196 protein-coding genes and 14 pseudogenes (1 of these 210 cut by a window edge) are annotated in these 230686 nt (G+C 52.5%); 98 read left to right on the top strand and 112 right to left on the bottom strand.

The features are described 5' to 3' along the window. Positions 1 to 1092, top strand: the 3' portion of a protein-coding gene (locus LIX15_RS30745; protein WP_390184703.1) for a hemolysin family protein. The gene continues 294 nt to the left of window position 1, outside the view; the window shows 1092 of its 1386 coding nt (coding positions 295-1386); its start codon lies off the left edge, out of view; its stop codon occupies positions 1090 to 1092. Positions 1093 to 1324: 232 nt separating this feature from the next. Next, positions 1325 to 1675 (top strand): annotated as a pseudogene (locus tag LIX15_RS30740) (DUF2270 domain-containing protein); the annotation flags it as partial. Positions 1676 to 1783: 108 nt separating this feature from the next. Here LIX15_RS30740 and LIX15_RS30735 read toward each other — a convergent pair. Then, on the bottom strand, positions 1784 to 3283 hold the full coding sequence (locus LIX15_RS30735) for an MATE family efflux transporter (RefSeq protein WP_227779205.1): 1500 nt from the start codon (positions 3281 to 3283) through the stop codon (positions 1784 to 1786). Between the two features lie 444 nt (positions 3284 to 3727). Then, positions 3728 to 4549 (bottom strand): IS5 family transposase, encoded by an 822-nt coding sequence (locus LIX15_RS30730; RefSeq protein ID WP_227779204.1) that lies wholly within the window; start codon positions 4547 to 4549, stop codon positions 3728 to 3730. A 63-nt stretch (positions 4550 to 4612) separates the two neighbouring features. Between LIX15_RS30730 and uvsE the strand changes: the two genes are divergently transcribed. The 3 genes from uvsE to LIX15_RS30715 all read left to right on the top strand — a co-directional run bounded on the left by uvsE (position 4613) and on the right by LIX15_RS30715 (position 8190). Further along, positions 4613 to 5329: a UV DNA damage repair endonuclease UvsE gene (uvsE, locus tag LIX15_RS30725; RefSeq protein WP_227779287.1), complete on the top strand. Its 717-nt coding sequence runs from the start codon at positions 4613 to 4615 to the stop codon at positions 5327 to 5329. Positions 5330 to 5438: 109 nt separating this feature from the next. Then, the gene (locus tag LIX15_RS30720; protein ID WP_227779203.1) at positions 5439 to 7118 is read left to right on the top strand and encodes an ATP-dependent DNA ligase; all 1680 of its coding nucleotides are present in this window, start codon (positions 5439 to 5441) and stop codon (positions 7116 to 7118) included. A 58-nt stretch (positions 7119 to 7176) separates the two neighbouring features. Further along, entirely contained in the window at positions 7177 to 8190 is a 1014-nt protein-coding gene (locus tag LIX15_RS30715) for an mRNA 3'-end processing factor (protein ID WP_227779202.1), read from the top strand. A 584-nt stretch (positions 8191 to 8774) separates the two neighbouring features. Here the strand turns inward: LIX15_RS30715 and LIX15_RS30710 are convergent. The 13 genes and pseudogenes from LIX15_RS30710 to LIX15_RS30655 all read right to left on the bottom strand — a co-directional run bounded on the left by LIX15_RS30710 (position 8775) and on the right by LIX15_RS30655 (position 20935). Next, positions 8775 to 9329, bottom strand: a complete 555-nt coding sequence (locus LIX15_RS30710; protein ID WP_227779201.1) for a dihydrofolate reductase family protein — start codon at positions 9327 to 9329, stop codon at positions 8775 to 8777. Positions 9330 to 9535: 206 nt separating this feature from the next. Beyond that, a pseudogene (locus LIX15_RS30705) lies at positions 9536 to 9925 on the bottom strand (transposase); the annotation flags it as partial. A 199-nt stretch (positions 9926 to 10124) separates the two neighbouring features. Beyond that, positions 10125 to 10319 carry a DUF7576 family protein gene (locus LIX15_RS33915; RefSeq protein ID WP_425556845.1) on the bottom strand — a complete coding sequence of 65 codons (195 nt, stop codon included), beginning with the start codon at positions 10317 to 10319 and terminating at the stop codon, positions 10125 to 10127. A 166-nt stretch (positions 10320 to 10485) separates the two neighbouring features. Beyond that, complete coding sequence (locus tag LIX15_RS30700; RefSeq protein WP_227779200.1) at positions 10486 to 12105, bottom strand: alpha-amylase family protein; 1620 nt, start codon at positions 12103 to 12105, stop codon at positions 10486 to 10488. A gap of 204 nt (positions 12106 to 12309) precedes the next feature. Beyond that, positions 12310 to 13740, bottom strand: coding sequence for an ethanolamine ammonia-lyase reactivating factor EutA (locus LIX15_RS30695; RefSeq protein ID WP_227779199.1), 1431 nt, complete (start codon positions 13738 to 13740; stop codon positions 12310 to 12312). Between the two features lie 15 nt (positions 13741 to 13755). Beyond that, entirely contained in the window at positions 13756 to 14505 is a 750-nt protein-coding gene (gene eutC, locus LIX15_RS30690; protein WP_227779198.1) for an ethanolamine ammonia-lyase subunit EutC, read from the bottom strand. Further along, a complete protein-coding gene (locus tag LIX15_RS30685; RefSeq protein WP_227779197.1) occupies positions 14502 to 15875 on the bottom strand; it encodes an ethanolamine ammonia-lyase subunit EutB in 1374 nt (457 codons plus the stop codon). Before LIX15_RS30685 ends, eutC begins: the two co-directional genes overlap by 4 nt. Before the next feature lie 1146 nt (positions 15876 to 17021). Next, positions 17022 to 17462: a TRAM domain-containing protein gene (locus LIX15_RS30680; protein WP_227779196.1), complete on the bottom strand. Its 441-nt coding sequence runs from the start codon at positions 17460 to 17462 to the stop codon at positions 17022 to 17024. 142 nt (positions 17463 to 17604) lie between these two features. Next, positions 17605 to 18801 carry a hypothetical protein gene (locus tag LIX15_RS30675; RefSeq protein WP_227779195.1) on the bottom strand — a complete coding sequence of 399 codons (1197 nt, stop codon included), beginning with the start codon at positions 18799 to 18801 and terminating at the stop codon, positions 17605 to 17607. 85 nt (positions 18802 to 18886) lie between these two features. Next, on the bottom strand, positions 18887 to 19294 hold the full coding sequence (locus LIX15_RS30670) for a hypothetical protein (protein WP_227779194.1): 408 nt from the start codon (positions 19292 to 19294) through the stop codon (positions 18887 to 18889). After that, positions 19291 to 19623 carry a hypothetical protein gene (locus tag LIX15_RS30665; RefSeq protein WP_227779193.1) on the bottom strand — a complete coding sequence of 111 codons (333 nt, stop codon included), beginning with the start codon at positions 19621 to 19623 and terminating at the stop codon, positions 19291 to 19293. The genes LIX15_RS30670 and LIX15_RS30665 overlap by 4 nt, the downstream gene beginning before the upstream one ends. Next, positions 19620 to 20057, bottom strand: a complete 438-nt coding sequence (locus LIX15_RS30660; RefSeq protein ID WP_227779192.1) for a hypothetical protein — start codon at positions 20055 to 20057, stop codon at positions 19620 to 19622. The genes LIX15_RS30665 and LIX15_RS30660 overlap by 4 nt, the downstream gene beginning before the upstream one ends. Before the next feature lie 395 nt (positions 20058 to 20452). Next, the gene (locus LIX15_RS30655) at positions 20453 to 20935 is read right to left on the bottom strand and encodes a hypothetical protein (RefSeq protein ID WP_227779191.1); all 483 of its coding nucleotides are present in this window, start codon (positions 20933 to 20935) and stop codon (positions 20453 to 20455) included. 575 nt (positions 20936 to 21510) lie between these two features. Here LIX15_RS30655 and LIX15_RS30650 point away from each other — a divergent pair. The 4 genes from LIX15_RS30650 to LIX15_RS30640 all read left to right on the top strand — a co-directional run bounded on the left by LIX15_RS30650 (position 21511) and on the right by LIX15_RS30640 (position 26508). Next, complete coding sequence (locus LIX15_RS30650; RefSeq protein WP_227779190.1) at positions 21511 to 22608, top strand: hypothetical protein; 1098 nt, start codon at positions 21511 to 21513, stop codon at positions 22606 to 22608. A gap of 1 nt (position 22609) precedes the next feature. Further along, on the top strand, positions 22610 to 23710 hold the full coding sequence (locus LIX15_RS30645; protein WP_227779189.1) for a hypothetical protein: 1101 nt from the start codon (positions 22610 to 22612) through the stop codon (positions 23708 to 23710). Positions 23711 to 24203: 493 nt separating this feature from the next. After that, positions 24204 to 24332 carry a hypothetical protein gene (locus LIX15_RS33080; protein WP_265338473.1) on the top strand — a complete coding sequence of 43 codons (129 nt, stop codon included), beginning with the start codon at positions 24204 to 24206 and terminating at the stop codon, positions 24330 to 24332. A 58-nt stretch (positions 24333 to 24390) separates the two neighbouring features. Next, the gene (locus tag LIX15_RS30640; RefSeq protein ID WP_227779188.1) at positions 24391 to 26508 is read left to right on the top strand and encodes an acetate--CoA ligase family protein; all 2118 of its coding nucleotides are present in this window, start codon (positions 24391 to 24393) and stop codon (positions 26506 to 26508) included. A gap of 83 nt (positions 26509 to 26591) precedes the next feature. On the opposite strand, the gene LIX15_RS30635 is transcribed toward LIX15_RS30640, so the two are convergent. The 8 genes from LIX15_RS30635 to LIX15_RS30600 form a co-directional block, all read right to left on the bottom strand. Beyond that, positions 26592 to 27431 carry an HpcH/HpaI aldolase/citrate lyase family protein gene (locus LIX15_RS30635; RefSeq protein ID WP_227779187.1) on the bottom strand — a complete coding sequence of 280 codons (840 nt, stop codon included), beginning with the start codon at positions 27429 to 27431 and terminating at the stop codon, positions 26592 to 26594. Next, positions 27428 to 29479, bottom strand: coding sequence for a dipeptide ABC transporter ATP-binding protein (locus LIX15_RS30630; protein WP_227779186.1), 2052 nt, complete (start codon positions 29477 to 29479; stop codon positions 27428 to 27430). Before LIX15_RS30630 ends, LIX15_RS30635 begins: the two co-directional genes overlap by 4 nt. Continuing rightward, complete coding sequence (locus LIX15_RS30625; protein ID WP_227779185.1) at positions 29476 to 30396, bottom strand: ABC transporter permease; 921 nt, start codon at positions 30394 to 30396, stop codon at positions 29476 to 29478. Before LIX15_RS30625 ends, LIX15_RS30630 begins: the two co-directional genes overlap by 4 nt. After that, positions 30396 to 31379: an ABC transporter permease gene (locus tag LIX15_RS30620; RefSeq protein ID WP_227779184.1), complete on the bottom strand. Its 984-nt coding sequence runs from the start codon at positions 31377 to 31379 to the stop codon at positions 30396 to 30398. Before LIX15_RS30620 ends, LIX15_RS30625 begins: the two co-directional genes overlap by 1 nt. A gap of 21 nt (positions 31380 to 31400) precedes the next feature. Then, on the bottom strand, positions 31401 to 33251 hold the full coding sequence (locus LIX15_RS30615) for an ABC transporter substrate-binding protein (RefSeq protein ID WP_227779286.1): 1851 nt from the start codon (positions 33249 to 33251) through the stop codon (positions 31401 to 31403). A gap of 366 nt (positions 33252 to 33617) precedes the next feature. After that, positions 33618 to 34208 carry a hypothetical protein gene (locus LIX15_RS30610; RefSeq protein ID WP_227779183.1) on the bottom strand — a complete coding sequence of 197 codons (591 nt, stop codon included), beginning with the start codon at positions 34206 to 34208 and terminating at the stop codon, positions 33618 to 33620. A 91-nt stretch (positions 34209 to 34299) separates the two neighbouring features. After that, a complete protein-coding gene (locus tag LIX15_RS30605) occupies positions 34300 to 35511 on the bottom strand; it encodes an ABC transporter ATP-binding protein (RefSeq protein WP_227779182.1) in 1212 nt (403 codons plus the stop codon). Between the two features lie 110 nt (positions 35512 to 35621). Continuing rightward, positions 35622 to 36638, bottom strand: coding sequence for a family 10 glycosylhydrolase (locus LIX15_RS30600; protein ID WP_227779181.1), 1017 nt, complete (start codon positions 36636 to 36638; stop codon positions 35622 to 35624). 361 nt (positions 36639 to 36999) lie between these two features. On the opposite strand from LIX15_RS30600, the gene LIX15_RS30595 reads away from it, so the two are divergent. Beyond that, positions 37000 to 37233, top strand: coding sequence for an ArsR/SmtB family transcription factor (locus LIX15_RS30595; RefSeq protein WP_265338472.1), 234 nt, complete (start codon positions 37000 to 37002; stop codon positions 37231 to 37233). Between the two features lie 207 nt (positions 37234 to 37440). On the opposite strand, the gene LIX15_RS30590 is transcribed toward LIX15_RS30595, so the two are convergent. From LIX15_RS30590 to LIX15_RS30565, 6 genes are all read right to left on the bottom strand, one after another. Further along, positions 37441 to 38085 carry a YesL family protein gene (locus tag LIX15_RS30590; RefSeq protein WP_227779179.1) on the bottom strand — a complete coding sequence of 215 codons (645 nt, stop codon included), beginning with the start codon at positions 38083 to 38085 and terminating at the stop codon, positions 37441 to 37443. A 17-nt stretch (positions 38086 to 38102) separates the two neighbouring features. Then, complete coding sequence (locus LIX15_RS30585; protein WP_227779178.1) at positions 38103 to 38978, bottom strand: carbohydrate ABC transporter permease; 876 nt, start codon at positions 38976 to 38978, stop codon at positions 38103 to 38105. Next, a complete protein-coding gene (locus tag LIX15_RS30580) occupies positions 38978 to 39958 on the bottom strand; it encodes a carbohydrate ABC transporter permease (protein ID WP_227779177.1) in 981 nt (326 codons plus the stop codon). The genes LIX15_RS30585 and LIX15_RS30580 overlap by 1 nt, the downstream gene beginning before the upstream one ends. A 17-nt stretch (positions 39959 to 39975) precedes the next feature. Beyond that, positions 39976 to 41277: an extracellular solute-binding protein gene (locus tag LIX15_RS30575; RefSeq protein ID WP_227779176.1), complete on the bottom strand. Its 1302-nt coding sequence runs from the start codon at positions 41275 to 41277 to the stop codon at positions 39976 to 39978. A 273-nt stretch (positions 41278 to 41550) separates the two neighbouring features. Continuing rightward, positions 41551 to 42333, bottom strand: a complete 783-nt coding sequence (locus LIX15_RS30570; RefSeq protein WP_227779175.1) for a sugar phosphate isomerase/epimerase family protein — start codon at positions 42331 to 42333, stop codon at positions 41551 to 41553. Further along, positions 42330 to 43376 (bottom strand): Gfo/Idh/MocA family protein, encoded by a 1047-nt coding sequence (locus LIX15_RS30565; protein WP_227779174.1) that lies wholly within the window; start codon positions 43374 to 43376, stop codon positions 42330 to 42332. Before LIX15_RS30565 ends, LIX15_RS30570 begins: the two co-directional genes overlap by 4 nt. Before the next feature lie 168 nt (positions 43377 to 43544). On the opposite strand from LIX15_RS30565, the gene LIX15_RS30560 reads away from it, so the two are divergent. Beyond that, on the top strand, positions 43545 to 43778 hold the full coding sequence (locus LIX15_RS30560) for a hypothetical protein (RefSeq protein ID WP_227779173.1): 234 nt from the start codon (positions 43545 to 43547) through the stop codon (positions 43776 to 43778). A 2-nt stretch (positions 43779 to 43780) separates the two neighbouring features. Continuing rightward, positions 43781 to 44047 (top strand): annotated as a pseudogene (locus tag LIX15_RS34115) (hypothetical protein); the annotation flags it as partial. A 528-nt stretch (positions 44048 to 44575) separates the two neighbouring features. On the opposite strand, the gene LIX15_RS30555 reads toward LIX15_RS34115, so the two are convergent. The 8 genes from LIX15_RS30555 to LIX15_RS30520 form a co-directional block, all read right to left on the bottom strand. Beyond that, positions 44576 to 46075 carry an HAL/PAL/TAL family ammonia-lyase gene (locus LIX15_RS30555; protein WP_227779172.1) on the bottom strand — a complete coding sequence of 500 codons (1500 nt, stop codon included), beginning with the start codon at positions 46073 to 46075 and terminating at the stop codon, positions 44576 to 44578. Positions 46076 to 46114: 39 nt separating this feature from the next. Beyond that, positions 46115 to 46807, bottom strand: coding sequence for an ABC transporter permease (locus tag LIX15_RS30550; RefSeq protein WP_227779171.1), 693 nt, complete (start codon positions 46805 to 46807; stop codon positions 46115 to 46117). After that, positions 46800 to 47777, bottom strand: coding sequence for an ABC transporter ATP-binding protein (locus LIX15_RS30545; protein WP_227779170.1), 978 nt, complete (start codon positions 47775 to 47777; stop codon positions 46800 to 46802). The genes LIX15_RS30550 and LIX15_RS30545 overlap by 8 nt, the downstream gene beginning before the upstream one ends. Further along, positions 47774 to 48424, bottom strand: coding sequence for an ABC transporter permease (locus LIX15_RS30540; protein WP_227779169.1), 651 nt, complete (start codon positions 48422 to 48424; stop codon positions 47774 to 47776). The genes LIX15_RS30545 and LIX15_RS30540 overlap by 4 nt, the downstream gene beginning before the upstream one ends. 3 nt (positions 48425 to 48427) lie before the next feature. Next, positions 48428 to 49363: an ABC transporter substrate-binding protein gene (locus LIX15_RS30535; RefSeq protein WP_227779168.1), complete on the bottom strand. Its 936-nt coding sequence runs from the start codon at positions 49361 to 49363 to the stop codon at positions 48428 to 48430. Positions 49364 to 49451: 88 nt separating this feature from the next. Further along, on the bottom strand, positions 49452 to 50129 hold the full coding sequence (locus LIX15_RS30530; RefSeq protein WP_227779167.1) for a helix-turn-helix domain-containing protein: 678 nt from the start codon (positions 50127 to 50129) through the stop codon (positions 49452 to 49454). Positions 50130 to 50664: 535 nt separating this feature from the next. After that, positions 50665 to 51747, bottom strand: a complete 1083-nt coding sequence (locus LIX15_RS30525) for an ABC transporter ATP-binding protein (protein WP_227779166.1) — start codon at positions 51745 to 51747, stop codon at positions 50665 to 50667. A 2-nt stretch (positions 51748 to 51749) separates the two neighbouring features. Continuing rightward, entirely contained in the window at positions 51750 to 52421 is a 672-nt protein-coding gene (locus LIX15_RS30520) for an RraA family protein (RefSeq protein ID WP_227779165.1), read from the bottom strand. 91 nt (positions 52422 to 52512) lie between these two features. Here LIX15_RS30520 and LIX15_RS30515 point away from each other — a divergent pair, with 91 nt between their 5' ends. The 5 genes from LIX15_RS30515 to LIX15_RS30495 all read left to right on the top strand — a co-directional run bounded on the left by LIX15_RS30515 (position 52513) and on the right by LIX15_RS30495 (position 57603). Then, a complete protein-coding gene (locus LIX15_RS30515; RefSeq protein ID WP_227779164.1) occupies positions 52513 to 53334 on the top strand; it encodes a carbon-nitrogen hydrolase family protein in 822 nt (273 codons plus the stop codon). A 34-nt stretch (positions 53335 to 53368) separates the two neighbouring features. Beyond that, positions 53369 to 54166, top strand: coding sequence for a TrmB family transcriptional regulator (locus LIX15_RS30510; RefSeq protein ID WP_227779163.1), 798 nt, complete (start codon positions 53369 to 53371; stop codon positions 54164 to 54166). A gap of 273 nt (positions 54167 to 54439) precedes the next feature. Further along, positions 54440 to 55813, top strand: coding sequence for an ABC transporter substrate-binding protein (locus LIX15_RS30505; protein WP_227779162.1), 1374 nt, complete (start codon positions 54440 to 54442; stop codon positions 55811 to 55813). Next, positions 55780 to 56760, top strand: a complete 981-nt coding sequence (locus LIX15_RS30500; RefSeq protein ID WP_227779161.1) for a carbohydrate ABC transporter permease — start codon at positions 55780 to 55782, stop codon at positions 56758 to 56760. Before LIX15_RS30505 ends, LIX15_RS30500 begins: the two co-directional genes overlap by 34 nt. Next, positions 56761 to 57603 (top strand): carbohydrate ABC transporter permease, encoded by an 843-nt coding sequence (locus LIX15_RS30495; RefSeq protein WP_227779160.1) that lies wholly within the window; start codon positions 56761 to 56763, stop codon positions 57601 to 57603. It begins immediately after the preceding gene. A gap of 69 nt (positions 57604 to 57672) precedes the next feature. Here the strand turns inward: LIX15_RS30495 and LIX15_RS34110 are convergent. The 6 genes and pseudogenes from LIX15_RS34110 to LIX15_RS30470 form a co-directional block, all read right to left on the bottom strand. After that, positions 57673 to 57777: pseudogene (locus LIX15_RS34110) on the bottom strand (primase-associated protein); the annotation flags it as partial. Between the two features lie 220 nt (positions 57778 to 57997). Beyond that, entirely contained in the window at positions 57998 to 58672 is a 675-nt protein-coding gene (locus LIX15_RS30490; protein WP_227779159.1) for an ABC transporter permease, read from the bottom strand. 2 nt (positions 58673 to 58674) lie between these two features. Continuing rightward, a complete protein-coding gene (locus LIX15_RS30485) occupies positions 58675 to 59682 on the bottom strand; it encodes an ABC transporter ATP-binding protein (protein WP_227779285.1) in 1008 nt (335 codons plus the stop codon). Positions 59683 to 59720: 38 nt separating this feature from the next. Further along, entirely contained in the window at positions 59721 to 60452 is a 732-nt protein-coding gene (locus LIX15_RS30480; RefSeq protein ID WP_425556838.1) for an ABC transporter permease, read from the bottom strand. 4 nt (positions 60453 to 60456) lie between these two features. Continuing rightward, complete coding sequence (locus LIX15_RS30475) at positions 60457 to 61410, bottom strand: glycine betaine ABC transporter substrate-binding protein (RefSeq protein WP_227779158.1); 954 nt, start codon at positions 61408 to 61410, stop codon at positions 60457 to 60459. Between the two features lie 620 nt (positions 61411 to 62030). Beyond that, the gene (locus LIX15_RS30470; RefSeq protein WP_227779157.1) at positions 62031 to 62789 is read right to left on the bottom strand and encodes a carbon-nitrogen hydrolase family protein; all 759 of its coding nucleotides are present in this window, start codon (positions 62787 to 62789) and stop codon (positions 62031 to 62033) included. Between the two features lie 180 nt (positions 62790 to 62969). Here LIX15_RS30470 and LIX15_RS30465 point away from each other — a divergent pair, with 180 nt between their 5' ends. The 6 genes and pseudogenes from LIX15_RS30465 to LIX15_RS33910 form a co-directional block, all read left to right on the top strand. Next, entirely contained in the window at positions 62970 to 64076 is a 1107-nt protein-coding gene (locus LIX15_RS30465) for an amidohydrolase family protein (RefSeq protein ID WP_227779156.1), read from the top strand. Between the two features lie 9 nt (positions 64077 to 64085). Then, entirely contained in the window at positions 64086 to 64559 is a 474-nt protein-coding gene (locus LIX15_RS30460; protein WP_227779155.1) for a Rieske (2Fe-2S) protein, read from the top strand. A 1-nt stretch (position 64560) separates the two neighbouring features. Beyond that, complete coding sequence (locus LIX15_RS30455; protein ID WP_227779154.1) at positions 64561 to 65880, top strand: MmgE/PrpD family protein; 1320 nt, start codon at positions 64561 to 64563, stop codon at positions 65878 to 65880. 103 nt (positions 65881 to 65983) lie between these two features. Further along, positions 65984 to 66679, top strand: a complete 696-nt coding sequence (locus LIX15_RS30450) for a helix-turn-helix domain-containing protein (protein ID WP_227779153.1) — start codon at positions 65984 to 65986, stop codon at positions 66677 to 66679. A 305-nt stretch (positions 66680 to 66984) separates the two neighbouring features. Beyond that, complete coding sequence (locus LIX15_RS30445) at positions 66985 to 67146, top strand: DUF1059 domain-containing protein (RefSeq protein ID WP_227779152.1); 162 nt, start codon at positions 66985 to 66987, stop codon at positions 67144 to 67146. 96 nt (positions 67147 to 67242) lie between these two features. Continuing rightward, positions 67243 to 67518: pseudogene (locus LIX15_RS33910) on the top strand (hypothetical protein); the annotation flags it as partial. Between the two features lie 54 nt (positions 67519 to 67572). Here LIX15_RS33910 and LIX15_RS30435 read toward each other — a convergent pair. Then, a complete protein-coding gene (locus tag LIX15_RS30435) occupies positions 67573 to 69288 on the bottom strand; it encodes a sodium:solute symporter family protein (RefSeq protein ID WP_227779283.1) in 1716 nt (571 codons plus the stop codon). A gap of 388 nt (positions 69289 to 69676) precedes the next feature. Between LIX15_RS30435 and LIX15_RS30430 the strand changes: the two genes are divergently transcribed. From LIX15_RS30430 to LIX15_RS30420, 3 genes are all read left to right on the top strand, one after another. Continuing rightward, the gene (locus tag LIX15_RS30430; protein WP_227779151.1) at positions 69677 to 70306 is read left to right on the top strand and encodes a helix-turn-helix domain-containing protein; all 630 of its coding nucleotides are present in this window, start codon (positions 69677 to 69679) and stop codon (positions 70304 to 70306) included. Positions 70307 to 70419: 113 nt separating this feature from the next. Next, entirely contained in the window at positions 70420 to 71634 is a 1215-nt protein-coding gene (locus tag LIX15_RS30425; RefSeq protein WP_227779150.1) for a CaiB/BaiF CoA transferase family protein, read from the top strand. A 1-nt stretch (position 71635) separates the two neighbouring features. Further along, entirely contained in the window at positions 71636 to 72733 is a 1098-nt protein-coding gene (locus LIX15_RS30420; protein WP_227779149.1) for a LeuA family protein, read from the top strand. Positions 72734 to 73122: 389 nt separating this feature from the next. On the opposite strand, the gene LIX15_RS30415 is transcribed toward LIX15_RS30420, so the two are convergent. Then, on the bottom strand, positions 73123 to 74517 hold the full coding sequence (locus LIX15_RS30415) for an ATP-binding protein (protein WP_227779148.1): 1395 nt from the start codon (positions 74515 to 74517) through the stop codon (positions 73123 to 73125). A gap of 83 nt (positions 74518 to 74600) precedes the next feature. On the opposite strand from LIX15_RS30415, the gene LIX15_RS34105 reads away from it, so the two are divergent. Continuing rightward, positions 74601 to 75023 (top strand): toxin-antitoxin system TumE family protein, encoded by a 423-nt coding sequence (locus LIX15_RS34105; protein WP_390184584.1) that lies wholly within the window; start codon positions 74601 to 74603, stop codon positions 75021 to 75023. 538 nt (positions 75024 to 75561) lie between these two features. Here LIX15_RS34105 and LIX15_RS30405 read toward each other — a convergent pair. Next, positions 75562 to 75921 carry a DUF7344 domain-containing protein gene (locus LIX15_RS30405; RefSeq protein ID WP_227779146.1) on the bottom strand — a complete coding sequence of 120 codons (360 nt, stop codon included), beginning with the start codon at positions 75919 to 75921 and terminating at the stop codon, positions 75562 to 75564. Between the two features lie 186 nt (positions 75922 to 76107). Continuing rightward, entirely contained in the window at positions 76108 to 76326 is a 219-nt protein-coding gene (locus LIX15_RS30400) for a hypothetical protein (RefSeq protein WP_227779145.1), read from the bottom strand. A 1273-nt stretch (positions 76327 to 77599) separates the two neighbouring features. Here LIX15_RS30400 and LIX15_RS30395 point away from each other — a divergent pair. Then, on the top strand, positions 77600 to 78682 hold the full coding sequence (locus tag LIX15_RS30395) for a CNNM domain-containing protein (RefSeq protein WP_227779144.1): 1083 nt from the start codon (positions 77600 to 77602) through the stop codon (positions 78680 to 78682). 41 nt (positions 78683 to 78723) lie between these two features. On the opposite strand, the gene LIX15_RS33535 is transcribed toward LIX15_RS30395, so the two are convergent. After that, on the bottom strand, positions 78724 to 78873 hold the full coding sequence (locus LIX15_RS33535) for a universal stress protein (protein ID WP_227779282.1): 150 nt from the start codon (positions 78871 to 78873) through the stop codon (positions 78724 to 78726). A 212-nt stretch (positions 78874 to 79085) separates the two neighbouring features. On the opposite strand from LIX15_RS33535, the pseudogene LIX15_RS30385 reads away from it, so the two are divergent. Beyond that, positions 79086 to 79349, top strand: a pseudogene (locus tag LIX15_RS30385) (zinc ribbon domain-containing protein); the annotation flags it as partial. 33 nt (positions 79350 to 79382) lie between these two features. Here the strand turns inward: LIX15_RS30385 and LIX15_RS30380 are convergent. From LIX15_RS30380 to LIX15_RS30340, 9 genes are all read right to left on the bottom strand, one after another. Next, complete coding sequence (locus LIX15_RS30380) at positions 79383 to 80150, bottom strand: S1C family serine protease (protein ID WP_227779143.1); 768 nt, start codon at positions 80148 to 80150, stop codon at positions 79383 to 79385. 265 nt (positions 80151 to 80415) lie between these two features. Beyond that, positions 80416 to 81705 (bottom strand): ArgE/DapE family deacylase, encoded by a 1290-nt coding sequence (locus tag LIX15_RS30375; RefSeq protein WP_227779142.1) that lies wholly within the window; start codon positions 81703 to 81705, stop codon positions 80416 to 80418. A gap of 139 nt (positions 81706 to 81844) precedes the next feature. Then, positions 81845 to 82837 (bottom strand): branched-chain amino acid ABC transporter permease, encoded by a 993-nt coding sequence (locus LIX15_RS30370; RefSeq protein WP_227779141.1) that lies wholly within the window; start codon positions 82835 to 82837, stop codon positions 81845 to 81847. Continuing rightward, entirely contained in the window at positions 82834 to 83709 is an 876-nt protein-coding gene (locus tag LIX15_RS30365) for a branched-chain amino acid ABC transporter permease (protein ID WP_227779140.1), read from the bottom strand. The genes LIX15_RS30370 and LIX15_RS30365 overlap by 4 nt, the downstream gene beginning before the upstream one ends. Positions 83710 to 83793: 84 nt before the next feature. Next, the gene (locus LIX15_RS30360; protein WP_227779281.1) at positions 83794 to 84510 is read right to left on the bottom strand and encodes an ABC transporter ATP-binding protein; all 717 of its coding nucleotides are present in this window, start codon (positions 84508 to 84510) and stop codon (positions 83794 to 83796) included. A 1-nt stretch (position 84511) separates the two neighbouring features. Then, positions 84512 to 85249 carry an ABC transporter ATP-binding protein gene (locus LIX15_RS30355; RefSeq protein WP_227779139.1) on the bottom strand — a complete coding sequence of 246 codons (738 nt, stop codon included), beginning with the start codon at positions 85247 to 85249 and terminating at the stop codon, positions 84512 to 84514. Further along, positions 85249 to 86718, bottom strand: coding sequence for an amidase (locus LIX15_RS30350; protein WP_227779138.1), 1470 nt, complete (start codon positions 86716 to 86718; stop codon positions 85249 to 85251). The genes LIX15_RS30355 and LIX15_RS30350 overlap by 1 nt, the downstream gene beginning before the upstream one ends. A 140-nt stretch (positions 86719 to 86858) precedes the next feature. After that, a complete protein-coding gene (locus LIX15_RS30345) occupies positions 86859 to 87290 on the bottom strand; it encodes a GNAT family N-acetyltransferase (protein WP_227779137.1) in 432 nt (143 codons plus the stop codon). A gap of 47 nt (positions 87291 to 87337) precedes the next feature. Beyond that, on the bottom strand, positions 87338 to 88624 hold the full coding sequence (locus LIX15_RS30340) for an ABC transporter substrate-binding protein (protein WP_227779136.1): 1287 nt from the start codon (positions 88622 to 88624) through the stop codon (positions 87338 to 87340). Between the two features lie 146 nt (positions 88625 to 88770). Here LIX15_RS30340 and LIX15_RS30335 point away from each other — a divergent pair, with 146 nt between their 5' ends. The 11 genes from LIX15_RS30335 to LIX15_RS30280 all read left to right on the top strand — a co-directional run bounded on the left by LIX15_RS30335 (position 88771) and on the right by LIX15_RS30280 (position 103841). Further along, complete coding sequence (locus tag LIX15_RS30335; RefSeq protein WP_227779135.1) at positions 88771 to 90015, top strand: Zn-dependent hydrolase; 1245 nt, start codon at positions 88771 to 88773, stop codon at positions 90013 to 90015. Positions 90016 to 90082: 67 nt separating this feature from the next. Next, complete coding sequence (locus LIX15_RS30330; protein ID WP_227779134.1) at positions 90083 to 90565, top strand: Lrp/AsnC family transcriptional regulator; 483 nt, start codon at positions 90083 to 90085, stop codon at positions 90563 to 90565. 75 nt (positions 90566 to 90640) lie between these two features. After that, positions 90641 to 91852, top strand: a complete 1212-nt coding sequence (locus LIX15_RS30325; protein WP_227779133.1) for a M24 family metallopeptidase — start codon at positions 90641 to 90643, stop codon at positions 91850 to 91852. A gap of 2 nt (positions 91853 to 91854) precedes the next feature. Next, entirely contained in the window at positions 91855 to 93000 is a 1146-nt protein-coding gene (locus LIX15_RS30320; RefSeq protein ID WP_227779132.1) for a M24 family metallopeptidase, read from the top strand. A 212-nt stretch (positions 93001 to 93212) separates the two neighbouring features. Next, positions 93213 to 93386 carry a DUF5786 family protein gene (locus LIX15_RS30315; protein WP_227779131.1) on the top strand — a complete coding sequence of 58 codons (174 nt, stop codon included), beginning with the start codon at positions 93213 to 93215 and terminating at the stop codon, positions 93384 to 93386. A 601-nt stretch (positions 93387 to 93987) separates the two neighbouring features. Then, positions 93988 to 96012: a hydantoinase/oxoprolinase family protein gene (locus tag LIX15_RS30310; RefSeq protein WP_227779280.1), complete on the top strand. Its 2025-nt coding sequence runs from the start codon at positions 93988 to 93990 to the stop codon at positions 96010 to 96012. A 2-nt stretch (positions 96013 to 96014) separates the two neighbouring features. Beyond that, on the top strand, positions 96015 to 97985 hold the full coding sequence (locus LIX15_RS30305) for a hydantoinase B/oxoprolinase family protein (RefSeq protein WP_227779130.1): 1971 nt from the start codon (positions 96015 to 96017) through the stop codon (positions 97983 to 97985). A gap of 490 nt (positions 97986 to 98475) precedes the next feature. Then, on the top strand, positions 98476 to 99285 hold the full coding sequence (locus LIX15_RS30300) for a creatininase family protein (RefSeq protein WP_227779279.1): 810 nt from the start codon (positions 98476 to 98478) through the stop codon (positions 99283 to 99285). Positions 99286 to 100254: 969 nt separating this feature from the next. Next, positions 100255 to 101859 carry a sodium/proline symporter gene (locus LIX15_RS30290; protein ID WP_227779128.1) on the top strand — a complete coding sequence of 535 codons (1605 nt, stop codon included), beginning with the start codon at positions 100255 to 100257 and terminating at the stop codon, positions 101857 to 101859. An 8-nt stretch (positions 101860 to 101867) separates the two neighbouring features. Continuing rightward, the gene (locus tag LIX15_RS30285) at positions 101868 to 102386 is read left to right on the top strand and encodes a hypothetical protein (protein WP_227779127.1); all 519 of its coding nucleotides are present in this window, start codon (positions 101868 to 101870) and stop codon (positions 102384 to 102386) included. 468 nt (positions 102387 to 102854) lie between these two features. After that, positions 102855 to 103841, top strand: coding sequence for a bile acid:sodium symporter family protein (locus LIX15_RS30280; protein WP_227779126.1), 987 nt, complete (start codon positions 102855 to 102857; stop codon positions 103839 to 103841). A gap of 728 nt (positions 103842 to 104569) precedes the next feature. Here the strand turns inward: LIX15_RS30280 and LIX15_RS30275 are convergent. From LIX15_RS30275 to mutS, 5 genes are all read right to left on the bottom strand, one after another. After that, the gene (locus tag LIX15_RS30275; protein WP_227779125.1) at positions 104570 to 105034 is read right to left on the bottom strand and encodes a hypothetical protein; all 465 of its coding nucleotides are present in this window, start codon (positions 105032 to 105034) and stop codon (positions 104570 to 104572) included. A gap of 291 nt (positions 105035 to 105325) precedes the next feature. Beyond that, a complete protein-coding gene (locus tag LIX15_RS30270; protein WP_227779124.1) occupies positions 105326 to 106561 on the bottom strand; it encodes an RNA-guided endonuclease InsQ/TnpB family protein in 1236 nt (411 codons plus the stop codon). Next, on the bottom strand, positions 106561 to 106968 hold the full coding sequence (gene tnpA / locus LIX15_RS30265) for an IS200/IS605 family transposase (protein WP_227779123.1): 408 nt from the start codon (positions 106966 to 106968) through the stop codon (positions 106561 to 106563). Before tnpA ends, LIX15_RS30270 begins: the two co-directional genes overlap by 1 nt. A gap of 307 nt (positions 106969 to 107275) precedes the next feature. After that, positions 107276 to 109381 (bottom strand): DNA mismatch repair endonuclease MutL, encoded by a 2106-nt coding sequence (gene mutL, locus LIX15_RS30260; protein ID WP_227779122.1) that lies wholly within the window; start codon positions 109379 to 109381, stop codon positions 107276 to 107278. After that, on the bottom strand, positions 109374 to 112058 hold the full coding sequence (mutS, locus tag LIX15_RS30255) for a DNA mismatch repair protein MutS (protein ID WP_227779121.1): 2685 nt from the start codon (positions 112056 to 112058) through the stop codon (positions 109374 to 109376). The genes mutL and mutS overlap by 8 nt, the downstream gene beginning before the upstream one ends. A 374-nt stretch (positions 112059 to 112432) precedes the next feature. Here mutS and LIX15_RS30250 point away from each other — a divergent pair, with 374 nt between their 5' ends. Together LIX15_RS30250 and LIX15_RS30245 are read left to right on the top strand one after the other, a co-directional pair. Beyond that, positions 112433 to 113884, top strand: a complete 1452-nt coding sequence (locus tag LIX15_RS30250) for a lamin tail domain-containing protein (RefSeq protein ID WP_227779120.1) — start codon at positions 112433 to 112435, stop codon at positions 113882 to 113884. After that, positions 113881 to 114180: a DUF3006 domain-containing protein gene (locus tag LIX15_RS30245; protein ID WP_227779119.1), complete on the top strand. Its 300-nt coding sequence runs from the start codon at positions 113881 to 113883 to the stop codon at positions 114178 to 114180. Before LIX15_RS30250 ends, LIX15_RS30245 begins: the two co-directional genes overlap by 4 nt. Before the next feature lie 288 nt (positions 114181 to 114468). On the opposite strand, the gene LIX15_RS30240 is transcribed toward LIX15_RS30245, so the two are convergent. After that, on the bottom strand, positions 114469 to 114624 hold the full coding sequence (locus tag LIX15_RS30240) for a hypothetical protein (RefSeq protein WP_227779118.1): 156 nt from the start codon (positions 114622 to 114624) through the stop codon (positions 114469 to 114471). A 141-nt stretch (positions 114625 to 114765) separates the two neighbouring features. Between LIX15_RS30240 and LIX15_RS30235 the strand changes: the two genes are divergently transcribed. From LIX15_RS30235 to LIX15_RS30225, 3 genes are all read left to right on the top strand, one after another. Continuing rightward, on the top strand, positions 114766 to 116277 hold the full coding sequence (locus LIX15_RS30235; RefSeq protein ID WP_227779117.1) for an amidase family protein: 1512 nt from the start codon (positions 114766 to 114768) through the stop codon (positions 116275 to 116277). A gap of 507 nt (positions 116278 to 116784) precedes the next feature. Beyond that, a complete protein-coding gene (locus LIX15_RS30230) occupies positions 116785 to 117231 on the top strand; it encodes a VOC family protein (protein ID WP_227779116.1) in 447 nt (148 codons plus the stop codon). Between the two features lie 194 nt (positions 117232 to 117425). Next, positions 117426 to 117722 (top strand): SRPBCC family protein, encoded by a 297-nt coding sequence (locus tag LIX15_RS30225; RefSeq protein ID WP_227779115.1) that lies wholly within the window; start codon positions 117426 to 117428, stop codon positions 117720 to 117722. Positions 117723 to 117856: 134 nt separating this feature from the next. Here LIX15_RS30225 and LIX15_RS30220 read toward each other — a convergent pair whose 3' ends face one another. Next, complete coding sequence (locus tag LIX15_RS30220) at positions 117857 to 119290, bottom strand: sodium:solute symporter family transporter (protein ID WP_227779114.1); 1434 nt, start codon at positions 119288 to 119290, stop codon at positions 117857 to 117859. A gap of 100 nt (positions 119291 to 119390) precedes the next feature. Here LIX15_RS30220 and LIX15_RS30215 point away from each other — a divergent pair, with 100 nt between their 5' ends. Beyond that, complete coding sequence (locus LIX15_RS30215; protein WP_227779113.1) at positions 119391 to 120440, top strand: NrpR regulatory domain-containing protein; 1050 nt, start codon at positions 119391 to 119393, stop codon at positions 120438 to 120440. A 3-nt stretch (positions 120441 to 120443) separates the two neighbouring features. On the opposite strand, the gene LIX15_RS30210 is transcribed toward LIX15_RS30215, so the two are convergent. The 6 genes from LIX15_RS30210 to LIX15_RS30185 form a co-directional block, all read right to left on the bottom strand. After that, complete coding sequence (locus LIX15_RS30210) at positions 120444 to 121454, bottom strand: agmatinase family protein (protein ID WP_227779112.1); 1011 nt, start codon at positions 121452 to 121454, stop codon at positions 120444 to 120446. Positions 121455 to 122225: 771 nt separating this feature from the next. Next, positions 122226 to 123527: an ABC transporter ATP-binding protein gene (locus tag LIX15_RS30205; protein WP_227779111.1), complete on the bottom strand. Its 1302-nt coding sequence runs from the start codon at positions 123525 to 123527 to the stop codon at positions 122226 to 122228. A 1-nt stretch (position 123528) separates the two neighbouring features. Beyond that, positions 123529 to 124653 (bottom strand): ABC transporter ATP-binding protein, encoded by a 1125-nt coding sequence (locus tag LIX15_RS30200; RefSeq protein WP_227779110.1) that lies wholly within the window; start codon positions 124651 to 124653, stop codon positions 123529 to 123531. 16 nt (positions 124654 to 124669) lie between these two features. Further along, positions 124670 to 125659: an ABC transporter permease gene (locus tag LIX15_RS30195; protein ID WP_227779109.1), complete on the bottom strand. Its 990-nt coding sequence runs from the start codon at positions 125657 to 125659 to the stop codon at positions 124670 to 124672. Between the two features lie 2 nt (positions 125660 to 125661). Continuing rightward, entirely contained in the window at positions 125662 to 126660 is a 999-nt protein-coding gene (locus LIX15_RS30190) for an ABC transporter permease (RefSeq protein WP_227779108.1), read from the bottom strand. 33 nt (positions 126661 to 126693) lie between these two features. Beyond that, a complete protein-coding gene (locus LIX15_RS30185; RefSeq protein ID WP_227779107.1) occupies positions 126694 to 128307 on the bottom strand; it encodes an ABC transporter substrate-binding protein in 1614 nt (537 codons plus the stop codon). 449 nt (positions 128308 to 128756) lie between these two features. On the opposite strand from LIX15_RS30185, the gene LIX15_RS30180 reads away from it, so the two are divergent. Then, positions 128757 to 128948: a DUF8118 domain-containing protein gene (locus LIX15_RS30180; protein WP_227779106.1), complete on the top strand. Its 192-nt coding sequence runs from the start codon at positions 128757 to 128759 to the stop codon at positions 128946 to 128948. A 246-nt stretch (positions 128949 to 129194) separates the two neighbouring features. Here LIX15_RS30180 and LIX15_RS30175 read toward each other — a convergent pair. The 6 genes and pseudogenes from LIX15_RS30175 to LIX15_RS30155 form a co-directional block, all read right to left on the bottom strand. Continuing rightward, positions 129195 to 130679: pseudogene (locus LIX15_RS30175) on the bottom strand (dipeptide ABC transporter ATP-binding protein); the annotation flags it as partial. A 634-nt stretch (positions 130680 to 131313) separates the two neighbouring features. Next, positions 131314 to 132729: an amidohydrolase gene (locus LIX15_RS30170; protein WP_227779105.1), complete on the bottom strand. Its 1416-nt coding sequence runs from the start codon at positions 132727 to 132729 to the stop codon at positions 131314 to 131316. A 290-nt stretch (positions 132730 to 133019) separates the two neighbouring features. Next, a complete protein-coding gene (locus tag LIX15_RS34100) occupies positions 133020 to 133256 on the bottom strand; it encodes a DUF8066 domain-containing protein (RefSeq protein WP_486327142.1) in 237 nt (78 codons plus the stop codon). A 116-nt stretch (positions 133257 to 133372) separates the two neighbouring features. Beyond that, the gene (locus LIX15_RS30165) at positions 133373 to 133666 is read right to left on the bottom strand and encodes a hypothetical protein (RefSeq protein WP_227779104.1); all 294 of its coding nucleotides are present in this window, start codon (positions 133664 to 133666) and stop codon (positions 133373 to 133375) included. Positions 133667 to 134037: 371 nt separating this feature from the next. After that, entirely contained in the window at positions 134038 to 134235 is a 198-nt protein-coding gene (locus tag LIX15_RS30160; RefSeq protein ID WP_227779103.1) for a hypothetical protein, read from the bottom strand. Between the two features lie 520 nt (positions 134236 to 134755). After that, the gene (locus LIX15_RS30155) at positions 134756 to 135208 is read right to left on the bottom strand and encodes a VOC family protein (protein ID WP_227779102.1); all 453 of its coding nucleotides are present in this window, start codon (positions 135206 to 135208) and stop codon (positions 134756 to 134758) included. Positions 135209 to 135364: 156 nt separating this feature from the next. Between LIX15_RS30155 and LIX15_RS30150 the strand changes: the two genes are divergently transcribed. From LIX15_RS30150 to LIX15_RS30140, 3 genes are all read left to right on the top strand, one after another. Beyond that, positions 135365 to 135691: an MFS transporter gene (locus LIX15_RS30150; RefSeq protein ID WP_227779101.1), complete on the top strand. Its 327-nt coding sequence runs from the start codon at positions 135365 to 135367 to the stop codon at positions 135689 to 135691. A 907-nt stretch (positions 135692 to 136598) separates the two neighbouring features. Continuing rightward, on the top strand, positions 136599 to 136787 hold the full coding sequence (locus LIX15_RS30145) for a hypothetical protein (RefSeq protein ID WP_227779100.1): 189 nt from the start codon (positions 136599 to 136601) through the stop codon (positions 136785 to 136787). Between the two features lie 59 nt (positions 136788 to 136846). After that, a complete protein-coding gene (locus LIX15_RS30140; protein ID WP_227779099.1) occupies positions 136847 to 137767 on the top strand; it encodes a glycosyltransferase family 2 protein in 921 nt (306 codons plus the stop codon). Between the two features lie 527 nt (positions 137768 to 138294). Here the strand turns inward: LIX15_RS30140 and LIX15_RS30135 are convergent. After that, positions 138295 to 138759 (bottom strand): cupin domain-containing protein, encoded by a 465-nt coding sequence (locus LIX15_RS30135; protein ID WP_227779098.1) that lies wholly within the window; start codon positions 138757 to 138759, stop codon positions 138295 to 138297. A gap of 107 nt (positions 138760 to 138866) precedes the next feature. Between LIX15_RS30135 and LIX15_RS30130 the strand changes: the two genes are divergently transcribed. The 5 genes from LIX15_RS30130 (at position 138867) to LIX15_RS30110 (ending at position 146408) form a co-directional block, all read left to right on the top strand. Beyond that, entirely contained in the window at positions 138867 to 139253 is a 387-nt protein-coding gene (locus LIX15_RS30130) for a hypothetical protein (RefSeq protein ID WP_227779097.1), read from the top strand. Positions 139254 to 139631: 378 nt separating this feature from the next. Continuing rightward, positions 139632 to 141338: a nitrite/sulfite reductase gene (locus tag LIX15_RS30125; RefSeq protein ID WP_227779096.1), complete on the top strand. Its 1707-nt coding sequence runs from the start codon at positions 139632 to 139634 to the stop codon at positions 141336 to 141338. Further along, on the top strand, positions 141331 to 142842 hold the full coding sequence (locus LIX15_RS30120; RefSeq protein WP_227779095.1) for a Coenzyme F420 hydrogenase/dehydrogenase, beta subunit C-terminal domain: 1512 nt from the start codon (positions 141331 to 141333) through the stop codon (positions 142840 to 142842). The genes LIX15_RS30125 and LIX15_RS30120 overlap by 8 nt, the downstream gene beginning before the upstream one ends. Before the next feature lie 329 nt (positions 142843 to 143171). Further along, positions 143172 to 144182: an AAA family ATPase gene (locus tag LIX15_RS30115; RefSeq protein ID WP_227779094.1), complete on the top strand. Its 1011-nt coding sequence runs from the start codon at positions 143172 to 143174 to the stop codon at positions 144180 to 144182. A 33-nt stretch (positions 144183 to 144215) separates the two neighbouring features. Beyond that, entirely contained in the window at positions 144216 to 146408 is a 2193-nt protein-coding gene (locus LIX15_RS30110) for a VWA domain-containing protein (protein ID WP_227779093.1), read from the top strand. A 28-nt stretch (positions 146409 to 146436) separates the two neighbouring features. Here LIX15_RS30110 and LIX15_RS33525 read toward each other — a convergent pair whose 3' ends face one another. Beyond that, entirely contained in the window at positions 146437 to 146727 is a 291-nt protein-coding gene (locus tag LIX15_RS33525) for a cupin domain-containing protein (protein ID WP_368410764.1), read from the bottom strand. Positions 146728 to 147178: 451 nt separating this feature from the next. After that, complete coding sequence (locus LIX15_RS30100) at positions 147179 to 147832, bottom strand: ribonuclease HI family protein (protein ID WP_227779092.1); 654 nt, start codon at positions 147830 to 147832, stop codon at positions 147179 to 147181. A 394-nt stretch (positions 147833 to 148226) separates the two neighbouring features. Between LIX15_RS30100 and LIX15_RS30095 the strand changes: the two genes are divergently transcribed. Both LIX15_RS30095 and LIX15_RS30090 read left to right on the top strand, forming a co-directional pair. Then, the gene (locus tag LIX15_RS30095; RefSeq protein ID WP_265338471.1) at positions 148227 to 149399 is read left to right on the top strand and encodes an MFS transporter; all 1173 of its coding nucleotides are present in this window, start codon (positions 148227 to 148229) and stop codon (positions 149397 to 149399) included. Positions 149400 to 149482: 83 nt separating this feature from the next. Beyond that, on the top strand, positions 149483 to 151078 hold the full coding sequence (locus tag LIX15_RS30090) for an N-acyl-D-amino-acid deacylase family protein (RefSeq protein WP_227779090.1): 1596 nt from the start codon (positions 149483 to 149485) through the stop codon (positions 151076 to 151078). Positions 151079 to 151148: 70 nt separating this feature from the next. Here the strand turns inward: LIX15_RS30090 and LIX15_RS30085 are convergent, their stop codons facing one another. Beyond that, the gene (locus tag LIX15_RS30085; RefSeq protein WP_227779089.1) at positions 151149 to 152288 is read right to left on the bottom strand and encodes an alanine racemase; all 1140 of its coding nucleotides are present in this window, start codon (positions 152286 to 152288) and stop codon (positions 151149 to 151151) included. 349 nt (positions 152289 to 152637) lie between these two features. Between LIX15_RS30085 and LIX15_RS30080 the strand changes: the two genes are divergently transcribed. Further along, on the top strand, positions 152638 to 154008 hold the full coding sequence (locus LIX15_RS30080) for a CapA family protein (RefSeq protein ID WP_227779088.1): 1371 nt from the start codon (positions 152638 to 152640) through the stop codon (positions 154006 to 154008). Positions 154009 to 154054: 46 nt separating this feature from the next. Here the strand turns inward: LIX15_RS30080 and LIX15_RS30075 are convergent, their stop codons facing one another. Continuing rightward, positions 154055 to 155581: a sodium:solute symporter family protein gene (locus LIX15_RS30075; RefSeq protein WP_227779087.1), complete on the bottom strand. Its 1527-nt coding sequence runs from the start codon at positions 155579 to 155581 to the stop codon at positions 154055 to 154057. 677 nt (positions 155582 to 156258) lie between these two features. On the opposite strand from LIX15_RS30075, the gene LIX15_RS30070 reads away from it, so the two are divergent. Then, positions 156259 to 156591, top strand: a complete 333-nt coding sequence (locus LIX15_RS30070) for a DUF5789 family protein (RefSeq protein ID WP_227779086.1) — start codon at positions 156259 to 156261, stop codon at positions 156589 to 156591. Between the two features lie 1439 nt (positions 156592 to 158030). Here the strand turns inward: LIX15_RS30070 and LIX15_RS30065 are convergent. Both LIX15_RS30065 and LIX15_RS30060 read right to left on the bottom strand, forming a co-directional pair. Continuing rightward, positions 158031 to 158498 carry a GNAT family N-acetyltransferase gene (locus tag LIX15_RS30065; protein WP_227779085.1) on the bottom strand — a complete coding sequence of 156 codons (468 nt, stop codon included), beginning with the start codon at positions 158496 to 158498 and terminating at the stop codon, positions 158031 to 158033. Positions 158499 to 158805: 307 nt separating this feature from the next. Beyond that, positions 158806 to 159612 carry a DUF1801 domain-containing protein gene (locus tag LIX15_RS30060; RefSeq protein ID WP_227779084.1) on the bottom strand — a complete coding sequence of 269 codons (807 nt, stop codon included), beginning with the start codon at positions 159610 to 159612 and terminating at the stop codon, positions 158806 to 158808. 219 nt (positions 159613 to 159831) lie between these two features. Between LIX15_RS30060 and LIX15_RS30055 the strand changes: the two genes are divergently transcribed. The 5 genes from LIX15_RS30055 to LIX15_RS30040 all read left to right on the top strand — a co-directional run bounded on the left by LIX15_RS30055 (position 159832) and on the right by LIX15_RS30040 (position 161726). Continuing rightward, positions 159832 to 160170 carry an ArsR/SmtB family transcription factor gene (locus LIX15_RS30055; protein WP_227779083.1) on the top strand — a complete coding sequence of 113 codons (339 nt, stop codon included), beginning with the start codon at positions 159832 to 159834 and terminating at the stop codon, positions 160168 to 160170. After that, complete coding sequence (locus tag LIX15_RS30050; protein WP_227779082.1) at positions 160167 to 160658, top strand: SRPBCC domain-containing protein; 492 nt, start codon at positions 160167 to 160169, stop codon at positions 160656 to 160658. The genes LIX15_RS30055 and LIX15_RS30050 overlap by 4 nt, the downstream gene beginning before the upstream one ends. A 2-nt stretch (positions 160659 to 160660) precedes the next feature. Beyond that, positions 160661 to 160897, top strand: a complete 237-nt coding sequence (locus LIX15_RS30045; RefSeq protein WP_227779081.1) for a hypothetical protein — start codon at positions 160661 to 160663, stop codon at positions 160895 to 160897. A 292-nt stretch (positions 160898 to 161189) separates the two neighbouring features. Beyond that, positions 161190 to 161318 (top strand): hypothetical protein, encoded by a 129-nt coding sequence (locus tag LIX15_RS33075; RefSeq protein ID WP_265338470.1) that lies wholly within the window; start codon positions 161190 to 161192, stop codon positions 161316 to 161318. Between the two features lie 21 nt (positions 161319 to 161339). Beyond that, the gene (locus LIX15_RS30040; RefSeq protein ID WP_227779080.1) at positions 161340 to 161726 is read left to right on the top strand and encodes a nucleotidyl transferase AbiEii/AbiGii toxin family protein; all 387 of its coding nucleotides are present in this window, start codon (positions 161340 to 161342) and stop codon (positions 161724 to 161726) included. A gap of 124 nt (positions 161727 to 161850) precedes the next feature. Here the strand turns inward: LIX15_RS30040 and LIX15_RS30035 are convergent, their stop codons facing one another. Both LIX15_RS30035 and LIX15_RS30030 read right to left on the bottom strand, forming a co-directional pair. Next, on the bottom strand, positions 161851 to 164559 hold the full coding sequence (locus LIX15_RS30035; RefSeq protein WP_227779079.1) for a PEP/pyruvate-binding domain-containing protein: 2709 nt from the start codon (positions 164557 to 164559) through the stop codon (positions 161851 to 161853). Next, the gene (locus LIX15_RS30030) at positions 164552 to 165178 is read right to left on the bottom strand and encodes a TetR/AcrR family transcriptional regulator (RefSeq protein WP_227779078.1); all 627 of its coding nucleotides are present in this window, start codon (positions 165176 to 165178) and stop codon (positions 164552 to 164554) included. Before LIX15_RS30030 ends, LIX15_RS30035 begins: the two co-directional genes overlap by 8 nt. Before the next feature lie 64 nt (positions 165179 to 165242). Here LIX15_RS30030 and LIX15_RS30025 point away from each other — a divergent pair, with 64 nt between their 5' ends. Both LIX15_RS30025 and LIX15_RS30020 read left to right on the top strand, forming a co-directional pair. Beyond that, positions 165243 to 165419: a hypothetical protein gene (locus tag LIX15_RS30025; protein ID WP_227779077.1), complete on the top strand. Its 177-nt coding sequence runs from the start codon at positions 165243 to 165245 to the stop codon at positions 165417 to 165419. 460 nt (positions 165420 to 165879) lie between these two features. Then, positions 165880 to 166095, top strand: coding sequence for a DUF4177 domain-containing protein (locus tag LIX15_RS30020; protein ID WP_227779076.1), 216 nt, complete (start codon positions 165880 to 165882; stop codon positions 166093 to 166095). Between the two features lie 369 nt (positions 166096 to 166464). On the opposite strand, the gene LIX15_RS30015 is transcribed toward LIX15_RS30020, so the two are convergent. Both LIX15_RS30015 and LIX15_RS30010 read right to left on the bottom strand, forming a co-directional pair. Further along, a complete protein-coding gene (locus tag LIX15_RS30015) occupies positions 166465 to 166770 on the bottom strand; it encodes a hypothetical protein (RefSeq protein ID WP_227779075.1) in 306 nt (101 codons plus the stop codon). 243 nt (positions 166771 to 167013) lie between these two features. Continuing rightward, a complete protein-coding gene (locus LIX15_RS30010) occupies positions 167014 to 167328 on the bottom strand; it encodes a hypothetical protein (protein ID WP_227779074.1) in 315 nt (104 codons plus the stop codon). A 1384-nt stretch (positions 167329 to 168712) separates the two neighbouring features. Here LIX15_RS30010 and LIX15_RS30005 point away from each other — a divergent pair. Further along, complete coding sequence (locus LIX15_RS30005) at positions 168713 to 169231, top strand: helix-turn-helix domain-containing protein (RefSeq protein ID WP_227779073.1); 519 nt, start codon at positions 168713 to 168715, stop codon at positions 169229 to 169231. On the opposite strand, the gene LIX15_RS30000 is transcribed toward LIX15_RS30005, so the two are convergent. The 5 genes from LIX15_RS30000 to LIX15_RS29980 all read right to left on the bottom strand — a co-directional run bounded on the left by LIX15_RS30000 (position 169228) and on the right by LIX15_RS29980 (position 178026). Further along, on the bottom strand, positions 169228 to 171915 hold the full coding sequence (locus LIX15_RS30000) for a type IV secretory system conjugative DNA transfer family protein (RefSeq protein WP_227779072.1): 2688 nt from the start codon (positions 171913 to 171915) through the stop codon (positions 169228 to 169230). The genes LIX15_RS30005 and LIX15_RS30000 overlap by 4 nt on opposite strands. 82 nt (positions 171916 to 171997) lie before the next feature. After that, positions 171998 to 173050, bottom strand: a complete 1053-nt coding sequence (locus LIX15_RS29995; RefSeq protein ID WP_227779071.1) for a DUF8128 domain-containing protein — start codon at positions 173048 to 173050, stop codon at positions 171998 to 172000. Next, the gene (locus LIX15_RS29990; RefSeq protein ID WP_227779070.1) at positions 173050 to 176268 is read right to left on the bottom strand and encodes a VirB4 family type IV secretion system protein; all 3219 of its coding nucleotides are present in this window, start codon (positions 176266 to 176268) and stop codon (positions 173050 to 173052) included. The genes LIX15_RS29995 and LIX15_RS29990 overlap by 1 nt, the downstream gene beginning before the upstream one ends. 57 nt (positions 176269 to 176325) lie before the next feature. Continuing rightward, entirely contained in the window at positions 176326 to 177693 is a 1368-nt protein-coding gene (locus LIX15_RS29985) for a TrbL/VirB6 family protein (RefSeq protein ID WP_227779069.1), read from the bottom strand. Between the two features lie 24 nt (positions 177694 to 177717). Then, positions 177718 to 178026, bottom strand: a complete 309-nt coding sequence (locus LIX15_RS29980; RefSeq protein ID WP_227779068.1) for a hypothetical protein — start codon at positions 178024 to 178026, stop codon at positions 177718 to 177720. Between the two features lie 331 nt (positions 178027 to 178357). On the opposite strand from LIX15_RS29980, the gene LIX15_RS29975 reads away from it, so the two are divergent. Then, a complete protein-coding gene (locus LIX15_RS29975) occupies positions 178358 to 178579 on the top strand; it encodes a helix-turn-helix transcriptional regulator (protein ID WP_227778378.1) in 222 nt (73 codons plus the stop codon). 4 nt (positions 178580 to 178583) lie between these two features. Next, positions 178584 to 178871 (top strand): hypothetical protein, encoded by a 288-nt coding sequence (locus tag LIX15_RS29970; RefSeq protein WP_227779067.1) that lies wholly within the window; start codon positions 178584 to 178586, stop codon positions 178869 to 178871. 5 nt (positions 178872 to 178876) lie between these two features. Here the strand turns inward: LIX15_RS29970 and LIX15_RS29965 are convergent, their stop codons facing one another. Further along, on the bottom strand, positions 178877 to 180001 hold the full coding sequence (locus LIX15_RS29965; RefSeq protein ID WP_227779066.1) for a hypothetical protein: 1125 nt from the start codon (positions 179999 to 180001) through the stop codon (positions 178877 to 178879). A gap of 672 nt (positions 180002 to 180673) precedes the next feature. Here LIX15_RS29965 and LIX15_RS29960 point away from each other — a divergent pair. The 4 genes and pseudogenes from LIX15_RS29960 to LIX15_RS29945 all read left to right on the top strand — a co-directional run bounded on the left by LIX15_RS29960 (position 180674) and on the right by LIX15_RS29945 (position 183704). Beyond that, positions 180674 to 181714: a lysylphosphatidylglycerol synthase transmembrane domain-containing protein gene (locus LIX15_RS29960; RefSeq protein ID WP_227779065.1), complete on the top strand. Its 1041-nt coding sequence runs from the start codon at positions 180674 to 180676 to the stop codon at positions 181712 to 181714. 727 nt (positions 181715 to 182441) lie between these two features. After that, complete coding sequence (locus LIX15_RS29955; RefSeq protein ID WP_227779064.1) at positions 182442 to 182759, top strand: ArsR/SmtB family transcription factor; 318 nt, start codon at positions 182442 to 182444, stop codon at positions 182757 to 182759. 4 nt (positions 182760 to 182763) lie between these two features. After that, complete coding sequence (locus tag LIX15_RS29950; RefSeq protein ID WP_227779063.1) at positions 182764 to 183159, top strand: VOC family protein; 396 nt, start codon at positions 182764 to 182766, stop codon at positions 183157 to 183159. A 190-nt stretch (positions 183160 to 183349) separates the two neighbouring features. Further along, positions 183350 to 183704 (top strand): annotated as a pseudogene (locus LIX15_RS29945) (DUF2200 domain-containing protein). 1239 nt (positions 183705 to 184943) lie between these two features. Here the strand turns inward: LIX15_RS29945 and LIX15_RS29940 are convergent. Next, a complete protein-coding gene (locus LIX15_RS29940) occupies positions 184944 to 185459 on the bottom strand; it encodes a cupredoxin domain-containing protein (protein WP_227779062.1) in 516 nt (171 codons plus the stop codon). Positions 185460 to 185779: 320 nt separating this feature from the next. Next, positions 185780 to 186340, bottom strand: a complete 561-nt coding sequence (locus LIX15_RS29935) for a helix-turn-helix domain-containing protein (RefSeq protein ID WP_227779061.1) — start codon at positions 186338 to 186340, stop codon at positions 185780 to 185782. 201 nt (positions 186341 to 186541) lie between these two features. Between LIX15_RS29935 and LIX15_RS29930 the strand changes: the two genes are divergently transcribed. The 4 genes from LIX15_RS29930 (at position 186542) to LIX15_RS29915 (ending at position 192471) form a co-directional block, all read left to right on the top strand. Continuing rightward, the gene (locus LIX15_RS29930; protein WP_227779277.1) at positions 186542 to 187456 is read left to right on the top strand and encodes a glycosyltransferase family 2 protein; all 915 of its coding nucleotides are present in this window, start codon (positions 186542 to 186544) and stop codon (positions 187454 to 187456) included. A 695-nt stretch (positions 187457 to 188151) separates the two neighbouring features. Then, positions 188152 to 189687 carry a choice-of-anchor D domain-containing protein gene (locus LIX15_RS29925; RefSeq protein ID WP_227779060.1) on the top strand — a complete coding sequence of 512 codons (1536 nt, stop codon included), beginning with the start codon at positions 188152 to 188154 and terminating at the stop codon, positions 189685 to 189687. A 1009-nt stretch (positions 189688 to 190696) separates the two neighbouring features. Next, on the top strand, positions 190697 to 192067 hold the full coding sequence (locus tag LIX15_RS29920; protein WP_227779059.1) for a hypothetical protein: 1371 nt from the start codon (positions 190697 to 190699) through the stop codon (positions 192065 to 192067). A gap of 185 nt (positions 192068 to 192252) precedes the next feature. Then, positions 192253 to 192471 (top strand): hypothetical protein, encoded by a 219-nt coding sequence (locus LIX15_RS29915; RefSeq protein WP_227779058.1) that lies wholly within the window; start codon positions 192253 to 192255, stop codon positions 192469 to 192471. Between the two features lie 111 nt (positions 192472 to 192582). On the opposite strand, the pseudogene LIX15_RS29910 reads toward LIX15_RS29915, so the two are convergent. After that, a pseudogene (locus tag LIX15_RS29910) lies at positions 192583 to 192687 on the bottom strand (site-specific integrase); the annotation flags it as partial. A 450-nt stretch (positions 192688 to 193137) separates the two neighbouring features. On the opposite strand from LIX15_RS29910, the gene LIX15_RS29905 reads away from it, so the two are divergent. Further along, positions 193138 to 194181 (top strand): hypothetical protein, encoded by a 1044-nt coding sequence (locus LIX15_RS29905; protein WP_227779057.1) that lies wholly within the window; start codon positions 193138 to 193140, stop codon positions 194179 to 194181. 425 nt (positions 194182 to 194606) lie between these two features. On the opposite strand, the gene LIX15_RS29900 is transcribed toward LIX15_RS29905, so the two are convergent. Next, positions 194607 to 195806 carry a glycoside hydrolase 5 family protein gene (locus LIX15_RS29900; protein ID WP_227779056.1) on the bottom strand — a complete coding sequence of 400 codons (1200 nt, stop codon included), beginning with the start codon at positions 195804 to 195806 and terminating at the stop codon, positions 194607 to 194609. Between the two features lie 244 nt (positions 195807 to 196050). On the opposite strand from LIX15_RS29900, the gene LIX15_RS29895 reads away from it, so the two are divergent. Continuing rightward, on the top strand, positions 196051 to 196542 hold the full coding sequence (locus LIX15_RS29895; RefSeq protein WP_227779055.1) for a NosD domain-containing protein: 492 nt from the start codon (positions 196051 to 196053) through the stop codon (positions 196540 to 196542). A gap of 166 nt (positions 196543 to 196708) precedes the next feature. On the opposite strand, the gene LIX15_RS29890 is transcribed toward LIX15_RS29895, so the two are convergent. The 5 genes from LIX15_RS29890 to LIX15_RS29870 form a co-directional block, all read right to left on the bottom strand. Continuing rightward, positions 196709 to 197776: a glycoside hydrolase 5 family protein gene (locus LIX15_RS29890; RefSeq protein WP_227779054.1), complete on the bottom strand. Its 1068-nt coding sequence runs from the start codon at positions 197774 to 197776 to the stop codon at positions 196709 to 196711. A 675-nt stretch (positions 197777 to 198451) separates the two neighbouring features. Then, positions 198452 to 199861 (bottom strand): glycosyltransferase family 39 protein, encoded by a 1410-nt coding sequence (locus tag LIX15_RS29885; RefSeq protein ID WP_227779053.1) that lies wholly within the window; start codon positions 199859 to 199861, stop codon positions 198452 to 198454. A 693-nt stretch (positions 199862 to 200554) separates the two neighbouring features. Further along, positions 200555 to 202423, bottom strand: coding sequence for an ArnT family glycosyltransferase (locus LIX15_RS29880; protein WP_227779052.1), 1869 nt, complete (start codon positions 202421 to 202423; stop codon positions 200555 to 200557). A 79-nt stretch (positions 202424 to 202502) separates the two neighbouring features. Then, on the bottom strand, positions 202503 to 203567 hold the full coding sequence (locus LIX15_RS29875; RefSeq protein WP_227779051.1) for a DUF2304 family protein: 1065 nt from the start codon (positions 203565 to 203567) through the stop codon (positions 202503 to 202505). Between the two features lie 4 nt (positions 203568 to 203571). Further along, positions 203572 to 203913 carry a type II toxin-antitoxin system HicB family antitoxin gene (locus tag LIX15_RS29870; protein ID WP_425556844.1) on the bottom strand — a complete coding sequence of 114 codons (342 nt, stop codon included), beginning with the start codon at positions 203911 to 203913 and terminating at the stop codon, positions 203572 to 203574. A 155-nt stretch (positions 203914 to 204068) separates the two neighbouring features. Here LIX15_RS29870 and LIX15_RS29865 point away from each other — a divergent pair, with 155 nt between their 5' ends. After that, positions 204069 to 204890 (top strand): polysaccharide deacetylase family protein, encoded by an 822-nt coding sequence (locus LIX15_RS29865; protein ID WP_227779049.1) that lies wholly within the window; start codon positions 204069 to 204071, stop codon positions 204888 to 204890. A gap of 49 nt (positions 204891 to 204939) precedes the next feature. On the opposite strand, the gene LIX15_RS29860 is transcribed toward LIX15_RS29865, so the two are convergent. Continuing rightward, positions 204940 to 206106, bottom strand: a complete 1167-nt coding sequence (locus tag LIX15_RS29860; RefSeq protein WP_227779048.1) for a sulfatase-like hydrolase/transferase — start codon at positions 206104 to 206106, stop codon at positions 204940 to 204942. 263 nt (positions 206107 to 206369) lie between these two features. On the opposite strand from LIX15_RS29860, the gene LIX15_RS29855 reads away from it, so the two are divergent. From LIX15_RS29855 to LIX15_RS34095, 6 genes are all read left to right on the top strand, one after another. Next, positions 206370 to 207377, top strand: a complete 1008-nt coding sequence (locus LIX15_RS29855; RefSeq protein WP_227779047.1) for a lysylphosphatidylglycerol synthase transmembrane domain-containing protein — start codon at positions 206370 to 206372, stop codon at positions 207375 to 207377. Positions 207378 to 207521: 144 nt separating this feature from the next. After that, entirely contained in the window at positions 207522 to 209066 is a 1545-nt protein-coding gene (locus tag LIX15_RS29850) for an alkaline phosphatase family protein (protein ID WP_227779046.1), read from the top strand. A 67-nt stretch (positions 209067 to 209133) separates the two neighbouring features. Beyond that, a complete protein-coding gene (locus LIX15_RS29845; protein ID WP_227779045.1) occupies positions 209134 to 210300 on the top strand; it encodes an NAD-dependent epimerase/dehydratase family protein in 1167 nt (388 codons plus the stop codon). Positions 210301 to 210302: 2 nt separating this feature from the next. Then, positions 210303 to 211325, top strand: a complete 1023-nt coding sequence (locus tag LIX15_RS29840; RefSeq protein ID WP_227779044.1) for an NAD-dependent epimerase/dehydratase family protein — start codon at positions 210303 to 210305, stop codon at positions 211323 to 211325. Next, positions 211322 to 212335 carry an NAD-dependent epimerase/dehydratase family protein gene (locus tag LIX15_RS29835; protein ID WP_227779043.1) on the top strand — a complete coding sequence of 338 codons (1014 nt, stop codon included), beginning with the start codon at positions 211322 to 211324 and terminating at the stop codon, positions 212333 to 212335. Before LIX15_RS29840 ends, LIX15_RS29835 begins: the two co-directional genes overlap by 4 nt. Before the next feature lie 642 nt (positions 212336 to 212977). Further along, a complete protein-coding gene (locus tag LIX15_RS34095) occupies positions 212978 to 213163 on the top strand; it encodes a DUF7972 family membrane protein (protein ID WP_486327146.1) in 186 nt (61 codons plus the stop codon). Between the two features lie 77 nt (positions 213164 to 213240). On the opposite strand, the gene LIX15_RS29830 is transcribed toward LIX15_RS34095, so the two are convergent. Together LIX15_RS29830 and LIX15_RS29825 are read right to left on the bottom strand one after the other, a co-directional pair. Then, the gene (locus LIX15_RS29830) at positions 213241 to 213579 is read right to left on the bottom strand and encodes a DUF7521 family protein (protein WP_227779042.1); all 339 of its coding nucleotides are present in this window, start codon (positions 213577 to 213579) and stop codon (positions 213241 to 213243) included. Then, positions 213576 to 213947 carry an ArsR/SmtB family transcription factor gene (locus tag LIX15_RS29825; protein WP_227779041.1) on the bottom strand — a complete coding sequence of 124 codons (372 nt, stop codon included), beginning with the start codon at positions 213945 to 213947 and terminating at the stop codon, positions 213576 to 213578. The genes LIX15_RS29830 and LIX15_RS29825 overlap by 4 nt, the downstream gene beginning before the upstream one ends. A gap of 191 nt (positions 213948 to 214138) precedes the next feature. Between LIX15_RS29825 and LIX15_RS29820 the strand changes: the two genes are divergently transcribed. Together LIX15_RS29820 and LIX15_RS29815 are read left to right on the top strand one after the other, a co-directional pair. Next, a complete protein-coding gene (locus LIX15_RS29820; RefSeq protein ID WP_227779040.1) occupies positions 214139 to 214780 on the top strand; it encodes a NosD domain-containing protein in 642 nt (213 codons plus the stop codon). 504 nt (positions 214781 to 215284) lie between these two features. Further along, a pseudogene (locus tag LIX15_RS29815) lies at positions 215285 to 216284 on the top strand (DUF368 domain-containing protein). A 67-nt stretch (positions 216285 to 216351) separates the two neighbouring features. Here the strand turns inward: LIX15_RS29815 and LIX15_RS29810 are convergent. After that, positions 216352 to 216480 (bottom strand): annotated as a pseudogene (locus tag LIX15_RS29810) (RNA-guided endonuclease TnpB family protein); the annotation flags it as partial. 191 nt (positions 216481 to 216671) lie between these two features. Between LIX15_RS29810 and LIX15_RS29805 the strand changes: the two are divergent. Beyond that, positions 216672 to 217304: pseudogene (locus LIX15_RS29805) on the top strand (CNNM domain-containing protein); the annotation flags it as partial. Here LIX15_RS29805 and LIX15_RS29800 read toward each other — a convergent pair. Both LIX15_RS29800 and LIX15_RS29795 read right to left on the bottom strand, forming a co-directional pair. Next, positions 217216 to 219090, bottom strand: a pseudogene (locus LIX15_RS29800) (adenosylcobalamin-dependent ribonucleoside-diphosphate reductase). The pseudogenes LIX15_RS29805 and LIX15_RS29800 sit on opposite strands and share 89 nt — an antisense overlap. 102 nt (positions 219091 to 219192) lie before the next feature. Then, on the bottom strand, positions 219193 to 219402 hold the full coding sequence (locus LIX15_RS29795) for a dodecin family protein (RefSeq protein ID WP_227779039.1): 210 nt from the start codon (positions 219400 to 219402) through the stop codon (positions 219193 to 219195). A 260-nt stretch (positions 219403 to 219662) separates the two neighbouring features. Here LIX15_RS29795 and LIX15_RS29790 point away from each other — a divergent pair, with 260 nt between their 5' ends. The 4 genes from LIX15_RS29790 to LIX15_RS29775 all read left to right on the top strand — a co-directional run bounded on the left by LIX15_RS29790 (position 219663) and on the right by LIX15_RS29775 (position 222717). Next, entirely contained in the window at positions 219663 to 220112 is a 450-nt protein-coding gene (locus tag LIX15_RS29790; RefSeq protein ID WP_227779038.1) for a universal stress protein, read from the top strand. Positions 220113 to 220493: 381 nt separating this feature from the next. Continuing rightward, positions 220494 to 221384, top strand: coding sequence for a universal stress protein (locus tag LIX15_RS29785; RefSeq protein ID WP_227779037.1), 891 nt, complete (start codon positions 220494 to 220496; stop codon positions 221382 to 221384). A gap of 142 nt (positions 221385 to 221526) precedes the next feature. After that, positions 221527 to 222168, top strand: a complete 642-nt coding sequence (locus LIX15_RS29780) for a dienelactone hydrolase family protein (RefSeq protein WP_227779036.1) — start codon at positions 221527 to 221529, stop codon at positions 222166 to 222168. A 150-nt stretch (positions 222169 to 222318) separates the two neighbouring features. After that, a complete protein-coding gene (locus tag LIX15_RS29775) occupies positions 222319 to 222717 on the top strand; it encodes a VanZ family protein (RefSeq protein WP_227779035.1) in 399 nt (132 codons plus the stop codon). Between the two features lie 55 nt (positions 222718 to 222772). Here LIX15_RS29775 and LIX15_RS29770 read toward each other — a convergent pair whose 3' ends face one another. The 3 genes from LIX15_RS29770 to LIX15_RS29760 form a co-directional block, all read right to left on the bottom strand. Continuing rightward, entirely contained in the window at positions 222773 to 223090 is a 318-nt protein-coding gene (locus tag LIX15_RS29770) for an Hsp20/alpha crystallin family protein (protein ID WP_227779276.1), read from the bottom strand. Beyond that, the gene (locus tag LIX15_RS29765) at positions 223083 to 223313 is read right to left on the bottom strand and encodes a universal stress protein (RefSeq protein ID WP_227779034.1); all 231 of its coding nucleotides are present in this window, start codon (positions 223311 to 223313) and stop codon (positions 223083 to 223085) included. The genes LIX15_RS29770 and LIX15_RS29765 overlap by 8 nt, the downstream gene beginning before the upstream one ends. A gap of 136 nt (positions 223314 to 223449) precedes the next feature. Then, a complete protein-coding gene (locus tag LIX15_RS29760; RefSeq protein WP_227779033.1) occupies positions 223450 to 224001 on the bottom strand; it encodes a VIT1/CCC1 transporter family protein in 552 nt (183 codons plus the stop codon). Positions 224002 to 224136: 135 nt separating this feature from the next. Here LIX15_RS29760 and LIX15_RS29755 point away from each other — a divergent pair, with 135 nt between their 5' ends. The 5 genes and pseudogenes from LIX15_RS29755 (at position 224137) to LIX15_RS29735 (ending at position 229721) form a co-directional block, all read left to right on the top strand. Next, complete coding sequence (locus tag LIX15_RS29755) at positions 224137 to 224574, top strand: pyridoxamine 5'-phosphate oxidase family protein (protein ID WP_227779032.1); 438 nt, start codon at positions 224137 to 224139, stop codon at positions 224572 to 224574. Between the two features lie 347 nt (positions 224575 to 224921). Then, on the top strand, positions 224922 to 226139 hold the full coding sequence (locus LIX15_RS29750) for a CBS domain-containing protein (RefSeq protein WP_227779275.1): 1218 nt from the start codon (positions 224922 to 224924) through the stop codon (positions 226137 to 226139). 138 nt (positions 226140 to 226277) lie between these two features. After that, positions 226278 to 226571, top strand: coding sequence for a DUF211 domain-containing protein (locus LIX15_RS29745; RefSeq protein WP_227779031.1), 294 nt, complete (start codon positions 226278 to 226280; stop codon positions 226569 to 226571). 8 nt (positions 226572 to 226579) lie between these two features. After that, positions 226580 to 227148, top strand: a pseudogene (locus LIX15_RS29740) (VIT1/CCC1 transporter family protein). Next, complete coding sequence (locus LIX15_RS29735) at positions 227148 to 229721, top strand: cation-translocating P-type ATPase (protein ID WP_227779030.1); 2574 nt, start codon at positions 227148 to 227150, stop codon at positions 229719 to 229721. The pseudogene LIX15_RS29740 and the gene LIX15_RS29735 overlap by 1 nt, the downstream one beginning before the upstream one ends. 178 nt (positions 229722 to 229899) lie before the next feature. Here LIX15_RS29735 and LIX15_RS29730 read toward each other — a convergent pair whose 3' ends face one another. Continuing rightward, entirely contained in the window at positions 229900 to 230679 is a 780-nt protein-coding gene (locus LIX15_RS29730; RefSeq protein ID WP_227779029.1) for an SDR family oxidoreductase, read from the bottom strand. Positions 230680 to 230686: the final 7 nt, after the last annotated feature.

The following is a 230686-nucleotide window of genomic DNA, read 5'->3' as shown; positions in this document are numbered from 1 at the left end:
GTCGGCGAACCAGCCGTGGCAGCGCTCATCGAACCCGTACTGGAACCAGTTCTCCCCGCGAATCTCATCCATCTCGTCGCGTTCGCAATCGGCTTTAGTATCATCACGTTTCTCCACGTCGTCTTCGGTGAACTCGCGCCGAAGACGCTCGCAATCGCTCAGACCGAGCGACTCTCGCTGTTCCTCGCCCCGCCAATGAAGCTCTTCTATTACGTACTCTATCCGGGAATTGTCGTCTTCAACGGGGCAGCCAATGCGTTCACGCGGTCGCTTGGTGTGCCGCCCGCGTCCGAAACGGATGAGACACTCGGCGAGCAGGAGCTCCTTCGGGTACTAACACGATCCGGCGAGGGCGGGGACATCGACGTGGCAGAAGTGACGATGATCGAGCGCGTCTTCGATCTTGACGACACCGTGGTGCGGGAGGTCATGGTCCCACGGCCGGACGTGGTGAGCGTTCCGGCGGATGCCACGCTCTCCGAACTACATTCGATCGTCTTCGAGTCCGGTCACACTCGCTATCCGGTTCTTGATGCCGACGACGGTGACCAGGTGGTTGGATTCGTCGACGTCAAGGACGTGTTGCGAGCAGAGGTGGACGATGGGGATGCCGAGGTAGTCGATGACCTCGCCCGCGAGATTCTCATCGTCCCGGAGACAATGGCAATTAGCGATCTCCTGATACAGTTCAGAGAAGATCGCCAGCAGATGGCTGCAGTCATCGACGAGTGGGGAGCGTTCGAGGGGATTGCGACGGTCGAAGACATCGTCGAGGCCCTCGTCGGGGACCTTCGAGACGGGTTTGATCTCGATGAGCGCGAACATTCGATACGCCAGCGTGACGATGAGGGGTACGACATTGACGGCGGAGTCCCATTGTCGAAAGTTTCCGACGCCCTCGATGGCGACTTCGATAGCGAAGCGGTCGAAACGATCGGTGGGCTGGTGCTGGGACGACTCAATCGCGTGCCAGAACCTGGTGACCGCGTCGAGATCGACGGTCACGTCGTTGAGGTAACGAGCGTCGAGGGGACCCGAATTTCGACGGTATGGGTCCACGAAAGAGATATCGACGATCCAGCAGTGGACTGACAGGGATTTGCGTGGATCCTCATACTTTCCAGTGTAGCAGATCACAAATCTGTTGAAATCGGCGTGCAGGACTTAGAGGATAAGTTCAGCACAACGACTCCGTTTGTTTCACGTCGAAACCGGTGAACTACTCGCTCACTACACCTGCGTACTGTTCAATGTTCTCCAGTACTAACACTCAGATTACGCCGTCACCAACACTGCTTATGGAGCGAGGAGGTGTCTCTCCTTTATGACCGATTCGGGTAGCGACGAGTTCGACCCAACAGCACCAGATCAACGGGAGATCGGCCGCGAAATGGTTGACGACAGTACGGGACTCGGTTCGGTGATGGCCCACGCCTATCGCGGAGAGGTAGACCGAGTGGGAACGTGGCGGCAGCGCCTCGACGAGACGACGACGTGGGCGGTGACGCTGATGGCAGCAATTCTGACGTGGGCGTTTTCGAGTGCTGATAACCCACACTATATTTTGCTGATCGGGATCGTTGTCGTCACCATCTTTCTGGGCATCGAAGCACGACGGTACCGGGACTACGACGTCTTTCGCTCTCGTGTTCGAGTCATCCAAGAGAACAGCTTTGTTGAAATTATCTTATTCAGATAGATTCTCGTCCGAAACAGCTAGTCACTGAAAGGTGCGTATTGAACAGATCTTCTCGACGATCCAGTCGATACAGCACGAAGGTCATCAAGAGTCAGTTGCCTTCGTGTTTCCGTCGGGAGTCGTATCCTCCGGTGAACCGTCTCTGAGGACATCCTGCAGCCAGCGGCCACGGAAAAAGAAGAACGCCCCTGTGATGGCCGCAGTGACGTTGGACAGGGCGATGGCGTACCACGCACCGGTCGCACCGAGACTGAATACGAGTACGAGCACAACGGCGACGAGAGCACGGACTCCCCATAGCGTCGTTACGCCGATCCCCATCGCCATCCGGGTCGATCCGGACCCGTAGAAGGCCCCGTTCATCATGTGGTACGAGGCCATGATGACCCACGTCGGTGCGACGATACGAAGGAAGGTCGCACCGTGGTTGATTATTGGGTCGGCCTCCGGGCCAGCGATGAACATCCCCACGATGGGGCGGGCGAACCAGACGGTAATGGCGCTGGCGACGATGAAAGCGGAGGCAAGGATCGCGATGGCGACGTATACCGTCCGGCGCGCTCGCTCTCGGCGACCGCTACCGAGATTCTGTCCGACGATTGTCTCGACGGACATCCCCATCGCTACAGTAGGAAGCCAGACGAGCGAAATGAACCGATTACCGATGCCGTACGCAGCGACGGCGTCAGTACCGACGGTGGCGATCAGTGCCGTCATGACGATTGCTGCGACGGATTCAGTGCTCTGGTCGATGGCTCCGGGACCTCCGATTCGGACGATTTTCGTGACGGTCTCCGATTCCAAGAACAGGTCTCGCCAGCCGAGTTGCAGCCCGACGCGCCCACCGAACAGCAACCACAGGCCGACGGCTGCTGCTGCAGCCCGTGAGAGGACCGTCGCCGCCGCCGCGCCCGTAACCCCGAATCCGGTGAAGCCGGTGGCGGTGAAAAGCGACTGCTGGAGACCATCGAGGCCCACCCAACTGAACAGCGGATTTCCAGCGAATCCGAGTACGAAGAACGGGTCGAGGACGATATTGAGCCCGACGCTGAGTACCATCAGGTACATCGGCGTCTTCGTATCACCCCAGCCGCGAAGTAGCGCCATGAAGACGTAAAAGCCGAAGGTGAAGGGCATCCCGAGGACGATAACTCGGGTATACGTGACGGCGAGATCGTGGACCACTGTCCCCGCGGGAGCGCCGATCGCCTGCAGTAGTTGCGGAGCGAACACCGCTCCGAGCGCTGCCATGCCGACCGAGAGCAAACCGACGAACGCTATCGTCTGACCGGCGACGTGACCAAGCCGGTCATCGTTGCCAGCACCGACGTGTTGCGAGATGAGGATTGTTCCGGCATTGGTCATCCCTGCACCGACGCTTATCAGCAGGAAGATAAGTGGCCAAGAGAAGGAGAGCGCACTTACTGCATCGGCACCGAGTCGGCCGACCCAGAACGTGTCGGTGAGGTTGTACGCCACTTGGAGCAACTGTGTTGCAGTCTGCGGGCCGGCGAGCGCGAGTAACGGCCAGACGATCGATCCCCGAGTGAATCGGTCCGACTGGTCAGGCGAAGAATCCGTCATTCTCTGCCCCCGCCAGCGATTCGGCAGTCATACCGGACACTTAATTGAGCGATTCGACTGTGCGCCCCCCGCTCTCGAATCGAGAGCAGCGGTCTGGTTGATTGGCTGCGTTGGGATCTGGTCATCGAAATTCTTCCGTGTCTCGTCGGGTTGCGTGGTCGCTGAACGATTCACTATCTGTGAGCGAAACACGCAGGACACCGGAGTGAACGCCGCCATGAAAGCGCCAGCGGCATGGGCCAGTCCGAAAAAGCCGTCGCTTTCGGCCAAGGCGGCCGGCCGTGGGCCCGCGTGTATCGGGCCCGACTACAGGGCGGCGCTCATGAGAACTACCGTACTCAAGAGCGATATCGGATATATAAGTTATGTCACCCGGGCGCTGTGGGATCTGCGTTACGTCTACTCCCTGTGCTAAGCGATCCGTAAGTCCTCTGTCTTGATCACTCAGAGTGATCGGTCAATGTTGTGACTGAGACAAGCGATAGTGAGTTCACGGAATTGCTTCCACCACCGTCGTGAGCGAACGTACGCACCGTATTTCCGCTTGAGCGTGGAGTTGACTGTCTCTGATTGACTCCGTTGTCCGTAGAGATCAGCGTCTAAGCGTGCGTTCCATGCCCGATGAAGTGACGTGAATTCACGATGCTTGATTAGTGGACGAACCTCGTATTGACGGACAAGTCGCCTGATTTTCTGGTCGTCGTAGCCTTTGTCACCGAGCAGAATCTCAATACTCTCGGGATTGCGCTTGACCAACGACGGGGCGATCTGGCTATCGTGTTTTCGTGTCGTTGTCACATGTAAATCGAGAATCGCGTTTACCTTCGTATCGACCAACAGCGTCACTTTGAGCTGCTGAATCGTGAGTTCGGCTCGTTTCGTGTAGTGTTTCGAGGCGTGACTGCGGTCGAACCCTGACGCATCAACTCCAACAACTCCGCTCGTCGGAAGTAGCGTGGCTGAGAGAGTCAATAAGATACGCCATACGGCCATATCAAGCCGGTTGAACGCCTTACAGAGCGTTGATGGCGTAGGAAGTTCGACTAGCCCGAGAACACGACGGATGCGTGGCATCTCGATCAGTTCGTCAAGCAGGCCACGGTAGGTCGTGTTCTTCCGAACTTTGAGACACAGCAGAACAACGTGCTGTGGGAGTGTATAGCGGTGTTTGGAGAACTTCGAGGAGTATCGAGAGACCGCTTGGCGTGCCAGATGGATCGCCTTCTCAGTAAAACGGAGAATCTGCGACTTCGGGAGGGCCTTCATCTTGTGGAATTACAGGACGAACATGTAACTCTCTGAGAATTTCAACAGAGCCACTATTATCGGATCTCATCCGGTCTTCTCCCGTGGTTCAGTCAGTACGATCTTCGGGATTTGCCGAACGCTCCAACGGTTCGTTCGCTCCTTTCCGAGGTTGGTGACCGTGCTCTCGAGCAGGATCTCCGTCTTACATTTCACCCGGATCACTTCGTGAAGCTAACAAGCAACGACGATGCTGTCATCGAACGGTCGATGATAGATCTAGAAAACCATGGCACCATACTCGATGCAATGGGACTACCGCGAACACCCTACAACGCGATTAACATCCATATTGGCGCTCACTATGGTGACAAAGAAGCAACCAGCGAGCGATTCTGTGAACACTTTAGACGGCTCTCACCAGCCGTTCGGAAGCGATTGACTGTTGAAAACGACGATACCGAATCCCTATGGAGTATTCCCGAGTTGGTTGACGCAATTTATGACCGTCTCGAGATTCCAATTACATACGACGCTCTCCATCATCAGTTCACGAGCCGTGGATTGACGTTTCGTGAAGCGCTCACTCGCGCCACCGAAACGTGGGAAACGACGCCAATCATTCACTATAGTGAATCTCGACGCCTTCATGAGGCCGATCCATCGATTCGACCACAGAACCACAGCGACTATGTTATCGGACCGATCCATACGTACGGAACGGGTGCCGACGTTATGATCGAAGCAAAGCAGAAAGAATTGGCAGTACTTCGGTACCAAAATACCACACAGTCAGCGTAGCTCAACTCTCTTTTACGCAGGTTCTATTCAGTCGTCAGTCAGCAGGAAAGATAAAGCGTTGCAACTGCAAACCGCGTCTTTTTGCCGATTCCATCCGTGTGTTATTACGATGGACTATGGGTGTCTCGTCGCGGTATACGACCGTCTCGACGAGACTTCTTCTACGATCGAAAAGACCGAGATCGTAGCGGAGTGTTTTGAGAACGCACACGACTTATTACCGGTGCTCACTCAGCTCGTGCGTGGTCGCCTATTTGCCCCCTGGGAACCCGACGACCTTGGCGTCTCGTCCTCGTTGACAGCACAAGCTATCGAGAACACAACCGGCGTTGATGAGGAGCAACTCGAATCATGGTGGCGTGAAGCTGGTGACCTTGGAGATGCTGCCGCACACGCGATCGAGTCCCGTGCCCAGACTACGCTCGTTTCGGAAACGCTCGAGATTCGCCACGTTTACGATACACTTCGGGGTCTCGCCGAATACGAAGGACCAGGAAGTCAGGAACGACGCATCAACGATATCGCCGAACTGCTTGCGAACGCCGATCCAAACGAAGCACGATACATCGTTCGTACAATCGTTGGCGCCATGCGGTTAGGCGTCGGCGAAGGAACGATTCGAGACGCTATTGCCATGGCGTTCTTCGATGGATCCGACGACGCAGTTCAGGCAGTTGAGCGAGCCTACGAAGTTACAAACGACTTTCGCACCGTTAGTGAAACGGCTCGTACAGAGGGACTTGCCGGACTCGATGATCTCGAAGTCCAGTTGTTCCGGCCGGTAAAGGCGATGCTTGCGCAAAAGGCCGAAAGTGTCGCAGATGCGCTTGAAGCAACCGAACGCCCGCTCGTTGAATACAAATACGACGGGATGCGAGTTATGATCCACATCCAGAGCGATGAGGTACGTGTGTTCACCCGGCGACTTGGGGACGTCACAGTCCAATTCCCGGATATCGTTACGGCCGTGCACGAGGAGGTTGCCGCCGAAAACGCCATCATCGAAGCGGAAGTGGTCGGGTACGACCCTGATACTGGCAGTCCGATCCCCTTCCAGGAATTTTCGAAACGGATCAAACGGAAAACCAATATCGAAGAGATGGTTGCCGCGTATCCAGTGACCGTCCACGTCTTCGACCTACTCTATCATACTGATGAATCGCTTCTAAACACGCCCCTGTCTGACCGAATTGAGCGTCTCGAAACGCTCATTGACCAAGGCAGAGGGACGATTCAACGGGCGACGAATCGTCGGCTAACATCGGTGGACAACACAATGTCGTTTTACCGTGATGCACTGGCAGCCGGTCAGGAGGGCATCATGGTGAAGAACTTGGATGCAGTCTATCAACCTGGTTCACGTGTCGGATACATGTTAAAAGTAAAGCCGATGATGGAGCCGCTCGACCTCGTCGTCGTCGGTGCAAAATGGAGCGAGGGTCGAAAGAGTAACTGGCTGGGCCGTCTACGACTTGCCTGTTGGGACGCCGAGCGAGAGGAACTGCGTGAAGTTGGACAGATGTTTTCAGGATTGACTGATGCTGAGCTTCGTGAAATCACGACAAAACTCGAACCGTTGATTCAGTCGGTTGAAGGCCGAACAGCACACCTTCGCCCGGAGGTAGTCATTGAGGTTGAGTACGAAGAGATTCAAAAATCGACCACTTATGAGTCTGGGTACGCGCTCCGATTCCCCCGATTTGGGGGCTTTCGCGACGACCTTGGACCCGAAGATGCCGACCGATTCGAACGTGTAGAACGCCTCTACGAGGAACAGTGGACAGAATAAATGATGATTGATCCCATGAGGAGGATATGTGTCGCACAGACAGCGGAGGTACAGCTCGATGACTAGTGCGAATATGGTCAGTCTTCGCGATGGAATTCAAATCGATCTCACAACCGGCGAGACGGTCGTTATCGATGCAACGAAACCAGCCGATGATATCGCCGTGCTGAGTCATGCCCATGGCGACCACCTCTATACACAGGCGCCTACCAAGCTGATTTGTTCGAAGCTGACGGCACGTCTTGCTGACGCGCGACGAGAAGACGGGGGAATGGTTTCACGCACTACTCATCCAGCAGTTACACAAGTATCGGCAGGCCACGTTCCTGGCTCACGCGCAACGATTATCGAAGATCCGAATGGAACGACCTACCTTCATACTGGCGACTTTTCTACACGGGATCGGTTTCTTCTCAGCGGCTTCGATGCCGAAGCCGTCGCCGCCACGTATGATGTCGACGTACTTATCACCGAAACTACCTACGGGAAACCCGATTATATCTTCGATGATCAGGCAGTACTTGAACGCCGGATCGTCGATTGGCTGGATGATACATCCGATACGCCAGTCATTCTCTTCGGGTATACGCTTGGACGCGCTCAGGAACTCGAATTACTCGTCTCCCGCTCCGATCGCGACCGGTTGTTTGTAACGGATGCCATTCGAAAAATGAACGCTATTATCGAAGAGTCCCACGATGTAGCATTTAACGCCGAGCGCTACGATCGCGAGACGACATTGGGTGCTGGTGACGCATTGATCCTCCCTGCGCAAACGAACAGACTCTCGTTCGTCGACCACATCGTCAAAAACACGGGTGCTGTGAAGGCGGGTTTCTCCGGCTGGGCTATCGAGGATTCGTTCAAATATCGCGGGGATTACGACGAAACGTTTGTTCTCTCCGATCACTGCGATTTTTCGGAACTCACTGCGACGGTCGACGCGCTAGATCCAAATCAAGTATACACACAGCATGGATTCGCCGACGAATTTGCGACGCATCTCGAAAGTGAATTCAGCATTACGGCGCGTTCACTCAAGAAAAATCAGGCGTCGCTCGACGAGTTCTGATTAATACGATCATCGTTACACCAAGCCAACATTTGCATCCTCCTTGTCTGAAGGGCGATGGACGCCCAACCGTTGGGGTTGGGGGGTTCGCAGCTTATTCATTTGCTCGGTGCGAACAGTCCTGAGGGCGGATTGCAGCGGGACTATTGGCCATGCCAACCGACCATTACTCATATACTCTCTCAGAGGACTCTAAGATATTTTTCATCGGATGCACCGTACCGTTCACATCTGCGTTCACCGTCACAGTACACGAATCATGGACATGGTTTTAATGAATAGGGTGGCGTTGCCTTGTTGAAACCCCCGATCAGAGATAGGTTTCAACAGTCGTGCTGAATAGAGTGCGAGTATCTTGCGCGCATAAAACAGCGGATTCGGCGGTATCTACACCCGCGTAGTTTACAGGTGTCAATCATTCCCGTCAACACTGACACATGATTCTAATGCCGTGCTGATTACAGAGAATGGATGCAGCACATGCGCCTGATTCGCGGGGCCCTGCCGGACATCAACGGTCGCCGCCACTGTGCCGTTGATCTGACTGGTGGTCTATCCCGCTGCCTGATTACGGGTCGGTTTGGTCATTGGAGGCTGTAGTCGACTAGGACGGAGCCGTCGTCGAAACGACGTGTCGTGTTGAGAGCGAGGTCGACCCGCGCTGTGTCGGGGAGGGCTCGGGTTCCTCCACCGACGATCGTCGGGACCAAGCGCAGGACATACCGGTCGACCAGACCTGCCTGGATGGCCTCGGCAGCGAGGCCGGCACCACCGATCTGCAGGTCGCGGTCGGCTTTGTCTTTCATGGTCTGTACCACTTCGGGGTCGAACGTCCGCTCCAGCCGGGTCCGCGGTTCCGATACGGCGTCCAGGGTGGATGAGTAAACGACCTTGTCGGTATCCCGCCACGCCTCGGCGAACTCGCGTTGTACCTCGGAGAGGTCGTCGAGGAGAAATGAGTCCCACACCCTCATCGTCTCATACATGCGACGGCCGGAGAGGAAGGTGCCCACCGATCGTTGGAGGTCATTGAAGAAGGCATGTGCGTCTTCAGATGGGTTTGTCCAGTCGAAGTTGCCGTTCTCGTCGGCGATGTAGCCGTCGAGTGATGAGTTAATGGCGTAGATGAGGTTGGCCATGGAATCCTCTTGATCGTCGAGCCTATTCAATATGGACGACAAAAGGGCCGGAAACTGATCAGACGGTATGTATCTACGTTGCGCACCTTCTCGAAGGCAGCCACGACTTCGGATGGGCCCGCCGCTATGTGAACCAGGTCTATTTCACCTATTGATACTGCTCTGCTATATGATCCTCTGTATTCAACAGCCCGTTTCTCTCAAAATTACGGACAATCGCCCTCTTCGTGTGAAATGGCGAGGCTCCGTTCCAGGTTGTGAACGACGCACTTGATAACGAGTTCGCGGAACTGCTTCCACCAAAGGCGTGACCGTACGAACGCACCGAATTTCTGTTTAATCGCCGCGTTGACTGTCTTGTTCATGTTCCGCTGATAGTAGAGGCCACTGTCCAGTCGCGCATTCCATGCCTTGTGGAGTGGCGTGAACTCACGGTGCCTGATGAGTGGCCGAATATCGTGGTCACGGGCGAGCCGCCGGAGCTTCTGATCGTCATATCCCTTGTCACCGGTCAGCACCGCATTGGACTCCGCGTTGCGGGTCACCACCTGTAGCGCGATCTGAGTATCGTGTTTCCGTGTTGTCGGAGCGTGAATCGCTTCCGCGAATAGCGTGTCGAGAACCGAGCAACAGCACGACGGGCCAGCACGATAGCACGTTCGACGAACCGGAGAAGTCGTGACTTCGGGAAGGTATCTATCTTCCTCCTCGCTACTCACCAGTCGTGTTTGTCAGCAAGGGTTTCAACAAGGCCGGTGGCGTTTATATTGACATTCCATCCAGGGCGTTTCACTTTTAGTAAGCTACAGTGTCAGAGTTATATTCAGTTTCACTTTTCCACTGGCTCCGACAATCACCTGAACAAAAATGGTACGTAACTCGGACGTCTTCACCAATTTCGTTTACTTCTTCCCGGATGATTATCGGATGTGATTCAGTGATGTCTAGTGTGGTTGTACAGCAAACGCAGCTCAGATAGTGTGAATCCACGCTAGTGCTTTCGATCGACGTTTGCTTTTTGATCACATCGATTTATATTTGAGGATTCTTATTATCGTTTTGGCTTCTGCTTTGCAACTACCCAGTATCGAAACGCATAGAGCTGAACGAGGACAGCAGTAGCTGCAACGCGTATTACGACAGGGGGAATGACCGTTCACAGCTGGAACCAGCAGTAGCCATATGAAGAGAGCGAAATGTGCAAAGAATCTCCGTCAGGCCCAAAATTGGCATCGCCGAAAACGGGTGTTGGGTTGGAATTTAGAGGGAGTGTAATTGTGGCTGACTCATCGCTAAGATTATGGACTGTAACCATCGTCTCGCCAGCAAGCGAACTTGCGTGAGCGAACACGGCTGGATGATCCACGTTAAGGATGGTTCCATCTCCTCGGGCGAGTGCAGGGAACTCATTATAGGTTCGAATGAGATAACTGATCCAGTTAAGTAAGGAGTTAGGATCAGCCAGTCGGTCGGCGACGTTTACTTCTGTTGGAGCATAGGTTTCATCCGAAATAATTGGGCGAATAAGGTCGTCAGGGTCAGCGGTTGAAAACCCGGCGTTTGGCGCGTCAGTCCATTGCATCGGTGTTCGGACGGCGAAGCGACCCGGTTGATCCAAATCCTCACCCATCCCAATCTCGTCTCCATAGACAATGATTGGTGTCCCTGGGAGCGAAAATAGGAGACTGTAAGCGAGTTTAATGTGCTTGTCATTGCCGTCGAGTATCGGTGCCAGTCGGCGACGAATACCACGATCATAGATTCGCATCGTTTCATCAGGAGCAAACTCTTCGTATACGTCTGCCTGCTCTGCCTCGGTGAGTGCGCCAATGTTGAGCTCATCTAAATTTCGTAGGAAATTCGCCCATCCAGCGTTCTTGGATGGGTCGGGAAGTTCCTTGAGCACTGAAGTCAGCGGTGCGGATTCACCACGTGCTAATGCGAGGAGTATGTGCGCGTTGAGTTGGAAATTCAACAAGAGGTGCATTTCATCGCTCTCACCGAAGTACTCGCCCAATTCAGCGGGTGGCGTGTCGGCCTCTGCCAGGAGAACGGCGTCGCTGCGGCGTCGGGAGACAAACTCGCGAAGCTCCTTGAGAAAGCTATGTGGGTCGTTTAGCGGTTCTTCTGTGAGACCTTTTGTTTGTGTCAGCAATCCAGCAGCGTCGATGCGGAACCCAGCGACGCCTAATTCCAGCCAAAACCCAAGTATCTTCTTTGCCTCCTCGCGCACTGCTTGGTTAGCAATGTTCAAATCCGGTTGGAAGTGATAAAATCGGTGATAATAGTACGCATCGGCTTCGTTATCGTACGACCACACGTGGTCTTCTTCACCGGGGAAGACTGGCCCACGATCAGGGCGAATCTGTGGCTTTTCATCTGCCCAGAGGTAGAAGTCTCTGTACTTTGAGTTAGGGTCGCTGCGAGCAGCTTGAAACCACGGGTGCTGATCGGATGTGTGATTCACGACAAAGTCAATAATGACCCGGATACCTCGATCATCAGCAGCGCGTACGAATTCCACAAAGTCACCAAGGGTGCCAAGTTGTGGATCCACTCCATAGTAATCCATCACATCGTACCCGTTATCCCGCCCTGGTGACGGATAGAATGGTAACAACCAGATGCAGTCAATTCCTAATTTGGAAAAGTAGTCCAAACGGTCAATAAGCCCCTGAAAGTCGCCAATCCCATTCTCGTCTGTGTCTTGGAATACTTTTAAATCGACAGAGTAGATTGTAGCATCCTGATACCATGTACTCTCAATCTCTTGCATAGATGCATCCAATAAGGCCGAGTAGGAAAATCATCTGGCTCTAATATCGTACCAGCAACCTATTCCCCCACCTACTAGTCAATAACTATATTTTTGAATTAAGATAGCGATTTTATGTAAAAATATAGTATGATTTACTCTGATTTCGTCAGGATGATTCGTGCAACATCGTCATCGCAGTCGTATATGTGACCTAGTTGCTATTTATTGTTCAAAGACTAGCGTTTTGATAACGACTGGAACAGACTGCCCCTGCATTACTGGACGTCCAATATCGATGTAGTTCCCGTTTTCGACACTAAGTTCGTCTATGATTACTAAGTCGATATCAGGTGAGTAATATGATATTTGTTGTGCAAGTGCCTTTGCACAGTTTTGCTGGAGAACCACGATAAGCGGCTGTTTCTTTTTGAGCATCCGTTTGTATACGTCAGTGAGAACCCGAGCAATAGTCTCGATACGTTCAAACTGTAATGATCCGACCGCAGGGAGATACAACACCAATCCGTCTGCATCTTCAAACAGTGAGATTCCTCTTTGCACCGACTTCTCGAAACTCGACTCGAGAGTAGATGGTGACTCAATTGTAGAGAGGTCATTCACGGCTACAACTGGCAGATTATGCAACGGGAGCAAGTCTGTCTGAACTTCGACCGTCGTTCCACTGAACTCGATCGTCTGAGTACCGGCTCCAATTACTGTTGCTCGAATATCCTCTTTTGAGGCTCTCGCTGATCCCGAGTTTACGCGTTTTCGTATCGCTTCTGCAAGATATTCTCCGAAATCGTGATAGGTATACTGTGATGGTGCTCCCTCAGAATCCGTGATGAGTTTACCGATTCCTCCAGTGAAGAATACTTCATCGAACTCACGTTGATCAAACGAGGGGTCACCAATGAGGAGTTGGTTTGTTAGATTATCGCCAGGCAATTCAGACAGCACTTCTATAATAACGTCAGCAGCGACATCACCGAGATTACGAAGAGTGTCGGCTGACGGTGAATCACCGCGCGTAATCGAAATAGAGTGTGCTTCGCAGAGCAATTTTGCAGCCGGTGACAGTCGGTCAACTGCCCCATCAGAGTCGAATTCAATGAGGCGTCCACCAACATCTATAGCGCGTGTTTCGACAAGTGAATCTCCCTGGAAAACAGCGATGTTCGTCGTTCCCCCACCAATATCTACGTTCGAAACGATAGCGTCGTGATTTGCAGCGAACGCAGCTGCGCCAGAGCCTCTCCCTGCAAGAACGGCTTCAAGATCTGCCCCGGCAGTCGCGATCACGAAGTCACCAGCGTCTGCTGCAATCGTATGCACTACCTCTTCGGCATTGTCTTTGTATGCCGTTTCACCTGTTATGATCACAGCACCACTGTCGACTTCGTCCGGTGAGAGTCCAGCTCTCGCCAATTCTGTGTTCACGATGTCAACTACAGAATCCACATCGATTGTTTTGGGACCACAAAGTGGTGTTTCGTAAATTTCGCTTTGGTGAATAAGTGACCGATCATGAATTTCAATCGTCGTCGCCCCCAACCCAGTCGATGCTACTTCGAGATGGCTGACTACGAGTTGAGTCGTCGTCGTTCCAATATCGATACCCACACTGGTCAGGTTTTCAGGATTGTTAGGCACGATGCTCTCCCAGCATCAATTTTCGAGGTCAAGCCCGCTTCCACCGTGTTTGAGCATCTTCTCAACGTATTCTACGATCTGTGCACCTGCTTCTACAGGAGGGAGACCGTCGGAATGAATGTTCGAAATTACCGTCTTTTTTGCTGTCGACTTTCCTCGTACCGGGTTATAGACCATGTATGCACTCAGACTCTGTGCGGTCTGTAATCCAGGGCGTTCGCCAATGAGATTGACAATACACTGTGCATTTAGTTCTTCACCAATCGCATCCATGACGTTTACGCGTCCAAATTTCACGAATAGTGATGTTCCAACGTCATACTCTCGCGATTTAAGCCCTTGTTCGACCATCGGCAACAAGTCTCGAATATTGTTCTCAACAGCAGTCGAACTGAGCCCATCACAAACGATGATCTGCACGTCTGGGTTCACCGTACACTCTGACCGAAGTACGTCCGCTGTCTCGGCAGAGATATCCCGTCCTTTGTTTGGGTTTTCGAGATACTCATCTTGATTCGAAACCAGTGTTTTTATCGATACGAGATCTAATTCGTCGATTGTCTCTTGAGAAACTTTTGTGAGCACTGCATCCCGCGCGGCGGCATGATCTGCTCGAAATTGAAGGCTCGTTTCAGTGCGTAGGCGTGGCCCTGACCGCCCAACAGATAGACGAGCAGGACTATTTTCAGCAACCGATGAGTAATCATCTCCGCTATCGAAGGTTGCTGGGGGTGATGGGAGCGAAGATTTGCCTTCATCAGTCATTGGTCTGCCTCCACAAAATGGGTTAAATCACCGGCATGGGCAGTCATTTCCCCTTCTTCGAGAATGTCGACTGTTTCGAGCCACGATTCGAATTCAGGGGCCGGTCGTTTATCGAAGATTTCTCGAAGTGTACTAGCATCATGAAAACTATTTGATTGATAGTTGAGCATCACATCATCGCTAACCGGAACAGAGATGAAAAAGTTCGTACCAGCAGCAGTTAACAACACAGCGAGATTTTCAATATCGTTTTGGTCGGCTTGGATATGGTTTGTATAGCAGGCATCAATCCCCATCGAAATTCCGCTCAGCTGTCCCATAAAGACGTCTTCTAAGCCTGCACGAATAACCTGCTTCCCGTCGTAAAGGTATTCTGGGCCAATGAATCCGACGACGGTATTGACGATAAATGGGTCGTATCGTTTTGCGAGGCCATAACACCTGGCTTCAAGAGTGACTTGATCAACGCTGGCAGCTGCATCAGCAGAGAGTTCCGAGCCTTGGCCCGTCTCGAAATACATGAAATTCGGCCCGTCGCCAGTTCCAGCAGCTTTTCCTAGTTCGTATGCTTCATCAAGTAATTCGATATCGATGCCAAACTCATCGTTCCCTTTTTCCGAACCAGCAAGACTCTGAAAGAGCAAGTCTGCCGGTGCACCGTTTCGAATCGCCTCCATTTGGGTTGTAATATGGGCGAGTACACAGTTTTGCGTCGGAATCTCCCATTCGTCGATTAGACCTTTCGTTGCCTCCAGAAGCCGCTTCGTTTGGGCAACGTCGTCCTCTACCGGATTGATGCCGATAACCGCGTCACCAACGCCATAGGAGAGTCCTTCCCGAATCGCGTTGAGAATGTTCTCACGGTCATCGGTCGGATCATTGGGCTGTAAACGGAACGAGAGTGTTCCCTCTTTCCCAATCGTGTTATTACAGTAGGCCGTGACCTCCATTTTCGACGTCACCAGAATTAGATCCATGTTGGACATGATTTTGGTGACGGCTGCAATCATCTCGCTCGTCAAGCCAGGGCGAATCTGCTCAATTTCGTGCTCTGTCGTGTGGCTATCGACGAGAAATTCACGCAACTGAGAAACGGTCCAGTCCTTGATGTGGTCGTACACAGTCTCATCAATAGAATCGATGATCAGACGAGTTACCTCATCGTCGTCATATGGAATCGCTGGCTGTTCGTAGAGCTCTTTTAACGTGAGGCGGCTGAGAACATCTTTGGCTGCAACGCGTTCGGCAGCCGATTCGGCAGCGATGCCAGCGAGTTCATCACCAGTTTTCTTCTCATTTGCTTTTGCCAGTACCTCTTGGATGGAATCGAATGTATGGTGCGTTTCGTTGATTGATGATTGTAAGGTCATATGTTGGAATGACTGTCTGGGAGTTGCTCATCACGGTCGTCCAAAAGCAGCAGTTCTAATGTCGTGATTACCTTGGCTCCGCGTGTCAAAGATGCTCTCCTCCAGTTGGCAAACTTGCGCCGTCCTCCGTTGCAAGTTCGTTGACTGTGTTTGATGCAAGCGATTTCAAGCATACTTGATTCTGTAGGACGGTACCATGGGACACATCTCCGTGAAATTATTTGACTGTTTGGGTGGTCTCATCGACCGCTGCTATCCGTTTCCCTTGCCGTGTGGTGTTTCTTTCTGCGGCGTTGGACTTCCGGGAATGAACTCCTCCTGAACGTAAGATACACCTGTATCTGCAAAGCGCGTCATCGAAACAGGAAGCCCCGTCCTCAACGCGCGAAGCGCGTAGGACGGGGTAGTTCACTATCACTCTCGAATTGCTTTTGGCTGGAAGCCATCGATCTTTAGTGCGTTTTTCGGTCACGTGGCTGTCGTCGACCACAGGTGAGTGATATCACAATCTGTTGTGTTCTCGTCGTTCACGTTTCTTCCACACTCGTCTCGGGGTGGAGACGAAATCCCAAACAACAGACGCGAACCTTTCGGTACCACGAGAGAAATGCCACGAAAACTAGCAACTAAACAAAATTAACTCGATTACAGTTGGAGAAAATTTTAAATAGATATATACTCTAGAAGTCCGTAGTAGACTTGTTGCATGAACGGACGACCCTGGGTCGTCCGGAACGGCGTGTTTTTTCGGTGGTTCATGTCCCTTCGTGGTTTGTGTGTCTTCGCGCTGCTACCCACCGTGAGAACCGTCTTCGATTTCATTGACTGTGCGGATTTACTGGAATCACGTGGACGAGAAGAAGACCGACATTTGTGATATCACTCTGTTCGAGGGATGTTTCGTGCTATCGAGAGCGCGGTTTTCTGAAGAATTGGGATTCGTGGCTGGACGACGATTCAACGAGTGATATCACTCCTATCGATTTGTCGTCACGTAGATCGGGCTTCAAGGATTCCTCGCAATTCAGTGTCTGCTCGTCTGAGGTCTCTCGTGTTCGACTGCGAATTGACTGGTTCTTCGAATTAGACGACATGACCGGCATAGTCGAGCATCTGTGGAAACGATTCCGAGAATAAGTTCGGAAACTACTCGTAGTAGGCTTTTCGTTCGACGACCTCAGCGAAAGCGACGGTGGGTGTGACGTTGTTGATTTCGACAGTAACGCGGTCACGTTTCTCTGTGTCGGGCACGATGATCACGTAGCCATTGTCGACGCGGGCGATGCCATCGCCTTTCTCGCCGACGCCTTCGATTTCGACTGTTTGGCGGTCGCCTTTTTCGACTGGGGCTTCTGAATTGCTCGACTGTCGATCGTGAGTTTTCTCGTCGCGCGTTGTCGTCGATTCTGTTTCTTGTGCTGTGCTATCCGCTGGTGATGGTTGTTTCAGTATTGCCACGCGGTATGCGGTATCTGGCTGGATGTCGCCTTCCACAATCTCTTGGCTCGGTACGGTGAGCGTGTGTGACCCGTCTTCTGCTTCAATTTCACTGCTAAAGAGACAGCGTAATTCGTCAGGAATTTCCATCTATCCGCATCACCGTTCTGTGAACACAAGAATCTGTGTGTATCCACAACTGGTGACAACAATACAGATGTGAGAGGTGACTCGACAATTGGAGTGAGAAAGCTAGAGCTATCGACCGCAGGCGATTCTCTGTGGGTTGTGATCAGTTGTCGATCAAGGCGAGCAACGCATCGTCGAGGCCATTAATGACCTCGGCCTTCACATCTACCGAGAGGGTGCCGAACGCCGTCCGCGCAGTATAGAGATGCTCGTGGTGCGCGTCAAATGCCGTTGCGGGTGTAGCGTCTTCGTCGGCTCTCGGCGCGGTCTCTTCATCTCCATCCGCGTTCAAATTGGTCTTATCGTCCGCGTCCGTGTTTGTAGTGGGAATGTCGTACTCACGCCGTCGAAGTTCCGTGGCACATGTGCGACCGATCTGTTTCGCTTTTAGAATCTCGGTCACCCACTTATTGAGCGCAAAGAACCACTGTTCGCGCGTCGGCTCGTCGCCTGCGTCGCTCTTGCTCGTTTCTTCCCGTTTCCACGCCTCGAAATCAGTGATCGTATCGGCCTGCTGGGCTAGCCTGTGAGCAGTATTAACTTCCGCCTGCAATCTCGTCTGGAGTTGTGTCTTTGTACAGTAGTAGGACTCAGCGATCGGCGACGGGTTCTCGTACAGATGGTCAGCTACGAGGGAGGTGTACGTTTCGCGGATATACTCTTTCCCGCGTTCTTGTTCGTCGTCCGTGACGCGATTGGTGAGATGCAGACAGTACTCATCGATGAGCTCGTCGATGGTTGCCTGCGGCACAATACGATTCTCGTAGACTTGCGAGCGAGCAAGACCGGTGAGAATCCGTGCAGCGGGTCGATGACTGGCTTTCAGTGTCGTAGAGTTGAGCCGGCTCTCGTGGATTTCTAATTCGTCGTTCCAATACCCACCGTCTTCGGGATTTTTCACCGCGTCGCGAAGTGTATCCCACTCGAGTTCGGGGCCGGGTTCGGCGAGATCGTCGGGGGTGACGGTGAGATAGTACGAATCGGATTCATGTTTCTCAACAGGCTCGGGTGCTTCAGTTTCCAAATCAAGGTCATCGACAGTGAGCTCGTCGTTAGCGAGCGCTTGGAGGTCTTCGACAGACACTCGGCCGTGTTCGATGTGCTCGGGATCAAGATCGTCAAAGCGGTCGATGAAGGCCTCCTCAACAAGCGATCGAAGGAGTGCGCCTTGTGAGCAGTCGTTGATAGCAGCGAGTGCATCAAGCTGAGCGTCGCCATGGCTGTCCGTCCAGAACGTCTTCTGGACGTTTTTCGGACTCGGCTGGTGTGGCTGGGTGACTGAGTCAGTTGTTGCCGACATCTATCGACTGCCTCCTGAAATGAAACCCCCGGTTTCTATCGGTTTCAGGGTGATTTCCTCGGTGAATACACTGGAAATGGTGGTGTCACTCATCCGTATGTACCTCCACTGGAACTGTGGTGTCGTCTCCTAGTGTGGAGAGCTGCGGAAAGTGAGCGACAGTAGTGAGCGAACCGATACAACGAGTAGTCGTGTCAGTAGCGGTGTGGGTGTACTCGAGAACAGTCATCGGCGAAGTGGATTGCCTAGCGGTGCAGTGGTAGACGGCTTGTTGCGTTTCGTTCTGTGCAGTCGTGGTGAGTGGCGGAGCCGTCAGGACAAGCTGTGGTGCGCGACTCGTTACGGGGTGTGTCTCTTGCACTGTGAGGATCGTCCGTGGGAGGTCGGTCGTGGTAATGCGAACGCGATCACCGGGGGAGAGCTGCTGGACGAGTGTCGCTGAATCGCGCGGATTCAGTGGCTTGGGAATGATCGAATGTTGGTCGGTACTCACGCTTGCTCACCTCTTGTCGGGTTGATGATGCACTCAACCCGTGCACCCGTCCGGAGCCACGTGTAGCGACCATTTGGAGAAAGATCGTAGTGCTCAAGCGTGGCCTTAGTGTGTTCGATCTCGTTGTAGTAGGCGTACTGCAGTCGGTACAGATCGTGCGTTGGCGTGGCGACGTACAAGACGTGCTCACCGGGTACTGGCCCTCGGCAGGTAAGTTCGGGTTCGTGGTGCTCACACTGATAGACGACGCCTGTGAGCGTGCGATGGTCAGTACAGATTTGGATTGGGTCTGCACACGCCAGTGCGAGAACCGTATCTCGGTTGGTCATTGGTCTGCCTCCCGTTTCTGGCGGATGCGTTCACAGCGCTGGCAGAGCGCTTGGAGTTGGTCGTGTGCAGCTGCTCGTGAGAGCGTAACGAATGAGTCGTCAGTATGGGGCCAACAGAGTGGTTTATCCTCGTTATTGGGTTCGTGGTAGGCGTAGGCCCTGCTCGTCGGCTGGTCGAGGATGAGCACTGAATCATCGGCGGGGAAGGGGCTGGCCTCGATGCGACGGCGACGTTCCGACTCGTCCGAATGAGGTTGGTATTCGGCTGGGATGCAGGAGTGTGCGCCGTTACACCGAACGATGTATGTGCCGCAATGGGGGCACTGTTGGAACGTCTCTTCAATATCGTCTTCCGTAATCTCGTCGTTTGGTGACCACGAGTGGTCGGTGTCCTGTGCTGTCGTACGCGGTGGCTCACGATCGTAGTGGGCCATTACGCTCGCCTCCACTGGTATGGACGTTCGTCGGGTGTGGTCGGGAGGGCCGTGGATTCAGGGATGCAGTTGTATCGGTCGGGCTGGAGTCGTGGTTTGTTGGGGTTCCGTGGTGTGAGTGTCATGGGGTGGAACCAGGTGTGGTGGGTTTGGGGTTGGCTGGTGCTCGTGGTGTACGGTACGTCGTGGCCGTGTCTGCGTCGATAAGGATACGCCCGCTGGCGATTTAGGCTGGGATGCCTTGGTTGTACATCCCCGAAGGGGGAGAAATAGTTTACGCACACTAATTCGTTACTATTGATTGATATGTGCCGGTGTTCGGATGGGTAGTTGTCCTGGGTCGGTCGTGTGCCGACAGCTAGCGCTCTCGACCGAGGGCGTTCTGTGAGGGGCATTTACACGCGCACCTCAGTAGTGGTGGCGTCGATGCCGTAGCACTGTTCGAGGATGCGCTGGTAGTGCCTGCGGGTTTCTGCGTGGGTTTCGCCCGGTGGTGTTGAGGGAAGGTTGGGATTGCCCGTTTTGGTGGTGACGACCGAGCGGTAGGTGTTGGTGTCCTCGGGGATCTGGAAGCCCTCCTCGTCGTAGTCGATCGGGAGGCGTCGTTCGAAGAAGCGTTGGCAGTCCGGCGTGGCGTAGATGCAGTACAGGTAGGGCGCTTGGCTGGTGGTCTTGGTGCGGGTTTCAAAGCCCACGCGGAGTTCGACGAGGTACGCGCGGGTGATTGGCTCGTCGGTGTCGGGCGTGGGTTGGTCTGGGTCCTGGGCAGCGGTTTCGGGGGTGGGTTCGAGGCGTTTGACTGGGTGGAAGACTTTTGTGCCGAATTGGGCCTCGAGGGAGAGCAGCCCGCCGTTGGGTTTCTCGTCGAAGGACGCCATTAGTCCTGTCCTCCGGTACAGGGTAGTTGGTAGTCGATGCGTTTTTCTACGGAAAGGGTATTGCTAGTCATGCTTCAGTTGGACCTGAAGCGCGGTCGGTGTTCCAGCACCGGCCTTTCTGCGAAGGCGATCCGCGCTCCTATTAGAGAAATCAACCTCTCTCCATATAACGTTATGCATCTGCATTAATGTATACACATATGCACTATGCCATAGTACATAGATGTATGAAGATGGAGATCGAAACGAGACCAATGCCAGACTACACCAGTATCCGGGTTACCTCAGAGCTCGCTGATGAACTGCACGCACTCAAGAGCCGAGGAGACTCATATGAAGACGTTATTTGGCGACTCCTTAAACAAGCGAAAGAGAATGAAGACTAGATACGTAGATTTTCCCACTTATTGGATTACTGTACTTTTTGAGTACATCCCATACGAGAACTAATCGTGTGAAGCTTCTCTCATCAACACGCTTCTTGAACCCTATGCCGGTTTCCACTTTCGCCCCGAATGGGGAACTAATATGTAGTTTGGTATAGGACATCAAACAACGGCGCCGGAGGTATCCCAATGCACATCCCTGAAGGAGAATACAACCTCAAAGAATTCTGCCGAGTCATTATAGACTCGCCTGAAAGCGTCCTTGAGGGGTACCACGGACAACGAATCAAATCATTCCTCTATCTCTCTGATAACGGTTGGAGAGCCTATCTTGACGAACACTACGAAACCGAGCAACTCGGAGATGTTACGAAGTTCGTCGGTAAGTATCGGAACCGAAAGGGTGCTGAGCAACCCGCAAAGTTCTACCTCGGAGAATACAAAGACGATCTCCAAATGGTCGTCACTGCTGAAACTGAAGAGGCCATCCGACAAGCGCTGCGACCAGTTTCGGAACACAGTGACTGCCTCTCACCAATGCCGATTATGACTGAGGACTTTCAGACGATGAACGAAATCGTCCTCAGTAGCTACGAAGATATGCGAATTTCCGAATTTAAATCAAAGCGAGTTCCTAGTCTGGCAGAGGCTCGAACTCGCCCGGACGTCGATCGTGAGATCGAATACAAAGGTATCGACGGACGCGATCGGCTTGACGAATTCAGAGCCGAATATGGAGTTGTACCAACTCGGATTCAATACGAACACGAGAATGTTTCCCTCAGAATCGATACTTCTGGCAAGTTCACATTGGAGACAGTCAATCAGGAGAGCTTTAACATCCTATTCGAGCTTCTGAGTGAAGTTGTAGTAAACGTTCTCGAACTGCTCGATGTGGCGAACAAAATCAAATTCGAGAAGAGGGAGGTGGAGCCGGGAAACTTGAAAATCCAAGTACCGGAGGTGAGTTCTGGTGAAATAGATTTTGATCAGCAAGTGACGTTGATGCAGGCCGAGAGTTTCATCAAGGGTACCAAAAGCAGCGATGAACTGAACTTCAGCTTCACCGACGTCACAAAACAGGCTGGGTCACTTGACTTCTCGGCACAGGTAACCGACGAGAACCGAGGGTCACTGTTCAACGTCAGCGCCACTGAAGAGTCGATGCGGATTGTTCCGAAACAAAATTGTTCGTTCCCATCTCTCGTTGAATTCTATCTGGCCGTGATTCAGATGTTGGATGGTGGCGCGAAAATGAAGCTTTACGAAGCTCAAACCGCGGTATAACATGACAAATGTTGATCCTCCTGCGTCGGTGCCGGAGGGTCAAGAAACAAAGTTTCGTGGACTCTACGGAAAATGTATCCAGCATAAGCTCTATGAATTCCCGGAGCAATCCAAACGAACCAACCTGCGCGAGGAAATCGACGTTCAGCGTCACCACCGTAAACTAATCAGCTACTCGACTTTCCCGTTTGCACAGGGCAACCCTGCCGGGTACAAATTCATCACCGCTGAACCACTTGAGGAACTTGAGATTCCCAACTTCGATTTTCTATTGTGGAACCTCAACGGCAGCGTGATTTTCGGTGAGGCAAAATCGTCAATCCCAAATAATGCGACAAAAGTGGTGAATCAACTCCAAAAGCGAAAAGAAGTGGCCGAAGAACACAAAGAATACATCGAAGAAAAGTATCTTGGGAGCGAAATCAACCACATGGAGTTCGTGGTGGCAACGTACGTTAATCACGGCGACAAAATCGCGAAGGAAATTATCGAAGAGGGTGCAGAGTTCATCACGTGGGTAGTGGATGCTCACCACGACACGCTGTGGATTCGGCACGCAAGACCCACGTCTTTCCCAGATAACCTGGAAGCTGAAGACCCGGATGAGATGCTCAAGGAGCTTGAGAGACGGCATACGCATGATGTATCGTCGTTGAACGGAGAGTTGGATCGGGTGACGACCAGTTTCGGCCAAGCAGATATCCTACCAACATCGATTATTGTCGATCAGCTCCGCGTCGTGGTCCAAGCACGACGAGTCGAAGATCGATATCCATGTGTGGATCGTGGCGATATCGAGGAATACGTATCAAATAGTGCACTGAACTATACTGCGGAACGAATCTCTGAGATTGTTGACGACCTAATTGAGTCCGGAAAGCGAATCAATTTCCTTTCCGATTGGGATGACGACCGAGCTGAATTCAAAGTGGTTTCGAACTACACGGCCAAAGATGATCTTGAGCGAGTTTTAGAGAACAAGTGGGTTGAATGGCGGATTGAGGGCATGAAAGACAGATTGCGAGACGAATGTGAGAATCAGACAGTCGCTGAGATTGGCAAGCAGAGCCAGCTTGATGAGTACGGAAGTTTCTCTGAATAATCACTTACTTCCCCCTGTTGTGGTGAAGTTTGTTCGAGTTCTGGAAGCATAGCCCCCGATACGATGGTTCCAACGAACAGAATGGCTATTACAGCGATAGTTGAGAATTCTCGTCCTGTCCTCGTACTGATTCGCCGACGCACAGGTGGGATTGCAAACATTCCAACAGCAAGCATAGCCAGTCCCCCACCAACGGATCGGAGAACGTCTGATTCTGGAACGAGGATAGAAACTAATCCAGTGAAAATGAACAAGATTCCAAACGTCCATGGGATGATTGCGAGATAGCGTTTCCAACGTCTTCCTTGATTGTCACTCATAACGATAGGAATACTAGTTAGACATCATATATATTAAAATAGATGGTTGATTCTCTCTCTTCTATCATCGTAACCATCAGTTCATTATCCATCATCACGCTAAACGCCGTGAGTAAAGAATCAACGGCTTGCACGTGTCCACATCATGTTTACGTGATAGACGCTGTAAGCATATGGCTGCTGTCGAAACTGCAACTGCCAACAGGACACTCAATATAGTAAAGAACGCCAAAGACGATGCCGAGATCACCGTAGGGGAATTGGTTGAAAGCGGAAAACAAAAAATTCTTCTTATATCATAATATAACCATAATGATAAGTTAACAAAGGCTTTTGCGGGTTGCATTCCCATTCGAAATAATGTCACACAAGGTCCCGGCGTTAGACCCACTGTTCGATCCTGGCTCCGTCGCTGTCGTCGGCGCGAGCCCGGATTCGTTCTACGCAGGCAACCTCATCGATAATTTACTCAACTACGGTTTCGACGGGGCACTGTACCCAGTCAATCCGAACCGCGATGAAGTATGGGATCGCACATGTTACGATAGCATTGAAGACGTACCAGAGACGGTCGACCTCGTCGTCGTCAGCGTCCCCCGTGACTATGTCGTCGATGTCGTTCGGTCGGCGGGCCAGCGCGGCGTTCCCGCCGCACTTGTTGTCACTGCCGGGTTCTCGGAGGCAGACGAACACGGTGCCGAACTGGAGACTACTCTTGCACGAACAGCCGAGGAAGTCGGTATCCACGTTGTCGGTCCGAACTGTATCGGACTGATGGCCGCACGCGGCGCGACGCTGACCGCCACATGCTCCCGGAAGCCGAATCCAGGAAAAATCGCTCTTGTTAGCCAGTCCGGCGCACTCGCTTTCACGACGTTCTTCGAACGCGCAGCGGATATCGATATCGACTTCAGTCATATCGTTTCGACCGGCAATGAAGCAGACCTCACCACGAGTGATTATATTACCTACCTCGCTGCACAAGAGACGGTTGACGTAATCTGTGTCTACGTCGAAGGATTAAACGATCCCGAGCGGTTCATGCGCGTTGCTGACGAGGCGACGCGCAACGGGACTCCCGTCTTGGCGGTGAAAATCGGACAATCCGACATCGCCGAAGAGGCAACACTCTCGCACACAGGGTCGTTGACCGGCGACGACGACGGCTGGCAAGCGGCGTTCCGTCAAACTGGCGTCCAGCGCGTGCCGGACATCCCGGACTTGCTCTCGCGTGCGAGCGCCCACGCGAACTACGATCCCCCCAAAGGAAACAACATCGCTATCGCATCCACGAGCGGTGGCCTTGCGAGCTTGCTGGCAGATTTAGCAGACGAACGCGGCCTCAACCTCCCCGATATCGACGGCGAAACCGAACGAACCCTGTTGGACATGGAGGAACTACTCACGTTTGGGGAATTTCACAACCCGGCCGATATTCGCGGATACGGTGCCGAGGTTTTGCCCGAGATCGCGGACGCCCTTCTCGCTGACGACGCCTATGACGCCTACGTCTTCGCGATTGGCCTCTCAGGGGTGGACGAACGTGCCGCTAATGTAGCCGCCGACTTGGAAGGTATCGTCGAACGCGCCGACGATCCGGTGTTCGTCCTCTGGACTGGTCGGAAAGACCCCCTTGACCAAACGAAGATACCGCCGTACGCCGAGCTTCGACAAACCATCCCGTTATACGAGGATCCCAGCCGATGCATGGACGCGGTTGCCTCGATGACGGAGTTAGTCGCTAGCCGCGAACGACGCGCGGATCGCCCCACTCGTGCCGAACTTGTCAAATTCTGCAACGATTTCGACAAAAACCTTCCACAAGGTCGCGTCCTCACGTGGGCAGAGTCCGAAAACCTCCTCTCGATGTTTGACGTTCCAGTCGTGGAAACCCATCGCACGTCTAACGCAGACGAGGCCGCTGCTGCCGCCGAGGCCCTCGGCTTTCCGGTCGTACTCAAACTCGACTCGCCTGCCCTCCCCCACCGCACCGACATCGGTGCCGTGAAAGTTGGTATCGACTCCGCAGACGCAGCACGAACGGCGTTCGACGACATCATGGATACTGCTCTCTCAAACACCGATCGAGCGGCAATCGAAGGCGTGCTGGTTCAACCGATGATCGACGGCGGCGTTGAGGCGATTCTCGGGGTGGCTCCGGACGAATTGTTCGGGTCGCTCGTGACGGTCGGTCCCGGAGGTGTCCTCGTCGAGGCACTAGATGACAGCGAGGTACTCGTTCCACCGTTCTCCACAGCCGACGCAAAGGAGGCCATCGCAGCAACGGCCCTCGGAGAGCTTCTAGAACACCGTCGTGACGGTCCTGCGTTATCGATCGATGCCCTCGCGAACCTGCTTGTAAGTGTGGGCGACTTGGCGGCGTCAGCCGAATCTGTCTCCGAACTTGACCTCAATCCGGTGTTCGTCACCGAGGACGGTCCCGTCGTTGTTGACGCGCTGGTTCGAACGGGACAGTAGTTCGAGCGACTCTGTCTCCGATTCAATTCATACAACGCTATCGAAGCTGCTCCTTTCCCGTCAGTGAAAAATAGAGACCTCTTCTAGTCGGGCGCTCTCTCAAGGAGTCGACGGTACCGATCCACCGTGGCTGTGTCGAGGAACACATCTTCCACCAAGAGCGAATCTTTCTCCGATTCGTCGAACGCTTTCACCAGTCGCTTTGCCTGTGCAAGTTCTTCCGCTTCAGGAGTGAACGCTTCGTTAATGGGTGCCAACTGCGCGGGATGGATAGCTGTCATACCGAGAAATCCCAGTGCACGAGCGCGCTCGGCGACTTGTCGAACGCCTGCTTCATCGTCAACATCGAGATGAACCGACGCGACGGGGTCGACACCAGCCATCGATGCGTACTCCACAGTTCGCAGTTCGAGGCGCTTACGTACCCGATCGGGGGTGCCCGGTGCACCAATAGCTTTGCAGTAGTCCGCGAAGCCAAAAGCAAGGCTCACGGTTCCTGTCGCACGGCAGGCCGCTGCGATCTCCCGTCCTGCGTCCATTCCAGTTGGTGTCTCGATGGTTGCCCGAAGCGCGGGTGGGTCGTCGGCAAGCACCGTGAGTGCAGACCACGACTCCCGGATGTTTCTGCCCGACTCTACCATTGGGAGCACCACTGCGTCGGCACCGGCGTCGATGGCTGCGACGATGTCATCGGTGAAGAACTCCGTGTTGCGAGCATTGACCCGAACCGCAATTTCGCGGTTCCCGTCGAGCGTGGGGACGACCGTCCGGAGATTCTCACGGGCCGCGGACTTTTCGTCCGGTGGAACGGCATCTTCCAAGTCGAAGATGAGCGCATCGGCGTCGGTTTCGGCGGCCTTGCGGAGCATCTCGGCGTCGTCGGCGGGCGTGAATAGTGCCGACCTGCGCGGACGGACAGTCATTCGTACCTCGTGAGCAGTTCGGCCTCAGTGCTCTCGACGGGGTGATAGCAGGCGGCCTCGTGGTCACCGTCGCGGAACGTCGAGCGTTTGGGTTCTTCGCCACGGCATTCCTCGGTCGCTTTTGGGCATCGAGGCGCGAAGTTACATCCACTTGGCAGGTTCACTGGATTCGGCGGCTCTCCGGGGAGCAACACCCGTTTACGTTCCTCGGTGGGGTCGGCGTTCGGTGACGCTGACAGCAACGAAGCGGCGTAAGGGTGTTTCGGGTTCTGAACAATCTCGGGGGTGTCTCCGAGTTCGACGACACGGCCGAGATACATCACAGCGAGACGGTCGGTAATCTGTGAGAGACTCGCCAAGTCATGGGAGATGTAGATGATACCGATGTCACGCTCGTCGGCCATCTGACGGAGGATGTTGAGAATGCTTGCTTTCAGTGAAACGTCCAGCATCGACGCTGGCTCGTCACAGATGAGCAACTCGGGGTTTAACACGAGCGCCCGTGCGATTGCGACGCGTTGGCGTTCCCCGCCTGACAGCTGGTGGGGATAGCTGTCAAGGAACTTCTCGGGGGGGTTAAGACCGACATCAGAGAGGGTTTCCAGAACCTCACTGGTGATCGTTTCGCGATTCCGCCCTTGGATTTTGAGTGGTTCGGCCACTGCGTCGCGAACCGTTTGGCGTGGATTCAGAGAGTCGAATGGATCCTGGAAGATGAACTGCACCTTCGAGCGGAACTCCGTAGTTCCCTCGTCGAGATACTCGTCAACGGATCTCCCACGGAAGCTGATGTCCCCACTGGTTCGTGGTTGGAGCACGGAGATTACCTCCCCGAGTGTTGACTTCCCACAGCCAGATTCGCCAGCGACTCCGACGATCTCGCTTTCCCGGACGTCGATGTCTACCTCGTTGACTGCCTTTACGTAGTTTGGCTCTTTCCCGAGCAACTGGTCAAGCATCTTCTGCGTCTGCTGGAACCACTTCGAGAGGTCGTCTGTTTCGAGGACTATCTCGCCAGGTTCACGACTGCCCGCGTCGTCGGTGACGTCGAGTCCCCATGTTTCGGGATCAACAGCGTTCTTGCGGAGCTCCTCTACCCGGTTGATGTGGTAGCAGGCTGATTGCTGCTTCTCGACGTCTCGGAGCGGAGGATGACCGTCGTTACACTCTTCGGTGGCGAACGGACAACGGTTCCGGAAGACACAGCCGGTTGGTTCTTGTGTGAGATCCGGAAGTGATCCGGGAATTGAGACGGCGTGCCGGTCGAAATCTTCGATGTCCGGAAAAGAGTTTTTTAACCCCATTGTGTACGGATTAGTTGGGTTTTTTAATACGTCTCGTGTCCGTCCTTGTTCCATCACTTTCCCGCCGTAGAGGACGGAGATATCATCACAAGTCTCGGCGACGACGCCAATATCGTGGGTGATAAGCAGCAGTGAGCTGTCGATTTCGTCCTGTATCTCCATGAGTTTGTGGACGATTTTATCTTGAACGATGACGTCGAGCCCGGTCGTGGGCTCGTCGGCGATGATGAGATCTGGATCGAGCACCAGTGCCATCGCGATGGTGACGCGCTGGCGCATCCCGCCGGAGAACTGGTGGGGATAGTCATCGATACGATCAGTGTCCAGCCCCACGATGTCGAACACTTCCGCGACGCGCTCGCGCGCATCGGCTTTCGAGGTGTTGCGGTGTTTCCGGATTGCTTGGACGATTTGATTCCCGACAGTCATGACGGGATCCAATGAGTCCATCGCACTCTGTGGGATATAGGATATCTTCTCCCAGCGGACGTCTCGCCACTCCTTCTCGGAGAGTTCGAGGAGATTCTCCCCGTCGAACATGACTGTTCCAGACTCAATTCGGGCGTTGTCGTCAAGTAACCCAAGAATCGAGTGGGCAATCGTGGACTTGCCACAGCCCGATTCGCCGACGAGTCCGTAGTTACTCCCCGGCTCGATCTCGAATGAGACTCCGTTGACGGCGTGAACGTCAGCGTCTGACGTGCTGTACGTGATTTGTAGGTCTTCGACTTCTAATACTGTCATTCGTCGCTCCGTAGTTCTGGGTTAACGATCTCTTCGAATGCCCGTCCCACGAGGAACACCGAGGTGGTTACTAGTGCGATACCGATGGCTGGCGGGAGCACCCACCACCACGCCTCTCGCATGCTACCCGACTCGAACACCTGTTGGAGCATTCGCCCCCACGAGGTGGCCGTCGGGTCACCGAAGCCGAGGAACGCGAGTGACGCTTGCCCTGCAATGGCCCAGGAGACAGCGTAAGCGGTGTAGAGAAACCCGACTCCGAGCACGTTTGGCGCGACGTGAAGGAACATGGTTCGGACGTGACCCGCGCCAGCGGCACGAGCAGATTTGACGAAGGTGCGTTCTTTTACCGTCAATACCTCCGACCTGATGACTCTGGCAGGCATCTTCCAGAAGAACGCCACGATGACCGCGGTGATCAAGACGATGTTCGGTTGGACGAACGTGAGGATGAGCAGCGCCATCGGCAGGAACGGCAGCGCGAACGTCAGGTCGGTCATGCGCATCAGTACCTCGTCAACGCGACCGCCGAAGTAGCCGCTCGTGAGTCCGACGAGGAAGCCGACGACGCCCGTTCCAAGACCGCCGAAGAACCCGACGATGAAGGTCGGTCGTGCGCCGGCTAGGAACTGACTCAACACGTCCTTGCCATACGTCGTTGTCCCGAGTGGTGCTTTGGCGGTCGGTTCGGACAGTCGCAAAATGCCGAAATCGTTCGCACGAAGCGTGTCCTCAATGGGGTGGTGCGGTGCCAGATACGGCCCGAACAGTCCCAGGAAGAAAAACACGCCGAGGATGACAGTTCCAATCTTCGCAGCATCGTCTTGCAATACGATGTGAGCGATACGTTTGGCTCGTGCGAGATTCTCTGTGAGGCGCTCTTTCGCGACGCTCGTGTTCAATAGATTTTCGCCCATCAGACGTCACCTCCTTCGATGGTTGGGTCAAGTTTCGCATACATTACGTCGGCCAGGAGGTTCATTATAATTACTGCGAACGCCATGATGAATACGGCCGCTTGGACAGTTGGGTAGTCCTTCTGGTTGATTGCCAAAACGAGTGCGCGCCCGATACCTGGCCAACTGAACACCACCTCCAAGGTGATGACGCCTTGGAACATCATGCCTAGTCGGAGCGCGAAGTAGGTCATCAACGGAAGCATTGAGTTCCGACCGGCGCGTGCGAGCTGTTCCATCTCCGAAAGTCCCTTAGCACGGTGAAGCGTGAGAAACGCAGACCCCTTGCGCTCGACGACCGAGTTGCGTGCTAATAGCAGGAAGTCACCACTGTAGTAGAGGACGGTCGCGAAGAACGGCAGGAAGTAGTGGTAGGCGAAGTCCGTCGAGAGATACGTCTCTCGTAACCCCTCTGGATTGGCGGTTGCGCTCCGCATCCCGAACGCTGGCAGTAGATCGAGTTGATAGGAGAAGATGATGAGGAAGAAGATGCCCGTGACGAATACTGGCGTCGAGCGAAAGAACGTCGTCACAACGATACTCAGCTGTTCGAACGACGACCCGCGGTTCCAACCCGCATAGGAGCCGAGTATTGAACTGACAATCGCCGTCACCACCAGCGCCGGAACCAACAACACCATCGTGTTGAGCAGTCGTGGGAAAACGATATCACTGACCGGTCGGCTTTGAGCGATTGAGAAGCCGAAGTTCAGCGTGAGCAAACTTTGGACATATTTGATATACTGGACGTAGATCGGTTCATCGAGGCCGTACTGCGCGCGGAGCGCGTCCACCTGTTCTTGTGACAGTCCCCCAGATGCAATCAGCGAACTGAACGGGTCGCCGGGGAGCAACCGGAGTGTGAGGAAGATGATGGAGACGGCCACGATGGTCAGGGCGATCGAAATCGCGACTCGTTTGACGAGAAATCGTCTGAAGCTCATATGTTTGTATGGGTAGGAGAGTTAGGAGAAATCCGCCTGTTCAAGGTCGGATCGGTCGGCGTGGCCGTCTTTGACGCGCTTTTCGAACGCGCCCCACGCCTTTCCTGATGGTGCTTGAAGCGTGTCTCCGTTGTAGGAATATCCGGCCTTCTCGAGCATTTGCTTGCCCTTTTCGGGATTGTACTCGTATGCCGGGATATCCTCGGTGTAAAACGGACTCATCATCGGCGAGATGAGGTTCTGTCCCTTGATGACTGTTCCCCGTCCACCCAAGACGCCCTCGACAAACCCTTTCTTGTCGACTGCATGGCTGAGTGCCTTCCGAAACACCTTATCCCGAACGAGCGGGTTAATGTGATTGATGTGAACGTCGAGTGGCGCGTAGTTCTTCGAAACCTGTTTCTCGACGCCCTTGGATTCAGCTGCACGATCGGCTTGGGAGTTTGATAACGTTGTGCCAATCGCGTCGATATCGCCACTCTGCATGGCTCCGATTAGCGCGTCTACGTTGCCGACGTTCGACCATACGATGCCGTCAATGCCGTCACCGGGGACAAAGTGCTCACCAAGAATCTTTTTCCGGACGTTTTCGTTCCACAGCCAGTGACTGCCGTGTTTCTCCACTTCGAAACGAGTGCCCTGCTCCCAGTTCTTGAACTTGAACGGTCCGGTTCCGACTGGCTGATCGGGGTTGTGCTTCGCTGGATTGTTGACATCCTTCCATCGGTGTTTCGGCAAGATGACGCTCCGAACCACCCGTTGCGTCAGGAACGCGGCGTCCGGTTGCGTGAGGTTAAACCGCACTCGGCCGCCTCCGTTCTGGGAGAGAACCTCAACACTGTCGATGGGCTCGTAGAACGGCCCCATCTCGGGTGCGCTGTACTCTTTGAACAGTTCGACGCTGAATTTCACGTCGTCCGGGCCGAACGACTCACCGTCGTGCCATTTGACGCCCTTACGAAGATCCATCTCGACGGTCGTGTCATCCACGACTTCGGCGTTGGTCGCCAGTCCGGGAACGACCTCTAGTTGGGGGGAGGCGTCGAAGAGTCCGTCGTAGAGATTAGTGAGTCGCTTAGCTTCCGGGCCACCGCCTGCCCACGCGATGTTGAGGCCACCCATGGCCGCCATGACGCCTTTGACCCATGTACTGGAGTTTCCTTGTGGTTGAAGATTGACTTGCGTCCAGATAAACGAGTCACGATTGGTTCCGTTGCCGGCGGTCGGAACATATCCATTCCAATTGTTGGTGTTGCCCGCCATGATAACGTCCGTAAACGCAATGGACAGAATGTAGGCGTCGTCGCTTGCCTTTCGCTGAATCTCGTGGCACAGCTTCGCCCGGCGTTGTTTATCTTGAATCTCTGTCGCTTGGTCGTCGAGAAGTTTGGTTATCTCTTCGTTGGAATAGTTGTAATAGTTTCCTGCATTCTCTGGATGCATTCGCATCAGGAACGGATTGGGGTCAAGGCCACGTTGTGGATCCGGTCCGTGGGTGTTCATTGACACCGAAACGGTCTGGCCGGTGTCGGCCGCCCAAACCTCGTCGTACATGACGTTTGTTGGAACGTCATCGAGTTGCACGGGAACCCCGATGTCTTCGAAGGCACGTTGGATCATTATCGCGTGCTCCCGCATCCATGGCTCTTCGTCGCTCGCAAAATTCACCGTGATTTCGGGAACCTCTGATCCCTCGGTTACGGTGTACTCGAAGGGAATGTTGTCGTTGTTCTTTGTTTCGACCGGCCAGTCGCTTCGAAACATCGTTTTGACGCTTCGACCATCGCCACTGCCGTTACCGTCGCCGCTGTCACCAATTCCGCCACAGCCAGCAAGACTGGTGATACCGAGTGCACCTGTCGTTACAAGCATCCGCCGCCGTGTCAACCTACTATCCTGCTGTCTGCTATCATCTAGCATTGTCTGTGAACGGCAATGCACTAGGGGAATATAAATCCCTATGATGAATCTTATGGCTATTTTGTAATATTCTATATTATTCGAAAATATAATTAGTTCATTTATACCCTGCTTTATATTATAAACTATCGTGATGGGTACTACCTACTTAGACCAAATTAAAAATAAACAGTCTATTGATCTAGTGCTTGCTCAATCAAGAACTGCTCAAAAAACGTTAGGGACAACGAATTTCGACTATTGGGAGCGGACAGTAGCGGTGACGAAACGCTTCTCAGGCTATTCAAAACGGATTACGTTCCAGTGTTGTTCGAAGGCTTAGTCTTCCATTAGAACCCACCAGATTACAACCCGCGGACTCAATTTTCTACGTTCTAACTCACTTCGCCCGTCCTCACCACGGTATGCCATCGAGAGTCCACCAATATGCCAGTAATTCCCGTCACCCCATCGTCCAAAAGTTTGCGTCGCGTTTCGATTCTTCGCGATCTCGACGAAGTTCGAACTCAACTCGCGCTGTTTTCCGTATGCTTCCGCTTTGCCGATATACAGTGGAATCACATCGGCCGGGTTAACATCTTCGACTGGCGCATCGAGTTGGTACATCATGTACAGCAGGCCCTCACAGCCGTCCTCACGGACACCAGCCGAATCGACGCAGTGCAATCCTGCTCGACGAATTTGCTCATCAATCGCTGCAGAGCGCTTCAGAGTGCCGTCCTCTGTTAGCTGTACCGCCAACTCATCCTCAGCGAAGAGGGGAATCGGATCCGGACTCACATCTTCCTGTATGTCTGCGATGATCGTCCCACCGACCCACTGGTACCAACGATCGGCTTTCGAATCCGCTGTCTGAGGGGGTTTCTGTTCATTACTTGGCTGTGAGCCTCCTACCGATTCACTATCCACTGCGACCCAGTCAGGACTGACTTGCCCGATCTCATAGAGGATACGATTCGGAACCGATCTCTCATCAACAGCCTCGTAGAAGACGACTATCTTATGCCTGCGAATCTGCTGACTGTGTCGCTTCTACGGTTATTTCGTGATCAGAACCAGTGTGGAAGGCATCCTCATCGAGTCCTGCAGATTTGAGTGTAGTGCCATCGTCCGCAAAGAGATGGAGGTCCGATTCTTCGAACAAGTACGTTACTTGCTCTCCTTCTGTAAGCTCCACATCTTCATCCACGCGGGCAGTCCACGATTCCTGACCAACGAGAAGATAGAGGAAATTGTCACTCCCCATCGGCTCGACGACGTCAAGCATCGCGGTCTGACTATGATTGTTCGTCCCTTCATCGTCCGTTACTGAGATGTCTTCCGGTCGCACACCCACAGTCAGCCGCTGGCCTATAGCCAAATCACATTCCTGGACGATCGTTTCGTCGATTGGGTACGCAAACGTGGTAGTAGCATCGTCGGCTGTCAAGACATACTGATCGTCCGTCTCGCTGAGTTGGACCTCGAGGAAGTTCATCGATGGTTCACCGAGGAATCCGGCGACGAACTGATTGGTGGGATGATGGTAGACATAATCCGGCGTGCCGATCTGCTGAAGTTCCCCATTATTCAAGACCGCAATACGATCGGACATCGTCATCGCCTCAGTCTGATCGTGCGTAACGTAAATCGTCGTCACACCGAGTTGCCGATGGAGCCGCTGTATCTCGGTTCGCATCTGTGCACGAAGCTTCGCGTCGAGATTTGACAACGGTTCATCCATTAAGAACACTTCCGGATCACGAACGATCGCACGGCCAAGCGCAATTCGCTGTTTCTGCCCACCGGATACCTGGGCTGGCTTTTTATCGAGAATCCCTTCAATGTCCATAATGGATGTTGCTTCGTTGACACGGTCCATTCGATCTTTCTCGGACAGGTCGGTCGTCATCTTCAATCCGAAGCTCATGTTTTCCGCAGCGGTCATATGCGGATAGAGTGCGAAATCTTGGAACACCATCGCCATATCCCGTTGCTGTGGCGAATTTCCCGTAATGTCTGTCTCATCGAGGCGGATTGAGCCAGACGTCAGTGTTTCGAGCCCCGCGATACAGCGAAGCGTCGTTGATTTTCCACAGCCACTCGGTCCGAGTAAGACTAGAAACTCTCCTTCTTCGACGGTGATGTCCAGGTTATCGACCGCGACGACTTCGTTGACACTGTTCGGTGCTGTGAATGATTTGACCAACTGATCGATCCGAAGCGTACCCATGGCTAATTCTGTAGTCTGTGAACAGGTACCAAAACGATTGGCCTCGAGATGGAGTGGTGGCTAACATTTTTGGAAATATCCAAACAACAGTAGGAGGTAACCAATTCGGCCTACCGTGTCCCCGCTGGTCCATATTCTCGATCAAAGTAATCGAGTTCATCGAACATCTTGGTTGCAGTGTTCCACTGTTCGGGGGTCAACCGACCGATGTTCGCACCATCGGAAAAGAGTGAAACTCCGTGTGCACCGCCGTGCAGCGCGAGTTGAATCGCACTAACCAGTTCGTCATCCTCCAACCGATTGAAAGGCCGCTCGCCCCGTCCAGTACGAATCGATGGTGTAATCGGCGTATTTGTCTGTTGGCGAAGTGAGCGGACAACTTCACGGATCCACACCGGATGCATGTCGAGGTCGATGTGTGCCGTCCGGGGGGTGAGTATATCGGCGTACTCCGCGACGTCACACTGGTCGACGCCGAGCATTTTCCGGCTGTCGTCGATGGCTGTTTCGAGATTTGAAAACGCTTCTAACTCGATATTGACGAGAAAGTCCGAACGATCGCGGAACGGTTCGCTCAGTTTCCTGAGAAGCGAATCAATCTGCATACACCTTCGGTCGATCCATGCTGACGACCGTTCCGAAACGCTTTGGAGTTCGTATTGTTCCCGACATTTCTCACAATAACAGGAGAGATAGTTGGACTCATCGTTGCCGATCGGCTGAAATTCGAAGTGGGTGAATTGGATTCCATCGACATCGTAGTCCGCTATCTCCTTGGTAACTGCTTGTAGGTGCTCCGAGACGATATCGTGACTTGGGCACGCCCAGTGCATGTGTTCGGCTGAGACGTTCGGATATCTGATCTCCGTTCCTTCCCTTGCTACTTGGACGGTTTCGGGATACTGTTCCAGGAGGTATTTATCACACAGGACGAAGATCGTCGGAACGATATTGATGTCGTGAACCGCTGCAGCATCGGCGAGTTCGCCAAGTAAATCGCGGCCGTGGGCCTGGTTCGGTGCGACGTCGGAATCGTAAAACACCCGACCATCACTTTCCTTCGTAATAACGAAAATTGTGTTCACACCGTTATTGGCGAGGCGTTTCAATTCCGCGTCGGGTTGCATCGTCGACCATGGATAGAGAGTTACAGCTCGTAATAACTGAGTGTTCCACCATGGATCGACTGTGTTCCCTTCAGACATCGCAATATTCCAATAAAATACATGCGGAAGTTTAACTCTATGGCTCGTATCGACCGAAATCTTCCATCCTCGGTCTTAAACGAATATCTTTGGATATTATCGAATATAGCCCCTAATTTCAATAAACCCCGAATGAGAGTTTCACTCACGAGGCGCAAAACATCCATAACTGACCATGAATAATTCACGCTTTACTCGGCAAGTCCCTAATGCACGATCTCGCCCTCGGCCCCGACGAACCCTCGAACTCAACGGGTCTGAAATCCTTTCGGTTGCGACAGCGATGGGGTCCGAGACACGGTGGAATATCATCAAGGCATTATCAACTGAAACACGAACGATCCACGAACTCACCGAACTGGTCGATCTTTCGAAGGGGACGGTGTCGGTTCACGTAAAACAACTTGAGGAAGCCGGACTCGCAGCCTCACGGTTCAACGTGAGTGACAATGGTGGCGTCGAAAAAGAAATCTCACTCGCGGTCGACGAAATCACGGTCGATCTAAGCGATATCTAAGGCTACGCTTTTCTCACGTACCAAAGCCACCTGTTTGGGATATATAATAGATAAATCCCATCGCGAGTACACCGTCGATCAAACCAGCGATCGGCCATCCCTGTCGCCAGAGGCCTGGCATCGTCTCAGCTACTCCAAGTACTCCACACGTGATCGATCCTATTGAGAGCAATGAGAACGCAATTAGGAGTTTCGTTGCAGGCCGCATTATTCTGACCACGCTCCTGTTGAGAGGTACCGAGTTGCAAGCATCAGAACAGTTGCGATCAAGCCAGGTCCGAGAAGGACGAAGCCGGCGACGGTAAACCCGAATAAGAGACCGATTGAGAGACAAAAAGCGGCTAACCCGATGGTTGGCACCAACCGTCCAAACACGAGTTCAGCGGACCGTCGAGCCGTCTTGCGAACAGAACGGTCACCATCAACCAGGAGTGGATAGTAATACAGCAACAGCACTGAGAGAACAATCAGTATATCGACCGAGAAAAAGGCGAGTAGACCGTATGCAAGTTCATCAGTTCGCTGGAACTGTAGCCATGAGAAACCCGCTATGTCGATGAGAATCAACGTCGGGACGAGTGGGAGTTGACTCCGCCAAAAATACCGTCGGAATACAGATAACGCAGTACGTAGTCGGAATCGATCTCCACGAAGTACGTTTCCAGCCGCGGCGACAGTGATAGCGGTCGCTGGACCAAGAAGAATGATGGTTGGTGCCAAGAGACACCAGCAAACGCTCACGATGACGATACTCGGAAGCGATCGATACGCTGCAGCGATAGCCTCTTTCGAGAGACCGATGAAGTTGACCCGATTTCGATGAGTATCGACAACCATTGGTTTGGAATTCATGGTGGGTAATCGTACAGCTATGCTTTGAGCCCGGACATGGTGACTCCCTTGATGAAATACCGCCGTAGCAGCAAGAACAGCAGTATCGTTGGGAGTGCGAGGAGTGTTGCACCCGCCATCAATGGTCCCAGGCTATTGCCATAGAGACCTGTTTTGGCGAACAAGGTAATGCTCACCGGCAGGGTGTACATGCTTTCGTTTTTGATCACGATGAGGTCCCAGAGCATTTGATTCCAGCGGTTCATGAAGGTGAAAATCGCGACCGTTGCGATAGCGGGCATCGAATTGGGCAACACGATACGAAAGACGATATCGAGTTCGTTACACCCGTCCATTCGTGCGGCATCGATGAGGCTGTCGGGGAACTGTTTGAAGAACTGGGTTAGTAGGAATATCCCAAACGAACTAATTGCGAAGGGAGCAATCATCGCTTGGTAGGTGTTGACCCACCCGAGTTTGACGATGATGACGAACTGCGGAATCAACAACAGTATCCCGGGAATCATCATTGTTGCGAGGATGAAGTTGTATGTAACACTACGTCCATACCAGTCCAGCTTCGCGAGGGAGTAGGCAACGATACACGACGTGATGACTACCGAAACGACCACGGCTCCCGTGACGATGATGCTGTTGATGAACTGGCGAACGATCGGGACGTTTTCGAGGAGGAATCGATAGTTCTCTAACGTGAATGTCGATGGGATCACCTGCAACGAGTAGATGTCACTTGCAGGTTTAAACGACATCGAGACCATCAGAGCGAACGGGAACACTGGGAGGATGACTCCGAGTGTCAGTACGATATACACGAGTATTTTCTTCCCCGAAAGCTCAGACAATCGTTCGTGACCGTCGGCGAACACTCCGGAGTTGTCGGATTCGATACTCATTATACCGACACCTCCTGATCGACGTAGTTTCGTTCAACGTAGCTGATCACGAAAATCATTGCTGCAAGGACGACACCGATCGTACTCGCATAGCCCATCTCGAGATACGAGAACGCATTTTGATAGATGACGAGAACGAACGTTTTGGTTGCGCCGTTTGGCCCCCCACTCGTCATGATGAACGGTTCGGTGAAGATTTGGAACGCAGTAATCGTCGAAAGGATCACTACTACCAGAATGCTCGGATTCAACAACGGGAGGGTGATGTAGCGGAACTGTTGCCACTCGCTGGCACCGTCGAGTGATGCCGATTCATAGATCGTTTCTGGGAGTGATTGAAGATTCGCAAGGAAGATGATTGCATAATAGCCGATGAACTTCCAAGAGACCATCATCGCAATGGCTGGCATCGCCCACGTAGTACTACCGAGGAAGTTAATTTCTGTTCCTGCTACAGCGAGCATCTGATTGATGTACCCATCGGGGGCATAAATCCATTTGAAGACGACTGCAACGACGACACCGCTCGTGACATACGGGACGAAGTACCCTGCCATATAGAGTGCCCGTCCGCGAACGATTCGATCCAGCAGCACAGCTACGCCGAGAGCTAGCACTATCTGTGTCGGCACGTTCACGACGAAGAAGAACAGCGTGTTTCCGAGAAGCTGCCAAAAGAGGTCGCTCGTTAGTAATTGTACGTAGTGTTCAATACCAACAAACGGTGTTTCAGGACTGATGATGGACCATTCGTGAAAGCTCAAATACAGTGCGAACAGGAACGGGAAGATTAGAAACACCGACGCCCAGAGGAACCATGGCACGATGAGAGCCCATCCCATTAGGTTATCGTCATAATCTCCGAGACGTTTGGTTGCAGTTCCGAGGAAGGGCAGATGTGCTATCCACTGGCGAAATTCACTTTTCGTGGTCGCTGTGTCCGGTTTCCCTGTCCCTGGTTCGGTTGTTGCGTCTGGCATAGATGTTGAACTCGTTACTATACGTTGAGTGCTTGATTGATACCGTTCTCAGCGTCGTCAAGCCCTTTCTGTGGTGGTTTCTTCCCCAGCGCAACGGGCACGAAACACTGTTCGCCAAACACGTTCATGATCTTCGTATAATCTGGTGTGTAAGCCGGTGGGTGCGACGTTTCGAGTGCCTGTGCGTACGGTTTGATATTGGGATTTTTCTCGAAGAAGCTGCTTGCGGAACTGACGAGATTTTTTCGAAGCGGCAGTTGGAGCGTCTTCTTCAGGAATTTAGTGTCCCACTTCGATTGTTGCTCGAAACTGACGAACTTCCAGGCTTGGTTTGGCTGTTTGGCCGACGCAAAGATTGAGGTGTTCTTCGGATCTGCGTACGTGTGGCTGTTCTGTGTGGTCCCGTCCGGAACCGGGGGGTTCATATGGGACATTGAGACGTCCTTATTGACACCTTCGAAGTACGGGATAACCCATGGCCCGCCAGAGTTAATAACTGCTTCATTGTGCGGAAATTTCGGCTTCTCGCTCCCTTGTGTCGGAGCGAGATCGGCGCTATAGAGGTCCTGGAAGAACTGAAGTATCGTCTTTGCCGTTTTGTTATTGAACGCTGGTTTGACGGTGTCTCCTTTTTGAGAAAACATCGATTTCTCTCCCTCTGATGCAGCAAGGTACAATGGGAGAAAATCGAACCATCGCTCGTACCACGTCGGTTTCGGTGCCCGGTCCCAGAGCACCTTTGCGTTACCATCACCAACGATCTTCTTTCCAGCCTCAAGCAATCCAGATAGCGTCGTCGGGTACTCGTCCGAATTTTTGTAACCAGCCTTCTTGAGAACAGTGTCGTTATATTGGAACAACACCGGATTTGCCTTCCACGGTGCTTGATAAAGACCACCATCCGGTGCTTCGTAGCGTTTCAAAATTGTCTTGCCACACCGATCGGTCAGGAAACTCTTTACGCCATCAATTTCGTATAGATCCTTTGCGGCGCCGTTCTCCTGGAGTTGTGCGGCGAACCCAGGGAACACGTTTGCGAATACGTCGGGTTCAGTATTTGATGCAAGTGCCGAGAGTACCACCTGTTCGGAACTATCCCCTTCGGGAACCGGCCGCACCTTCAGTTTCGAATCGTGTGATTTGAGGAACGCTTTCTTGGCGTTGTTGTGAAACTCCAATTCCTCTTTGTTTGGCGACGACCAAAATTCGGTTTGGCTGCTTTTCTCCCCATCCGATCCACTACTGGAACCACCCAATCCACCTGTGCAACCAGCGAGGGAAAGCATTGCTGCCGTACTTGTACCGGCTGTGGCTTTCACGAATTGTCGACGCCGAAGTATATTGTGCCTCGTCATGTGATTGCTTCACAACTGTGCAATCAATTGTGATGTATAAATCTCGCTCTCGAATTTGATTTGCATCAAACGGGTTTGAGAGATATCGATAGTTCAACGCCAGCGGCCGACGTATTCGCACTGGAAGAGAGGCATAGCCAAACGGTGAAAAGGAAAGAATTCTTAATTACTATATCTTATCCTTGAGAGAACAATAGGCCGCATACTGCTCGACGTTGAGGGGGGTGGAGCTTGTCGCTAGAGACACCCACGAAGATACTCTATTGCCTGCGGAACCGCCTCGAAGTCATCGTCTTCGCCCTCGTATTCGAGGGTTACAAAGTCGTCATAGCCACGCTCAGACAGCGCTGTCAGTGATTCATCGTAGTAGGGATAGTTCGGTTCGGATCCGTCCTCGTCAAGATCATCATACGCAGCGTGAACATGATCCGCTAAGTGCAACGTTCGATCGATCGATTGTTTCCCATCGATGTAATTTGCCAGATCTAGAACGAGACCAAGGTCACCGTTTACAAGGCTTCGAATGTGGAAGATGTCGTCTGCCGTCCGAATGAGGCCATCATGGTTATGATTTTCAACAGCGAGCGTCGTTTCAACGGTCTCACCGTAGTCGACACACTCCTGTAGACACGTCGCGACATCTGTCCACACCTGTGGATCATCGTGTTCGCGGTCGTGGAGTCCCGGAAATCCGGTGAACGCTCGCAGCACTGGCGCGCCAAGCTGATCGCCGTGGTCCAACCACGTTTTAACCACCTCGACGTCTTCGCGTCGCTCTTCGGGCGTTCCCTTGGCGAAGTCGTTGTAAAAAACCGATAAACATGCGATTTCCAGATCGTACTCTGAAAGGAGATCCGAAACCTCCGCGATTGTCTCTTTATCGTCACCTGGAAGATGTCCATCGAGCAGTTCGACTCCTGAAATTTCGAGTTCCGAACTACAAATTTCGAAAAACTCCTCGAGAGACATCTCGTCTTCGAATTCGTCGTGATAAGAATACGAACTGCAAGCGAACTTCATTTGTCCGCCTCCGTTTCAAGCGGGAAGTGAACGCGTTGCCCAGATTCCGATGATTGATAGATGCCCATGACGACTTCGAGTGCGCGTTTTCCATCTCGACCAGTCACGGTCGGTTCGCTGTTAGTTCTGGCCGATCGGATAAAGTGTTCTACCGGACCGCCGTACTTGGATTGTTCCGGAATCGGAACGTCGACAGTTCCACAATCGTTACCCAATTCAAGCCGAAGTGACGGTGCGACTTTGTCGACATAGAGAACGCCTTCTTCACCGACGATCTGCATCTCGATCGACTCGGGATCCGTTCGCCACGCCGTCTCAAAGGTTCCCAGTGTACCATCTTCGAACCGAAGAGCCGCGACGGCCGTATCCTCGACGTCCGCATCCATTGATAGGGTATCGCTGTATCCCGATAGAGACGAAACTGAACCGAATAGATGGTTGATGAGGTCAGCATTGTGGACGCCAATATCGATGAGCGCGCCACCACCGGACGTATCTGCATCCGTAAACCACGTTGACCGCGGTGACCATCCCTCTGGACCAGGATGGCTAAACCGACTTCGCACTGACAGCACATCACCGATCACTCCCTTCTTGAGTACCTCTTTGGTCTTCTCATACACTGGATTGAAGCGTTCGGTCTGGTCGATCATCAGGAATGCTTCACTGGCATCCGCCGCGTCGATCATCGCATCGGCTTCTGCCAAGGATGTGCTGATCGGCTTCTCACAGAGAACGTGGATATCGTGTTCGAGAGCGGTACAGACGACTTCTTTGTGAAGATGATTCGGAAGACACACACTGACAGCATCAACACTGCCTGATTCGATCATCTCTATATAATCCGTGTAGTATGAATCGATCTCGAATTCCTCCGCGACCGTCGCAGCTTTCTTTTCCTCGACGTCGCACACGGCTACGAGGTCGACTAAATCGCTCGTTCGATATGCGGGTATGTGAAGCCGCTGAGCGATTGCTCCGGTACCGATAACTGCTGCTCGTAGATTCTCGGTCTCAAGACCCTCGGTTTCGGAGGAAATCATGATCTCTTGTCCCATATTCACGCGACTGTCGTTCGACATTCCCAATTAATGTCTTCCTCAAATTTGATTAGTACAGTCGATATTTGGAAACTATCCAATATCTATGCGTTTCAAAGAACTGCATACCCTCTCAAGATCGAATGGCGACGGCTGAATCGATTAGCAGAATTGAGCGAACAGGAATACAAATCCCGGCTTGGTGATCTGCTTGCTGAGAACGAGGACTACAAGCGGACTTACGATGTCGAGAGTCCCAACGACATCGATCCTCTCGAGTATGCAGAGTATGGAGATCCTGAGCAGGTCTGGTTAGACATCACTAATTGGGAGGCAGTTAGACAGGAAATTCACGATTTCCGCCGTGTCAACCGCGGTAATGCGACGGATGAAGGGGTCGTCTGAGTGTGATCGACGGGAAAAGAAAGCGGACACCAAATCGTGTGTTACTACGAGAAATCGCATCGATTCTCGGATCTGAAGAGTGGATCGAGACAATTTCTGTCTTTCCATCAAACCGGCCGGATTCGGTCGTGGTCTCGCTTCTTGACGAACATTACCCAGAAGAGTACGTTAGCGAAGCATACATCGAGGTGCAATCGTATGTCAACGGTGATTTCCATATTACATATGTCGAAGATCATTTCGGTGAGGAGTGGATGTGTCGTTGGGATCGCCACGAGAGTGAGAGATATTCCATGAATTCTTTCCTATACTTGACTAACTGCCCGTACCGGGGGTTACTCGGCCTCTTCAAAGTTCCCACAATTCCGGCAGCGCTTCATCCCGCCGTGGACGTCGCCGTAGTTGTGTTTGATACCCGAGATGCACAGCGCGTCCTGGAGAAGTCCCATACCAGGCAGATATCGCGGCGACCGGAAAACGGTTTCCCGTTCTGCATGTGTACCCGCTACTCACCGAGCGGTCACAATAGGAAATTACGAACCTCCTCCTTGTTGACAAGCCTGTTCAAAACCTTATACGTTGACCGACGTGGCAACCCTAGCTCTACCGCAATTTCTTGCGTTATCTATGATTTAAATGATTCTATTACTAGTTAACTATTCGATTATTTGATATTTCACAAACTATCAAAACTAGTTCTGAGAGTTTGGATAGACTGTAAGCTTGAGCTGCTCAAGAAAGCAGCAGGGTCAGTCTTTATTCTATGAAATATGTCTGGAAAGGGACAACACCAACTACTACTCTAGTTGCACATCCGTCTGTGCAATCGCCGTTTGAATATCTCCATTCATGATTGAATCCGCAGTAGTGTCAATAACGTCACTCAATTGGGTATCTTCTCGTGGAAAGTCAATCGACTGTTCCACGTAATCAATTACTGTTTGTAGTGAATCACTCAGCGGTGGGTCGGAGGTCAACTGAGCACGACGAATTGTACAAAGTAATTCGATCGCAAGGATGTGCTGTACCTTCGTGAGTAGCTGATGAAGCGTTCGTGTCGCGATGGTACCCATACTATGGATGTCCTCTTGTCCCGAAGAGACCGTAATCGAGTGGTCGCTTATCGATCCATCGATGATCGACTCGGCAAGTAACCCAGCAGCGGTATACTGTGCAATCATTAGTCCGGATTCTGCACCCGGACGAACGGTCAGGAAGGAAGCGACATCATCACTCTCCTCTCCGTCGAGAAGTTGGCGTGTCCGACTTTCGCTAATCGAACCCAGTTTCGTGAGCACACTACTAAGTGTGTCTGCTGCACTTGCGATACTTTGTCCGTTAAAAGCACCACACGAATATGTCTCACCATCAGGGAATACGAGAGGGTTATCGCTTGCACTCTGAAGCTCGTTTTCAACAACTGTCCGTGCAAAATCAATATGCCGTCGGACTGTGCCGTGAACCTGCGGAATAACACGGAGCGAGAGCGGATCTTGTTTCATTCGAAGCGATTGCTCGGTTGACTCGCCAAGAAGCGACCGAATATTACTCGCTGAGATTGCATGCGGATCGTGCGCTCGGACGCTAAATACTCGCTCAGAAAACGTCTCGGAGGCGTCGCCCAGTAACGAAAAAGAGAGTGCACCAATGACGTCGGCTGCACGAACAAGGGTAGCAGCATCATGAATCGCCAACGCCAACATTGCAGTCATAATCGGTGTTCCGCTGATACTTGCCAACCCTTCTTTAGGTTCGAATTGGAGAGGTGAAATGTCGACAGTCTTGAGAGCTGTTGATCCCTCACGAATCTCGCCAGCAACTTCTGCTTCTCCTTTTCCTGTGAGGACGAGTGCGATGTGGGCAGCAGCAGCAAGATCATCGCTACTCCCACCGAGCGGAACCTGTGGATGCACGCCCGCGTTAAGCAAGGCACAGTACTGTTCTACAAGGGCTGGACGAACGCCTGAAACGCCGATCGCAAGTGCGTTTGCTCGGACAAGCATTGCAGCTCGGACAACTTCGGTCGAAGCCGGATCACCCACCGAGGCAGCGTGGCTTTCGATAATATTCTGTTGCATCTGTCGCAGTTGTTCTCGCGAAACGGAGACGTTCTGTAGGTCACCAAGTCCGGTATTGACACCGTAAACGTGCCGTTCGTCGGAATCGACGATTTCTTTGACGGCATCTCGCGATGCCTGCATCGTCGTGACGGCATCTGATGTCACGCGAACGGGTTCGTTGTTTCGTGCGACTGCGATAACGTCTGCTATTGTGAGCGTTCCATCGAGTTCAATCATAATTGGCCTGGAGGTTGTTACTACGGTTGAAAAACGATACTACGCAGTTTGAGTACCAGTTCCTTCGTCGGTGCTCACATTGGTGGGAGTCATATGGCTTTCTAACCGTGCAAATGCCTGATCAAGGAGAATAACCAGCACGGCTCCGGGAATTGCACCGGCAAGAAGGATATCGGTCTCGAAACGTTGCTGACCGAGGATGACCCATTTCCCAAAGCCACCAGCACCGATGAACGCACCGAGATATGCAACACCGATACTCATCACCGTCGAGGTTCGAATACCACTGAATATCACTGGGCTCGCCAGTGGTAGCTCAATCCGTCTGAGACGCTGGAGATCCGTCATACCCATGCCCCGCCCGGCTTCGAGCTGTGAATCCTCAACTTGACGAATTCCTGCGGCCGTGTTCTTCAGGATTGGGAGTAATGCATAGAAGAACAACGCAAGAATCGCCGGCCGCTGCCCAAGCCCGATCGCGGTAAACGAAAGGGCAATAACAGCAAGCGGTGGAATCGTTTGTGCAACCGCTCCCAGATTCATTACAATCCAACCCAGCTGTTTATGTCGTGTAGCGACAATCCCTGCCGGAACGGCGACGAGGATTGCTGCAAACTCACCAATCAACACCATTCGAAGGTGAGATGAAAGTAGTGACCAAAATTCAGTTTGGTTGTGGATGATGTACTCTAACCATCCCGTCCATAGATTTGCGAAAATCATACTATGCATGAGATGCCCCCGTCGTTCGGTCGAACGACTCGATATCTAATACGGTCTTTACATCCTCTTCACACAATTCCCCGACAACCGCTCCATCGTCAACGACGGGAATAACGTCTTGCTCTTGTGATAAGAGGAGTTGAAGGGCTGACTTGAGTGATGTATCTAACTGGAGCATCGAACCCTCATCTGGGAACTGTCTCGTCTGTACGGTCTCCATTACTTCTTCAACGCTAATCGTCTGTAACCGTCTGAAAATCCGATCCTCTCCGATGAATTGTTCGACAAATTTATTTTTCGGATTCGATAGCAATTCCTGCGGAGTATCGAACTGAACAAGCTTCCCATCGTGCATCACCGCGACGTGATCACCCATTTTGAGGGCTTCATCGATATCGTGCGTAACGAATGCAATCGTGACATCAAGGTCACGCTGGATGTCGAGAAATTCGTCCTGGAGTTGCTCACGCGTGATTGGATCTAAGGCTCCGAATGGTTCATCCATCAGAAGAACGTCTGGATTGGCTGCGAGTGCTCGAGCGACACCAACGCGTTGTTGTTGTCCTCCAGATAATTCATCGGGATAGTTGTCTGTTACTGTTGGCGGAAGCCGAACAAGCTCAACTAACTCCTTGACCCGCTTATCTATTTGATCGCCGTCCCACCCAGAGATGTCAGGAACGATTCCGATATTCTCGCGGATGGTCAGGTGGCTAAACAATCCGATATCTTGGATAACATAGCCAATATTCCGTCGATGTTCAATTGGATCTCGTTCTATCAGTGGCGTCCCATTAATGTGTATTGTCCCTTCAGTCGGATTTATGAGCCCATTGATCATCTTCATCGTTGTTGTCTTTCCACAGCCCGACGGGCCAACGATCGTCACTGTCTCTCCAGCTGGGATTTCAAAACTCACGTCATCGACGGCAACAGTCCCATCTGCGTATTCTTTTGAAATGCGCTCGAACTCGATCATATGTTCTGCCCCCGTGTTCCTGGAAGGATCTTTTGGACTCCATACAGTCCTGAATCGATGACGATTGCAATACTCGAAATAAACAGCGCCGCGCCGATGACTTGGTTTGGATTATTGAGTCGGATACCAGCGAAAATGCTGTCACCAAGTCCACCAGCCCCAAAGAAGGCGGCGACTGTCGTGATTGCAACGAGTAGTACTGCCGCTTGGCGAATCCCGGTCATTATCACAGACAGTGCAAGTGGAACACGAACCCGTAACAGAAGCTGTCGCTCTGTCATTCCAAGCCCGCGTCCCGCCTCGATCATTGCCGGATCAACATTCGTCAAACCAACATACGTGTTGCGTGCGATGGGCAATGCAGAGTAGAGAGTTAAGGCAACGATCGCTGACGGAACGCCGATGCCGACAATCGGAATGAGGAGTGAGAGGAGTGCTAAACTTGGAATGGTAAGGATGATTCCTGCCGTTCCAAGGAGCATCTCGGCAGCGCGGTCGTTACGTCGGATGAGCAGGCCCGCAGGAACCCACAAGATAATTCCAAAAAAGAGTGAGGTTAGGGCGATATTTAGATGCTGAATCATCTGTTCGATCAGTAAACCACTATTTTCGGTAATCCATGACCCAACACTGGCAATTGAAACCATTGTTCAAATGAGCCCCTTTTGTGTGAGGAACTTTTCCGCGACAGCTGCGGGATCTTTTCCATCGATATCCACTTTCGCGTTCAACGATCGCATTGTTTTCGTATCGAGCTTCGGAGCGATTTTGTTCACTGTCGACTTTACCGACTCGTCAAATTTCTGATCACGTGCGTTAGGTGCCGGATTGTAGACGATGAAGAAGTTATTATTATCCTCAACAATTGGGAGGTTGTACTTCTGTATTTTCGGATCAGTTGCAAACCCGAATCCTAATTGTGCTTGGTTATTGGCTACTGCTTTGTATGCCAGCCCAATTTTCATGGTTACCGGATTCATCTTCTGCTTTGCTGCCTCAGCAAACCCGTACGCCTTCGGAAGCCCACCCCATGAGTCCTCGCGTTGTTCCATCTCTGGATTCATCGCAATCTTGATGCTCGTATCAGTCTTCTTGACGTACTCAGCCAACTCAGAGAGTGATTTGACTCCTGTTTTCTGCGCCCATTTTGGGTTTGCCATGATGACGTACGTATTGTTGAACGGAGCCCGTTGGAGCCAGTCAATCTGCCACCTTTCATTGTACGCCTGATCAACTTTGTTGTAAAGTTTCTTGGGGTCGCTCACTTGGGTTTCTTTATCGAGTACGTTCGACCACGCTGTCCCAGTGTATTCCCAATACGTATCCGACTCGCTATTTTTTAACGCCTTGAAGTTTGCCGGGGATCCACCAAGTCCAGTTTTATCCTCTACTGAGTGACCTTCATTTTCAAGTAATTTGATGCTAAGCTGACTGAGAAGGAACTGTTCGGTGAAGTTTTTCGACGAGACGACTATCGATTTTCCACTACCACCGTTGATTAGCCCGAGACAACCACCGGTTGATGCTCCAACAAGTGTAGCACCGCCGGCTTTGAGTGTGGTACGGCGAGTGATATGTGTTGTCATACCTTATCCTATCTTTGGAAGGTTTCGACGAAACAATTCTGCCGCACAAATAGGGCGTATTATAAGTGAACCTTGTTTCCTACATTATCTATGTTCGACTATTTTCAACAGTAAACTGAGCTAACTGGCCAAGAGAACGACGAAGATGCTCACCAACAGTACTTTTCTGTAGATCGAGTTCGCTTGCTAAGTCATCTAACGTCGCCTGCCGTGGAATCGCAAAATATTCTTGTTCCACGGCGAGCGTGAGTACCTCAAATTGACGATCTGTGAGATTGGATCGGAGGTTATTCCACGCAACAGGATTTGGCTGTGCCGGGAGCTCTACTTGTGAAACGACTCGTTCAATGGAAACGCTGCCAATATCGTCGAGACGATCAATCAGTTCGAAGAGGCGCTTTCGGTTCCGAATAATGAGATCAAAATATTCGCGTCCGTTCCGAAGAACAGTAGGGTCGAGAGGCATGTATCCATTCTCAAGCAAAATTGTGTATGGGGTTTCTTGTTCGAGTTCTGCTCGCACAAGTACTGACGCTTGGCTCGTTTTTTGATGCTCAATTTGTTGAATAACTTCAATACTGGTATGATATTCTGCTGTCTGGAGCAAATCGAGGGCAGCATCGATCTGTTCACCGTAAATTCGAATAAGCCCCATGTAGTGGCGTTTGTGAAGTGTCGCTGTATAGATATCACCTTGGATATCAAGGTCGCCGATTGCGCTTGTCCAATCGTTTGGTAACTCAATACTGATGCGAGCAGAGAGCATGCAGTGTCCTATGCCGAACGGCAATGAAAAAGCTATATTGGCTTTAGCTTTCCCGATTCACTCGTTCTCTGAAAGCCACCAGATAACCACCCGCGGACTCAATTGTGACGACAGTCCTGTAGTGACTGTTGAGGCGAAACGTGCCCATCGCTCGTTGCAATCAGGAATCTAGCAAACGAAGCGGTACATGCGGTTCATCGTTGGGGGTGTTATTGGCTCTTAATATTGAATTTCGTTCTGAGACTGTGGGGATCATCGACTTCAAGACGGATCTTACTCGCGTTGCTAAGCCAGAATATCGGACGCAACTCAGTGTACACTATCATGTGCTCACAGATTTGTTCCCATGTGACCGCGAGTAATCTCTACACGGTGGATGGGCACCATGTCGATATCGATCCGCTCTCAAAGATCGACTTAGTGAGCTTGTTAACCTCGTGAATCCCTCAGGATCACTAATCTTCTCGTTTTTCTCCTGGATGGCACCAAAATCTTCGAGAAGTCCTGGTGTTTCCCCGAGACGACCGGTAACTCGTTAATACACGCACTCCCCGGATTCGGTCTCAAAGAGGTGGATACAATCGGATCGGAACGCCATGCGCCGAGTCTCATCACCGACGACGTTTTCCTCGCCCTCGACAATTGCCTTGAGATCCTCGTCACCAACGTTGAGATGGACGATTTTATCCTTACCAGTCGGCTCCACGAACTTTACATTAGTTGTGAATCCTTCCTCATTATCATGACAGAGATCTACGTGTTCTGGTCGAACTCCGAGGCGAACCGAATCTCCATTTGCTAACGACCGAGCAGCCTGATTTTCATCGATTTTAACCGAATCGAAACCGAGATCGGCGTAAAGAGTGTCTCCCTTCCTCGCAAGCTCACAATCGATGAAATTCATCGATGGCGTGCCAATAAAGTGAGCAACGAACTCGTTGTTTGGATGATTGTAGACTTCATCAGGTGTCGCGAACTGTTGGATTTCTCCGTCGTTCATTACGATGATTCGGTCGCTCATCGTCATCGCCTGTTCTTGGTCGTGTGTGACGTACACTGTCGTAACGCCGACTTGACGATGTAGTTCCTGCAGTTCTTCTCGAATTTCGACCCGTAGTTTCGCATCCAGACTCGCCAACGGCTCGTCTAAAAGAAATACGTCCGGATCGAGTACCATGGTTCGACCGATGGCGACTCGTTGTTGCTGGCCACCCGAGAGCTCAGCCGGACTCCGATCAAGCAGTTCCTCGATATCGAGCATCTTTGCAACCTTGGTCACTCGGCTACCACATTCGTTGTCTGGGACTCCATCGACACGAAGTCCAAACTCCATGTTATCTCGAACCGACATATGAGGATAGAGTGCCAGGTTCTGAAAGACCATCCCGACATTCCGTTTTTCCGGTGGATCGTCGGTCACTTCATTGTCGCCAAATAGGACCTCGCCACTAGACGCTTCCTCTAAACCTGCGATGACACGGAGCGTAGTTGTCTTACCACACCCACTGGGTCCAACAATGCTGATGAATTCTCCCTCGTCAATCAGTGCATCGACGCTTTTTACGGCCACTAGACTTCCGAACTGCTTTCCGACCGAATTGAGACTTATTGATGTCATTGTTAATGGGATTGCATCTCCTCAACCAGATCGTTGGCATCAGAAATCTCTGCGATGGACTCACCGTTCTCAATTCGCTCAACCGTCCCAGCTTCGTGTTCGAGTGCTTTTTTGCCGTGTTCGAGTGCACGCTCTGCTTCTTCGGAATCCACGAATAGGATTCCATCCTCGTTCATAAGAACGATGTCTCCGGGTTCGACGACAGTTCCGCCAACTTGTACTGGGACGTTGATGTCTCCTCCCCGTCCATGAAGCCGAGTTGTTCGAGCTGATCGACCGCGTGCAAACACCGGAAAGTCGAGTTCGCTGATGTCTCGTGAGTCTGTAATCGTCCCATCGACAACGGCAGCAATGGCTCCACTCGCCATCGCTCCCCGTGTGGTCATTTCTCCCCATGGTGCATTTTCGGTATGACCTTGCATATCGACGACAATGACATCCCCCTCTTGAGCGAGTTCAGTGGCCTTGTGCACCATCGTCGAATCTTCTGGTGGAATACGGACAGTCAGTGCAGGACCAGCAATTCGGAGCGGTTTCTCTGGGCCCGTGTTCATATATTCGACGTCAGCAGAGGGGAAGCCGAAGTGGAGGTGGTGGCCAACGTCGTTGGGTGAAATGGATCCGAGTTGTTCTACAAGCTCCTCATCGGGGCGGTCAAGATTGTTGATGACCATGACATGTGAATACAAGTCACAGTATTTGATGATTTACGACCACTCTCCGGTAGTGAATTACGTATTTATGTGCGGTTTGGTACCAAACCATATGGCAAAGCCAAGGATTGCAGTCTGTCAAATGGACTCGAAGAACGATAAACAAGCCAATGTCGAGACGGCACTATCGCTCCTCGATAAAGCAGCTGAGACGGGCGCTGATATGGCTGCTCTTCCTGAGATGTTCACGTTCATGGGCGACAAAGAAGGGTATCGAACAGCTGCCGAAGAGATTCCAGGCTCCGTCACAGAGAAACTCTCTCAGAAGGCTAGCGATCACAGCATGTGGGTTCACGGCGGAAGTATGTTCGAGATCGCCAAGGAAGATGGGAAAGTTCACAATACGACTGTGGTATTTGACCCAGATGGTGAGCAACGAGCCCAGTACCGGAAAATCCACCTCTTCGACGTTGAAATTGGCGATGAAGTGGTCACTCAAGAATCCGCTCGAGTCGTTCCCGGTGAGAATATTGTTACTTTTGATACGGGGTTCGCTACCGCTGGCTTGGCTATCTGTTATGATCTCCGTTTTCCCGAACTATTCAGTAGTCTTGCGGGGGAAGGGGCCGACGTTATCATTCTTCCTGCCGCGTTCACCAAACATACCGGCAAAGATCATTGGGAGTCACTTCTCCGAGCACGGGCAATTGAGACCCAATCATATGTGATCGCACCGGGTCAAATCGGAGACAAACCGAACTCGGTACCAAGTTACGGCCGTTCAATGGTCGTCGATCCGTGGGGGAACGTTATCGCTAAGGCAAGTGATTCTGTTGGAGTCATAACAGCAGATTTAGATTTTGAATATCTTGATCGAATTCAACAGGAACTGCCTTCTCTCGAACACAAGAGAAAAGAATTGTACAGAATTTAAATAGTTAGTTATTGATTTATAAAGGAGCTAAATTATGTCCTTTATTGGTATGGGAATATCACTAGTCGACGACTTCGAGATATACTTGCACGAGATGGGGCTATCGGAGTACGAAGCCCGCGCTTATCTCGGAGTCTTACAAAGTGGAACAGCAACTGCAAAAGAAATATCCGATGCTTCGGATATTCCGCAATCACGGGTTTACGATGTGCTCGAATCACTCGAGTCGATGGGATTTGTGACTATCCAACCCGGGCGTCCCAAGAAATTCGGTCCAATAGAGCCTGAGCTAGCTGTTTCACAATATGTTCAGCACAAGCGTAACGACTTAGAAACCGAAATTGCACGAAGTCGAAAAGTCGGTGATCAGTTCATAGAGAAACTCGATGGACAGCAGTTCCAATATCGACAAAATGATGAGATCGACGTATTCTGGTCGTACAAAGGGAAAAATTACATTCTGAAACAGTTCGGTCAGTACTGCAGTAATGCTACCGATGAAATTCGGATGATAACTAAGGGAAACAGCTTCGAGCGAGTCGTTCAGAGCCACAAGGAGATTTTACAAGATAGATACGAACACGGTGTTGATATCCGAATTATTGTCCCACATGACGGGATCAATGACATGGTTCTCGACACCGCGAGTGAATGGGCTGAACTTCGGGATAGAGATGCTATCGAGGGTCGAATCTACCTATTTGATTCCAATAGAGTTCTAATAACGTGGCTCAGCGATCAGGAGGATCGGTTTGTAGCAATGGCAACACAGAGTTCTCAACTTGAGATGACCATTGGGCAGTTATTTGAATTGTCATGGAGCTCGCCATAACGAGTTGAAAAACTGATTTTCACCACGATTTTTGGAATTGCTTCTTGTCTTTGCCTTGATCTAACAAGTACTACCTGCCGGATTGACTCACATTGATTTCAATTTTGGAGTGAATGCGCTAGACGGTGCATGGTCTACTAGAGCAACGTTACCAGGTTCATTGTAGAAGGAGAACCGTTCTGGAAGACAAAATTTGAACTGATGTGCCAATTTGCGTTTACCACTGTGCCATGGTGAAAAAGTGCTTTATATTCTATTGCGATATGAGTTGTCATGGTTGACGATAACAATCAACTATCGAAACGCCAAATAAACTCCGACAGCGGTCGACGACGTTTTCTGAGAACGGCAGGTTTGGCCGGTACGATTTCACTCGCAGGATGTACCAGCCTCCCCGGAGGCAAGTCAGGGAGTAGCGGGACAAATACACTCAGAGTTCTCAACTCTGCATACGAACCCACACAGAAAGAGTTCAAGAAATTGTTCTCCGAATTCGAGGACAAACACAGCAATGTGAAAATTAAGTACAATCGAGTCGGGTTCGCAGAGGCACCCCAAAAGGCTTCGCAGGCTCACGCATCCGGGAACCCTTACGACATCATGAACCTCGCATCACCCGGTAACAACGTAGCTGCTGCAAAAAAAGGCCTGTTCCAACCTATTAATGACGTGATCGAGGAGCGAGGTGGAACTGATTACTGGCTCGAGAAATCTATCTTCAAATTGGACGGCGACTATTATTTCGCACCTCACTATGGCTCTGTTATCAATCTGCTTTACCGGGAGGATCTGCTCAAAGAAGCTGGAGCACCCATGCCTCCATTCGACTCGTGGGATCAGTATAAGAGAGCTGCAAAGATGGTGACCAAGCCTGACAAGAATCAATATGGTCATCCAGTTTTCTTGGGATCCAATCATTTCCATGGCGTGTGGCCGATGATGTTAGTGCTGGGCAATGGGGGGCATCTCGTCAACTCCGATGGCAACATCGTCTACGGCTCGAAGAAGACTGCAGAGGCGCTATCTTTCATCAAGGAAATGAACCAATTCAGCCCAAAGAGTGCCCACAATACCAGCATTCCGAATATGCGACCACCACTGTACCAGGGTCAGTATGCAATGACGTGGTACTCAACCAACTTGATGCCAAGCGACATCGAGGAATACAATCCTGACCTCAAAGGGAAGGTGCATGTAACTCACGTCCCCGCCAAGAACAGCAATCACACACCAGTTGCCCGGATGACAGGCACCGGATACGGTCTCAGTAGCAAGACGGACCACCCCGATATGGCGAAGAAACTCATCAAGTTCGTCACGAAGAAAGAGAATGTCACACGTCTCCTGTTGGCTCAACCTGCCGCCAAGGTCCCAATGGTCAAAGGAATCCTCGATCAGGATCAACTTTGGGAGAGCGAGACACTCAGTAAGTACGAAGACCACTATCGGAACCTCGTTGGCATCGCACAGGACTATGGCCGCATTATCGCGGTCAACGAAAACCCTGACACTGTGAACTCGATTACTGGACAGGCACTGAGCGAAGCTTACGTCGTCAAATCAGCTCAAGACGTCGTTTTGAACGGTGAAGATCCGATGCAGTCAGCACAGAAATGGGCGAAAAAGATGCGCCAGGATCTCAAATAACAGCCATGACGGAAATTAGTGATAGTCAAAATTCGACTGTGACCGCGACGACCACCAAAGTTCAAGGCTGGTTCGACGACTTGAGCGAGAATCAAGTCGGATTGGTGCTCGTCGCGCCACTCGTACTATTGTTGCTCACGCTCTACTTGTACCCTATTTTCAGGGCGTTCCTCTTCAGCCTACAGGAAATCAGCCTCTTTGCGACCGATGGTCAGTGGATTGGTCCAGAGCACTACCTCAATCTGCTTGAATCTGCTCGCTTCTGGAATGCGTTCAAGAATGGAGTTGTGTATACTATCGGATCCGTTGCAGTCACGCTCGTAATTGGCGTCGGTACTGCATTGGTTCTTAACCGATCATTCGTCGGCAAACGCGTGATAACTGGGCTCATACTTTCGCCATACATGATCCCGATAGTTGGGATTGTTATCGTCTTTCGCTGGTTCTTCAACGGTCTATCTGGTGTGGCGAACTACGCATTTGTTCAAATTGGAATCATCAACGAACCAATTGCCTGGTTCAGTAATCCCACCTATGCGATGCCCATTTTGATCCTGATTAGTGGATGGGCGTTGTACCCGTTCGTTACGATGCTTGTGCTGGCAAAACTCCAGACAATTCCCGAGGAGTACTATGAGGCTGCACGGTTAATGGGAGCATCTCGTACTCGTCAATTCCTCTCGATCACCCTTCCTCAGCTTCGGAGCGTACTGTTCGTCGCAATCCTCTTGCGAATGCTCTGGACTTTCAATCTATTTGATATTATCTGGTTAGGTACGCAGGGCGGACCCGGTAATGCCACTGAGACGCTTCCAGTGATGGCGTATCGCACTGCACTCGACGGACTCAGTCTCGGTGAAGGTACTGCTGTCGCGTTCCTCACGTTTGTCGTGCTGGCCATCGGAACATCGATTTACTTCAAAACGTTTGGGGAGGCGAGCGCGTAGATGCTCGACTTTTCACTCCGTCAACGCCACTATCTCGAACGAGCGGTAACGTACGGACTCGTCATCGGGATGACCGTATTGTTGATGATACCGATGATTTGGGGAGTTCTATCAACAGTGCGCCCTTCGAGAGACCTCTTCACGTGGCCACCGAAGATCATCCCATCGAGCGTCACACTCGAAAACTACCGATTGTTGCTGGAGACGACAAGTTTCGTCCAGTATTTCATCAACAGCCTGATGACTGCTCTACTTGCAATGATATTCACCCTGGCTATCGCTATCCCTGCCGCTTATGCGGTTACCCGATACGAGTTCCATGGCCGAAAATACGTCAGCAACCTCAGTACGATTATCTATATGTTCCCACTCGTATTGCTGGGGCTTCCACTCTTCGTCATTTTCTCTCGACTCAGCCTTACCAACTCGAGAATCGGACTTGCACTAACGCACACTGCCTTTGCGCTACCATTTGCACTGATGCTCTTACGGGTATTCTTCAATGATATCTCCCCCGCGATAGTCGAGTCGGCACGACTGGTTGGGGCAAGTCGACTTACTATCATTCGAAAAATAATCCTACCCTTGTCGTTGCCTGGCATCGTGGCCACAGTCATCTTTGTGATGGCATTATCGTGGAAGGAGTACTTTTTCGCGCTTCTGATGATGAACGATAGCGGCCTCTACACACTGCCAATCGGTATTGCCAATCTCATCAATATTGCAACGACCAATTGGGGACTCATCCTCAGCGGAGTGATGATAATGAGTCTCCCACCGATGCTTCTCATCTTTTTCCTCTATGATTACCTCTTAGAAGGGTTCAGCGTCAGTTCATTATAATTCGCGAACTCATATCCTCAAATCAGTATTAATCCTTTTCATCGACACTAGACACTGGTCACGTCCGATTCAATAGCGCTTCATGTCATCGATCGGACGATCTATTGGGAGGAAGTTCTCATCGTCAATATCGTGTTCGAATTCATATCGTATCTGGTACGCCGTTGTCTCCTTACCAAACCAGGACTACTGGGCGATGAGCGGAGGATCGCTCGATCCCGAACGTATTTGCGACCCAACAAGCAGCAATAGCAGGAGACTCTGGCTCATGGATCACTCCGAGAATATCCATCAGTGGTTTTCTTCATGAATCGAATGGCGTTTATCGCGTTATCTCTTACCTGCTATGATAGCCGTCGTTCTCCTTTCACACCCCATACGATACAACTCTTGGTTACCCAGTTGCGACTGACTGTTCTTGTAGCGTGTCGTTACCGAGATGCCGTTCGAGAAGTGCGAATAGCGAATCTAGACTGATTGCCAAGAGAGCACCTGGGATCGCCCCAGCAAGCAACTGTGGCGTGTTAAACAGGGAGATTCCCGTTATCACCCAGACACCGAGTCCGCCTCCACCGATGAAGAACGCAAGGTAGGCAGTACCGACATTGAGAACGGCACTCGTTCGAATCCCAGCGAAGATAACCGGGAGTGCAAGTGGGAGTTTAATCTTCCGGAGGATCTGATTCTCGGTCATGCCCATGCCACGCGCCGCCGCGACCGTACTCTCATCGACGTTTTCGAGGCCCGTTACTGTGTTCGTGAGAATTGGCAATAGTGCGTAGGCGAACAAGCCAACAAGCGAGGGAAGAAACCCAAGGCCCAGGAGTGGAAAGACGAGGGCGATAATTGCGAGCGTCGGTATTGTCTGTGCGACGTTACCGATACCTAATACCATCCGCTTGACGTGCTCATTACGCGTTGCAGCGATACCTAACGGAACGGCGACGATGATTGCGAGTACAACTGATACGAGGACAAGCGTTAAATGCTCCTGTAAGAGCCCAAGGAAGGTGTCGAAGTGCGAGAAGAGGTACGAGAGTGCCGCACCCAGTGTCTCGATAACACCCATTCCTACATTCCCTCCTCAGTTGCAGTTCGATAGCTACGGATATCTTGTTCTGTGACCTTCCCCACGACATCGCCATCGTCGATTACTTGCAGTGCCTCTGTGTCAGTCTCAATCATTCGCGACAGAGCGATATCCGCCCCATCAGTTGGGGAAACATGGACATCACTAGCAGTCGTGACCTCAGATACTTTGTCTCCTCCATCGACTGCAGCTGCATGGGTTTCATGTTCGACACCAGCTGGTTGCATAATCTCTTTGACGTGCGTTATTTGGAGCTCCTTGAGTGTCCGGTCTGAGCCGATGAACTCCTCGACGAATTCGTTTGCAGGGTTCGCCAAGATTTCTTGTGGCGTTCCATACTGGACGAGTTCGCCAACATCGAATATAGCGATTTTGTCACCCATTTTCAACGCCTCGTTGATATCGTGCGTAACGAAAAGGATCGTCGTGTCGATGCGATCTTGGATCTCAAGGAACTCATCTTGCAGTTCTGAACGAGTAATTGGGTCGAGCGCACCGAATGGTTCGTCCATCAATATTACGTCGGGATCTGCAGCAAGTGCCCGTGCGACGCCGACACGTTGCTGTTGGCCGCCCGAGAGTGCTGTTGGGTACTGGTCGCGGTACGCTTCAGGTGGCAGATCCATTAGTGCGAGGAGTTCGTCAATACGGTCGTCGATGCGCTCTTGCTTCCAGCCTTTGAGTTCGGGTACTGTCGCGATATTTTCACCGACGGTCATATGATCGAATAACCCGATTTCTTGGATGACGTAGCCAATGTCGCGTCGGAGTTCCACCTTATCCAATTCCTGAATGTCGCTTCCGTCGTAGTAGACCGTCCCCTCGGTTGGCTCTTCCAGTCGATTGACGATCGTCATCGTTGTTGTCTTTCCACAACCCGACGGCCCGACGAATACTGTCGTGGTTCCTCGCTCGACTTCGAAACTAATGTTTTCGATTGCGACCGTTTGATCGGGATAGACTTTTGTGACGTTGTCAAATGTAATCATGCTTGATACCTCTTGTTCTAGTGTGTGGGATTTGTCGTTCATGCTATCGACCGCCGGATAATGCGTGTGAGGAGGGCGGGTTCGATGGTCTCGCCATTTCGAAGTCGGAATAGTTGTTCCAACACGCCGAAGCTGTAGTCGAACGCGAGCGCGAGCAACGAAATAATGACAGTCGAAACGACGATTGCCGACGGATACGCTTCACTGATACCGTTGAAGATAGGATCACCGAGGTTGTTCGCGCCGATGAATGCGCCGATAGCAGCGATGCCGATGAGGATGACTACGGCGTTCCGGACGCCGGCCATGATGACGGGAACCGCTTGCGGGAATTGGAGACGCCAAAGGCGTTGTCGTCGTGTCATCCCCATCCCTCGCCCGGCCTCAATAGTTGCTGAATCGACTTGCGTCAGACCAACGTAGGTGTTCCGAACAATGGGGAGTTGTGCGTAGAGGACAAGCGCAATAACAACTGGTATCTCACCAATACCAACGAACGGTATGAGGAGGCCAAACAGGGCGATACTCGGTACTGTCATCAACATCCCTGCTGTCCAGAGGATGACCTTCCCAAGACGGTCGTCGAATGTGGCGACTACACCGAGTGGGATTCCAATGACGAGTGCAAGCCATACTGAGTCCACGACGACGATGACGTGATTGACGAGAAGATCCCACAGAAGTGACTGATTTTTTGCCATGTACTCGAAGTAGCTTTCGAGCAGTAACGGTGCGACCGATTGTAAAGCAAAGAATTGAACTCCAACCATTGGTTTATAGTATCTCCTTTCGTTGCAGGTACTCCCGTGCGACCGTCTGTGGGTTCTTTCTCTCAAGAGCCACTTGCTTATTGAGGCGTCGCATCACGTCAGTCGTAAGCCCCTTACTAGCGGCGTTCAGTGGGGGCCGAATCGATGGATTGGCTTCCAGCGTTGCGCTATCCACAAGTGGTGCGGCATTGTATACCGGGAAATAGCCCTTGTCGTCCGTGAGTACTCGCAGACCAAACTGGAGAATTCGCGGATCAGTGTTGAAGCCAACACCCACGTCAGCCGATCCCTTACCAATGACCTGATAAAGGAGACCGGAACCGATGTTGTTCACGGTGACATTGCCGAGATCGTCTGCAAACCCGTAATGCTTACTCAATCCCGGCCACCCGTCGGCTCGACTTTGGAACTCTGCGTTCAACGCGACCGTCAGTTTCGACCCATTTTCTTTCAGGAACGTGGCGAAATCAGACAGCGTCTCAACGCCAGTCTTTTTCGCCCAATCTGGGTTGGCGAGAATGACGTAGGTGTTATTGAGTTCCGCACGTTGGAGAAATGTCAATCCATGTTTTTGTTTGAACTCTGCTTTCACTTTCCGGTAAAGCTTCTGCGGGTCAGAAATGACGGTGTCGTGCTGTGGCGGAAGTGTTTGCCATGCTGTGCCCGTGTACTCCCAGTACAATTGTACCTCTCCAGTGTCGAGGGCGCGGAAGTTCGTCGTCGTTCCACCAAGTCCGACTTGGTCACTGACGTTTAGGTCGGTGTTTGACGAAAGGGCCTCATATGCAATGTAGCCGAGAACCTCCTGTTCGGTGAACCGTTTTGAACTGACTTTGATCGAGTTACCGCTGAGTTGTGTTGCCAGGGTTAGACAGCCCGACAGCCCTCCGACACCGGCAGTGCCAGCGAGACCTCCTCCTGTTTTGAGGAGTCTTCGCCGCGTGACTGGCCTTGGCATATCACATGATTGTGCAAAGAGGGGCCTAATCTTTGACCCGTAGTAGTTCATCATTTATAAGCCGAGTCAGACGAGCGGCTCGCTCAGATTCGCTGGAACGACGGTCACCGGAACTGGAGCAGTGAGAAGCACTCCCTGAAGTGTACTTCCAAACACACCTTGTCCGTTAAACTGCGCTTTCGTCCATACAAATAAAGACGGTCAATGTCGGCTTCGTCGACCACCAAAAGGATACCATCAGCCGGTTTGCCATCTTGCTCTATGCCCTGTATTTCAACATCGATGTTCACATCTTCCAGTATTTTTTGCCGTCGCGATACCAGATTTCCTCGCCGCGAGGCCGTCTACCGTCATTGAGCCGCCAGAATTGATGTTCTCACGAGTCGACGATACGTCGCCATCGTCGAAGACATGGAGGAGGAGTGCCGTGGTATTCTGAGATTCGATTTCTGCGGCGGTTGCGACCATCTAGGCCCATGGCCGGTAAGTGCGTAATGAAAGCAATATCCTGTGGCTCATACAGCAATCGAAGGCCTCTCAGCCGAGAATTAGTTCGTTCAACATGGAAGGCTATTAAAAACCTCTGCGCCGCCAGCGGCGAGCTCAATGCCTGCCTATGGCTACTTTCTATGCTTCCAAACTGGGTTCTTTTGACGGGCCTGTGCGAGTGTCTCGGGGCTGATTGTCGTAGTGACGGCCGCGGTACCGTTAGTGGTTTTTGCCACGATGTCACCACGTGGGCTGGCGATACAGCTCTCGCCTGCATGCTGGCGACCAGACTGCGTTCCAACATGGTTGGAGCCGACTACGTAGCAAAGTCCGTCAAGTGCACGCGCACGACAGAGCAGTCGCCAATCTCGTTCGAACGACTGCCGCCACGCCGCACTCACTGCAAGCAAGTCACAGCCATTGTTCGCGTACTCAAGCAAAAGTTCTGGAAAATTCAGGTCGTAACACAACAGTAGTCCTAGCGTCCCGATCGATGTTTCGACGGTAACCGGCGTTGTTCCGGCGTCGAATTGGTCTGCTTCGTCGCCCCAAAGTTTTTGTTTCCGATACGTCGCCTCCACACCACTTTTGGAGATGTAGACGAGTGAATTATAGACTGAGTCGCCGTCAGCCTCTGGGAGTCCAACGACGAGATCTGTCTCGGTGGCGTGGGCGACTTCTGAGAGACGCTCCGTCATCGATCCTGGGATCGAGAACTGCTGTGTCTGAACAATATCAAGATCGTAGCCGGTCACACAAAGTTCAGGGAACACCGTGAATTCGACTGCATCCGGCAGATCACGCGCAAACTTTTCAATAGACGCAATGTTCGAGTCGGTGTCGCCGACTGCTGGTTCGAACTGGCATGTAGCGACCTGTCGCATTCTCATGATGACATCAACACCGCTTCAGTTTGGTACATAGACGTTTGTAGACAGGGAGTTGAAGTAGCCCTTCGCACGCACATCTCAGGGCATTATACGACCCACGTGAGATGGAGAGGGGATTTATATCCGTTACAAGTTCGCCCTGACCTATAACCTGATTTGACGAGTCATTTGTTACAATCGATGACGAGGCGACGAACTCAACAATCCACCGATGGAAAACCGTCACTCATCGACTGTGATATCCATCAACGGTGGAAAGACGAATCAGAGGTCATTCAGTATCTCCCCGACCGGTACAAAGAGAGGGGCATTCAGGCACCCGAAATCCTCTACGACAACGTTGCAGAGTTCTCCCGGCGAGATGCAATTCCTGATGATGGGAGTAAACCAGGGTCGGACATCCCGAAGATGAAAGAACAACATCTCGAGGAATTCGGCGTTGATTACGCCATCCTGACGGGAAACTCATATCTCAACCTTACTGCACTACCGAATGACGACTATGCTGCTGAACTCGCGGTTGCGAGTAATAAATGGGCTATCGACCGATGGCTCTCCGAGGGTGGTCCCTTTGTCGGTTCGCTGTTAGCAGCACCGCAGAAGCCAAAACGGATGGCCGAAATGATTCGAAATCTTGGCCAACATCCGCGAATCGTGCAGATCGTAATGCCGATGGCGGCCCAACTTCCCTACGGTCACGAATACTACTGGCCAATGTACGAAGCCGCCGAGGAAGTAGGGCTTCCGATCGCCATGCACCCCTACACGGAGGGTCACGGCGTTACGCGGCCGCCGACTGGAGCCGGATATCCGCGCACGTATTTCGAGTGGCATACGCTCCTTGGAACCTACGCAATGGGCCAACTCGTTAGTCTCGTTGCTGAGGGCGTCTTCCCAACCTTCCCCGATCTCGACTTTGTTGTTATCGAGGGTGGTCTTAGCTGGGTTCCACACTTCCTCTGGCGAATGGATAAAGACTGGAAGGCGCTCCGCGCACAGGTTCCGTATCTCGAGAAACCGCCGAGTGAGTACGTTAAAGAGCAGGTTCGGTTTACGACACAACCCGTTGAAGAGCCGGACAATCCACAGCATCTCCTCCAAATTTTGGAGATGATGAATGCTGAGGAGACGGTGATGTTTGCCAGCGACTATCCACACTGGGATACAGATTCACCGCTATACGCCCTCCCGCCAATGCCCGACGAAATGGAAGACGGTGTGATGGCCAGAAATGCCCAAGAACTGTACGGACTTCCGGACGATCCGGCGAGTCTCCCGACCAATTAAGATTTCACCATGAAAAATCGATTTGAGATATGTCCGGCGACAGAACTTCCCCCAGGAGAGCGAAAGATCACCGAATTAAACGGTGTTTCAGTAGGTGTGTTTAATGTCGACGGTGACTACTATGCGCTGAAAAATGACTGTCCACATCAGCGTGCGCCGTTGTGTATGGGAAAAATAACAGGCACAACAACGACTGACGGTTCTGGAACAGTAGATTGGAAGGACGAGGGGCACATCCTGCGATGCCCATGGCATGGCTGGGAATTCGACATCGAGACCGGCCAATCGGTTTTCAACCCTCACAAGGTTCGTGCTCGGTCGTTCGAGACAGTTGTTGAGTCTACCAGTGACGACGCACACGAAGACGACTCTGAGGCTGATTCAATATCTAATGGCTGTGATTGTGGCATGAACGGTGACGAACCTCCGGTTGATACCTACGAGGTGGCGGTCGAAAACGAAGTTATTGTCGTTTACCTTTAGAATGTCACATCATCAGGTCGGTACGGACGATGCAGTCGAGTTCGTTCAATCCGCAACACTGCAAAACGCACCATCGGCAGTCGAACGACAGGTTAGAATTCGGGTGCTCGACACGCTTGCTGCAATGATAGCGGGCTATCGACAGGATGGTATCGATATTGTTCGTGATTACGCGATAGACCGCTTCGGTGGCGAGAAAAAGGCAGTAGCAACACTCCTCAATGGAAATGGGGTACGAGTTCATATGGAGGGTGCAACGCTCGCTAACGCGACGGCAGCGAACGCTCTTGATATCGACGATGGCCATCGCGAGGTGAAAGGGCATCCGGCCGCTGTCGTTGTCCCAGCAGCACTTGCTGCGGCCGAATTTGTTGACGCAACTGTCGATCAGTTCCTTGACGCTGTTTATGTCGGCTATGAAATCGGTGTACGAGCCGGGATGGCAATCCATGAGACGGATGACGTTTATACTGGTACTGGATCATGGGGGGCACTTGGTGCTGCGGCCGCCGGTGCTCGTCTTCGACAGTTTTCCCACGAACAGACGGCACACGCACTCGGAATCGCAGAGTATCACGCTCCACGGACACCGATCATGCGTGGTGTTGAACGGCCAGGCATGACCAAAGACGGAATTGGTTGGGGTGCATATGTCGGTATGGTATCAGCAACCCTCGCCGAGGCCGGATTTACTGGGTCTGGAACAGTGTTCGACGAGGAAAGTGTCACTGCTACCGTCTCGCTTGGCGAGACGTTTCACGTCACAAAGGGATACCTCAAGCCGTATCCCTGTTGTCGTTGGGGTCAACCTGGCGTAGCGGCCGTGCTTTCGATGTCAGAGTCTATTGACCCGAAGAATATTCAGACGATTCATGTCCACACGTTTGAGGCGGCGACGCATCTCAATACTCATGCGCCTGATTCGCCCGAGGAGGCACAGTATTCTTATCCGTTCCCCGTTGCGGCGGCGCTCGTCCGTGGCCAGTTCACGCAAGCGGAACACGGGCCAGATGCGCTGATCGATCCCGAAATATTAGCACTTTCGAAGGAAGTCGAAGTTCACACTGACGAAGCATTGGACGACCGATTCCCGAGTGAATGTCTCGCTCGCGTCGAACTCAAGACCAAGGACGACACGTACGTTTCAGACGTTACTCAATCGCCGGGTGCTCGAACGCAACCTCTTTCGGATGATACAAGACACGAGAAAGCCTGTCGCCTTGTTTTGCCCACGCTTTCTGAGTCGGCTATCGAAAAGACTGAACGATGTCTTGGTAGTGAGGAACCGGTGAGAGAACTAGTTACTCTATGGCAGGCATAGAAAGTCAGTAAGGTGAGACCAATACACTGCAGATCAACAATTAGAATATTGGAGTTAGGTGATAGCAAGCGCTTATGGGGTGTGACTTCATGGTTTCAGTACGATGTTGACTGCGGAAGTACGTGTCTGGTACGACGGTGACTGGACTGCTAAGCTTGCCGAGTTCGATGTCTTTGGAGAATTTATTGCGTCAACGTTCCGCAATCACCGGTACATTGGAATGCTGGCATTGGAAACCAGCGAATACGAGGCGACACTCGACATCATTCGCTCACATGAAATGGTCGATAGCGTCGATGTTGTCGAACAGTACGAAACACCCGAAGGGCGGTGTGCGGCAACAGTGTTACTTCGCGGTCGTCTAACCGAACTCACCCCTTTACAGGCGCTAATGTACGAAGGATATCTCCCTATAGGGCCGACGAAGTTGAAAAACGGTTGTGAACATTTCAATCTGCTTTTGGGTGACCGTGACGAACTCTCAAAGGCTATTGAATTACTCTCCGAGTTTGGGAGCGTATCTGTCGAACGCATCACAAAGGATTTTCGGCGAGAGATCACACCGAGTCGTGCAGAATGGCAGGAACTTCTTTCGTCAATTCCGACGCGACAACGTGAGTTTCTAAATTTGGCAGTCAAGATGGGATATTTTGAAATCCCCCGAGCAGTGACGCTCGAAGAACTCGCCGAGGAATTAGGAATCACAAAGACGACCGCTTCAACCCATCTACGGAAAGTGGAACGGAAACTTGTCACTTTCCTATTACCATATATCAACCTTTCCGTCAAAGACGATTGATCAGTTTTAACACGTCATATAGGTACGAAGATGCGACGAGAGACTGCATCACTCAACGAACAACTGACCAACCAAATCAAAATTCTACAGGCTTCAGAAGTCGAGACTGAGCTCAAGATGGTTCTTGAGCGGGTTTTCTGAGACCTCTCACTTGACTGGAGCGTGTTTTTTGTACCTAATCATGTATATTGATAGAGATCCTCTCAAAGAATGAGCTCAGTGAGTATTGGCTTCAGTAGAACAGTCTATTGAATCAGCCTCTAGCTGCCAGTAGTTTGATGGCACTGACTGGACTAGCAACCAGTATGCCACGACAATTCAGCTGTGTGATCGAGGGGTGTGACTTCACTGCGGAAGGCGTAACTGAAGAAGAAGTGCTTGAGCAAGTCCAAGAACATGCAAAGGCTGAACATCCTGATGTCGACGTAGAAGAAAGCATGGTTCGAGAGAATATAGAGCAAGCATAGAATCGGTCATTCGCTGGTCAACACCTTTTGTGCTTCTGCAAGCATCCATTTTGTGCACTACTGTTCGGCAGTTAACTTAGGTAAATCACGCAGCCACATGGCTTTGGTCGAGACCTTCTTTCTGTAGCCAAAGAGGACAAGCTACCTCTCGCCTACAAGGGTGGTATCGAACTCTTCCGCTCGGATCACGCGAAACTCCTCTTAGTCTGGCTTCGAATCCTCGAATCGGACGCCGAGAGTGGCTGGACAGTCGTCCTTGAGGAGGCTGGCTACTCGTTAGAGGAGGTTCGACACGTTCTGAACCACGAGGCATACCCATCGACCATGCAGGCGTTCAAAATGGAACTGCAGGCGATGGAGAGGCAAAGGGGCTCGAACATCCTATTGTTATGGATAAATTCGACCCAGTAAAGAATCGAAGACTCCTCACACGATTTCTTCCTCCGACGGTTGGTCATCTGTAACGGTCGATGGTTGACTCGTCGGTGACTCTTCCCGCCAGATGTAGGTCGCAAAGAGGACGAATGCAGTTTCTATACAGAGAGCAACGATCGTTCCCCACGTCCATATTGGAAGGCCGAACGCAGCTCTCGCATTCCAACTTTCGGGCGCGTACCACGGAACGAGAATCGCAATCACGATCCCCAACCCAATCCAAAAGGACTTCGACTGTGCTGGAAGGATATACTTCACCGTGCCGGTGGTTGTCTCTTCAGACGGTTCCCGTGAGTTGAAGTGGAGAATTTCCTTTGCTCGTTCCGTTTCTTCATCCACTCCGGAGAGGTAGCTTCCACCGATCATCACCACCGAATTGACGAGGAATCCAATGATTCCTGCGTGAATCCCGAGTGGCTCCGGATTCCCCGTCAGATAGAGACCGACTGCGACAACGCATCCAATAATCATCCCTGCAATTGCAGGATTGTTCTTGATTCGATGGGAGTACAGCCCGAAAATGAACACCGGTGTTGCTTGGAGGAGGAACTCGAATTTGAGTTCCGTCCAGCCCCATATTGTAAGCGATGGTGAGAAGGAGACACCGAGCGCCAACAACAAAAACAGCGCTAAAACGACCCTGCTCGCATTAATGACACGGCTGTCCGATGCCTCTGGATTCACGTACCGGCGATAGAGGTCTTTAGAGAGCACCATCGAAAGCACCATTACAGCGGCTCCTGCCGTCGAGAGCGTAGCCATAATCACTCCCAGTGAGATCAACGACGGAAGAAGAGTTCCACCTTGAGATTGAACGAATGACCCCAGTAAAAATGGAACGAGTTGTTCGGATTGTGATTCTGTGAGATTTGGAAGCGCTCCGCTCCCGAACATGCCGATCAACCACAGTGTCAATGCTGCAAAGAGGAAAATCGGTGCCTGCAGTCGAAACGTTCTACGGAGATCCTCTGCATCTCGCACGCCGAGATAGAATTGTTGGATGTGGATATACGTCGGGAGTCCCAGCAGTATCAGCACGATCGTACTGTACCAGCCCGTCATTGTCGAGGTAGACGGTAACGTGAGTTTGTCGGGTGCCACTTGCCAAACGGTGTTCATTTGCGCAGTAAAACCACCAAGCAGCCCGATTACGACGAGCATCATCGAGAGCGCGAAAATCATCAACGCTCCTTGAAGCGCTGCGGTCAGTGCCGTTCCTCTGAACCCACCGATCCCAACATAGAGTAGAATGACGAGGGCAAAGAGAACAATCACCGCCTGATAGGGGAGTACTCCGCCGGAGGCGACGTGTCCTAAATATCCCATTGCGAAGAACTGTTCTGTGAACTGGACGAATGTACCCCACAAGAGAAAGCAGACTGCCAGTAGCGCCACCGAGGAGTTGAATCGATGTTCGAGATAATCGATTGGAGATGTGTAGTCCCATTTTTTTCCAAGGTTTATGAGAGGTGGCGCAATTATGAGCGATCCAATTACTCCCGCGACCATGAATTGCGGATATACCAAGAACCACGCACCGGAGCGATAGGTTTTCGCTGCATATCCTAAGAAGGAATTTCCACTGTACGAATCCGCAAATATCGTGAGTGCAATAATCACGAATCCGAGTGATTTACTCGCAGAGAAGAAATCATCAACGTCGACACCAATTCGTTTACTGTATGAGTACCAGCCAACCAATGCCATTGCTCCAAGACCAAGAATAGTTAGAACCACCATTTCCCACCCTAAGGACACCGTTTGTGGTTCTATCGCCATCGTATCACCACCATTCTCACTGAACGGTTGGCCAGTCTTGGTCCCGATTTTGTAGTGCTCGACCTTTTTTTGCAACTGCCATTTTGTACCATGGATTCGAAAGTGGATTGCGAACATACCTCAAAGAGTGTTGTCCCACCGCTAATTGGGTGTTTAAATACACTGGACAACGAACCAGCGCGACTTGATGGAATACTCGATGTGGCCTAGCGAGCGACAAGAGGACGATTGATGGCCTCAATCCAAGTTTTGTGATTTTTTAGAACACCGCGGATGACGCTAACGCTTATCATTACATCATCGATAGTGTATAACAATGTACGAGGCAACGCTTCATCTTCAGCTTGAAGGGGACTGCGTGCTTTCAGAACTGGCGTCAGAAACAGATGACACGATCGATATCGAGGTGTTAGAGCTTCACGATGAATTGGTGACGCTAATCGTTCAAGCGGAAGGACACGCTAGAGAGTATTACGAGACACTTTCTGAAGCAGAGCAAGTCGAGCATGTCGAATTACTCGGAAGTGAAGCTATCCTGGTAACGAAATCGTCTTGTGGAGCATATCCCGCGATTCATCGAAACAACGGTGTCCTCCGGCGGCAGAATCGAATCGACAAACGTAGCCGTGTGTACCATATTCTCGCATTTCAACACGAAGACATCACAAACATCATCAAAGACTTTCAGTCGTTTGGGACGGTTACCGTTGATGCCCTCTCACAATTCCCAGGTACTGATCCCGCGCTCACCTCTCGGCAACGGGAGGTGGTTGAGACAGCGTTAGATGCCGGATATTTCGAGTGGCCCCGCCAAATTTCGAGCGAAGAACTCGCGACAGAACTCGGTATCACACGAGGCACGTGTCTTGAGCATCTTCGCAAAGCACAGGCAAAGCTGCTTCGTGATGCCGTTAACTCACTTGATGACCACCAACTGTCGACTTGATCTTCATATTTGGAGTGGGAATTCCGTTTGAAGTATATAAACAGCCAACGCACGATGGAGCAACCTACTTTCCATCACGCTTCCCGATACTACATACTCGGAAATTGAACATTATGGCTCCAACAACTACTACAGGACCACTGGACGGATTGCGGGTTATCGACTGCTCTGGGATGATCAGTGGTGGATTCGCGACGTGTCAGTTGGCTGATTTCGGCGCTGACGTTATTATGGTTGAACATCCCGATCATCCGGATCCGCTTCGAGAATGGCCACCATTTGAGGATGGTATCTCGCTCTGGTGGAAATCGATCGGTCGCAATAAGCGGTGTGTGACGCTCGATTTGAGTACCGAGGAAGGCGCTGCACTTCTCCACGAACTCGTAAAAGATGCAGATCTCTTTTTTGAAAATTTCCGGCCGGGAACGCTTGAGCGGTGGAACGCCGATCCAACATCATTACAAGAAGTCAATTCAGAGCTGATCAGCGTTCGTCTTTCTGGCTATGGCCAAACCGGTCCACGATCGACAAAACCAGGATTCGGTACCGTTGCTGAAGGGATTTCCGGGTGGGCGCACGCAAACGGATATCCTGACCGTGGACCGTTGCTCCCACCTATCAGTTTAGCTGATCTGACTGCTGCACAGTTTGCAGTACAGTCTGCAATGTTCGCACTTTTTGAACGTGAAATAGGCCATGGAGGGAGTGGAGATGGCCAGGTAATCGATGTCAGTCTCTATGAGCCGCTCTTTCGACTGTTCATTGGGGATGTTGAAGCGTACGATTTCAAAAATAAAGTTCGAGAACGGACAGGGAATCGTCATCCCAATGCTGCGCCGCGCAACATTTTTAAAACCGAAGACGGGCACATAACACTCTCTGCCTCCTCCCAGTCGATTTTCGAAAACGTGATGCAGGCGATCGATCGACCGGACTTGATTAACGATCCTCGATTTTCGACCAACGAGAACCGCGTCGCGCATGCCGAAGCGCTCGACAGGATAATCGAAGAGTGGACTCGCCAACGGACGACTGCTCAGGCACTCGAGGAAATGGAAGCTGCAGATGCGATCGTTGGTCCCGTCCACACCATCAGTGATATTTTTGAAGATGATCAGTACCAAGCTCGGAACGACATTATCGAAGTAGAAGATAGCGACTTTGGATCACTAAAAACACACGCACCCATCCCAAAATTTTCCCGAACACCCGGTAGTGTTCGTCATACTGGGCCTCCGCATGGGAAAGATAATCAGGAAGTATACTGTGAAGAGCTGGGCCTTCCGACAGAAACGTTTGAACAACTCGTCACCGAGGACGTGATCTAAGATGATACTTTCCGATGTCACACTCCGGGAGGGTGACCAGATGCCCGGTCGGAACTATTCGATCGAGCAGAAGGTCACTGCAGGAAAGAAACTCGATGAGCTTGGCCTTGCGTTCATCCAACCCGGGTTCCCAATCACTGGCGAGAAGGACCGAACAGTAATTCGCCGACTCGCGTCGACCACCGATGCACAAATCATCGCACTTGCACGGGCCGTTGAAGATGACATCGAGGCTGCCGCCGTGGCAGAGGCAGACGTTGCTGAAGTGTTTATCCCAATATCGGATCTTCAGCTCGAATACAGTCTTCAAAAGCCACGAAACGAAGTCCTCAGATTGGCGCGAGAAGCAATCGATCTGGCGACGGATCATGGCCTCGTGCCACACCTTACACTCATTGATGCATTTCGTACAGAACCGGAACATCTCAGTGAGGTAGCTATACGATTTAGTGACGTTGGCTTTGTGACCCTTGCTGACACCGTTGGCGCTCGAACGCCTATTTCAGTTCGCGATTTGCTATCAACATTGCAAGAGGATGTTGCGCTTTCTAAGATTGGTGTTCACTTTCACGATGATATGGGAGTCGCAACTGCGAACGCATTAGCGGCTCACGAGGTTGGTGTTGGGAAAGCAGACGTTAGTGTTGCCTCGCTCGGTGAACGAGCTGGCAATTCAGCCCTCGAAGAAGTTGTCACCAGTGGGGTTGTCGAACACGATGTGTCATTTGGTGTTACCAAGGACAAGCTGATTCCGACGTGTCGATCGGTTCTCGATATTCTAGAGGAAACGGACGCTGCTGGCTCGCGGAAGGCAATACTGGGGTCGGAAGTAACGGAACACGAATCGGGTATCCACACAGCAGCCATGCTCCATGAGCCAAGTGTTTTCGAACCATTCAACCCCCATGTGTTCGGGGGGCGCCGAGAGTTATTGTTTGGAAGGGGAACCGGTGCCTCTGGCGCCTCGACGCTATTATCTCGTGCTAACATCGAACCAACGGAGCAACGCGTTGGAAGATTTCTCGAGCTCCTCACGGACAAAGGGCCGATGAATGAGGAGGAGGCGCTTGCGCTTGCGCGATCGAGCATGGAAGAGTGATAGCCCCGGTGATAGAACGCAAGATGCCCGATCACGACATCACAAGGTCATACAAGTCGCCGATGTAAATGGGGGTAATAGCAGTCGAATCCTTAGCTGGTCCATCGAGGAGATAAAGGAGATAGAGGAAATAGGGATAATCGCCGTCGTTCTTTCCCCCATTTGTATTTCCCTAGTGCCTTGCTAGTTTCAGGTGTGCCATTTGTCGTGTCGAAAAACGGAATTGGATCTGGTGTATCGTCCGATTGAATGTCTTGGAGTACCGTCTCACACCAAATCGTGCGTTACTACGAGAAATCGCATCGATTCTCGGATCTGAGGAGTGGATCGAGACGATTTCCACCTTTCCAGCGAATCGCCCGGATTCGATTGTCATCTCGCATCGTGGCTCACTCTGTACAAGAACGGCGAATCACGTCGTCAAGCGTGAACAATTGGACGCCCTCTCGCTTAGCCACCGTCTCACGAACCGATTGGGTCGCGCCATTTCGCGTAAAGAGTGCATATTCGGTAGTGACTGTCTCGCTCGTGTTCGGTGACCATCGAATTTCTTCTGCATGGGTTTCGAGCGATGCGAGTGCACTGTAATCCAGCGGTGCAGTCGTGAATTTACACTCGCCGACGACCATCGTTCCATCGGTGGTGAATCCGACGGCATCTACCTCGTGATTTTTGTACCACCATCGGCCGATATCGAGAAACGTTTTGTCCGGGTACAGGTGGGGCAGTGCCTCTTGGCAGAGGATCTCGAACTCCGGACTAACGAAATCAGCGAGTTCTGGTTTGATCACTGCTTCGTAGGCATCTTTACCCAACCGTTCGTACCTATCTTCATTCCCGTAGACAAACCGAAACCAGAACCGGAACAGTGGATCGAGAATTCGGTAGCGACCACGACGTGACTTCGACTTTTCCTCGGTCAGTGGCACCTCACGTTCGATGAGCCGGAGGCGCTCTAACTTCTGGGTGTACGTCGAAATCTGTTTTCCGTCGATTCCCACTGCTTGTGCAATCTCGTTCGATGACGTTTTGCCGGCTGCAATGGCAGTCAGGATCGCAAAGTACCGATTTGGGTTTGTGAGTTCAGTGCGCAAAACATATTCCGGTTCGTTGTGGAGATACCCTCTCTGTGAGAGGACTTCGTCCGTGAGTACCGTTCCCAGGTCGTGATCGAGTTCGATGCCGTCGAGATAGTACGGAACGCCGCCGAAGATGCTCCACGTATAGATTCGCTCCTCGGGCGAGTAGTTATCAGGAACGAAGGCTTGCGCGGCAGTGAAGTCGAGTGGTCGAAGATCCAGTTTTTCCGTAAATCGGCCATACAGCGGGCTGTTTCCCAACAGCGTTGCTTCTTCCATCATGCTAATCGATGACCCGACTAAGATGAGTGTCCCTGTGGTGTGCTGGAATCGTTGATCCCACAGCCGTTGAATGACCGAGGGGAGACTCTCATCAGCATCAATAAGATACGGAAATTCGTCAAGGACCACGATCCCATCTTGGTCACCCAGGTAGCCGAGGAGCGCTTCCCAATCTTGTTTAATTTGAGTAATGCCAGGGAACGATTCAGATGCGACACCGACGAACTCGTCGAGTTGTATTTGGGGCGTCGTCTCCGTTGCCTGGTAGACGACTGTATCGTCTCTATCCGCGAGTGAGTGCTGGACGAGTTGCGTCTTCCCGAGGCGACGACGACCGAAAATGACGACCATCTCGGCTTCATCGGACGTGTAGCAGTCCCGTAACTGTGACAATTCAGTCTCCCGGTTCACGAAGCTCTCCATAGTCTGCTTTGTTCTCGTGACAGAATAATACTTTCGAATAGCCTAAACTAGAATAGGCTATTTGAGAATTGCCTATTTTAGAAGTGAAAATAGCGACCATATTCGTCTTTCCATCGAATCAACCAGATTCGAACGTTATCTCTCTTCGCGACGAACCCCACCCAGAAGAGTATGGTACCGAAGCGTCCATAGAAGTAAAACCGCATGTCAACGGTGATTACCACATCACCTACCTCGAAGATCAATTCGGAGAGGAGTGGATGGGTCGCTGGGATTGTCACGAGAGCGAGGAGTACTCGATAGACCATTTTCACTCGCCACCAAACGCGACTCACGACAATGGGATGAATCGAGACTACCCACCAGAGTTGCCATCCGTGTTCTCACATGTTGTTGTCCCGTGGGTCAATGACCGAATGAGAGACATTTTGGACGGAATACGAGTGAGTGAGGCAACCGAGCGACTCAGTGAACAAGTTCGGTTGTCGATAGAAATCCCAGAATAGGAGGACGAAACGCCGACACGCCAATGTCCAGCTCGAACAGATTAATTACCATAAAATGTTTCTATAATAAGTGGTGATAATAGATACTTCCTGCTTCGAAGATAATGACGATCCACGATGTGAATGGAGATATCTCGAGCTCTTTTCCGTCACCTTTTCTTGATGACACACCTATTGAAGACATGGTTCGCTCTCGGACAGTCACCGCGCTAATTGGGGTGATCGCAAGTCTTCTCATCAGTGCACTTCTATGGTGGTACTTCGATAGCTTCGTCTTTTTCCTGTTCGTACCGTTTATCCCGTTTTTCTTCCGAAGTGCAGAACCAGACTTACAGACCCGCCGGTGCCCAACGTGTGGGTTTCAGACGACGAACGATGCGTACGACTACTGTCCACGAGATGGAATGAAATTAGAGTAAACTAACTCAGTGTCTCCTTTGACATCGATGCCTCACAACTCGTCCAAGTCACCAATGAGAGCCACGAAAAACCCGCAGACCACCTTTGCAAGGCATGTGAGAAAGTAATAATATACTAGTTACTGAAGATCAGTAGGCGCGACAAGCTGGAGATGAGGTAGCATCTGGTCAGCAATCTCTAGAAGCTCAATCGACTCGGCTTCTACATCGTAACACACGACGCCAGCAGCAACCAACTTCGGGAGATGCGTATGGTGAAGACCGGTGAGGATACGCTCATATTGCTCGTACGTTGGTGTGTCTTCCCAGATGGCGATCTGTTCTGCGAGGTCACCGAGTGAGATTGCCCCCACTTTTTGTGAGAGGTAATGGAGTGTATATCGTCGATGGTCGTTTCCGAGAAGATCAAAGATCGTGGTGGGCGTGAGCTCAACCGTGGCAGTGCTGCTTGTCGATGCATTCGGTATTTCAGTCTTCATAGTGTCTTGTACCTTACTCAGCCTACGCCACAGTAGGCGACTCGTCAGCTTCGCTCCAACTTCAGCGGAGTAGTAGCTAATCTGTAGTACTGTGTCATAAAGGTTCGTAATCCATCAACTAACTAGATTATAATGTATCAGTTGTCATAATTTGCCCCCCCTAATCAGACACGATTATTGTGGGGCTTATTCTTCGATAAACTCGGGATTGAATGTGGAGTCATCAGTACTATTTTTGTCAATTTCGACCGTCCAGTTCGGGGCATCGTTGACTGGAAGAGTAATTTCCCACGTACCTTCGATTGCTGCTCCGGCTGCAAACGCCTCCAAAATGAGTGTTTCAAGGTCATTTTCAAAGGCGGCTGTTGCCTCACCCGACGCTTTGATGTTGTCAATAGGATCCATAGGTATCGTGGAGATGCAGTGCCAGAGTATTTGCTATCCCCAATCAGGAGAGACGCATCATAGGAATATACTCTCATCGGTACCTACTATTTCCGAGGATACTACAACCACGCTCTTTATCTTGGATGAAATTCAAGTCTCATCGTTCTATCGAAATCGAGTGATGTGATTCTCGTCATATCGTTTCATGCTTCATAATCTTCTGTAGGATGTTTTTATGAAGTACTATATCAGTAACAATTCTCTCAGCAGAATATCAGTTATCAACACTATTCTCGTCAATCGTTTTGTAAGGTCATCGTCACAAGTACAGATAACGTCCAGACTACATTGCTCAACGATCACTGACAAGATAGATCGCCTCAACACCTCACAGTACTGCGAGCGATTCACCGTGACAAATGGATGGCTCATCTGCGAGAACTGTGGCGGTCGGGTTGCGCGCTATCGACGCTCAAAGACAGTGCGCCATCCCGAGCAGTACAGTTGCTCTGACTGCGACGGTCCACTCCGCATCGATGAAGGTCCCGATTACCTCCTATCTTCGGTGGGGACGATTAACGAGTAATTCAATGATTTCGAAGACGGGATGCTCGAGGCCTTCCGTCGGAGGACGAAGACGATGTCGAACCTAGAAATTGTGACTGTGACGGCCTCGCTGACTTCCCGTGCTGGCCATGCGTGCAAACGGGACAGAAGGAATCACCAAACTAACCACCGCTTCAGCTCTTTTTGTCCATGGCGTGCCAATTGAAGGTCTCGGATCTAACCGACCAGCGAACGCTGGCAGAAAGCACGGATGCAATAATCGACGATACTACTGAGAAAGGAGTAGCCCTACTCGATCGACCGCAACAGTGGGTAACCAATATTACCGTTAGCCACCTAGATCTGCCAGTTGGGCCGATTAATTGCAAATTTCTATCATGTATTCTTATTTGCTGGGAGCCATCATTCGTCTTCGATGAGCCGATTCCTGCTTCTCCGCAGTCGGTGTGTATCTATGCAATGGCTATGAATCCAGTCCCTTCTCGTTCCTTTGTCGCTTCATGAGTTATGATCCTCTATCAGTCGATAACATTTACCGCCGGATTGATTGTCGCGTGCAATGGTTAATCCGGCAGCGTAGGGAAACCAGATAGGAGAAATCAAAGACCATCAACATGCCCTACGTTTTATAACGCTACAAAACAATAAGTAGTGAGTCTATTATCGGCTACTGGGTATCGAAGGATGACTTTCAAACAGAACAATCAACGGTATGAGTGAGTAAATGGTTGATATCGGCACGATCGGTCGGCTGACAGCTGGATTGATCCTCCTACTTGGAAATGGCTATTTTGTCACAATCGAATTCGCGATGACGCGTGTTCGCCAGTTCACACAAGACGAATTCCAAGGATCAGGTGGCCTCGAACGCGCCTGGGAGATGACCGAACAATTGGAAATCTTCCTCTCGGGGTGCCAGCTCGGGATTACTATCTGCAGTGTTGGTCTTGGTGTCGTCGCTGAACCCGCACTTTCCGCAGTAGTCGATCCAGTCATTACTGCGCTTGGACTCGGAGGTATACTCGGATCAGGAGGAGGCGGACACACAGCGCTTGCGGCACTCACCTCGCTTGCGATCATCAACCTCCTTCATCTTACGGTAGGAGAACAAGCACCGACGTACCTTGGGATTGAGCGGTCGAAACAGGTTGCAAAATACGGTGCCCCTGTCCTTTACTGGTGGACGCGTATATTTTTGCCGATCATTCGTCTTGCTGACTGGTCAGCAAAAGCACTTCTTTCGCTCATTGGAGTCGAAATGACCCGATCCTGGGCGGAAGAAGAGGTCGAGGAGGGTGCAGACACGCGTCAGGGATTAATCAATCAGATGGGATCAACCATGGCGAATATGGGGATTCCTGCCGATCGACGTGAAGAAATCATTAACGCAGTTGCAATCGATAATATTCACGCATCTGATCTTATGGTCGACCGAGATGCAATCATCACTGTCTCGACAGAGAAGCCGTTTGAGACTAGCCTCGAAACGATCCGTTCACATCTACATACACGTTTTCCCCTCATTGGAACTTCCATTGACGACGTTATCGGAACCATCTATCTCCCAGCTGTTGTCCAATCACTGGAGGCCCTCGAACGGGAAGAATCTGAACTGACTGATATTGCATCGCCCGCATTGACAGTGCCTCCAGATATTCCGATTAGCGACTTGATCGACACGTTCCAAGAAGCAGATCAAGAGATCGCACTTGTAGTGGATAACGGTCGAACAGTAGGAGCTATAACTGCAACTGACGCGTTTGAAGCGATTACTGGTGAACTCGAAGACCCCCTCGACAGGTCGTAGTAAGCTTTGGACTGATAGCAGCTCTCTCGGCGAAGAGCCTCTTACTCATCCGCTTGCACTACCAACACCGGAATATCTCCACTACTGAGCACACACGATGTGACACTCCCAACGAGAGGGGCTGTAAGTTTGCCAGCTCCACGAATCCCCATCACAATGAGATCGATCTCGTGCTCCTGTGCATACGTCAAAAATCTCTTCGTGAGGTGTTCCTCGCCGCACTGCTGACTGGACGTCGATGTCGTCTCCAACGCGCTCTTCAAACCAGCTTGTGAACGAGTTTTGGTTAGTAGCTCATACTAGCCCAGAATAATCCTCAAGAAGCTTCTCTCTTCTGTGAGCATCTAAAATCGCTTGCAGAAGCCTTAGGAGAGATTTGAACTCTCGACCGACTCCTTTGTAAGGAGTCACGAAAGAGTGTGCAGCCTGTGGCGTTTCGACGGATAAACCGTTGTGGGTGCGCAAATACTCGTGCCCGGCATGTGGGTTTGAGGCGGATAGAGGCGCGAATGCGGCGTACAACATCCTTTCTCGTGGTAGCAAGCGGTTAGGAGCGGGACGCTCCAAATTAACGCCTGTGGAGACTGCGTTCCCTACGGACACGGTTGTGTCTGCAAAGCGCGTCGTGGAAGCAGGAAGCCCCGTCCTCAATGCGCGAAGCGCGTAGGGGGGGGTAGTTCACGCTTTCTATCCTATTGAATCATCGCCACCGCGATACCCATTTCGTGATCGTATCTGCTGGTGTTGCTGTCGCAACTGTTAGTCGTCTCGGAAAGGTGGTGTACACGGTTTTCGGTCGATTTTCACGCGCTATCGTGTGGTTCTCCCGAGTTGTTCCATTGACACAGCCGATGACATCCCCGTCCATCATCAACAGCGGTGAGCCGCTGTTACCATCTCCGATCGGAATTGTTGCTTCTATCCAATCTGAATGTGGGTTGTAGCGGTCGTACCGACCCAGAGATATCACCCAGTCACCTACCATTTTTGGATGTCCGACCGCGAGCAATTCATCATTCAGAGAGGGATGTGCGTTCCTCGCCAGTGAAAGTGGAGGCGGGGTTTCGAGGTCTGTCTTGAGCAAGGCGATATCCGGAAAGAGATCCCGGTGAAATCCGACACGAGTAGCCATTCCCGTACGGTTATCGAATGTTTCGATCGCTACCGATGCCGCCTCTTGAACGATATGAGAATTGGTAAGGATGTATCCACTATCGATGATCCAACCGGTTCCACCCCCAGAATCAGTCAATATTCGGACAACCGATCTCTGCACCGTTTCTCCGAGCGTTCGAGCTCGGTCGCGGACTTTCTCGGGGAACGGGTCGGAATCGCCGACAGCAGTGGTCCGATACTCGGTTGCAGGGGGTTCGGCACATCGACCACTTCCGATACCGCCAGAAAAAGGGGAGACGGAAGCGAGGCCAGCCACGCGAAGAACCTCTCTTCGGGTATAGGAGGGGGTCATCCACCCAAACTCCATCGTCCGTCATCGCACGTGACGGATGAATTTGGTTGCCTTGGGCGTCTTTTCACTCGTCTCGAGCTCATTCTCATCCGCTAGAACTAGATGGATCTCTCCCAAAGGTTTGTGGCTGTGAGACCCCCTTCGCGAATGAAGAGCTTCTTCATCCATCGGGTGAACTGTGTCAGCCGCGATAGTGACGGTACCTGCCCAGAACGGTTTGAATCAACATCTCGAGATGGTCTGCAAGTTCAGACGGTGTTCCTCTTTATTCCTCGACGCCACAGTAGTCGACAGCAATCCCAGCGATCGTTTTCGCTGTCTCGAGCAATGCAGGAACCGTGGTGTGTTCATCAGCACCGTGAAGGTTCCAGCCCTCCGGACCGACTGAAACTGCATCAGTATCGTAGTAAAGTGCGTAAAACCGCTCATCAAGTGCGGCATTACCACCCACAAATGACCCAGATTGTCCCGTCACCCGCTCGGCATTTTGCTTTGAGATCTGAGCAATCTCTGCCTCTGGACTGATTTCATGCGGGACTGCCTGCCACCCAAACCACTCAATCGATGGGTGGTGATCTTTGAGCCAAGGATCATCATTTGCTGCCTCTCGGATCGTACGCTCGATCTGCTCTCGAACCTCTTCTCGACTTTCACCAGGTGGCCATCCGACACGACCTTGTAGAATCGCCTTACTAGGGAGTGTCGAAGGCCAATCACCGGCTTCAATCATCCCGATATTGATATTTGTCACATTCCCTTCCAGGTCTGGATCACTTCGATAGGCAGGCTCGTAGTCAATCTCAGCTTTTCGTCGTTGATCGAGCTCTTCGATCGCTTGGTAGACCTTCGTCGCATTCCCAATTGCATTGACTCCCTCATGCCCCCATGCAGCATGAACACTCTTTCCAGGCACCTCTACTCGGAAATACATGACTCCCGCACTTGCAATGCCGATATTTGGAATATTGAACGGCTCAGCGATTACAGCTGCATCGGGGACATAGCCCCGTTCGAGCACGGATAAGGCACCGCCGATACCGCCATCTTCTTCCTCAATAACACTTTGGAAGATGAGGTCACCACCGAGCTCAACTCCAGCATCATTGAGTACTTCGATCGCAAGTAATACCGCTGCCAACCCACCCTTCATATCGGCCACACCGCGCCCATAAATTGTGTCTCCCTCTTTGGTAACTGTCCAGGGTTCCCGCTCCCACTCGCTTTCAGTTACATCGACAACATCGATATGGCCGCCGAGAGTAAGTGTCGGGCCGTCTCCTCCTTCGATCCGTACTGCAACGTTCGGTCGGTCGTCGTATCCTACAGCATCGTATGAAGAGGTTTGGAAATACCCCTCATGTTCGGCAAGTTCGTTAGCAGATGGTTCCCAGACATCCGGTTCTAACCCCATCGACTCAAGTCGGTCAATGACGACCGCTTGTCCGGGCTTTTCGTCGCCAGTTACCGTCTGAGCTTCGACGAGGTCGGTTACCAATTCTACGAGATCCGTTTCTTTCGCGTCTATCGCTTCTTCGAGTGTAGCCTTAGTGGACATTGTTTATGTGTATTGTGAGCGTCTATGGTTGTTCTCGGCCGCTTGTTGATCCGCGCAATTCCGTGACTGTCGTAATCAATCGGTGGCGGCCAGCATTCCCCTCTGATCTGAGAGTAACCCCTGACTCGAGATACCACCCTCATCGGTCGAATAGCTCCTGGACTCGAGATCGAATGCCGAAGTCACTCCCAGCCAGCCCGTTCGGGAAGAACAACGTCACGATGACTAACAAGGCTCCCCAAATAATCAGCCGAACTTCGCCGACATCTCGGAGCATCTCTGAGAGGCCGAAGACAGCAACTCCACCGAAGACAGCACCACCGATCATCCGTGGGCCACCAATGATACCCATTGCCATTACCTCGATCATCTGGGACAGTTGGAGCATCGGCGGTGAAATAATGAGCAGTGTATATGCTTGCAATGCACCAGCAATACCAGCGATAGCCGATCCAATAACGAATCCAGAGAGCTTGTATCGAGGGACGTTATTCCCGAGCATTTCTGCAGCTTCTTCTGATTCACGAATCGCACGAGCCACCAGGCCAAATCGATTAACGAGGAGCCCATACTGAACAATCATGAGTAGCACGACGACACTTACAACGAAGTAGTACATGAGCAGCTGATCACCACCGAAGAGAGGTGAGAAATTCGTGTACCCAGTCGGACCACCGGTCACGTCCCGAAGGATGATCGTACCTCGGTAGATGATTTCCGCATAGGCCAACGTCACCATTCCAACATACGCTCCTTTGAGGCGCAATACAGGATATGCGATCGGAAGGCAAAACAGGATGGCGGCAAGCCCGGCTATGAGAATCGACAGGAGTGGTGGCGCACCGAATTCACCTACGAATAGTACAGCTGCATAGGCTCCGACGCCGTACAAGGCGACGTGGGAAAAGGTGAAGATACCAAAATAGCCTGCAATGAAGATCCAACTTCCGACTAAGAGCACGATGATGAACAACTGCATGAGAATCTCAATTCCATAGGATGTGAAAATCAGTGGGGCAATCGCAGCGATGAGTCCACCAAGCAGGAACAGGATCCCGTTTCGGGTTCCAGCATCTTCCCTGAGCCGTGTAATGGTTCGTTCGAACGCAGCACGGAGTGTCTGACCAATCATCCGCTGATCCACCCTCCGATACCGTCTGGTGTGGCAACTAAAATGATGATCATGATTACAAAGAGGATGATCATTGCCGTTTCACTCGCAACCCAGATCATGCTGAGGCTTCGAATCACGGCCAGCCCTATCGCCGCGATAAGCGTTCCCCGAACACTTCCAAGACCACCGACCATCACGACAATGAATGCCAGCAGAAATGGATACCACCCGACTGATGGATAGATCGCAAAGAGTGGTGCAAGAAGCACACCCGCTAGCCCCGCAAGGGCAGCACTCACTCCGAAGGTTATTGCATAAATTCGCTTCGGACGGATACCCATGAGAAGTGCTGTTTCACTATCCTGTGAGACTGCTCGAATAGCGAGTCCCAGCTTCGTTCGGGAGATGACCAGAAAAAGCAGGCTTAGCGCTACAACCGAGATCAAAAAGATTAGAAGCCGTTGTGCATTCACGGTGATGCCTGCTAGTTCCCATGCTGCATTCGTTATTTGAGGGAATGCACGCCGACTCGAGCCGATTTCGACGAGAATCGCGTTTTCAATGAAAATCGCAAATCCGAGTGTGATTACCATTGATGCGATATCAAATTCTTCTCGGTCTCGTAGAGGCTCGATCAGTGCATATTCGATAATCCACCCGACGGCGAAAACAACCAGAATCGAACTGAGAATCGCGACGAAAATACTACCAGAGATCTCCAACGCGAAAAAACCGACAAATCCGCCGATCATAAACAGCGCCCCATGGGAGAAGTTGAGAACACGAGCGACACCCCAGATGAGAGTCAGTCCAACTGCAATCAGTGCAAGCTGTCCGCCAAAGAACACACCATTGACAATTTGTTGAATAATAAGCTCAGGACTGACCATGTTACTTTTCTCCTCTCAATACCACCGTGCGGTCGCTCTCTGCCCGGTTGAAGTGTGTCTCAGATATGGCTATTTTCCAATTCATTAGTGGCGTTCTCCAATGTACATTTTCATGATATCGCCTTCATTCCGTAGTTCGTCTGTCCATCCTTCGAACACAACGCTCCCCTGATCAAGGACGTAAACGTATTCGGCAATATCGAGGACCTTTCGGATGTTCTGCTCGATAATAATCATATCCCGACCTTCTTCTTTGAGTCTAGCTACCTGTTCAAAGACGAGATCAACAAGATCAGGGGCAAGTCCTGCACTTGGTTCATCAAGGAGCAAAATTTCCGGATCAGACATCAGTGCACGGCCAAATGCAACCATCATTTGCTGGCCTCCGCTGAGTTCTCCAGCTCGTTGATTTCGCTTTTCTTCAAGGACTGGAAACATCTCGAACACTGTCCCATACTGATTTTTCAAAAACTTCGTATCATCGACTAAGAATGCCCCAATCCGGAGGTTCTCTTGGACAGTCATCTCCGGAAAGACGTTTCCACTTTGGGGCAGCATGACTGCACCCTGTTCGATAACGTTCCGTGGATGGGCATTTGTCACATCGTGATCTCGAATTCGGATTGACCCATCCCAGACCTCGACGAGTCCACAAATGGTTTTTAGAAGCGTCGATTTTCCGGATCCGTTTGGTCCGATGATACAGTTGACGCGATCGGGTTCGATATCGAGGTTAATATCGTGCAGAACCTGATTTTCACCGTATCCGGCGTCGACTGACTCTAAATCAACTAGTGACATTTTACGTCCCTCCGAGATAGGCTTCACGAACTTGATCATCAGCTTGGACCTCTTCGAAAGTACCACTCATCACTTGTCGTCCGGCGTTCATCACAATGACTCGCTCACAGAGTGCACTGATCACGGACATATCGTGCTCGATCACGAGAATGGCGGTTCCTCGATTGTTGATCCGTTTAATGTCATCGATAATCTCATCCATGAGTGCGGGATTAACACCTGCAGCCGGCTCATCGAGCAGAATCAGCTCCGGTTCGAGCATTAGTACACGAGCTAGTTCGAGGAGCTTTTTCTGTCCGCCACTGAGTTCATCAGCACGGTTTTCAGCGACATGATCCAGATGTAGTTCCTCCAGTAATTCCCAAATCCGCTCATCCCGCTCTTCAGGCCCAACTGAGACATTTGGGACCATCATATTCTCTACGACAGTTAGCCGACCAAATGGCTTCGATATCTGGAACGTCCGACCAACGCCAAGCGTGGACACTTCATACGGTTTCTTGTTCGTAATGTCCTTACCATCGAGTGAGATTTCGCCATCGCTTGGCGATAGAAACCCGGTGATGAGATTCAGCGTTGTCGTCTTTCCAGATCCATTGGGACCGATCAATCCAACCAACTCGCCGGGTTCGATCGAGATATCGAGGCCATCGACCGCCATAACGCCCCCAAATGACTTCTTGAGGCCGTCGGTAGAGAGGATCTGATTTTCATTCGTTGATGAAGTGTGTCCAGCCATTATCCTTCGGCCTCCGTGATCCCTGTTGGCGGATATGATCCATCCCATGGCAATGTCTGTTCGACGAATGCACTCGCTTTGAGTACGTCTCGATCACCGAACCGAGGTCCAATCAATTGCATTCCAATCGGAAGACCGTCATCCGAGAATCCGATTGGGACAGATCCTGCTGGATTGCCGCTCAGATTAAGCAACCATGTGAGAGTCCAGCCATGCATTGGATGCACCGAGACACCGTCGATAGTGGGGTGGTCTGTATCTAGCTCAAATGCGGTTCGTCCGAGCGTTGGTGTTGCAAGGATGTCGAACTGTGCGACTGCTGATTGAATCTCTCGATAGATCGATGTCCTAATCCGTCGTGCGTCGGCAAGTTCTCGAGTATCGATCTGTAGGCCCTTCTGAATACGAGATTTGACTTCTGGAGTAACCTCGGTATCATCTGCCAGTAGGTCAACGTCTGAATCTCGTCTTAGATTCTCGTAAAGACCAACATACCGGGCCTGGAGAATCCGTTCGAGTGCTTCGTGTCGTTCTTCCCATGTTTCTTCGAACGTGATGTTCACCGGTTCAACGGTTGCACCAGCTTCTGAAAGATACTGAAGTCCGCTTTCAACTGTACTCTGCACTTCCGTACTGATTACGGACTCACCGAAGTCGATCGAATAACCGATCGATAGATCCGATATCTCTTCGTCAAGAACGTCTCGATACGAACCGGGGGCCTGTGGAAGACTAAACGGATCGTTCACATCAGGACCGGCGATCACATCCAGCATTAGTGCCGCATCACTGACAGTCCGGGCGATCGGTCCAAGGTACGTGTATGGTAAGTTGTTCTCGTATGCGTCTACATTGGACGCCCCATGCGGTACACGTCCAAAATCAGGCATTAATCCATACACTCCACAGGCACTGGATGGAATTCGTATGGAACCTGCTGCATCAGACCCGAGTGCAAGCGGTGCAAGTCCTGCTGCAACTGCAGCGGCGCTGCCACCGGATGAGCCGCCAGTTATCCGAGTGAGATCCCATGGGTTAGTTGACGCTCCAAAGACTGAATTTTCGGTTACGGTTTTTCGGCCGAATTCGGGCGTATTCGTTTTTCCAAGAATGATTGCTCCTGCGTCTCGGAGCCGTTTGACTACCGTATCATCGGCGGTAGGAACGTGATCAGCAAATGACGGAGAACCAAATGTGGTACGAACACCGTTGACTCGTGTGAGATCTTTGATAGCGATTGGAACTCCATGGAGCGGACCCAATTTCTCACCTTGCTGGATTGCTTGTTCGGCTTCCAATGCTTCCGAACGAGCACGCTCATCACAAACCGTAACATAGGCTGTGAGCCGGTCGTTGATCCGATCGATCCGGTCGAGGAATGCATCAATGACAGAAACTGGTGATAGATCACCTGCCTGAATACGGTCAGCAAGTTCGGTAGCAGGAGTGAAGCACAGTTTGTCACTCATGTGGATCAACTCCCTGTATCAGGGATTGATCCCTCAATTTCAGCTCTCTTCGGCTACCGGTGAGTCCCCGGCATAACGTGTGGTACCGACCACGTAACACACCCCGTTCAAACTCGAACTGGGTCTTTCGAGGTGCTGAGTCAATTAAGATCATATTTGAATGAGTAACAGTATTTTTCGTATCCTAATCGTTCATAGAAACGATGAGCGTCGTCTCGCCACAATCCTGATTCGAGCTCAACAGCATCGCACTCCTGTTGCTCGGCCCATTCGTGCACGAACAACAGAAGCTCTTCACCATACCCTTTGGAACGACGTGATTCTGTGGTTACGAGATCGTAGACATACGCGTGTCGTCCTAAATAGAAGTTCGTCGAAATTGTGACGCCAGCCACTGCCACTGGCTTGTCTTTTTCATAGCCTACAAAGAGTCGATACCCCTCTTCAGCCATTTCGGCATACAGATCGTCAAATGAATCTGCAGTGAGGTGAGATCGAAGCTCCTGAAGGATTGGGAACGCTTTTTGACGTTCCTCGGGTGTTGTAGCGTGTTTAATCTCCACTGTGGTCACCACCTATCGGGAAAAAGTTAGCTCCCTTGCTCACGTCTCTCATTGAGTTAGTAGACACTCCCGTCTATTTGTTTGGCTGCTAGCTCGGGAGGCCATACAAAGTTCAAATTCCCATTAATTATCTGGTACCCGAGTGCCGACTGTGTCTTCGGGCTTCCCCATGCTGCTTGGTGGTTTTGCTGGAATTTGATGTACCCGCTCCCGCCCTCGACTGGATCGTGATTGAGGACGTGTTTAGCCCATTGATCGTTACTTGCCGATCTGAATGTCTCTAAATCGTCAAAGGAACGGGCATACTCCGCAATCAATTTGATATTTTGGTACGAGAGTGCCGCACTCCCGGTCATCTGGGCATCGTGTTTCTCATTCCATGCCTGAAGCGCTCCTTGTTGTTTGAGCAATTTGTCTACGCGACCCGCATTCAACAGCGTAATTGCGCCATTTGCGGCATTACCAGCGGTTTGCCGAGCTTGTTCGATTGTAAGACCATAGTTGTGGAAGAAATGTGTGTTTTCAAAGCCAGCTCCAGCAAACTGCTTTGCAAGGTTACCAGCACCGGATGATGATGTTTGAACACCCCACACGATATCTGGGTTATTTTCCTTGATTCGCGCGAGGAGAGAGGTAAAATCGGTCTCATCTAATCCAACTTCATCTTCCGAAATAACATTCCAGCCGATTTTCTTCAATTCACCCTTCATCAAATCCATAATGGAGAGCCCATATGAGGTGTCCTCTCCGATCAACGCAATTCTCTTTTTCTGATAGGGAAAGTAGCCGATCTTCTGCTTTTGAAACTGCGAAATAAGTTGTCGCCAACCCACCGCATAGGCTTCCGAAGGTGGTGTCGTTTTAAAGACGTTCGTTAAGTTATTGTTGTTGATCTTTTTGACAATCTCACTTGACACCGCTTCGTCGATGATCTGTGGCACATCGTGTTGGTTAGTCACATCGATTGTGGTCAACGCAACGTCACTGTGAAATCCCCCTCCTACTGCATCTACATTCTCTTCTTGAATTAGCCGATTAACCTCGTTCCGACCAGCCGAGGGCTCAGATTCTGAGTCGCCAAATACTAAGGTGATATCCTCACCATGTACACCATCATTTTCATTTATCAGTTCACGAGCAAGGTTCGCTGCCATCTTCTTTTGCTGCCCAATGTTTGAAGCTGGCCCCGAAAATGGCCCGTAAAACCCGATTTTGAGGCCTCCTCCTCCTTCACTTCCTCCAAACCCCTTGAGACATCCAGCTAACGCACCAATAGCTCCTGCTCCGCCAACACGAAGAAATCCGCGGCGTGTGGTGGCATGAGACACGTTGTTAATACCCATGTTACTGAACTCAGAGACGGAATATAAAAAGGTATCGGTCAATCTGGCTATTTGTCCTGATTTGTATTATAGGAACGAAACCTTGTCCGAGAATTCGAATTCAATCTAGACAAGATGTAAATAGCACGGGTGAGATTATCACGCACATGTTGGAAATCAATCCAGAACGGTTTCACGAAACCTTCGAACAATATTCAGAAGTCGGTGGGACCGCGAATGGTGGTCTTGACCGATTAGCTCTTTCAGCAACCGATGGTGAAATCAGAGATAAGTTCGTATCGGATTTAGAGGCGCTTGGACTATCAGTCCGGATCGATGAACTTGGGAATATTTTCGGACGTCGGTCAGGTGCTGACCAATCAGCCAACCCAATTCTCATCGGGTCACATTTAGATTCACAACCAAGCGGCGGACGATACGATGGACAACTCGGTGTTCTCACCGCTCTGGAGACAATTCGAGTTTTCGAGAATTTGGACATAGAGACACAACGGCCTATTGAGATCGTCAATTGGACGAATGAAGAGGGGTCGCGTTTCAAACCAGCGTTGATGGGTAGTGGGGCCTGGGTTGGGATTCATGATGTCGATGAAATCCTCTCTACCACAGATGAGCAGGGTACCTCAGTTGAGGATGCACTTACGCAGATTGGGTATGATGGTGAGAGCCCGTGTAATCCAAATCAGATACCACATGCATACCTAGAACTCCACGTAGAGCAAGGGCCCGTGCTCGAAGAGTGTGGACGAGAAATCGGAATTGTTGAAGGGATTCTTGGTATGGCGTGGCTCGAAGCAACGATCTATGGCGAAGCTGATCATGCGGGCCCCTCACCAATGCATACTCGATCGGATTCGCTGGTTGCAGCAGCAGACGTAATTACCGGGATTCGACGGCTCAGTAACCATCTTGCAGATGATGTGGTAACGACCGTTGGGGAGTTGACCATTGAACCTAACTCAGTGAACGTAATTCCATCCAAAGCCAGTTTTACTATCGATCTCCGATCCTATGACTATGATGTAGTCACTCGTGGTATCGATCAAATCGAAGCCGAATTATCATCTGCCTGTACTCGCGAGGGAACCGAGTATGATCTCGAGGAACTATGGAGGATCCCGCATACAGAATTCTCACAGCAAATTTGCAATAGCCTTGAGACCGTTGCTGACGAACTCGGACTATCTCATGAACGGATGATCGGTGGCGCTGGTCATGATGCTTCTTATTTAGCAGACGTGACTCAAACAGGGCTCGTCTTTGTTCACAGTGTTGATGGTAAAACACACAACGAGCAGGAATTCACCCAGTGGGACGATGCCGTCGCAGGGGCAGAGGTGTTTGCTAATACCGTCTTGAAACTCGCCAATTCAGAGGAGACGTCACAATGAAAGTCGTGTATTCTCTTCCCCCCACTACCGAGATGTCATGTAAAATCAATTTCTGGAGGCGATGACGATGGATTCTCGTGATATTGAAATTCTCAAGACAGTATTTGAGCTTGGTGATCCAAGCCCACGACGAATCGGAGAGAAAATCGGGATACCAAAATCAACTGTGCATTATCGACTTTCCAAGCTCCAGGAACAAGGTATCCTTCGAAACGATCTCTACGAATTGAATTCGGAGGCAGCAGGATTTGATATCACCGTGATTACAGAAGTTCTCGCAGAATATGAGCCGGGATATCAACGACATGTAGGAAAAGAGCTATCTGAGATCGAAGGCGTTTCTGAAGTCCATTTTATGATGGGTGATACTGATTTTATCGTTGAGGCACATCTTCCAAACAGTGATCATATTCAGCGTTTAATTAACGAATACGAAGTGATCGATGGGGTTGAACGAACTAGTTCAAAATTCGTGATTTCGACTATTAAGGACGAACCAAACGCAATGCGGAACTATGATCTTGGGACACTCAACGAAATTTTGGGATAACTGATACCTACGAGTGATAATCATCCCGTTTGCTGATTGACGTACGCTTAAATCGTCTTCCTGTTATCTAGTATCATGGCATTAACCTACGTGCCAACTGAAGAATTCGAATCTCGAGTCGAAACCGTACGAAACGAATTTGCAAACGAAGGGTACGATGCGCTCTGTCTGTTTTCGGCAACGAGCATCGAGTGGCTAACAGGATATCACCATCTCCAAACGGAACGCCCTGTTTGTCTTGCGGTGACAGCCGATCGTGTCGGCGTAACTGTTCCTCGATTGGAAGCGGATCGGGCTAAGAGTGAGGATTTCCCTGTTATCGAGGACGTTCACGTGTATTATGACTACCCAGGAAATGGTGACGGAGAGTATTACGAATATCAGAGTCGAACGCCAGAACAGACGATTGCGACAATGTTAGAGGACTTCAACGTGCAATCGGTCGCAGCGGATTCAAACGGCGCGCCAGGCTATTGGGGATACGCTGGACCGACTCTGGACACCTTTGCCGATATCACCGTCGAGACTGTTGACTGGATTACTGACTTCCGAAAGGTGAAATCCGATGTTGAGTTTGAATTGATGCGGCGGTCAGCTGAATGGGGTAATCTCGCACACCAATATCTCGAAGACTATGCAGAACCGGGCAAACACGAGCTATGGGTTGCGAAACAAGCGAGTCTCGATGCATCAATGTCAATGCTTGATACGCTTGGTTCCCGATACGATTCCCATCTTCGAGGAGGATTCCCAGCCAGTTGTGGCTTCCTCTCTGGTCCTAATACTGCACTCCCACACGGACTAACCGAAAACCGCCGACTGCAGGAAGGAGATGTCCTTGTCACAGGCGCGAGTGCCAACGTCGGTGGGTACAAGAGCGAACTCGAACGGACGATGTTTATGGGGGAACCAACGGATGAACAGCGGGATTACTTTGCGATAATGCTCGAAGCTCAAACGATCGGCATCGAGGAAAGTGGCCCTGGTGTCCCTTGCTCTCACGTTGATCAAGCTGTGCATGATTATCTAAAAGAACAAGGAGTACTCCAGTTTACCCAGCATCATACAGGTCACAATCTCGGTATGGAAGGACACGAGCGAGAGTTCATCGACCGTGGAAGCGATGAGATAATGCAACCCGGTCATGCATACTCGATTGAGCCTGGAATCTATATCCCGGATAGTGCTGGCTATCGACACTCCGATACTATCCTGATTACCGAAGATGGTGTCGAACAGATCACCTACTATCCACGAGATCTCGAGAGCAATATCATTCGATGGTAAGCATGGTTTCCCGATACGAATCACTGCAAAACGCGATCGAGCAAGAACTCGAAGCGTACGATGCTGATGCCTTCGTCCATATCGGTGATCGATTCGATGATTTGCTTCGTTATTGTACACACTTTTCGGGTCCAGATCGCGATTATGCTTTCGTCTATGGGTCGGGACAGAGCGTGCTCTGTGCCCCCCGTCTCTTCGGAGAACAAGCAGAGCGAGAATTCATTGGCGATATTGTTCGAACTGATCACCAACAGAATGGCTCGACTCCAGTCATACGAGCAATCGAAACAATCAACGAACTCACTGCCGCAGCCCGGATTCTACTCCCAAGTCACGTTTCCCATCGAGTTATCTCTGTGCTCGAAGACGACTTCGAGGTCTGTACAACTGATACGGATTTCGGTCGAGCACAAAAGACATCGAATGAGCGCACGCAGATCGAGTCCGTTCAAACCGCTGCACAGCATGGGATGGCCCATGCTGAAGCGATTTTAGCGGAGACCGAAGTACAGCAAGACACCCTTCACTGGAAGGGAGAGATGTTGACCACTGAACGCCTCCGACGAGAAGTAAACGCCGTTCTGGCGAAGCAGGGTGTTCAGGATGCGGGAAACACAGTCATTGGTGCGGGGCGCTCCTGTAGTGATCTTCATTTTACCGGCAACGATGAAATTCGCACCGGAGAAACTGTCTTATTGGATATCTCCCCTCGTGGCAAAAGCGGCTATTATGCTGATTTAACCCGTACGTTCGTCGTGGGAATCGATACGTGGACTCGAACCGCCTACGATGCTGTCCGTGATGCCCAAGATGCGGCACTTGCTGCCCTCGATAATGGTGAGGGAACTGAAGCAAAAGCAGTCCATCAGGCAGCTAGTGCAGTGCTTTCCGACCATGGTTTTGCTGTGGGCGATGTTTCTGTAGGGATGTATCATGGAACCGGTCATGGTGTCGGTCTCTCACTCCACGAAGCACCCTCATTGTCGAGTGATGAACTGCTCAAGGCTGGTCACGTCATCACGGTCGAACCGGGGGTTTACGATCCCGAGAAGGGAGGTGTGCGTATCGAGGATTTAATCATGGTCACACAGTCGAGCTACGAGAATCTCACCGATTATCCACGTTGCCTCGTCCCGTCATCCAGATAGCGCTACGATTCGATCTCAATCGCTGACTCGTACCGGTCCGTGACGTTCTCGAAATCGACCCAAACTGTTTGTGAATGACTCCCGTTTGAACGCCCAATGGTCGGCACTCCTTCAAACCTTAGAATTTTTCGCTATTAGATGTGTTAGCTACCGATTTTCGTCCGATAGCCATATATTCATTTAGAACCTATAACTATCACGGAGGTAATTCTATGTCAATGGGAACATTCGATGCCGAGGAGCACGAACGTCGCGAGAAGAAAATCAGCTCTGTTGTCGCTGATTCTGACGATCAACGGACGAACTTTGAAGGGCAGGTAGAGTACACTGGCGACGACTCAATCGAAGAGCTCCTCGCTCGACTGAAAGAAGTAAAGGCAAAGTAGCCCATAGACTGTTTGATCACTATTTTAGCTTATTGTGTCAACTCTAATCACTCATGTGCGCTACATCAGACTGTGGCGATTGCATACCTGTTATTAGCGCTCGAAGACAGTCTACTACCCCAAGCGATACTGCTGTAGCGGCTGTAAGAGGGCATTTCATGTCGAAGGAGACTCTGGTCACTGATCGACTTTCGTTTACGTAGTGCTCGCGGCAAGGAATAGGTACGAGGAAGATTTTCGCGGGCTGCCGTGCTCTGCTTGAGACGTTACCATCACTCGTACTTGTGAACGAAATCTGGTTAGTATTTCATACTAACCTAGAACAATCCTCGAGAAGCTTCTCTCTTCTATGAGCATCCAAAATCGCTTGCAAAAGCCTTAGGAGAGATTTGAACTATTGACCGACTCCTCACAACGGAATTGCTCTGTCAGCCTGGGCTACCAAGGGACATCGATATCAATACCCCCAGATGGGGATTTTTTCTTCGTCGCTTATTATCGTGCTATTCGACAACACAGCACTTATTGCATCGCTCGTTTTGTAATGTCTAAACAACAAAATTCTAAATATGGATGTATTGTAATTATTACTGATGAATCAATGATACGGTCTGGAGTAGATATCGGTGGTACGTTCACAGACGTTATCATCTTTAACGACGAGACTGGAGAGATTGAAATAGCGAAAACCCCATCAACACCTGCAAATCCAGCAGAAGGTGTCATAAATGGCTTAACAAAGGTTGAAACGGGCATCGGAGAATTGGAATTTTTCTCGCATGGTTCAACGGTCGGTACCAATGCTCTCATTGAACGTGAACTCCCTCGAATCGGGTTGATCACGACTGAAGGTTTTCGTGATGTGCATGAAATTCGAGATGCGACGAAGGACGAGCTGTGGGATGCGTATGAGGATGTTGCTGACCCATATGTTCAGCGGCGTGACCGGCTCGAAGTTTCCGAGCGTATTGATACAGACGGGAACATCGTTACTCCACTTGATGAGAAAACAGTTCGCGAGGTAACTCGTATCTTCAAAAAACGGGGCATCGACACTATCGCTGTATCGTTGATTAACGCCTACGTCAACGGCGACCACGAAAAACGAGTTGCTGAGATTGTCGCACAGGAATATCCCAGCGCGTTCGTCTGTACTTCCCATGAAATTCTCCCGGAGATGTTCGAACACGAGCGAACCAGCACAACAGTCATCAATGCAGCGTTGGTTCCAGTCGTCCGTGAGTACTTAATCGATCTCTCGAAAAAACTCAGCGAAAGAGATTACGACGGTGACGTCCTCGCTATGCATTCTGGTGGTGGCGTAATGACAACAGAGGCTATCGCCTACTATGCGGCTCGTATCGCCAATTCAGGGCCGACTGCAGGCGCGATTGCGAGTCAGTACATCGCCGAACAATGTGGCTTTGAGAACGCGATCGGCTTCGACATGGGTGGAACTAGCGCTGACGTCTCGCTCACTTTTCAAGGCGACATCGAGATGACTGATGAATGGTCTGTCGAATACGGTTATCCCATCATGTTCCCGTCGACAGATATCGAAACTATCGGCGCAGGTGGTGGTTCAATCGCCTGGATTGACGACGGTGGTTCCTTACGCGTTGGACCGAAGAGCCAAGGAGCCGATCCTGGCCCCGCCTGCTATCTTCGAGGTGGGGACAAACCCACCACGACCGATGCCAATGTCGTTCTCGGTTGGGTCGATCCTGACAAATTCCTTGGGGGCGATATGGATGCCACGGCCGATCCTGCTCGTGAGGTTATCGAACGCGACATCGCTGATCCGTTAGGGCTTGATCTCACCGAGGCTGCCTCCTCTATTGAGCGGATCGCGGTCGCCAATATGTGTAATGCCGTTCGCCTGGTTTCAACGAGCAAAGGATATGATCCTCGGGATTTCGCACTAATTGCCTTCGGTGGTGCTGGTCCAATGCATGCTGCCCACGTTGCAAAGGAAATGAGCATTCCAAAGGTCATTGTACCACCATATCCCGGAATTAACTCGGCACTTGGCTGTCTGCTAGTCGATGTTGAACACGATCTCTCACAAACGTTCATTGCCAACGCGTCAGGGAACGTCGTAGATGACATTGAGGATGCCTTTGCAGAAATGGAGAGTGAGATTCACGGCCGCCTTGCAAAGGAAGGTATCGACGATGAGCAAATGCGAATGGAACACGAGGTAAAGATGCGGTATGTTGGTCAGTGGCGCTCGTTAGAAGTGACCTGCTCACGACCAATCGATAGCATCGAATCCATCAGAGAACGGTTCCATCGCCAGCACGAACAGACCTACGCCTACTCTGATGAAGATCAACCCGTCGAGATATATGGCCTCCACGTCACCGGCAAGGGAGTCGTTGAGAAACCCTCGTTCCCAGAGATCAATCAAGGTGATTCTACTATTGCCCGCCAGGACACTCGTGAAGCGTACTTCACGGAAATTGGAGAATATGTAGACACGGCCGTCTATGACCGTGCAGCGCTTGGTTCGGGTACTACCTTCGACGGACCTGCGATTGTCGAACAGATGGACTCCACTATCGTAGTTCCACCTCAGATGACAGCCGAAGTCGACGAAACTGGAAACATCATCATTACCGTCTAACCATGTCAGATACACAACCACAGCAGGAGATCGACCTCGATCCAGTCACCTTTGAGGTACTCCGAAGTTCGTTCATAAACCTTGTTGACCGAATGGCCGAACAAATACAGCGAACCTGCTACTCGTTCGTCATTTACAACCGCGACTTCAGCAACTGCTTGAACGATGCAGAGGGTAATACAGTGATGCAGGGCTCACACGACATCGCCGTCCATGTCGGTACCCTCCACTACACCTGCAAGGAAACCCTAGAGTATTTCGAGGGGGACATCAATCCCGGCGACGTTTACATAGTCAACGATCCGTATCTCGGTGGAACACATATCAACGACGTCCGCATTATGCGCCCCGTGTTCCATGAGGGAGAACTCATCGCAGTTACCCAGTCAAACGGTCACTGGGCTGATGTTGGTGGGCCTGCCCCCGGTTCGTTCAACATTAGTGCAAACGATCATTTTGCCGAAGGGCTGCGCATTCCACCGCTGAAAATCTGGGATCGTGGAGAATTCCGAGACGATGTCGCGAACCTTCTGACGACCAATATGCGTCTTTCAGAAGATCGAATGGGCGATATGCGGGCGCAAGCCGAAGCGACACGGATTGCTGAAGAACGACTCCTCGAACTTGTCGAGAAGTATGGAGTCGATACAGTGATGACTGCTTTCGATGAGTCGAAAGACTATGTCGAGCGTATGATGCGCAAGCAGATTCACGACTTGCCCGATGGTACCTGGCACACTCAAGACTACATTGATGCCGATCCCAACAAGGCAGAGGGATTTGTCACTGTTGACGTCAAAATGACCATCGACGGAGACGAAGTTCATTATGATCTTTCGGGATCGGACGACTACATCGGAAACTTCCTGAATTCGACATTCGGGACTTCCTTTTCTGCAGTTATTGCTGGGACGAAGATGTTTTTCCCGGACGTGCCACTGAACTCGGGAATGTATCGAGTTGTCAGTGCTGAACTCCCAGAAGGAACAGTGGTAAACGCGCCAGAACCGGTCCCCGTCACGGGATCAGTCGCTGGTGCCTATGAGAAAGTGATGAATGCAATCTTTGAGCTATGGTCGGAGGTCTTGCCTGAGCGCGCTATGGCTTGTGCATTCAACCTCGAGTATCTACTTGCAGGCGGTCAAGATCAGCGACCGGGTCGAGACGGTAAAGAGTTCGCTTGGTACGATTGGATGGCCGGTGGGTGGGGAGGTCGTGACGGCAAAGACGGCGCTACTGCGACAGCGCCAGTGTTTGGTGCTGGCCTTGCTGTCCAGTCCTTGGAGGGTCAAGAGCGAGACACACCGCTTTTGACAAGTGAACATTCCATTGTTACTGACTCTGCTGGTCCAGGAGAATACCGCGGTGGGTGCGGAGTTCGAAAAGGAGGTCGGATACTGGAATGTGACAACAGCGTCATATCGTACTGCTCGGATCGTGCTCGGTCTATCACATGGGGAATCAATGGTGGACTCCCAGGAATCCCTCACGGTGTTACTCTCACAAAAGATGGGGAGTCCGAGAAAATGGGCACGGTCTTCTCTAGTGTTCCGATCCAAGAGGGCAACGAATTTGTCCGCCCCTCCTCAGGCGGTGGTGGATTTGGTGATCCCCTCGACCGAAACCCCCAGGATGTGTTGGTAGACATCGAGGATGACTACGTGTCTGTCGAGCGTGCAGCCAAGGACTATGGTGTAGTCATTGAGGAGATAGACCCTGATTTGTGTGAATACGAGGTCGACCAAGAAGCAACGGAACAAAAGCGCGATTATATCCGTGAAAACCGGAGAGAATGGTTACGCGAGGACCCCGAGATAGTTGCTAAACGCTATAATGAGGGTGAACTTGATACGCTCGATCTTATCCGACGCTACGGCGTCATCCTCGATTGGTCAAGCGGTGAACTGCTAGAGCAAACGACCGAGGATTTCCGAGAGATGCTTAGTGAACGTGCTGTTAGCGAGTGGTCGTAGCTTCTAGTCTGCACCACCCACCGCTCTATCGGATTGACGACACCACTCAATTCCTTCTTTCAATTCAAAACAGCTCAATCGCACATAGAGAAAACCAGACCACCCGACGAGCTTCGGGCTTCTTCTTGCGAATTTCTCCCTCCTCGGCAAGTCCGTTCAAAACCTTCTATACTGTCCAACATGGCCATCCAAGCTCTGCTGCAATCGCTCGCCATCTATGCTTCAACTGATTCTGTTTCCAGTCAACCCTACGATCAATGGAGATTCTACAAACTCTCAAAACTAGTTTTGAGGGTTTTGATAGACTGTAAGCTTGGAGCTGTTTAGGAGATTCGCAGGGTTAGTCTTCATTCTCTGAAAGTAGAAAAACGATTGGTAGCCGGCATCACTCGGTATCATTGGCAACCCAAGACGTGGATTTTGTCCCTTTTAATGGAGAATGCACAACACCAACCATACAACTAAATCGAAACTTTACAATGTAGTTCCTATGTTGTTCGAGTCAATCGGCAAAAGCTCCTATTCGTGGGCCGGTAAGACATACGAGGAAATTCGAACCATCGCAGATCAAGAGGGATCAATACTGCTTATTCCGTTTGGAAGCATAGAACAGCACGGTCATCATCTCCCTGTTAGCACAGACACGATTCTTGTGAATGCTATCGCACATGCCGGTAGCGAACAACTTAGAGATAGTATTCCGCTCCTGATTACGCCAACACTTTGGACGGGTCGTTCACCACATCATCTTCCTTTTGGTGGAACAATTTCACTCGATACTGACACGGCACTCAAGACGCTTTGCAGTGTGGCAAAAACAGGACTTGAAAACGGATTTAATGCGTTGCTCTTCCTCAATGGCCACGGAGGCAATATCTCACTCATCGATGATGCCGTCAGCGAAGTCGGAGCATCCGATCAAACGACCGAAATACTTGGTCTCACCTACTTTCACTTGGCCAGTTCGTTCGTTGATGATATCCGTGAAAGCGACTTGGGCGGCATTTCTCATGGCGGGGAATTTGAGACCTCCTTAATGCTGCATCTTCGTCCTGATCTCGTCCACGAGGAAGCAATCACGGGAACGCATCGCAAGGCGATTTACGACACAGAAGGACGGGACTTATTCGATAACGGAGCGCTCTCCGTTTATCGTCCATTCACGGAATACAGCGAATCTGGAGCGATTGGCGAACCACACCTCGCGACTGCAGACAAAGGAGAACGACTCTATGATGGATTAGGCGAAGAACTCGCAAAACTGTTGGAGCAAATACACGACGAGACATCCTCCCACTGACGAAGATAATTACACAATTTCTGAAGCATATTATTATGTTCGGTAATAACTTATTACATATCACTACGCCGACACATGTCGTGAACGTCCCCGGAGAGGAGTTACCTGGGAGCATGTTACGGTTCCAGGCGAGATACCCAGTATCATTCTCAAACGCCCAGAGCATCTCGTCAACAGGCACGTAAAACAATGAATCATCAACTGCGAGTTGGGTGCTCGTGACGGTCATTCCCCAGACGAGGCTGTCGAGCGATATCGAAGCCAACAATACCGTGTGTGGCTCCAACATACGCGCGCCGGTCAGTAACCGTCGGAATGAGTGTATCCTCTTCGATAAATGCATCCCACCGACGGGTACCAGTCGCTGCGTCGAGAGCGAGCAGTCGATTTCCATCAATAGCAGAGACGGTCCCCATCGTGAACAGCAGGTGCTGACGGGTGCGGAGAGGTCACGTCGTGTTTTCAAACGAGTGTTCCGTCGTTGGCATTGAGCGCGTATAGTGACGTCTGCGCAGTTCCTCCGAGGTAGACGAGCCCATTTACGACGACAGGCGATGTCGCAATTGATGAATCAGCCTTCAGATCGAATTTCCAATTAAGGGTCCCATGGCCATCAGCATCCACACTCACTCTCTCGAGTATGAGGGTTGCATATTTGTCCTCAAATTTTGCGTTGCTTAATCCTAGAGTGCTTGGGATGCAAAGATTTATTTGGTATGCTACTACTTGCCATAATAGGGAAAATGTACACCAATTGCACGTCATATTTAAATAATGTGCTTCGAAGACAGAGTAAATGGGGAAACAATCCAGAACGTGGAGAGATCAAATGATTCCCGGGCTTGACCTCGAGCCAACTATCCTCCTCTTTGGCTGGATACCCTTCTGGTGGTGTGTTGCACTCATTTCACTCTACCGCATGAAACGGAACGACAAACAAACTGCTCGAGAAAACGAGTCTAATACCCTATGAATTGGGCACTCCTCATCCCCTTCGTCGTCTATCTCCTCGGACTCCTCATCTTCGGCTATTTCGCCAGTAAAAAGCTAGATGACTTGAGTGATTATTTACTCGGCGGCCGCACAATCGGAAGCGGCGTCACAGCACTCACACTCCAAGCAACATCCATGAGCGGATTTATGTTCATGGGTGGCCCTGCACTCGCATTCAAACAAGGGCTTTGGGCTCTCTGGTACGCTGCTGGCGACTTCGGTGGTGGCCTTGTCAACCTTGCCGTCCTCGGCCGGAATCTCCGGCGAATTACCGAAGCTCTTGGCTCACTCACTCCAATCGAATGGCTCGAAGACCGCTACCCTCATCCTAGTATCAGAATCGCTGGCGCTACAATCTCGATCGTTTTCCTCGCTGCATACGTTTTTGCCCAATTCATTGCAGCAGGCAAAGCAATCGAATCCATTAGCGGACTCCCATTTCTCTACGGACTCCTCATTGGCGCGGGAATCATCATCCTGTACACTTTCGTCGGTGGTTACCTTGCCGTCGCCTGGACAGACGCCTTCCAGGCAATCGTCATGGCCGTCGGCGTCAACATCATCCTCGTCGCAGCGATACTCGAAGTAGGCGGGATCAGCGCTCTCTTCCGTGAAATCGCCACAAAGGATCCAACGTACCTTTCGATCTGGGGAAAAGGGCTTGAACACGTCGGTGAATGGGGCGTCGTTGCTGGCGCTGTACTCATCTACGCAATTGGGTACATGGGTCTTCCGCATGCCGTTGTCCGTCACCTCAGCATGGATAATCCAGACACCGCAAAGAACGCCACAATCTGGAATGTCTTCTACAACACTTTCTTCGTCTACCAGCCGTACATGCTTGGACTCGTTGCCATTGTCCTCCTTCCCAATCTCAATGATCCTGAGATGGCAATTCCCCGCCTTGCACTTTCACTCCTCCCAGGAATTGTTGCCGCAGTGATTCTCGCTGCACTTATGGCTGCAGTCATGAGCACTGCTGATTCACTGCTCATCATGGCAGGATCGATTCTCGCTCGTGACGTCATTCAGCGATTCGGCAACGACAGCCTTACCGACGATCAGATGTTTGTCTGGTCGCGACTGCTTGTCCTCGTAATCGGTATTATCGGAATCATCGTCGCTGCCGTTCAACCTCCTGGTATCTTCGAACTCGTCATTTTCGCCTTCGGTGGCTTGGGGACTGCGTTTCTCATCCCGAACGTTGCTGGTGTGTATTGGGATCGGGCGAATTGGAAGGGCGCACTTGCCGGGATGATTGGTGGTGCATCCACGAACATCGTGTGGACATCCCAAAATCTTCAAACCACTACCGCTATCCATCCGTTCTTCGCAGGACTCATCGCCTCGGCGTTCCTGCTCGTCACTGTCTCGCTGCTGACGAAACCACCAACAGGGGACGCAGTCGCCATCGTGCAGCGCGTTCGCCGATCCGGCACCGCACCATCAGGTACCGCCCAACAGTCAGCGCGCTCACTCGCTCCCGAAGCTCGTGCGATTGGTGAGTACCTCGCTGCTGATGCTCCCACAGCACAACCGTCAGATACCTCGACGATCGATGTTCAACCAACAGACAACTGATCGAAACCATGGCTAGCACGCACACCCAACAGTCAGTTACGGTCTTCAATACAACCGTCTCCGCGGAAGAGGCAGAGCAAACGCTGCTGGAGACTGATACTGACATGGCCGAAACCACGGCTGACAGACTCGTTTATTATCCATATCGCGTCTTTGGGTTCGACCTCCACGCTGAGGCGTTCCTAGATGATTTCACCGACCGAGTCTACTGTGGCGTCGATCTCTGCAATGGCAAGGAGGTATTCATCGAAGAGGCCCCACAGACAACTGAACAAGTTGTCAATGCAGACATGATCGTTCCGGTTAAAGACGAGACTAAAGACGTAGAACGAATCGCACGATACTATCTCCTCGAGCTCGTACGGAAGGAATTACGTGTCGGCTCTCCACCCGATCTCCATGTCGTTGAGGACTACCGAATCTATCGCCCCTTTCATCTCGTCGACTGTACAACGTCGGATGAAACGTCTCTTACGTACATTGTCGATAGTGTGACTGGCGACTTCCACCGCGTCTATCTCCACTGACAACTAGCCGCTGCATCTGTCCTTGACTCAAGTCGAGAGTACGATCATGCGTTACAATAACTTCCGAGAAGATGGTGTTTACTTTCCAACGCTCCACTGCACCATCCTCAGGTAACTCCTCAAGCCGTCGATGCACAGACGGCCGCTCAATGTCAAGTGTATCCGCTACCTACCGAACAGTTACCGCTAGAAACGCCGACGCCCGTGTCGCCGTGAGAATCTCGTCGGCAGTCGTTTCTTCTAATTATGCGGTAGTGGCGCTTACGTGATTGCAGGAGAGAAAGCCTCGCCCTTCAGGGTGGGGAGGATGTCGTTGTTCCAATCGCCTCAATTGGGTGTTGTTCAGTCTATGTCTTGCATGGAGCACCAATATCGGCAATTTTGGGTATATCCGGCAGGAATAAATCCGTAACCGGGAATCTCTCGGAATATGAATCAAAGACAATTACGGACTATCGTAGAAGGGCTATGAGCAGTCTAAACGCCGCAAAACGTATTAGTGCATTTGCGAACCGCTACTTCGTCGTCTGGGTACTTGCGTTCTCCGCGATCGCGTTCGTCGTTCCACCGGCTTTCACATGGATCGGCCCGTACATCACGCCACTTCTCGGCATCATCATGCTTGGGATGGGAATCACGCTCCAACCGGCGGACTTCGAGCGACTTTTCGAGCGACCACGTGACGTCATCATTGGGGCACTCACTCAGTGGATAGTTATGCCGACCGCTGCCTATCTCGTCGCTGTCGTTCTCTCATTACCCCCAGAACTCGCTCTCGGTGTCATTCTCGTTGGTGCGGCACCTGGCGGTACTGCCTCGAACGTGATGACCTACCTTGGGAACGGCGACGTGGCTCTCTCCGTAGCGATTACTACGGTGACGACACTCGCGGCACCCATCGTGATGCCTGCGTGGGTCATCTTCCTCGCCGGGGAGCAACTGAGCGTCACCTTCGCGGATCTGTTCTTGAGCATTGTACAGGTAGTACTCATTCCCGTAATTGCCGGGTTCGCGCTTCGGTACGTCCTCGACAGGCGGGCACCCTCGATCGCCGAAGCGAGCATCGAGGTGTTCCCGGTGGTGAGCGTTGTCGCCATCGTCGCTATCGTCGCGGCCGTTGTCGGCCTCAGTCACGAGACGATCGCGACCGCTGGAGCCGTCGCCGTAGTCGCTGTCGTCGCACACAACTTAATCGGTCTCGCGGGTGGGAACAGCGTCGGTCGTCTTACCGGTATGAGTGAGAAGCGGGTTCGAACCTGTACGTTCGAAGTTGGACTGCAAAACAGCGGTCTCGCCGTGGCACTCGCGACGTCGTTCTTCTCTCCCACCGCAGCACTCATCCCGGCTCTGTTCAGCATCTGGCATAACGTCAGTGGCCCAGCGTTGGCCTCCTACTTCTCAAGGAACGACACTGTTGGGTCGCCGTCTCCAACGCCGGTTTCCACCGACGACTGAACAGAATCTGCTCGACCGAGCAAAACAGCATGCAACGGTCTCGACGGGTTCCCTTGCTGACCATGCGTAAGAGAAAGCCAGAAGGAACTGCTGATCTGACCCTTCCTCAGATCTGTTTTTATCGGAAGCATCTCAAGATACCAGTACTATTATATTGCTACCTGAGGATTTCAGACTGGATACGGCGTGTATTGCACTGGCGTATCCAACCAATAAAAATGGGATTACAGGCGGAAATCCACTTACCCGGTAAATCCGCCTGAGTTCCATCGTGCCCAATAAATTCCCAAAGCGACTAGCACCCAGCCAGTGACTTCGCCACCGGCGAGTGCCGTGCCGCCTGCGGTGATGAGCGCGACAGAAGGTCCGTATCGTCTTGCACCTTCTGGCATAGTCTGCCCGCTTTTTTGCGGGCAAATATATTATGGTTTCAACACACAAAAATGTTTAGTCTACACAGTAAGAGATGATGTAAATAAGTGTGGGATTTCAGGAACGGTATCTATATTTTCACCTTCACTGGTGGTTGCTGACGGCGGATCCGAGTGAAAGTATCGTGTATACTGTGAGACACTTATGTTGGTACATAGCTTTGGCGTGAAAGGACCGAGTCAAGCAAAATTCTCGACGAGTCCCTTAGAGGTCACTTGCAAGTTATCTAAAATAGAGTAAACAAAAGTTCCGTAATGGAATACGGTCACCTCCCGATTTTCGTTCTCGTACTGCTGTTAGTCGTTAAGGTGGTTGCGCATTTCTTCCCATGCGAGGATACCGATACCGGAGGCCCACGCGACCGCTCGTTTCATGGCACGAGTCTCGGCCATCTCATTGAGATTATACTCAATGCCATTTCTGTTCTCGGAGGCTCGCGCTGTGCCGTGGCCTGTGTATGCGTGTTTAGGCCCGTCTTCTTTCTTCCAAGCGCTTGCTTTGAACTCCGCATACTGATGGTCGGTCTGTCCGGCCGTCATGATAGCCTCGGAGTTGACAATAATGTCGAACTGACGGGCGATGACCGCGTACCCGCGTTTATTGATCGTCGGTTGGCCGTCCACCTCGTCGATCATGTACTCGGGAACGATGTCGAGAGGATCCATCTGTACTGTATCCGGCATTTCGTCGGAAAGCAAATCCGGTCCAGGAACGCTCTTAGCATCTGCCAGAACCGGGGTGACGTCAGATTTGGACTCCATATTCATGGTCCCTGTCTGGGACGGCTCTCGTTCGATATGTATATCATCTTCCTTACACTCATCGCAGAGAGTGGCATGTGTCTCCCTGCCTTCTTTGGCTTGACGAAGACTATCGAACGATTTCTCGGTTCCGCACGCTGTTTTGACGGTGAATGGTGTCATTCTACTCTCACCTGTGAAGGGCAGTTTCTCTAGTCGCTACACCTTCACAACCTTGTCGTATGATATATCTCTGGCCCTTTTTCACCGGAATTCAATTAATCAATATCATGGCTAGTGAACTACCCCACCCTATCGCTCGCCTGATAGCTCGCGCTTGAGGGTGGGGCTTCCTGTTTCAACGACGCGCTTTGCAGATACTGGCGTATCCACAGGGAGCGCTGTCTCCACAGGCGTTGGTTCGGAGTATCCCACTCCTACCTGCTTGACGCCCCGAGAAAGAATGTTCCATGCCGCGTTCGCGTCCCTATCCGCCGTGAAACCACAGGCGGGACAGGAGTGTTCGCGGATCCACAACGGTTTATCGGTCGAAACGCCGCACCCCGCGCATTCCTTCGTCGTCCCCGCCGGTTCGACGGCGACGAAGTGCGTCCCGTTCCGCTCGCACTTGTATTCGAGCAACGAGAGGAACGTCTTCCACGCGGCGGACGCCGTGTTCCGACTGTTCGACGGGGATTCGAGCATCCCCTTCACGTTCAAGTCCTCAACTGCTACGAGGTCGTATTCTCGCGCGTAGTACGCCGAGAGCTTGTAAAGGAAATCCCGACGCTTTCGCTTCAGGTCGGCGTGGCACTTTGCTACTCGCCGACGCTGACGCTCGTAGTTGTTCGACCTATATACCTTCCGCGAGAGCTTCCGTTGCTCGCGTTCAAGGCACTTTCGTTCGTCCGAGAGGTCGAGTGACCCGACGGCCTGACCGTCGGTATCGTGAGCGTACTTGAGAATCCCGACGTCGATACCGACGCACCGCTCGGAATTCTCGGGCTTCGTCGGCGGCTCACGGTTGAGTTCGACGCCAAAGGTAGCGAACCACTCGCCGGTCGGTTCCTTCTTGAGCGTGACCTGCTTAAGTTTCGCGTCGTCGGGTATCTCGCGGTGAAGCCGTATCGGTATGTCGCCGAGTTTTGAGAGGCACAGTACCGTTCGACCGCCCTTCTTGTCGAGCTTGAAGCCGGATTGACTGTACGTGAAACTGCGGAACTCCCGTGGCGGTTTCCACTTGAGCATCCCGACGCCATACCCCTTCCGCTTGAGCGCGGAGAGGCCCTTGAGATTATCGAACAACCGTTCTACGACGGTTTGGAGGACTTTCGAGTACACGTCTGTGAGGTCGTCCCACCACTCTTTGAGGTCGGGTAGCTCCGACCGAAGCGAGGTCATGGACGGCAGTTCGCCGTTTTCCTCGCGGTACTCGCTGAGTCGGTGGCGGAAGTGGTTGTAGGTCTGTCTACAAATATCGCGGTGGCGGTCCAACTCCTCGCAGTGGGCGTCGGACGGCTTGAGTCGATACTTGTAGGAGTAGTACATCAGGACTCTCGTTGTTCTTCGACGTATTGTTTCAGAACGTCGAGCGATACCTGCCCCGTTGAGAGGAGGCAGTAGGAACTGTTCCAAAACGAGTCGCCCCACAGTTCGTTCTTGAGCTCGTCCTCGTACCGGTTACGGATGCGACGGGCGGTCGCACCCTTCACGGTGTTGATGAACTTCACGAGGTCTGTGGTCGGCTTCGCCCGGAACAGGACGTGTATGTGGTCGTCCTCGCCGTCGAGGTTGACGATTTCGACGCCGTAGTTGTCCGCGAACCCTTCGATGACGTCTCGAATGAAGTTGGTTCGTTCTTCGGTTAGCACTCCGCGTCGATACTTCGTTGTGAGTATCAGGTGATAGTGGAGCGAGTAGACCGAATGCGAACCTGAATCGAGGTCGTACTGCATTGGGTTCAGTAGTTAGTACGATACCCTAGCGCAAAAAGCAACCGATTGCATGGGCCTGTGGTTCTGTCACCGAACACGTTTGAGAACTGTGCGGCGCTGTATCCCCTCCCTACTCGCGCCTTTGGTACTCGTTGAGGAAGGGGCTTAGCGCCTCGGTTCAGCTAACAGCGCTACAGATTTGACATTCTCCCCGCCCTCAAGGACGGGACTTTCTCCTCGAATCCTCATAAAATAGTAGATTCAAGGGTCATTGCTGTCTGTCGTAAAACGACGATTAAATATCATTAACACTTCTAACTGAGACTTGTCATTCTTCTATCCGTCTATTAGCATGCCCTGGATAATCACGTTCAAATCGATCGGCTATTTCCTGGGTATTAAATTCGATAATCACCGGTCGACCATGGGGACACGCATAGGGATTCTCACACTCATCAAGTGTCGCAAGCAGTTCTATAATAGATCCTTCCCGTAATGATGTATTCCCGGTGATCGATGGATAGCAGGCAAGATCAGCAAGGAGCGCGTCAGCCATCGCTTCAACACTTGTGTGTTCTCGCTCGTTTGGGTCAGTTGATATGAATTCATCAATAACGTCACGAAGTAATGTTGGTTCCAATATTTCATTGAATACAGTTGGAACCGTAGTCACTTTCACCGTCCGGCTTTCATTGCCATCTGTTCGTCCTGCGTGAAATCCAAGCTTAGCAAGGACATCTTGATATTCATCAAATAATGCTGCTTCACCAGCGGTAAGCTCGAGCGTGACTGGAGTCGCAAGCACTTGTGTCTCGGTGTTTCCTCCGAATTGGTTCCTAAGTCGCTCGTAGTTGATCCGTTCATCGGCAGCATGCTGGTCGACTAGAACCAAGCCGTCTGGAGTCTCTGCAATGACGTAGGTCTCGTGTAACTGCCCTAGGACATGCATTTGAGGCAGATTTTCGTACTCAGGTGTTTCAGTGTCATCATCAAGAGTAGCTGCTTCAGTTGACTGAGAGAACTTCTTGTCTGGTTCCAGCGTCTGATCGATGCGGGAATGCTGATCTGATTGATTCGGTGTGGGTTCACTGTCTAATGAATCGCCTGACGGTAGTGATCCCGACTGTGGAGGTGGTGAGGATGTCTTTGCTTCGATCGAAGTGGTGTCGGTCTCTGACGAAACAACATTCTGATCGTCGGATGTCTCAATCGCTGATTCGGTAGAAGGGTTCTGTCCTTTTTGTTGGGTGGCAGTATTGGAGCTCACGGTATCTGACTCGGTAGCTTGCATACTCCCTTTTTTACCCTCTTCTTGTACTAATTCGGATTGTTCACCGCTCGGTGTAATGTCGGTATCGCCGGGGGCAGACCGTCCACGTGGTGCCGAGGTTCGGATCAAACCGTGCTCAAGGAGCGTATTCTCGACCGTTTTACGGACCTGTGCACAAATACCATCTTCGTCATCAAACCGGACTTCCATTTTTCGTGGATGAACGTTCACGTCCACGAAATCTCTCGGGATGTCAAGGAATATAACGACGAAAGGATACCGATTGACAGCCAATTGATTACCATAGGCTGATAAAATTGCGTTCCGAACCTCTGCTGAATTCACATATCGACCATTAATATTGGTCGACATATACTCCCGAGTACTTCGAGTTGTTTCAGGATCGCTAACAAACCCTCGAATGCTATTAATTGTTCCATCCGGAAGTTCGTCTGCCTCCTGATTGATTTCGATCATCGAGGTAGCAACCTCTTTTCCGTATACCGAGAGAATAGTTCCCTGGAGGTTATCTTGGCCAGTTGTAGAAAATACCTCTCGTCCGTTATGACTCAGTGAAAATGCGATATCAGGGTTTGCGAGCGCATACTCAGTAACGACTGTATTAATATGAGAAAACTCAGTGGCTTCCGTTTTGAGATACTTTTGCCGCGCTGGCGTATTGTAAAATAAATCGTCTACTTCAACAGTTGTTCCCTCGGGGCAGCCAGTTTTCGACACATTTTCGACGGTGCCACCGCTCAACTGGAGTTTCGTTCCAGCGTCAGTCGAACCACGTGGTTTTGTCTTGATCGTTAACCGTGAGACAGCTCCAATTGTATGGAGTGCCTCGCCACGAAATCCGAGTGTTAACACACCAGATTCGAGATCTGTGATATCGGTTATTTTGCTCGTCGTATGTTCCTTGACCGCCATCCGTACGTCTGTCTCACTCATCCCATGACCATCGTCACTAACAGTGATCCGTTCTGTTCCCCCTTCTTCAACTGTCACTTGAATTCGTGATGCATCAGCGTCGATGCTGTTTTCCACGAATTCCTTCACAACTGATGCGGGACGTTCAACAACTTCGCCTGCTGCGATTTGACGGACCGTTCTCTTATCCAACTGCTGGATTCGTGTTTCGTTGTTGGTATTGTCAGTCATTGTTTTGAGATTGGCTGTTAGAATTCTTCAGTTGGATTTTCCAGTTCTGTACTTCTTTCAACACTTCAATAGGTGCCATTTGATCGATTGGCGCATCCAAAATCGCTTCTAACACATCTTTCGCTTCAGATCCAAACCGCGCTTCTAATTTTTCGTCTTTGGCTGTTTCAGGAAGGGTTTCACCTGGAGTTTGTACCTGGTTCGATCCAATATCGAATACCACCTGCTGTGATGTATCCGTCGATTCACCACTTTTAGCTTCAATGGCTTTGTCCGCCTGTAGCTTTTCTAAGACATCATGAGCACGGTCTGTAACTGGTACCGGGACCCCCGCTAGCTCTGCAACGTTAATACCGTAGCTCCGATTAGCAGGGCCATTTTTGACTGTCCGTAAAAAGGTTACTTCTCCATTCGTTTCGTCAGCTGCAACGTGAACATTCTTGACGCAGTTGAGATGATTAGCGAGTATCGTCAGCTCGTGATAATGCGTTGCAAAAAGCGTATTTGCTCGCACTTCATTGTGTAAATACTCTGTTGCAGCCCATGCAATTGAGATCCCATCGTACGTCGCAGTGCCACGACCAACTTCGTCGAGAATAACCAATGAGTTCTCCGTTGCAGAGTGAAGAATATTACTGAGTTCTTGCATCTCAACCATGAACGTAGAACGACCCTGTGCGAGCTCATCCAATGCACCAACGCGAGTAAAGATCCCATCTACAATCCCAATCCTCGCTTCTGTTGCAGGAACAAAACTGCCGATTTGGGCAAGAAGAGTAATCAACGCTGTTTGTCGCATATAGGTTGATTTGCCACTCATATTTGGCCCAGTTACGATAAGCAGTTTGCGGTCAGGATCCATGTGAACGCTGTTTGGTACGAATTCGGTGGTCTGCTCAACGACTGGATGCCGACCCTGATCGATCCGCAGCTCATCGGATTCCACCAGCGTAGGACATATCCAGTTATTGGATACTACGTGAGTTGCAAGGCCCGCTAGCACGTCGACTTCTGCAAACACTTGGCCGACTGTTTGAAGCGCTGTTGCATGCTCAGCGATAGTTCCACAAAGCTGGGTGAACAGTTCTTCCTCTAACTCTCCACGTTGTTCCTCTAAACGAAGGATTTCACGTTCTCGTTCTCTTAGCTCCTCGATTGTATACCGCTTTGAATTTGTGAGCGTCTTTATTTCCTCATACGACGGCGGTACCTTGCTCGTCTCTGTCTTTCCGACTTGGATGAAATAGCCGTCTGTTTTGTTCCGATCTACTTGGAGATGTTTGATCCCGTGTTGGTGCTTCTCTCGGTGATCAAGAGTCTCGATCCACTTTGTTGCACTCTCATACTGCTCAGTGAGCGTATCAAGTTTTTCGTGATAGCACTGCTTGAACACACCTCCCTCCGAAGCTGATCTGGGCGGTTCCTCCGCGAGTGCATCGTGCAATTCGCTGGATAGCAATTTGACTACTTCATCGTTCGGCCGATTGATGACTTCGGCAAGAGGTGAATCAGCTAAGTCAGATGCAGCCGCGATTGTTTCAGTAATCTCTGGCAACCAATCGAGGGAGTCGCGGATTCGTAGTAGATCATGAGGAGTCGCATTCCCATAGATTGCCTTTGTCGCGAGTCGTTCGAGATCGAAAACGCTGTTCAGTATATCTCGAACCACCTCTCGGGGTAATGCAGCCTCTGTGAATGCCCCAACACATTCATGACGGCTCTCTAGCATTGATTTGGAGCGCCGTGGACGCTGAAGCCATTCTTTGAGTAACCGCCCTCCTTGACTCGTTACTGTGTGGTCGATTGTATCCAATAGTGACCCCACTGCGTCCCCATGCATGGTTTCTGTGAGTTCGAGATTTCGTTGCGTCGTTGCATCAAGTTCAACGTGATCGTCAGCGTGGTACGATTGTAGGCGTGTCATTGACGAACGGACACCAACACCGGTCTGTTCGATATAGGAAAGGATTGCACCTGCTGCAGGAATCTCTGCATTGGTAGCAGAATCAAGGTCAAGACTTGAGAGCAATTCTTCACCGAACTGTTCGCGCATTATATGCGTTGCGCGGCCTGGTGCAAAAGAATCTGGTTCATGGATCGATAGTGAGCCAGATGTTTGCTCACGTATTTCATCAAGAAAGCGATCGTCGTTTCGAAGTTCAGGTCCTGGAAGTATTTCGACGGGGTCAAATCGGTAAAACTCTGAAAACAACTCAGCGTCGGCGTTTTCTCCCTCTATTGCTGTTACAAAGAAATGCCCGGTCGTAATATCAGCGAATGCAGCACCATACTGATTGTCTGCACTTCGAACGACAGACGCAATATATCGAGCGTCTGCGGTGTTTGTTTCTAACAGAGTACCCGGCGTGACAGTTCTTGTTATTTCTCGACTGTATCCGTCTTCAGTTTCGTGCTGTTCAGCCACAGCAACACGATACCCGCGCTCAACGAGCTGTTTGAGATATGGTGTGAGGTCGTCCACCGGCACTCCTGCCATTGGATAGCTGCAACCTTGGACTGATTTTTGGGATATTTTCAAATCGAGTAAATCCCCAGCTTCTTCAGCATCATCCGCAAAAAATTCGTAGAAATCTCCAACCTGCATCATTAGAAAGTCTGCATCTATATTCTGTTTTAATGTAAGATATTCCCCAACAATCCCATTTGCATTAGTCATTTGCTTCACACCACATTTTCCCTTTCTGAGTGATCCAAAATATTTCTATTCTGTTAATTTGGTGCCCAAACCACAGGAATGACCCCTGTTTTTTGTCTACTCTGGACACCGGATATCCTCCGGCGATCATCTCACAACTTATCCGACGGCATTGGTACTAAGACCTCTCCGCAGAGTGAAAGTGAAGCAAAGCAGATTTGCGTCGGGCGAAGCAAAGATCGACGATCGTCAATGCGCAGAGAGCCGCTCAATCGCAAGCGTATCTGCCACCTACCGAGTGGTCACAGCCGGAAACTCTACCTCGAGTATCGCCATGAGAATATCATCGTAGTGACGAAGACAACTTATTACCTCCTCTCTAACGAGAATACTATATGCGAAATCAGCAGGTGCTTCGAGCGCTTCTCATCGCAACCCTCGTTATTCTTGCTGGCTGTGCCGGGAGCGGCCCCTCTGACCCAATAGATACGTCAATAACCACTTCCACAGATTCTTCCACCGACTCACCGACAACGTCTTCGACCATAGCTACTCCCTCACCAGGCTCACTTGACATCCATTTCATCAATGTTGGCCAGTCCGCGAGTACACTCATTGTCTCACCAACAGGTGAAACAATGCTCATTGACTCTGGCGACTGGCGTAATGATGGTGAATATGTTCTTCAGTATCTAAAACAACACAATATCACACGAATCGACCATCTCGTCACTTCCCACGCAGATGCCGACCACATCGGCGGCAACGCAGCCATCATCAACTACTACGAAACCCAAGCGAACGGTATTGGAGCTGTTTATGACCCAGGCATTGCATCCAGTTCCAGTACATACCAACGTTACCTGGACGCTGTTGAACAACACGATGTCACGCTCTACAAAACCCAAGCGGGAGATAACATCCAATTTGAGGGTGCCAATGTGGGTGTCCTCGCCCCGCCAGAGCCCTATCTTGCAAACCAAGAACGTAACGAGAACAGTATCGTCCTCAAAATCACCTACGGCAAGACCAGCTTTCTCCTCCCAGGAGATGCAGCCCAACAAGAAGAGCAGTATCTCCTTGACCAGCATGGCTCGGCACTCAACTCGACGGTACTCTACGCTGGCCACCATGGCAGTCAATCAAGTACAGGAGACACATTCCTTGATACCGTCACACCACAGGCAGCGATAATCTCGAGCGCGTATGACTCCCAGTACGGACACCCACATGAAGAGACGCTCAATCGGCTCGCTGCACGCAATATTCCAACCTACTGGACTGCCGTTCACGGCAATATCGTACTCGAGAGCACTGGTGAACAAATCGCTATTAAAACACAAGAAAACGCCCCAACCAATCCACAATCCCTTCGATCTGCATCACCTGTCGAACCAGGTGCAACTGGGCCTGTAACGACCCGGACAACGATCACCGCCGGGGATACCGATGGTCCCGACACCCCTGCTACAACCATACCAGCAACGTCAACACCGACCTCGTCACAACCGACTGCTGCACTCCAACTGACCGAGGTGCATGCCGATGCGGTTGGTGACGACGCTAATAACCTCAATGATGAGTACCTCGTCCTGAAGAACACAAGAAATGCGCCGCTCGACCTCTCTGGGTGGCAAATCCGTGATGAAGCAGATCACAGCTATACAATTCCCGATGGAGTTACTCTCCAACCTGGTGCGCACATCACTGTCCATACCGGTAGTGGTGATAACACGAACACCGACCTCTATTGGAACTCGGGTCAGCCAGTTTGGAACAACGGAGGCGATACCGTCATTGTCGTGGATACCGAGGGGACGACTGTACTCCGGGAGACGTACGAATGACTGATGAGACTACTGAGCCACGAACATTTACTGCTGTTCTCGATCGGTTCGAAGAGGAACAGGCGGTCTTACTACTCGAATCCAATGGCGAGACCGTCGATGAGCTCGTCATACACCGCGATGATCTCCCTGAGTCTGGGCGTCACCAAGATGCGATCTTCACTGTCATTATTGACGGAGAGACGATAGTGGAGATCAAGTATGAGCCGACGGAAACCGAGGAACGAGCAGAGGCTGCCCAACAGCAGTTCGATCGCTTAGCCCGCCGTCCACCAAGTGATGACGAAGACGTCTAGCTGAACCTCGTCCACCGCAGTTATATCGTCATTCTCCGTGGCTACTCTGCAAGATACTCAGCAAATACAGAAGCGATTTAGTGGCACAGACAGGTTGTATTCCTATGACCAAATCTGGCAGTATTTCTCGGCGTAAACTACTTATCGGCGCTGTAGCTGCCTGTGTCGCTGGAGGTATCCAGTCCTATCGTGTTATTCAGGGTGAGGGTGGCTCGCTGGCTGCTGTCTCGATTGTCTGTTTCTTCATAGTGCTCGTCCTCAGTGTATGGCAACTCTATACTGGGGCAGCTACTTCGAACCCAAATCGGTTGTAAGTACCCCAAGAACCTCGTCGTCACGAGCAGCGAGTAGGAGTTGCACGAACTCGACTCCTTCATTCGTAACCCAATCAACACTCTCGTCGAACGGCAATCCGAGACCGACAGTAAGCCACCTTCTCATCATTGAATATCCACCGAGAGAAGGTACAACAGTAATAACCACCTTTCTCTGGTGAGCCCGTGAATAGTCTCACAGTCGTTGGTTCGTCAACGAAGACTCTCATCGGAGATGGTTTGGTACTGGGTTGGTAACAGTGACCAAAGAATGCCCAAAACTGACACGGAGTCCTTCGACGTCATCGAAGCAACTATCGACGAAGTCCACGCGGCTATCGAAACTCACGAAATTACTGCCGAATCGCTCGTCGACAGTTACCTGACGCGAATAGACGAGTACGACGACGATTTACACTCGATCCTAACGGTAAACCCCAACGCTCGCCAGCGGGCTAAACAGCTCGATTCTCAATTCGATACTGACGGCTTTGTCGGCCCCCTACATGGTGTGCCGATCATCGTAAAAGACAATCAGGATACCCACGACATGCCAACCACGGCAGGATCGAAGGCCTTAGCAGAGTCAGTGCCATCGCAGGATGCATTCATCGTCGAACGCCTCCGTAACGCGGGTGGCGTGATTCTCGCAAAAGCGAATTTACAGGAGTTCTCGTATGGCGTCGATACGATCAGTTCTCTTGGCGGAGAGACACGAAACGCGTACGCCCTTGATCGACGCCCATCCGGTTCAAGTGGCGGTACCGCTGCGGCAATCGCAGCCAATTTAGGGGTGATCGGGACGGGATCGGACACGTGTTCGTCCGTCCGATCGCCCCCTGCGTTCAACAATCTGGTCGGGTTTCGACCAACGAGGGGGCTAGTCAGTCGAACCGGTATCATTCCTCTGAGTGAAACCCAAGATACGGCGGGGCCGATTACTCGAACTGTCACAGACGCCGCACGGATGCTTGATGTCCTGAGTGGCTACGACCCAGCGGATCCCATTACGGCACAAAGCGTGGCGAACATTCCCGATGACGGCTACGTCTCCTACCTTGATGAACATGGACTTGACGGAGCACGAATCGGTGTTGTACGAGCGTTTTTCGGGTTACAAAACGAGGAAAGTGCTCCCGAATCAGCGGCCACAAAAGTAACCTCTGTCATTGAGACTGCGATTGATGAGATGGAAGCGGCGGGAGCGACGATTGTTGATCCTGTCGAGGTAATCGATCAGGAATTTCTAGCGTCCGCTCGCGTCATTCCCTACGAATTCAAACGTGATTTCGACCACTACTTGGCGGAATTGGAAGACGAACCTCCGTATCGCACGCTCGCAGAAATCATCGGTACGGGCCAGGTTGCCGAAGCAATAGAGTCTCGAATTGCGACCAGTGAACTTCTCGATGTTGACGTAGAGACGCTGGATGAGAACCGTGAGTACCTCCAGCGACTCGAAAGACGGCACCAAATCAAGATAGACACCGTACAGCGACTAGTAGATCAGAACCTCGACGCACTGTTGTATCCCCCATCGACGATTCCGCCTGTCAAACTTCCCAATAACCAGTCGTTTGACGAACTACCCTGCGAGTTGGCTGCACATACAGGGTTGCCTTCGATAGTTGTGCAAGCCGGCTTCACGGATGATGGACTCCCGGTTGGAGTCGAACTCCTAGGACGAGCGTTTGCCGAACCGCGACTCTTTGAACTTGCCTATTCGTACGAACAAGCAACGAAACACCGACAACCACCTGCTGGTTTCGGAGAAAGTCCTTAATTTCTTCTTTGGTCTACAGACAACGGTTGGTGGGGATTTCACAATGGACGTGCTAGATGGGGAGAACGTACTTGGGGTCAAGTCCGATCTCTTCGATTCGGCGTCCCAGAACGTACAAATTACAGTCATCAGAAAGAGATTAGTGTGAGAATTGCTCGTCGTAGTACTGATCCTGGAGCCGCGACTTACACTCATTCATTGCCCAATTCATACATCGGCTCCGTGCTTTCTGGACAGCTGTGCCAATCGGTGATAGTTTTCACCGATCGTGCTGCATACAGCGCGCGTATCGGTCACTGGCCGGTTGTCATCTGGCGAAAGCTCGGACCGATAGACACAGTTCAAGGGCATATCGACGCCCCGACCCGAGTGGGCATAAGGAGAGCCTGGAACCGGCCCCGCTCGCCTTAGCAGACGGAGCCGATCTAAGGTCGCGACGAAACCTTCCGCCACGCTTCCCCCGCCAGCGAAGCCTATTTGCGCACCCCTCACCTAGTTTATTCGGCCATGGCGATCAAGCAAATGGACAACGTCCTCATCGTGGTCGAGGACCTCGAAACTGCGAAGGCGTTTTTCACGGAGCTCGGTATGCAGCTGGAGGGCGAGACGCGCGTCGAGGGAGAGTGGGCGGACCGCGTCGTGGGCCTCAAGAACGTCCAGAGCGACATCGCCATGATGCGGACCCCCGACGGCCACGGCCACGTCGAGCTCTCGAAATTCATCACACCCGAGGCCACCCGTGACGGATCCGAGGAACCGGCGGTGAACACCCTGGGGATCCGCCGTATCATGTTCACCGTCGACGACATCGACGAAGTCCTCGACCGCCTCCGCTCCCACGGAGCCGAACTCGTGGGCGAAGTCGCCCAGTACGAAGACGTGTACCGCCTCTGCTTCGTGCGCGGCCCCGAAGGCATCATCGTCGGGTTGGCCGAGGATCTCGACGGAGCCTAGCGGGTCGCCCCCCACGCTCTTGGCGGTCATCGTTTTGAGCCCGGGCGTCCCCGGGAATCAGGACCAGTCGGAAACAGAGCGATTCGTCGTCGGGCCCAATCGGGGAAGACGTCTTTCCCGCGACGAGTCGTTCCGGAACCCGGGTTAGCCGTTCCAGAATGGGGGTCTTCCGGCGGGTTTAGGAACGCAGCCCCGTGACCATTACCCTCGAAGCGGTCGGGGGTGAGTCCAAGGTGACCGTGCGCCAAGAGGGCATCCCCAAGTCAATCCCCGAAGAAGACGCCGACCAACGTGGCCACCAAGCTCTGCGCAATCTCACTCGTCATGGAGGATTCAAGCAGTTCCATAATTTCGAGCACACTGGAATTCCTTCAAATTCAGAAGGATTGACCCAACTAAGAGCCCTCTCAGGTGTATCACCCTCTTGTGAAAATATGGCGGACGATACGCGAATGGCAGTCTTGGGTATCGATCTGCATCTCTCAAATTAGAACTGGTGCGCTGTCTGTGTTCGTAATCGGTATCGAAACAGTGTATACAGCCAGCATATCGATTTCGGTATCTTCGTCTCTGAGGCCGCACAGAGACACTGGGCTACTATTCGGCTCACTCGCTTGACTCTGCATCACTCGGCCGAGACCGATGGATCAAGCGTTCGAACCCACTGTTCGAGTTTTTTCTGTGCGGGTGGGCCCGACAGGATACTAACCGGGACGAAGATGACAACGCTACATACGAGGCCGAATATGATGGGTAAATCCGAGGAGAAACCGAATAAATAAATTGTCGTGACGACCACGACTGCGCTTGCACAGATCGAAGAGAGCGCTCCTTGCCACGTTGCTCGTTTCCAGAAGAACGCGCCGAAGATCGGGACGAAGATACAACCAGTGAGCAAATCGTACGCCAGAGTGAGAGCAAGGACGACATTCCCGATTTCGATCGCTGCATATGTCATGACCGACCCCAATACGATGATAACAATTCGAGAGACGTTCGAATACGTCTCGTCCGATGCATCGGAATTGAGAAACCGTTTGTAGACGTCGCGCGTGAACAGGGTACTCGACGCAAGTAACGCGGAGTCCGCCGTAGACATCATCGCCGAAACGAATCCAGCAAGGATAATCCCCGAGAAACCGACGGGAACGATTTCCAGTATCAGTCGCGGCAAGGCAAGTTCAGAATCGGAAAGCGGCGGAAGGAGAACGAGCGCAATCATTCCAAGAAGCGCGGTCGCAATACCGTAGACAATTGCATACGCTCCAGCAGCAATGCTCCCTTTTCGAGCTGTTTCAGCACTATTTGCGGTAAACACACGTTGCCAGATATCCTGCCCGATCATGATACCAAGGACATACAACAGAAAGTAGCTAGCGACAGTGTCCAACCCGATCGACGTGACGCTGAAATACGACGGCTCAAGCTCAGTCATGAGCCCGGAGATACCTCCGACCGAGTTAAGACCAAGCGGAAGAGCGATACAGAAGATCCCAATGGTCATAATGCACCACTGGACGAAGTCAGTCATCGTTACCGTGAGCATTCCACCGAGCGCCGTATAGGCGATAATAATAATCCCTGCAAGCAGAATCATCGTACTCTGGTTAACGCCAAAGAGAACGCTGAGAACCTTCCCAACGGCAATCGTCTGCGTGATCGCGATGGTGAGTGCATAAATGCCGGCAATGATGGCACCGATCGTGCCGGAGTACTTATCGAACCGCCGTTCGAGCACCTCACCGAGTGAGTAGGCTTTGAGATTGGAGAGGTTTGTCGAAATGAGAAGTCCAAGTGCAATCGTTCCGATACCGAGCGAGATGACCAACCAAGCGCCCGAAATTCCGTGGAGGTACCCAAGGCCTCCACCACCGACAGTAGATGCCCCTCCGAGAATGACGGCGGACATGACTGGAACGTACATCCACAGTGGGATGTTGCGACCAGCGACGAGATAATCGTCTAGCGTTTCCGAATTTTGGTATCCCCAGTAGCCGATACCAATCATACCCAGCATATACAGAATGAGCAGCCCGGTGTCTATGAGTGACACAACCATGGCATCACCTTGCCACCTTTAATATTAATAGGTTGCTGTTAGCGATCCCATCCAATGAAATAATGCGTACGTTTATCGGGTATCACACCACTGTGACAATATGTCCGACTGTCTCGATGATCGAAAGTACGATTTGCTTCGTCTGATCGAGGTGCACGGGCCCATCGGAAGCATCCGTCTAGTCGATCTTCTCCACCAACGCGGCTACTCCATTAAGGGACGAACCGTCCGACTCCTACTCTCGGAATTGGATGCGGACGGATTCACCGAAAAAGTACCAGGCCGAGGCCGAGATCTGACCGAGAAAGGTCACTCCGAACTGCGACTCGGTCACGTCAGCGGCCGACTTGAACAGGTTCGAGAACGCATCGCTGTGCTGACCGGGCAAGTCACATACGATCCGTTCGAGAACACCGGTGAACTCGTCACCTCCGCTATCGATATTCCCGCTTCGAAAGTTGAAGCGGCCTTGAACAGGATACGTGCCTTGGACGACCTGCCCGTTGGCCCTGTCACCGTCGCGGTCGAGGAAGCCCCGAGCGAAACACACAACGATCTCGTTCGACTATTCTTTCCGTCGAGCATCACTATCGATGGTGTCTTGCTGTCACGAGGGATCTCCACCCAATTGCAGGTTGCCGGAATCGTGGAGTACCATCCGGATCCGGATTCGGTACCCGGGCGATTTGCACACGAAGGGACTGTCTCGAGTGAGCATGGCGGTGCCATTCTCCGCTACACCGATGCCATCAGCGGGGAGGGGTCAACCGTAGACGTTGCGGACCTCCTCATCGAGGCAGGGCGACCGTCGATTAGCCCGCTTCTCGAGGGTGATGCTCCCAGCTTATTGGTCGTAGATAACCGAGAATTTCCCGTGGTTCGATACGAGGAGGCGTTCGACATCGCTGCTGCGAGTCGAGCACAACTCGGCGGGGTTATTGATCTTAGAAAGCCGCGAGAGACGGGTCCGTTTCCGTGCGGCCAACCAGGGTGGGACTTTGCCTCCATGACGTATGGAGCGATCGGTGAACTTGCGATCTCCCTCCTTGTCGAAGAACACTACGGTGAATCCTGGGCAACGTTACACGGATTGAAAGAACGGTCGGCGTTTCAATCCGTCACAACTGCACTTCCCTCTGAACAATACTAAGTGTTATTCGGCGAACTGCCGTTCGAGGAGCGTGACAGCAAGGTATGCTCCGAGCGTCTGAGTTGATTCCGTCGGGTCGTACTTCGGCGAGACTTCCATCACGTCAGCAGCGCCGATCGCATCGTGCGTGCCTAGGATTTCCATCACCTGCAACGCCTGATGCGCGCTCAACCCATCCGGTTCCGGCGTTCCGGTTCCTGGTGCAATACCCGGATCTACGCCATCGATATCGAATGTCACATAGACCGCGTCCGTGTCTGCTGCCGCAGCTTCAACGGCCTCAACGACCACATCGGTAATGCCACGGTCGTGAACGTCACGCATCGTATAGAGGTTGAGACCAGATTCCTCGGCGAATTCGAAAAAGTTCGGGCTCTCGTAGCCGCGAATACCGATTTGGCTGATGTGATCGAAATCACTGTACTGTGACTCGGCAATGAGACGCGTACTTGACCCGTGATAGTGTTTTCCGAATGTCGCGCTCTCATTGGAGGTGTCGGTGTGGGCATCGATCTGAACTAATCCGACGGAGTCTGCACCCGACCCCTCGGCAAAGCCGCAGAAAGCCGGGTACGTACAGTAGTGATCGCCTCCCAATACGAATGGAAACGTCCGTTCGGCGACCGTTGCGACGTGTGATCGGATGCTCTCTGCGGTTTGTTCATAGTCCATTGGAAAGACCGGCACGTCGCCACAATCGGCGACGTGGAGGTCGGAATAGTCCACCTGAGCACCTGTATTCATGTTCGTCAGTCCCCCTTTGTAATTCGATAGGTACGCCCACCAGGCGCTTGCCCGACGAATCGCTTCGGGTCCATAGCGGGCCCCTGGTCGATTCGTGAGCGCGCCGTCGTACGGGACTCCGAGAACACCGACGTCGACGTCATCGAGATCGTCGACGTCGCGGGACTCTCCCTTAAGAAACGTGTTGCTTCCTGCGTATGCCATCTCTACGTCTGCGCCTGGATGAGCGGTTCGGAATTCCCCAGCAGGTGTCGGATCGGAGTCAGTCATTGGCGGCCACCTAATGTTTTCTTGACAATTACATTTGTGAGTGATAGCATCGAGCTCATGCGTGGCAATATATTGCCACCCAATTATTATACAAATTTTGGTCAAGTTCTCAACTAGAATCAACGTCATTATCGCACCCTCACTTCGTCTGGTGAATCATTGGATCAACAAGCCGAAACAAGCCTGCAGTGACCAGACAAAGCGTAATCGCAAAGGGAATCAGAGCCATTGTGCCAATCGCACCATCGTACCAAAACAATGTCATCACTCGCAAATCTATTCCTGTAATCTCGACTCAGCTGAATTCAATACCTAAAATCCGGCTTGAACGCTCTACACCCTCGCAGTGTACTCGCTCTAGCGAAAAACGTCAGTGACATCAATTTCACTTCGAGGGCACGAGCAAGAGACCGACGAGACGCCTCGTGAGTTTTAGCATATATAGATTATATTTTATCTGTAGCAAAACTTAGCAGAGACTCGGAATAAATTTCCAGGTATAGAACACAGTTGCTAGGGGTGTGAATAGCATCGAATGGATGACAGGAAGTGGGGACGGGTGCAACAATCGCGGTATCCCCTTCCGACAACCTCCCTGACAATGCGATAGACGATGGCACAGTTATTAACGGTTACTGCCGCTAATTGGATAGTCAATAATTCAAACTCGTCTGATGTTGATTTCTGTTTGTTGTTCACCGCTGGCCCTGATAAATCGGTTAGAAAACGACATCCAAACCAGCTCCTAAGACTCTGGATTAAGCAATACGGCTACTTTTGACGGCTATCGACGACATCATTACGGTGACGATGACACGCTGCATGATGAGGCGATTTTCCATTTTCTGTCGAGACTTCGTACGCAGGAATTTCCCGCGCACAAATGCTCTGTTCAGCGAACGATGTGACGAGTAGTTCCGACGCTCGTTCCCAGTCGTCGTTCACGACATGGGCGATTGCTTCGTTGACGATACGACCTGCCTCGCCGCTTGGTTTCGCAGCGTCGAAGAATTGGGCTTCGAGGGAGGACTTGTTCGTCGGTTCAATTGACCGTCGTTCGACAGCGCGGAGGAACCGACGCGTATTCACCCATTCATTTGGTGAAAATTCATACTCGGCAGGCGCGATAAGTTTCGGACATCGGGTTCGGAACCGACAGCCGCTTGGTGGATCGATGGGGCTCGGAACGTCACCTTCGAGGACACCACGGGTTCCTGCCTTGCGTGGGTCAGGAACTGGGATGGAGTCCAATAGTGCCTGTGTATAGGGGTGTTGTGGGTTCTCAAAGAGCTCTTCTTTGTCCGCCAGTTCGACCAATTGGCCAAGGTACATTACCGCGACGCGGTCGCTTATATGGCGTATTACCGAGAGGTCGTGTGCGATAAACAAATATGTGAGCCCAAATTCCTCCTGCAGGTTCTTCATCGTATTAAGCACCTGCGCCTGAATAGAGACGTCCAATGCAGTCACCGGTTCGTCACAGACGATGAAATCCGGATTCACGCTCAGAGCGCGGGCTAGATTCACCCGCTGGCGCTGGCCGCCCGAAAAGGCGTGCGGATGGCGGTTGTAGTGTTGCGGGTCGAGTCCAACCCTTTCGAGCAGTTCGCGTGCCCGTGTTTCTCGTTCATCGGCATCGTACATCCCGTGGGCCTTCATCGGCTCTTCAACAATCGGACCAACCTTCATTCGTGGATCAAGGGACGACTGCGGATCCTGGAAAATCATTTGCATGTCTTTCCGTTGTGCACGCAGCTTTTCCCCGCTCAACGCGGTCACGTTCTCTCCTTTAAAATAAACAGTACCATCGGTTGGCTCGACAAGACGGAGAATTGATCGGGCAAGTGTACTTTTTCCACACCCAGATTCGCCAACCAGTCCCAGCGTTTCCCCTTTGCGGATCGAGAACGAAACATCTTCAACGGCGCGCACTCTCTGCTCTTCGCCAAACAGTCCCGACAGAAATCCACCGCCATCCGAGAAGTGTTTTGTGAGTCCCTCGACTTTGAGCAGTGGCTTACTGATCGTTCCTTCGTCCTCTGTTTGGTTGTTGGTCGTTAATGAGTTACTCATATTAGTCGTCCCCTCTTGTCGATTCAGTTACAATATCGCTGGTAATTCCTGTTTTTGCGCGAATATCGATGGGGTCGCTGATTTCGTACCCAACATCGAACTCATCATGTTTCACACAGGCTGCCTTGTGGGAGTGTTCACCCGGTTCCGTAAGCTCACGGCAATCAGGATGCACTTCCGTACACACCTTTCGGGCGTCGGGACAGCGCGTGTGGAAGCGGCACCCACGCGGCGGACTGATTGCTTCCGGCATCACACCGCGGATAGGGTTAAGCTCCTCAACGGTCTGGTCAGGCCGCGGCATTGAATCCAAGAGTGCCTGTGTATAGGGATGTTTCGTGTCGTAGAACAGGTCGTCCACTGTCGCTTGTTCCACTATTTCGCCGAGATACATCACGTTGACGCGGTCGCACAGTTCAGCGACGACGCCCATGTCGTGGGTGACCCAGATGAAACTGGTGTCGTATCTGTCTTGCAGGTCGTTCACCAGCGAGAGGATTTGGCCCTCGACGGTTACGTCGAGGGCCGTCGTGGGTTCGTCCGCGATGATAAGGCTCGGTTCACAGGCCAACGCCATCGCGATGAGGACGCGCTGGCGCATCCCGCCGGAGAACTGGTGGGGATAGTTATCGTAGCGCGTTTCCGGTTCCGGAATCCCGACCTCGCGCAACATGTGAATCGCCTCCTCTTTTGCCTCCGTTTTCGAGAGATTGCGATTGATTTCGATGAACTCCCGAAGCTGATTACCCACCGTGAACACCGGGTTCAGGCTCTCCATCGGGTCTTGGAAGATAATGGCGATTTCCGTGCCCCGAATCCGGCGTCGCATCTCCTCGTTCGAGAGCATCTCGTCACGGGGTTCGAGGTCGCCGCCCGGCCCCTCTTCGAGACCGAAGAGAACGTCGTCTTTGAACCGGACTTCGCCGCCGACGATTTCGCCGGGGTGGTCGATAAGTCGGAGGATGCTCTGGGCAGCGACGCTCTTTCCAGCTCCGCTTTCGCCTACGAGACCAACGATTTCACCTTTTTTAACATCGAAAGAGATGCCGTCGACAGCGCGGACGACGCCTTCTTCGGTGAAGAACTGTGTCTTGAGATTCTCGACTTGCAGCAATTTTTTTGACATTTGTGTAAGTGATATTTCAGTTATTTATCCGGGGGTCGAGCGCGTCGCGGAGACCATCGCCGAGCAGGTTGAACCCTATCACGGTGATGAGGATGGCGATGCCGGGCCACAGGCTGAACCATGGGTCGGGAAGCATGTAGCCGCGTGATTGGCTCAACATCTGTCCCCACGATGGTGTCGGCGGTTGCGCACCGAAGCCGAGGAACGAGAGTCCGGCCACGATGAGGATGCTGATGCCCACTTGTAGGGTCGCCTGTACGAGGACAGGCGCGAAACTGTTCGGAATGACGTGCCGGAGGATGATGTTGCGGTCGCGAACGCCGGCGGCTCGCGCCGCCTCGATGTACTCTTCTTCGCGCACACTGACCACCCGCGACCGAATTAGACGGGCGAACACCGGAATCGTCGTGATGCCGACGCCGATCATGGCGAAGGTTAAATCCCGCCCGAACGCAGCCATGAACGCGATAACCAGCACGAGGAATGGAATGGCGTATAGCGTCTCGACGATGCGCATCAGCGCGTCATCTATCCAACCGCCGTGATAGCCTGCGACAGCGCCAACGAGGGTACCGCAGATGAGCCCGAAGCCAGTTGAAACAATGCCGACCTGTATGGCAATACGCGATCCATACACGAGCCGGACGAGAACGTCGCGTCCGCGGTGGTCGGTGCCGAGCGGATACTGCCACATTCCACTTCCGAACGTATTCTCGGTCCCGACTGGTGGGAGAAGGATTCTCGCGTTCGCGGGGTCGTTTACCGGATTGTACCAAAATCGACTGGCGATGGCGTAATCGAGCAGTTTCGCGTCGATCCATGCGAAGATAGCGACCGCTGTAATAAAGCCAATAATATAGAGGCCGATTCTTGCGGTCGTGTCGCGGCGAATTTGTTCAAGCGTATATCGCCACCCCACGCGTGCTTCTATTTTCTCTTGGTTCTCTTGGTGATCGCTCTGATTTTGTTTGCGGACTGTTTCTGTGGTCGCTTCACTTGTTCCCATTGTTAGTTCACCTCATCGTAGGTTACACGGGGGTCGATATACGCATACGAAAGGTCAGTGAGGACGACGCCGATGACGAACGTTAAACCAAAGAAGATCGTCGTCCCCATGACTAACGGATAATCCTGGTTGTTGATCGCTGTGATGATGAGCCGTCCCATCCCATTGATGTTGAACACCGTCTCGGTTAGCACTGCCCCGCCAAGTGCGGAGGTAAGTTGTAGACCGACAACAGTGATTACGGGCAGTTGTGCGTTGCGGAAGGCGTGTTTTCGGACGATCTTTTGCTCGGCGACACCGTAGGCTCGTGCCAACTTGACGTACTCCTGTTGCAAGACTTCCAGCATCGACGACCGTTCGATTCGCGTGATTGCCGCCATCTGAAGGGTTCCGAGCGAAAGGGTTGGCAAGAGTAGATGAGTGAACGATTCCCAGAGAACGTCAATTTGGGAGGACGCCCCGTCGACCGAACTTGGATCGGCCCACGGAAGGACGATTCCTGTTGCTGGAAGGACGTTCAGATGATACGCAAAGATGATAATAAGCATCAATCCAATCCAGAACGACGGCGTACTGACTCCCAAAAGAGCGACGATACGCGAAACATGATCAGTTGGTTTGTTCCGTCGTTTAGCGGAGATAATTCCCAGCGGAATGGCAGTCGCTAGTGCAAACCCAAAACTGGATAGCATAAGGAGGAGCGTTACTGGCAGTCGCTCCATAATCTTCGTCAGTACGGGCGTTCCGTAGTAAATGCTTTGGCCGAAATCGCCCTGTGCGACGGCCGTGAGATAGTTCACGTATCGTACTGGTAGTGGTTCGTCTAACCCATATTGTGCGCGGATTTCCTCGACCATCTCGGCACTTGGCGAGGGGCCGAGCATGATTTGGACGGGGTCGCCTGGAATCGCATTGGTCAGCAGGAACGTTATTGTTATGATACCGATCAATACCGGGACTGCCTGTAGTAAACGACTAAGTGTGTATCGGAGGATTCCCATGACTGTCTTTTGTATTGAAACGAAAGGACGAGACTACTGCGATCCGACGGATGCGTTCGTGTAGTCTGTCGCGAGAGCAAAGCTCATGACTGGATGTGCCTTGAATCCTTGAACGTTACTCTTCATCCCATAGCTGTTTTTCAAGTTATATGCTGGAAGATGTACTCGATCCTCGAGGAGTTTGGTGATCGCCTCGGTGTAAAGCTTCTTCCGCTCTTTCTTGCTTGCCGTCTTTCGGGCGTTCACAATCTGGTCATTAACGCCGTTGTAGAAGGTTCCGTCAGTCGAACCATGCGCGTCTTCCGTGAAGAAGTAATATGTAAAGGCGTCAGGATCAGGCGTTCCCGACCAGCCCAGCGTGTACATGTTGTAATCGTTGGGGTCACCCGAGGAGTATTTATCGAGGAACGCACCCCAGTCGAGTCGCTGGACGTTCGCGTTGTACCCGGCCTCCTTCAGGCCGTTCGCCACTGTGACGCCCAACTGTTCACGCTTGTCGTCTGGCGGCACGATGATGTTCGCGTTCCAATTGTCTGGAACTTTATCGGACTCATCAAGCATCGTTTTTGCTTTGTTAATATCCTTCCCGTGGGCGATACTCTTCCACTTGTCAACTGGGAAATTCCATTTCTTGGCGATTTGCGCCGGCAGCGGACTGTACTGGCGAACGCCGGTTGGTTCGACGAAGTTCGAGATGGCTTGATCCATGTCGAAGCAGTAGTCGATTGCTTCCCGAACCTTGGGGTCGGTCGTTGGGCCGTTCTTACAGTTGAACGCGAGATAGAAGTAGCCCATCCCGACGACCGACTCGATGTTCGCGTCGCCCATATTCTGCACTTGTTTCCAGAGTTTTGGTGGGATCTCTTCGATGACGTCGCTCTCACCGGTCTGCAAACTTGTTAGCCGCGTAGTCGGTTCCTCGATGGGCTTGTACTCCACTGCGGCAAGATTTGGTTTCGGCTCACCCCAGTAGTCCTCCCAGCGCGTGATTTTGGCCATCTTCCCTTCTTGCCAACTATCGAATTTAAAGGGACCCGAACCGACCGGCTTCTTTTTGTTGAACTTCTTCTTGTCCTCTTCGCGAACTTTCTTAGGAACAATCGACCACGTCAGTGTGTTCAGGAAAGGACCATATGGGTATTTGAGGTCAAACTGAACTGTTCGGTCGCCTTTCGGCGAAATGGAGTCAATCATGTTCAACTCCGCAGCGTTCTCAGTTTCTTCTTTGACTGGCGCTTCGAACGAGTATTTCACGTCCTCGGGTGTTACCGGATCACCGTTGTGGAACGTGACCCCTTCCTGCATCTTGACGACGTACGTCTTTCCGTTGTTCTTAACCTCCGGCTCGCCGGTTGCTATGTTTGGGACAACGTTGATACCAGCATCGTACGTGTACAGCCCTTCGAATACGCGGTCTGTTACCTGCGTTGATGGAACGTCATTCAGAACGATTGGATCGAACTCCAGCGGACTTTTTACTTGGGCGAGGGTCAGCGTGCTGCCGCTGTTCGACTGCTGACCTCCTGAATTCGAGGGATTATCGTTTGAACTTCCACTACAGCCAGCAAGGGAAGTAATTCCAAGTGCTCCGACTCCCTGAAGGAGACGGCGCCGTTTTATCTTATCAGGTATATTTTCCTTTGTCATCTTATGAGTCACCAACGCCAACGTTTGACATTCTCATAGGCCGAAGGGATACTATATAAGTATTTATAATTTAATATCAGATATTTTGATTTCAATAATATATTTCAAATTACAGTATAGAAGGTAATATTTGTCATGATAATAAATAAAATTCATATCTAGAATCTATAAATATTCAATAAACACTACTCAGCCGCCCGATTATGGATTATTTCAATAGTATTATAAAAGTAGTCATCTGGAACCGGCGCTACATTTGATCCAACTTAATTATAAATAATATATGCGCCATAGTAAATGGATACTATGAGTTCGGAAGCGAGGTACTATAAAAGAGATCGATTTTATCTCAACTGATGGTTATTTTAGTTTGTAACACATCGTGATACCAGCAAAATCTTTAGATTACATGTCCGAACCATATCTACTGCACTACCGTCTGCAAGCACATGGCAGGCGTCGAAAACGCAACAGAGAACGGCACGCTGACAGCGTTCCCACCGGACGACAACGACGAAGACGAGTGTATCAGTGGTCCACATACTGGCTACGACAAGTACGGCAACGTCGATCACACATACTGGCAGTGTGATGGGTGTGGTGCAGAAGCCATACGGAAGGGCACATTCATCGACTACTAACCTACTCACTGCTTCCATTTATATCACGCCAAACGACGCTGTCCGATGTGGCCGCCTAGCGAACGCTCAGCGAAAGTGCCGATGCAGCGACCGAGGATACTCCTGAAACACCAGCTATCTTTTTGGTGAAGCGGATCATGGATTAATGTTCACCTCCTGATGAATCGCTTCGACACCTCACAGTACTAGTCTTCATCAATAGCCCAAAATAGAACTGGCAAAATAGGAAAATGGATCGTCTTGTAATTAATCAGATGAGGAAGTCCGGTCGACAGGTTCCTTCTCAACGGGGAAGAAACAGGCTGCAGAGTGATCGTCGGCCACTGTCGATTCAAGATGAGGGTTCGAAGCTCGGCACTCATCTTGGGCTTTTGGACACCGCGGTGCGAAGACACACCCGGACGGGAGTTCGATTGGGTTCGGTGGTTCTCCGTCTAGCGTGACTCGCTCGCGATCAATGGATGGATCCTTCTCGGGTGTCGCCGAAAGCAATCGTTCCGTATAGGGGTGTTGTGGTGCCTCCACGACACGGTCAGTCTCGCCAATTTCGACGATCCGACCCAGATACATGATCGCCAGTTGGTCAGAAACCTGGGCGAGACTCGCCAAGTCATGTGAGATGTAAATAATCCCAATGTTTTCTTCGTCAGCAAGCGATCGAAGGAGGTTGAGAAGGTTAACCTTCAATGAAACATCGAGCATCGACGCTGGTTCGTCACAGACCAAGAAGTCGGGGTCGAGCACTAGCGCCCGAGCGATTGCGACACGCTGACGTTGTCCTCCCGAGAGTTCGTGCGGATACTGGTCGAGGAATTTCGAGGGTGGTGTCAACCCGACTCGTTCCAGGGTTTCCCGAACTACCGCTTCACGATCAGTCGGCGATCGGTCGTGGATTTTGAGCGGTTCGCTCACGAGTTTCCAGACAGTCATTCGCGGATTGAGCGAATCGAAGGGGTCCTGAAACACGATTTGGGCTTTTTCCCGGAACTGTTTCATTCCACCTTTTTGATACTCCTCTGCTGACTTCCCGTCGAACAGTATCTCACCACCAGTCGGTTCCTCAAGGAGTGCGATCGTCTCCCCAAGCGTCGATTTTCCACACCCACTCTCACCAGCGACTCCGAGTATCTCCGATCGAGAGACGGAAAACGAAACTCCATCAACGGCTCTGACCTTGGGTGGTTCGTTGCCTCGGAATTGGTCTATCAGCGACTGACTCTGTGAGTAGTGTTTTTCTAGATCCGAAACCGAGAGGATAACGTCTTGCTCCTTGTGGGTATCCTCTCTAGTGGTTTCGACGCCCCACGTCTCGGGTTGGCGGGCGTCACGTCGGATTTGCGCGGCCCGATCGACGTGATGACAGGCCGAACGTTGATTTCGATTCGGTAAATCAACGAAATCCGGATGGGACCCTTCACATGTTTCGTCGGCAAACGGACAGCGGTCAACGAACGCACATCCCGTCGGTGGGGTGTTCAAGTTCGGTGGTGATCCGGGAATCGATACCGCATCATCCGTTCCGGATTCGATCTCCGGGAACGAATTTTTCAGCCCCATCGTGTACGGGTTCGTCGGATTGATGAGTACGTTACCTGTGCTCCCTTGTTCCATCACCTTCCCGCCATAGAGGATCGAGAGTTCATCACAGGTCTCGGCGATAACGCCGATTTCGTGCGTGATGAGCAGTAACGAACTATCGACGCGTTCTTGACCATGCATCACTTCGCCAATCGCGATTCATGTGTTTGTCATTCTCGAGGTGCCCTCTCTACTGAAATGATCAAAAATAACCACTCTGGAAGAAGTTCGGGGAGGAAAAAACGACGCATTGGACAGGCACGACTCTCGGATCCACACAGCACACGAAAATGACAGGACGATTGTGGTGAAAGTGACGCGAGAAGCGCTCTTTCGCCAGAAATCCAGCCGCTGAAGCAGTCGGCTAACCACTTTCACCACGGTGTTGGCGCATGGTTATGGCAGCTTCTGTCGAATGGTCACTATGGCTCATACATCAGAGATAAGGATAGTAGAATTTCCCCTCCTAAGGGCTGCATCCGCCACTGCAACCGGTGACAGGACAAACAGTGCCTCTAAAAAAGGAGCGGATACGGAATCGGACGAGTGTGACTGTGCTGAGCTCAGGGAATTCCCGTGTTGGGAGTGTGTACGAACGGGACGGAAAGACCTGCCAAGCGATTCTGAATAAATTTTCTCTCCTTCCGGACATCGATATCAATCATAGACAGTGGACTCGGCTCGTAGCACAGCAGCAGTGTACTGTGCGATCATCAGTCCGTATTCTTGAGCCGGTCGTGTGGTCGAGAAGGTAGTAGGGTCATTGTGATGAGTTGACCCTCCCATACTATGAGGTGATATCGAACGGAGGTTCAGCTTCCGGTGGAAGCGGCGTTTCGTAACTCTGCTCACCAGTTGTTTCATCGAACTCCTCGTTCGCTCTATCGACGATATCTGGGTGTTTGAGCAGTGAGTAAGCCGTTCCCCCTAGAACTTTCGCAGCGTAGACGGCACCTTTCTGTCCGAAATCACCGTTGGCTGCAGTTGCCTGCCACGTGTGAGCCGGCGTTCCTACCGCCCACGTCGCTGCTCGGAACTGGCCGGTCGGCGTGATCCAACTCACGTCGCCCACCTCAGTTGATCCTCCTCCAACGTCACCCTCCGCATGCGGTGGAACTGGTATGTCGTAGAGCCCAGTCTGTTGGATCTCATCTACATACTCCTCGGGGACGTCTTTGAGACTCGCATCAATTTGCTCGCCCGCAATCGTTTCTTTGAGGTCTGCTGCAAACGCGTGGTCGTCATCTGAGTAGCCAATCTTTCCGAGTTCTTGCATGGTCTCCCAAATGACAGCAGTCACGGTGTGGTTGGGAAGATAGTCCCAGCACCCAGTGATGTATCGGTGTTCCACCTCCGTCTGGGTCATCGCCGCCGCACCTCCGGCGATATCGGACAACCAGTCGCTAATGCGTTCAACTTCTGCACGCGTGGGAGCGCGGACATAGTACCAGACAGTCGCTTCTGCAGGTACTACGTTCGGAGCGTCGCCGCCGTCCGTGATGACGTAGTGGACGCGGGCCTTCTCGGAGATGTGTTCGCGCATATATTCTACTCCGGTGTTGAGCAGTTCGACAGCGTCGAGTGCACTCCGACCGGATTCTGGTGACGCAGCGGCGTGAGCAGATACGCCTTCGAAAGTGAACTGGATCGAGTCGAGTGCGAGTGATCGGTCGAGCGTAGGCGTACTAAGATTTCCAGGGTGCCACGTTATCGCCGCATCGAGATGATCGAATGCACCGTCGCGAGCCATGAAGACCTTGCCAACAAGCGTCTCCTCCGCTGGACAGCCGTAGAACTCGATGGTTCCGTCGATCTCACCGCGTTCGATAGCACGCTTTACACCGATTGCTCCGCCGACACCTGCGACCCCAAAGAGATTGTGACCACAGCCATGTCCTGGCGCACCCTGCTCGACGGGATCGTGCTCCGATGTTACCTTTTGGGAAAGATCCGGGAGTGCATCGTATTCGCCGAGAATGCCGACCGTCGGATTACCACTACCGTAGGAGGCAACAAATGCTGTTGGCATCTCACCGAGTTCGACTTCAATGTCAAATCCCTCCTCCTTCAACCGGTCTATGAGCACTTGCACCGATTGCTCTTCGTGAAGACCCAATTCTGGCGTCTCCCAGATGCGTTGGGCCATTGATATCAGACGCTCTCGGTCGCTCTCGATGTCTTCGAACACGTTCGCCTTCGTCATGCCTTTCCACTCGCATGCCGCGATCATCAACGTTCGGCTCCCTACCGGTCTTCACCGCTTTTTCGCGCAAAAAGGAAGGACTTAGGAGAGATTTGAACTTGCGATCAGCTCCTACAGAGGAGGTGCGCTGCTTGCCTGAACTACAGACATCCCTACTATCTAGATGTTCCCGACAAATTCACCATGGACTAAAAATATTCATCATCCACAATCTCCCGATTCCTGCAAATTGCTGTCAGCACGACGGTCTGTTGATACCAAAATTGCTGTTCGACTTCAGAGAGGCCTAGTTATCGTTCCCAACCTTCGTCACCATCCTGACGTTGTGCTTCTAGGCGTTCTGTTGCCAATGCAATCCGTTCGAGTGCACGGACTGCTCGCCATACCAAATAGAACGTCAACGCCGACGATGCCAATCCAACCCAGAGCAGTGGTGAACCTGCAATCAGAACACTGTACAGGAGAGTAATGATCGCTACAACGATGAGGCCAATTTTGTATATTGGTCTTCGAGTTTCTATAGACATACTTCTAATATTCTTTGTGAGATTATATTTTGTTCGACGAAAATGCAACCAATTATTCCCAATTCAACCCCGACACGGCTCTTCTCTCAAGTAGATACCCATGCAATGGTTTTTGCCTAAAGGAACACTACAAGAGCAAGTCCACCAAGAAACAGGATTCCAAGGCCACCGAAGAGCTGCATGAGTCGTCGATACGGAATCGGCCGTTCTAAAGAATCACCAGTCGTTGCCCCAATTGCCCACACAAGACAGCCGAGACAGACTGCTGTGAATCCCCCAACAGTCGCTATAGCACCACCACTCTGCCAATCGATTCCGCTTGTCCAAATCGCATAAAGCGACCAAATGGCCCACGCTCCAACAAACAGTCCAAGCGGGGTTCGCGGTGATCGGTATTCGAAGTTCATCATTGGTTAGAAGAATGGGTCCTGCATTAATAATTCCTACTTGAGAGGTAGAATTAATTGCTCTTCACTCGGGTCGTCGATAAAGGAACTACAACAACTGAAGAGACTATTATGATACGATTGTTCATCGATACAACTATTCCTCACCCATCGCGAAATTCGGTTCCTCGAATGAACAGCAGATAAACTCCTCAAACCCCTAGAAAGCCCGACAGGGTTGCTTCAACAACTGAATTCATGGTCACCCACGTGGTAATGAATGTCGACAGAAAGACCCCAATCAGCAATCGGTTTCGCTCCGTCTTAGTGAGATGGCTTGTCATTATAGGTGGCTTATTGATCGATTTGAAACTATTTGATTAATTGATCTTAGCCTATATCGAAGCAATGGTCACAAGCGAAACACCGATAACAAATCCAACACCGCTTCCCAACAGATTCGCAGCGATACGAGCTGGAGTTGATTGAAAGAGCCCAATTTCTGTGTAGAGCTTGTCAGCAGCGAATGTGAATACAAACAGACCAGCAAGCACAATTGCGATACTGAGAGCGTAGCTGAGAATGGACATCATACATCTCTTATTCATCTATTGGTAAAAAATAATTCGAAAATTATCATACTTGGCATTGATTCTAAATATGCTACCCAGTTTTCACAAGCGACCGCTACTCCGGTCGAATCCAAATCACGCGACGAGCTTCAGGCCACTTCTTGCGAAACCCGTCGTTTTCATGGAGACGGCTGAGAACGTTAGGAGAATGTGCGAGGAATCGGCGTGTTCGGCGGAGTAGTTCAACGCGTTAATTCTCTACACATATCCTAACTGGTAGCCAAATCAGTAAATCTCTCTCCTGTAGAAGGAAGATAGGCACTTCTACGGCTCAGACAACGAAAAAAGCTGACCGATTCGATGAGTGCTCGCTGATTGTAGTGATCGGCGTTCAGCCTAGCATTGTGCGCGTGATCGATCGGCGGCATATAGCCGGATGTAGCCGAGGCGGGCACTGCCGATGGCGTTGAGCGGGGATCCTCGTCCGCGATATCACCGCTCATCGCGGCCAGATATGGAAGTCGGAGAGCCGTACAGCCGCCTAGCTCGCTTCCTCGGAGGCGATCTGCTCAGCGAGCTCGACGATCAATCCTTCAGGACCGCGGATATAACAGAGCCGATAGATGTCCTCGAAATCACTGACCTCGCCGACCGTGTCAAAACCTTTGTCTCGCAATCCGTCGACGATCGTGTTGAGGTCATTGACCTCGAAAGCGATATGCCGAAAGCCCAGCCGGTTCGCCGGCAAGTGGTGCGCGCCCTCATTGTCGGCCGGCGCATGGTACTTGACGAGTTCGAGCTTGCCGCTGCCGTCCGGTGCTCGCACCATCACCACTTCCGCTTGGACGCCGTCAAGTCCGTTGATCTTGTCCACAGACTCGCCCTCGACCAGCGCCCCGCCCTCGCGCTCGAATCCCAGGGCGAGGAAGAACGCGGCCACGGCGTCAAGGTCATCGACGACAACACCTACATGATCGAAACGCAGTATCCCCATATCATTCACTCCTTAGACGTTCTACTCTATAATCCCTCGCAGGCGTCTAGGTACCGCTGACATACGAGGGAAGGTATATACGAATAGCTACAAAACCACGCCTATGTGTTTCTTCACGTTCAGTGATCCCTTCTTTACAACCACCGGATTAGTGTTATGAGTTGGAATGGCAGAGGACCATCTCGAGTCATCCTCAAGTACTATCTCTACCAGGCCACGGTTACTTTTGGATTAATCTGGCCGATCCTCATCCTGTTTCTTCGCAATCAGGATCTCACCTTCTCGCAGATCGCGCTCCTAAACACGATCGCCATGGGCGTGACGCTCGTGGGTGAGCTTCCGGCGGGCTGCCTCGGGGACTATATCGGTCACCGAAAAAGCCTGATAACCAGTTCCCTCCTTCTGAGTGGTGCCTGCGTCGGATTCGTCCGCAATGGAACCCCATATGCCTGTTTGAGGGCCAACACCTGCGAGTACAGATGACACTCCTGTGGCAGCCTCACCGGTCAATGTCGTCGCGCAACTCGTGGACACGAGTTCATTAGCGTCACTGTCAGGCAACGTATATCTTCGAATTGGAAAGCAGTGACCACTATCAAAGGCGACGTCCCTACGGCGAGACTTCGCTATCTATTCCCAGTGCAGGCATAGAAGCACTCAGCAACTTGTTCGCCGCTAATAACCAAACAATATTTAATATCAGAAATATATTTTTGGATAGATATATTGCTGCGAGAATTAGTAACTTAAAGGGGTGCTTGGTTGCTCCACGCGACGAGCAGGTATCTTGTCGAACATTGCCCACACTTCATCGTCGCCGTCAGTCCACTCAATGAGACGCGGGCCGTCTTGTGTCTGCCCCTCATCAATGCAATTGCAGACAATAAGTGACATTTCTGGTATCTCAAGTTCCAACGCATGTACCGCTGTGCCATACATCGGGTCAAATACGATATTCATTAGTAGGTATCCTTAAAAACGCCGCCGCACCGACACCGCGCCGACTCCACGAACAGTTCACACTCCAGCTTCTGTTTCAAGCTGCCGCCCGATGTCCATGTTCTCAATCTCAAACGGGTCATAGGGGTCACACCGACCTTGACGATCAAATCAAGCCACAGGTCGTGATTTTGTTGCCATTTGCGTGCGAGAACCACGAGTATAAGAGGTATTCGCTTTGTATATCTCATGCTGGTTCCTCGGATAGTATTATTTCCTGTTTGAGTATTACAATCGTAATCTCGAACTCATGGCGCCGATTGTTCACCTCACAGATATTTTCGATGCACACACCAGTTGAAGTTACTGCAAACGAGTTATCCACGTTTAAATTAACGTGAGGGCCATGCTAGTCGGGAGAATATGCCGGGCATTGGCTACTCGATTTGTGATGAGCGGGGGTATCTTCAAACAGATGGCCTGCACGTGTCCGCATCACGTCCACCGCAATGCCAACTGCAAACACATGGCTGCTGTCGAAATCGTGACTGACGGCGGGACGTTTGAGGCATTTCCGTCAGAGGACGGCGACAAGAACAACGAGACTAATAAGAACAAATCGAAGGAGAATTGTGAATAGCTTCTCAATTCTGATTACATTGCCGTAAGTTAGTTTATCATGTATTCTAACACTTGTATATGGACGACTACCCACCGACATCTATTCTTCTCCCGACCACAACTTGGAACTCTGTATGTGAGGAACTAAGCGCACAATTAGGCGATGAAGACGAGCTCCTCATCATTTGCGACTCAAAAAACGACCCTATTGCTGATCAAGCGCCCTCGCTACCTGACCAGATACAAGTGTTGTTTGCAGGTAGTCCACGGAGCTGCTCCGGAAAAGCGAATGCAATTGCGACAGGAATGAACGAAGCATCACATCAACGACTCGTGTGGACAGATGATGACTTCCACCATCCACCAGACTGGCTGTCACAACTTCACCAGGACTACAATAGAAACGGCCCCGTTACGGAACTACCGTTCTTCATCGGGGAAGACACGCTGGCACTACTGCTAGAGCCAGCATATGCGTTCGGCGGGACACTCGGAGTATACCTTGGAGATATCGTCTGGGGCGGTGCCGTCATGTTTGAACGAACTGACCTCAATGAACCCGCATTCTTGGGCAATCTCCAGCAAACCATCAGTGATGATGGCCTACTTACCGAATATCTCGACGTCACACCACTTCGACGAGTTCGAACCGTCCCTATCGGTGGGAGTTTCCGCCAAACACTAGAACGCCACACCCGCTTCTCTCAGATTGTGCGGTACCACGATCCGAAAGGGTTCGCTATAATGTGTTTCACCTCAGCGATAACATTAGCTGCGTGTCTTCTATTCCCGATCCCAGCACTGGTTCTGTTGACGCTATTGCATATCACTATCTATCTCTCAGTCGGGGTGAAACGGTGGACAGCACTTCTCGCGTATCCGTCTGCCCTTGTTCAACTCCCACTGTTTCTGTATGGTGTCTCACGAAAGTCGTTCGTGTGGGCAGGCCGTAGGTATGAATGGCGGAGCAAATTTGATGTCGCTGTGTCTGAGAACTGAATTTTGAAGTTGAAACACCGATGACTGGCCTTGTTGAAAGTCTCAATCGATGATCGGTTTCAGGAGTCGTGCTGATAAGCACGATTGGTCAGTATATGGATGAATTAGAGATGAATAAGAAATGGCGTATAGTTATCTCATTCCTCTCAATCTCGGAGGCGTCCTATTCTTTTTTGCAGAGAATCTAATTCATACTCACCGCTTTGGCCCAGTGACGGACGGATTCACGGTCAAGTGAAACAGGCGGAATAGCGTTTCGTGGAGTAGGATCCCTTCTGATAGCCGTTGGTGAGCAGAGAGCCGCTCACCACCAAGCGTATCCGATACCCACCGAGCGGTCACAGCAGGAAACTCCGAATCACGTATCGCCGTAAGAATGTGATCGTCAGCTGTTTCCTCAGTATACTGACCTGAGTATCGCGCTCTCACATCTGTCATTGCAGCCGTCAAATCATTATCCGTTATTCGAATCTATCTAAAAATTGATTGAGAGAACATTCAATACGATGCGTTTTCTGGTGAACGCCTTAGAATGAATAGCGACCGGTCTCTGCTCCACAGACTCCACAATAATAGACCAGCTCATTATCCGTTGTCTCGGGCTCTGCCGACGTCCGTTCGCCACAGGCAGGACACTCACGACGGATCTCCGTTGGTCCTTCTTCACGCGGTGCACCCAGTGCAAGCACTTTGAGCCGAGGACTCTCATGATTCATCCCCTGCTGCCATTCACCTGGTGCAAATCGTATTAATTCGCCTTCATCAACTACTACATCGCCATCTTCAGTTTCAAATGTCGCAGTCCCTGCAATGACGTAGAACACCTCTTCTTGTTCATGGTGGCGGTGATAGCAGTCTCCGATGGTCTCGCCAGGTGGTACCTCGTAATAGTTGATCGCAACATTGCTTGTATCGAGTATCTCCGAGAGCGGGTGGAATACTTTCCCCGCCGTTGCCCGAGAATCTTCGTTCCCTATGCGTGTTGTCTCCATTCGTTTGGCTCCTGTTGGTCTAGATGAGTTGAGGCTGGCGGTGTGCAAATAGGTGAGGGTAGTATCATAAAAGTGGCACACAGTTTCCTGTGTACTATCTATCAGACATGCTCGTACCAAGCCTATCAGAACCTGCCTATCAAAAATCTAAAGACCAAGACACTGCCGAGACGGCACAGAAACGCGCGCAGTGGGAACAATTCTCCTTCGACGTTAAAGCCCTTGGAATGGTCAACGTGACCAATGAGAGTCACAAGAACCCTGCTAAGCATCAATACGTTGTCACGTTGGACGACGTGACGGGCGACGCAATGGCGTGTACCTGCTCACACCACGTTCACCGGAACGCCTTCTACAAACACATGACTGCGGTCGAAAACGCAACTGACGACGGGTACTTGATGCGTTTCTGTCAGAGGACTGCGAAGACGATGCTGAACTGGCAGAGTGCGACTGTGACGGCCTCAGTAGTTTCCCGTACTGTCCATGCGTGAGAGCAGGACGGAAGGAACTACCGAACTAACCACTGCTCCCGCCTTTTTATCCCTAGTACGGCAAGTGAAGGTCTAGGAGATCACCGACCAACGAACGCTCGCAAAAGATAATACTCCAATAATCGACGATGCTCCTGAGACACTGACGACTTTACTCGAGTAATCAGGATACCTCCCGAGAGACTTTAACGCCGATCATGGATCTATTGATGCTATACGAGATAGCTGCAAAATCCGCTGGTATTGGTGACTAGCAACAGATACTGCCTCGATACAGAAGACAAAGCCAATCCGTACATTCAACTGAGTGTGCTAAAGGTTAGCACCACACTCAATTGTCAGCCGAATCGATGACGGTTGGCAGGGAGAATATACAACATGAATACAGTCGAACGATGGAAACAGGAGAAACATCCGCTCGACGTCATCGATGACGTTCACTCATATGCCCAAGAGGGTTTGTCTTTCGATGATATCGAAACCCGTGCCGGTGAGGGAGAATGGGAACGGTTGAAGTGGGCCGGACTGTACAGGCACGGCCAGCATCGGGGTTACTTCATGCTTCGAACAAAGGTCCCTGGCGGCCGTTTGACTACCGAGCAGGCCGAAGTTGTCGGCGAGGTTGCGGAGGATTTCGCAACAGCACCGCCAGAGCACGGTGGTGAAAACCAGAACGTGGTTTGGGGAGACGCCTACCTCGATATCACGACTCGACAAGACATCCAGATGCATTGGATCGAAATCGAGGACATTCCAGAGATCTGGCGACGATACGACGAAGTGGGTCTCACAACCGTGCAGGGTTGTGGAGACGGTGCAAGAAACGTTCTGGGCTGTCCCGCTGCGGGCCTCTCAAATCACGAATGTTTCGATGCCCAGCCAGTCATCGACGCAGTCTCGGACTTCTTCACCGGCAATCGTGAATATGCGAACCTGCCACGGAAATTCAAGATGACGATCACTGGCTGTCAAGAGGATTGTGCGCAGTCCCAGATCAATGATATCGGATTAACACCAGCTCGAAGGCAAATCGACGATGAGGAGTTATACGGGTTCCACGTAAAGGTCGGTGGCGGCCTCTCCGACGGCCCACGAATGGCATCTCCTCTCGACGTGTTCGTCCGTCCTGAGGATACTGTCGAGTTCTGCCGTGCCGTTGCACAGGTATTCAAAGAGCTTGGTGATCGTCACAATCGCGGCGTTTGCCGGATGCGCTACCTGGTCGAACAGCTCGGTGTAGAGAAATTCGAGGAGGCGGTCCGTGACCGATGTGACGTCAGTTTATTCTGTCGTGGTGTCGATCTCGTCGAGGGCTACACGGGTGATCATGTGGGGATTCATGAGCAGAAGCAGGACGGTCTGCAGTATGTCGGTTTTAACGTCATCGCAGGGCGTATGAGTGGCGACGAGTTCGCATCGGCAGCGCGAGCAGCGCAGGAATACGGTACCGAGGACGCAACAGTTCGTCTGGCTACGGACCAAAATTTCCTGATCACACACGTTCCCGAGAACCGTATCACAGCCTTGACCGGTGAGCCGTTCGCGAAGGATTACCAGCCTAATCCTGGACCGTTCTCTCGCGGTGCCGTCGGTTGCACTGGGTCCGAGTTCTGTAACTACGGCATCATCGAGACGAAAAAGCGCGTTCGACGATGGGCTAAGGAATTGGACGAACGGATCGAGACGCCGGACGACCTGAACGTGGTTCGAATGCACATGAGCGGATGTTCTGCATCGTGCGCTCAGCCGCAGATTGCAGACATCGGCTTCCGCGGCGAGACGGTGAAGGTTGAAGACTCCGAAGAGTCTACAAACAACGAGGGCGACTCGGTCGTTGAGGGGATGGACTTCGGCCTCGGCGGTTCGTTGGGTACGGATAACGAATTCATCGACTGGGTGGAAACCTCGGTGCCTGCGAATGCGGTCATTCCTGCCCTTGAAGAGCTCTTCGAGGTTTATGTCGATGAACGGGACGAAGGCGAGCGATTCTACCAGTGGCATCGTCGCGTCGGCAACGACCGACTGCGCGAGCTCATGCAGCGTGCTGACGCACCCGTTTCGAAGGGGGTGGCACACGATGACTGAGCGGCGACCGCACGCCTCAAACGCATCTTCATCGATGGATGAATGCTGCAAGGACGGACAGTGTACGTGTACAACAACTTCGGACTCACCGAGTAGTGCCAAGCGAAACGAAATGGATGAGGATCTGTCCGAACTCCGCTCCGATGGCGGCAGCAAACCTAGCAACGTCGATAACGACGGGAATCTCGGTGACATCCAGTTCACTGACCCCACGACTGAGAAGAGTCAAAATGTAGATGACCCTGATGAGAATCCCACGGCCAAACCTGGCATACCGGAGGGCATCGAACTGGACACGCCTGGATACTCAATTCGGAGTGAGATGAATGACATCGATACCCCGGACGATAAAACGTGGTTCATGGAGTTGGATGAAGCAGTCATTCAGGAAGATCGGTGTATCCAATGTGGCACGTGTGTTGCCGCGTGTCCGTCCGATTCTATCGGCATCGGTGACGATGACTTACCGAAATTGGTGAAGATGTGTACTGGGTGTTCGCTCTGTTGGGACTTTTGCCCCCGCGGTGGTCTTCGGTACGAACGGCAGTGGAAGATCACCGGCGGAGACGATAACGTATCGGGTGCCGGGGATCCGATTACGGAATTTTCCGCAAAGGTCACGGACGACTGGCGCGAGCATTCTCAAGATGGTGGGGTGGTTACGTCCATCCTCATTCACCTCCTCGAAGCGGGTGAAATCGACGGTGCGCTCATCGCTACTGAATCTGACGAGGAACCTTGGAAGGCCGAGAGTTTCCTCGCAACGAGCCGTGAGGAACTAATAGAGAACGCAGGGAGTTTCTACAATCAGACGATGGCGATCGGGAATTTAGACATCGATCAATGGAAGGATCAGCTTCCGGACAAGGACCCAGAGGATCTTTCTCTCGCGCTCGTTGGGACGCCGTGTGAAATCGAAGGGATTCGTGCGCTCCAGGATTTCGCGTGGGACTATCAGTCTCACGAGGAGGGAGTACGTGCGATCGATTACACGATTGCGCTAATGTGCACGAAAAATTTCAACTACGAGAAGCTCATTGGGGAACAACTCGCAGAGAAACGAGATATCCAACCCGAGGAGATCGGCAAACTCGACGTTCTCGACGGGGAACTACGGGTTTACGACCACGGCGGGGAATTGGTATTCTCGGAGTCGATCAAAAATTTCCACGATGCCGCACTCAAGGGGTGCGACGAATGTGCCGACTTCACTGGCTACTGTGCGGATCTTACCGTTGGTTCCGTTGGAAGCCCCGATGAGTACTCTAGCGTCATCATCCGAACTGAAACCGGATTAACGGCGTGGAACGTGACTGAGCCCGATCTCGAATACGAGGATCTCTACAATCGGAGTGCAATCGGAAGGTTACAGAGTTGGGATAAAGACAACGCGTTCTCATCGTTAGAACGCCCATTCGATCCGGACGCACCGCGATTCATTGAATATACAGATCATGCTGAATCGTATGGAACTGAACGCAATCCACACGAGGCAGATCACTAACTGACGACGGCGTTATTCATCGATTCCCGTAGACTTGTTAACGTCATCGAAGCATGCTCGGTAACAGGTTGGTGGTACAAATGGAGTCACGACGTTCGCCACGTGACAAGGTCTGATTTGAGGGGCTCGAGCCGTAGCACTGGAGAATTAGATCGTCGAATTCCGCGCTGATTCGGCTCATAGGTGGCTGAGACGTATGTTTTCCAAGCTGGGACTGCGACCCGGGGAAGATAGACAATATTTAAATTAGACCGATTCAATTGAACCACCGTGTCAAATTACGATCGTATGGAATCAATGTCGCCAAGAGGAAATCGGTATTAACAGAGATGGTAGACGAGCAACGCAACGTTATCACGGGGATGCCTGTGAACAGAGAATACGATTTCGAGGAGTACTACCAGACGGACGTTCCGAGGTACATCCAGAACGACGACGAACTCGACCGCATGCAGGCGGATATCCGCATGCGAAAGATAACCGGGAAACTTCCCCGATTCTTGCTCGGTGGACCGACGGGATGTGGTAAGACACACTGCGCACGCTACTTGGCCTCTCGCTTAGACGCCCCACTCATTACGATTCAGGGGAAATACAGCCTTCATGAAAGCGATTTGCTCGGTTCACCAGCTCTCGTCAATGATCAAACGGTGTGGAACGACGGACCGCTCACCAAAGCGTTGCTCGCGAGCCGAGAGGGACTGGTTGTTCTCCTGCTTGACGAAGTGAATCGAATCCGGCCCGAAGCCAAAGGTGTTCTATTCAGCGCCCTCGATGACCGGGGATGCGTGGAACTCGATGGTCGAGGCGGAGAAATCGTTCAAGGAGACCCGCAGAACCTAATCGTGATCGCGACGGCCAACGAAGGGCCAGAATACGTCACAGAGCGTCTCGACAAGGCCGAGCGACGGCGGTTTGGTAACAAGTTTTCGGTCACCTATCTCGGGCTGATCGATGTTGAGAAAGAGGCACGTCTGGTCTCTGATCAGACCCCCATATCGTTGCCGTTAGCTCTCGAGATCGTCAAAACGGCGAATGATATCCGCATGCAAGCCCATGACGAAAACAGGGCGGCGATAAACGCTGGCGTTCCCACGGCGATGGTTCTCTCTTGGGCGCGCTCCGCCTACGCGTATCACGACGCGGGTCTTGACGATCCAGCGGTCGAAGCAGCACGTGACGCCGTTCTCCGCCCGTTTTACGACAAGAAGCGTGCCGCACAGGAACAGGCCATGCAAATAGTGAAGGACCGACTCTCCGGAATACCCGTCGGAAAAGATGCAGTCGAATCCTGGCTCGCCGACGAACAAAGAATTGTGAAGGGGAGCGGGTACGCGTAACTCCCGTTCAGACACGAACTCGAGGCAATTACAATGGTGTTACAGGAAAACGACGTGCTCCGAAATCTTCTCCAAACGCTCTCAAGCGTCCACACCGATGGCAAAAGCCTAGACGTGGTGTTCGCCGACCGCTCGTTCGTCGTCGATGAGGACACGGTTGCCGTTTCGACTGAAATCGACGCTGACGTGGAACTATGCGAGGCTGACGAACTACGGTTCGTCGTCGACGCGCTCAGTCACCAGGCTTGGCGTATACGTCTCGGAGCCCGTTCCGAGTTCAAGAAGTTCGTGCGCGACTATCCGGCAGCTCCGCACGTGGCCGGTGTCGTGCGGAGTTTAGTCGAGGATGTATACGTTGACGAGCAGCGGACAAATGAGTTCAAGGGATTGCGACAAACCGTCGCGTTCAAAGCCGACATTATCATGGCCGATGACGACCGACATCCGCCGTTAGATACGCTTCCCCGAGAAGCGGCGCTGGTTGAGGGTGTCTATCAACTCGCCTTGGCTGGGCACGTAAAAGGAATCGCGGCAATAAATGGCGACGATCGTGCGTTCCTCGGTCAAACCCGCCACCACCTTGTAGAAGCTAGAAGCGAACACGACGCGATGCGACGACGAGAGCGAGCGCGTCACGTGACCGATGCGCTTCTGTCACGGGTCGCCGTCCCGAGGTTTGCTGACGAGTACGCGAAGGATGCAACATTTCCCGCTGACTTCACTCCCGATGTTCGTAATGTCACTCATAGCGCAACCGAACCGATAACTGCGCGTGCAGTTCTGGGTGATGCGCTAAGAGATGTCTCCTCAACTCTTGTCGCCGTTAGCGTCCTATTCGCCAGCGGCGTTCTTAGCGCGATACATCGGATAATTGGCCGACTCCGAGTATTCGCTCTCCTAAGGTGGGTAGCGAAAAAGTCCGGCGTGCTCGGGGCGTGGCGCTGGCTACTCAGTACGTTAATCCCTGGTCCAATCAGTCGTGCCAGCGAGGAGGAACAACGCAATGCGACTGCAGCCGCGCTATATCGTCGACTCGCCGCGGCGGGACACTCTGCGGAGGGTTTCTTGACTGCCGATGGAACCTTACCGCATAACGTCGACCCCGAAACGGTTCGACCGGAACGTATTGATGTCGACGCGCTCCGCGCGGTTTCGCCAGAGGCCCTCGAGACGCTGAACCACTCCAACCTCTCTAAAGTGGACTCCCCTCATGCAGACAGAAGCAAACTTGAGTCGGGCGACGCAGAGAAAGAGATTACAGCGACCGTGGATACAATGACGGACTTGGCTACCGAGGGAACGGCTGCCGACTGGTACCGATGTAATCACTGTTTGTATAGACAGCCGGACGTGAACACCGGATATCAGGGGCGTGAGCTGCAACGAACGGAACGACCCGCAGAGAACGATATCACAGTGCGAAGGACAGCCCGCGACGCGCGAGCGTCGACGCAATGCAATGCATCAGACGTCAGGATAGAACTTGACAAACGAGGACTTCCCCATGAGATAGAGAAGGCGTTCTCCGTGTTTGGGACACGCACCGTCGAGCGAAGGGGTTGGCGTGGCGAGCGTCTCGACGTTCGAGCGGCCGTACGACAGCGTGCTGGTGCACCGTACCAACAGGATGTGTATCGTCACCGGCAGCAATCCAACGTCAGCGATCGAACAATCGGCGTCGCGATCGACTTGAGCAGGAGTATGGATATTTTCGAGGCGAAAGTCGCCCTGGGCGCGCTCTTCAGAGCCACCTCCGTAGTCGGCGATAATATTGTTGCCAGTGGATTCGGAACCGATAGAGAAAACGGGAACCGGATTAAAACACCGCTTGTAACGGCCCCAAACGAGGCGTTTCAGTGGCGTCACTTGAATGCTATTAGCGAAATGGATGATACACCGACTGCCTCGGGAATTGAGGACGTCCGTGATCTTCTCAAGAACAGCCGGGAGCGGATACTCATTGTAATTACAGATGGGAAACCGAATATTCCGCTCAACGGAACGACGCCGAATCGAGAAGAGGCGGTGGCGGACGCAAAAGAACAGGTTCGAGAGGCCCGTCGTCATCATAACGTCGTTGTCATTGGCATTGGAATCGGCAACGAAATAGATGAAGGAACCCTCCGGGAAATGTTCGGACAGAGGGGATATGCGCTGGCTGACCGATCGAACCTCACAGAGCGACTCGTTGACGTGTATCGCGATCAAATCGAGATCGGTCGTTGAAGTGATAGTATTTAATACTTCCAAGATCTCATCGTGAGCAAAAAATTAGTATGATACGAAATACGACCCTACAACGGACAGGATCACAATTGCGCTCACATAAGCGTCCTACGACTCGCACGGTTGGGAGCAATTCAGTTCGACAGTGCGCCACGAGTTGATCCACGCCTGGCAGTATCACGAGTATGGCGAAGATGACAACAGGGTGACGTTCATCCGATAGATGGACATGCTCAATACCTCGCGGCACTGCGAACGTTTCGCCGCGCCGAAGTGGTAGCTCGTTTGTGAAGACTGTGGTGGCCAGATTGCCCGCTATGGACGCTCGAAGACCGCCCGCAACCCAGAACAGTATAGCTGTAACACGTGCGGTGGATTAATCCACGTCGAGGAGTGCGACGGTCACTGACCGATTCTCGTTTAAGCAGTTCACGCGATAAGAAACAGATACGTGGAGGATTTTCGCGGGTGACTGCTTTCTGTATAAATTTATTCTATCATCCGTGCTTCGGGCTTTGAGCCAGTTTTGGTTAGTAGCTTATACCAGCTCTCTTACTTCCATTTCTGTCTGACTGGCGACTATCTTTGACGTTTTGCTCGGTAGCGTCTCCTATGACCGTGAGACACGCCAGTTCGATATACTTCACAGTGAGCGTCGAACGTCTGAGAAGTGGTATGCTGAATACAGAGAGTATAGTCAATACGTGGTTTCTATTAGATTCTGAGGATTTCAACGGAGCCAGGGTTTCAAATTCAGCGGCGTAATTCTACTATCCAGGTCCAAAGGCCGCGATATCGGCTCCTACTGTCGCCAGTGCGTCGGCGGGGTTTGGGTCGCTGTCGGCCAGATGCGTGTATTGGTGTTCCGAGATGCTCGACAGTGCCGCTGTGACGGCTTCACTGTATGTCTCGACGCCCGGTTCCGTCGGGTCATCGCCACCCCAGACGTCTCGGATAACCGTCATCGAATCGATGCGCACTTCCAGCCTGCGTGGCTCGTAGCGAGCGAACAGTTCGGAGAGCCCAAGCTGGAGGGCAACGTACTCGGCGGTGTTGTTTCCCGTCCTGGAACCAACGGGTCGGCCGAGACGGACAAGTTGGTCCTTCGCAGCGTCCATGATGACAGCGCCCGCACCTGCGGGGCCAGGGTTGCCGCGTGAACTGCCGTCGACGTAGAGGACGAATGTGTCGCTTTTCGGCTCGGAGACGGGTGGCCGGGTGAGTCCCGACGCTAGCAGACTTTCGAGCGCGCGACGCAACTCGTCTGGGGTGGTCGCGGGGTCGAATAGACCGCCGTAGCCGGGGACAGCGTCGTCGATGGCGTCGGTGGCGGCCGCTACCTCGTAGCCGACGCCCGCGAGTACCTCGTCGACGAGCGTGGCGAGCGGCGAGAGGTGTTCGGCCGGGAGGCGGTCGCCGGTCACGCTACTTTCCCCTTCGGGCTTCGATTCCGGGCTCTACCCTCGCTCCCTGATGATCTCGTTGGCTGGTCACACCACTGCATATAGGTCCTCGGTGGTCAAGCGGGATAATATCTTCCGGTGGCACCGGTGGCGGGCCATTTTGAATCAGTCGACTCCTTGGGATCCTTAGCGGCTGATACAAACTGACGCGGTAGAGGTTCTGCTTGTCTTTGTCGTCCTGATAGTCGATTTCAACGGTCAGCTCGATTTCTGCGCCCATGACATCACCGACTATCTAAGTCAACTTCTCCAGTCGACGGTAATAGTGAAATAATTCTAAGATGTTGGCACAAAAGTCGTTCCTCAGCTGCCGTTTCCGGAACGGTTGAGTTGCCCGGCTTAGTAGAGAAGGGTAGTGAGGAAACGCCTGTTCGGAACGCTATGTGGGTTGGCTTTCTTGATGAATTTCGGGCGAACTATCTTCGCACCATTATTTGACCCATTAACTGTTGCGTTTGGGACTAATCGAGCAACCATCGGCATTCTAATTTCGTTGGTGTGGCTTGGAACTGCGGTCCCACGAATTCCGATGGGGTACGTTCTTACCCACATTCCACGGCGTCAAGCAGTTCTCGGAACGGGAATCATACTTGCTGGAGCATCAGCACTCATCGCGCTCGCACATTCAATACCGACACTTCAAGTTGGGACGTTTTTGCTCGGGATGGCTAGCGGAGCTTATTACGTCGCTGCGGTTCCGCTGATCGCGGAATTATATCCGAATGCGGTTGGACGTACCGTCGGCATTCACGGTGCAGCTGCCCAACTGTCCGCAGTTCTTGCACCCACCCTCGTAGTTGGTATTCTACTCGTTGCCTCGTGGCGGATAGTATTCGTTGCTCTGGCAGTGTCTGCGATCATGATCAGCATCCTACTGGCAACGGTCATTCGCAGGTCTTCCATTGCGGATGACGCTACTCCAGACCACGCCTTTCTCGCAGCTGTGCGATCTCATTGGCGACTTATTGCGACCGGCCTCCTGATGGTCGGCGTTGCCGGGTTCATGTGGCAAGGATTATTCAATTTTTATGTTGTTTATTTGAATGTCGTAAAGGGGCTCCCGATAACAACGGCAAACCTTCTACTCACCGTCGTGTTCGCTGCCGGATTACCCGCGTTCTGGTTTGGGGGGCGGCTCGCTGATCGACTGCCGATTGTCCCGTATATTTTGGCGATATTAACTGGATTCGTAGGTTCGGTCGTTGCACTCATTTCTATCAGTGGCCTGGCTGGCTTGATCGTAATTTCCGTTTGCATTGGATACTCGATTCACAGCCTCTTTCCTGCCTTGGATACATACTTCCTCAATTCGCTTCCAGATGAAAGTCGCGGCGTCGTTTACGCAGCATTCACGGGCCTCTCCCTGTTAATCGAAGCAAACGGTACTGCCGTCGTCGGCCTGCTCACGGAGGCTGGCTATCGATTTGACGTCGTTTTCCTCGGACTCGCCCTGCTCGTTGGCGCTGCGATAGTCGTTCTCGCTGGACTCTATGTGACGGATCGACTCCCGGGGAAACCGGTGCCATAGCGTGATTTCCTTAGGGTGGATTATCTGTTTGTACTGTTTGCTACCTCACGAATGCTTTTTACGCCAATCATCAATGTCTATCTATGGCTTTCGACTTGTTAGTCAAAGACACCCATATCATCGATGGAACTGGTGCGCCCTGGTTCCGTGGCTCGATCGCAATCACAGACGGTACAATCGATAAAATTTTTCGCACACCATCTCCACAAATTACAGCGAGAACAATTCTCGATGGATCCGGGCTCATCACCTGTCCTGGATTCGTTGATACACACACTCACTCCGATCTCAAGCTCTTTTCCGACCCAACACTCGAGCCGAAACTTCGGCAAGGCATTACCACTGAAATCCTCGGCCAAGACGGGTTCTCGATGGCTCCCCTGTACCGAGACGAAGTGGATGCCTGGGAAACACATCTGAGTGGTATCAATGGACGACTCGAGGGCGAATGGGAGTGGAATAGCCTCGCGAGCTATCTCGATGCGATTGCCGAACAAGAGCTCGCTCCAAACGTCGCCACACTCGTTGGTCACAGTACAGTTCGTTTCAACGTACTCGGATTCAGCGACACATCTCCGACAGATGACGATCTCAATCAGATGGTCGAACACATTACGGAAGCGTTGGACGATGGAGCGATTGGGCTCTCCACTGGCCTCGTATATCCTCCGGCGAGATACGCTGATACGGGAGAGGTCAAACAACTTGCATCGGCCCTTCACGACTATGGCCGTCCGTTTGTCGCACACATACGAAATGAACGCGAACAAATCTGGAATGCACTCGACGAATTCATCGACATTGGAGCTGACGCTGGGATTCCATTGCACCTCTCGCATTTCAAGCTCGCCGGGCCACCACAACAAGGGAAAGTCGATCAGGCGTTAGCCGTCATCGAGACGGCTCGTGAGCGTGGTGTCGATTTCACCGTCGAACAGTATCCCTACACCGCCGGTAGTACGACACTCGCAAATGTGTTACCGCCATGGGTCCAAGCAGACGGACCCGAGCAAACACTTGTCTATCTCCGCGATGAGGAAAGCCGTGACCGAATTCGCCGAGACATCAACGAGTGGCGTATTGAGGGATGGGAAAACAGAGGCGCGTACACTGGTTGGGAAAATATCGAGGTGACGAGTGTCCAATCATCGGCCAACAAATCTGTCGAGGGCAAGAGTATCGCAACAATCGCTACCGAACGAGACACCGATCCGGTTTCCGTCGTCTGTGATCTCCTCGTAGATGAGGAACTCGAAGTGAGTATGCTGCTTCATCAACTTACGGAAACCGACGTTCGAGAGATCCTATGCAACGAACGCGTAAATATCGGTACCGACGGGCTATTCGGTGGTCGTCCCCATCCTCGTGTCTACGGAACCTATCCGAAGATTCTGGGTCAATACATCCGAGATGAGAACCTGCTCACGCTCGAGGAAGGCATTCGGAAGATGACCTCCCTTCCGGCCCGTGCAATGGGGCTTGACGACAAAGGAATCGTCCGTCCAAGTCTCGATGCTGATTTAGTCCTCTTCGATTCACGAACGGTTGGCACTGATGCCTCCTACGAGCATCCACGTCGATTTCCGACTGGTATCCCCCACGTGATCGTCAACGGCGAAATTGTCGTCCAAGATGGCGAGCTTACCGATGCGCGTCCTGGCCAAGTCATCCGCAAATAGTCGTTGCAATCGCTCTGGTCTACAGGCTGAACAGGTCGAGTGCCTCGGGGGGTGACCCCGCGGCGATTCACTATCGGAGTTTCCCTCGGGCTTGAACGGACCAAACCTCCTCTACGGTACCATCCCGGACGCCAACGATGGTGTCGTGAAGATTTATCGTAGTACAGACGTGCGGAACGATGAACTCCAATCGATCGCCGACTTCGATCGGTTCCTCACAGTCGCTCGTATCGATCCACCCGTGTTCTTCGGACGCATTCGCATAGTTGATATCGTCTCGATGCTTTGGAACGGGCATCTGAGGCTTGTCGAGCGAGAGCGTCTTACTGCCGGCGTCAACCACGGCACGGTCCTCCGTTGGTTTCGAGATAACGGTACTCACCACCGTCGCCGCACAGTCGTCCTTTCCGATATCGAACGGGCGATGTTCGAGTTCCCCGACGTCCATGAACGGATACATTCCCGGATTTATTTCAGTCACGACCGGATGCCTCCCGCTATATTTCGACGTTGCGGTCCCACCCACTTTGACTTCCTCGACCGGGATACCTTCGGCTTCGAGAAGATCGACCGTCCCTTCAGCGATGTCCATCGCGGCCATGCACTCATGTTCGTACTCGTCTCGTGTCGATGCGTCCGCCTTCACGTGTGCTTCATAGGCGAGTAGGCCACGCAGTTCCACGTGTGACTGATCTTGGATGAATCGTGCGACTTTAAGAGCTTGCTCGCCGGGCGAAACACCGGTTCGGTTCAACCCGACGTCGATTTCGAGGATGACGTCGATAGGCACGTCGTGCTCACTGGCGACCGTCTGCAGCGGTTCGATGTTATCGATACTATCGACGGTAGTGGCGAACCTCTCCATCTTCTGAGCCAGCCAGACGAGTCGGTGCAGCTTTCGCTCGCTGACAACTGTATACGAGAGGTAGATATCCTCGAGTCCGTTTTTCGCCATCACTTCGACTTCGCTGAGCGTTTGGCATACGATACCGCCGCCGTTCGAGATTTGGTTTTGGAGACGCGCGATTTCAGCGTTCTTGTGGGTCTTGATATGTGACCGTAGTCGGACGTCGTGTGTCTCCGCAAAGTTCGCATACTCCCGGAGATTGTCTTCCATCGTGTCGAGGTCGACGGTCAGTACTGGTGTTTCGAGTTCGTTTTTGGACGAGTAGAGGGTAGGCGTTATCCAGTCTGTCGTTGGTGTGGGCATAGTCTGTGGCAGTCGTCGTCTTTGGATTGTCGGTCACGTCACTCGCTGTCTGCTGATCGAATCCGCGGCGTACGTTCATCGCTTTCGGGTACGATACTCGGCTTGGTAAGCGAACTACGGGCGTCCTCTCACCTCTCGATGGATCGTGTCACAGTAACTCATCTCACACCAGGTAGAAAAACGATGGGTAGGCGGCATTCTTCACGCCAACTGTCGTCTTTCCGCATCGTCTCGAGCGGAGAACGCACCGGACTGGAACGAACAGTTGATGACACAAACCCTCACTGACAGGGATATTTTAACAAATGATGAATATATCGTTATGTTCGATGGTAACTCATTACACGACATGACCAATTCGCCGTACGGACGAGAAGGAAAGGAGTTGACACTCGCAGCCGCTGGTGACGCAATACTCACGCGCAAACAATCCATTTACGAGGACGAACGGTTCGTACGGCTACTGGACCGGATTCGAGACGCTGACGTCTCATTTGTAAACTTGGAGGTACTCCTCCACGACTACGAGGGATATCCGGCGGCGAACAGCGGAGGGACCTATATGCGGGCACCTCCGTGGGTTGCCGATGAACTTCGATGGAGCGGGTTCGATATCTTTGCTGCAGCGACGAACCACACGGGTGATTTTTCACACGGTGGTATGGAAGCGACGATGCAGGCACTGGACGAACGGGAGATTCCCTATGCCGGCCTCGGAGAAAACTTAGCGGACGCCCGACGACCGGCGTACGTCGATACCCCCGGCGGTCGCGTCGGAGTAGTCGCCGCTTGTTCGACGATCACGCCGGGAAGCGAAGCGGGGATACAGCGTCCGGATATACACGGTCGGCCGGGACTGTCACCATTACATCTCGAAACCCGCTATACGGTGCCGGAGGAGGTTCACGACCAACTAAAATCGATGAGTGAGAACCTCGGCCTGGAAGATCTCAAAGATCGTCACGAACGACTCGGGTTTCCGGTACCCGGAGGAAAACACGAGGGATTCTCGTTACTCAACGTCGGTGGAACACAGCACCTTCAATTCGAGGCAGGGGACGAGTTCGCGGTCACACAACGACCGAGAGAAGCAGATACGACGGCTATTCTCGATCAAATTTGTCAGGCACGGTCACAGTCCGACTGGGTTCTTGTGAGCCTCCACGTACACGAGGGAGTTGGTGGGGTACTCAACGATGAGACAGTCCCCGAGTTCCTCGAGCGGTTTGCCCACCAGTGCATCGATGCTGGCGCTGATGCGTTTCTTGGTCATGGGCCACACGTACTCCGTGGAATCGAGATCTACGATGGGGCACCGATCTTCTACAGTCTCGGGAACTTCATGATGCAGAATGAGACTGTGACGAAACTTCCCGCGGAATTATTCGACAAATACGACCTTCCGCGGTACGAATCTCTTCCGGCAGACCTCTTTGATGCCCGGATCAGTGACGAAGAAGAACGACGAATCGGGTTCCTGGCCGATGCTGCTTTCTGGGAGACGGTCGTTCCTGTGTGCCACTTCCAAGATGGGGGGTTACAGCAGATATCGCTGTATCCGGTCGATCTCGGCTACGAACAACCACGACCACGACGAGGCCGACCGGTACTTGCAACCGAAACCAAAGCGAGTGAGATCCTCGAAACGGCGGTGTCGTTGTCGGAACCGTACGGAACCGAAATCACGATTGACGGCGAAATCGGAAGGATAGACGTATAAAACACGGATCCAATCATTCTCGAAATCGTGGTCGTTCGGGTCTCCCCTAATCGGTATCCTCTATCGTGGGTGGTTGTCGTTGTTCGCCACGGTTCATGGCGCGCTTTGTCTTTCGTTCGAGATCTTCCAGGTTGTGTTTCCGTGCCGTTGCGAGCGCCTTTTCGTATTCCGGTTCCTGCATCAACGAGATACCGAAGAACAACAGTATCGACATCGGTAAGCCGACAAAGACGGGGTGAAGTCCCATGTATTCGGACGTTCCCGCGAAGTATCCGACCCACCACCACGCGACTGTGAGCCCGGCGCCCACGATGAGGCTCCAGAATGCCGCATCGGACGTTCCTCGTGGCCAATAAAATGTCGCAAGCCACGGAACGAGGACGCCGCCGGTCAGTGCAACGGCTCCGAACACGATCAGATCGATGATTCCCGGAACGATGAGCGCGAGTCCGAGTGAAAAGATCATCAACCCGACGACGGTGACCTGTGAAACCGTGGTTTGTTTGTCCCGTCCGGCATCGGGATTTAGATACCGGAGGTATATGTCGTCGACGACGTTCGAGGATCCGGAGAGCAGAAAACTATCGCCGCTACTCATGATCGCCGCTGCCAGTGCTGCCAGTACGACACCGGCCAACCAGTCCGGCAGGATGTCCATCGCCATCTGAGGCATGATGAGTTGTGGATTCTGGATATCTGCATACATCACCAATCCAATCGCGCCGATTATCAGCGGAACAGGGATAAACGCGAGTCCGATAAAACCGTTCAGCGTTGTCCCCACGAATCCGTCTCGTGGGCTCTTCGCGGACATTATCCGTTGTAGATAGCCTTGTCGTACGAGCATCGTAGGAACGAGTGTAACAACGTACCCAGCGATGAGCGTCCATTTCATCGCAAACAGATCGAAGGCCTGTGGTGCTACGTCGGTGACCTGGGATGTCGCCGACGAGAAACCACCGAGATTCATCATCCCCATAATGGCCAGCAACCATAGCCCGACGAACAGGATACAGCCCTGGACAAAGTCCGTCCACATCACGGCCGACATCCCACCCATGACGGTATATGCTGTGATGATTATTGCACCGATGATGGCCGCCTCCGTGACCGTTATTGCGTCTGCAAATAGAAAACTAATGATCGTCCCAGCAGCCAGCCATTGCGCACCGAGTGTGCTGATGAATCGAAGCAGATAGAACGGGACCGCTGCTGCTCGGGTTTTTTCGTCGTACCGATCCTCGAGCATCGACGGAATTGTGATATTCCGAGTTTTCGGGAGCTTGTGGCCCAACAGGAACGCTACGATGAAGAAGCTGAATATCGCGATACCGTAACTCCAGAATGCGGTGATACTCTCAGCTTCGAATGTAGACGCAGATAACCCGATCGTTCCCCCTGCCCCGATTGCTGTTGCAAAGAACGAGAGTGCAATGAGATACCATGGGGCCCCCTTACCAGCCAAGAAAAAGTCTTCAAGGTCAGCGATCCCTTTCTGATGGAAGTAATATCCGATTCCAAGCATTCCTATGATGTAAACTATGACGATACCAGCGATTATTTCTCGGACCATGTGGTAGTGAATCACAGCCAAAGAATATAAAACTCATCTTGGGAGAAAAATAGTTTATTGTACAGGCGCTGTCGAAAATCAAGTTGATTATCGGAAAACCAGCTGCTCTGCCTCCTTTCATATCTAGCGAAAGGCCAAAGAAGGATAGAATTACCGTATAAGAGTAAATAAAGAAGAGCTAGGAGGGATATTCCGGATTTTGATGTTTGTGAGGATGGAGGAGTCGGTATTAAGTTTGCTGTGAGAGACAATTTTAACGTAGTGGCTGATACACCCACCACAATAACGCAAAGACATGCAGTAGTTGCAGAGAGAAGCGTATTGCGATTAATTTCGATTATCTAGACAGGTTTTATATCTCATTCGCTATTTTGTTTGTTTCGATAATCAAAAGCCGAAATATATCTGATTGGCCACTATGTAGAACGTTTTGGGCGGTTCTCAGCGGAACTCACCATCCCAATCTCGCCTCCCTCTTCTATTTATGTCACGCCAAATGACGCTGTCCGATGTGGTCGCCCAGCGAACGCTGACCGAGTGCGCGGCTGGTTCGACCGAACTCGACAACACACTGACAACTGACCACGCCCTTATTGATATGATTATGAGATATGCTCAGGGTGGTCACACCGATGAGCGACCACACCCTTATCCGAATCAGTCTCCTAATAGAAGCTATGGTAGATGACAAACAGAGCCGAGACGAGAAAGCGGACGACGAAGAGCGACGCCCGCCAGAGCGGGAGCGAGAGGAAGTACGTAACCGTGTCGAGGAAGACAAACCAAAGCAGGGTAATCATAATAGTCAGCTTGGTGACCTTGATGAAGTACTCGAAGCCCAGAACTATCCAACCGCGACGGATGAATTGGTCGAAGCCTATGGCGACTATGTGATCCAAACTCAGCGCGGGGAGGAAACCCTCGAGGAAGTGCTTGCCTCAACCGATAACCAAATGTACGACTCTGCCGATGACGTTCGAAGGCGGCTACTGGGATTAGTACATCGCTAATAAATACGACCCAACACCCCCGTCTCGTTAGTTGGGCATCCCTTGATCTGAGACAACTCTCCTCTGTCTGTAACACAGAGGTCCAAGAAAGCTGTGGACCGATACGTGCTCTCTATTCAGTCCAACCGCTAGACCCGATCACCTTTTGAGGGTTTCAACAAGGTCATATTAGTAGACTATACTAACCCTGGGATATCTACTTTCGTTTTGGCTGGCGACTGTTTACACCGATTCGGAGCAAAACCGCTGTGTATGCTCCGTGAGACGGCCCTGTTCGATACACTCCACAGCGAGCTTGCGATCGTCTTGAAGGAGACATGAGCCGACGAGACCGATGCTGAGCGGCTTGCCACACGAATGCTCGAAAATGACGGGGACAAACGACTACTGATCGGCGTCACTGGGGGAGCAGTAGCGGTCCTCACCTACAATCGATTGATGAACTCGATCAATTGATCGCCGATCGAGACTGACCGACTGGGGTAGAGAGCAGAAATAGTCTATGTGTAAATATAATTCACCCGCGCAACGCTGTTCTCCAATTAGTTTATGCTCTGTCTTCAGCACGCACCTTCAAACAGGAGCTGAGTAGGTCAGGGGCGACTGCGCAAGATACAGGGCGCGTATCTAACACTACTAGCTAAAACCGATTACTTCCTTAATGACTGTTTTCTCCGAATAATTGGTACTTGGCAACGAGGTAAAACCGGCCAACTGCGATTGCCGCAATGAAAAGGCCAACGACGATAGCGAGGACAGTTGGCATTTCTAGCTGAAAGAGGAAATAGAGAGCCTCCGCCACTGCGACGGCGAGTACTACCACACCAGCGATAAATATCTCTTGTTGACTTCACGGAGCATCGGTGGGTGTGGCTTCACTCATTGATATCTATTCACCTTACAAGAAGATAACAATTCCGACGAACGTCTCAGTTGGAGTTACGTACCTCGTCTGTGCTGCTAAATACACGCTCTGTACTTAGCACGATCGGTAAAGATCCCGAGTTCGTGGTGTGAACTTTTCACTCTCTGTGAATACCGATGCATATGAAGAAGGTCTCTCTCGACGACCGAGAGCCCGCTGTTCTTGGAGAGAATCTTCAGCGTCGTGGATTGTCTGAACCCCTGGAGACAACCAATCTCGCACTCAAATTCATACTCATATGGCGAAGGTGGTCTCCGATTCGTCTGCCCACGCTGCGATGCCGAGCAGACACCACAGAACTGTCCTGAGTGTGGTGATGACGACTTGCGCATAACTCTCGGTAACCAAACTCAAACAATAGTCGTCTGCCAGGGCTGCAGGACGGTATTCAAGACTCCTCCACTGCGAGAGTAAGAGTCGGTTCTTAACCAGATCGAACTCACTCGCAGATTCCAATATACGCTGTCGCAAACCGTTGATATCCAACGCTCTATACGAGTGATAAAGACCATGGCTATTCATCTAGGGTTCGGTATTGGGGGAGAAATCCAGCAGAAAGGGCGTGTTCAGTCGCCCGTGAAACCACCGCCTGGCCATATCCTTCACTACGGTGGTTTGGGTGCGTGACAACTGCAATATGTGCAATCACGTCATCCCAAATTTCATACCCTGCTATGGCGACGAGTTCTTCACTGACGAACAGACCCACTGTATTTCCGGCAGAAAATTTCAATCCGCCTTGTTCCCACTCTTCCTCCAAAATGGCCGCTCGAAATTCCTCATAAGCAGTCTTGTCACTAGGGGTCAAAACCCGAGCAGTAGAATCGATTGGAGTGAAGGATTCTCGGTCAGCATAGCCATAGAAGGTTGGACCGAGTACTTGGTGAACTCTCTTGAGGTCATCTAACCGCTCTACAATCGCATCCGGATCATCTAAACCGCCACTCTCGAGGGCGTCGATCTGCTGCCCATGTGCCTCCATATATGTATCAGGAATTCCGAGAACGCTCGCACCATTTCGACGAAAGACCTGTATGCCTCCTTCATTCGCTGAACCGATTGTTTTCCCACTCGTCTCAAATGCAGCTGGGGAAACACCGAGCCGATCAGCCCAGTACTGGCGTAGTATCCACAATGTACTCAGTCTCGGAGGATGGTTTTGATGCGTGCCTTTCTTTCAGTGTAGATCCCAGTGACTCAACTGTTAGGCTAAAAGCTGACAGTGATAACACGCGCCCGCGGGTAGGATTCGTGATTGCCTCACAGCCACCACACAGGCGCGGACTTCCTCACCAATTCATCCCGGGATTATCGGCGGCTTGTCGGACCCAAGAAGCGACTTGCTCCTCGTCCAGCGTGTCTGTCTCCTTTATATCTAGAGCCTGTCTCTCCGGAGCCGTCCCGCTGGGCGGCTCTGGCTTAAGGTACGATTCGCACACGAATGTCAGTTTCACGTGTTTTGAGAACGCACTGAATGACGCGAACCATCCGTGGTCTTCGACGCCATAGAACGGCTGGTGATACTTCACGGCGCGGCGCATATCAGAGACTTCGCGTTGGATGATCTCGTCGAATTGTGTTGCAATCTCATGTTTCCATCCCGGCAATGCTGCAATATACGCCTTCACCGCAGCCGATCCATCGGTATCATCGTTTCGCCGCGCCTTCTGATACTGTTTTTCTCGGTCCTTCCATGCCTGCTCCGTCGGAACCTGGTCCGGCAGCTCGATTTCCCCGAAGTCTTCGTCCACGATGGTTTTCTTCCCCTCTCGGCCTGCTATCGCGGTCACGACTACGACCGGGTCTGACGCTTCGGGTCCAGAAAACAGGTCAAAGTCCAGCCGCAACGTCCCGCCTCGCCAGTGGCGAGCAAAGCCCACCCAGCCGTCGGTATGGTCGTCCCGAGTGTCTTGTTCAACTCGGAACAGGCCCAGTAAGGCTGGAATAGCGTCGGCACCCCACTGGAGCCCCTTGTCAAGATCCGTGAAACGTACCCCCTCGTCGTGGTCTTTACTGTAGTAGGGTGCTCTGATCGCTCGGTTCGCCATCACGAGTTCGGAAACCCGCTGAGTCGTAAGTGGGCTGGACACACTCATACTCTCTAAATGTAGTATTGAATCATCAATATTCCGCGTTCCTCGGAAGAGCGGTAAGCCGGATTCCTCCTATTAGGGCAGAGCGTCGAGGCTTCACGGGATTTCAATCGCTAAGTGATCCTACCGACGTGGTAGTAGAAAGTCACGTCTCGCCTCAGAATGCTCTGGCTGACTATTTAACTAGAAGGTTAAATAGTAGACTGTCGTATACTCAACCAGATGGTTGAACAGGAGCCAGACGACCTGGACCTCGACGCGGTTTTCCAGGCACTCTCTCATCCGATTCGTCGGTCAATCCTCAAACAGTTGACTGATGGCCCGGAGAGTGTGAGCGACTTGGCCGAGCCTCACGACGTTTCCCTGCCAGCCGTATCCAAGCACCTACGCGTGCTGGAGGATGCTGGGTTAATCGACGTCGAAAAGGACGGTCTTGTTCGACGCTGTCACCTCGACGCCGCACCGCTTTCCGCGGCGTTCGGGTGGTTAACTCAGTACCGCGTTTTCTGGGAGGACCGGTTAGATGCGCTGGCCAACCATCTGGAGAACGAAGACCAATGACAGACAACGTCAAGGAAGATGATGCATCAACAACAGAGAACTCCGCCGACGAGGGACGGAGCATAACCGTAAGTCGCGTGATTGAAGCGCCGACCGAGCGGGTGTACGAGGCGTTTCTTACTCCTGACGACATTGCGGTGTGGTCGCCCCCCGAAGGGTTCCGCGCTGAGGTTCAGGAAGTCGAGCCTGAAGAAGGGGGATCCTTCCGCGTTGAGAACATCGGCGAGGCCGAAGGGATGGAACAATACTCCCACACGTTCGAAGGCACCTACCAAGAACTGAAACGCGGTGAGAAGATAGTCTGGACGGACGAGTCGGGAGAGGGTGAGGATTCTAGTACCGTTACGGTTACCTTGAATGCGGTCCCTGACGGGACCGAGGTCACCCTCCGGTTAGATGGTATCTCCGAGGATGTCGCCGAAGAATACGGGGTCGCAGAAGCATGGGAAGACTCCCTTCGGAAACTCGCCGGTCAGGTGGAGGACTAACCATGTCAGCAGACACCACTAGTGGAGAAGCACCCACAGAACCCACGACGGGTGAGGACCAAGATTGGGGGAGAGTCGCCCTGTGTGTAGTGGTCGCCATAATCGCGGCCCTCGGTATCCACTACGTCCTCTTTGAGGTCGTGTTCACGGGCATGAATCTTTCCCCGACCGTACACGCGTTCGTAGGAATGGTTCTATTCTTCCTCGCCGGCTTCGTATCTTTCAGCACAATCTATTGAGCATCTTCGATTAATATTTTATTAGTGGCACTGTCTAGTTAAGCAAAACCACACGAAGAGAGCGTGACAAACCGCGGATGTTGTAGTGACTTCCCAGCCTGTTCGTCAATGGAGTTTGAGCCTGACCGACGCTGTCCACGGTTCTGTCTGTTCGTTTCCAGAAAACGACAATCGGATTCGATCGGCTAGCGACACGCCGTGCCAGTGCCTGCTATCGATTTGGCTTATGTAGACAGTGCCCGCAAAATCTTGATTTCGGTGTCGAAGGGGTGAAGAAGAGTTGTAAGATGTATTGGAAGACACGGCCGGAGCGTCCGGTATCGACTTCGAGGTGACCAAACACCGCGAACTGCAGAAAACGGAGTATCCGACGCACTACGTTGATATCGAGATCCAGTACAACGCTGTTCTCGATCAATAGAACACGACGAATCTGGACGTTATGATCGACGAATACGTTGGATTCGCCTCGGTAGACCATCTCCACAGCTACGAGGACGTCCCCGAATTCGAGTTGACCGCGTACAGCCTGGAAGAGATCTTCGCAGAGAAGTTGCGAGCGCTCTATCAGCGGTCACAGGCTCGTGATTATTACGACCTTTATCGGATGATTACCGAGGCCGACATCGATGACTCCGCTATCCTCCCGGCATTCACGCGGAAGTGTGAACACGACGGTCTGAACATTGACCTCCGAGACGGGCTTCCCAGAGAGAAACGGGACGAATTTCGTGAGAGCTGGCAGAATACATTCCGATTTGGTTGCTTGCAGACCTCCCTGAGTTCGACTCAGTCTACGAAGCACTCGAAGACTACATCGATTCGCTAGTCGATGAATAGCAACGCTAGTATTGCTAGTGGGCGACAGTGCGGCCGAGCTCCCGGGTGTGCTCGCTCTCGCTTACATCGTACCGCTCTTCTATCGAGCGAAGTCGTTCCTATAATCTGATTCGTCATTCATCATCATCGAGGATCTCGACGATCCCTTGTGTCCCATCGATCCGTACTCGTTGCCCCGTTTTAATGCGGCGGGTCGCCTCGGACACCGACACTACCGCAGGAAGTCCGTATTCGCGCGCGACGAGCGCGCCGTGGCTCATTTGGCCGCCGACCTCCACGACCATCCCTGCCGCGTTCAGGAATAATGGCGTCCAGCCGGGGTCGGATGACGGAGCGATGAGTATTTCACCCTTCTCGATCGTTTCCTCGGACGGATCACGGACGACCCGAGCGACCCCTTCGACGACGCCACCAGAGACACCGGTCCCGACGAGTGCCCCCTCGGGAACGTCTTCGCGCTCGATGCGACTACTTGGCGCTTCACCCTCACTGGTTAACACAGGTGGAGCGTCCACGGTTTTGTGCCGCTCGAACTCCGCGCGCCGAGAGGCAATATCGATCTCAGGTAGGTTGCCCTCCAGTGCAGCAAACAACTCCTCTCGTCGGAGGAACCAGACATCATTAATTTCGTCCAACTGCCCTTCGTCGACGAGTAACTCACCAGCGTCGCGGATTGCTTCGTGCCACGCCGCAAATAGGTGGGCAAGACCATGTTTCGGATGCTCGCGTGTCTGGATGTAGCCGCGATAGGTTCGAATCAGCCGGCGGACAACTCGTTTGCAAAGTGGGCCGAACACCCCGCAGTCGGCCCGTTCTTCGAGGTACCTCGCCGCTGCGGACGCCTGCTTTTCCATTTGGCGGAGATGCTCACGGTGTTCACCCGCTTGCTCGTGTTTGACGTTTGCCCGAACCGTCGCGAGTAATCCAGAGGGTTCATCGCGCCACCGAGGACGGCTAATATCGAGTTCACCGGTCGCACGGTGGCCGAACTCCTCGAGAAAGTCGTCGAGGGCAGCACGGAACGCCTCGCCTCCCTCGAGCGATTCAATCTCATCAAGCGATGTACCCTCTCGCAGTGCATGGGCGACCGCTGGATGATCACGCGCCACATCAGCGAGGTCCCCTAGACCAAGATTGATTCGCGTCACCAATTCATCTGGGAAGCCCCTACCGACATCGTTCAGTTCCTCGGGAGAATCTGGGAACAGCTGCTGGAGTAACCCGTCTGCTACCTGAGCAGCATACAACGGTCCGAGGCGCGGGTAGTTTGTGAGTGCACTATTATCGCTATCAAAGACCGCCCGAGCGCGTTCAGCGGGTGTTTCGGGTGTACGTACGGGGGCAGCAGCGTTCCATCCCCACGTGTTCCACCGAGCTTCCTCTCGCTTCGGGGTGGGCTCCCCGATGAACGCTCCGAAGAATCCACTCACCACTGCCGAGATCATCGGTCGCGCTTGTGTCCGAACCGCGCTAGTGACTTGATTCACTAATGAGAGAATCTTACGAGCTGTCCACTTCTCTTGGAACTCATCACCACGTCGAGCCAACAGATCATCAACGGCAATACCAAGCGGTTCACTGGTTGCTGATAGCCACTTCGGGAATCCACGGCGAACAAAACCGATCTTCAAAAACGGCGTCATATCGATGTAGACCCGCCCACCGGCCTCAACTGCCCACTGCGCGGTCGTATCCATTCCCAACTCCACCATCCAGAGGTTGCAGAACTCAATCCATACGTCTCTGACGAGCGGTGGCATCGCTTCGGCAAACGCTTGAACGTGTCCCAAACTGAAGTAGACATGGAGGCGATCGTCGTCCGGCAGAGGCGATGGCAGGGGGAACAGTGACGTGATCGGGCGGGACTGTACGACGTAGAATTCTTCCCCCTTTAGACACCATTCAATATCCTGGGGACTCTCCAACAACGCTTCGATTTCCTCGCCTAACTCCACAAGGGTCTGAATCTGCTCAACCGTGAGCACACGCGAGCTGCGTTCGGTCGTGTTTAGTTTGACCGTCTCGGTTCCCCCTTCCGGAATTGGTCGAACCGCACTCTGTTGATCCCCAACCTCATAGTCCAGCACCTCATCGGTTCTCGTATCAACGCGAATGTTGTCTGCGGTCACCTCCCCAGACACTAACGCCTCTCCGAGTCCCATTCCGGCCTCGATGGATGCAATGTGACGATTGCCCGTTTGTGGATCGGCGGTGAAGAGGATTCCAGAGATATCGGGTATGACCATCTGTTGGACGACGACCGCAATCGAAACCTCCTCGTGAGCGACGTCGTTTCTAGCTCGATAGGCGATCGCGCGATCGGTGAACAGACTCGCCATGCAGGCGCGAACTCGAGCGATGATCTCATCTGCGCCACGAACGTTAAGGAACGTCTCCTGTTGGCCTGCAAACGACGCCTCCGGGAGATCTTCGGCTGTCGCGCTCGAACGAACCGCATACGTCTGTTCTGGGTCGCTCGCTATCTCATTTAGGGCAGTTTCGATTGTGTCTCGGATCTCCTCCGAAACACTGCGGTTCTGGATTCGAGCACGTAATGCGCTTCCCGCATCCGAAATCGCCGCTGTGTCTGACGGATCGAGTCCTGCGAGCTTGTCGATAGCTTCTTTGATGGCAGGATCGTCGATTAGTTCCTCATATGCAGCAGTCGTCACACAGAAGCCCGCAGGCACCGGGAGGTCAGCTTCGACGAGTTGAGCGAGGTTCGCGCCCTTGCCACCAACGAGGGCGCGATTTGTTGCCCTGGTGTCGTCGAGCGAGACGACATATGTACCGGCTGTTCGGGCGTCTTCAATCTCACTCATGAGTGTCTCCTGCAGAATCAGGTTCGTTCGTTAGTCCGTCTGCAACGGCAGCGATGAGCGTGTCCCGAACTGCTGGGTAATGATCCTCGCCGATATCGTCCTCGTGGAGCGTGATGTATGCTACTGATTCAATCGCACGCGCGATTATCTCCGGATCAGGGCCGGACACCCGCTCGTCGTCGTACCACTGTTCGATGTATGGTAGAAGATACGCCACGTCGTGTTCACGCTCCGCTTCTCGTTTTTGCTCCGCGTACTGGGCCTTGATCCGGTCGAATTCGTCTTCGACAATGACCTGGTGGATAAGGGAATTTGATTCGAATTCGTTCGTGAGGAGTTTGAGAAACGCTGCGATCGCGTCTTCTGGATCATCGTGTTCTTCGAAGGAATTCCCCAATAAACGGGGGGCAAACTCCCTGCTATACTCCTTTAAGATTTCGATATAGAGCTCCTCTTTAGAGTCGTAAAAATGATAAAACGTCCCTGTAGCGATTTCGGCGGGTTCTGTGAGTTCCTGTAGCGTGGTCTTGCGTAGCCCATAGCGGCCAAACAGTTCGCGCCCAGTCTCGTGAAGTGTCTCACGAACCCGTTCTCGCTTTGCATCAGTGAAGCGTGGCATGCGTGGTATAGGGTAGTGTGGTGGAAGTTTGGTTGTGAAGTCGAGCATCGTCGATCGCCCCTGAATGGATGCCGCTGGCCGTTTTCCCTGTCAAGTGGTGTTTGTCACTGTTGATTCTCTTGACTTCTTCTGCCTGTTTTCGGCCAAGAAACGTACGACACCAGTGGACGACACCTATTCGGATTCCCATCTCCTTCGCGCCGAAGTATTTGATAGCTTCGTTCTGCCTACCGGCATTTGAGCGGTTCTCGCCTTCGCTGTTGTCCGTTGTCCAAAGGTTCGATCGAAACGAGTCCATTGGGCATCCTATAAGTTCGTCTTCGACATATGAGTATATGAATATTTTGATTAGAATATTCATATAGCCGGAGACCGGAGGTCAGCTACTGCATTGTGGTGGGACGGATTCCATAGACTCCGTTGAAATCCTATTGTCTCTATACCTTTCTCCCGCTGAAACAGCCGTTAGGTAGATGTGCGAATCTATCGTCGATAATTATGACAGATTCAATAGGTATTCTTCGGTCCGTGTTGAATACACATCGTATATCGGTTACTCGGTCTCACTGACCTCGTCTCATGACACCCGAGCCGACTCATCGTCCATTGTTGGTCAGTGGGTTAATTGTTATAAAAATCGATGTTACAGCATTTCAAGATGAGCAGAACAACTTTCTCTTCACACATCCATTGGATACACTGTGAGCAACACAACGAGCGAACGGCGTATGAGCGGCGGAGCGGATTACGAGTACAAGGTCGTCAACGCGCCGACCAGCTATCTGTGGTTCCGAATCGAGCGCGACGAAACCGAACGATTGTTGAACGACCTCGCGGCGGACGGATGGGAACTCGACGAGGTCATCGTCAACTGGTGGGGCGGTGCCGAACTGTTCCTCCGACGCCCCGCCGAGTGACGACGGTCCGTCATACCCGACGCTCGCGATGCAGTCGACGTACTTCGAGCGCGCATGTTCGTGGTACGAGATGTAGACGGCGTTGTTGACCTGTTCGAGCGTGTCGATGTCGCGGTATCGAACTTATACCGTAGTGTCGAACGAGAACTCGTTCATTGGCGGAGTGGCACAGTGAACGAACAAGGCGCTTCTGGTGTTCATATCTATTCGGAGACAGTTTCACCTCATATCTTGTTCAAGACGAGCTGATAGCGGTCTGGCTCACGATTGCTGGTTTGATAATTCTCAGAACATACGTTCTCTCACTCGCTTCGCAGGCTCACGCTCTATCTCTAGGAGCTGAGTCAGAGGACCGGTACTGAAAGAAGGTCACGCAACAAACCCATCCTCCGAACCTGTGAACGCGCCCCACAGTGACTGTCCGTTCTTCCGGTCACTGAACACGCTTGTGGCGGCTATCGCGAAGATGGGGTACAGCGATAGATAGAACAAAAATGCGCCCAGTTCCGCCATCATCGCCGAATAACCTTGCTGCTCCAGCATTCTGATGAGAGTTGGCATGGGAGTCGCTGCGATCCAACCAAAGACCATCCCCATCAGAAGGATCTGGATTGTATATCCACCCAATCGGCTTATTTTCAGCCGGGCGATCTCTCTGAAGTTTATTTGCGACATGGATAACTGTGATGAGAGGCGGGGGCTAAAGTATTACCCCTAAGAGCAGGTCGCCCGAATGACGCCCTGCCGAATGGTGGACAATCGGCCTCAGATAATCGGGTGCCAGATACACGACTTGCATGACAACTCGTGTTTATATATTTAAAGTCCATCCCGCTGGCTTACCGACAGTCGACAGTCGGCCGCGAGACACAGCGTCTTTCATCTGTTCTCCAGCCCGGCTGACAGTCATCCATGGCGTCACTCGGAGCGGTACTCCGGCTCGAAAACCCAGCGGTAGCGTGGGTGCATCCATGTAATGAACTCGGGACCAAGCCCCTGGACGGCTTCGAGTACCTGGCCCTCTGTTCGGTGACGGTCGACGTGGTGGCGCCCGTTCCCGTCGAGGTGGTCCTTCTCGATCGGCGTCTTGCTGATGCTGTTCATCAGCCGGTTGTAAGTCAACACGGCGTGGCCGTCGTCGACAATCCTAATAGTGAGCTTTCTGCCACCGTCATTTTCGAGGATGGTCGTCGCGATGCGGTCGCTGTCGATCTCGCGGTGATCATCAAGCACCGCGGCCAGCTCACTATGTAGGGCGTCGAAGAGTACCGTCTCCCGGAGTATGCCAGAACAACGGATAGGAAAGTATCTAACTCTCTGCCATAGAGAGCGGAAGTGAAACGGCTCCTGCCTGGTCGACAGTCCCCCTCACGGGACACCGGACTTCCGTTGTAATCTCGGACAGTCTCCCCTTCTCAGCACGGCTGACAGTCCGCTGCTCCCCAAGGTGCTGCTGGTCGGGAGTATTGCATAGACTATTGTTGATGAGAGGCGTCACAAGGATTCCTAGATAGCGTACGGGAACGTGATGGTTCTACGGAGGACTAGCAAAGATTGAAGGAGAAGCAAAGCACCCCACTTTCTAGGGTGATGGGTGGACCATCAAGGCCACCAACATCCTATCCTCACTGATACTGCTACTCGACAGTCCCACGTGAACGCTTCTCGCGTGTGTACCTTGCACTGTCATGAGGTTGGGCTTCAGCACTCTGGCGGACACTGATCTGAAAAACCTGGCACCCCACAGTTTCGATCGTTGGCACCCAACTGTGCTATCGCACTCTCAGATTTAGTTGCTATGAGACGCCGTCAGATCGTCACTGTTGCATCTCGTATCTTGGAAGGCTCATTCTACACCCAGAAGGTGCGCTGCAGCACGGCGGGACTGTCGACGCCCTTCGCATGGCTGTCTTCCCCTGGCGCCAGTTGTTCCCGGCGGTCGCCGTCGTTGACTGTCCCACGTTCTTCCATGGGGGTGTTTTCCTCATAGTGCCCGGCTGACTGTCAATCGTTGCACTCCCTTCGCTTGTCTGTGGTACGTAGCGGGCCTGACTGTCCCTCTCGGGGTTTTATTTGTGTTGTTTTCTCGTCCGTGGGACTATCTCCTCTCCATTGGAAATTTATGTTTGTTTGAGGATTAGAGACTGTCCCATTCCGTCGGGCCCATGAGGGTTCGTTTTCTCGTTTGGGGACTGTCCCGTTTCGAGTATTGTTTGTGTTTGTTTTTTCGGGTCACTTCTCACCTCTCTCAACGCCCTCGTGCCTGGCGGACTGTCCACTATATACTGTGGGACCTCCTGGTACTCCTCCGTTCTAACGGTCGTCTCTCGCGCTTGTCTTGGGTGTCCATTTTTCTCGCCTATTTGGGGTGCCGTTTCACTCGTACTGTGGGGTGCTATTTTCACTTCGTTTCAGGGGTGCCGTCTTGCTCGACACTCCAGTATTTCCTATGCTTTTCTTCGTGTCACATCCCACACCTTTCTGCTGTTGACCTTCCTTTTCGTTATTTTTTGTCCGATGTTGTTTCCCACGGCTTCCCTTCGGGAATCTCAAACCAACTTGGTACAATCGGAATATTATTGTTATCTCACTCCGTTATCCTTGCTTGTGACCGGTTATGCCAACTGACAATTCCGCCACTGACGATGAGTACCACGGGCCAAAAATGGAGATCATCGAGCGGAAGCTCGACCAGGGGAGCCAGCACCGCCGGAGCATCCTCGCGGCCTTCGCGAACAGCGATGAAACCGAGTTAAATACATCCATCCTTCGCGAGCGTGGCGACGTCCCGACAGGGAGCGCTAACCACCATTTGGTGACACTGGAAGAGTGGGGGCTAATCGAGGATACGGGAGAGCGAGAGTACCCCGCTGGCGGTGGCCGCCCGGCTCGGATCTGGCGATTGACCGAGTTCGCCGAGGAGTTCATCAAGCAGACAGACACGGCGCTGACGCCACCGCCAACGGCCGAGACAGCGGCGCGGGTTAGCGCCGTCGAGAATCGTCTCGAAACTGTCGAGGAGAAACTGGACGACCAGGAGAAAATCAAGAAGGCGCTTGTCCTGTTGGCGTCCCAAAGCGATGCAGTAAGCGACGAGAATGTCGCCGAAATGCGTGAGCTGCTCGGCGTGAATTAGCGAAGCGCGTCGATGATATCCCCGCCGCTCTCGTCGCTACTCTCTGCTTGCTCTTCCTCCTGGTCGACGAGCATATCCAGCGGGACATGGTTCCCGTCCTCCCGATAGACCAGCAAGTCTGCTGGCGTCTTCGCGTCCTCTTTGACCACGATGATGTCCAGCATGTCCGTGTCATACTCAGGGATGATCGGGGCCTTGATCCGCCGATCGCCACCCATCGGATAGGCTGTCTCGTCTTCGAAGATGGCTTCGGCACTCTCGAAGCGGGCGTGTTCCGTTCCGTTGTCGTCCCGAAGGACGTACTCACCACTGCTCTCCTCGTACACCCAGACGTTATTCGAGCTCCCGGGCCGAGTCATGGCGTCACCGTCGATCGTGACGCCGCTTGTCAGTGTGTAGAACCGTCGTTCGCCATCCACCGGGTGGTTCTTGTGGCTCCCTTTTGGCTCCTTAAGCAGTGTCGTATGAACCCGCTTGGCCGTCTCTTCACGAGAAACGAGCAAGCACCGCCGCCCCTCATTCACCGCCTGCATGACGTTGCGGACTGTCTGTGAGGGTTGACTATCTCCGGTTGTGTGTTCGCTTTCAATGTAGACGTCCTTCGTTCCAGCCAGGCGGTGAAGGGTGGGATGATACTCTCGGTAGTGCGTGACGGCGTCGGCGATCTCCTCGTTGTCTGCGTTGTCGGGGATGTTGAGGGCGTCCTCGACGCTTGCGGTCGCGTCGGGCATGTCGCTGGTATCCTGTGCGGGAATGTCGACGATGAACCCGAGTTGCGTCAGTGGCACGTAGGCGTCTTCCATCGGCGCCCAGTGTTCGGCGCTCCCGTCGTTCTCCTTCTCTCCGACTTGCATGAAGCTCTTCGTGAGTACTTTGACGTACATGTCCCCGTCGCGTTCCTCGTGGTCGAGGTGCGTTTCGGGAATGCTCTTGAAGATATGGCGCCAGGCTTTCCCACTCGTCTCCAACCCGTTGCTCACACCGAGATGGCGCCGGAGGCGGTCGAGACAGGCGGTTATCGGGACGAAACCCCTGGGATTGCCATCCCGAATAGAGGTGTCGAAGACGGCTTTCAGTGCTAAATCCCGCATTCGCTCGTCGTTCGCGGTGTCGATCTCCGCGGCGCTGGTCGGCGTAGTGCCTTCCTGGAGGTCGCCGTAGGGTAACTCGCGCTGAATTTCGGCATCGGTGACCGGCGGGCTCCCATACTGTTCGAGGCTTCGGCAAATCACCTCCTCGGCGTCGGCTTCCGAGCGAAGGGGCGGATACTGGGCGAAGGTGTGTATCTTGAGCGGGTCGGAGTACTGCATCCCGCCTTTGATCGGGATTTTCGTCCACACCTGCCAGTTCTCCGTCTCCATCAAATCCTCATCTGTGTACCCCTTGAATAGCTTCGCAACGGGACGGGCGTCTTCGTCGTTCGGCAGCCGGAAGATCACCGGGTTGTTGCAGTTCGCTTTCACGGCGCTCAGCACACCCGCTTCGTTCAGTTGCTCGGGATACTGGCAGGCGATCGTCACCGAGAGTTTCATCGACCGAGCCCGGGCGAGCATATTCTTCACGTCGAGATTCTGGCTCGCGATAGCGTCGAACTCATCGAAAATGGCGAAGAACGGTTCGTTCTCACCGTCCTCGAAGGAACGACTTTGCACGGCGCTCCAAATCGGGCGCATGACCCCGAGCGTGATCATCTGTTTGACGTCCTGATTCGAGACCGGCGTTCGGACGATCACGATTTTGTTCTCGTCGATGATTTCCTGAAAGTCGATCGAACTCTCACGCTGGGCGATAATCCGCCGAATGACACCGTTCTCAACCCAGTTTTTCACTCGTGATAGGAGGGGGCGAACGGCGTCGTCGTCCATCTCCGCAATTTCGCTCACGAACTCCTTGATGTAGGGATCCTCGACCTCCTCGGCGAACTGCTCACGACGTTCCTGATTGAGCAGCACAAAGTAGAAATCGATCACCGAATAGTCTTTATCCGATTTCATCATCGCGCGGCCCATACTATCGGTAATCGCCCGCATGCGCGGCCCCCAATAGTCGTCGTTATCGAGAATTGCCTTCAAGTTCTCTAGGCGGTCCTCTATCTCCCGTTCTAATTCGACCTGGCTGTCCGTCTCGGGGATTTCGAGGAAGTTGATGCCGACGTCCCGCTCAAAGTCTTCGTCGCCGGGTTCAATCCATACCACATCATCGAGGCGGTCCTCCGGGAGCAGCTGGAGGAGTTCCTTCGAATCGCGTGCCTTCGGGTCGAAGTAGACGAACCCGTGACCGGCGTACGCTAACTGAACCATCCAGTTCAGAAGTTCGGTCGTCTTCCCGGCGCCAGTCGTCCCACACACCCAGTTGTGCTGAAAGAGCGAATCGAACTCGATCGGCACCTCGCGAAAGCCCTCCTGGGCGCTGTCATTGTAGCCAATCCAGAGCGGACTCTTGGGACGGTCGCGCGACCCCTCGATGAGCTGGCGGACCTTCGGGCCGGCGACGACGTCGTTTTCCTCCGTGTGAGTGAGAACCTCGGCACCGCCAATCCGGTCGTTCCCGGTCGGCGTTATCTGGTACGGTTCACCCGTCGGTGCGCGAAGCTCATCGGGAATCTCGTCCTCGCGATCGGCGTCCTCGACGGGAGTGTCGTCTTCATCGTCGGACTCGTCGCCGCCGAATAGGTTATCGAACATCGTGGATCACCAAAGCCCAGCGTCGGACTTGCACCGACGTGACGGCGTGAACCATCCGGGAAACAGGGGAGCGTCGCCGCTGTTACTCTTCGCGCTGACTGTCGGCCGGCACTTCGCCGCCACGTTGGGCGTAGCGCCAGTCGATTTTCGGCGTCTCAATCTCCTTGTTCGGGACGTGTGCGGCACCGGCGAGTTCGTTCACGGAGAGAATCATCTCACGGTCCTCCCATTCGCGAGCGTGGAGTTTCTCAATGAATGAGGCTCGTTCACTGGCCGGGACAGGCGCGTCGGTAAACCCCTGCTCGGTCATGGTGTTGTAGTAGCGGGTGAACATGCCCGCCACACCCCGCGCTCGCGATTCGGCTTCGTACTTGTCCGGCGAGGCGGCGAGAATCCGCATGTTGGTGTGAAAACCGTACTGTCCGCGCTGCATTTCGACGATATCCGCGGCTTCGCGGTCTTTCTTACTCGCGTCACGAGTGCGGGGGTTCAGCCACCCAACGACCTGGTCCGACCGAAGCCCTTCGGCGACGTCGTCGACGCCCTCATCCCGGGACAAGAGCCCGCCATCGCCTTCGGTCCAGTCGTTCTTCGCCGGGCGAAAGACAACTTGCACGACGACCCGCGTTTCCAGTGTTGAGAGCATCTCGCTCGTCATTTCGCCGTATGGGTCGCGCTCGAAACCTTCGCCCTGATGGTTCCGAATCGGGTAGTAGTAGTGCCGGTTCAAGTCGAGTTCCGCGCCGGCGATATAGTCGTCAGGACGGATCTGCGGGAATGCATCGCCACCTTCCACCCGAAACACCTGGGTATTCGAGTAGCTGTTTGCGACGCGCCGACGGAACTTGTCGGCGGCGTCCTCATCGGCGGCATGCATGTAGAACTTCAGCTTCTCTTCGTCAAACCACAGTTCGAAGGAGTGATGCTGGCTGATGTTCTTACTCCGAAGCCCCTTCGTCCGAACGTCATGAAGCGATTGGAGCATCGCGGCACCGTCGACGATACCTTGATTGTCTTTGTAGGGGCGAATGCCGAGTAACACACCCGGCGTCTCGTCTACGGTTTGGGTGTACGACCCGTCGAGTTGTGTCGCGGTGTACTCGCCGGCTGCTTCGTCGCTGCCGAACAGCCCCATCAGATCTCACCCCACTCATCTTCGATGTACGGCCGAAACGGGCCGTCCTCACTCGCTTTGTAGCTATAGATCACGTCCTCGAAGGGCGAGGCGCGTTCCTGGGCGTGCATCCACCCTTCGACGTCCGCGTAATCGACAAGATAGTCAGTGTAGCCCAGGCCGTCCTCCCCGCGTTTGGCCTGGCTGGTAATGAAGTTCAGTTGCTCGTCGTTCATCCCGAAGCGCGTCTTCGCGTCATCTTCCTCTAGTTTGTCCGTGTAGAAGAACTCGGTTGTCGGAACCTGGCCGAGAATAGCGCGTTTGGACTCTTGCATGTCCTTGTCGTCAGCGCTCGCAAAGTCGCTCGGACGGTGCGAGAGAAACCAGAGCCCGGCGTTGAAGTGCCGCCAGTGGCGCGCCGACTGCTGGAGCCATGACAGGATTTCCTTCGACTGAAAGAGGTAGTGCGCTTCGTCGATCACGAACAGCGTCTTACTCGGCGCTCGTTTCACCGCTTGGTAGACCTGTCCGAGCATCAGCTGGAGCATGGTCGCCTTGTCCGCCGCGGCGCCGAGGCCCTGAATCTGCTGGAGGTCAAGGTACGACACTTCACCCGGGCGAATGTGTGCCTCGGATTCTCCGACGAGCGCGTCGTGCTCACCGTCTTCTTTGAAGCCACTGAGGCGGCGAAGGAGCGGCCCGGCGTTCTCTTTGATCTGTGCTTTCTCCAGTTCTGAATCGACGTACTCGCCCGGGTTTTCGCCCATGTCGTTGACGATCTCCCGGAAATCAGCCATCGTTGGACTGTTCTCGGCTTTGTGCGTGGTAACGTCCGCTTTCAGCACGCCCGCCTGTTCATATGTCGCGTTCAGTGCATCGGAGACGAGCGGGGCGAACTCGCCGGCTTCGTCGCCGATCATGTCGAGAATGAAGTTGCGCGCCTCGGTGAACTTCATATCGTACGGATCTAGATTCCCCGATGCTGCCAGCGCCGCTTCCGGCGTCTCCTCGATGTGGAGCGGATTGATCGTCTGTGAGCCATCCACAGTGATGTGCTGGCCGTTCATGAGTTCGATGAGACTCCCGAACTCGCCCATTGTATCGCACAGAATGAGCGTCCGGTCCTCACCAGCCAGATACCACCGGGTGGCTTGCTTGCCGACGTGGTAGGATTTTCCGCTCCCGGAGTTTCCGATCGTTAGTCGGTGGCCGGGTGCCACTGAGAACTGGTCCTTGATGATTTCACTCCCATTCTGCACGTTCCGACCCTGCTCGACACCGTCCTCCTGGTCGATATAGGCGGACACCGGTGGGAAGGCGGCCGCGATCGTTCCCGAAAGGGTGAGCGAATAGCGCTCGCGCGTTGAGACGTCGGCGAATTTGTCCCGCCCGTTCGGCGAGCAGGATTCGAACAGTTCGGCCTGACGCTGTTCCGGGGCGAGTACCGTTAGGTGAGCGGGTGCGCTTTCGAGGGTGTCCCGAACCTTATCGCAGTCGTCTTCGAGCGCCCGGTGTTTCGCGATGTCCAACGCTTGGTCGTCTTCGGTCGCCAATCCTTCCTCGATCCGCTCCTCGGCTTTATCGAGCGCCTGGCGCGTTCCCGCCCGAACCGTCACGTAGCCGCTCAAGTCCCATGGTTGGGCTTGCGTGTGATGGAGCAGCTTGTACATCTTCACGTACGGGTCGAGGTCGTCTTCAACGAGAATCGCCGAGACGTCGCTCACGTCTTTGCGCTCGTCGATGTTCGCGTCGATCTCCCCAATCGTGTCCTTTAATTCCAACTCAGTCATGCGTTTGTCTTGCTCGCGAACGTCTAGACAGACGTCCACATCCACGCCTCGCATGGTGTAGATCTGCTCGAGGAACTTCTCACGCGGTTCGACCGGCCAATCCGCAATCCAGTAGGTTCGGCAGTACTGTTGGCCCGTGCGCACGTAGCCGTCGCGAGCGTCGAACGTCTGTGGGGCCAGGAGTTCCTGCACCCGATCGTGGGCCAAGCCGGTGCCGTCATCGTCGCCACCCGTGAGCGGGGCGAGCAACCCTTCCCGAACCTGCGCGAGGAACGACGTGTCTTCGTCGACGTCCTCGTCAGCGTGGGTACTCGCCGCGATTGGTTGCGAGACGGTGCCGCCGTCCGTTGTCGCTTCGACCGTCGCGACGTCCGCGACACCCGTCCGTGGTGTATCGGTTGCATCCACGGCTTCCGGGCGCGGGCTGTCGCCTTCCTCGGCACTATGCGGCCACACCGCGGCATCGATATCTTTCGTCACCCGCTCAGTGTCGAAGGAGTGTTCCGTACCGCTCCAGTAGCGCCCCAAGAGAAGCGCATGCTCGGCCGGACCCACTTGGGTCGTCTCACACCCGTCAGTACTCCCGAACGCCCGACAGAGGCGAGACAGGCGCGTTTTCACTTCCCGCTGCATCCGCCGCCGCTTTGCCTCCCACTGTTCATCGTCGCCACCGAACAGCAACGAGCAGATCTCACCGTCGTCGGTCATATCCGACACCGCAACTTCGTCCGGGCGGACCTCGACGACGAGATAGTGCTGCCATTCCCGAGCGTCGAACCGCGGAAAGTCGGTGTTCTCGGTCCACTGAATGACGCTCCGAAGCAGCTCGCGGGCCAGTTTCCATTCCTCGCCGGCGTACTCCGAGGAGTAGAGCTTCGCGCGGTATTTGTCGATGACGTCGCGTGGGTCGATTTCCAGCGCCGAACTGAACAAGCGGAAACTGAAATCGCTCACGTGCTGATCGAGTTCGGTCCGCACCCGGCCGATCATCTCCCGCGCCTCGCTCTCTTTTTGCATCGCTGTATTTCGGCCGGATATCCGAGCCATTGCAACGAGGCGGCCGTCGTCCATTTCGGCGGTGCCGTCGACGTGGATCCGCTTCACGCCGTGGACGGTTGCGGCTTCGTCGCTCGTCTTCGGCAGGCGACGGCTGGCCTTCAGCTGTGCAAGTGGGCTTTTGATCCGGTCCAGTCCCGAGGTGTACTCGTCGGAGGAGATCGCGAGCCCAAAGGCGCCAAGTCCACCCAGAGCGCCGACACCGACGCCCACAGCAGAGAGGACGAGTGGGGCACCGAACAGAGCGGCGAGGCCACTAATGCCCATGAGGCCGGCGCCTGGCGCGCCGTAAAGCATATTGTTTACTTTGACCCCATGAAAATCCAGTCCGGAATCGACGTACGGCGGGACGAGTTGGGTCGGATCTTTCGGCGTCTCTTCATTGGTTGTCATGGGTAAGGTCCGTCTCCCAGCCTTGCACTGGGACGGCGGCGTGAACCGAAACGGGGGTTAGTCGTATCGCTGCAATATCTCACGGCCTTGGCTGAGTTCGTAATTAGCGCGTTCCTGCTCTTCGCGAGCTTCTTGGGCGTCGATACCACCGTCGGCATTCAGTGCGTTATCCACCGAGCGGTAGTTCACAGTGTCCACCTTCGCTGAGGTACCTGTACGAAATGTCGAGTTCTCCGACTGCTCCCAACTCGAATCGTCGCTGCGGTAGTCCTGGACTTTCTCATGAACTTCGTGGCCGACGCGCTCACCAGCCTTGTCGACGTATTCACCTGCCTTCCGTTGGTTCGATGCAGACGTCCCAAGGGCAACCGAAGCGGCGTCATTCGCGTGCGCGAGCATCTGTCTCGGAAGAATGAGCAACGCGAATCCAAGACCACCGACGACGAGTGCGGATGTCTCCAGCACACCAAGTGGTGAGGATGTCCAGGGAAGCTCCGCGAGGAGTTTGAGGACAAGTGCCTGGAAGAGCTTCGTAACGATCACGACGCCAAAGAGGTAGACGAACGTGTCACCAATGCTCTTCAGGAACCCGGTGTAACTCCGGCAGGCCCAGGCGAGTGGCCACAGAAACACGCTCAAATAAATGAGCGCGCGTTCAAGGCCGAGGACAAGAATTCCAACCGCTACCGTCCCGGTTTGCACAATACCGAGAATGACACCGAAACCAATCCCAACGCCCAGCTTCGCGAGCTTTGAGTTCGTCTGGATGAACTCGGCACCGCCGGGTGCGATGGACATCACTGTCTCGTTCGCCAAGTGGAGGATAAGTGGGGGGATGATCCAGGTTGTGGCCAGCATGATGAATGCGATACCAACGCGCTTCCAGGCGTGACGTTTCTCGTAGGGATCCGATCGGTAGAAGGACATGCCGAACCCGGCCATCAGAACGACCGCACCAAGACCAGAGGTCCACTGGGCGGCTCGATATACACCGGGCCACACGCCGTTTTGTGGGTTCACCCAGGTACTCGGTTTGTCGGGTTGGCCTGGGGCGGGAATCGAGGCGACACTATGGCGAACTGTATTCGCGATCCCCTTCCCGAGTCCGAGGAAAATCCCAGCGATTGCTTTGAGCTGGCCCTTCGCCATATCTGCTGGGTTGATCGATGGGCCGATTCCGTCGAGAATGCCACCGCCGTTGTCATTCCCTCCGTTGCTGCCGTTCGTGGAATTGGTACCGTTCGTTGTCGATACGTTGTCTGGAGGCGATCTTTGTCCAGTACTTGGGCCACCGATCCAGTGATGCTGAGATGTCGTTGAGTTGTTTGCTGCGACTTGTTGTGCGGTGACGGGAGTAGTGAGTAGTGCAACTATCGCGACGAGACAGAGCACCGACAGCCAGCTGGTGTTACGATTCCGAATCATAGTCAGAACAGTGAGCCATGTGGCTCACATGATGTTCGCGAAATTCACGCACGAGAGCGTGCTCACGCCTGCTTTGTCGATGACGACTGCGAACAGTGGGAAGAACCACGCGCCAAGGAACGTGATGATCGCACCCTTGAGCGCCTCGCGGCCTTCTTTTTTCTTGTCCGATCGGGCACTCCCTATCTTGTTTATCGCGATGGCACCGCGGAACGCCGAGAGCAGAATCATCCCAAGCGTGATCATCCCAAATGCGAGTGTGATTACAGGACCAAGGCCGGATGAGCACATCACGTCGCTTGCTTCGTTAGTCGCTTGTGCTGCGACCGGCATTGAAAACACTGACAACAGGGTGATGGCACTAACGCTCTTTCGGATGGATTGAACGGGAATGACACCACCTATCTTCATGATCAAGCGGTTCTGAGAGTGACAGCTCTGTAGTGAGTAGTCCTTGAATTGTTGAAACCGGCTTGAGATGGTTGTTTCATCCGATTTCGGCTTTTGTTCAATCATCGTGTTCACTATGAGATCTAGATCTCTAGATAAATACTTTACGGACACAGTGGTTTGTCTTGTGTTGCCGAATACTGTTGGTGTATCCGTAAAGTACTAGTAGTCCGGAATAGGGCTGTTTTACATGCTCCTATACAAACCCAGTAGCATGGTCTCGCTCACAGATGTCGACAAAGAAATTCTCGAACTCCTTCGAGAAGGACGCGCTACTCAATCGTATATCGTCGACGAAACCGGTCGCTCACGCCAATACATCCACAATCGCTTGGGAATCCTCGCCGCTGCCGGCTATCTTGAGAACATTCACGCGAAGACCGCATTGTACGAGTTAGTGGACGATCCACTTGCTGATGAGGAGAATGGAGGATGAGGCCATGCAAATCCCACCGTTATCGATCGAAGCACCAAACGAAACCGCGCGAGAAACAGTACGGCGTCATACCGCGATACTCATCGGTCTCATCAAAGTCCTGCTCGTCGGCGGTCTGATACAGATCGTCGTCCTCGGGAGCGTAGGTGCGGTTGCACTGTATATTCTCAACGTTTCACAAGATACGAGCGGGTGGATGGTTATTTTCTCATGGTTTGGTGCTGCGTATCTGATGAAGTTCTATGCACGGAGCGTCTTCCCGGTGAATGGCGATCGATTCGAGCGCGTCTGAAAACCTCACGCGATTTTTTCGCCGTCGAGAAACACGTTCGTGAGCGTCGCTCCTCCGTTCCGAATGACTCGCTGTTTCGATGCATTCCACCCTGGCGTGTTGATCACGAAGTCCTTGACTATTGCCTGGCCAACGTCGTCGTTGACAACTAGCGCTTTCATTGGCGTACCCCTGATTGTCACCTCCACATTTTGGATCACTGCTTTCTCAACACCGTGCATCACCGTCAGCGACCATCCCGTCGGCTTTGTCTGGACGATTTTCGTATTCGAGACCGTACACGTGCCATCGTCGATGCGAATCGGGCGCTGCTCGTAGTAGAACTCCTCGCCAAATGAGCGGTCGGTCACTACCACACAGTTGTGAATCCGTGAGTTATTGCCACCAACACGGATGTTCGACGCCTGGCTGTTCGCCGCGATACTGTTCACGACTTCAACCATCGCATAGCCCGTCTCTGGATGGCCGCCAATCACGTAAATACCGTTATCCGGCCAGCCACCGAACAGCGAATTCTCGACGCGGAGGTATCCATGTGCCTTCGGGTGCATCGTGATTCCTGATGTCGCCCACGAACGGCCAGCGTACGGCCCACCGTCGTAGGTGTCACGCGTGTTAATCGTCTTCTGGTATGTGAGCCCACCAAAGCGAAAGTCGACGTTGCTCACACGGGCTCGTGCTTCCTCTGTTGCCGGGTGGACCCGCAGCGGTCCCTGGCACCCGAGCGAATGCATCCCGACCTGGCGAAGCGAGCGAATCTCCGACGTTCCAGCCGTATGGTGATTCAACACCTGCATCCCCTGATTTTCTCCTCGCCAATCGAGCGTGAACCCACCGAAAAGGAACTTGCCTCGGTGTGGATTATCGGGGATTCCGATTTTGAAGTGCTGGGCAGGACCGTGGAACTCGCCCGCTGTCACATCGAATCCATGGATTGCATCCACTTTTCCGTGAACGAGCGTCGCGTTCTGCCCGATAATGCCGAGGTTCTGAAGCCCGACGCGCCGAACCTGGCTGTTCATTTTGTAGCGTCCGGGTGGGAAGTAGAGGAGTGTATCACTCCCAATCTCGCGCTGGATTACGGGCGAGACATCCTCGTCTCCAGTCGGATCTGCGCCTGCCTTCGCCATGTTCACCACATTGCGGAACTCGCCGCGCCACGGCTTGGGATCGATCGATCCGAAATTACCGTTTGTTGCGTTTGTGCTGTTGTTTGTCGGGCCTGTGGACGGTACACTCTCGCCTCCCGAACTTGTCGGGAGGAGACAACCCGACAGAGCTGTCGCTCCAACACTTGCGCCTGTCGCCAGAAATGCCCGTCTGCTGTGCGATTCGCGATTATCTGTGTCAACGGTTGGAGGTGGTGTCATAGGGGGATCACTCGTGGCTCGGTGCAGGTGTTGTTTCTAGAATACGTTATTAAATCAATCTAGATAAGTTTTTCGTAGGTTATTATAATTATACAAGTTAGATTTGATTAAGATATAATTCGAGTCAATTAGTATCCCGTACTAACTAACTAATATCGATCAGGACGGAGAGACATGAGCAGAGAACCAATTAAAGAAATGCCGCATACAGCGGCCGAAATCCGCCTCTCACGTCAATCGAAAAATTGCAAATTAATCACGGGACTTTCAATGGCGCGGTCACATGGGCGAGTGCTGAATCCACTCGTGAAAGTGCAGACTGAGCAGGCGAATCAGCCGACACAGGGCGATAGCTGATCATCCCCACTTCTGACGTACCGCTCTTCGCGAGAAGGCCAGTGGATTGATACAGTTGCTGGGTGCAGACATGCTATGACTACGAACCAGCGACGAGTCACCGCTGTTGGATTCCTCGGTACTCTCGTCATACTAAGTGGGATACTTTATCTTGTGGGTATCGAGGATCTCCTCCGAGTGTTGTCGCGCGCTGATGCTGGTCTCGTCGTCCTCGTCGGTGCAGTCACAGTTGGATGGCTCGCCGCATGGGCACTTGGTCTTCGGACAGTACTAGCAGTTCTAGGTGTACGCCTCTCGGTGGTTCGGTCGTTCCTCGTTCTCAACGGGGCCATGTTTTCGAACAATGTGACCCCATTCGGACAGGCAGGCGGAGAACCTGTTGCAGCCCTCCTCATTTCGAAGGTTGCCGAGACGGAGTACGAGCGCGGCCTCGCAGCGATTGCGAGTGTCGATACAATCAATTTCTTGCCGTCAGTCACGCTTGCGCTTATCGGAGCGGCGTACTTCGCCACTGAAATCACCTTTAGTCAACGGTTACGGGTTGCGATTGGTCTTGTGGTCGGACTCGCCGCTGTTGTCCCTGCGTTGATTTACCTCGGATGGCGGAATCGAGACGCCGTTGAACAGAGACTTGAATCCGTGCTCACACCACTCGTCCAGCGACTTACGGAAGCTCTGCCTGGTATCTCACCTCTCGACGACTCCGGTATCAAATCTAGGATTGAGGGGTTCTTTGGCGCAATTGAACGTATAGCGACCAATCGCCGAGGAATCGTTCTTACGCTCACTGCCTCAACTCTCGGATGGGTTTTTCAAATGATTGCACTGTGGGCGGCGTTCTGGGCAATCGGGACATCGATTCCGTTCTCGGTGATGCTGTTCGTTGTCCCGATGGGTACCCTCGCCAGCATTACACCGCTTCCGGGTGGTACTGGTGGCATTGAGACTGTCCTTGTGGCGATTCTTGCAAGCTTACCGAGTATCGCAGTTGGATTAGAGACGTCGTTTGCTGCAGTCGTGATATTCCGTGGTTCTGTGTACTGGATTCCGATTCTCATCGGCGGATTCGTCGTGAGTTGGGTCGGTGTCGACGCGTTCGGGACAACTGCCGGTTAAAATCCCGGTTCCCTCGGGTGAATCACCGTATTGATGCTGGCGCAGTTGAGCTCGTACCCTTACTGAAGTTAGTAGATTGTACTAGCCAATGAGCATCGGATTGGTGGCGGGGAATCCGGAAGTAGAGGCATTGGGCAGCCCAGAAAGACACCATCGACTCCCCCGAGAGTTCGGTAGGGGGGTGATTTTATTGCTGGTTATGATTTTAGACGACAGTGAACTCGGAATAACTTAGTTGAGATCCGTTCGTATCACTACCGCCTGTTGCACTAAGCAGGTGTGGACAGACTCCAGCTTAGTTTGCAAGCGAATATGCGGTATAGCGGAATCCTATTCTTGCCTATTGTTTAGAATGAACAGTGGATGGTGATAGGTTTCAAGAGTTGTGTTGAATACAGGGCGCGCATCTTGCACGGCTATTCTATAACGGATACGTTGATACCGACAACCGCTTAGTTATCGATACACTTGGTTTCGTGAGCTTGGCAGTGCAGACATACCAATTTGCTTTCCCTGGACCATCGAAAGGTATGGAAGTTGGTGAACCAGGCCGAAAGAAGTGACCCGCTGGCAGCCCGCAACCACCGCAGAGGGGATCGCGTCTTCTACACGTACTCGATGTAAGCCCGATGGGCTGAGACAGTGGCCAGAGTGTACTATTTGTTCGGCCTCACGGTTCACCGGTAGACTTATCTATACATGCAACCATCTAGTTACATGTTGTCTCATGACCTCCAACGACGACGTGTTCCGGGCGTTGGCCGACAGTACTCGGCGGTTGATCCTAGAGGAATTGACGGACAACAGCGAACAGACGCTCTACGAACTCTGTGTGCGCCTGACTATGGAGCACGACGTCGACATGTCCCGGCAAGGGGTGAGCAAACACCTTGACATCCTCGAGGAGGCCGGGTTGATCGCCTCGACCCGGCGGGGCAAGTACAAGGTCCTGGAGTTCGCAGGCGAAGGCCATATCAAGGCGGCAGCAGCCTGGCTAAACCGACTGGCTGAGAACGACACTGAAACAGAAACTGAGAGGAGTTAACCAAATGGAAATTACTGTAACAAACGTACACGTTGATGACCAGCAGAAGGCCCTAGAGTTCTACACGAACGTCCTTGGCTTCGAGAAGAAGACCGACGTCCCGGCGGGCGGGGCAAGATGGCTGACCGTGGTCGGCCCAAAATCACCCGAAGGCGTCGAGCTACTCCTAGAACCCACGCAGAACCCAGCAGTGGCCGAGGAGCTCGAGGCGTACCGCGACGCGCTCGCCACTAACGGCATTCCCTGGACGCAGTTCGGGTGCGAGGACGTGGAGGCCGAATACGAACGCCTGAGCGAGCAAGGCGTCGAGTTCACCCAGGAGCCAATGACCGCCGGGGACGTCACGATGGCTGTCTTCGACGATACGTGCGGGAACCTCATCCAGATCGTCCAGCAGTGAGATGAACGTGGCGGTCCAAGCCAACAACCCACGTTCCCAGCCACGCTGTGTATGCCGCCAGATACGCAGCCACTGCTGTGGGTGATGTAGACTCTCCCCTTGATGCCTCCGCTACCGCAGCAGAAGAACGTGATTGGTAGTATCAACACTTACTCGAGGCAGAAGAGAATTATAACAGCAAGATAAAATAATTACGACAAAACATTCGATCTATACAAGGAGTTTCGCAAGTGTTTATCCCCTTTATATCACTAAGGCTGAGAAAAAGGGACGCACGAAAACAGAAGTTGATGAAATAATTCGTTGGTTGACAGGATATGACCAGGAAGAGTTAGAATCCCAACTGGAAAAACAGACAGACTTTGAGACTTTCATTGCGGAAGCTCCTCAACTGAACCCTTCGCGGGCTTTGATTGAGGGTGTGATTTGCGGTGTCCGAGTGCAAGACATCGAAGAGCCAACTATGCAGGAAATTCGCTACGTGGATAAATTAATCGATGAGTTAGCAAAGGGGAAAAGCAATGGAGAAGATTTTGCGGAAGTAATAAATCACATCGCTAACATACCCTACTCGCCGACCTGGGCAGTATCTTGATTGGATTTCTACTCACTCATTTTCTGAATGAATTCATTGCAGCATTCGGCGTCGAACTCCATTTTTGGGTGCGAAGTACTCTTGTCGCGATCATTCAAAATCCCGCTCTCCCCACCGGATTACTCTACGCAATAATGAAGGGAGCTGATACCCTCTCTTCATCCGCTATCCATAGTGACGATTAACGATGAATTCGTATTACATCACAAGCAACCGTTGAGAGGAAAATTTTGAGAGAATCCACTGCTGCTTATGAGGTTAGGGAGCAGAAAATCGACTTCATACTAGATATAGAGAACATAGATCGAACAAAGAGTGCTTCCGTCTAGAACATGAATATTTGGACGAAAAACAGCGCAGTTAATACGAGGGCCAGGATTGCCATTCCGTAGGCTAGTAGCCCGTAGTTCGTTGGCTTTTGTTCATATTCTTCGGGCTTGTACAATCGAAGGAGTCCAGTGCCCAAGATGGAGAGGCCAGCGCCAAGTTGTGTGATGACAGCGATAGGAGACTCAAAGAGGAAAGCGTACTGTGCCAGTAATACTATTCCACTATATACGAAACTAAGGGTTACGAACCGAGCTGGCTTCATCTAAGTCATAGATGACAGCCAATAGTTGTATAAACTCCGGTAAATACCCACTACAAATTGAACACCGATCGATTCGGGAGTCCCGAGGTTCATCTACTTCCGCTTAGTTAATCGGTCTTTGACGCCCTCAAAGAATGAAGTGGGAAGTGGTAGTGTTTAGTCGTCCACGGATTAGAATACCAGTTCACATCATGTTATCCATCCACACAATTAGAACCGCGTTTGCTGAATTACTACCATTCACAAACAACGCGAACCCTTCAACAGTTCTCGGGGTATAAGTAGAACTCAGTCGAGGTCGTGCATGAGCACTGACGCCACCCCGGCTCAGTCGATGAGGCTGAGTTGGAATGGGGGGATCGTGCTCAGGAGAATTCAACAATGAGAAAAGTACTCAGCCTGCCCTTTGAGAGCTTGAGGAGGAAGTTACAGCTCTAGGTTTCAGGTCAGCGTGGCGCTCCGCAAGCGATTCCGCTGTTTCTCGTAGTTGTTCGACCTGTACTGTTTCCTCAGGAGATTCTGTTAGTAGCGCTTCAGTCGCTCTCATTCGTCCGAGTCTTTAGTTATTTAGTGAGGGATAATACAAGATTATTATCTTCAGCTCTGTACACGCACTTCTCCGACCATGGAAGATGGATGAACAGTACAGCGGTAGAAAGCGATCTCTGGGGTTGCTTCAAAACGGAGTGTCTGTGATTCGTCTTGCTCTGACAACGAATTAGTGATCTTGACCGTCTTACTTTGAGGAATCGCTTTATTGTCGGTTGTTGTGCCCTGAAGCTGCTGGATGGCTTTGATACTGTTTTCTTGGTTGTTTTGCACGGTAAAGGTGTACGGCTGACCGTCGATATTTGTCCACCTGACAGTATAGATCTCGCCCTCCTGCAACTGTAGGGTCGGGTTTTGTCGTCCTTCGATGGACTGTGGTGCCTGGCCCTGCCACCCAGACGCTTGCCCGGCAAGCTCGATCGGTTCGTTTGGATCGAGAGGCTGCTGGTTCTGTGCTGCGGCTGCGATCCCGCCTGAACTGACTACAACACCGGTGGCAGTACTTTTGATAAATTGCCGTCGTGAGATACTTCTATCTCCGCCTTTTGGGTTCTCTGGTATCATGTGCCGTTCAGAAACGATCTACGAGCAGTTAAGGCTGGATCACTGTTCATGGCTATAAGTAGTAATTAAATCATATAATGCTGATCACTCCAACCGATGTGATAGAGGTAGAATAACAGTCTCGCTCCGTGCTTCAGTGACCGGTGCATTCAGATCCTCACGTCGGTAGAAGTGCGTCCATGACATCAGCGGTTCGGGGGCAGTGGGACTCCCATTCAGCTCGGAGCCGCTCCCCAAAATCACGATTATGCCGACAGCTGCTCAGTCGCAAAGAGTGAGTAGCTGACCAGCACCGGATACCTCTGAGATGGCCGGTCGCTTCACCGATTGGTGGCACCAACATGGAGCGAGGAGAACACAGTCGCCTCGATTTTCCGGAGATGCTCGCCGACCGTTGTCTCGGAGAGCCCTGTCACCGCCGCGATCTCGTTGTGGGTGGCCTCGCGAGGTTCTTGGTAGTAGCCAAGATCGACCGCTGTCCGAAGCACCTCGCGCTGGCGCTCAGTCAACCGGGAGACGACGTGACGGGGGCCGGGCGTGTACGGGCCGGTCCGCTCGACCTCTAACCTGATGCCCTCTGGTTGCTCGGAGAGCACGTCGGCGAAGGCCGCCTCCGTCCCGATGTAGGTCACCCGGAGACCACCGTCGTCGGTGTACTCGATTGGCATATCGATCAGATACGACGACTCGCGCCGGTCTTCCATGAGTATCCGGGTCAGGTCGTCTGCCGCGTAGCGTGTGTAGGAGAAGAACCCAGCATCGTCGCCGGAGATCGAGAACTCTAAGACCTCCGGCGACTCCGACAAGATTTGACGGAGCCCCTCGACGTCGCCGCGGCCCTCGGCGAATATCGCGACGGTGTCGTCGGCGAGGAGTTCCATGCGATGGAGGGCCCGATACTCCAGACCGAGCTCGTTGACCCGCCGATCGAGCCGGTTGATTCCTTCCCCATCGGGGTAGGCCACGACGGTGACATAGCGCATGTACTACCGATTGGGCGCCATCTTATAGTCATTGACCATAAACGTCCATGGATCACCGGCAACGCGCTCATCGCCCCCGAGCGAAGAGGTTTAAGCACCATGTATGACCGCCCGCCGACGAGTGTCCTCCTACCGACGACGAAGTGGACCGACGCATGCGCGGAGCTGGCCGCCCAGCTCGAAGACAGCGACGAACTGTTGATCATCCACGATAGCGAGGACGACCCCGTCACCGCGCAGGAAGACCACCTCGAGGGTGTCCGATTCATCGCCGCTGGAGAGCCGGAAGGCTGTTCGGGGAAGGCCAACGCCATCGCCGCCGGGATGGAGGCCGCGCGCCACGACCGCCTTGTCTGGACGGACGACGACTTCCACCACCCCCCAGACTGGCTGACGACACTTAACATCGAGTATGAGGACTACGGGCCGGTATCAGAGGTGCCGTACTTCGTCGGACAAGATCTCCTGTCGGTACTGCTCGAACCACTGTACGCTTCGGCTGGCTCGCTACCCCTGTACCTCGGCAACCAAATATGGGGCGGTGCAGTTATATTCGAGTGCGGTGACCTCGACGAGGCTGCGTTTCTCGATGAACTCCGGCGAACTGTCAGCGACGATGGGCTCCTCATGGAGTATCTCCAAGTGACGACGGTCGGCCGAACGCGCATTGTTCCCATCGGGGGGACCATCCACGAGGCGGTCGAGCGCCCGGTCCGGTGGACACAGATTCTCCGGTGGCATTTCCCCGGAGCCATCGCCGGGACATGGCTTATCTCGCTGCTCGTCCTCACAGGTGCGGTCCTGGCCCCGCTCCCAGTGGCGGCCGTCCTGACGGTGCTACATTTCGCCGTCAACGAGGTCTTGGGCGTCCGCCGGTGGACGGCCGTGCTGGCTTACCCGGCGCTATTCGTGTTCGTGCCTCTCGTTCTGTACGGGCTCGTCAGCCGGACGTTCGTCTGGAGCGGCCGGCGATACCGCTGGCGCGAGAAGTTCGACGTAACGGTTGGCGAGTAGTGACCCGTCCGAGGACAACCCATTAGTCGAAGAGTAGGGTGATCCAGTCTACCGCCTCTAACGAACAAATCATCTAGCGTGTTATTGTGGTTGCGTTGTCGAAACAGCCATGGGCCGAGAAAAGGAGATATCGTGAATGAGTACAGAGGGTAGGGATCACATCACGCTCAACATGCTGTCATAGGGTTATACCAAATCCATTATTCTGAGTGAACTACTCCGCCCTAACGCGTTCGGGCCTCCCCGGCCCTCGCTTGTTGCGGACGGAACTTCTTATTTCTGTTTCAGAACGTTCAGGAACGGTCCCACAGCATCCACAAGAGTGACGCTCTTGTGCAGCCCATCAGAACCATCGGTTCTGTAGACGATTCCAAACTCCGCAGGCGACTTCCCTTGACGAGTGGTTCGGAGTGTCCCACTCCTCTCGGATGAACACTCACCCACCACGTCCGACCCACATAATTTTGATTGGGTATACCGGGGTGGTCTACTTCGCTTATGAGATTAGGCGGTGGAAGCGCAACTTCCTGCAGAGCACAGAGTGTAAATCTAAACAACCAGTCAGTTCCGTTTAATCTTGAAGCAACTAAATCCGTGTTCTTGTCTAGTTATATATGAGAGTAAGAAGTGATTTAGATGTTCAATCTCTGTATAACAAATATTGGTAACGTATATCTTATCCATGTATGTCGAAGATGCAACGCAGTGAATACGAAGACGACACTTCTCCCAAAGCAGAATCGCTTACAGAAACGCTCCCACGACGGTCCGTCCTCCAAGGACTGGGGATAATGGCCGCTGGGTTGAGTGCCACGGCTTCCCAAGCGGCCGGCCAAGCTCAACAACAGTTTAATTTTGGTCAGACTGTCGTCGACAGCTGCTCGGAAGCAGTCACCATTAGTGTGACAAATCAGAACCAAGAACAATCACAAACAAACGCGATCGAGGGGCCCGACGCGGACGAGTTCACTATCCTCACTGGAACGACGATTCCACCGGGAGCGACGCAAAATGTCATGATTCTGTTTACCCCTACTTCGGCTGGGGCGAAACAGGCGACTATCTTCGGAAGTGTTGACGGCACCCGTGTGAGTGAGGCTACCCTGGTGGGAGTTGGCGTCACTCTCGCGAACGCGTCTCCGGACGATGTGGCTAACTTCCTTGAGCAGCCGGTCGGCAGTCAGTCGACGATATCAGTTACTCCGACGTATCCCGCCAGCTATCCCGAGGCGATCGAAATCACTGGGGCACAAAAAGCGGGCCAGACGCCGGACGCGTTCGAGATCAGCAACGTCCCGGTCGGCCAGGTCGTTCAGCCCGGCGGTACGTTCGAGTTCGATATAAACTTCGTACCGACATCTCCCGGTCTGAAATCGGCCAACCTCGTCGTCGAAGCCCAGTCGCTCCCGAGTGGCTTCCCCTACTGCGCGTTGCTCGGTGCACAGGGGCTTGCAATTGGGTCGGGAGGAGACCTTATTGCAGAGGTGTTCGACCTCAATGAGGAAGTTCTACAGATTATCCTTGAAGCGCTTGAACTGGCTACTCAAGATGGAGAGTATGCTGAGATCCGAGACTTGCTCGTTCAGGCGCAGCCGTTAGTCGAGCAGATGCTCGAAATTCTCGATGCTCTCACCGGGGACGACTCGCCATTGACAGGCGAGAGACTCGAAATCATAAGAAATGTCGCTCAACAGGCAGAGCAGGTATCCAATCTACTCAATCAGACGATCGAGTTCATAGAGGGATTCATAGGAACAGCCAGTCAATCTGTCGGTCTGCTGCCGACGGGGTCGATTCCGAGCATGTCCAACCGCTTCTTCAGTATCTCTGAAGTCGCCGCCCAGCAGGAACAAGACCCGAGAGAAGAGCTCGTTCGATTGCTCGAAGAGATAATTGCTCATGCCGAAGAAATCGAAAGCGCGCTCCGACCACTCGTGTGTCCCGAGGGACTCGATGTTTCCTTCGACTTCCAGGACGGTGCGTGGGTCGCTACCTCGGGTGATTCGCAGGGACTCTCGGTCGAAGGCGACGAAACGCAAGCAACCATCCGTGCGATGTATCCCTTCACGGTGGACTACACGCTTGAATCTGAGGACTTGACCGCCGTGGCCGAACTCGACGAGGATACAGGTGAGTACTGCGCAGCGATCGGTGATGGCTGCTCGACGATTTGCTGGTTCCGGGTCTATTGTCCTGAAAACGGTGGCCCCGGTAATAATCCAAACACCTAGTCACGGCGACCTGCATTTTCGCGGAACGTATCGGAGACAAAGGTTCCTGTTCTCATTTCGGGCAGGTTCTGGAGATTACTCTCGGGGTAACCAACACAAATAATGGGAGCTTTTCAAGTCAGTCCGTGCCGCTGTCCGAGTGCATTGCCACAGGTTTTTACAGATTATTGTTCTCGAAATCATTAGGTATTATAATAGCAGTTATGCAGCTTGGTACTGAGTTGTATGTCCGGCTTAGTCGACTATCTCATTGTTGGTGTCCTCTCATAGTGTCTTATCCGTTTGAACAAGGATTTCTCCATCGTTAGTCACCGTGATGTTTAAATTCTCGATCCTAAACTTCAGTTTCGACTTTCCAAGTTGCTCAAACAAAGAATAGTGATCAGGGGTATAGAAGTGAAAATGCTCATTTACTGCTGCTGTTGCTTCGTCTCGTGAATACTCCGCGACGAATAGGACAATATCAATTAGACATTGTTTGAGTGATGCCTCACCATTGATATCATATTTGAACCGATATTTATGAACATACATTTTATCGCATTCACTCGTGTCATTCGGAAGCCTACCCTTGTATTTGACTGAATCGGGCATATATATTCTATCTTGCCTTTAGTAATAAGTATACGCAGCATACTATTTATTGAATGGAAGTTTTCGAAAGAAGATCAAAAATGCCGAATAGTACCATGTTAAAGAACGAACTGAGATGCTTCTATTCACTAGATATTTGTTGGAAAACTGTGCAGGTGTAACGAGAGAAAACCATACCCATGGTAGACTACAACCATAAACACGGCCTTGAGGTGGTAGTCGAGCGGTGGGGGGGGTAGGGGTTTTCTCCGATGCCGTGACTTCTCTAATGGGAAGATTGATGATTGATTGAGTGGTTTGCTTGCGATCCAAAGCTCAAAATAATCTACAATCAATCGTTTCGTGGCATACAAACACCGATTGATATCGTCAGGTACCACATAACAATAGAGTAGTTTTGCTATGATTTCTTTGTATGAAGAGAGAAAGCAACGATAATAAGAATCGTATTAATCGGCGAAACTACCTCAAAGGAATTGCAGCGAGTGGTGCAGCCATCACTGGACTCGGGGGCGTCGTCACGACATCCCACGCCCAAAATGGTGATTCCAGTGGTGAGCGACTCAGAGTTACATGCGAACAAGTAACGCTTTTTACCCGGGTTATTAGCGGAAACAACGATCCAATTCCAACTGGGGCGACAGTGCTCGTGACGGTCGAGTTTGAAGACGGTAGTGAGCAAGAAGAAGAAGCAACTGTAGACGAAAATGGTGTTGTGCAGGTTAGCCTGCCTGGTAACCGAACTCCAACGTCCGTGACGCTATTCTATGAAGCAGGAGATGATGTTCGTATATCCCAGTTCGATGAGGTTGAAGTAGAAGACGCACCATGTGAGGAGCGATATCCATGTCCCGACATTGACGTCAAATACAAGTTCAAAGACGGAACATGGGTGGCAGTCTCCGGTGAGCCGGATGGTCTTTCTGTTGACGGTGATGAAACGCATGTGACGATCTGCGCGGATTTCCCATTCGTAGTAGATTACGAACTCGAGACAGAAGAGACAACGGTTGAGGCTGAGAAGGATGAGGAGACAGACCAGTACTGTGTAACGATCGGTGATGGCTGTACTGAGATCTGTTGGTTCCGAGTGTATTGTCCTGAATCACCAAATGGTGAGTGTCTAGAATGTCCTGATGTTGGCCAAGCTCAATACAATTTGATCAAACAATCTGATTCAGAATGTTCGTTCGAACGAGTGACTGGCAGTGAGGAATGGGACGATATCATCACCAATATCACGAAAGAACCGGACAATGCTTGTGGATTCCAAACTGGACCTCAATCTATCTGCCTGGAGACAGAATACTGCCTCCAGGGGCGCGTTGAATCATTTATCCCTAGATCTGGATCAGGGACAGGAGAGATGACTGCGGAGTTAGGGCCTGTGTCACCGGATGAAAATGATGAAATCTGTTTCACAGTATCCTCTCCACAGGAATATATCTATAGTTTTACTGTGAAATGTGGCTCAGACGATACCCCGAGTTGCCCGCCGTGCACTGATGTTTTCCCGAATGCAGTATTTATCGAAGGAGAATGGGTTGTTGAGCAATCCGCTCAGTACATCACTGTTGAAGGGGACCAAGAGCAAGTAACGATTTGTGCAGGAGAGGATCTTGATTGCAGTCTAGAACTATCCGTACGTAGTACAATGACTGGACCGGGAGGATGTCTCGGTAGTTTCAACCTCCTGTGCGGGGAATGCATCACTCTCTCTGCTGATGATCTAGGTGCACCTATCCAACGAATTACTGTAGGGGGCCCTGGTTGTCCTGCTAGCTAGCTATCATTTTTCTCATTTTGTAGAGCCGGTCGTCAACGCCATCCGAGCAAATATAGTACCAGCGGTGATTTGCTCGGCCAGCAGAATTCCCATTAGTGAATACAGAGCACGTATCGGTCACAGGAGGAGACGGAGTTTGTTCAATATTGAAAAAGAACTTAATGATATCAGCCATCTATCGAAATATGACTACTGAGAACCGCTCAGGATTGTTATTCAGCCTTCGACGGGCGATTTTCACGTTCGGCATCGCATTTATCGTCGTTCTCTTTGATATGCTGGTCATCCATCTAGGCGGAGTCACGACCTTGCAGGGTCTTATCGAGCAGACTATTATTCTCGGCTTTGGCCTCTACTTCGCTTACACTGTTCTCGCGATATTTGGAACCGAAATTCGGTTTTGAGTGTGCAGTTCACACTACGAACATCACACAGATCGATTCGGTGGTCCCGGGGGCAATCCACTTCCGCTTACAGAATTCAGGAGTAGTGATCCTCGGCCCTTGATTTGCCGTTTACAGCTTAACGGCGCTCATCGACTCGATGATATTCGCTTCCGTGGGTGCGGCCAGATACGGTTCAATCGCGTCATAGCTCGACCAGCCACCAATTGACATCATTCCAAGAAGACTAGTGAGCGGAGAATAGTATTAACATAACTTCTGATTCTGGACGGAAATTCCGAAATATTTCTTCTGAATAATAGTGGTGCCTCAATTAAGAAGATCAAACAGGAAGAATCCAAAATACAGAGCACCTATCGGAAATACAATATTCAGAACAATCCCTGGTTTGTAGCAGCAGCTGTCACTGGACTCGATGCCGTGGTGTTACAGACAAATTGTATTTCTTGGCATTAATTTTATTTAATAAATATTAATAATAGTATCATTCTCATTGCAGTGCAAAGTGATTAGGGTTGCTGTATTTCGATATTCTACACAATCATTTATTGAATCAATACAAGAAAGTATTTGTCCAGTCAATTGTACAAAAGATATTGACGGCAGTACAGTCATCGACACGTCCAATACGGATATCTCGAACTGATACATCCTGTTCTCACTCTTATGCACATACTTTCCTTAAAACGCAAAACGCTTGAATCCTCCACGTTCATCATTCCGGCATTCCTCCTCCTCGGCGTTCTCGAAACGATGAATCAATACGCACGGATCCAGTCGGGCGCACAACAACCACACGTCGACGTGCGGTGTTGCTGGCGTCCGCTCGCGGAGGCGGTGATTGCCGGGAAACCGATCTACGTCCGGCCAGCGGTAGACAACAAGCCGCCATTGTTCGAACTGCTCAACATCGCTGTCGCCGCGACCGGCCAGTATCTGCTCGTGTTTTTCGTTCTCGTGGGACTTGCGAATGCGGTTATCGCAATCCTCCTCTGGCGAATCTGCGCACAACACGATGCCTCCCGCGTCGGCTTAGTGGCGGGACTGTTGTTCCTGACGAGCGTCCCCGCAGCCGGTGGAACCATGGTGAACGTTCGCTCGTTCGCAATCGCGGGGATTCTGCTCTCACTCTCGGTTAACAACCCGATAGCGTGCGGCACGAGCATCGCGGTAGCGGGACTCTTTTCCCAACACGCAGTGTTCGCCATTCCAGCACTCGCTTACGACCGACTTCGTGAACTCGACCGCGAGACGGGCGTCAAATGGTTGGCGTCGTTCAGTCTCGCCGGAATCGGTGTCGTCGCCGTCACGTTCGCGTTCGTTTACGCAGTGTGGGGGCAGGCCTCGTTCCACGGCGCGATTTACTGGTCGTTCGGGGCGGCGGAGAAGTACACGACGAATCCGGTCGTCCCGTCGCTCATCGGCGACACGAGTCAGTGGATGGATGCACTCTACCGCGAAGCCCTCAAACATCTCGGTCTTATCGTCCCCGCAGTGATCGTCGTCCAGTTGACATTATCCGCACGAGATGCTGAACGTCCTGCCCTTTCGACGAATGCACCCATACTGACGACTGCGCTCCTCGCACTCTCGATGACACTGCCGCTGTTCGTGCGTGCGTATCGCGCGTACTGGCTCTATCCGCTCCCGTTCCTCGCCCTGCTCGCATCTATCGGCTATCAGGAGTTTTTCAAGGTCGCAACAGAGTGAGCTTCTGGCGGATTCGAACCATGCTCGGACATGCTCAATACGTTGCACGTGTCTAGTCTATTTCGAACCCGCCGAACGCTTCCTTTTCGTGGCACGGGGTTCGCTTCGCTCACCACGATGTGCCACGAAAATCCAATGGATTCGAGCGGAACTAATCCAGATTTTCGACGACTCAGATATCAGTTCACACACAGTACAAGCCCTCAGACGAGGGTTTGAAATTTGGATTTTGTCTCCTTCGATGAGACTCAACTTATCGATAGAATGCGCATCCGTCAGCAATCATACCATTTTTAGGTTCTCACTATAATATTTTCTCCCATTCCTGTCTATAAGTTAATTAATAATATAATTTTAATTATTCTAAATTTGTTTTGGTTTCAATTTCTTAGCGGGCTTTAACAAAGCATCTTATTTTAAGGATATCAGTCCCTAGTTGGTTGTTCTGTGCCCGGATCTGGTGTGTTCGAACTTTTGATATCACTCGTCCAATCGGGGTATTCCTTTCGCTCACGACCCTCGAACGAGGGATCGCCTGACATTGCTTTTATCGCTCGTGCATCATCTAGACTCCATACCGCACCATCCTCGTGAAAGAGACCGTTGATGACACCATTTTCTCGCACCGCAAGTGTGTAGGCTGGTTTGAGCATCAGTGACCAAAAGAAATTCCCGATTCCAGCCTTGTGAATTATTGGAGCTAAAGAGGAATAGTCGGGGACCGCTGCATTTTCATTCACATCAGCAGCGAACTTTTCTCCTGGTCGAAGGCGCTGCCATTCAGATAGCCACACGGGCATATCGAGTTTGGTTTGAACGTAGTTTGCCTGCTGAAGGACGTGACGATACAGCTTCGGCGTTCGTGCAAAGTTATAATGAAACTGTAAAATATCCATACCCCAGTCCAAATATTCAGCGTTATTTGCGAGGCTTGTCGAACCAACGGTGAGCGGCCGTTCTCCACGATACCACGCTAATATCTCCGCCATCTCCCGCATAAATTGAACATTTCTTTGATCCCACCCTGGCTCATTCGTGAGTTCGATTGCAAGCAGTCGATCATCATCCCGATACTGTTGCATAAACCACCGAATGAACACTCGTGGCGTCTTCCAGAGCGGTTTCTCGACCATTGTTCTACCGGACGGTGAGTGAGTTTGAACAGCAGCAAGAATATCATCGTTGAGTAAATTCTCGAACGTCGGTGCGCGCCCAACACTATCGAAGAGCCCAAGGAGGACTTGCATACCGTACTTATCGGCGGTGTCAAGTAGGTGTTCGAGATGTTTTGCATGTGCATCTGGATTCTGAAGCCAATATTCATAGCTCAGCCACGTGCGAATTGCGTTCAAATTGAGACGTGCTGCATATCCGAAATCGCGTTCGATCTCGGCCGGGTCGTAATCCCGCCACATCTGGTACCGATTGAATGCCCGTGTGGGAATGTAGATCGCCCCACGAACATCAACCGGTTTCTTTGTACTACCTTGATTGTTTGCTTGCTTAGGTTCCTTTTTTCGCTGTTTGGGTGACGTATCCTGAGTGTTGTGGTACCTCCCTAATCCGAGTGTAATTCCGCCTGTGCTCGCAGCAAGGAATTCCCGACGGGTTCTCCCTGAATCCATTAGTAAGAATACCTCTCTACCTCTCTCACTTAAAATCTAATAAACAACGTCTTGCCGCTTATCGTAACTACCACGAAGAGCCATGGTATTTATCAACAATAGATGTTCAGAACGCAAACAAGTGCCAACAATCTTCAACTGTGATGATCACGTTGGTATTTTCATATAGATGAATTTGAAACGGACGTTCCTCTTATTAATAGTTGTAGTGCTCTTGTCTGCTTGTGTTAGTATCCCAGCTATAATGATGCCATCAAACAGTTTAAAGAAACAAAATATTAATTCTTGTACTACAATTGACGAACCTGGGAGATACGAACTGACAAAGAATATTACAAACGGCGGAGGAACACCGATTTCTCAAAGCTGTATCGAAATTCAATCAGGGAACGTCGTTTTCGATGGGAATGGCCATACCATTGATGGCCGTGGAAATAGCCATACTGTCGCGATAGATGTGAATACGCCAGAAAATAGCAAAAATATACAAATCACAAATGCTGTTATAACCAATTGGCATGAGGGAATCGTGTTTCGTCATGACGAACTTGGAGAAATACAGAACGTAACTGCGTCATCAAATGTGTACGGAATCTCTCTCGAGAATTCCCAACTCGTGATAACTAGAAATTCTATCTTAAAAGACAATCTTGTTGGAAAACGAGTTAGCGGGAGTAGTATTCACATTCAGTTATGGGGAAACGAATTTTCGGGCAATCAAGTAGATACAATTTAATAACTAATTCAACATAATTAGGATAAATTTGATATATATACATATATATGTGTGTGTGTGTACTCACTATGCTAGACTCTCTAGAGGGCTTCAGAGCAAGTATCCGAACAGTGGTTCTTGAACCGTTTTGCGGTCACTTGTCTTGACGATAACCTAGCTTCTCATTTTATATTTTACTTTGTGGATGTTTGATTGAACGAGCCCATGTTGGCCATTCTTTCCGTTCACGGCCGGAGAACGCATTACTCCCGCCCATTGCCTTAATCGCTTTTGCATCCTCTAAACTCCAGACAGCACCATCTTCGTGAAAGATCCCGTTTAAAACTCCTTTTCGACGCATTGGTTGGGTGTACGCAGGTTGTAGCATAAGCGACCAAAAGAAATTATCAACGCTATATTTTCGCAATAGTGGTGCAAGAGAAGCATAATTTGGGTACCAGTCGTCCACTTTTTTATTTGTGTTCCCCCATCCAAATGACGCAATTTTTTGCCACTCGGTTAACCAAATCGGTTGTTCTATGTTTGAAGATAGCTCTCGGTAATCCTGTAGTAGATCACGGAATATTTGCTTGTTTGATGGATAATTATAGTGGAATTGTAAAATGTCACTTCCCCAATCAAGATAATCAACACTGTTGATCAAACTTGTAGCACCAACTGTCAGTGGGATCGTTCCGCGGTTGTGGAGAAGCGTTTGAAACATGTCCTTTGCAAACTTCTTTACGTCATTGCGCCAGCCAGGTTCGTTCATTACTTCGATCGCTAATAGGCGTTCATCGTTTCGATGCAAATTCATAAACCATTGCACAAACTCGTGTGGTTTCGTCCATCGCTTCGGGTTTTGAATAACCTTTAACGAGGGTGAACGAACCGGTGTCGCAGTTTGCGGATCCGTGTTTGTTAAGTTTTCATGGGTTGGTTTTGTACCGACATTCTCGAATAAACTGAGCAATACATTGATACCTCTCTTCGATGCGGCCGTGAGAAAATGCTCGATCGCTTTTCGATGCTTTGTTGGGTTTTCAAGCCAGAATTCGTAACTCACCCATGTTCGAATCGCATTCAAACCAAGCCGAGATGCATATCCAAGATCTCGTTCGATTATCTCTGGTAAGTAATTGGCCCACATTTGATAGAAGTTGAAATCACGACTTGGAAGATACAGAGCACCTCTGATATCAACAGGCGTTCTATCCTCGGAAGTCAATGTAGTACCTATCGCATTAGAGCCCATAGAGACGCTAAGTCCTACTGTACTTCCTGTCCGAATGAATTGCCGCCGTGTAACAGACATTGATAGTACTTTTAGATAATGACTGTGGGTTTTGTAAACGTATGGGCAGTCCGTGTTGCCCAAGTTAGAGATTCCCAACGAATACCTTGTGGAGTATATTCAAAACCTATGAATATTTTTTGTTCATGTACAATTCATTCTGGCGTCGCTTTGATGTTTGTGAGGAACTTCGGTCGTGGATCAATTGACTGGAGCCCAGAGCGGTTGATCCAAGTGACTTGGTGATTACGAATCGTGTCACGAAGAAGCAGGAGGGAAATATCCAAGCCACGTGGAGTGTGGCGGCGCTTGAGCGGGCAGCAAATTTCGGGTTGACACATTCGTCAAGTTAGGATGTCTCGTGTTTTGTCGTTGATGATGATACACGATCGTGTGGCGTTAGCAGTCAAACTCCAACTGACGTTGATACCGAATTCTATCGGGACTTGTTGGTGCAGGCAGCCACGAGTAAGCTCTTGCCACTCGGCTGTTGAACGAACCAAATTAAGGAATATCTCACAGATCATGAATAGCTAAGCCTTCAATCGCTCTTTTAACGCTTAAGTCGAATATAAACTGACGCCAGTGGCTACAATATGGATATTTAAATTATTCTTGGAAGTTCCATATTGGTCTCTAATTTTTCTTGAATATTATCACATCTTGATTTTCATAGGCCAGCTGGTATTCCTCCGAACGGATGAGCGAACGTCTCATTTGTGGCCGTTGCTGTGTCTGAAAGCCTCGGACTGTATACGTGCCCTTCGGAACATAAACATAGTCGGGACGGATATTATTTTGATGGAACTGTCTGGAGAGACACATCTCGATATGGCATCGAGAAACCTGACGATATTCCCGAAGCTGGTGTTTATATTTTTTCGATGAGTCCCACTCAACACCCCACGGACTAACCAGAATTGTTCGATCAGCGAAGTATGGGAACCATTCAGCGGCGTCTCCCATCACGATGAACTCGGCATCTGTCGCCGTCTCTTTCTTCACCCAATCCATTGCTGCCATGTCTTCATTGTCAATGAACGATGGCTGCGAAGTACCACCATGAAGAGGTGAACCTGCCACATATAACCCACCCATCGCGAACAACATCACAATCAAGCCAACAGCCATCGCTTGTGATAGCCATTGCGTACCATTCTGGCGTTCCTGATTGGACTGGAGATATCGAGATGCAGTCGTCAACGCGCCAATTGCAATAATACCAGGGACAAATGCAAACCGCTTCTCTTGTAAAAGCAAAATTGAGAGGAGAAACCAAACCGGAAGGAAAAACCGCCTCTGTGCAATTAGATAGCCTGAACCAAGGAGGACGAGAAGGTACCATAGTGACATGGTTCGACCAGCAGCTATCGGCTGTCCTAATATGGATAAGAGACCTAACAGTGACGTTGTTTGGACGATCCCACCATGGGTGCTTGCTGCCGCTGTAAAGCCCTCTATGCCAGTGGTTGAGACAATGTACAGTATCCATGGTGAGGCCAATAGGAAACCACCAATAGCAACCATAACGCCCATTGCGAGTCCACGTATGGAGCGATCGTAGCGTAAATAGAGCAACACGCAGCTTGCGCCGAAGAATATACTGTATGTTGGGTGGGTTAGAAGTGTAAGTCCAAATAAGATCGCCGTTGACGCAATCCACCGGCGGTGATGATACTGGAAAACCCGCAATCCACTATAGAGTCCACTTATTGTAAAGAGAAATGCCGGCGCACGAACGATGCCGCCAGCAGAGATATGCCATTGCAATATCGTTGGCGTAACTGCAAAAAGAATGGCAGTGATGCCAGCTCGGAGTGGTGTCCCGAGTACATTACGCGCTATAAAATAAAATGGAATCACAACAGCGACCGAAATTATACTTGGGAGGACACGAGTGAGAAGTAATGGCTCTAATCCGATATCAAGCAGTGCTGCGATGCTATAAAATCCGAGTGGAGGATAGATGAATGGGACACCATCTGCGGTGTAGCCAGCAATCATCTTTGGCGGACGATAGCCGTTAGCAAGAAGGTCTTCGGCCATAGAGAGATAGAGACCGGCCCCATATGCAGGATACGAATGAGTTTGGTGATATATACTGATGATACTAACCGCAACAATCACTGCGATAAGCAACCAGACTTTATCAGTACTACGAGTCGTGGCGAGCAGCGACCGAAATTGATTGACATAAGATAGATCACGATCGCTAGATGTTCGGTCAGTGAATGGTTTATCTCCCGCCATCGGTGCATAGGTTACTAGTTGGTGACTCAGAATCAGCGATATAAGGATTGACTATCTGACATCCATAGCATGGATTCTCAGGGTATTCATCTGCTGATCTATGAGTACTGAAAAAGAAACTTGTTGTGTCGTTTGTCACTGTATAATATTTAAAATGTTCTACTGATCTTAAATCTGGCGATCGTCTATACTAATGATAGTGCATTTCACAGGAGTATTACGCGTCACCTAGGGATTCTGGTGCAAAATTGACCATCAGAACCAACTACTGAGAAGTCTAATTCTATGACCAATTATTTAATAGAACTCGTCATAAATTAAATGAGGATGAAATATATGATACCCTGGCATCGTGCCGTTGTACTGCCGTTGGCAGGCACGTATCATCGCGCTCGCAGTGGTCTCCCTTTCGGTTCGCGGACACCGGCTGAACTCTCTCGCTACCAGCCTTAAACCGGCCAGAAGTACGGTAAAAGTAAGCATCGTCGATTAGTTACGCTCGCGATCTCCGGACGCGAACGGCGACCGTGTGGACATGTTACATGGTCCGGTCCGCTCCAGGATCATCGTATACTGATCCACACCGAAGTCCTGCGCGTCTCCGTACTGGATGGTTCGTGGGAAGAGTCCGGTTCGGAGCAGATCCCACCACAGGGGACTGGGCTCGTCCGTATCGAAGAACCGCGGGCGAGGACCGAACGTGGCAGCGACCTCGTAGGGATACTTGTCTTCGGCCAACAGGTATCGGTAGTAGCTCTCCATCTGCGGATTGGATAATAGCTTCGCCCGTTCGCTGTGGCTGTCGGGCGCGAGGTATAGTACTCCGACCAAATAGTTAAGCTGGATATACGTCGGACACCGTTGGGGCATGGCGCGCGTCCACTTCCTAACGCTGGGGGTTCGCGTCTCTCCTTCAATCGTCATCTCTCGATTGCTCGGCTGGTAGACGTCCATTCCGTGAGGAACTGCAGCGTCCTGCGGATCCATCGTGTATGTCTCGATGGTCGAGTTCTCCGCGGCGTTCGACGACAGCCACGACGTCGCCTGGTCTCGGGGCTGGGTTGCGTACCCGAGGTCGCCCACGCCGGCGTACGCGCCGCTCGTCACCAAGAGAACCACAATGAGCGGCCGCGCGAGCGACCGATTACTGTCGTAGAAACGCGTCAGAACCACCGCGAGGACGAGGATGAGAAGCGCGAACGTCGGGAGGAGGTGGTGAGCACGGATGTACGCCCAACGACTAAAGACGGTGAGGTACGTCGCTGTCCCCGCGAGCGCCAGCAGTACCCCGTTTGAAGCCGTCGACCGTTCACGGAGAAGCGAAAGGCTCGCCGCAACGCCGCCAAGCGCCCCGAGGAAGAGCGGCAGCCCAAGGCCGTGGAGGTATCCACGCAGGATCCACCACCAACTCGGGGCGACCAGCCAGCCGAACGGCTGTCCCTTGTTCGTCGTTCCTCTGTTTACCCGATCCGTAATCACCTCGAACCCACCGGCGAACGTGCTCGGAAAACCGACGATGATCGTTGTCGCGCCAAGGATCGCGCCGAGCACGAGAAGCCGCGGCCGCACAAGTGCCTCCCGCGGCGTCGTCTTGGGGTTCCGCGCGTACAGGAGGTAAGCGAGCCCGAGTAGAGCGACGCTGACTCCCGCGGTGAGCTTGAACGCGATCGCGATCCCGCCGCAGACGCAGCCCGCGTAGAACAACGACTCCTCGCCGGTCTCGGAGTAACGGAGGGCAAAGTAGACGACCAGAAGTAGGAAGAAAAGCGCCGGGATGTCCTCACCGGCCTCGTGCGCCGAGACAAGGAATCCCCACGTCAGCGACAGCAGAATCGACGCTAGTCGCCCCGTCGCGCGGTCGCGCATCGTCGTTCCGATTCGGTACATCACGTAGACGCAGCCGACCGCTAGCAGCACATTGACTAATCGCGACGAAAGAACAATCGCGATCCACACCCACGCAGGCGTCCGGTTCCAGTGTGCCCAGAGATCGACCTCCGTCCCTCTGAGAATACCCATGAACGCGTCGAGCTGACCGGTGAGAAACGCGAACGCGATCACGGGGATAAGCGCGATCCCGTAGAGATATAACGTCGCTCCGTAGGGCCGCCAGTGCTCGAGCCCCTCTCGGAGGGATTCGACGCCGGGATCCTCAAGGAAGAATACCAGCACCTCCAGCGGATCGACAACGCGCCAGCGCTCGTCGCGGGTCGCGAAGTTCGGGACGTGGTGCCAAATCCAGAATCCGGCGAGGACGAACGCGAAGAGGAGGATATATGCAAGGTACGGGTCGGCATCGAGATCGTCACGGATCTGTTGTTTTATCCGATTCAGGATGCCAGCGATAGCTCGCTGCATGCAGATGCCTTGGGAGAGGGCAATAAAAGCGTGGCGAGTTGCTCGCCGAACGGCCGTCAAGAGGATCCGGTCAAACTCGTTATCGGATCCAGGTGACGAGGATCGTTCGAACGAGGCCGACCGCATACCCCAGCTTCGGCTTCTTCGTCTCACCGGTCTCACGACGGGCGATGGTGACAGGGATCTCTTCTATGCGGAGGCCGTTCTTGCGGGCTTCGATGAGCAGCTCGGGCGCGCTGAACCGCATTTCGGTGAGGCGCAGCTCGTCGAGCATCGGACCGCGGATGGCCCGAAACCCGTTCGTGCAGTCGGTGATCTCCATCTTCGCGATCGCGTTGATCAGCGCTGTGAACACTTTGATCCCCGACTGGCGGGCGATACCGTTGCCCGAGCGGTCGGTGCCTATGTACCGGGATCCGACGACGTAGTCCGCTCGGTTCTCGAGAATCGGCGCGACGAGATCTTCGAGCTGGTTGACCGGGTGTTGCCCATCGGCGTCCATCGTCACGACCACGTCCGCGCCATTCTGTCGGGCGATCTCGAACCCTGTCTTGAGCGCGCCGCCCTGTCCCTGGTTAATTGGGTGTTCGACGACGGTCGCGTCGGTTGAGTCGATCCGATCGTATGTGTCGTCGGTCGACCCGTCGGAGACGACGAGCGGTTCAACCGCGCAGCTGCGGATCGACTCCGGGAGCGAACTGACCACGCCCCGGATGCTCCCGGCCTCGTTGTACGCGGGGATCACGACGAAGATCCGCCGCTCATCGTCGTCGACGTCGATCGTCGCTTGATCGATGGTGAGACCGCGCGCGAGATCGGCCACCTGCAACTGGTTCGACCGGGTTCGCGCGAATAGGTAGAGCACTAGGGCGAGTAGCGCCACGTTCACAACCAGTGCGATCGTCAGCGGTCGGCGCTGGATGTTCAGGAGCGACCCGATGCGGGCGAACATGTCCGGAAACAGGGCGAGGGTGAGCACACCCAGCGAAAGTAGGATCGCGACGCCGAACTCGGCCCGCGAGAAGCTCGTCCGGTAGCGCTCGAACCCCCACAGGAAGGTGGCGAGCGCAACGATCACTAACACAGCAGTGAGCGTCGGACTGTCGAGACCGGTCGACTGCAGGATCGTTGAAGAGAGCACCACGGCTTCAGTTAACGGTTGATGCGCGAGAACAGTAGTTATGTGTTACGGCTTTCCGGCGATACTGCCAGGGGTTGCGGGTGCCGGTGACAACGAGCGATCGGTCACAGTTGCGTTGCGTCTTCGCCTTCTTGTTGCAATCACCAGCTACTGCCGTGGAGACAATCTGAGGAGGACGATCATCGCGGTGTGAGACGCACTGTTCATCAAGCCCCGGCGGCATCTGTTCGTCCGCTTCGTCAGGGTCAATACCGAGTTCGCGCAGGAAGGCATCTTCCTCCTCGATCGGCTCGCCGTTGCCTTCGTGCAACGCGAGTGCCTCGGCTAGCGTGGCGACACCGGTACAGATCCGTTGAGAAGACGGGTCGAATTCGGGAAATCGAGATGATGCTCTGTCCTAATGCCTGACTGCTTGTCCGATTTATGCATTCTCGGGCGACCGAAGGCGAAGACGTAAGTGAGCAGGAATCCTTTCGTCAGCCGAGCCCTTCGCTCCGTATAGCCATGAGCCCTCCCCGTGCCGTCATCTCCGTCGACTTTGAGTACTTCTCGCACACGCCGGCCTACCGGAACGCCCGCGGGACGACAGCCGACCCCGACATCGGACCGTGGGCCATGGACGGCCTCCTTGACACGCTCGATAACGCCGACGCAGAGGCGACGTTCTTCGTCGTCTCTGACGTCGCGGAGCGTCGTCCGAAGCTCGTAGCCCGGGCGGCCGACGCCGGCCACGAGATTGCCTCACATACCCGCAGCCACGTTCACCTCTCGAAGATCTCTCCCGAAGAACGCAGCGCGGAGCTTCGAAGCTCGCGTGAGACGCTCGAACGGACGACAGGAACGCCGGTGACGGGGTTCCGCGCCCCGTCGTTTGACGTCCCGCCGGATCACTTCGACCTGCTTGCCGACGCGGGGTACGAGTACGACTCGAGCGTCGTCCCATGCCGGAAGATCCCCGGCTGGTACGGCGGCGAGTGGTCGACGCGTCGCCCTTGCGGTGCCGACCAGCTCGTCGCGGACGCGCCGTCGAGCGTCGCCGAACTCCCGGTCGCGGTCATGCCGGGGATAGGACTCCCCCTGACAGGGACGTGGCTCCGCTTTTTCGGCGTTGGGTACGTGATCCTTGGTATGCGCCTCCTGGCTCGCTGGGGGATCGCGCCCGTCCTCTACGTTCACCCGTGGGAGTTCTGCGAACTGCCGACAATAGCGGGCGTCCCACGCCGGATCTACTGGCGCTCCGGGGAGTGGATGTGGCGTGCGTTAGCGGCGATACTTGACGAGGAATTCGAGTTCGTCACCGCCAGATCGGTCGTCGAAGGGTATTAAAATCGATTGTCATAGTAAATTGATTATTTGTCTCGGGAGCAGGATCGACTCACCCGGCGTCGACGTAGCCGAGTTCGCGGAGCCGCCGTTCTATCTCTTCAGACGTCTCGGCCCGTTCGGCCTCCGCCCGCCGCCCGCCGCTGTCGAGCGTGACGTCCGCGTCCCGAGCGATCAACGTTCCGAGGTCACTCCTGATGCCGACCGTTGCCTTCTCGTGCCACGGGGCGACCGTGATCATCGTCTCTGAACCGCCCTCTGAGATGGAAGTTCCATGCCACCCTACCGGCGGTTCGACCCCAACGCTCTCAGCCAGCGTGGGCGCCACGTCAAGCAGGCTCACCCGGTCACGGTCGCCCTCGGCGTTCTCGACGGCATCGAATCCGGAGAACACGAGCGGCACCTCGACGATTGGATCGACGACGCGACGGCGGAACCCCTGGTGGTAGAAATAGCCCTCCTCGCCGAATTCGTCGCCGTGATCCGCGGTGAAGACGAACGCTGGGTCGCCGTCGAGATCCGAGAGCAGGCGCTCGATCTGTCTGTCTACCCGGGAGAGCGCGTCCCGGTAGGTTCGATCGATCATCTCGATTTCCTCGTCGGAAGGGGCCGGCGTCGAGAAGAGTCTGCCATCCCCGGCGGCACCGGCCTTCCGGTCAAGCGCCTTCGGGATGGCCTCGTCGCCGACGCCGTACGGTCGGTGGCTCTCCATTAAGTGGATCCAGAGGAACCGTGGCCCGCTCGTATCGTTGAAGCGCTCGATCGCCACGTCGATGAGTTCCTCGTCGGACGGGATCGAGGAGAGTACCGCCTCCATCGGGACGAGCCGACGGTAGAGCCGGCGGACGGGGACGAACCCACCGAAATACTCCCGGACGCGACTCCGCCGGTTCTTGAAGGGGTTCTCCCCGCCGCCCTCGGTGAACGTCTCGTACTCATCGAAGCCGGCGTCAAAACCAAATGCTGCGTCCGCCTGCGGCGTCGGCGTCAACCCAATACAAGTGTAGCCTTCTGCCGCCAACACCTCGGCGAGAGACCGTTCCTCTACTCTCGACTGGAGGGCCGAGACGAGACTCGACGAGAGCAGCCCCGCGAGGCTCGGGCGGGTGTAGTGGGCAGGGGTGATGCCCACTCGGGAGTCGAACGACGAGAGGAACTCCATTGAGTCGAAGTGGTCGTGGCGGACGGAGTCCGCCGTGACGAGCACGATGTCCTTCATCACTCATCTCGTAGGTCTTCTGACGGACGAATAGGCGTTGCGGTTCGACCGACGCCAATACCGATACCGATCGTCACCGATACAGGAGACAACAAAGTAGATAGGAAACAACGAAGTAAACAAGTACCGACGCCTGCGTACGTGACCTACGACGACATGGAAGTCTCGCTCCCGTCTCTTCAAGTGGTGGTTCCCGCCCCGTCTCCGTCGGTACGCGGGCGAAAGCTCTCACAATCATGAGTTCCAACCGTTACCGTCAACTGTTGAAGCTCATCCGCTACGGACTGGGCGTCGCCGCGCTGGCGTGGATTATCCAGCAGGCTGCGTGGGGGCGCGTCGTCGAGACAATCGGTGGGATGAACCGCATCGCCGTCACGGTCATCCTCGTGCTGACGGTTCTGGAGGTGCTCTCCCGATTCGCCATGTGGCACGTCCTGCTCAACGCGCTCCGTCGGACGCCGTTCTCGACGGCGGCGCGGGCGACGCTGACGGTTAGCTTCGTCAATCAGGTGATCCCCTCTCGCGTCTCCGGACGATCGCTTGCGCCGGTCGTCCTGCGCCAGTACACCAGGTACGACTGGAGCGAACTCGTGCCGGTCGCCGGCTTCCACACGGCGCTGTACGCGGTCCTCAATGGCGCGGTGGCGCTGTTCGGACTGGCGCTTTTCGCTTCCTCCTTCTCAAAGGGTCTGCTCATCGCCGTCAGCGTGTCCGCAGCACTCTACCTCGTCGTTGGTCCGTCAATTCTGCTGATGGGGATCCGGCTAGAGGGGGCCGGCCGGGTAGCCGTCACGGCTCGTAACCGGGTCGGCGTCGAGCGCATCCCGCTCGTCGGTTCGTTTGCCGACCGGTTCTTCGGGGCGCTCCCGAACTTTGGCGCGGACGCCGCCGACACCTTCGAGCGACTGGCCACCGACTACTCTACGATCGCGCTCTACGCCAGCGGGTGGACGTTCGCGATGATGGTCGTCCCGGGCGTCAGGACGTGGTTGCTGCTCGACGCGGCGGGCGTAGGATTCTCGTCGCCGGTGTTGCTCCCTGTCGCGCTCATCACGGCTTACACCGTCACGCTGCTCCCACTGACGCCGGGCGGCGTCGGCGTAGCGGAGGCGTCGGCGACGCTCGTGTTGGCCGCACTCGGCGTCCCCGCGGCTGTCGCTGCGCCGACGATCCTCATCGACCGGTTCCTCGGTGTTTACCTCCCGGCGTTCGCTGGGTGGGTTCCGGCGATGCGCCTGGATGTCTCGTCGGTTCTCTCGGATCAGGAGTGAGCCGTCGCGGGCGGAGGCTGTTCGGATCCGTCGGAAGTGAAAGAATCAACCAAGATAAGGGCTCTATGAGGATAAAAGATCGGCCGAGGTGATGGATCGACCAAGGTAGAAGGATCTATTTGGCCTGGCCGAGCAACAGAGAGTATGACGCGAACGTTCGTCCTTGGTCTCGATGGTGCCAGCTGGCGACTGCTTGATCCCTGGATCGAGGCGGGAGAACTGCCCAATCTAGCGGCGCTTCGTGAGGACGGGACGTGGGCGGAGAGTCAGAGTTGTCTGCCGCCGGTAACATTTCCGAATTGGAAGTGTTACTCGTCGGGGAAAGATCCGGGCGGCTTCGGCGTTTTCTGGTTCGAGCACGTCGATTTGGCCGAGGGCCGGATCAAGGTCACAAACGGCGGCGACTTCCACACTGCCGAGATTTGGGACTATCTCAATGACAAGGGTCGAACCGCCGGTGTCGTCAACATGCCGACGATGTACCCTCCACGCGAGATCGACGGATTCGTCGTGAGTGGCGGCCCGGATGCGGTCGAGGGCGAGTACCGCTCGATCAACTCCGGCTACACAGCGCCGGCGGCGCTCGCCGACGAGCTCGAAGAACGATTCAACTACCGCGTCCACCCAGATCCGCTGCTCTCGTCGAACGACGAGCGCGGCGCGGAGGTCGAGGCAATCCTCGACCTGTTCGATGCCCGCTTCGAGGCCGCCCTCTCACTGTTCGAGGAGCGCGACCTCGACTTTCTGCACCTGACGCTGTTCTACATCAACGTCCTCCACCACTTCTTCTGGGACGATGAACCGACGCGACGCGGCTGGCGGAGGATTGACGAGTGGCTCGGCCGGCTCACGGATCTGGAGGACACGGATCTCGTATTGATGTCCGACCATGGGAGTGCGTCGACGACGACGGAGTTCTACATCAACGAATGGCTGGCCGAAAACGGCTACCAGACGCGGGAGCAGACCCTCGAAGACTACCTCCGCCCGTTCGGCCTCACCCGGGAAAACGCGCTGCGACTTGCAAAGCGCGCCGGTGCCGTCGACCTGCTTGCGAAGACGGTTCCAGAGCGACTCCAGCAACTGGTGCCCCAGCAGGCGGGGCTCAAGCGCGGGCGGAAGCTGGAGGCAATCAACCTCGACCGGACGAAAGCCGTCGCAAGCTCGCAGGGGCCGATCTACCTCAATCCCGTTTTCAACGTCGAGTCGGTGCGCCAGGCACTGATAGCCGACCTCCGAGTGGCCGCGGACGACGAGGGGCGTCTGTTCGCGGGGGTCTACCGCGGTGAGGACGTCTACACCGGTCCCTACATCACCGAGGGCCCTGAGGTCGTCGTGGATCAGCGCCCCGGCGTCCACGTCAACGACGGCATTGGCGGCGGTCGAATTCGGACTGAACCGGATCGCTGGGCAGCGGAGAACACGCGGAGTGGCATCTTCCTCGCCAGTGGCCCCTCGTTCGACGCACAGGGGGAGATCGACCGGATCAGCATCCTCGACCTCGCGCCCACGCTGTTGGTAAGCGCTGGTTGTGACGTCCCGACAGACATGCGCGGCGAGGTTCTCCCGATACTCTCTGACGAGCCGTCGTGGGAGCACCGAGAACCGATCGCCGTCGACGCAGCCGACGGTCGGCATGCGGCTGGTGAGGTCTCCGACCGGCTCAAACGGCTCGGGTACATGGAGTAAACGAACTCTCATTACCACCCTCGTTAATGAACGGTTATTAGTAATAGGGGGGTGTACCCAACGCATTATGACAGTTCTTGTCACCGGTGCCGATGGCTATCTCGGTTGGCCGACCAGTCTCCGCATCGCTGCCCGCGGCGAGACTCGCGTCGTGCTTGTCGACAACTTCGCCCGCCGAGGGTGGGTCGAGGAGATCGGTTCGACGTCCGCCGTGCCGATCGCCGACGCTGACGAGCGGCTGGCAGCCGCCCGGGACGTCCACGACCTTGGAAACCTCTCGTTCGTCGAAGGCGACCTCACGGACAAGGCGTTCGTCGACCGGCTCCTCCAGGTGCACGAGCCTTCGACGGTGATTCATACCGCGGCGCAACCCTCCGCTCCGTACTCCCAGATCGACGGTGACCGCGCAAACTACACCCAAGACAACAACCTCCAGGCGACCCGCAATCTGTTGTGGGGCCTCGAGGAGGCGGATCTCACCGACACGCACTTTGTAGAGACGACAACCACCGGCGTCTACGGCGCGCCGGACTTCCCGATTCCGGAGGGCGGCGCGAAGATGCGCCACCGGGGACAGGAAGACGATGTGCCGTTCCCGGCGATGGCCGGGTCGTGGTACCACTTGACGAAAAGCCACGACGCAGCGAACATGCGACTCGCCCACCAGCAGTTTGACATCCCGATCAGCGACGTCCGGACGGCGATCGTCTACGGCACCGAGACTGAGGAGACGCGGGCCAGCGACCGCCTGAAGACGCGGTTTGACTTTGACTACTACTTCGGAACCGTCACCCACCGCTTCTGCGCACAGGCAGTCGCGGGCTACCCCGTCACGGTCTATGGAAAAGGGGAACAGCGTAAACCCTTCGTTAGCCTCGAAGATGCCGTCGAGGGACTTGTGCAGCTGGCGACCGACGCGAATGACGAGGAGGGTCTCACGGTATACAACCAGGTAACGCGGGCCATCTCCATCGTCGAAATCGCCGACACGATCGCCGAGGTCGGCCGCGAGTATGGCTACGACGTTGAGGTCGAACACTTCGAGAACCCCCGCGAGGAGGACGAAACCCACGAGATGGAGATAGAAAACGACCGGTACACATCCCTCATCGGTGAGCAGGCGCAGTCGTTCGAGGAGGGTGTCCGCGACATCTTCGAGACGCTCACCCGCCACGAGGACACAATCGAAACTCACGAAGATCGCTTCCTGCCGGGCGTTCTCGCCGACGACTGACCATGCACGTTTTAGTGACCGGTGGCTGCGGATACATTGGTAGCGTTCTCGTCCCACAACTGCTCTCTGCGGAGGTGGTCGAACAAGTGACGGTGTTCGACTCCCTCGAAGGGGGGTCGCCACGTAACCTCGTCAGAACCGGTCTCGGTGGGGACGCCGCGCTCTCGTTCCAGCGCGGCGATGTCCGCAAGTATGGGTCGGTCGAGAGCGCGATGCGCGGCGTTGACGCAGTGATCCACCTGGCGGCGATAACTGGCGCTGACAATACGCACAACCGCCGCGAGGAGACGTTCGCGGTCAATTACGGCGGCACGGAGAACGTTCTCACCGCCTCCGGGAAACTCGACGTCGAGACGGTCGTCTTCGCATCCTCCTGCAACAACTACGGTCGGACAATGAGCAGACATCTGGACGAGGAGACGGACGCCGAACCGCTGAACCCGTACGCGGAATCGAAGCTTCGGGCCGAACGGCTCCTCGCGGAGGCGACCGAGACCTACGGGTTCGACGGTACCGTGCTCCGAATGAGCACCAACTACGGGTACGCTCCAGGTGTCCGGTTTAACCTCGTCGTCAACCACTTCGTTTTCCGGGCGCTCACAAACCGGCCGCTCACTGTCTACGGCGACGGGAGTAACTGGCGGCCCTTCATCCACGTGCGCGACGCTGCGCGGGCGTACAGCTGTGCCGCTCGACACCCCGAGCGGTGGCCCAAGACGGTATACAACGTCGGAAGTAACGAGGAGAACTACCGCATCGCCGAAATCGCCGAGATCGTTCGGGAGGAGCTCGATCAGTCGGTCGACGTCACCTACCTCGGGGAGAAACAGCCAGGACCCTCATATCACGTGAACTTCGACCGCCTCGGCGAGACCGGTTTCGAACCAAAGCAGTCAGTCCGAAGTGGGATCGTCGATCTCGCGCGGCGATTCCAGGAACGCACCGCCGAGTCGTCGCCGACGACGGCAGGATTCGGAGCCGACGGACTGGGTTCGGGGCAGTTCAGCGGCGGTGGTGGCGAATGATTGACGACGATGCGCCGACGGGTGAGAGAACTGCTGGCGAAAAGACGCCGACGATTGCAGTTACCGGCGCTGCGGGATACATCGGGAGCCGCGTCCTGTACCACCTCGCGGCAGCCCACCCCGACTGGACGGTGACCGCGATGGATAACTTCTGGCTTGGCGACGTCCGGCGGGCTGGGGGCGTCGAGATCGAACACGTGGATCTGCGCGATCGCGGCCGGCTAGAGTCGTTTCTCGACGGCGCGGACGTCGTCCTCCATCTCGCGGCGATCACCGGCGTCCAGGACTGCGAGGAGCGTCAGAACCTTGCCTACGAGGTGAACGTCGGCGGGACGAACAACGTCGCCTGGTTCTGTCGGAAGACCGGCGCCGCGCTCGTCTTCCCGTTCAGTATGGCCGTCCTCGGCGATCCCACGGAGTTTCCAATCACGGTCGATCACCCGCGCGACCCACTGAACTGGTATGGTCGAACGAAGCTCATCGGCGAACACACTGTCGCCGACATGGCCGACGGTGCCTTCCCAGCCCACTGCTACCTGAAGTCGAATCTCTATGGCGAACACGAGGTTGACGGGCGAACTGTCTCCAAGGGAACCGTCATCAACTTCTTTGTCAATCGAGTGGCCAAAGGTCAAGAGTTGACCGTGTACGAGCCGGGGACGCAGTCGCGGAACTACATCCACGTCGACGACGTGGCCCAGGCGTACGTAAAGAGCGCAGAACGGTTGCTCGACGACCTCGACCGCGAGAAGACGGGTGCCGAGGTGTACGAGATCGCCGGTGACGAGGACATGAGCGTCTTAGAGATCGCGGAACTCGTCCAGTCGATCGCCGCCGAAGAGACTGGCTGGGACGTCGAGATGTCGCTCGTCGAGAACCCGCGACCCGACGAGACGCTCGTCGAAACCTTCGACGTCAACACGGCTCGCACTCGCCGTGAGCTTGGCTGGCGTCCCGAGCGATCCGTCGCCGAAAGCGTCCGTTCGCTCCTGCAGGACAAGTGCGTGTAGGTCGCAGGTCGGGCGCGACGCGGGTATGGCGATCATGTGACCACAGTAAATATAATGTGCTATAGTATTATTTAGTTAAACTAAACATTAATTAGACCATTAATAGATTTATATACTAATTCTAACACCAGCAGCAAATTGACCCGAATGTAAAATTGTTTATGATATTGACCTATGAACGTGATGATTCGTTTTTCAAAATTTGAAAATACAGTTCCACCAACTATATCATAACAATATTTACATGATTGCCTGGCCAGATAGCACACAGAGAGACCTTAACAGATATTCGATTACATACTTAGGATTGTAATGGTATCCAGTTTCAAAATCTGAAAACCTTCCCCTAATAGACTTCAAAGATATTGTCAGCCATTATCTCTTTAGGAATAGCACTGAGCCGTCAGGAGTATCATACCAGATTTCCCCAATTATTGTCAATAATCCGAGACGTATTCTCGTCAATAAAGAATCCCTGGAGCGAGACACATCTTTCGTGCCAAGCTAATTTTCTATTGCAACTTTTTTACCGAAAGTAGCGAGTGATCGTCTAATCACAATAGAACTTGTTTAGAAGAAAGAGTACATCGACTAGTTGGGTGTAATACTCACCAAACACAACGTTGCAAACTCTGTGTCCCGATAGGTCAAATATCATCGCTCCTTTTCATCACGGCACTCACGACATTAACGCTTACACCTATATCGATTCTATTCTCGTATGCACTATGCCTGGCGACAATCACTAATCGAACGATGGTCTTTAGTCCATTTGCTGTGCGCGAAGAACGCTTCGCCGATACTGATTGGAGTAGCGACCTGAACTAAATTATCCTTTCTATATTATTAATTGTTTAAAACCACTTCTATTCCAATTTATATTTTCACTATATAGAATTGATTATTTACTGTCGGGAGATAGAGTAGAAGAGTAAACCGAGTCCAAGAGCTAACAGCAAACTTTCTACAGAATGGAGAGCAATTAATTCTTGGCTTGAAAGATCAAAACTACGTCTTACTCCCACCTCATAGATTGCTTCGAGTATTGATCCAAACGTAATTACAGCAAAACCTATGGTTGCAAATTTAAATGGTTGAGTTTTCCTAAGATGGTATGCACGATAACTAAGGAGGGTAAGGATACTCCCAAAAAGAAGGGTGAGAATATTTGCAAATATAAATCCAAAAAATTCGGCAGGCAGACGACCTCCTTGTGCAAAGATAAGAGACAGTAGCTCAATCATTCCAAATCACTCCTTTTTTCGTCAGACATTTGAAAATTCTGCCAAAATTCTTCAAATTTATCGACCATTTGTCTCTTAAGTTGTACATCTATTGTGAAGCCACCTTCGTCGATTTCAAAACAAACCTTCTTGAGATCTGTCTTAAACACTTGGTAATGGGCACCATCTTCTGTCTTAGTTTGTTTTTGTAAAAGGTCATAATTTACTAACTCATTTATTCGGCGGTAAACAGTAGGCAATGATGTTTCGCAATGGTGAGCTAGTTCTTGGGCCGACATTGGCTTTAAATCAGCTAAAACGAGTATCTGACGGGCTTGTGCATTCCCAAGCACATCAAAAATGTTTTCGGGATCCCATTCTTTGCTCACGAATGGTCATAGATAAAGGAGTATATAAATAAATAGTGGTTTTCCAAAAAACTGTTGTTTTTCTATAAAGTAGCTTGTGGCTAAGAAGGACCACAAAATAACCTCATAACCCCCACATAATCTGTCACTGTTGTGCTTATCGATTGGTAACCGTGCGAATTTTATACTACTAGTTTAAATCGAAGTATTGAATGGTTCTCACACGCTTCCTCTCCTCCAAGGCTAAATGGGTCGTTCTATTGTTAGGGTTTGGTATCATCCTTACTGTATCTGGTCTCGTGGTGCAACCGGCGTTACTCGGTCTAACACCATCAACAGAAGAACCGGTTCCGATATCCCATTGTACTGTGATTTCTGAAGAAGGAACCTACATATTGACCCAAGATATCCAAGGTGGGGGGCTCGCAAGTAGTTGTATTCGGATCAAAGAGAGCCATGTAACGCTTCGAGGTGGTGAACACACGCTCACTGGTAGGGGCGCGACTGATTCCACTGCTGTTCTCGTGTCAAATCCACATGGTGTATCTGATGTTACTGTTCGCTCGGTCAAAGCTACTCGGTGGAATCGAGGTGTTCACATTGCTAATGCATCAGATATCATGATTCGAGATGTTGATGCATGGCGGAACGCAGAGGGGGTCACAATCTGGAATAGCACTAATAGTAAAGTTATCGGTGGACGACTAACCAACAACCTTTTTGGAATAATTATTGATCAGCCAAGTAATGATATTTCTATTTCATCAATACATTTCGAAGGAAATACAGTTGGGAATGTTAGCCGAGGAGAATACAATCAAGATCGATCTCAACCACACGTTCAACGTCAATAGTTAATTAACAATCTCGATTTATGCCTTTGCCATACTCGAAGAAGATTATTTTAAATTCACGCTCACCACCTTTCTCGGGAGTCTCGGCCGACTCCTAGTTACCGTTTTCTTTATTGGAGATGCTTTTACCGTCCTCTAATGGTCACCTATCACAAAAACTCAATCATGCCCTGTTTACGGAATTTCTCCAGTCAAAGAGGATAGTGAAGAGGATACTAATTTCTACACACGCCAGCAGAATACAGTGGATGAGATGCCCAAACAGAGCCATGCCGAATTTGGAGTTCAGACGTAAAATAATCACCGCGGAATCTTGGAAACGAATAAATGGCTATCGATCCACCCATCTCCTGTGAAGCTGATACGCCGAGTCCGTAGTCATCATTTGAAACATCGATTGTCAGCAACAGTCATCTCTCATGAATTGATACTTGTACTATTTATGAGTATCTGTACTATTAGAAATGTGATCAAAATGAATTCCTATTGGAGAGAAAATATCATATGACGGCCGACCAGTCAACTAAGGAGTTGCCCACGCTCTGTGGCTCACTCCCAGAGTTGCGCGAGTGGGTTCAGACCTGCACTATTGGTATCTGTATGGGAAGCGCTGACGCCGTGCCAGGGGTCTCTGGCGGAACCATCGCCCTCATAGCAGGGATTTACGGCCGCCTCATCGATATGATTACAGCATCACACCAGAGCGCCTATGGCATCTACTCGTTGCATTGCTTCCACACGATGGCAGCGTATCAATCAGGGAAGCACTGGCCGTTTGGGAGGACATCGACGGCTGGTTTGGCCTTTCACTGGCAACTGGTCTCGTCACCGCCGTGATCATCGTCACCCGGATTGTCCATATCGCCAACCAGAACCATCCGACACTACTCTTGGGTTTTTCTTCGGCCTCATCGCCGCATCGGCCATCATCCTCCTCCGAGAGCTAAAAATTACGACAGTGTTTCAGGCGGCCGCCGCTATCGTCGGCTTTATTATCGCCTTCTTCCTCTCCGGTCCAGTAGAGATTCTGGAAGGTGGCAACCTCTTCGTTGTGTTCTCCGCTGGAGCCATCGCTGTCAGCGCAATGATTCTTCCAGGGATCTCTGGATCGCTTCTGCTGGTCATCCTCGGCCAGTACACGCGAATGTCTACGACTCTTAGTCAATTCATTGACGCACTTAGCAGAGTCATCACGGGTGGTCCGATTAATCACGTGGCCGACCACGGGACGGTTGTCATAACGTTCATCCTTGGTGGCTTTGTCGGTCTCTTTACTATCTCACGGGTCGTCCGCCGTTCGTTAGACCGAAATAAGCGTGCTACGATGGCCTTCCTTGTTGCACTCGTCGTGGGTGCACTCCGTGCGCCAGTAGAGCGGGTTCAGAACGGCGTCGGTTTTTCAACAGAAGTTGTAATCGCTTTCGCCGGTGCAGCCGTCTTTGGAGCCGTTGTACTTCTGGTACTCGACTGGTACGCCGTCGATCTGGATCTGGACACGGTGTGACGTCCTTTTTTCAGATTTCCCACTCGTTTTCTTTCAGCACCTCAGCGCTGCGTTCTTCGCCTTTCTAGTCGAGGTACTAGTAGATGCGGTCGAACAACCACGTATGAAATTTCTTGCTGCCGGTTTTACCCTAGTCTGATTTGCGGACGGCAAGCCAACCTACTGCAAGCGTTCCAATGTTCCGTTCGACACATTCATCAAAGGATGAGAAACACGCCAACAATCAATTGGAGATTGATCTGAACGCGGCGTCATCATGCTACTTAGTCATACAGTAGATAAATGCAGAAATCAGTCAAAATTAAACGATTCAATTAGTCGAGCTCTATCTCAACACTACTATCACAAAGGCTATAACAATTTCTGAATTACTGAATACTGTAGGTAATGGTAGCGTCACTCAGCATTCATCTATTCGATATCGGACTCTTTGTTCTACAGGCTAACCTCGGAATAGAGGTTTCCACAAAAACGATTACACTCATTGGAAGTGCTGTCCTCCTTGTGCTCCTCGGACTCTCTGCCTTCTTTTCCTCATCCGAAATTGCGATGTTCTCGCTCGCGAAGCACCGAATCGACGCATTAGTTGAGAAGGGAACACCAGGCGCACAAACGGTTGCGGATCTCAAATCAGATCCGCATCGCTTACTACTGACCGTCCTTGTTGGGAATAACCTCGTCAACATTGCGATGTCATCGATTTCGACAGTGATTGTGGGGTTCTACTTCGAACCTAGTTCTGCAGTTCTCGTCTCAACATTCGGGATTACATCGATTGTCCTACTTTTCGGTGAAAGTGCTCCCAAATCCTATGCGGTTGGAAATACCGAATCATGGGCACTCCGTATCGCACGCCCGCTAAAATTCGCGGAATATGCTTTCTTTTCTCTGATTGTTATTTTCGACTACCTCACTCGAATGGTTAATCGTGTCACTGGCGGACAATCAGCCATTGAGACATCATACGTGACTCGGGATGAGATTCAAGAAATGATTGAAACGGGAGAGCGCGAAGGAGTGTTCTCGCCTCCTCGCCTATCGTCTTGGGGTCGATGCCGTTGGCTTGTAACGTTCGTAGAAAGTAATCGTCGAACTCGACGAGCATCTCTCGACCTTGTACGTCTCTGCCGACATTCTTGAAATAGACCACATTGAACAGTGGCTCGCATCCCCCGGATGTATTAGCGATCATACTCGTCGTCTCGGTCGGTGCGATAGTCGCCGTGCTGTGGTTGCGTAATGGAAATCCATTGGCCCAGTTCGTTGCCTTACGACCCGTGTGTCGCGAGAACCACTCTGGATACGCAGTCGGGGTCGCATATTTGGAATTAGCCCATTGCGGGAACGTGCCGCGCTCAGCTGCTAGCTCGTGACTCATCTGCTTCGATTCTTGGGTGATGTGTGCCATGAGTTGGCGGGCGATTTCGTACGATGCTGGTGTCCCATATCGAACCCCGAGTTGGACGAGTAGTTCGGCGAATCCCATGATTCCTAGCCCAATCTTCCGAAGTGCAGCAACTTTTGATTCAATTTCAGGGATCGGAAACGCCGATGCCGAAATCACGTTATCAAGAAACCGTGTGCCGTCCCGGACGACGGTCGTAAGGTGGTTCCACTCGATGGCCTGGTCGAGGAACTCTGTGACGAGGATCTCAAGGTCGTCGTTACCGTCGGTTTGGAAGTCGAACCATGGTGTCGTGTCGTCTCTTGCCATCAGTGAAAGATTCACGTGACCAAGGGTGCAGGCCTCGAAGGGTTCTAATCCTTGCTCACCACAGGGATTGGTTGCATCGATGGAGTGGTCAGGGTGAACCGTCACGTCGAACGAGTGGTCACGGTTCGTCGTATCGAGCATGAACAGTCCTGGCTCACCGTTGCGCCATGCGCCATCGACGAAGAGAGTCCAAACGAATCTGGCTGGCAGAGTCATCGATTTCCCGATTTCGAGATCCGTGGCTCCGCGGTACCGTTCGATGTCGGTGATTGTGTGGGCGTAATCGCGTCAGATGTTTTCTTCAACAGTGAGCGGTGACGCATCCTCGAACTCTGTGCTATAGAACTGGGCGGTTTCCTCCGTGACCAGTTGGTGCGTCCCTGTTCGCGGGTTGAAAAGTGAATAGCGACGATCGGCACTCACTGCGTTGTAGAACTCATCGGTAATTCCCACCGAGAAGTTGAAATTCGGGAACTCTCCCTCAGTTCGTTTGGCGACACAGAAACGACCAATGTCCGGATGGTCGGCACGCAAAATGCCCATTTGTGCCCCTCGACGTTTGCCACCCTGCCTGATCTGTTCACACATGGTATCGTAGACACGCATGAACGAGACGGGGCCACTTGTCGTCCCGCCGGTCGACCAAATTCGGTCACCCCGAGGCCGAAGCTGCGAAAATGAATATCCGACGCCACCGCCGCTTTGGAAGATAGTGGCGGCCTGTTTCACCGTCTCGAAGACCGAATCGATCGAATCGTGGGGCGTAAGGACGAAACATGCCGCCAGTTGTTGGATATCTGTGCCAGCGTTCATCAGTGTCGGGGAATTCGGCATGAACTCAAGTCGAGTCATCAACTCCTCGAACCGAGTTGCCCAGTGCTCGACATCGTTCCCGTAGGTTGCCTCCACCATCGCGATGTTCCGAGTGACCCGTTCGAACAATTGGTGGGGCGTCTCGATGACGTTCCCGGTCGCATCTGTTTGGAGATATCGGGCAGGGAGAACCTTTTGCGTCACGTTCGTCGTCAGTCGCTCTTCGAGCGGGTCGTTAGTGACCGGTTTGATAGGCAGGGTTATGGAGTCCGTGGACATGATGGGTAGTTAGGCGTCTGACGTAAATCGATCGCCGATTTCGATGAGCTACCGACTCCCCCGATTAGTGTGAAAGAGAGAGTCTGTCGGTGGTACGAGCACCTACGAACGCTCATGAACCGGGAAGGCGATCTCGACAGTCGCCTTGTATTCGGTAATCGCACCGTTTTCGACAGACGCGGTCCAATCCTCGATCTCCACACCACGAATTTCTTCGACCGTCTGGCTTGCTTGTTCGACTGCTTCACGAGCAGCATCTTCCCAGGATTCGGTCGACGTTCCCAGTACTTTGATGATTTTCACGGCTGTCATCGCAGGTCTGAGAACGACACGCAGTCTCAAAAGTGTGAGTGCGTTTATACCATGGGAGAACGGGGACAATAAGGGAGTACGGTTGAGTCCCAGATCAAGTTGGTGTTCAGGCCGCATTTTATATTCATCTGCTCTGTTATCTCCATATGAATCATCTGAACAGACTTCTTTCCCCTTGTAAGACCTCACGTTACTTCATCCCCGGAAAACAGCGGTGAGAAGAGTGAATCTCTATAGCAAGGCCCATTGGGGTACTGGGTATGAGCGAGCACGTTCTTGTCCCGTTAGATGGGTCTCCCCAGGCTGATCAGGCGCTTGAGTACGCTCTAACAGTCCCTGACGTAGAAATCAACGTTATAACCATCATCAACCCGTTTGATGTCGATCCACTCACACCTGGATATCAATCGCCTGTTGGCAAATCAGGGATGCCAGCCTATTCTCAGGAGTGGTACGAAAAGTATTGGAACGACGCTGAAGAACTGCACGAACAGGCGCGAGAGCGGGTCGAAGAACACGAACTGCCGTTCGAAAGCGTGATTAAGATGGGTGATCCAGCACATCAAATTGTGGAGTACACTGCGGATCACGACATTGACCATATTATCATGGGTACACACGGTCGGACTGGACTTTCACACGTTGTGCTCGGCTCGGTTGCCGAAAAAGTGGTACATCGTTCCCCGGTCATGGTCACAGTCGTCCGATAACCCATTTTATTCCGAGAGGAATTCTTCGAATCGGGAGTGCAGTTCTTGGACTTGATCTTCTGTGAGGTCGATAATCGCAATCCGTCAATATTCGGTGTGTTTTGATTCAGGTAGCGGATGAAGGTACCCGTCAATCTGAATGATCTTCTGGCCGTCCTGCTCTTTCTCACGAACTTCGAGTTGGTCGTAATGCATCGGTAGCACCTTTGACTGCCAAGACGATATCCGCTTTCACGTCTTTGACGGCCATTCGATGTTCAGCTCAACACCACAGTCCCGGACTCTGTGTTCGTCATACTCCACCTAACCATTTCTGGGAGATGAGTACCCCAATGGTACCTCCCAATTAAGGAAACGCCACTCCTATACTAGAAAGCAGCCATGTACGAGAAAATTCTCATCCCAACCGACGGGAGTGCGAGTGCCGAAGGTGCGATAGCACATGGGATCGCGCTCGCGAATCATTACGGTGCAATGATCCACGCCTTGTACGCGGTCGAGCTCGGTTATGCGAAAGAGGATTTTACTGATGATTCGGTTTGGGTCTCACTCTACGAAGAGCGCGAACAGGAAGGCGAACGCGCCACCGAGGGAGTCGAAACGAAAGCAAGTTGTGTAAACGAGGCTATCGAGGTCATTCGAAGTACTCGTCACGGGGCTCCTGCTAACGTCATTCTCGACTATGTAGACGAGCATGATATCGACCTCATCGCAATGGGCACACATGGTAGAACAGGCGTCGACCGATATCTACTCGGAAGCGTTACGAACGCTGTTGTTCGAGGGTCGCCCATTCCCGTTCTCACTGTCCGCGTGACCGAGCAAGCGCAAGCCACTAACTACTCCGATATCCTCATCGCCACCGATGGCAGTCCTGGCTCTACAGGCGCAATCGAGCACGGGACCGATATCGCCACCCGGTACAATGCAACAGTCCATGCTCTCTATGTCGTCGATAGTAAGTACGGGACAAGTTCGGTGGTCCGCGATATGCTTACGGAAACGGGACAAGAGGCCATCGAAGATATTACGGCAGAAGCTTCATCCCTCAATCTTCAAACTGAGGAGATGGTTGTCGAGGGGTTCCCACACAAGGATATCCTCGAATATGCTGAGAAACATGATATCGACATGATTGTTCTTGGAACGCATGGGCGGACAGGACTCGATCGTTTCGTGATGGGGAGTGTCGCCGAACGAGTCGTCAGAACCGCTCACACACCTGTATTGACGGTTAGATCAGACGAGCAGGAAGGTGACCTACAATCGTGATGAGCGGTCTTGTTTTGGCGCATACGGATGGAGACGAAAGACGCATGAGACGACAAGCTTCCGGTGTGAGAACGGATTTCGATGACGCCATGCGTCGGTGAGGAGAAGATATAGGCTACCAACTCCCGTACTAGTGGGAGAGATGAACGACGCAATACACCAGTTAGTAGAGATACCTGTGGACGGAGTCAGGCTTGAGGGTGAACTCATCGTTCCAGAGAGTGCAACCGGACTCGTGGTGTTCTCCCACGGAAGCGGAAGCAGCAGAAAGAGCCCACGAAACAACTACGTCGCTTCGGTCATTCGTGAGCGGCAGGTAGGGACGTTACTCTTCGACTTGCTCACCGAGGAAGAAGATATGACCTACGAGACGCGATTCGACATTCCTCTGTTGACCGAACGTCTGCTAAAAGTGACCGAGTGGCTTGAAGAGCAGGACGCCACCAAAGACCTCCAGTACGGGTACTTCGGGTCGAGTACGGGTGCAGCCTCCGCACTCCGTGCGGCAGCACGGCTCGACCCGACTGCGGATGCGGTCGTCTCGCGGGGCGGGCGTGTCGACTTGGCAGCCGACGTGTTAGACCAGGTAGAAGCACCTACACTCTTTCTCATCGGGGGACGGGATTACCAAGTACTCGACCTCAATCGCGAAGCATACGAGAAGCTCCAGTGTGAGAAGAATCTCGAAGTCATCGGAGGGGCGGGGCATCTGTTCGAAGAACCGGGTACGCTCGACCGTGTCGCGGAGTTGGCCGCCGACTGGTTCACAACCCATCTGCAGTAAACTCCACTACCATACTGCCCCCCCTGACGGCTGCATTTGAGGAGGGAAGGCATTCCTTAGCTGGAGATGGGTATAACTGTTCAAGACTCGATATCGACGATCTTTTAGTTGTATAAAAAGCAGAAGCTTCAGCACTACGCTCGTCATTTGATGGGTATGCACCATCAGCCGCTTCAGAAATCCAAATGGACGACTGCTTGCACACTTACGGCATTCCTCCTCGTTGCGACACTCACGCCCGCCCCAGTTCACGACCCACCGCGAAAAACACCATACGAACTCGACAAACTGTTCCACTTTTTTATCCACGGATGTTTCAGCTCGGCCCTGGTTCGTGTACTTGAAGACGGTCGCGAAATTCGCGAGGCGGCTGTCGTTGCGATAATCGTGTCTATCGCGTACGGTGTGTTCTTGGAGCATCTTCAGGAACGAGTTCCAGGTCGCCGGTACGAGACTGGAGATGTCCTTGCAGGTGCACTCGGATCGGTAGGATGGATAGTGGTGAATCGAAAGGCGAGAAAATCGTTCGTCATCAAGGCGAGGGAGTGAAAGCCATCGCGGTTGTGGCACTGTTAGTAAGACTCACGCCACTGGTGAAGCGTAGCTATTCGACTTCGATCTTTTTTCCACCTGGCTCAGTTGGCTCTTTCTTCGGGAGGTGGACGGTCAGCACACCGTTATTACACGATGCTGTAATGTTGTCCTCATCGACTGGCTCTGGAAGCGTGACCGATTCCCTCATCTCTCGGTGTTCACGCTCACTTCGAATGAGCGCTTCCTCACGTTCCTCGGCTTCCTGTTCGTGTTTTGCGCGGATTCGAAGTGTGTTATTCTGGATTTGGACATCGATCTCGTCTTTTTCGTAGCCCGGCACGTCGGCAGTCACGACGAACTGGTCACCTTCATCGGCGAGATCAACCAGCGAGGCCAGTCTCGGAAAGGACGTCGTAGGCTCTCCCTGCGATTTCGGTACTCTCTTCTTTCATGTGGTCGTAATGCGAAGCGTTTTCGAGGAGGCGGGAGTCGACGACACATAGCACGTGTACAGTCGCTCCATAGTGAATTGCCAGATCTTCGGCGTACCTCATGGCAACCTCCGCGCATTCGCTTCCATCCGTCGGAATAAGGATATCGTCGAAGCTCATCGTAAAGTGTCTCGTTCGTCCGCGGATCTCATCAAGTATTGGAGGCAGTAGAACCGAGGAACCCCTGTTGACGAGAAAAAATTATTGTCTGACATCAAGCTCGAACATAAATATCGATATGAGTGCCGTAGCTCTGTCATGCGAGCCCGCCGAGGAACGAACCAACCGCGAAGGCAACTCCCGCTGCAAGCAGTCCGACGGCCAGCATCTCTCCGCCCGCCTTGTACCAGCGGCGGTTCGTAACGAAACTCCGACTCGATCCGACGAGGAAGAACGCAAGGGCCGCTGCCGTCAGCGAGACCGTGAACGTCGCACTGCTCGTCAGAAAGGCCTCGAACTCAAGCGCGAGAAGATACGGGAGGAGCAGCGTCCATCCAGCGAAGACGAACGCCAGAAACGTAGTCACAGTGGTGAATATCGGCGGCCGGCCTCCCTTGGCACTGTGTTGGGCTTGCTCGTATTCGAGCGTTGAGCGTTGACTGAGATAGTTACTCGCACCCATCGAGAATCCGTCAGCGAGCAGGTTCGCGGTTCCGAGAATCAGCACGATGGCAGGATCGAGTGCAGCACCGGCAACGCCGGCGACGACGGCGAAAGTCGTAATGATGCCGTCGTTGGCGCCGTAGATGACTTCCGCGATGTAACCGCCAACATCCTCGATATCGTCCCTGAACAATTGGCCTATCATAGTGGAGAAACTCCGTGGAAAACAAAAATCCGTCTCTCGGGGGGGTTCCGATTGGCCTTCGGCGAAGAACATCATATTTGCGTATGTATCGTCATCAACCACAGCTTTTTCCACTACTAGGTAGTTGCTCATGGCATGGGGGATATCAAATCCGTGCAGATGGGCGAGGAAGAACGGAACGAGTTTCTCACGACTGGGGGAACTGGCGTTATTTCATTCCCGGCTGGCACCGACGAATCACCGTACACGCTACCGGTATCATACGGGTATGATGCGACCGCCACTCGCTTCTACTTCAGACTCGCTTTCAGCCCAGACAGCAAGAAAGAAGAGGTTATCGATCGTCCTATCTCGTTCGTTACGTACGACAAGACGGAAGATGGGTGGCGTAGCGTCGCCGTTACGGGACGACTGAAAGAAGTGGCGGAGGCTGACATCGACTCGGACATCGTGCAAGGAATACGGCACGTCGACATTCCGATCGTCGATGTGTTCGATCGCCATCCAAGGGAGGTTTCATTCCGCTTTTTCTACCTCGATCCCGACGAACTGACGAGTCGGAAAGAGCCTTGAACTGAAATCTGAGAACTCTTTGGAGTAATAGTCAAATATGCACCCTCGGTAGACCTCGGTGGTATCGTGATACCAGTCCACGACTGTTCATAACTGAAGAGAAATCACCAGTAATAATTCAGGCTACCGTAGGGGAGTCGGCCTGCTATCGCTCGTGATTTGCATGGTTATGGTCGGCTACCTCCCACGACTTTAGTCGTGGGCTTTCGCCTCGAACCTGTGTGAACTACACTACTCCGTAGGACGAGACCGCGCTCTGCACCGCCGGTTGATGACAAAAACTTGTTAGGAAGGCTACGTGAATATATGCTTTCGTGGAGTACCTTGACGACAGGGGGGAGAGCAAAATGGACATTGCTGACATCGTTTCAACCGAGTACGTCGAATGCGACGTTGGGACGTCGATTTCGAAAATCGCAGGAACGTTCGAAGATTCGAACGTTAAAGCCGTAGTAATTACGGACGACGGTGAGTACACGGGTGTTATCACCCGTCGGCAGCTCACCACTTCACATACGCATCCCGACGAGAAAGCCGGTTCGAGGGTCTGGCATGTCCCACGACTTGCTCCCGACGAAGACGTTCGGAAGGTCGCACAACTGATGATCGACAGCGACTCACAACTCCTCCCTGTATTCGAGGATCGAGAGATGATCGGCGTCGTCACCGTCGACGGAATTCTCCAGAAGGTCAAATCATTCCTCAACGCGGCGACCGTCAACGACGCTTACACTGACGACCTTGTCTCGGTGAATTTGGAATCGACAGTTGGCGAGGTGCTTCACATCTTTCGTGAGCACCGGATTACGCATCTCCCAGTCGTCGAGGATAGCACGGCGGTCGGCATTCTCAGCCTCTACGATGTGACCGATCTAGCGGTCAGATCCATCCAACAGAGTCAGGGTGGCAACCCAGGTGGGACGGATTCGTACGGCGGCGACCTCTCCGATAGTGCTGGTCGCGCTCGGCGTGGCGGCTTTGGTGCCCGAGAAGGGGAACTGGCACGGATTCTTGACCTGCCGGTTCGGGACGTGATGATCTCGCCGGTGCGAACGATTCAACCTGATCAGACGCTCGAAATGGCCGTCGACGAGATGTTCGAGATCGGCGAGTCGTCGCTCGTTGTCACGGACGACGGCCGTCCCGACGGGATCGTCACCAAAACGGACGTTCTCGAGTCGCTCACGTGGGAGGCCGAAGGCAATCGAGCCGTTCAAATCTACGGCACTGACCTGTTAGACGACATGTATGACGAAGTCATGGCGATGGTCGAGAAGTTCGACGATAGGGATCACGGGATGAACGTTCTCGACGCGAAGATCCACCTGCACAAACACGACGAGAAACTCCGTGGGACGCCACTTTTGCTCGCGCGCATCCGCCTGCACACCGACCGAGGACTGTATATCGCCTCTGGAACGGGGTACGGTGCGAGTCACGCACTTCACGAAGCACGTGATGTTTTGGAGCGACGAATACGCGACAAGAAGACGCACGGGCGAAGCAAAAAGCACCCGGACGAAGAGTACTGGGAAAAGCGGTTTGGCTGGATACTTGAAGAATAGCCCGGGTTCCATCAAATGGTCAAAGTTGGCCGAATCACGAACTGCAATATCGATAGCAACCCACAGCAACCGTCTCTGAGATCAGAGTCACGGCACCAGACCCTCAGCACTCAGCGTTTCCCGAGCGATACAATATTAATGTTCGAAATCAAACGCCTCGTACTCGACGTTTTGAAACCTCACGAACCAGACCTCCTCGAGTTTTCCGAAGCCGTCGCTCAATGTGGGGGCGTTTCCGGAGCGAATGTCATGTTGCTCGAAACTGATCGCGAGGTGCAAACCATCAAGATAACGGTGGAAGGTGACGACATCGATGCCATCGCTGTCGAAGAAACAATCGATAGTCTCGGGGGAACTATCCACTCGTTCGACGAGGTGGCATGTGGCGAGATACTCGTCGAGGAAAGCGAGACACGACAGAACTTCAGATAATGGCATGGATGGACGACGTACGCGAACTCCTTCGAAAAGAAGAAGTTCGGTCGATTTCACGTCGATATTTCATCTCCAACGGCTTCGACGGCACGCTGACGAGCATCGGAATCATCGTCGGAGCGTATCTTTCGGGAGTCTCGGACGGAATTACGGTGTTCAAGATTGTGTTGGTGCTGCGGTCGGCCTTGGGACATCTGGTATCTGGAGCGTCTGGGAAATCGAACGCGCTGAGAAACGGGCGGAAATTCTGCAACTCGAGCGAGCGATGCTCACCGACCTCGATGACACTAAAATAGAACGCCAGAAAGCTGGCGCACGAAAAGTAAACGCCGTAATGAGTGGAATCGGGCCGCTCATTGGAATCTTCCTTCCACTGCTTCCGTTTTTACTCCACGGGGTGTATCTCTCACTCCTCGAAGCGACGGTAATCGCGGTTAGTATCGGTGTCGGTGTGCTATTCGTGTTTGGCGCGTACCTTGGCCAACTGTCGGAACAGAACTGGTACATCGCAGGCGTTCGAATGGGGCTTGCAGGGCTCGTCGTCGCACTCATCAATCTCCTCCTCACAGGATAATGGATTGGTACGACCGACCAATTGACGAAGTGTACTCAACGTTGGACGCCGATGAAACGGGGCTGACGTCGACCGAAGCCGAACGACGGCTGCAGACGGTCGGCCCGAACGATATTCGGGAGACACAACAGTGCTCCCCTCTCTCGATCTTCGTCGCCCAATTTTCGAGCGTCCTCATCTGGGTGTTACTCGTCGCTGCGGGCCTCTCCTTTTGGGTCGGGCATACTGTAGATGCAGTGTTGATTGCGATTATCGTTGTCGCAAATGGTGTATTCGGATTCGTTCAGGACTATCGCGCCGAACAAGCCCTGCAAGCGCTTCGCTCGATGAGTTCCCCCTCCGCCATCGTGATTCGGGATGGTGGCGAACAGCGGATCGACGCGCGGAAACTCATTCCCGGAGATATCGTCCGATTAGATGAGGGGAGTGCGGTGCCCGCAGATGCGCGGCTCATCGAGAGCCATTCGTTGGAAGTGGACGAGGCCCCGCTCACGGGTGAGAGCATCCCGGTAGAAAAAGAAACGGGCACCATCGAGTCAGACACCGAACTGGCCGAGCGATCGAACATGGTGTATAAACAGACTAACGTCGTCCGCGGACATGGAACAGCACTGGTCGTTGACACAGGGATGGAGACGCAAGTTGGGAAAATAGCGACACAACTTCTCGAAGTCGATGCACAACAGACCCCACTTCAACGTGACCTCGATACGCTCGGTACTCGTCTTGGGGTCGGTGTTCTTGCCCTGTCAGCGCTTCTCGTCCCCCTACTCGTAGTTGGTGGGACATCCCTCATCGAGGCCAGTCTCACTGCTGTATCGTTATCGGTTGCAGCGATCCCGGAGGGTCTCCCTGCGGTCGTGACGCTTACGCTTGTACTCGGTGTTACCCAGATGGCGTCTGAGCGCGCGCTCGTTCGAACACTCCCATCGGTTGAGGCTCTCGGTGCGGTCGATACGATCTGCACCGACAAAACGGGAACGCTCACTGAGGGACAGATGCAGGTGACCGACGTGTGGATGTTCGACGATGTTCGCCGAGTATCGACTGAACTGGTCAAGTCACACCTCCGATTCGAGCTGCTGTTCGAAATCGGCGTCCTCTGTAACAATGCCAGTCTTGAAGCGGATTACGGGGATCCCACCGAGAGCGCCCTGCTTGACGCTGGTATCCGCAGCGGGATCGATGTCGAGAACCTCCGCCAGTCGCGTCCGAGACGAGATGAACTCCCCTTCACGTCGGATCGAAAACGGATGACGACGGCTCATGCTGAACACGTATACATGAAAGGAGCCCCAGAAGTGGTAGTAAAGCGGTGTACCCGAATATTGACCGCTGACGGTGTGACGACGCTCGATGAGCCGACGCGGACTAGGGTGCTGGAGCAAACCACTGCATTCGCTAATCGAGCCCTTCGAGTGCTTGGATTCGCATACAAGGATCGAGACGATGACGGTGACTGGGAGGAAAACCTCATATTCGTGGGGTTACAGGGTCTCATTGATCCTCCCCGCGACGAAGTGAAGCCCGCGATCGAGGAAACGTACCGGGCAGGCATCGACGTGAAGATGCTAACTGGTGACAACCACGTGACGGCACGGGCAGTCGGTGAGCAGCTTGGCATTACGTCGGAGGTAATCTCCGGTCGTGACCTCGACGAATTGGACGATCAAACCCTTCGAACGACAGTTGAAGAGATTGATGTGTTCGCGCGGGTGACACCGGAACACAAAGTTCGCATTCTTCGCGCGTTACAAGCAAATGAGCATATGGTAGCGATGACCGGCGACGGTGTGAACGATGCGCCTGCACTCAAAAACGCAGATATCGGCATCGCAATGGGCGTCAGAGGAACCGACGTGGCGAAAGAGAGCAGCAATATCGTCCTTCTAGACGACAACTACGCGACGATCACAAACGCCGTCCGTCAAGGTCGAACCATTTTCGACAATATTTGGAAGTTCGTCGCCTATCTCTTGAGTGCAAACGTTGCCGAAGTGCTCCTGGTGTTTATCGCATCCTTGTTTGGCTATCTCATTCTCCCAGCGGTTCAGCTGTTGTGGATTAATCTCCTTACCGATGGGCTTCCTGCATTAGCACTTGGAACGGATCCAGCGAGTAAGGACGTGATGGATCGACCACCGCGTCGTAACGACCGGCGGGTGATCGATCGAGCAATGGTATTGCTCATTGGCGGCATCGGGACGGTGGCGACGGTCATCCTCCTCGGGGTGATGGTCCTGACATTGGCTGGTGCCCAATCGGTCACGCCCTACGCCATGACGATGGTTTTCACGGGGTTCGTTGTTTTTGAATTTGCGAAGCTCTTCGTGATACGGTGGACGCGTGAGACAGCACTCACAGCGAATCGCTGGTTGATCGTTGCCGTCGTTGCGTCCTTTTGCCTCCATCTCGCTGTCTTATATACGCCGCTTCAACGATATTTCGGCACCGTTCCACTCACGGTTTTTGATTGGGGGATTTTGTTCGGTGCAGTAGCCATTGCACTCCCACTCTTTCTCGGAGTTGCAGTCAGTGTTAAACACATCTCGTTGCATCGACCCCGTACGTGAGATCCTTCCCGGGCTAAACGGCGAGTTTTCTCCTCTCATCTCCGTAATCGAATTAGCGGATGAATCTGCTACTGGATTCGTGAGGCGTATTCTCGGGCACAAACCACAACGTTCTGTGTTGGAGATGATAGTTGGTCGAGTGTCGTGTGAAGTCTTACTGTTGCTGGCTAAGATGATGTCACGCTGTATTTACGAGACCACCATCTACAACGATCGATTCGCCAGTAACATAACTCGAAAGGTCACTCGCGAGGTATAGCGCGGTTTTTGCGACCTCATCAGGTGTTCCAAAGCGACGTAAGGGAACCAGTTGTTCCATCTGTTCTCCTGTTTCGCTTCCGATAATTGGGACATCTTCTTTGGTCATCGTTGTCTCAATTACGCCTGGGTGAATCGCATTCACTCGAATTCCCTTTGAACCGAGTTCGGCGGCCAACGAGTACGTGAGCAGGCGGATTCCTCCTTTCGACGCACAGTACGGAGAGAGTTCGCTATATCCGAGGATACCTGCAATACTCGAGATATTTATGATACTGCCGCACCCGGTATCGCTCATTCGAGTAGCTGCCGCTTGTGATCCATAGAACATACCATTCAAATTTATATCGATCAACTGTTGGTACTCTTCGAGGTCAATTTCACTGACCGGTTGTTGCGGCCCGACAATTCCAGCGTTGTTCACCATCACATCTAAACTGCCGAATTCGGTTTGTGCTCGCTCGACAACCGTTGTAACGTCCCCTGGATCACTGACATCGCATTGCTCGAACACCGCTGTCGAATCCATCTGCTCGTTGATTTGTGTGTGCGTTGGTGTGCCACTCTCCCGTGGTTCTTCCTTGAGGTCGGCGACGACGACCTTAGCGCCATTTTCGGCAAACCGGAGTGCGATGGCGCGTCCAATTCCACTGGCTCCACCGGTGATAACCGCTGTGTTGTCAGCTAATAGCTCCCCCATAAGGAGT

The sequence above is a fragment of the Haladaptatus pallidirubidus genome (genome assembly GCF_020700235.1).
Taxonomy (GTDB): domain Archaea; phylum Halobacteriota; class Halobacteria; order Halobacteriales; family Haladaptataceae; genus Haladaptatus; species Haladaptatus pallidirubidus.
This window is presented reverse-complemented; position numbering and strand designations above follow the sequence as displayed.

What these genes read in the sequence shown, in the direction of transcription:
- LIX15_RS30735 (WP_227779205.1), bottom strand. Translation starts at nt 3,283, where the DNA reads ATGACGGATTCTTCGCCTGACCAGTCGGACCGATTCACTCGGGGATCG.
- LIX15_RS30730 (WP_227779204.1), bottom strand. Translation starts at nt 4,549, where the DNA reads ATGAAGGCCCTCCCGAAGTCGCAGATTCTCCGTTTTACTGAGAAGGCG.
- LIX15_RS30720 (WP_227779203.1), top strand. Translation starts at nt 5,439, where the DNA reads ATGGACTATGGGTGTCTCGTCGCGGTATACGACCGTCTCGACGAGACT.
- LIX15_RS30715 (WP_227779202.1), top strand. Translation starts at nt 7,177, where the DNA reads ATGACTAGTGCGAATATGGTCAGTCTTCGCGATGGAATTCAAATCGAT.
- LIX15_RS30710 (WP_227779201.1), bottom strand. Translation starts at nt 9,329, where the DNA reads ATGGCCAACCTCATCTACGCCATTAACTCATCACTCGACGGCTACATC.
- LIX15_RS30700 (WP_227779200.1), bottom strand. Translation starts at nt 12,105, where the DNA reads ATGCAAGAGATTGAGAGTACATGGTATCAGGATGCTACAATCTACTCT.
- eutC (WP_227779198.1), bottom strand. Translation starts at nt 14,505, where the DNA reads ATGACTGATGAAGGCAAATCTTCGCTCCCATCACCCCCAGCAACCTTC.
- LIX15_RS30685 (WP_227779197.1), bottom strand. Translation starts at nt 15,875, where the DNA reads ATGACCTTACAATCATCAATCAACGAAACGCACCATACATTCGATTCC.
- LIX15_RS30680 (WP_227779196.1), bottom strand. Translation starts at nt 17,462, where the DNA reads ATGGAAATTCCTGACGAATTACGCTGTCTCTTTAGCAGTGAAATTGAA.
- LIX15_RS30675 (WP_227779195.1), bottom strand. Translation starts at nt 18,801, where the DNA reads ATGTCGGCAACAACTGACTCAGTCACCCAGCCACACCAGCCGAGTCCG.
- LIX15_RS30665 (WP_227779193.1), bottom strand. Translation starts at nt 19,623, where the DNA reads ATGACCAACCGAGATACGGTTCTCGCACTGGCGTGTGCAGACCCAATC.
- LIX15_RS30660 (WP_227779192.1), bottom strand. Translation starts at nt 20,057, where the DNA reads ATGGCCCACTACGATCGTGAGCCACCGCGTACGACAGCACAGGACACC.
- LIX15_RS30655 (WP_227779191.1), bottom strand. Translation starts at nt 20,935, where the DNA reads ATGGCGTCCTTCGACGAGAAACCCAACGGCGGGCTGCTCTCCCTCGAG.
- LIX15_RS30650 (WP_227779190.1), top strand. Translation starts at nt 21,511, where the DNA reads ATGCACATCCCTGAAGGAGAATACAACCTCAAAGAATTCTGCCGAGTC.
- LIX15_RS30645 (WP_227779189.1), top strand. Translation starts at nt 22,610, where the DNA reads ATGACAAATGTTGATCCTCCTGCGTCGGTGCCGGAGGGTCAAGAAACA.
- LIX15_RS33080 (WP_265338473.1), top strand. Translation starts at nt 24,204, where the DNA reads ATGGCTGCTGTCGAAACTGCAACTGCCAACAGGACACTCAATATAGTA.
- LIX15_RS30640 (WP_227779188.1), top strand. Translation starts at nt 24,391, where the DNA reads ATGTCACACAAGGTCCCGGCGTTAGACCCACTGTTCGATCCTGGCTCC.
- LIX15_RS30635 (WP_227779187.1), bottom strand. Translation starts at nt 27,431, where the DNA reads ATGACTGTCCGTCCGCGCAGGTCGGCACTATTCACGCCCGCCGACGAC.
- LIX15_RS30630 (WP_227779186.1), bottom strand. Translation starts at nt 29,479, where the DNA reads ATGACAGTATTAGAAGTCGAAGACCTACAAATCACGTACAGCACGTCA.
- LIX15_RS30625 (WP_227779185.1), bottom strand. Translation starts at nt 30,396, where the DNA reads ATGGGCGAAAATCTATTGAACACGAGCGTCGCGAAAGAGCGCCTCACA.
- LIX15_RS30620 (WP_227779184.1), bottom strand. Translation starts at nt 31,379, where the DNA reads ATGAGCTTCAGACGATTTCTCGTCAAACGAGTCGCGATTTCGATCGCC.
- LIX15_RS30615 (WP_227779286.1), bottom strand. Translation starts at nt 33,251, where the DNA reads ATGCTTGTAACGACAGGTGCACTCGGTATCACCAGTCTTGCTGGCTGT.
- LIX15_RS30605 (WP_227779182.1), bottom strand. Translation starts at nt 35,511, where the DNA reads ATGGGTACGCTTCGGATCGATCAGTTGGTCAAATCATTCACAGCACCG.
- LIX15_RS30600 (WP_227779181.1), bottom strand. Translation starts at nt 36,638, where the DNA reads ATGCAACCCGACGCGGAATTGAAACGCCTCGCCAATAACGGTGTGAAC.
- LIX15_RS30595 (WP_265338472.1), top strand. Translation starts at nt 37,000, where the DNA reads ATGGGGTCCGAGACACGGTGGAATATCATCAAGGCATTATCAACTGAA.
- LIX15_RS30590 (WP_227779179.1), bottom strand. Translation starts at nt 38,085, where the DNA reads ATGAATTCCAAACCAATGGTTGTCGATACTCATCGAAATCGGGTCAAC.
- LIX15_RS30585 (WP_227779178.1), bottom strand. Translation starts at nt 38,978, where the DNA reads ATGAGTATCGAATCCGACAACTCCGGAGTGTTCGCCGACGGTCACGAA.
- LIX15_RS30580 (WP_227779177.1), bottom strand. Translation starts at nt 39,958, where the DNA reads ATGCCAGACGCAACAACCGAACCAGGGACAGGGAAACCGGACACAGCG.
- LIX15_RS30570 (WP_227779175.1), bottom strand. Translation starts at nt 42,333, where the DNA reads ATGAAGTTCGCTTGCAGTTCGTATTCTTATCACGACGAATTCGAAGAC.
- LIX15_RS30565 (WP_227779174.1), bottom strand. Translation starts at nt 43,376, where the DNA reads ATGATTTCCTCCGAAACCGAGGGTCTTGAGACCGAGAATCTACGAGCA.
- LIX15_RS30555 (WP_227779172.1), bottom strand. Translation starts at nt 46,075, where the DNA reads ATGATTGAACTCGATGGAACGCTCACAATAGCAGACGTTATCGCAGTC.
- LIX15_RS30550 (WP_227779171.1), bottom strand. Translation starts at nt 46,807, where the DNA reads ATGCATAGTATGATTTTCGCAAATCTATGGACGGGATGGTTAGAGTAC.
- LIX15_RS30545 (WP_227779170.1), bottom strand. Translation starts at nt 47,777, where the DNA reads ATGATCGAGTTCGAGCGCATTTCAAAAGAATACGCAGATGGGACTGTT.
- LIX15_RS30540 (WP_227779169.1), bottom strand. Translation starts at nt 48,424, where the DNA reads ATGGTTTCAATTGCCAGTGTTGGGTCATGGATTACCGAAAATAGTGGT.
- LIX15_RS30535 (WP_227779168.1), bottom strand. Translation starts at nt 49,363, where the DNA reads ATGACAACACATATCACTCGCCGTACCACACTCAAAGCCGGCGGTGCT.
- LIX15_RS30530 (WP_227779167.1), bottom strand. Translation starts at nt 50,129, where the DNA reads ATGCTCTCTGCTCGCATCAGTATTGAGTTACCAAACGATTGGACAAGC.
- LIX15_RS30525 (WP_227779166.1), bottom strand. Translation starts at nt 51,747, where the DNA reads ATGACATCAATAAGTCTCAATTCGGTCGGAAAGCAGTTCGGAAGTCTA.
- LIX15_RS30520 (WP_227779165.1), bottom strand. Translation starts at nt 52,421, where the DNA reads ATGGTCATCAACAATCTTGACCGCCCCGATGAGGAGCTTGTAGAACAA.
- LIX15_RS30515 (WP_227779164.1), top strand. Translation starts at nt 52,513, where the DNA reads ATGGCAAAGCCAAGGATTGCAGTCTGTCAAATGGACTCGAAGAACGAT.
- LIX15_RS30510 (WP_227779163.1), top strand. Translation starts at nt 53,369, where the DNA reads ATGTCCTTTATTGGTATGGGAATATCACTAGTCGACGACTTCGAGATA.
- LIX15_RS30505 (WP_227779162.1), top strand. Translation starts at nt 54,440, where the DNA reads ATGGTTGACGATAACAATCAACTATCGAAACGCCAAATAAACTCCGAC.
- LIX15_RS30500 (WP_227779161.1), top strand. Translation starts at nt 55,780, where the DNA reads ATGGGCGAAAAAGATGCGCCAGGATCTCAAATAACAGCCATGACGGAA.
- LIX15_RS30495 (WP_227779160.1), top strand. Translation starts at nt 56,761, where the DNA reads ATGCTCGACTTTTCACTCCGTCAACGCCACTATCTCGAACGAGCGGTA.
- LIX15_RS30490 (WP_227779159.1), bottom strand. Translation starts at nt 58,672, where the DNA reads ATGGGTGTTATCGAGACACTGGGTGCGGCACTCTCGTACCTCTTCTCG.
- LIX15_RS30485 (WP_227779285.1), bottom strand. Translation starts at nt 59,682, where the DNA reads ATGATTACATTTGACAACGTCACAAAAGTCTATCCCGATCAAACGGTC.
- LIX15_RS30480 (WP_425556838.1), bottom strand. Translation starts at nt 60,452, where the DNA reads ATGGTTGGAGTTCAATTCTTTGCTTTACAATCGGTCGCACCGTTACTG.
- LIX15_RS30475 (WP_227779158.1), bottom strand. Translation starts at nt 61,410, where the DNA reads ATGCCAAGGCCAGTCACGCGGCGAAGACTCCTCAAAACAGGAGGAGGT.
- LIX15_RS30470 (WP_227779157.1), bottom strand. Translation starts at nt 62,789, where the DNA reads ATGAGAATGCGACAGGTCGCTACATGCCAGTTCGAACCAGCAGTCGGC.
- LIX15_RS30465 (WP_227779156.1), top strand. Translation starts at nt 62,970, where the DNA reads ATGACGAGGCGACGAACTCAACAATCCACCGATGGAAAACCGTCACTC.
- LIX15_RS30460 (WP_227779155.1), top strand. Translation starts at nt 64,086, where the DNA reads ATGAAAAATCGATTTGAGATATGTCCGGCGACAGAACTTCCCCCAGGA.
- LIX15_RS30455 (WP_227779154.1), top strand. Translation starts at nt 64,561, where the DNA reads ATGTCACATCATCAGGTCGGTACGGACGATGCAGTCGAGTTCGTTCAA.
- LIX15_RS30450 (WP_227779153.1), top strand. Translation starts at nt 65,984, where the DNA reads ATGTTGACTGCGGAAGTACGTGTCTGGTACGACGGTGACTGGACTGCT.
- LIX15_RS30445 (WP_227779152.1), top strand. Translation starts at nt 66,985, where the DNA reads ATGCCACGACAATTCAGCTGTGTGATCGAGGGGTGTGACTTCACTGCG.
- LIX15_RS30435 (WP_227779283.1), bottom strand. Translation starts at nt 69,288, where the DNA reads ATGGCATTGGTTGGCTGGTACTCATACAGTAAACGAATTGGTGTCGAC.
- LIX15_RS30430 (WP_227779151.1), top strand. Translation starts at nt 69,677, where the DNA reads ATGTACGAGGCAACGCTTCATCTTCAGCTTGAAGGGGACTGCGTGCTT.
- LIX15_RS30425 (WP_227779150.1), top strand. Translation starts at nt 70,420, where the DNA reads ATGGCTCCAACAACTACTACAGGACCACTGGACGGATTGCGGGTTATC.
- LIX15_RS30420 (WP_227779149.1), top strand. Translation starts at nt 71,636, where the DNA reads ATGATACTTTCCGATGTCACACTCCGGGAGGGTGACCAGATGCCCGGT.
- LIX15_RS30415 (WP_227779148.1), bottom strand. Translation starts at nt 74,517, where the DNA reads ATGGAGAGCTTCGTGAACCGGGAGACTGAATTGTCACAGTTACGGGAC.
- LIX15_RS30405 (WP_227779146.1), bottom strand. Translation starts at nt 75,921, where the DNA reads ATGAAGACTGAAATACCGAATGCATCGACAAGCAGCACTGCCACGGTT.
- LIX15_RS30400 (WP_227779145.1), bottom strand. Translation starts at nt 76,326, where the DNA reads ATGGATCCTATTGACAACATCAAAGCGTCGGGTGAGGCAACAGCCGCC.
- LIX15_RS30395 (WP_227779144.1), top strand. Translation starts at nt 77,600, where the DNA reads ATGGTTGATATCGGCACGATCGGTCGGCTGACAGCTGGATTGATCCTC.
- LIX15_RS30380 (WP_227779143.1), bottom strand. Translation starts at nt 80,150, where the DNA reads ATGACCCCCTCCTATACCCGAAGAGAGGTTCTTCGCGTGGCTGGCCTC.
- LIX15_RS30375 (WP_227779142.1), bottom strand. Translation starts at nt 81,705, where the DNA reads ATGTCCACTAAGGCTACACTCGAAGAAGCGATAGACGCGAAAGAAACG.
- LIX15_RS30370 (WP_227779141.1), bottom strand. Translation starts at nt 82,837, where the DNA reads ATGATTGGTCAGACACTCCGTGCTGCGTTCGAACGAACCATTACACGG.
- LIX15_RS30365 (WP_227779140.1), bottom strand. Translation starts at nt 83,709, where the DNA reads ATGGTCAGTCCTGAGCTTATTATTCAACAAATTGTCAATGGTGTGTTC.
- LIX15_RS30360 (WP_227779281.1), bottom strand. Translation starts at nt 84,510, where the DNA reads ATGTCACTAGTTGATTTAGAGTCAGTCGACGCCGGATACGGTGAAAAT.
- LIX15_RS30355 (WP_227779139.1), bottom strand. Translation starts at nt 85,249, where the DNA reads ATGGCTGGACACACTTCATCAACGAATGAAAATCAGATCCTCTCTACC.
- LIX15_RS30350 (WP_227779138.1), bottom strand. Translation starts at nt 86,718, where the DNA reads ATGAGTGACAAACTGTGCTTCACTCCTGCTACCGAACTTGCTGACCGT.
- LIX15_RS30340 (WP_227779136.1), bottom strand. Translation starts at nt 88,624, where the DNA reads ATGGGTATTAACAACGTGTCTCATGCCACCACACGCCGCGGATTTCTT.
- LIX15_RS30335 (WP_227779135.1), top strand. Translation starts at nt 88,771, where the DNA reads ATGTTGGAAATCAATCCAGAACGGTTTCACGAAACCTTCGAACAATAT.
- LIX15_RS30330 (WP_227779134.1), top strand. Translation starts at nt 90,083, where the DNA reads ATGGATTCTCGTGATATTGAAATTCTCAAGACAGTATTTGAGCTTGGT.
- LIX15_RS30325 (WP_227779133.1), top strand. Translation starts at nt 90,641, where the DNA reads ATGGCATTAACCTACGTGCCAACTGAAGAATTCGAATCTCGAGTCGAA.
- LIX15_RS30320 (WP_227779132.1), top strand. Translation starts at nt 91,855, where the DNA reads ATGGTTTCCCGATACGAATCACTGCAAAACGCGATCGAGCAAGAACTC.
- LIX15_RS30315 (WP_227779131.1), top strand. Translation starts at nt 93,213, where the DNA reads ATGTCAATGGGAACATTCGATGCCGAGGAGCACGAACGTCGCGAGAAG.
- LIX15_RS30310 (WP_227779280.1), top strand. Translation starts at nt 93,988, where the DNA reads ATGATACGGTCTGGAGTAGATATCGGTGGTACGTTCACAGACGTTATC.
- LIX15_RS30305 (WP_227779130.1), top strand. Translation starts at nt 96,015, where the DNA reads ATGTCAGATACACAACCACAGCAGGAGATCGACCTCGATCCAGTCACC.
- LIX15_RS30300 (WP_227779279.1), top strand. Translation starts at nt 98,476, where the DNA reads ATGTTGTTCGAGTCAATCGGCAAAAGCTCCTATTCGTGGGCCGGTAAG.
- LIX15_RS30290 (WP_227779128.1), top strand. Translation starts at nt 100,255, where the DNA reads ATGAATTGGGCACTCCTCATCCCCTTCGTCGTCTATCTCCTCGGACTC.
- LIX15_RS30285 (WP_227779127.1), top strand. Translation starts at nt 101,868, where the DNA reads ATGGCTAGCACGCACACCCAACAGTCAGTTACGGTCTTCAATACAACC.
- LIX15_RS30280 (WP_227779126.1), top strand. Translation starts at nt 102,855, where the DNA reads ATGAGCAGTCTAAACGCCGCAAAACGTATTAGTGCATTTGCGAACCGC.
- LIX15_RS30275 (WP_227779125.1), bottom strand. Translation starts at nt 105,034, where the DNA reads ATGGAGTCCAAATCTGACGTCACCCCGGTTCTGGCAGATGCTAAGAGC.
- LIX15_RS30270 (WP_227779124.1), bottom strand. Translation starts at nt 106,561, where the DNA reads ATGTACTACTCCTACAAGTATCGACTCAAGCCGTCCGACGCCCACTGC.
- tnpA (WP_227779123.1), bottom strand. Translation starts at nt 106,968, where the DNA reads ATGCAGTACGACCTCGATTCAGGTTCGCATTCGGTCTACTCGCTCCAC.
- mutL (WP_227779122.1), bottom strand. Translation starts at nt 109,381, where the DNA reads ATGACTGACAATACCAACAACGAAACACGAATCCAGCAGTTGGATAAG.
- mutS (WP_227779121.1), bottom strand. Translation starts at nt 112,058, where the DNA reads ATGACTAATGCAAATGGGATTGTTGGGGAATATCTTACATTAAAACAG.
- LIX15_RS30250 (WP_227779120.1), top strand. Translation starts at nt 112,433, where the DNA reads ATGCGAAATCAGCAGGTGCTTCGAGCGCTTCTCATCGCAACCCTCGTT.
- LIX15_RS30245 (WP_227779119.1), top strand. Translation starts at nt 113,881, where the DNA reads ATGACTGATGAGACTACTGAGCCACGAACATTTACTGCTGTTCTCGAT.
- LIX15_RS30240 (WP_227779118.1), bottom strand. Translation starts at nt 114,624, where the DNA reads ATGATGAGAAGGTGGCTTACTGTCGGTCTCGGATTGCCGTTCGACGAG.
- LIX15_RS30235 (WP_227779117.1), top strand. Translation starts at nt 114,766, where the DNA reads ATGCCCAAAACTGACACGGAGTCCTTCGACGTCATCGAAGCAACTATC.
- LIX15_RS30230 (WP_227779116.1), top strand. Translation starts at nt 116,785, where the DNA reads ATGGCGATCAAGCAAATGGACAACGTCCTCATCGTGGTCGAGGACCTC.
- LIX15_RS30220 (WP_227779114.1), bottom strand. Translation starts at nt 119,290, where the DNA reads ATGGTTGTGTCACTCATAGACACCGGGCTGCTCATTCTGTATATGCTG.
- LIX15_RS30215 (WP_227779113.1), top strand. Translation starts at nt 119,391, where the DNA reads ATGTCCGACTGTCTCGATGATCGAAAGTACGATTTGCTTCGTCTGATC.
- LIX15_RS30210 (WP_227779112.1), bottom strand. Translation starts at nt 121,454, where the DNA reads ATGACTGACTCCGATCCGACACCTGCTGGGGAATTCCGAACCGCTCAT.
- LIX15_RS30205 (WP_227779111.1), bottom strand. Translation starts at nt 123,527, where the DNA reads ATGAGTAACTCATTAACGACCAACAACCAAACAGAGGACGAAGGAACG.
- LIX15_RS30200 (WP_227779110.1), bottom strand. Translation starts at nt 124,653, where the DNA reads ATGTCAAAAAAATTGCTGCAAGTCGAGAATCTCAAGACACAGTTCTTC.
- LIX15_RS30195 (WP_227779109.1), bottom strand. Translation starts at nt 125,659, where the DNA reads ATGGGAACAAGTGAAGCGACCACAGAAACAGTCCGCAAACAAAATCAG.
- LIX15_RS30190 (WP_227779108.1), bottom strand. Translation starts at nt 126,660, where the DNA reads ATGGGAATCCTCCGATACACACTTAGTCGTTTACTACAGGCAGTCCCG.
- LIX15_RS30185 (WP_227779107.1), bottom strand. Translation starts at nt 128,307, where the DNA reads ATGACAAAGGAAAATATACCTGATAAGATAAAACGGCGCCGTCTCCTT.
- LIX15_RS30180 (WP_227779106.1), top strand. Translation starts at nt 128,757, where the DNA reads ATGGCAGGCGTCGAAAACGCAACAGAGAACGGCACGCTGACAGCGTTC.
- LIX15_RS30170 (WP_227779105.1), bottom strand. Translation starts at nt 132,729, where the DNA reads ATGACGAAGGCGAACGTGTTCGAAGACATCGAGAGCGACCGAGAGCGT.
- LIX15_RS34100 (WP_486327142.1), bottom strand. Translation starts at nt 133,256, where the DNA reads ATGTCTATAGAAACTCGAAGACCAATATACAAAATTGGCCTCATCGTT.
- LIX15_RS30165 (WP_227779104.1), bottom strand. Translation starts at nt 133,666, where the DNA reads ATGATGAACTTCGAATACCGATCACCGCGAACCCCGCTTGGACTGTTT.
- LIX15_RS30160 (WP_227779103.1), bottom strand. Translation starts at nt 134,235, where the DNA reads ATGATGTCCATTCTCAGCTACGCTCTCAGTATCGCAATTGTGCTTGCT.
- LIX15_RS30155 (WP_227779102.1), bottom strand. Translation starts at nt 135,208, where the DNA reads ATGGGGATACTGCGTTTCGATCATGTAGGTGTTGTCGTCGATGACCTT.
- LIX15_RS30150 (WP_227779101.1), top strand. Translation starts at nt 135,365, where the DNA reads ATGAGTTGGAATGGCAGAGGACCATCTCGAGTCATCCTCAAGTACTAT.
- LIX15_RS30145 (WP_227779100.1), top strand. Translation starts at nt 136,599, where the DNA reads ATGAGCGGGGGTATCTTCAAACAGATGGCCTGCACGTGTCCGCATCAC.
- LIX15_RS30140 (WP_227779099.1), top strand. Translation starts at nt 136,847, where the DNA reads ATGGACGACTACCCACCGACATCTATTCTTCTCCCGACCACAACTTGG.
- LIX15_RS30135 (WP_227779098.1), bottom strand. Translation starts at nt 138,759, where the DNA reads ATGGAGACAACACGCATAGGGAACGAAGATTCTCGGGCAACGGCGGGG.
- LIX15_RS30130 (WP_227779097.1), top strand. Translation starts at nt 138,867, where the DNA reads ATGCTCGTACCAAGCCTATCAGAACCTGCCTATCAAAAATCTAAAGAC.
- LIX15_RS30125 (WP_227779096.1), top strand. Translation starts at nt 139,632, where the DNA reads ATGAATACAGTCGAACGATGGAAACAGGAGAAACATCCGCTCGACGTC.
- LIX15_RS30120 (WP_227779095.1), top strand. Translation starts at nt 141,331, where the DNA reads ATGACTGAGCGGCGACCGCACGCCTCAAACGCATCTTCATCGATGGAT.
- LIX15_RS30115 (WP_227779094.1), top strand. Translation starts at nt 143,172, where the DNA reads ATGGTAGACGAGCAACGCAACGTTATCACGGGGATGCCTGTGAACAGA.
- LIX15_RS30110 (WP_227779093.1), top strand. Translation starts at nt 144,216, where the DNA reads ATGGTGTTACAGGAAAACGACGTGCTCCGAAATCTTCTCCAAACGCTC.
- LIX15_RS30090 (WP_227779090.1), top strand. Translation starts at nt 149,483, where the DNA reads ATGGCTTTCGACTTGTTAGTCAAAGACACCCATATCATCGATGGAACT.
- LIX15_RS30085 (WP_227779089.1), bottom strand. Translation starts at nt 152,288, where the DNA reads ATGCCCACACCAACGACAGACTGGATAACGCCTACCCTCTACTCGTCC.
- LIX15_RS30080 (WP_227779088.1), top strand. Translation starts at nt 152,638, where the DNA reads ATGACCAATTCGCCGTACGGACGAGAAGGAAAGGAGTTGACACTCGCA.
- LIX15_RS30075 (WP_227779087.1), bottom strand. Translation starts at nt 155,581, where the DNA reads ATGGTCCGAGAAATAATCGCTGGTATCGTCATAGTTTACATCATAGGA.
- LIX15_RS30070 (WP_227779086.1), top strand. Translation starts at nt 156,259, where the DNA reads ATGGTAGATGACAAACAGAGCCGAGACGAGAAAGCGGACGACGAAGAG.
- LIX15_RS30065 (WP_227779085.1), bottom strand. Translation starts at nt 158,498, where the DNA reads ATGGAGGCACATGGGCAGCAGATCGACGCCCTCGAGAGTGGCGGTTTA.
- LIX15_RS30060 (WP_227779084.1), bottom strand. Translation starts at nt 159,612, where the DNA reads ATGAGTGTGTCCAGCCCACTTACGACTCAGCGGGTTTCCGAACTCGTG.
- LIX15_RS30055 (WP_227779083.1), top strand. Translation starts at nt 159,832, where the DNA reads ATGGTTGAACAGGAGCCAGACGACCTGGACCTCGACGCGGTTTTCCAG.
- LIX15_RS30050 (WP_227779082.1), top strand. Translation starts at nt 160,167, where the DNA reads ATGACAGACAACGTCAAGGAAGATGATGCATCAACAACAGAGAACTCC.
- LIX15_RS30045 (WP_227779081.1), top strand. Translation starts at nt 160,661, where the DNA reads ATGTCAGCAGACACCACTAGTGGAGAAGCACCCACAGAACCCACGACG.
- LIX15_RS30040 (WP_227779080.1), top strand. Translation starts at nt 161,340, where the DNA reads ATGATCGACGAATACGTTGGATTCGCCTCGGTAGACCATCTCCACAGC.
- LIX15_RS30035 (WP_227779079.1), bottom strand. Translation starts at nt 164,559, where the DNA reads ATGAGTGAGATTGAAGACGCCCGAACAGCCGGTACATATGTCGTCTCG.
- LIX15_RS30030 (WP_227779078.1), bottom strand. Translation starts at nt 165,178, where the DNA reads ATGCCACGCTTCACTGATGCAAAGCGAGAACGGGTTCGTGAGACACTT.
- LIX15_RS30025 (WP_227779077.1), top strand. Translation starts at nt 165,243, where the DNA reads ATGGATGCCGCTGGCCGTTTTCCCTGTCAAGTGGTGTTTGTCACTGTT.
- LIX15_RS30015 (WP_227779075.1), bottom strand. Translation starts at nt 166,770, where the DNA reads ATGTCGCAAATAAACTTCAGAGAGATCGCCCGGCTGAAAATAAGCCGA.
- LIX15_RS30005 (WP_227779073.1), top strand. Translation starts at nt 168,713, where the DNA reads ATGCCAACTGACAATTCCGCCACTGACGATGAGTACCACGGGCCAAAA.
- LIX15_RS30000 (WP_227779072.1), bottom strand. Translation starts at nt 171,915, where the DNA reads ATGTTCGATAACCTATTCGGCGGCGACGAGTCCGACGATGAAGACGAC.
- LIX15_RS29995 (WP_227779071.1), bottom strand. Translation starts at nt 173,050, where the DNA reads ATGGGGCTGTTCGGCAGCGACGAAGCAGCCGGCGAGTACACCGCGACA.
- LIX15_RS29990 (WP_227779070.1), bottom strand. Translation starts at nt 176,268, where the DNA reads ATGACAACCAATGAAGAGACGCCGAAAGATCCGACCCAACTCGTCCCG.
- LIX15_RS29985 (WP_227779069.1), bottom strand. Translation starts at nt 177,693, where the DNA reads ATGATTCGGAATCGTAACACCAGCTGGCTGTCGGTGCTCTGTCTCGTC.
- LIX15_RS29980 (WP_227779068.1), bottom strand. Translation starts at nt 178,026, where the DNA reads ATGCCGGTCGCAGCACAAGCGACTAACGAAGCAAGCGACGTGATGTGC.
- LIX15_RS29975 (WP_227778378.1), top strand. Translation starts at nt 178,358, where the DNA reads ATGGTCTCGCTCACAGATGTCGACAAAGAAATTCTCGAACTCCTTCGA.
- LIX15_RS29970 (WP_227779067.1), top strand. Translation starts at nt 178,584, where the DNA reads ATGCAAATCCCACCGTTATCGATCGAAGCACCAAACGAAACCGCGCGA.
- LIX15_RS29965 (WP_227779066.1), bottom strand. Translation starts at nt 180,001, where the DNA reads ATGGCGAAGGCAGGCGCAGATCCGACTGGAGACGAGGATGTCTCGCCC.
- LIX15_RS29960 (WP_227779065.1), top strand. Translation starts at nt 180,674, where the DNA reads ATGACTACGAACCAGCGACGAGTCACCGCTGTTGGATTCCTCGGTACT.
- LIX15_RS29955 (WP_227779064.1), top strand. Translation starts at nt 182,442, where the DNA reads ATGACCTCCAACGACGACGTGTTCCGGGCGTTGGCCGACAGTACTCGG.
- LIX15_RS29950 (WP_227779063.1), top strand. Translation starts at nt 182,764, where the DNA reads ATGGAAATTACTGTAACAAACGTACACGTTGATGACCAGCAGAAGGCC.
- LIX15_RS29940 (WP_227779062.1), bottom strand. Translation starts at nt 185,459, where the DNA reads ATGATACCAGAGAACCCAAAAGGCGGAGATAGAAGTATCTCACGACGG.
- LIX15_RS29935 (WP_227779061.1), bottom strand. Translation starts at nt 186,340, where the DNA reads ATGGAACTCCTCGCCGACGACACCGTCGCGATATTCGCCGAGGGCCGC.
- LIX15_RS29930 (WP_227779277.1), top strand. Translation starts at nt 186,542, where the DNA reads ATGTATGACCGCCCGCCGACGAGTGTCCTCCTACCGACGACGAAGTGG.
- LIX15_RS29925 (WP_227779060.1), top strand. Translation starts at nt 188,152, where the DNA reads ATGCAACGCAGTGAATACGAAGACGACACTTCTCCCAAAGCAGAATCG.
- LIX15_RS29920 (WP_227779059.1), top strand. Translation starts at nt 190,697, where the DNA reads ATGAAGAGAGAAAGCAACGATAATAAGAATCGTATTAATCGGCGAAAC.
- LIX15_RS29915 (WP_227779058.1), top strand. Translation starts at nt 192,253, where the DNA reads ATGACTACTGAGAACCGCTCAGGATTGTTATTCAGCCTTCGACGGGCG.
- LIX15_RS29905 (WP_227779057.1), top strand. Translation starts at nt 193,138, where the DNA reads ATGCACATACTTTCCTTAAAACGCAAAACGCTTGAATCCTCCACGTTC.
- LIX15_RS29900 (WP_227779056.1), bottom strand. Translation starts at nt 195,806, where the DNA reads ATGGATTCAGGGAGAACCCGTCGGGAATTCCTTGCTGCGAGCACAGGC.
- LIX15_RS29895 (WP_227779055.1), top strand. Translation starts at nt 196,051, where the DNA reads ATGATGCCATCAAACAGTTTAAAGAAACAAAATATTAATTCTTGTACT.
- LIX15_RS29890 (WP_227779054.1), bottom strand. Translation starts at nt 197,776, where the DNA reads ATGGGCTCTAATGCGATAGGTACTACATTGACTTCCGAGGATAGAACG.
- LIX15_RS29885 (WP_227779053.1), bottom strand. Translation starts at nt 199,861, where the DNA reads ATGGCCGAAGACCTTCTTGCTAACGGCTATCGTCCGCCAAAGATGATT.
- LIX15_RS29880 (WP_227779052.1), bottom strand. Translation starts at nt 202,423, where the DNA reads ATGCAGCGAGCTATCGCTGGCATCCTGAATCGGATAAAACAACAGATC.
- LIX15_RS29865 (WP_227779049.1), top strand. Translation starts at nt 204,069, where the DNA reads ATGAGCCCTCCCCGTGCCGTCATCTCCGTCGACTTTGAGTACTTCTCG.
- LIX15_RS29860 (WP_227779048.1), bottom strand. Translation starts at nt 206,106, where the DNA reads ATGAAGGACATCGTGCTCGTCACGGCGGACTCCGTCCGCCACGACCAC.
- LIX15_RS29850 (WP_227779046.1), top strand. Translation starts at nt 207,522, where the DNA reads ATGACGCGAACGTTCGTCCTTGGTCTCGATGGTGCCAGCTGGCGACTG.
- LIX15_RS29845 (WP_227779045.1), top strand. Translation starts at nt 209,134, where the DNA reads ATGACAGTTCTTGTCACCGGTGCCGATGGCTATCTCGGTTGGCCGACC.
- LIX15_RS29840 (WP_227779044.1), top strand. Translation starts at nt 210,303, where the DNA reads ATGCACGTTTTAGTGACCGGTGGCTGCGGATACATTGGTAGCGTTCTC.
- LIX15_RS29835 (WP_227779043.1), top strand. Translation starts at nt 211,322, where the DNA reads ATGATTGACGACGATGCGCCGACGGGTGAGAGAACTGCTGGCGAAAAG.
- LIX15_RS29830 (WP_227779042.1), bottom strand. Translation starts at nt 213,579, where the DNA reads ATGATTGAGCTACTGTCTCTTATCTTTGCACAAGGAGGTCGTCTGCCT.
- LIX15_RS29820 (WP_227779040.1), top strand. Translation starts at nt 214,139, where the DNA reads ATGGTTCTCACACGCTTCCTCTCCTCCAAGGCTAAATGGGTCGTTCTA.
- LIX15_RS29795 (WP_227779039.1), bottom strand. Translation starts at nt 219,402, where the DNA reads ATGACAGCCGTGAAAATCATCAAAGTACTGGGAACGTCGACCGAATCC.
- LIX15_RS29790 (WP_227779038.1), top strand. Translation starts at nt 219,663, where the DNA reads ATGAGCGAGCACGTTCTTGTCCCGTTAGATGGGTCTCCCCAGGCTGAT.
- LIX15_RS29785 (WP_227779037.1), top strand. Translation starts at nt 220,494, where the DNA reads ATGTACGAGAAAATTCTCATCCCAACCGACGGGAGTGCGAGTGCCGAA.
- LIX15_RS29780 (WP_227779036.1), top strand. Translation starts at nt 221,527, where the DNA reads ATGAACGACGCAATACACCAGTTAGTAGAGATACCTGTGGACGGAGTC.
- LIX15_RS29775 (WP_227779035.1), top strand. Translation starts at nt 222,319, where the DNA reads ATGGGTATGCACCATCAGCCGCTTCAGAAATCCAAATGGACGACTGCT.
- LIX15_RS29765 (WP_227779034.1), bottom strand. Translation starts at nt 223,313, where the DNA reads ATGAGCTTCGACGATATCCTTATTCCGACGGATGGAAGCGAATGCGCG.
- LIX15_RS29760 (WP_227779033.1), bottom strand. Translation starts at nt 224,001, where the DNA reads ATGATAGGCCAATTGTTCAGGGACGATATCGAGGATGTTGGCGGTTAC.
- LIX15_RS29755 (WP_227779032.1), top strand. Translation starts at nt 224,137, where the DNA reads ATGGGGGATATCAAATCCGTGCAGATGGGCGAGGAAGAACGGAACGAG.
- LIX15_RS29750 (WP_227779275.1), top strand. Translation starts at nt 224,922, where the DNA reads ATGGACATTGCTGACATCGTTTCAACCGAGTACGTCGAATGCGACGTT.
- LIX15_RS29745 (WP_227779031.1), top strand. Translation starts at nt 226,278, where the DNA reads ATGTTCGAAATCAAACGCCTCGTACTCGACGTTTTGAAACCTCACGAA.
- LIX15_RS29735 (WP_227779030.1), top strand. Translation starts at nt 227,148, where the DNA reads ATGGATTGGTACGACCGACCAATTGACGAAGTGTACTCAACGTTGGAC.
- LIX15_RS29730 (WP_227779029.1), bottom strand. Translation starts at nt 230,679, where the DNA reads ATGGGGGAGCTATTAGCTGACAACACAGCGGTTATCACCGGTGGAGCC.